Genomic DNA, 225,908 nt, shown 5'->3' with positions numbered 1-225,908 from the left:
CGAACTCCTGCCGTGACCTGGCCGGCGACCGCTTCACCGACCTCCCGCGAACCGGTCGCCGCGGCGGACACGCTCCCCTCAACAGATGACGCCGTGCTTCGGGGGCGCTCTGCCGCACCCACGCTGCACGACGTGGCCCGCGAGGCGGGGGTGTCGATGTCGACGGCATCGCGGGTGCTGAACGGCTCGGCGCGAAAGGTGGCGGGCACATACCGCGAGCGTGTCGAGGAGGCGGCTGCACGGCTGGGGTACACAGCGAATCTGTTGGCCCAGGCGACCGCGCGAGGGAGCTCCGCGATCGTCGCCCTCCTCGTCGCGGACATCGCGGATCCGTACTTCGGACTCATTGCGGCCGGTGTGGCGCGCGGAGCGGACGAAGCGGGATTCGTCGTCACGATTGCGGTCACCGACCGAGACGTCGAGCGGGAAGAGCAACTTGTTCGCGCACTGCGGGGCCAGCGGCCTCGGGCACTGATCTTCGCCGCCTCACGCGCGGTGACGGCAACCCCCCGACCCGCCGTCCAGAACGACCTCGACGTCTTTGCTCAGTCCGGAGGGCGGGTCGTCATACTCGGTCCAAGTGCCGGAGAAGCACGATCGGTCCTCATCGACAATGTCGGCGGCGCCGCAGCGCTCGGATCAGAACTCGCCAGCCGCGGATATCGGCGAGCCATCGTGCTCGCCGCCGAGTCAGGTGTCCTCACGTCCGAGGATCGCGTGGCGGGCTTCCGCGAGGGTTTCGTCGGGGCGGGGGGTCGAATCGAGCGTGTGTACCACGACGGCTTCACAAGGGAGTCTGGTGCTCGCTCGATGACCGAGGCGCTCGGCGACGGAGTAGACCCTGGAACCCTCGTCTTCGCCGTCAGCGATGTTCTCGCCATCGGGGCGATGTCCGCGATTCGCGATGCGGGACGCCACATCGGCGCAGACATTGCCCTGTGCGGATTCGACGACATTCCCGCCGGCATGGACGTCACGCCGCGCCTCACCACGGTGAGCGTTCCGCTCGAGGACGTCGGCTACCTTGCATTGCACGCCGCCGTCGCCGATTCGTGGGATGCGAGCAGCATCGCGCTGGCACTGGAAGTTTTGATTCGGGAGAGCACCCCGCTCGTGGCCTCTACCAACCAAGGAGCACCCACATGAACTATGACGGCACACGCGTTCTCCGGTGCGGAATCATCGGAACGGGGGGTGTGGCGCACCTCCACGCGAAGGCCGTCGCCGCTCACCCTGCCGCAATACTGGTGGGAGTCACCGACCTCAGCAGGGAACGAGCAGAGGAGTTCGCATCGGCGTGGGGTGATCCGCCGGTCTACGACACCATCGATGATCTGCTGGGCGCGGCGAAGCTCGACGTGGTGCTGATCTGCACCCCACCCTCAGCTCACCACGCGCAGACCGTTGCCGCGCTCTCGGCGGGCGTCCACGTCGTTGTCGAAAAGCCGCCGGCATCGTCGCTCGACGAACTCGACGGCATGCTCGCGGCAGCGACCGATGCTGACCGGGCACTCGCTGTAGTGTTCCAACAGCGCACCGGCACGGCAGCCGCCCACCTTCGCGAGCTCCTGCAGTCGGGCGCACTCGGACGCCCTCTCGTCGCCACCTGCCAGACCCTCTGGTATCGGGAACAGGCCTACTTCGACGTGCCATGGCGCGGCCGGTGGGAGACCGAAGGCGGGGGCACAACCCTCGGTCACGGCATCCACCAACTGGACCTTCTCGCCTTCCTTCTCGGCGACTGGACCAGCGTGCAGGGAAGATTGTGGAGGCTCGCGCGGGAGACCGAGACCGAAGATGCGTCGACCGCGACGGTGACATTCGCAAATGGAGCAGTTGCGTCCGTGATCAGCAGCGCTGTCTCTCCGCGGGAGGTCAGTTCCATCCGGATCGACACGGAGAAGGCAACGATTACCGTCGAGCACCTCTCCGGCCACGGTCACGACAACTGGTCGATCACACCCGCGCCCGGCGTCGACGAAGCAGAGGCTGCAAGGTGGGCGTTCCCCGATCACGAGGAGCGGAGCGACCACGCCCCGCTCCTGCGAGATGTCTTCGACGCGCTCCTGGATGACCGCGATCTTCCTCCCACCGCCTCCGATCCGGCGCGTTCCTTCGAGATCGTCGCCGCGATCTATGCGTCCGCTGCCGCAGAAGGTGCGCCCGTGACACCGGCCATGCTGGCCGAGCATCCCACGCACCGGCGCGGGTTCGCCAGCCCCGTCGTCGACATGCGACGGGGCTGACGGACTGCGGGTTCCTCTCAGGGGGTCGTGAACTCGACAAACTCCACGCCCGAGGGGGGGAGCGTGATGGTTGTGCCCAATGCTTCGCCGGACAGCACGCTCGATGCGCCGTCGGTCAGCACGACGACTCGGGGCTCGCGCGCCACATTCACGTAGAGGGCGTGCGTGTCATCCGTCCGTCGGGCGATCACGCCTCGCGGCACGGCGACTGACGGATGGATCCCGAGGCGGTCCAGTTCATCGGCGATCACACGGTCCAGGAGTTCGTCGCGGGCCGGCAGCGCGACGTAGATCGCACGTCCGCCGCCGAATGAGTTCGACGTCACCGCCGGGTAGTCCAGATCGAGACCCGAAACCGTCCCGAGCACGTCTGCGCCCCGCAACTGCACCTCGTCGAAGCGGGGCGCGGAGACCACGATCGTCTGCTCGGGGAACGACACATGAACCTCGTCGCCGGTGCGCGCACCGTCGGTGGCCTCGTTGAGGATCGCGGGCTCTTGGAAGGGGCCGAGCCGAATCCCGAAGACGTCGTCGAGGCGATCAGGACGAGTGGACGCGACGATCTGACCATGCGCGTCGAACCACCCCGAGTACGACGTCATGATGACCGTGCCGCCGTTGGCGACGAAGTCGCGGACACGCTCGGCCGTTGCAGGGTCGATGATCGCGACGCCTGGAAGCACCAGCATCCGGTAGTCCAGCTCGCTCCGTGAAACATCGATGATCCGCACATCGATATTGAGCTCCAGGAGCGTTCTGAAGATGCTGTCCAGCTGCTGGTCGTGAGTTTCGGGGAAGGCCGCGCTGGCGAGGTGGCTGGCGAAAGAGAACCCGATCGCAACCTCGGCTCTGGGGAGATAGGGGAAACCGAACTCCTCGATCTGCTGGAACTCGCGTGCGATCTGCTTGTACTCGTCGTACTTGCGATTGGGCTGACCGTCCCAGTCGATCTGCCCTTGGAGGAACCGCTCCTCCCCGGCGTGGTGCGATTGCCACGTCCAGCCGCACATCATCTGATTCCCGAACAGCAGCGACGCATAGGCGGCCTTGCGGACGGCGCCTGTCACTGCCGTCTCTGTCGTCGTCTCCGTCGCCCAGTAAGGGGTCAGGCTTTCGAACTGGATTCGGGCGATCACGGAGAGCGAGTGATAGAGGGTGGCTTTGTTTCGCTGCGAGTTGTGGGGGTATAGGCCGCCGCCTCCACGAGTGATCCGACCCGGATAGGCGATCTGGGCGTAGTCGAAGTACCGCCCGTCGTCTCCTTCGACGAAGTACCACTGGTTGCCGGTGAGCAGTTTGGTGGGCGCGTTGTGTGCAACCGTGTCGATGATCGCGTTGTGGGTGGCGAGGATCTCGTCGGAGACGAAGGTCCTGAAGTCGATCATCCGTTCGTTCGGTGCCTCGTGAAATCCCGAACGCGGGAGATCGATCTCCTCGAAGTCGCTGATGCGTCGTGACCACCGCTGCCCTGCCCATGCGCGGTTGAGGTCGTCGGTCGTGTTGTACTTCGCCCGCAGCCACAAAACGAATCGATCACGCACGCTGGGAGAGTACGAATAGGGGCCAGACCCGGGCTCATTGTCGATCCCGAAGGCCAGCAGAGCACGGTGATCCGCGTAGCGCGCCGACATCGCACCCGCGAACCGCACCGCGTGCTCGACGAACGCCGGATCGCCGGCGTCCTCGAGGTAGCGGCTATTCGCGTACTCCCGCTTGCCATGGATGTTGACGATGTCGATGCTCGGGTGCTTGCGGTGCAGCCACAGCGGTGCCGGCCGGACGGCGATATCCAGAATCACGCCAATGCCCCTGTCCGCGGCGAGATCCATGAACTCGTCGAACCACTCGAAGTGGAACTCTCCATCGCAGGGCTCGTAGCTGTCCCAGGCGAGATGGCCCCCACGGAGCACCCGGAAACCGGCTGCGGCCATCAGATCGAGATCTCTCACCCACTCGTCGCGTGACGAGTCATGCGGATGGTAGTTGGCGCCGACGTAGAGGCGGCCAGTGAACGGGTCGGTGGAGCTGGGGTGCGTCATTGGCGAAGGGGAGCTCTCGAGATTCATGTAGCAGAAAGTCGCCGGACGGCGCGCTCGCCGACCGCGTCGCGTCGCGTCGGGCCAATCTATCCTAGGTGCAAGCATTGTCCTAACGCGCATTCAACCCACCTAGTCAGCACGTGGTCGACGAGAGCCTCTTGATTTCTTCGCCTCAGAGCGAGCCGGTGTGGATCATTCGAGGGTGTTTGACGGGCGAGCCTGCGAAGCGCCAAGCCATGCGAAGGCAAACGCTCTTGTAGTCGCTGGAAGCGTTATCCCCATCGAGTGGCTCCGTCGCCCGCGCCCGCCATGCTGCAGGAGCCGCAAGCATGATCGAAAGTTGCGGTGCCGTCGATCCCATCGAATCGTCCAGGTTCGGGACCCCAAAATGCATGGCGAATCGCTGCTCTGTGAAGACACGATAGAGCGCGACGCTCGCACGGGCGACTACTGACAAGGCTGGGGCCGCGCTGCGATCGCAAGCAGCAGGCGCTCGGCCGCGAGGAACCAATGCCATACACCGCCGCCGCCGATCGCTACGACTCGATGGCCTATGTGCGCTCCGGGCGAAGCGGACTTCGACTTCCGCGGGTCTCGCTGGGTCTCTGGAACAACTTCGGGACGACGCGAGCGTGGGAGACGCAACGCGCACTTGTCACTCACGCGTTCGATCGTGGCGTCACGCACTTCGATCTCGCGAACAACTACGGGCCGCCGCCGGGCGCAGCGGAGAGCGCGTTCGGTCGGATCGTCGAGAGCGACCTGAAGCCTTATCGAGACGAGATCGTCGTGTCGACGAAGGCCGGCTATCAGATGTGGGAGGGCCCCTACGGCGACTGGGGATCGCGGAAGTCGCTGATCGCTTCGCTCGACCAATCGCTGCGGCGGACGGGGTTGGACTACGTCGACATCTTCTACTCGCATCGACCTGATCCCGAGACGCCCATCGAGGAAACCGTAGGAGCCCTGGCGACCGCGGTGCGACAGGGCAAGGCGTTGTACGTAGGCGTCTCCAACTACCGTCCCGAGCAGACGAGGGCTGCCATCTCTGCGTTAAGTGCCGAGAACATCCCCCTGACCATCCACCAACCGCGATACAACATGTTCGACCGCGCCCCCGAGGATGGACTCTTCGACGAGCTCGCTGAGTCCGGTCTTGGATGCATCGTATTCTCGCCCCTCGCAGGGGGTCTGCTTACTGAGCGCTATCTCGAAGGGGTCCCCGCCGACTCTCGCGCGGCCGAGGGGCGGTGGATGAAATCCTCGGACATCGGGGAGGAGTACCTCGCCACCGCACGGGGCCTCACCGAACTCGCCCACAAGCGCGGTCAGACGCTTTCGCAGCTTGCCCTTACGTGGGTGCTCCGGCGACCCGAGGTAACGAGCGCGCTGATCGGCGCATCCAGCATCGACCAACTCGACCAGAACCTCGCAGTGCTCGAAGCGGCGCACATCACTGCGGACGAACTCGCTGCCATCGATGATTTCGGCCGCAGGGGATGAGTTGGACTCAATGGAGGCCTAAAGGCAACAGCCCAGGAAACCCGGGAGGCAGCCGATCCGCTCCGATCCCCACCGCCTGCTGAAGCGAACAAGTGGTATTGGTGTGAGTCACGAAGACCTCCGTGGAGTGGATGTGAGGGTGCTACCCACATCGTCCCGGAGGTCTTCGCCTACCTCAGCCGTTCACAACGTGTCGGGGAAGTACAGCTGATAGGCCGTGAGCTGTGACTGAGAGGACTCTGGAGGAGTCCGTTCAGAAGGAGGGCAGCTCATGGGCATGTTGGAGGTTGCCCTGGATCCGGCGACGGTGGTCGTGGCCGTGGATCCGGGGAAAGTGATGAACCGTGTGTGGGTCAGCGATGGCTCCGGGCTCTTGGAGCCGCCGGTCTCGTTGCCGGTTGCGCGGTCCGGGATCGCGGCGTTGGAGAAGATGCTTGCGGCGCATGGTGGCGAGCAGGTGATCGCGATCGAGGCGACGGGCAGTCTGCATCGCGCCTGGGTCGCGGAGCTTGAGCGCAGTCATCCCGGCTCGCTGCGCTTGTTCGCGCCGTCAGAGACGAAGGCGGCGCGCACTCAGCTGGGCTCGGGGCGGTTCAAGACTGACGATCGCGACTGCGCGGCGCTCACCTATCTGGCTCGCCAGGGCGCAGGACGGCGCGAGGCCGAGGAAGCAGTTGTCGAGGAACTGCGTGCCGCGGTGCGACATCGCCGAGGGCTTGTAGCCGACCGGAAGAAGGCCCAGCAGCGGCTCCACGACCAGCTCAACGCGCTCTGCCCGGGTCTGTCAGCGCCGGCCGACCACGGCCGGTCGTTGCCTGTCGAGACACCGACCGGTCAAGCGGTGCTGGCCTGCGCGGTCGCTTTCTCCGGACGGGCGCCGTCCGCACGCTCGCTGACCGCCAGATCGCCGGGCCGGTTGACGAAGGCCACCGCGCAGTACTGGGCGGACCGGTGGCGGGACTGCCTCCCTCCACCGCCAGACGCGGCTGCGCGGGCTGAACGGCTGGGACGAGACGTAGACCGCTACCGCCACCTGCTCGTCGACATTGCGGCGGTCGAGGGTGAGATCACCGTCCTGCTGGCTCGCACCGCCGGGCAGATCCTGTGCACTCTGCCCGGCGTTGCCGAGAACAGGGCTGCGGCGTTCGCCGCGCATAGTCTGCCGATCGATCGCTTCCCTGACGCTGAGCACCTCTACTCCGCTACCGGGCTCGCGCCCGCGATGTACGAGTCGGCGACCATCCGGCGCCGCGGCCGGATCTCACGACAGGGCCTCGCCGAACATCGTGACGCGCTGATGGGCATCGCCTGGGGCCTGTCGCAGTCCTCGCCAGCCTTCACCGAGCGGAACGCCGAGCTGCGCGCCCGTGGCATGGCGCCGATCCAGGCCCGCGTCGCCCTCGCACGTAACGCCTGCCGCCTGATCTACCGGATGCTCGTAACCCAGCAACCCTTCGACGAGGAAGCGTATCGTCGGGGAAGGCTCAGTCGCGGACGGTGACGGCCACGGTAGCTATGCCGCTCGACGGCGCAACCTAGCTTGCCGCCCGTCCGCGCTGGGCCGCCTTCAACGGCGCACACGAAAGCCTGCCGACCACGGCGCCTGATCAGCCTGCCGACCATCGGCGGCCCGAGCCGGACCCCTCCGAACCCCACCCGTCGCGAACCTCAGCCGAGGCCAGTCCGCGCGCTCGGCCGATACCGCACGCCCACCGTCACTCTTGACTGCCCGCGCGAAAGCTAGCCGCCGACGAGGCTGATGACCAATCGGACGGAGAGGGCGAGAACCGAGGCCAGCCCGACCAGGCCGAGGACGTTCTGCCACCACTTGTTGCGCAGGGCGCCCATGAGCTTCTTGTTGTTGGCCATGATGATGATCAGCACCGCGAGGATGGGCGCGAACAGCACCGTGAGAGCCTGGGCGATGATGATGAGTTGCACCGGCGATGAGCCGGAGAAGATCATCGTCACGACGATCCCGAAGGCCAGGATGAACGCGCTGCCCAGGCGTGCCGTGATCGTTTCCGCGGTCGCGCCGCGACCCAGCGCGTCGGAGAGCATGGTGCCGCCGGCGATGCAGTTCGGGATCATCGACGAGAACGCGGCGCCGAAGAATCCGAGCGCGAAGATCCATGCGCCGACGGGTCCGGCGACGGGTGCGAAGATCGCTGCGAGTCCGCCGAACGCGCCGGGGGCGTCGGTGCGGGTGGCGTTCAGGACGGCGGCCGCGACGATGATGACGAGCGCGGTCATGATGCCCGGGGCGATGATGCCGGGCACCGTGTCGACGATCGTGATGTCGCGGTACTCGGCCTCGGTGCGCTTGCGGGCTTTGGTGCCGTAGGAGGTGTAGAAGGCGGCGTTGATGGAGAAGTTCGTGCCGACGAGGCCGATGATGAGGAGCCAGGCGCCGTCGGGAACGACCGGGATGAGGCCCGCGCCGGCGGCGGCCCAGTCGGGGTTGGCGGCGAATGCCGAGACGATGAAGCAGAACGCCATGGGGGCGACGATGGCGATGAGGATCTTCTCGACGACGCCGTAGATGCCCTTGAGCAGCAGGATGGCGGCGACGGCGACGGTGCAGATGACGGTCCACATCACCGGGGATGTGCCGGGGATGAGCATGGCGAGGCCCACACCTGAGCCGACGGCGTTGCCGACGGAGAAGCACAGTGTGATCAGGAATACTCCGATGCCCGCGACCACGCCGACCCATCCGCCGAGAGTCTGCTTGATCGATGAGACGAGCGAGACGGGGGTGCGGATGCCGAGCCGCACGCTCATGTCGGTGAGGAAGATCATCAGGATCGTGGAGACGATGATGACCCAGATGAGGGCATAGCCGTAGTTCGCGCCGGCGTTCATCGCCGTGGTGAGGTTGCCGGGGCCGAACTGCCATGCGCCGGCGACGAAGGCCGGCCCGATCAGCGCGAGCCGCCTCCAGAACGTGCGGCGGGGTGTGGACTGGACGATGGTTCTCACTGTCTCGGTAGAGATGCGCCCGTGTCCAGTGCCGGGCGTCGCCGGCGGACGGGTCGTGGGTGTGCGGTTGCTGCTCATGGCTTCTCCCTCGTTGGAGCCGGCGTGGCCGGTGAGTCTTCGTTGACTTCGTGTCCGCCGGCGTGGCCGGCGGTGGGCTTGGGGCGGTGCTTCAGCAGACCGGGCACCGCCCCAAGCGATCGTGTTAGACCGGGACGGCGACGTTGCTGAGCTCGGCCGAGGCGAACGCGGCCGCGATCTCGGCGTCGGCGCCGGCCGGCAGCGGGAGCAGCGGCTCGCGAACGGTGGCGTGCTCGAGGATGCCGCGGTTGACCAGGCCCCACTTGAGCGCGACGGTGCCCTCCATGTGCGAGCCGCGGTGGTACACGGCCTTCGTGACGGGGAGCAGACGCTCGTGGATGGCGTGCGCAGCCTCGTAGTCCTTCGCCTTGCCCGCCGCGATGAGGTCGACCAGCAGCTCCGGGGCGATGTTGCCGTAGCCGACGAGGAGCCCGTCCACGTCGAACATCGTGGGCAGCAGGTACTCGTCGTGGCACGACAAGACCTGCAGGTCCGGGTACGCGGCGCGCAGCGCCGGGATCTCGGTGTACCAGCGGCGCATGTTGCGGACACCGTTCTTGGTGTGGTTGACGCCCTCCTGACCTGCGATCTCGAGCTGGGTGTCGAGGTCGTACGAGGCCTTGGTGTTGTCGGGGTATTGGAAGAGGATCTCTTCGAGCCCCGACTCCTCCCAGATCGCGCGGTAACGGGTCTGCGGCGCACCGGGCTGGAAGCCGAACCGCAGCCACCCGTGGGAAGGGTAGACCAGCGCGCCGTTCGCGCCGGCGTTCGCCGCATCCTTTGCTTCGAGCGCCGCCGTGAGGTTGCCCTCCTTGGTGATGCCCGCGATGATCGGCAGCCGGTCCTCGACGGAGTCGCGGAAGGCGCGGATCACATCGAGCTGCTCCTGCTCGGTGAGGAAGGTGCCTTCGCCGGCGTGGCCGAGAACCACGAGGCTCTTGACGCCCTCGATCGACCCCAGCCACGAGCCGAGCCGCTGGATGGCCGCGTAGTCGACCGCACCGTCTTCGGTGAACGGCGTGACGGGGGCGGGGTTCAGTCCACGAAGATCGAGAACCATTTTTCTCTCCTTTATCTCCTCATTGAGGGTTCCAGTGTCGCGGGATCGTTCCCGGGAACGTTTGCAAGAACGTTTGCAAGTATGCGGATGACGCGAGAGAATGTCAACACCCTGATGAGAGAGGACGCTGCGCTGATGACGACAGACGGACCCGCCGAACGCCGTCCCGCAGTAACGCTTCGCGAAGTGGCCGACGAGGCCGGGGTGAGCATCTCGACCGTGAGCCGCATCCTGGATGAGCGCGCGACGCCCTCTCGATCGGCGACAGCCGAACGGGTGCGGACGGTGGCAGAGCGGCTGGGGTACCGCCGCAACGTCTTCGCCGCCAACCTGAGGCGGGGCGCGACCGCGACCATCGGCGTTCTCGTGCCGCGGTTGACGGACGCGGTCATGGCGCTGATGTTCGAGGCGATCGAGCGCGGCGCGCGCCGGCAGGGATACTTCGCCGTCGTCGCCACCTGCGGCGACGACGCCGATGAAGAGCGTCGAGCGACCGAGACCCTCCTCGATCGCGGCGTCGACGGTCTCGTCCTGGCAACAGCCCGACTCGACGACTCCCTTCCCGCCTCACTGCGCGAACGCGGAGTTCCGCACGTGCTCGTGCTGCGCACCGACGGCGTGAGCCCCTCGTCGCTCGGCGACGACGAGACCGGCGGCTACCTCGCCGTGCGCCACCTCCTCGATCTCGGCCACCGCGACATCGCCGTCGTCACCGGCCCATCATTCACCTCGAGCGGTCAGGACCGCCTGCGCGGCGCCAAGAACGCCCTCACCGAGGCCGGTCTCGAGCTGCCGGACGACCGCGTCGTCATCACCGGCTACGGCATCGATCACGGCAGCCAGGCCGGCTACACCCTGCTCCGTGCCGACACCCGCCCCACAGCCGTGTTCGCTGCGAACGACAATCTCGCCGTCGGCATCATCGGCGCCGCGCTCAACCTCGGGCTCGAACCTGGCATCGACCTGTCGATCGTCGGCTACAACGACATCCCGCTCGCGTCCCGTCTCCCGACTCCCCTCACCTCAGTGGCAACGCCGTTCGATCAGATCGCCACGACCGCCCTGGACCTGCTCTTCGCACAGCAACCGGCCGGCGCCCCGATCCGACGCGCCCTGCCCACGCTGATTCCGCGCGCCTCCACCGGCCGTGCGCAGCGTGCCGTGGCAGCCTCCTGATCCTGAGGGACTGCGCCAGATCACCGATCTGACCGGTGCTCACGCCCAGGAGACAGCCGGTGGCGACGACGGTCCTCGACGCTGCCTCCGCGCGCCGACGCCGCCGAGCAGTCATGAAGTGTCTGAGATGTCCGGATACAGAACTGTCACCGATGTCCTGAGACATCACAGGATGGGTGGGTGGGTGTGCCCACATTTTGCCCACGGTCGATTCAGAACACCACCGGTCGAGTAGGGGCGATGGTGCGACAAATCCGCGGAATCCCGCGGCTGGCGGGCCGAGGTGGATCGACAGTAAACCCCTGGTCAGTCCTCATAATCGTGAGGTCGCGGGTTCAAGCCCCGCTCCTGCTACAGATGAAAACCCCCGGATCGCCGGGGGTTTTGTCATTGGTCGGTGGGTTGCGCGCCGGGGTCGGCATGCGCACATCCTCGAGAACGTCGACGACGGCACCGCGTTCTTCGGTGTGAACCCCGTCGCCCGCGATGCACGTCGACGAACGGTCCTTCCTCAACGGCGGCGAATCGATCGCGTGTGCGCCCGAGATCTCGACGTGCACCCTCCGCGCCGTCATCCTTGTTGCGATGACCGTTTCGAAGGGATGGACCTTCCATGGCGAAGTTGCATGACCCGGACAGTGCTCCAGAGGTGGGCGCCCCTGATTGGATCCAGCACCGCGGGCTGGTGGCCTGGGTGCAGCAAATGGCCGACCTGTGCACGCCGAAGGACATCTACTGGTGCGATGGCTCGGACGCCGAGTATGACGCACTGTGCGGTCAACTGGTGGAGAGCGGCGCCTTCATCCGGCTGAACCCCGAGAAGCGGCCGCGCAGCTTTCTCGCCCGCAGCGATGCGAGCGACGTCGCACGTGTGGAGGAGCGGACCTTCATCTGCGCGCGCAGCGAGGAGGATGCCGGTCCGACGAACAATTGGATGGATCCGCGGGAGATGATGAGGACCCTCCGCGGCCTGTTCGCGGGGTCGATGGCGGGCCGCACGATGTATGTAGTGCCGTTCAGCATGGGGCCTCTGGGCTCGCCGATCGCGCAGCTGGGTGTGCAGATCACGGACTCCCCGTACGCCGTCGTGAGCATGCGGATCATGACGCGCATGGGGCGCGCGGCGGCTGACGTGCTCGGGGCGGATGGGGAGTTCGTTCCGTGCATGCACAGCGTTGGCGCGCCGCTGGCAGACGGTGAGCAGGATGTCGCGTGGCCATGCAATCCGACCGAGAAGTACATCGTGCACTTCACGGAGACCCGGGAGATCTGGTCGTACGGATCCGGGTACGGCGGCAACGCTCTGCTGGGGAAGAAGTGTCTCGCGCTGCGGATCGCGTCGACGGTGGCGCGCGACGACGGGTGGCTCGCCGAGCACATGCTGATCCTCGGTGTCACCGACCCGGAGGGCGAGAAGACGTACGTTGCGGCAGCGTTCCCGAGCGCGTGCGGCAAGACGAACTTCGCGATGCTGGTGCCGCCGTCGGCGTTCGCGGACAAGGGGTGGAAGGTGACGACGGTCGGCGACGACATCGCCTGGATCAAGCCGGGGGAGAATGGCCAGCTGATGGCGATCAACCCCGAGGCGGGATATTTCGGGGTCGCCCCGGGGACGTCGTACGCGACCAACCCGAACGCGATGGAGTCGATCCGTTCGGACACCATCTTCACCAACGTGGCACTGACCGACGACGGCGACGTGTGGTGGGAGGGCATGGACGGGCCCCCGCCTGCGCACGCGATCGACTGGGAGGGGAACGACTGGACGCCCGAGTCGGGGACGAAGGCGGCGCACCCGAACTCCCGGTTCACGTCGCCCGCGACGCTGAATCCGGCGCTGGACGAGTCGTGGGATGACCCTGCCGGGGTGCCGATCCGTGCGTTCGTGTTCGGCGGCCGCCGCGCCGGCACGATCCCGCTGGTGGCGCAGAGCTTCAACTGGGCGTTCGGGGTGTACATGGCCGCGACGATGGGCTCCGAGACCACCGCCGCCGCATTCGGTCAGCAGGGCGTCGTGCGCCGAGACCCCTTCGCGATGCTCCCGTTCGCCGGCTACCACATGGGCGACTACATCAACCATTGGCTGGCGCTGGGGCGCAGCATCCGCAATCCTCCACGCATCTTCCAGGTGAACTGGTTCCGCCGCGGCGAGGACGGGAAGTTCCTCTGGCCGGGCTTCGGCGAGAACATGCGGATCCTGCAGTGGATCGTCGCGCGCTCCCGCGGCCGGGCGCTCGCCATCGAGAGCCCGCTCGGCTGGGTGCCGGGGTACGAGGACCTCACGTGGGACGGCCTGGACTTCTCCGAAGAGCAGTTCTTCGAGTGCATGGCGATCAACCGCCGAGACTGGACGTCCGAGCTGCTCGACCAGGAGGAGCTGTTCATGAAGCTCTACACCCGGCTGCCCAAGGAGATGGAGATGATCCGCTCCCTCACCACCAGCGCCCTGTGGCGCTCGCCGAAGAAGTGGGAGATGAACTCCGACCCCACCTGATCGTATGTGACCGGCGTCCCAGTGTGCTTGCGGATGGCGGCGATCAGGGAATCCGCCTCGCTCGGCTCGCGCACGGGCTGCGCGTGGGCGATGAAGCGCGATTTGCTGATCACAAACTCATGTTCCGCGGGCGCGCCTATCGTCGCGGGGTAACGCGAGGAGGAGGTCATCGCGATCGAGCTTAGGTCTGTCGGACTTCGCGTGAAGCGGATCACGCTATCTGCATGGTGCGCGGGTGAGCGCTTCCGTGTGGACTGGGGAACCAATCTGCAGCTCGTTCGCGAAGGGGAGACCGGCGTTGGATGGACCTGAGCTTCTCCGGCGGTTCTGCATCGGCGACCCCGCCCTTGCCGACGATTCCGGCGAACTGTGGTCGCGATGTCTCGATCACCGCTCTGATCGCGATGTCCGCACCGGATGTGTCGGTGCGGACCGCGGTCGACGATGCGCTCTCCGCGGGGGTTGCGGCCGAGGAGATCATCGCCGTGGTGGATGGGCTGGTCTCCGTCGTCGGCCTGCCGAGGGCGGTGGCTGCGGCCCCGCGCATCGCCTCCGCGCTCGGCTACACCGACGACCTGCAGGACGACCGCTGAGGCGGCGGGCAGCGGTCGGCCGCCTATCCACCGAGGAGCCCGACCGTGACAGCGCGCTCGACCGCGCCGCCTCTCGTCGTCACTCCGAGCTTGCGGTAGATCGAGCTGAGCTGGGAACTCACGGTGTTGCGCGAGACGTAGAGGCGCTGGCCGATCTCGGCGATCGTCAGGTGCGTCTGCAGGTAGGGCAGCAGGCGGAGTTCCGCCGGCGTCAGCGGGATCGTCCCCCGGGTGTCCGGTTCAGCGGACAGCGCCGCCCGGAACTCCTCGATCTGCGTCGAGACGACCCCGACGTTGGGCCTTCGGCGCAGCAGCAGGTCACACTCCGCCAGGAGATGGAACGCCGCCGAGCGGTCGCCGAGCGCGACGTGAGCCTTCGCCAGCTGCAGGCGCACACGCAGCGAGAGGAAGGGGAGCAGATGCGTGCATCCCACTCGCGCCCGCATGGCCCGGGTGAGGAGCCGCTCGCCTCGCTCGCGCTCGCCGCCGTGCACCGCCACCCGAGCGGCGACCGCCAGTGCGAATGCTGTCGTCGGGTATCCCTCCAAGTGGTTCGCATCGATCGCGTCGACACCGCGCTGTGAATGGGCGGCCGCGGTGGCCCAGTGTCCGTTCTCGATCGCGATCAGCGCCAGCTCGGGTTCACTCAGGATCACGGTGTCCGGCGCGGTCACGATCAGCGCCACCTCGATCGCTTCCGCGAACGCATCCGCCGCAGCATCCGAGTCTCCGCGCAGAACCATCGCCGACCCCCAGAGGTGCAGCGCCTGAGCCCGCCACGGGCTCGTCAGGGGCTCGTGCTCGATGGCGTACGCGGCGTCGGTGACGAGCTGCTCATGCCCGTGCCTGCACATCGCCGCGCGCACCATGGACCGCGCCGATTCGAACAGCACCCGATCGTCGTCGGGAAACGGACCCGTGTCGATTCGGTCGAGTTCCGCCGACCACTTCTCGCCCTCCGCCACCTCGCCGAGGAGTACGGCGGCCCACGTCCTGAGGACCACGAGGGTGGGGTTGGCCAGGAGTACGGCGGAACCCAGCTCTTCGAACCAGCGCCGCACCGTCGTGATCTGGCCCTGCTCGTACATCGCGAGTGCGATCTCGGTGACAAGCGCGGCCGCGCGTGCGGATTTCCCGGCCCGGAGCAGGTGTTCGACGGCCGTTGCCGGAGCCCCCTGCTCCTCGTGCCATTGCGCCGCCCGCAGGTGCAGCGCGGAAGCCGCATCGGCGCCTTCGCAGCGCTCGAGCTCCCCGAGGAGGTACTCGCGGAACAGGGCGTGGAACCGGAACCAGCTCCGGGTCCTGTCCATCGGGACGAGGAACAGGTTCGCCGCCTCGAGATCGCCGAGTCGGCGTCGTGCATCCCCGATCTGCAGCACGGCGTTGCACGCTTCCGGTGAGATCTGATCGAGGACGGCACTGCGACGAAGGAAGAGCTGCGTCGCCTCGGGAAGGCGCTCGATGCATTCGCGGTAGAGGTAGTCCGCGACGTACCGTTCATCGCCGGTGATGCTCGTGGCGTCGCCGCCCGTTCGTGCGACGAGCGCGCACAGGTACAGGCCGGTCGGCCAGCCTTCGCACTTCGCGACGATGCCGGCGAGGTCCGTCTCGGCGATGTCGGCGACTCCTGCCGCGTCGAAAACCGTACGGGCGCCGGCGGCGTCCAGGCTCAGATCTTCGGAGGACACCTCCCAGACGACTCCTTGCGCGCGGAGTCGCGCGAGAACGGGCGGCTCCTGGCGGCCCGCGAGGACGACCTGCGAGCCGGCCGGCACCCTCGCGAGGAGGACTTCCAGCGCGTCCTGGCAGGCCGGTGAGCCGATCAGATGCAGGTCGTCGAGGAAGAGGACGAAATCGTTCGGCGCGGAGGCGAGCACCGCGGCGAGGAGGGGCGCCGATCGTCCGAGGGCCCCGGAGCCTACGCCCCGCATCTCATCGACGACGTCCTCGGCGATCGGTGAGAAGCTCGAGCACGCGGATGCGACGACCGGCAGCAGGCTCGCGGGATCGTCGTCGGTGCGCTCCAGCGACACCCAGGCCACCGCGCGGGATTCCGACGCCGCCCACTCCGCGAGCATGGTGGACTTGCCGTATCCGGCAGGAGCGGCGACCGAGACGATACGTGCGTCGCTCGTTCGGGCGCGCTCGATCTGACGACGTCTGCTGACAGCATTGGTCCGCCAGGGTGGAACCTGGGTCTTGCTCTCGAGCAGCACCGCCTGCAGATCGCGTCCCCCCAGGACCGCGTCTCGGAGCGTGTCCGGCACGGTCCGCATCATATTGGGGCGGAGAGCCCATCACAAACGCTCCGTCGCGCGCGGCGCCGGCCTCGATCAGGCCGGAACTCCGCGACGGATCGAGGACGGATGCTGCGCCTATGACTGCGCGCGCGAGCCACCGCGTCGTGCCGCCAGGTACTCGGCGGGCATGCCGGGTCCGATCTTGATCGCGACCTCTTCCGCCGGCACGGCGCCGCAGGCGTCGCAGGTGGCCGTGGAGTGGACGGCGTTGTCGCAGACCGCGTGGCGGTAGAGGATCGGGGGATCGATCGGTGACGCCCACTCGTCGCCCCACTCCGTCAGTGCGATCAGCGAAACAGCCAGCGCCCGGCCCTTCGGCGTGAGAACGTAGTCGGCTGCGGCGTCCCGCTCCATGATGCCGGCCGAGACGAAGGAGTCCAGGCGCGAGGTGAGGACGTTCGTCGCGATGCCGAGGTTGTGCTGGAAGTCGCCGAACCGCGTCACGCGCGCGAACAGGGCGTCGCGGATGATGAGCAGGCTCCAACGCTCCCCGACCATCTCGAGGGAGCGTGCGATCGAGCACACCTGCGTGTCATACGTCTTGCCGAGCATGGGTCGAATCTATCACTTGCGTGATGCAAGTCGTGGAGCTAGGGTCGCTTGCATCACGCAAGTCATCGACCCGAACGGGTCGCGAGCGAAGGAGCAGGAGCATGACCGCGAGCTTCACCACGACGATCGCCGTCGACGCCTCGGCGCAGGACGCATTCGATGCGATCAACGACGTCGCAGGATGGTGGGGACGGACCACCGGTTCGACCACCGAGGTGGGCGGAGAGTTCGTCTACGTCGTCCCGGGCCTGCACTACAGCGGATTCCGTGTCACCGAGTTGGAGCCCGGCCGCCGCGTGACGTGGCTGGTCACCGGCAGTCATCTCGACTTCGTCGACGACAAGCAGGAGTGGAACGGCACGACTGTCCGGTTCGACATCGTCGAGGAAGACGGCCGCACGCGCGTGGTGTTCACGCACGACGGGCTCACTGCCGACGATGACTGCTACGACATCTGCACGAACGCGTGGGGGATGTTCGTGAACGGCAGCCTCAAGGCGCGCATCGAAACGGGCGAGGGTGCGCCATACGTGTTCGGTGGCGATGAGGAACTGACCACCGATGACCACGCGGAGCTGCACAGCCAGGTCGCCGCGGCGGCTGCGGCGCGCGATGGGCGGTAGCCGGACCGGCCATGTCGGCGGTGCCGCCTAGAGTGCGGCCATGCCGGAGCGCGTGGAACTGTGGTGGGCGAGGCGCCAGTTCTCCAAGGGCGTCGACGTGCCCTACCCCGTGGGCACCTACCGGTCGGAGTGGGCGGCGTATCCCGCGCTGATCCGGCAGTACCACCCGGATCTGAACGCGGGCATCACTCTCACCCAGGTTCCGCCCGCGGCTGATGTGCTGCTGCTGTGGCAGTGCGAGGCCGGGCACACGTTCGTCGCCACCCCGTCGGAGCAGCGCGAGCGTCCCGGCCGCGAACGGCGCCGCTCGGCCTGGTGTCCGGAGTGTTCGGCGCTGGCGAACCCGCCGCGCATCTCGACACGGATGCCGGCGGCCGAGCGCGCGCCGCGCCGCAAGCCGCCGCGCACGCTGTGTGCGAAGACCCCGGATCTTGCGGTGGGCGAGCCGTTCGTGAGCGTGTGCGCGCCGAAGCCGGCGTCGGCCGTCGAGGCGCGGATGCGTGCCGATGTCTTCGCGACGCTGGCCGTCACCCCGGGGTTCACCGCGATCCGGACGACGCGGCCCTTCTTCGACCACCTCGAGGTGTGGCCCGACATCCTGCTCCCGGAGCTGCGGATCGCGCTCGAGTACGACACCGTCGGCAGGCACGGGCTGGAGCACGTCGGCAAGCGCGAGGACGCGGACCGGCGCAAGGATCGGGCCGTTCGCGCGGCGGGGTGGGAAGTGGTCCGCGTGCGCACCGGGAAGCTGGAGCCGATCGGTCCGCACGACATCGTGATGTCGGCGTGGACCACGCGCGGGAGCGCGCTGCTCGTCGACACGCTGCGCAGCATCCGTGGGGCGCTCCTCGTGGATGCGTACCTGAGGTGAGTCCGCGCGTGCGGCGAGCGCGTGATGCTCCTATTGGTTGTCAAGCCGTGAGGAGCCATTTGCGGTAGGTGGTGGCGAAGTCGTCGTCGCGTCGTTTTCCGCGTTCGATGGTGGAGATCTTCATGGGCCAGACGCTGAAGTGTTGGGCGGCGGTCTCGAGGCTGATGCCGCGTTGCTGGCGGAGAGGGCGGAGATCGTCGAAGGCTGGGATCTCGACGTCTTGGGTGAGCAGGGTGAAGATCTCCCGAGCGACGGTGCGTTTCAGACAGCGGATGATCTCCCGCGTTGAGCGGCCCTCGGCGCGTTTCTTGGCGACGTAGTCTCGGGTGCGTTGTTCGTAGCTCATCCTGACCAGCACGATCCGGTGCAGGGCAGCATTCGCTTGCCGGTCACCGCCCCGGTTCAGGCGGTGGCGGGTGGTCTTCCCGCTGGACGCGGGGATCGGGCTGACTCCGCAGAGCGCGGCGAACGCGGCTTCCCCGTGGAGCCGTTCCGGGTTGTCTCCGGCCGTCACGAGCAGTTGCGCGGCGGTGACCGGGCCGACGCCCTTCGCGGCAGCGAGGGCCGGGTTCTGCTGCCTGGTGAGGTGTTCGAGGAGGGACTCGAGGTCGGTGATCTCGTCGGTGAGCTGCTGGTGTCTGCGGGCGAGGGACCGGAGCGTGCGGGCGACGATCGTCGTCACATCGACGGCATCGGCCGGGCCGGTGGCGGCGAGGGTGCTGATCAGGGATTTATCGGTCCGGCCCCGATACTTCTGGCGGATCTTCTCGGGAGCGGTCACCAACAGGGTCTTGATCTGCACTTGCGCGGCGGTGCGGGCCTTGACAGCGCTGCGGCGGGCGACCAGGACGTGTCGGATCGCTTCGACCTGACCATCCGCGGTCTTCGGCACGGGCAGATCGGTCTCGGCCAGCGCGGTCGCGGCAGCGGCGTACGCGTCGATCGGGTCGGACTTGCCCCGCATCCGCCGGGTCTGCCGGTTCGGGCGGATCACCTCACTGACCAGGATGCCGTGATCACGCAGAACACGGGCCAGGCCGGCCCCGTACGAACCGGTGCCTTCGACACCAACCCGCAGCAGCACACCGAACGACACGATGAACGCGATCAGCGCGAGATAGCCGGCCTCAGTCGCCGGGAACTGACGATCGCCCAGTCTCCGCCCGGCGCTGTCGACGACGGCGGCATGATGCGTATCGGCGTGCGTGTCGACTCCGGCGATGACTTCCACCGCAGGTGTTGTCATGATGGTTCTGCCCTTCTCTAGTCGGATCGGCAACCGACCGGGCGGGCAGACAGGACGTTGATGGGGGCCTGTTCGCCCAGGCTCCTATGAAGTCATGTCCGCCTGGTCGGCGACCTCAGAAGCCCCGCCCGTGTCGACGGATCACTTTGAAGGCACCAGGGCCAGTCGGAGGCTGAGTCAGACGCTCGGCGGGGCGCTACCAGTCTCAACGTCGGAGGTCGTCGTTACGGTGGTGGGCGGAGGGGACATGAAAACGAAGAGACTCGCCCGCACCGCGTCGCGCCTGCCGCGACGGGGCCACGTTCTGGTGACCGTGTCGGTGGTCGACGAGAACGGATTCACGTCCCAGTACGAGACCGTCGAGGTGCCGGTCGGGGCGCTTCGCGACGGTGTCGCCGCGATCCATCTCGCCGCGGTGGATGCCGGCGCCGACGCCGACAACCGCTCCGCTTAGTCCGAACGCATCCACTGTTGCGCCCGGGCTTTTTGCAGCCTACTATCGAACATAGATTCGATGAAGGAGGACATCATGCGGATGGTGGCACGTGAGGATGTTCAAGTCTGGTGCGAGCAGGGGCGGCCGGTGCGCCTCGTCATCGATCACGAGCGATGGCGCATCATCGACACCCCGACCCGCAGCGACGGCGGCCGGCTGTTCCAGAGCTGGCGGTTCACGGCGCGCAGCGACGTCGACCATCGCACCCGCGTCATGGACGTCGAAGAGGTCGATGGTCATTGGATGCTCGTCGCCGCGTGGGAATGAGAAGAAAGCCGCCCGATGGGCGGCTTTCTGTCGAAAGCGAGAAGATCCGGCGAACTTCACTCGGTGGGCCGGTGTCAACCCCTTGAAACCTGAATCGTGCGTCAGGTAACGTCCCGCAGGGCGGTTCCCCCCGAGCCGCCACCGCGCTCTACAAGGAGGTACCAGCGCATGGCATCACCCCAGACAGCCCCAGCCTCGATGAAGCAGTCGAGCCTGCGGCGCGTCGTCACGGCCTCGATGGCGGGCACCGTCGTCGAGTGGTACGAGTTCTTCCTCTACGCCACAGCTGCGACGCTCGTCTTCAACAAGATCATGTTCCCGCCGTCGGACGACCCGTACGCCCCCATCATCGCGGCGTTCGTCACGTACGCGGTCGGCTTCATCGCCCGGCCGCTCGGCGGCATCGTGTTCGGCCACTTCGGCGACAAGTACGGACGCAAGAAACTGCTGCAGTTCGCGATCATCCTCGTGGGCGTGGCGACGTTCCTGATGGGATGCCTCCCCACCTTCGACATGATCGGCTACTGGGCTCCGGCGCTCCTGGTGGCGCTGCGCTTCGCACAGGGCTTCGCCGTCGGCGGCGAGTGGGGCGGCGCAGTGCTGCTCGTCGCGGAGCACTCGCCGAACAAGACGCGCGGCTTCTGGGCGTCGTGGCCGCAGGCCGCCGTGCCGATCGGCAACCTCGTGGCGACGGTCGTCCTGCTCGTGCTCAGCCGCACGCTCACCGAGGAGCAGTTCCTCGCGTGGGGCTGGCGCATCGGGTTCTGGCTGTCGGTCGTGATCGTCGCGATCGGCTACTACGTCCGCACCCGCGTGACGGACGCCCCGATCTTCCTCGAGGTGCAGAAGGAGGTCGAGCAGTCCAAGGCGCTGCGCTTCGGCGTGCTCGAGGTGCTGAAGCGCTACCCGCGCGGCGTGCTGACGGCGATGGGCCTTCGCTTCGCGGAGAACATCATGTACTACCTCGTCGTGACGTTCTCGATCACGTACCTGGCGGTGGCGCTCGAGGTGGACACGGCCGAGATCCTCGGTCTGCTCGTCATTGCGCACATCGTGCACATGATCGTCATCCCGCTCATCGGCGGGCTGACCGACAGGATCGGGCGCAAGCCGGTGTACCTGATCGGCACGCTCGGCGCGGCGGCGTGGGGCTTCATCGCCTTCCCGATGTTCGATACGCGCAACCCCGTGATCATCGTCGCGGCCATCTGCCTCGGGCTGTTCATCCACGCGTTCATGTACGCGCCGCAGCCGGCGATCATGTCCGAGATGTTCCCCACGCGCATGCGCTACTCGGGCGTCTCGCTGGGCTACCAGGTGACGTCGATCGTCGCCGGCTCGCTCGCGCCGATCATCGCGACCGCGCTTCTGGCCAGCACCGGCTCGTACATCCCGGTCGCGGTCTACCTCGCGATCGCGGCAGCGGTCACGCTCATCGCGGTCATCTCCATGCGCGAGACGAAGGGTTCTTCGCTGCACGAGCTCGACCGCCTCGACGAGGAGAAGCTCGCGGCCGAGAGGGTGCCCGCCGGCGCCTGAGCTTCACCCGGACCGCCTCGCCACCCCACGTGGCGGGGCGGTCCGGCGTTCGCGCGTCCGCGTCGGGCCGTCGCCTAGACGCCGGTGGCGTGCCGGCGCATCCCCGGCACGGGCTGCGGTCGCATCACCATCGCGGTCGTGATCCCGAGGATCACGATGCCGATCGACTCGATGATCACGGTCTGCGGCACGAGCGTGAAGTCCCACGTCTGGTGGATGCCGAACAGCCCCACGGTGAGCGCGAGGACGAGGGCGCCCAGCGTCGCGATGAGGAACAGCAGGCCCAGCACGGTCACGAGCTGCAGGAGGCGACCGCGGAGGAGCAGCATCCCCACCGCCAGGACGAGTCCGGCCACGCCGTTGAGGATGAACATCACCCCCAGGAAGCCGCCGACGCCGTTCAGGGCGAGATAGAAGTGGATGCCGCCCGCGGCGAGGAGGGCGATCGCGCTGAGGATGCGCATGATCCAGAGCGTGCGCACGCTGGATTCGGTCATGGTCCTACCTGCTCTCTTCCGGAGGTGAGATGGTCGACGCCTTCTCGAGGGAAACGAGCGGGGTGCTCGCGAGGTTCACACGCACGAGCCAGATCACGTCGCGTCCGAACGACTCGAGCACCAGCAGAAGCGCCGCCACGACGATGAGCGCGTTCATCGCGGGCGTCAGAAGCTGGGACGCGACGATGGCGAGGGCGACACCGCACGCGGCCGTCACGACCTTGCGCCAGTAGCGCGGCGGCAGCGTCCGCCTCATCCACGGCAGCAGCAAACCCGCGACGACGAACGCGTACCTGAGCAGGCCGATGGTGAGCACCCACCAGCCGACATACCGCGCGTCGTACACGCACAGGACGAGCAGCAGGAACGCGTCGACCTCCATGTCGAAGCGTCCGCCCAGCTCGCTCTCGCTGCGGGTCCGGCGGGCGACGTACCCGTCGACGCCGTCGAGCGCGAGTGCCACAGCCACGATCGCGACAAGGAGCGCGGTCGGCACCTCGTGGGCGAATGAGGTCACCACCAGGGCGGTCACCAGCCCCACGAGCATCGACCGCGTCGCGGTGACCGCGTTCGCCGGTCCGAAGCGTTCGACCAGACCCCGACGGATGCCCCTCACGAGCAGCGCGGTCGACACCGCGAGGTACCCGATGCCCGTCGCCCAGGCCGCAGGGGTCAGCGGCGTCGCCATGCCGATCGCGGCCAGACCGGCGATTCCGGCCGCGACCCACCACCCGGGCACCCACTGAACTTTTCCCATGCGCGCTCCGTGTACTCGTCATGGCGGTCACGGGGAACACGACGCAGGGACCCGCTGAGGTTCACCACGAGATTCCGGATGCTGCGACCGCCTGGTGGTCGGTCGGCCCGGGGCGGGGCGAGTTCCGCCGCGAGCCGGTGCCGGACGTCTCCGACGGTGAGGCGTCGGTGCGCACGCTCTACACGGGGGTCAGCCGCGGCACCGAGTCGCTGGTCGCCCGGGGCGAGGTGCCGACGTCGGAGCGCGAACGCATGCGCGCGCCTTTCCAGGCGGGCGAGTTCCCGTTCCCGGTGAAGTACGGGTATCTCAACGTCGGAACGGTCGAACTCGGACCCGCCGTGCTCCGCGGTCGCACCGTGTTCTCCCTGTTCCCGCACCAGTCGCGCTTCGTCGTGCCCGCGGACGCCCTTCATCCGGTCCCGGACGCCGTCCCGGCGCGCCGGGCGGTGCTCGCCGGGGCGCTCGAGACCGCGGTCAATGTGCTGTGGGATGCCGCCCCGCTCGTGGGTGACCGCGTGGTCGTCGTCGGCGCGGGCATGATCGGGTGCGCGATCGCACGCGTGGCGCGCGGCATCCCGGGTTCCGAGGTCACCCTCATCGACGTCGACCCGGCGCGCGCGGCGACCGCGGAGGCGCTCGGCGTCGGCTTCGCCCTCGCGTCGGAGGACGTGCCGCAGGCCGACGTCGTGATCGAGGCCAGCGGCGCCGGCGCCGGGCTGCAGCTGGCGCTCGGCCTCGCGCCGACCGAGGGCGAGGTGATCGTCGCCAGCTGGTACGGCAGCCGCCCGATCCCGCTCGAGCTCGGCGCGGACTTCCACTCCCGCCGCATCGCGCTCCGGCCGAGTCAGGTCGGCGTGGTCGCCGCACGCCGGAGAGGCTCCCGCACGACGCGCAACCGCCTTGCGCTCGCCCTGCGACTGCTCGAGGATCCCGCATACGACGCGCTGCTCGGCGGCACCTCGTCCTGGCGGCAGTTGCCCGAGGCGACCGCCGCGCTCGCCGACGGCACCGCCGGCGAACTGTGCCTAACGATCGATTGGAGCGCCGAATGAGCTTCAGCGTCACCGTCCGCGACCACCTCATGATCGCCCACAGCCTGCGCGGCGACGTCTTCGGACCCGCGCAGCAGCTGCACGGCGCGACGTTCCTCGTCGACGCGACGTTCCGTGCCGACGACCTCGACGAGCACGGCGTCGTCGTCGACATCGGCCTGGCGGGCGAGGTGCTCCGCGAGATCGTGGGTGCGCTCACCTACCGCAACCTCGACGACGAGCCCGACCTGCAGGGCGTGAACACCACGACCGAGCGGCTGTGTCAGATCATCGGCGACCGCCTCGCCGCGCGCGTGCAGGGCGGCGATGTCGGCGAGGCGCACCTGAGCGGGATCGTCGTGACGTTGCACGAATCGCATGTCGCGTGGGCCTCCTACGAGGTGGCGTTGTGACGGATGCTCCGTCCCTTCGCTTCGTCGTCCCGGCAGGGGTCGACGATCCGCGACGCGTCAGCGGCGGCAACGTCTACGACCGGCACATCCGCGACGGACTCCGCCGCTGCGGCTGGGACGTGGACGTGTGCGAGGCGGCGGACGCGGGGGGCGCAGCATCCGTCCTCCGTGACGCGCCAGATCGATCGCGGGTGCTGGTCGACGGACTCGTGGCGGGGTGGGCGCCGGCCGCGGTGGAGGAGGCGGCGGGGCGGCTGCGCCTCACGGTGCTGGCCCACATGGTGACGGCGGCCTTCCCGGATGCGACGGATGCCGCGATCGACGCCGAGCGCCGTGCCCTCGGGTCGGCGCGCGGCGTGATCGTCACGAGCGCCTGGACGGCCGCCGAGCTCGCCCGGCGGGAGCTCGCGGAACCCGGTCGCACTGTCGTCGCCGTTCCCGGCGCCTTTCCCGCGGAGCCCAGCCCGGAGCCGGCGGACGAAGGGCAACTGCTGTGCATCGGCGTGATCGCGCCGCACAAGGGGCAGGACACGCTTCTCGCCGCGCTGACCCGATTGAGCCCCGAGGACTGGAGCTGCACGATCGTCGGGTCGAGGGACGCGTTCCCGGAGTTCGCCGCGGGGATCGCCCGGCAGGCGGCCGCGCTCGACGGGAGGGTCCGGCTCGTCGGCGTGCTGGACGACCGGGCCGTCGACGACGCCTACCGCCATTGCGCGCTCCTGATCGCGCCGTCCCGTGTCGAGAGTTCGGGGATGGCGATCGCCGATGCGCGGGCGCGGGGGATCCCGGTGCTCGGCGCCGAGACCGGGGGCATCCCCGACGCGCTCGCCGGGGGCGGGGGACTGCTCGTGCGACCCGGCGACCCCGCTGCGCTCGCCGCGGCCCTGGACGCCTGGCTGACCGACCCCGCGCTGCGGGCGCGTCTGCGCCGCGAGGCGCTCGCCGCGCGAGCGACGCTGCCGACGTGGCGCGACACCGTGGCCCGCGTGGCCGACGCCTTGGAGGCGGCATGACCACGATCTCGACAGCGACCGCCGGGTGGCTCGCGCTCCGCGCGCCCGCCGACGACGACGCGCGATCGGCCGACCTCGCCCACGAACTCGCACGCCTGCTCGCTCCCGGCTCGGAGGCGGCGCCCCTCGTGCTGCACGACCTCGGCGCGGGCACCGGCTCGATGACCCGCTGGCTTGCTCCGCGGCTCCCGGGTCCGCAGCGGTGGGTGCTGCGCGACGGCGATGCCGACATCGTCGAGCACCTCGACCTGCAGACGGTGGTCGACGCAGCGGGCCGGGCGATCGAGTCGGACGTCGTCGTGGAGCACCTCGCCTCGTTGCCGCTCGACGCCTTCGCCGGCGCGGCGGCGGTGACGGCATCCGCTCTCCTCGACGTGATCACCGAGGCGGAGGCCGCCCACGTCGTCGCGGCCTGCGTCGCCGCGGGCACGCCGGCGCTGTTCAGCCTCTCGGTCACGGGCTCGGCGCGGGTTCGTCCCGCCGAGCGGCCCGACGATCTCGAGCGCGCCCTCGAGTCCGCCTTCAACGACCATCAGCGCCGCGACGCGTCAGGACGACGGATGCTGGGCCCCGACGCGGTCGCCATGGTCGGGGCGCGCTTCGCCGACGCCGGCTGGAGCGTCCGCACCGCGGCGACCCCGTGGCGGCTCGCGCGCGGCGACAGCGCGCTCGTCGGCGAGTGGCTGGACGGCTGGATCGGCGCTGCGGTGGAGCAGCGCCCCGAACTGGCGCGCGCCGCCGCCGGGTACCGCCGGCGTCGCCTCGTGCAGCTCGCGGCCGGGCGACTGCACGTGACCGTCTCCCACGAGGACCTGCTGGCATGGCCGGGCTGAGCAGGATCCCGCCGCGCCTGCGGTCCGGGCTGCGGATCGCGGCGGGGCTCGCCGTCGTGGCGGGGACTGTCGCCGTCGTGGGCGTCGAGCCGTTCCTGCACGGCCTGGCTACGATCTCACCGGCGACGATCCTCGCCGCCGCGGCGCTCGCCGCGGTCGCCACGGCGGCCGCCGCGTGGCGCTGGCGCATCGTCTCCGCAGGGTTCGGGCTGCCGCTGCCATGGAGCGAGGCGTTCGCCGCGTACTACCGCTCGCAGTTCCTCAACACCGTGCTTCCCGGCGGGGTCGTGGGCGATGTCCATCGTGCGTACGTCCACGGGCAGCATCACGAGCGCATCGATCTCGCCGGTCGGGCGGTCGCGGCGGAGCGCGTCGCCGGGCAACTCGTGCAGGTCGTGCTCACGCTCGCGATCCTGCTCCCGCTGGGGCTGGCGTCGCCGCTCGCGCCGCTGGCCGGGATCAGCGGCGCGATCGCCGCGCTGGCGATCGCTGTCGTCGGCGTCGTCGCCGCCACCCGGCGCGGGCGCGCCGCGCTGCATCGGGAGTATCGGATGCTGCGCCCCGTCCTCGTGCGGCCGGCCGCGCTGTGCGCGATCGTGGCCGCGTCGCTCGTCGTTGTCGCGGCGCACGCCGCCACCTTCGTGGTCGTGGGGCTGGCCGCCGGAGTGCAGGCCGGTGCGGACGAGCTCGCCGTGGTGGCGCTGATCGTGCTCGGCGCGGCCGCCATCCCCGTGAATGTCGGCGGCTGGGGGCCGCGCGAGGCGGTCGCCGCCTCGGCGTTCGCACTCGCGGGGCTCGGTGCGGGCGCGGGCGTCACCGTGTCCACCGCGTTCGGCGTGGTCACCGTGGTCGCCGTCCTCCCCGGCTCCCTCGCACTGCTCGCGGGCCGCTTCCGATCGCTCCCTGCAAGGGGCATCATCGGGAAGAGGAGATCCGCATGAGCGAGCGACCCTATGTCACCCTCAGCTGCGCGATGTCGATCGACGGCTACCTCGACAGCCTCGAGCCCGCCCGGCTCGCGATGTCCAACGCCGCCGACCTCGACCGCGTCGACGACGTGCGCGCGCTGCACGACGCGATCATGGTCGGAGCGTCGACGGTGCGCCGCGACAACCCGCGCCTGCTGGTGCGCGATGGCGCGCGTCGCGCGCGGCGACTGGCCTCGGGGCGCCAGGAATCCCCGGCGAAGGTGACGGTGACCGCGAGCGGAGACCTTTCACCGGATGCCGCGTTCTTCACAACGGGGGAGGGGCCCCGCATCGTCTATTGCCCGCGGGCCCGCGCGGCGGATCTCGGCGCACGGCTGGGCCATCGCGCGGTCGTCGTCGGGATCGGCGACGAGTGCGTCACGATGGACGCCCTCCTCGACGATCTCGGCGCGCACCACGGGGTGCAGAGTCTCATGGTCGAGGGGGGCGGCACGGTGCTGACCCAGTTCCTCGGCGCCGACCTCGTCGACGAGCTCCACCTCGTGGTCGCTCCGTTCTTCGTCGGAGAGACCGGTGCTCCGCGCGTCGTCGGACCGGGTTCCTTCCCGTGGACGGCATCCCGCCGCGCGCACCTCGCCGACACGCGCCAGATCGGCGACGTCGTGCTCCTGCGCTACGCCCTGTCGGACCGCTTCGGCATGCTCGACGCCGAACCGACGGGAGCCGCACGGTCCGCCGCCGAGCGTCTGTGAGCACGATGCCCGGCGTGCGCTTCGTCCCGGTCTGGCGCCGGCGGCTCGCCCTCGGCGGGGCGATCTCCGCCCTCGTCGTGCTGCCGCTCATCCCCGGGGCTCTGGCGTCGGGGTCGATCGCCGATCTCGTCCGCATCCCCGTGGAGTCGATCGTGGCGCTGCTGGTGCTCGCGCTGATCCCGTGGCGGATGCTTCGCAGCGCCGTCGCGACCGCGTTCGGCGTGTTCATCGCCGTCGCCGTGCTCCTCGCGAGCATCGATCTCGGCTATCAGGCGGCGATCGGCATCCATTTCGTACCGCTGGATTGGCTCCAGCTGGGCGACGCGTACGGGGTCGTCGCCTCGGCGATCGGACCGGCGCCGGCCACTGCCTTGTTCGCCGCGGCCGTCGCACTGATCGTCGCCGTCGGCGTCGCGGCCGGGTGGGCCGTGCTGCGGGTCGACACGGCACTCCGCCGCCGGGGCGATCGCGGACGCGCCGCGCTCGCCGCCGTCACCGTGGCGTGGATCGTGATGGCGGCGGTGGCGCCGCCGCTGCGCCTTCCGGATCCGGTCGCGGCCGCAGCATCCACCGGATCCGTCGGCTCGGCGGTGTTGCGCGCGGTCTCGGCGCTCGAGACGCGGGCCCGGGTCGCCCGGGAGGTCGCCGACGACCCGTTCACCGGGGTGCCGGCGGCAGACCTGCTGGCCGCGCTCGAGGGCAAGGACGTGCTGTTCGTGTTCGTCGAGAGCTATGGGCGGGTCGCGCTCGAGGGCGACGGCATCTCGGACGGAGTGAACGACGTGCTGCGCCGTGGCGACGAGATGCTCGAGGCCGACGGCTATACGACGCGGAGCGCATGGCTGACGTCGCCGACGTTCGGCGGGGTGAGCTGGCTCGCGCACGCGACCCTGCAGACCGGCGTGTGGGTCGACTCGCAGGCGGTATACGACCTGGTGGTGCACACGGACCGCCTCACGCTCAGCGCGGCATTCGGCCGCGCCGGCTGGCGCACGGTGAGCGACGTCCCGTCGAACCGGCACCCCTGGGAGGTCGGCTCGACGTTCTACCGCTACGACACCCTCCTCGACGCGACGAACGTCGGTTACCGCGGCCCCTCGTTCGGGTACGCGCGCATTCCGGATCAGTTCACGCTCAAGCACTTCGCCGATCAGGTGCTCGCGGCTTCCGGCCGGCCGGTGATGGCGGAGATCGACCTGGTGTCGTCGCACACGCCGTGGGCGCCTCTTCCCGAGCTGGTGCCGTGGGATGACGTCGGCGACGGCTCGATCTACGACGCGCAGCCGACCCGCGGTCCGCAGGCGAGCGAGGTCTGGAAGGACCCGGAGGCGATCCAGCGTTCGTACGGGAAATCCGTCGAGTACACGCTGGGATCGATGCTGTCTTTCTTCGAGAACGTCGACGATCCGAACCTGGTCGTCGTCCTGCTCGGCGACCACCAGCCGGCGGCGATCGTGAGCGGCGACGACGCCGGCCGCGACGTGCCGATCAGCGTCATCGCAAAGGACCCGGCGGTGTTCGACGCGATCGCCGACTGGAAGTGGACTCCTGGACTGAGCCCGTCGGACACGTCCCCGGTGTGGCGCATGGACGCCTTCCGCGACCGCCTCTTCACGGCATTCGGTTCCGGGCGGTGACGCCGTCCGCGCCGGACGCCGTGATCGTGCACCTGTCGAGCCGCCGCGCCCGCTGGCAGGATGACGGCATGACGTTCACCCTGCGCGTGCCCGAGCCGCGCGACGCGGCCGAGATCGCCGCGCTGCACGTGGCGACGTGGCGGGAGACGTACACCCACCTGCTGCCCGCTGGATTCTTCGACGACGAGTTCGTGCAGGGACGACGGAGCATGTGGACCCGCATCCTGGACAACCCCCGCGACGAGTGGCGCATCTGGATCGCCGAGAGCGAGGGCCGCATCATCGGCTTCGCGACCTCCGGACCGGGCCTCGAGTTCGGCGGGGCGGCGCCGCGCGAGCGCCAGCTCTACATGCTCTACGTCGCCGCCGCCGACCACGGCGGCGGGGCCGGACAGGCGCTCCTCGATGCGGTGCTGGAGGAGGGGCCGGCGGTGCTGTGGGTGGCGAAGGAGAACCCGCGCGCCATCGCCTTCTACCGGCGCAACGGCTTCGAGTTCGACGGCGCCGAGCAGACCGACCCGATGGTGCCGACGATCATCGACGTCCGCATGCTGAGGTGACCGGCCGGTCTCGGGAGGTCTCAGCCGGAGAAGTCCGAGTCATCCGTCCAGGCGGCGATGTCGACCCCGTGGTTGTCGGGCGACGTCAGGGTCCACCACTCGGGCGCGTGGGAGTCGTCGGCCATTCGGCCACCCGCCGCCAGCGCGGCCGCCACCCGAGCGTCGACCTGGTCGCGCGGCACCGAGATGTCGATGTGCGTGCGCCCGCGGCCGGCCTTCGGCGGCGCGAGCGGGTGGAACCACACGTGCGGGTTGCGGCGCAGCGGGTCGATCGCGTCTTCGGCGCCGAGCGGGTCGTAGCCGAGCGCGGCGCTCCAGAACGGCCGCACGTGCGCGTCCGGGCCCTGCGCGACCGCGATGCCGACGACGGTGAGGGCGGACGGGTCGGCCTCGAGGCCGAGTTCGCGGGCGGCGCGTGACACCGATGCCGCGAGCTCGGCATCCGTCCGGCTCAGCGCGCCGTCGCGACGGCTGAAGGTCTTGACGAAGACGCCCTCGGGGCGCAGGTCGATGTCGGGGTAGTGGTCGAGGCCCTCGGCGATCGCGGCGACCTCTGCCACCAGACGCGCGCCGTGGGAGAGCGATTCGGCGCGGAAGAAGGCGTGCGCGCCCCAGTACAGGACCCGCCAGTCCTCCACGCCCTCCGACGCGTGGAAGGCGACCGGGCTGATCGTCTCGACCTCCGGGGCGATCGTGCCGTCGCCCAGTGGCGGCTGCGCGAGGATGAGGCGGGCCAGCTGCTGCGGACGGGTCAGCTGCGGCCAGTGCCCCGTCGGCAGGTCGACGTAGGTCACATCGCGCAGACGCGCGAACTCCTGCACCGGCGGTGCGCCCGCGTCGATCCAGCTCCGCAGGTCGGCGACCGTGTACTCGGTCGCCACGGCGGTGACGGGGATGTCGAGCCGGCGGTCGTCGCCGAGGCGCTGGATGCCGGTGACGACACCGGCGGGAGACGGGATCGCGTACGCGCGGAAGGCCGTCATCCCGCCGTCGCCGAGATCGCGCAGATCAGCCTCTTCGAACTCGCTCCACGGCGGGAGCGGGAGCTCGCCACCCTCCGTCGCGAACCCGTCGAGCAGCGGGTAGCCGTCGGCGGTCGGGAAGCCTCCGATGAGGATCAGCCGCGCGATACGGTGCGGACGCGCGTCGGCCGCCGCGTAGACGATGCCCGCGCCGGCGGAGTGCCCGACCAGCACGACCTGCTCGCCGGGTGCTTCGTCGATCGCGGCGACGACCGCCGCCACGTGGTCGGCCAGGGTGATCGCCGACCGGTCGGCGTCGGCAGACCCCATGCCGGGAAGGGTGAGCGGCACCGGCCGATGCCCTTCCCGTTCGAGCGCCGGTGCCACCTCGTACCACGCCCATCCGCCCATCCACAGGCCGGCGACCAGGATGATGTCCATTCGTGCTCCTCGCGACTCCGGGGTGATGTCAGTGTCGCGCGACCTGCCGACATCCGCCACGTTGCGCGGGGAATCGGGAATACGCCACGCGGAAGGGCGATTGAAGTTGATACCCCTGGGGGGTATAACGGAACCGTACTTGGACGAGGAGGGCATCGTGACCGATCCGCATCGCCACACTGACCACGCGACCCACGACCATGCTGGACATGACCACGCACCGCACCACGCCATGAGTGCCACGGCCACCACGGACGCCGATCACGGCGCCCACGCCGATCACGCCGACCACGGCGCGCACATGAGCCACGCCGGTCACGGCGCGGACCACGTCGCCCGCTTCCGCCGGCTGTTCTGGATCAACCTCGCCCTCGCGGTGCCGGTCGTCGCGTTCTCGGGCATGTTCGCGATGGTGCTCGGCTATACGCTGCCTGACGCGCCGTGGGTCCGCTGGATCTCGCCGCTCGGCGGCACCGTCATGTACTTCTGGGGCGGCTGGCCGTTCCTCTCGGGCGCCGTGTCGGAGCTGCGTGCCCGCAAGCCCGGCATGATGCTGCTCATCGGGCTCGCGATCACGGTCGCCTTCTTCGCGTCGTGGGGAGCGAGCCTCGGACTGCTGCACCACGAGCTCGAATTCTGGTGGGAGCTGGCCCTCCTCATCGTGATCATGCTGCTCGGTCACTGGATCGAGATGCGATCGCTCGCCCAGGCGACGTCTGCGCTCGACTCGCTCGCGGCGCTCCTTCCCGACGAGGCCGAGCGCGTGGAGGGCGACCGCGTCGTGACGGTGGCGCCGTCCGACCTCCGCCTGGGCGATGTCGTCGTGGTGCGTCCCGGCGGCAGCGTTCCCGCCGACGGGCGGATCGTCGACGGCGCCGCCGACATGGACGAGTCGATGGTCACGGGCGAGTCCCGCCCGGTCGCCCGCAGCGTCGGCGACCACGTGACGGCCGGCACCGTCGCCACGGACTCGGGCATTCGGATCGAGGTCACCGCGACCGGCGATGACACCACTCTGGCCGGCATACAGCGGCTGGTCGCCGAGGCGCAGAACTCGACCTCGCGTGCGCAGCGACTGGCCGACCGGGCCGCGGGCTGGCTGTTCTGGTTCGCCCTGGCCGCCGCCGCGCTCACCGCGATCGTGTGGACCGCGTTCGGACGTCCCGACGAGGCGGTCGTGCGCACCATCACCGTGCTCGTGATCGCCTGCCCCCACGCTCTCGGCCTCGCGATCCCCCTCGTCGTGTCGATCGCGACCGAGCGCGCAGCGCGCGGCGGTGTGCTCATCAAGGACCGCCTCGCGCTCGAGAGCATGCGCACGATCGGCGCGGTGCTGTTCGACAAGACGGGCACGCTCACGAAGGGCGAGCCGACCGTGGGCGATATCGCCGCCGTGACCGACCTGGATGCCGACGGCGTGCTGGCGCTCGCCGCGGCCGCCGAGGCCGACAGCGAGCACCCGCTCGCGAAGGCGATCGTGCGCGCCGCCCACGAGCGCGGCCTCGCGCTCGCCCCCGCGTCAGGCTTCCAGTCGTCACCGGCGGTCGGCGTGACCGCGGCCGTCGACGGGCATGTCGTCCGGGTCGGCGGACCGCGTCTGCTCGAGGAGATCGGCGCCGCGGACGTCCCCGCCGCCCGCACCTGGCGCGACCAGGGGTCGATCGTGCTCCACGTCGTGCGTGACGGCGCTGTCGTGGGCGGGATCGCGCTCGCCGACGAGATCCGTCCCGAGTCGCGCGAGGCCGTCGACGCACTGCAGAAGCTGGGCGTCGAGGTGGTCATGATCACGGGCGATGCCGAACCCGTCGCCCGGTCGGTGGCCCAGGCGCTCGGCATCCGTCGCGTCTTCGCCGGCGTCCGTCCCGAAGACAAGGAGCGCAAGGTCGCCGAGCTGCAGGGCGAGGGCCTCAAGGTCGCAATGGTGGGCGACGGCGTCAACGACGCGCCCGCGCTCGCGCGTGCCGATGTCGGCATCGCGATCGGCGCCGGAACCGACGTCGCGATCGGGTCGGCGGGGGTCATCCTCGCGTCGAGCGATCCGCGCTCGGTGCTGTCGGTGATCGAGCTGTCCCGCGCGAGCTACCGCAAGATGACGCAGAACCTGTGGTGGGCGGCGGGTTACAACCTCATCTCGGTGCCGCTCGCGGCCGGAGTCCTCGCCCCGATCGGCTTCGTGCTGCCGATGTCGGTCGGTGCGATCCTGATGTCGCTGTCGACGGTCGTGGTGGCGCTCAACGCGCAACTGCTGCGCCGTCTCGACATCCGTCCCGAGCCGAGCGCCCGAGCCGTCCTCGAGCGCTGATCTGGGACACGGATGCTGCGACCCGCAGCGCCGGGGCGCAGCATCCGCGTCCGTTCCTCCAGAGTCAGCGGAGATAGGGTTTGAGGATGGCGACGACTCCTCCCGGCTGGTACGACGACGGTCACGGCGCAATGCGCTGGTGGGACGGCGCGCAGTGGACGGAACACAGCGCGCAGCCCGATCCCGAGACCTCGCCGGCGCCGACCGAGGCTGAGATCCTGGCCGGCGACCTGGGCTTCGATCAGCCGGGCGCCACCGGCACTCCTGCGGCCGGGGGCGGCTTCGCGGCCGCGACCGAGCCGCGCGCGAAGTCGAAGCTGTGGATCGTGTGGGTGGTGTTGGGTGTCGTACTGCTGGGCATCGTGATCGCCGCTGCCGTCGTGATCCCGCTGCTGCTCATGTCGGCGTCGGCGGTGACCTCCGGCGGTCAGACCGACGACGAGCGCGCCGCGGTCGCAACCGTCGGGCTCTACGACGAGGCCTGGCAGGAGGCCGATTGCGAAAAACTCACCGCCGCGACGACCGAGCAGTTCCGCACGGACTCCGCGCTGAACGATTGCGCTGCGTTCGCTGATCAGGCGGCGGCCTTCAGCACCGGCATCGAGGACTACACGGTGAACGTCACCGACGTGGAGAGCTCCGGCAGCGAGATCATCGTGACGACCAACGAGACCTACACGCAGCTGGTCGACGAGAACGGCGAGCCCACGGACCCGTCCGAGGGTGCTCAGGTCTACGAGTACACCCTGGTCGAGGCCGACGGCGAATGGCTGATCGACTACCTGTACTCCGAATGACCGCGCCCGAGACGGCACGCCCTCCCCGCGACGCACGGTTCGTTCTCACCTGCGTCGGCATCGGTCTGCTCGCCGGATTGCTGTCAGGCCTGTTCGGCGTGGGCGGCGGGACGGTCATCGTGCCCTTCCTCGTGCTGTTCCTCCGCTTCGACCAGCGCCTCGCCGCAGGGACGTCGCTCGCCGCGATCGTGCCGACCGCGACGGTCGGCGTCATCTCGTACGCCGTGCACGGGTCCGTCGCGTGGATCCCCGCGCTGCTGCTCGCCGCCGGTGCGGTGGTCGGTGCCCAGATCGGCACATGGCTGCTGCCGCGGCTCTCCCTGACGGTGCTGAGGTGGGCTTTCGTCGGCTTCCTCGCCGCCGTCATCGTGAGTCTGTTCATCGTCATCCCGTCGCGCGACGCAGAGCTCTCCCTCACGTGGCTGAGCGGCACCCTGCTCGTGGTGCTGGGCGTGATCACCGGCATCCTGTCGGGCCTCATCGGCGTCGGCGGGGGCATCATCGTGGTCCCGGCGCTCATGGTGCTGTTCGGCACGAGCGACCTCGTCGCCAAGGGCACGTCGCTGCTCATGATGATCCCGACGGCGGTCTCGGGCACGATGGGCAACCTCCGCCGCCGCAACGTCGACCTCGTCGCTGCGGCGATCGTCGGCGTCGCGGCGTGCACCACGACCGCGCTCGGCGCATGGGCGGCGACCCTCATCGATCCGTTCGTCGGCAACATGCTCTTCGCGGCGTACCTCGTGATCATCGCGGTGCAGATGGGTCTGCGCGCGTGGCGCGGACGCCCTCGCCCGGCCACCGGCCCGGCCGGGGCGGGGGAGCCCGCTCGGTAGGATGGCCTGGTGCCAGTGAACCCCGAGCTCGTCGGCCGCGACTTCCCGCCGACGACCCCCTACCTCGTGGGTCGCGAGAAGGTGCGCGAGTTCGCGCGCGCCGTCTTCGCCGATGACCCGCAGCACACCGACCCCGCCGCCGCGCAGGCGCTCGGCTATGCCGACGTCGTCGCGCCGCCGACCTTCGCGATCGTCGTGACCGATGCCACGCTCCAGCAGCTGCTCGGCGAGCCCGACTCGGGCATCGTCCTCAAGAACGTGCTGCACGCCGAGCAGAGGTTCCGCTACTCGCGGCCGATCGTGGCGGGAGACGCGCTCACTGCGAAGCTGTCGGTGACGGGCCTGCGGGCCATGGGCGCGGCCGCGATGGTGACGAGCGAGTCCGAGATCACGGATGCTGCGGGTGACCACGTCGTGACCGCGACGTCGGTGCTCCTCGTGGGGGAGGGCGACGAATGAGCGGCGCTTCGACAGGCTCAGCGACCGGGGCGCTCGCCGTCGGCGACATCGTCGCGGAGCGCACCGTGCATCTCACCCGCGACTCCCTCGTGCGCTATGCCGGGGCCTCCGGGGACTTCAACCCGATCCACTACCGCGACGACGTCGCCGCCGCGGTGGGTCTGCCCGGCGTCCTCGCCCACGGCATGCTCACGATGGGCCTGGCCGTCGGAACGATCGAATCGTGGGTCGGAGACACCGGACGCATCCTCGAGTACGGGGTGCGCTTCACCAAGCCCGTCGTGGTCGACCCCGAGACCGGCGCCGACGTGACCGTCGTCGCGAAGGTCGGCGCGGTCGACGACGAGTCGGCGCGCATCGACCTCACCGTGTCGTTCGACGGCAACACGGTGCTCGTCAAGGCGCAGGTGCGCGTCCGGACCGTCTGACGCATGCCCGACGTGACTCCCATCCCACTGTCGCGGCTCACGACGCTGCGCACCGGCGGCACGCCGGAACGCATGATCGATGCCGCCACCACCGGTGAGCTCGTCGACGCCCTGCGCGACGTGTGGGCCTCCGGCGACGAATGGCTCGTGCTCGGCGGCGGATCCAACCTGTTCGTCGGCGACGAGGACTTCGACGGCACCGTGGTGCGCGTGCTCACGAAGGGCGTCGAACGGATGCCGTCGCCCCTGCCCGGACGCGTGCGCCTGAAGGTGCAAGCGGGCCACGACTGGGACGACCTCGTCGCCTTCGCGGTCGCGGAGGGGCTCGGCGGCATCGAGGCGATGTCGGGGATCCCCGGAACCGTCGGCGCCGCGCCGGTGCAGAACATCGGCGCCTACGGCCAGGAGATCGTGCAGACCCTGAGCGAGGTGGAGCTTCTCGACGAGTCCACCGGCGAGGTGTCGACCGTTCCCGCCGCCGAGCTCGGGCTGGGCTTCCGCACGTCGGTGCTCAAGCACCACTACGGCTCGGTGCCCGCGCGGCGCGCGGTGATCCTCTCGGTGACACTGGACCTGCCGGAGATCGGCCAGGGCGCGCGCGCCATCGCCGGCGACCAGCTGCGCACCGCGCTGCGGCTCGGCCCCGACGACGCGGTGACCCTCGCGTGGGTGCGTGACCGCATCCTCGAGACCCGCCGCACCAAGGGCATGGTGCTCGACGCCGACGACCCCGACACGTACAGCGCCGGCTCGTTCTTCCAGAACGCCGTGGTGTCGGCATCCTTCGCCCGCACGCTCCCCGAGGCGTGCCCGCGCTGGCCGGTGCACCCCGACCTCGACCCGGTGCTCGTCATCCCGCTGGCGAACTTCGACGGCTACGTGCCCGCGCCCACCACCGTCGAGTCCGACGTCAAGGTGAGTGCCGGCTGGCTCATCGAGCACGCCGGGGTGCGGAAGGGCTTCAAGCTGCCGCGCTCGCGCGCAGGGCTGTCGACCAAGCACGCCCTCGCGCTCACGAACCGCGGCCACGCGACCGCCGCCGAGCTCGCAGAGCTCGCGCGCTTCATTCAGGGCCGCGTGCAGTCCGAGTTCGGCCTCGTCCTGCAGCCCGAGCCCGTCCTCGTGAACGTCGAGCTCTAGCCCGTCCCACCCCGCTGTATCAGCCGGGCTCGCGGGCCCCTGCCTTTTGGCGAGTCGCCAGCATCCGCGCACAATCGCAATGATTCTTGGCGGATCGCGCTTTGAGCGCCTAGCCCCGATTCTGGCGAGTCGCCAGAATCGGCGGCATTCGCCCAAGCTCTTGGCGAGTCGCCAGAGCAGGGGGGACGACGCGTCGGCCGGTCGCCGGACTCCCGGCCGCGGGGCGCTGCTGCAGATCAGCCCGCGGTCGATGCGGAGAGCAGCCGGCGGATACGGCCCGCGAGGGCGGGCAGGTCGTCGAAGTCGCGCCGGGTGACGACCGTGAATCGGTAGCCGAGAGATTCCAGTTCGGCGCGCCGCATTTCATCCCGACTCCACTGATCCGGGTCGCGATGGTGATCGCCGTAATACTCGATGATCAGTTTCTGCCCGCGGTAGAGCATGTCGACTCGGGCCACGAATCGTGTGCCGTCATAGATCTCGACGTTGCACTCAGGCCTTGGGAGACCGGCCAGTTCGAGGACACAGCGGAGCTCCGACTCACGCGGTGACTCCGAACGCTCCGAACAGAGCTCGAGGGCGCGGCGACGAATTCCAGCACCGGGCGAGTGCGGTGCTCGGGTGTGCTCCGCAGCCAGTTGATCGATCGTGCAACGGCGTCGATTGCGCGCGATGAGGAAGTCCGTCACGGCGACGAACGAAGGAAGGGTGCGTCTCATAGCGTGGTGTCACTTCCCACGGGGTCCTCGTCGTCGTTGACGTAGGAGGGCCATCGTGGGAGACCAGTTGTTTCCGCCAAGAAGCAAAGAAGTGATCCCACGATGACCCAGAACCAGTCTGCCTTGACGACCCTGATTGCCGAAGTCCTCGCCGAGCCGGAGCTCGCTCATTCGGACGTGTTCCGCCGGATGCTGCAGGCCGGCTTGCAGGACCTGATCGACGCGGAAGCGACGGTGAAGATCGGCGCGGCGCCGCACGAACGCACCCCGGAGCGCACCACTCGGCGGAACGGCACCCGCCCCAAGACGCTCGCGACCCCGGCCGGGGAGGTGGACTTGGCGATCCCGAAGCTGCGGGAGGGATCGTTCTTCCCGTCGTTGCTGCACCCGCGCCGCCGGGTCGACAAGGCGCTCTACGCCGTGATCTGCCAGGCCTGGATCGACGGGGTGAGCACTCGCAAGGTCGACCAGCTGATCCGGGCGCTGGGCAACGACACCGGTATCAGCCGGTCGACGGTGTCGCGGATCTGCAGTGAGATCGACGAGGCCGTGCAGGAGTTCCTGCACCGCCGGATCGACCACACGTGGTTCCCCTACCTCTTCCTGGACGCCACCTACCTCGACGTCCGCCACCGCGGCCGGGTCGTCTCCCAAGCCCTCGTCGTCGCCACCGGCGTCAGCGGCGAGGGCCGCCGGGAGATCCTCGGGATGGCGCTGGGAGACGCGGAGACCACCGACTTCTGGACCGAGTTCCTCCGCAGCCTCCGCGACCGGGGACTGAAGGTCGCCACCGACGCCGACCCGCTCGGGGTCGCCCTGGTCACCAGCGACGCGCACGCCGGCCTGAAAGCAGCGGTGAAGGCGATCCTGCCCGGAGCTGGCTGGCAGAGATGCCGAGTCCATTTCGCCCGCAACGTCACCCAGAAGATCGGATCCGCGCGCTCCAAGCCGGTCAACGCGCTGATCACCACGATCTTCGCGCAGACCACGCCGGAGGCCGTGCTCGCCCAGTACCAGGCCGTCACCGACAGCCTCCGCGGGTCGTTCCCCGAGATCGCCGCCATGCTCGAAACCGCCGAGCCAGACCTCACCGGTTTCGCCTCGACCCCTCGAGAGCACTGGCAGAAGGTCTGGTCCAACAATCCGATCGAACGGCTCAACCGCGAGATCAAACGCCGCGCCGACGTCGTCCAGATCTTCCCCGACCGCGACTCCGTGACCCGCCTCATCGGCGCTGTTCTGCAGGAGCAGCACGAGGAGTGGCAATACGGCGAACGCCGCTACTTCTCCGACATCTCAATGCGCAAGCTCATCCACTCCCTGCACGAACACACCGAGCCCGCCCGCACCGAGCTGTACCTCACCGCCTGACCATCACCCACCATCGGCAACAACAGAAGTGACACCACGCCACGGGACTTGACCCGAAGGAAGGTCCAGTTCGGCGGAGAGGTCGCGCCAGGTCCGCGATGGACGAGTCACACGGATGCGACGCCTCGTCATCACCTCATCGTCGGCGATCTGCAGGGATCGTCCGCGGACCCGCCGCCCTCGGATTCTGTTGCTCGGATAGGGCACCCCGATCGTCGGCCGTCCGAACGCGTCGTGCTTCAGCGCGACGGGGAGCGGCACGCCGATCACCGCACCCGCGGTAGGGCCGCAGGCGAAGGCATGTGAGGGCAGCGCGCGCATCAGGAGCTCAAGGCGGGCCATCGGGCTCAGTTCCCTCGTCGTTCGAGCGCCATGGAACGGATGCAGCAGCGTCCTCGCCGAAAGCTGCGAGGGGGCGACTCCTGCTTCGCGGGCCTCGCGCACGGTGAAGCCTGGAAGCAGGTGAGGTGGGAGGTGCCAATCGCGCATCTGTCGATCGTCGTCGCCCGGGATACGGTGCCCGCAACCAACCCAACCGTTCCGAGGAATCTTGCCCAGCCGGGGTCGCTGGGGAGGAACGGGCACGACGTCGGCGAGAACCTCAGTCGATTCGCCTGAAGCACGGCGATTGGGCGGCGGATGCTGGCGAGTCGCCAAAATGCACTGAACGGCAGGTGTGGACACGTCGCTTCGTTTGGCGAGTCGCCAAGATGGAACGGTCCCAGCACCGATTCGTGGCGACTCACCAAGACGGCGCGACGGGTCGCGCGCAGACGGAGGAACGCGGATGCCTCTGGGCCGAGGCATCCGCGTTCCGAAGGGTGATGCGTTACGACGCGAAGAGACGCTGCAGGCGCTGCACACCCTCGAGGAGGGCGTCGTCGCCGAGCGCGTACGACAGGCGCAGGTAGCCGGACGGGCCGAAGGCCTCACCCGGAACGACGGCGACCTCGGCCTTCTCGAGGATGAGGTCGGCGAGTTCGAGCGACGTCGTGGGCGTGACCCCCGCCCACTCGCGGCCGAGGAGGCCGCGTACGTCGGGGTAGGCGTAGAAGGCGCCGAGCGGCGTGGGAACGTCGACGCCGTCGATCTTCGACAGCTCCGCCACGATGAGGCGGCGGCGGCGGTCGAAGGCCTGGCGCATCTGCTCGACCTCGTCCTGCGGACCGCTGAGGGCTGCCAACGCCGCGCGCTGCGCGATGTTGTTCACGTTCGAGCACAGGTGCGACTGCAGGTTGCCGGCGATCTTGATCGCGTCCTTGGGGCCGACCATCCAGCCCAGGCGCCAGCCGGTCATCGCGTAGGTCTTCGCGACGCCGTTGACCAGGATCGTCTGGGCCGCAGCATCCGGAACCGCCTCCACGATCGACACGGCGCGCGTGCCTTCGTAGACGAGGTTCTGGTAGATCTCGTCCGAGATGATCCAGATGCCGTGCTCGACGGCCCAGCGGCCGATGGCCTCGGTCTCTTCGAGGGTGTACACCGAGCCGGTCGGGTTCGAGGGCGACACGAACACGAGGGCCGTCGTCTTGTCGGTGCGGGCGGCCTCGAGCTGCTCGACGGTCACCTTGTAGTCCTGGTCGGCACCGGCGAACACCTCGACGGGGATGCCGTCGGCCAGCGCGATCGCCTCGGGGTACGTCGTCCAGTACGGGGCCGGCAGCAGCACCTCGTCGCCGGGGTTCACGACGGTCTGGAAGGCCTGGTAGACGGCCTGCTTGCCGCCGTTGGTGACGATGATCTGCGACGGGTCGACGTCGAGGCCCGAGTCGCGGAGCGTCTTCGCGGCGATCGCCTCGCGCAGCACCGGAAGGCCGGCGGCGGGCGTGTAGCGGAAGTTCGCGGGGTTGTGCAGCGCCTCGGCGGCGGCATCCACGATGAACTGCGGGGTCGCGAAATCGGGCTCGCCCGCCGCATACGAGATGACGGGCCGGCCGGCGGCCTGAAGCGCCTTCGCCTTGGCATCGACCTTGAGGGTCGCCGACTCGGCGATGGCACTGAGCTTGTTGGAAAGCGTGGGCTTGCGGGAGAGCGGTGCGCGTTCGGTCACGCTTCGAGCGTAGTCGGCGCCTCGCGACGTTACAGCCGCCGGTTGCGCACGCGTGGACCGTGCGCGTGCGCGATCCGGGCGCGACACGACGGAACGTCCGAGGGTAAGCGCTCTTCCGGATCGGCCCGCGGGCGCGGTAGCCTGTGCGTCGTGGACGCCTGGATCTGGGGAGCCGTCGTGCTCGCGATCGTGCTCGTCATCGCCGGTGGGATCGCCTGGTGGCTCGCGCGCGGGTGCGTGCTGACCATCATCGGCGCCACGGGCGCGGTCCTCGGCGGCCTCGTCGCCCTCATCAGCCTCGTGCTGCTGCTCGACCCCGACGTCGGGCTGCGGGTCTCCTTCATCGTCACGGTCGTCTCGGGGGTGTGGCTGCTCGCCTGGGCGCTCGCCGGCGGAGTCCGCGGCCAGCGCCTGCTGCGCGCCGAGGAGGAGGCAGCCGGTGCGGCAGCTCCCGTCCCCGTCCCGGTGACGGCCGCACACGGTCACTGACAGGATCGCCCTCCGGGCCGCGCGCGGAGCGCACGCTGGATGACGGCATCCACCGAATGGGGGATGCCTTCTCCTGCGGATGACGGCTGGGGGCGGCATCCGTCCTCCGCGACGCTGGAAGCATGCAGACACAAGCGGTGCGGGTGCGGAACCTGCGCAAGGCGTACGGCGATCGCACGGTCGTCGACGGGGTGTCGTTCGAGATCGAGCGCGGCGAGACGTTCGCCCTCCTCGGACCGAACGGCGCCGGCAAGTCGACCACCGTCGAGATCCTCGAGGGGTACCGGCGGCGCACAGGCGGCGACGTCGAGGTGCTCGGCGTCGATCCCGCCACGGGCGGCCTCGACCTCAAGGCCCGACTCGGGATCGTGCTCCAGTCGACCGGCCAGTCCGGCCTCGTCACCGTCCGCGAGCAGCTGCGGCAGTTCGCGGGCTTCTACCCGGATCCGCGCGACGTCGACGAGGTGATCGCTGCGGTCGGCCTCGAGGCGCAGGCGAAGACCCGCATCTCGAAGCTCTCCGGCGGCCAGCAGCGCCGCGTCGATGTGGCCCTCGGCATCATCGGGCGCCCCGAGCTGCTGTTCCTCGACGAGCCGACGACGGGCTTCGACCCGCACGCGCGTCGCGAGTTCTGGGAGCTCATCCGGCGCCTCCAGGCCGAGGGCACGACGATCGTGCTGACCACGCACTATCTCGACGAGGCGGCGCAACTCGCCGACCGCGTCGCGGTGATCGCCGCCGGCCGGCTGCAGGCGATCGGCCCCGTCGCGGGGTTCGGCGGCGAGGCGGCACGCGTGCCGATCGTGCGATGGGTGGAGAACGGGATGCTGCGGCAGGAGCGCACCGAGGACCCCTTCGCGTTCGCGACCGCTCTGGCCGCGCGGCTGGGTGAGGCACCTGCCGAGCTCGAGATCGTGCGGCCGAGCCTCGAGGACGTCTACCTCGAGTTGGTCGGCGAGACCACGGCGGAGGCGACTGCGGGTGCGGCCCCCGAGACGAAGGGAGCGGTGCGATGAGCGTCACCGTCGAGAAGTCGCGGAGCGTGAGCATCCGTCCGCGCCGCGCGCGCCGCAACGTCCTCAGCGTGGGCATCTGGCGCACGCGGTTCGAGCTGATGCAGTACTTCCGCTCGGGCGACACGCTGTTCTTCACGTTCCTGTTCCCCGTCTTCATGCTGGGCCTGTTCAGCGTCGCGTTCGGATCGGACGGTGACGTGCAGATCGCGCCCGGCGTGCCGCCGATCTCGATGGCCGAGCTGTACCTGCCCGGCATGATCGCCGCGGGCCTGCTGCTGTCGGGCTTCCAGAACCTCGCGATGGACATCGCGATCGAGCGGTCCGACGGCATGCTCAAGCGACTCGGCGGCACGCCGCTGTCGCCGGTGAGCTACTTCATCGGCAAGATCGGGCAGGTGCTCGTCACCGGGGTGCTGCAGTCCGCGCTGCTGCTGGTGTTCGCGTCCACGGTGCTCGGGGTCGAGCTGCCCACGGAGCCCGAACGCTGGATGACCTTCGCGTGGGTGTTCGTCCTCGGGATCACGACGTCGGCCCTCCTCGGTGTCGCGCTGTCGTCCGTGCCGCGCACCGCGAAGAGCGCGACCGCCGTGGTCGTGCCGATCGCGCTCGCGCTGCAGTTCATCTCCGGCGTCTACCTCACGTTCTCGCAGCTGCCGGAGTGGCTTCAGAACGTCGCAGGACTCTTCCCGCTCAAGTGGATGGCACAGGGCATGCGTGCGGTGTTCCTGCCCGACGCGTATGCCACGCTCGAGCAGAACGGGGAGTGGAACCTCGCGGGCGTCGCGATCGCTCTCGGAATCTGGTTGATCGTGGGTCTGGTGCTGTCGCGCGTCACCTTCCGCTGGATCCGGCGCGACGCATAGCCTGACGGTGCCCGGCGTCCGCGGATCGCGCGGCGCCGGGCACCGATCGACGAACGGACGAGGGAAGATGCTGACGAAGCGGGGGTGGGACGCGATCGTGTCGATCGTGTCGGCCGTCATCGCCATCGCGCTCGTCTTCCTCTTCCCGCCCGCGACCGCCGCCCGCACGGCGATCGCGCTCGCGGCGATCGGCCTCTTCGCGCTGGGCTACGCCCTGATCGGCCGCGACGCGATCGAGCCGCCGCGCGCGGCGTGGCGGTACCCCGCCTTCCTCTCGGTGGCCGCCGTCGCCGCCGGGATCGGCGCGGGCGCGGCTCCCTTCATGGCGATGCTCCAGACGCTGGCCTACCCGCTGGTCTGGGTGATCGGCGACTCGCGCAAGCGCGGGGTCGGTGGCTCGGCGGTGATCGCAGGAAGCGTGTTCGTCGGGGCGAGCTTCGGGTACGGACCGAACGTGGACTCCCTCCTCGCCGGCGCCACGACCGCGGTCTTCTCGCTCTCTTTCGCGATCGCCATCGGCCTCTGGATCGCCCGCATCGCCGAGTACGGCGAGGAGCGCGAGCGACTGCTCGCCGAGCTGACGGCGGCGCAGACCGAGGTCGAGGCGCTCAGTCGCGAGCGCGGTGCGTCGGCGGAGCGCGAGCGCCTGGCCCGCGACATCCACGATACCTTGGCGCAGACGCTCGCAGGCCTGGTGATCTTCGCCGAGCGGGCGGGTCGGCAATCTCGGGAAGGGCAGACGGATGCTGCGGCCACCACGATCGCCACCGTCGAGCAGGTCGCGCGCGACGCGCTCGCCGAGTCCCGCGCGCTCGTGGCCCGCACGGCGGCCGTTCCGCGCGAGCCGGCGTTCGGCGCCGCGGTCGAGCGTCTCATCGAGCGGTTCCGCGAACACGGCACGGCGCGCATCACGCTCGACACCGTCCGCGTGCAGGGCCAGCTCGATCGCGAGGCTCAGGTGGTGCTGCTGCGGTGCCTGCAGGAAGCGCTGTCGAACGTGACGAAGCACGCGGGCGCCGCGGAGGTGGCCGTGCGCGTGGAGGTCGCGGCCGACGGTGCCGCGGTGCTCGAGGTGCGCGACGACGGACGCGGGTTCGAGACGTCGCGGCCGGGGAGCGGATTCGGGCTGGAGGGCATGCGTGAGCGCGTGGCGCTCGCCGGCGGCGCGTTCGGCGTCGCATCGACGCCGGGCGAGGGCACGACGCTGACGGTCAGGCTTCCGGAGGCGTCGCACGACGCGCAGGGCGAGGCGGTCGCCGTGATGCCGACCACGTCGGACGATGTCGCCGCCGACGCGATGCGGGCGAAGGGGGATCGCCCATGATCCGGCTGCTCATCGCCGACGACCATCCCGTGGTGCGGGCCGGGCTCGCCGGGCTGCTCTCGGACGAACCCGGCTTCGAGGTCGTGGCCGAGGCATCCGATGGCGACGAAGCCGTGCGTCTCGCGGCCGCGACGCGTCCGGATGTCGTGCTGATGGACCTGCGTATGCCGCACGTCGACGGTGTCGCGGCCACCGCGCGGATCGCCGGGGGAGAGGCGGGAGACCCGCCGCCGCGCGTGCTGATCCTCACGACGTACGAATCCGACGATCAGATCCTCGCGGCCATCGAGGCCGGTGCGACGGGCTACCTCCTGAAGGCCGCTCCGCAGGCCGAGATCGTCGCCGGCATCCGCTCCGTCGCGGCGGGGCAGTCGGCGCTGTCGCCCCAGGTGGCGGTGCGCCTGGTCGAGCGCATGCGGCGCCCCGAGCCCGAGACCGTGCTGACCGCGCGGGAGCTCGACGTGCTGCGCCTGGTCGCCACCGGGCACAGCAACAAGCAGATCGCGGTCGCCCTCGGCATCGGCGAGTCGACCGTCAAGACGCACCTGCTCAAGGTGTTCGAGAAGCTCGGCGTCGCCGACCGCACCCGAGCTGTGACGCTCGCGATGGAGCGCGGCCTGCTGAGTTGACGATTCGCCGCTGTCGCCGGCGCCTCCTACCCTGGACGCAGCATGGATCTCGAAGAACTCGACCGGCTGTGGGAGCGGCACGCCGCATGGCGTGTTCTGCGCGCCCACAACGCGCCGCTGATCCTGTCGTTCCTCGGCCGTCGTTTCATCGACGAGAACCGCGGGGCGATACCGCTGGGTGATCTCGTCTCGGCGCTCGACGACGAGCTGTTCGCACTCCATCGCGCCACGCCGGAGCGCTATCCGCAGGATGCCGCGGCGTATGTCGACAACTGGTCCGACCCGCAGGCGGGCTTGCTGCGACGCTTCTACCCCGCGGGTTCGGAAGAGGTGCACGTCGAGGCCACGCCGGCGCTGGAGAAGGCCTATCGCTGGGTTGAGGGTCTGCGCGCCCGCCCGTTCGTGGGCACCGAGTCGCGGCTCCAGACGCTCGTCGACCTGCTGCGGCAGATCGTGCACGGTTCGCAGGCGGACCCGGCAGAGCGCATCGCCGAACTCGAACGGCGCCGCGAGGCGATCGACAGAGAACTCGCGGACGCGCGCGATGGCAAGGTCCCCGTGCTCGACGACACCGCGCTGCGCGAGCGGTCCCAGCAGTTCGCCGCGACCGCGCGCGAACTGCTGGGCGACTTCCGCGAGGTCGAGGACAACTTCCGCGCGTTGGATCGATCGGCACGTGAGAAGATCGCGGGCTGGGACGCCGGCAAGGGCGCACTGCTCGAAGAACTCGTGACGAGTCGGACCGACATCGCGTCGTCGGATCAGGGTCGCAGCTTCCAGGCGTTCTACGACTTCCTGCTCTCCGAGGGTCGGCACGACGAGCTGACCGACCTGCTCGACGCGGTGCAGGGGATGCCCCAGCTCACCGCCGACCACAGGGTGCGGCGTGTGCACCACGACTGGGCCGATGCCGCCGAACGCGCGCAGCAGACCGTCCGCGGCCTCTCGGAGCAGCTGCGCCGCTTCCTCGACGACCAGGTGTGGGTCGAGAACCGGCGGGTGCTCGACCTCGTGCGGGCGGTCGAGGCGTCCGCGCTGGCCGTTCGCGACCGTCCGCCTGCCGATGTCGGCGTGCACGTCGACGAGCCGGGCCTGCCGATCGCCCTCGTGTTCGAGAGGCCGCTGTACGACCCGCAGCCCGACGTCGTTGTCGACAGCCTGCCGGCGCCGCAGACCATCGACGAGGTCGAGCTGGACGGGCTGTTCGCGCAGCGCTTCGTCGACACGGCCCGGCTGGTCGGCAACATCCAGGCCGTCGTGCCCCCGAGATCGAGCGTGGCGCTCGACGACATCGTCTCGCTCTATCCGATCCAGGACGGCGCCGCCGAGATTCTCGGCTACCTCGCGCTCGACGACGACGATATGGCCGTGACCGTCGAAGAGTCCGCCGGAGAGATGACCATCGACTACATCGACGCGGTGGGAGCGGCCCGCCGGGTGAGGATGCCGCAGGTGAGGGTGACACGCCGATGAGAAGCACCGACGAGCACGCGGTCGCGACAGCGATCATCTCCCTCATGCGGGAGGTCGTCTACCGCGACCTGCCCGCCCACGAGCCGGTGTGGGAGGCGCTCGCGAAATACCGGGCGGCCGTCGCCGACCATTTCTCCGCGATCGGCGTCGACGTCGTCGTCGACGAAGCCGAGGGGTACGCCTACCTGCGAACCCGCGAACCCGAAGAGGGCGAGGAGGTTCTGCCGCGACTCGTACGCCGCCGGAGCCTCACCTACAACGTCAGCCTGCTGCTCGTGCTGCTGCGCCGCCGCATGGTCGAGTTCGAGGCCTCCGGAGAAGCGGGCAAGCTCGTGCTCACCCGGGACCAGATCGTCGAACTGCTCCGCGTTTTCCAGGCCACGTCCACCAACGAGGCGCGCATCGTCGAGCAGGCCGACCGCACCATCGCCCAGGTCGCCGACCTCGGATTCATCCGCGAACTGCGCGGGCAGCGCGGCGCGTGGGAGGTGCGCCGCATCCTCAAGGCCTACGTCGACGCACAGACTCTCGCCGACTTCTCGGCGCGACTGGCCGCCTATGCGGGCGGTGATGCGACGGAGACGACCGCGGTCGTCGGGGCCGTCTCCGTCGACGAAGCCGACCCCGCGATGTCGGCGGCGGTCTCGGGAGGGGAGGAATGAGCGACGCGCTGTTCTCCGCGTGGGACGTCGACGATCCCGCGAGCGCGGGGGCGGGTTACCGCCTGACCCGCGTCGAGGTCTACAACTGGGGTACGTTCGACCGCAGCGTGTGGTCTCTGCAGCCCGACGGTCAGACGGCCCTCCTCACCGGTGACATCGGAAGCGGCAAGTCGACGCTCGTCGACGCGATCACGACGCTTCTGCTCCCCGCCCACCGCATCGCATACAACAAGGCGGCCGGCGCCGACGCCAAGGAGCGGACGCTCCGCAGCTACGTCGAGGGGCACTACAAGTCCGAACGCAACGAGGCGACCGGAGCCTCGCGCCCCGTCGGCCTTCGCGACCACACCTCGTACTCGGTGATCCTCGGCCGGTTCACCAACGCCGGTTACGGCGAGACAGTGACGATCGCGCAGGTGTTCCACCAGAAGGACCGCACCGGGCAGCCGGAGCGCTTCTTCATCACCGCGGCGGTACCGCTGTCGATAGACCCCGACTTCAGTCGGTTCGGCTCCGATCTCAAAGCGCTGCGCGCGCAACTGCGTGCCAGGGGCGCCGACATCGACAACACCTTCACGGAGTATCACCGGAGGCTGCGACGGCTGCTGGGCATCCCGTCCGAGCAGGCGATGGAGCTGTTCCATCAGACGGTGTCGATGAAGTCGGTCGGGAACCTCAACGACTTCGTGCGCGACCACATGCTCGAACCCGTCGACGCATCAGGGCGGGTGCGGGCGATCGTCGACCACTACGACAACCTCGTCACGGCGCATGAGGCCGTGCGCACCGCGACAGAGCAGCTCGCCACGCTCGGACCACTGGTCGCCGCCGCAGACAAGTACGCGCTCGCCGTGATACGACATGCCGAGCTCACCGATGAGCGTTCCGCGGTCGTGCCTTTCATCGCCGAGCGGGTGAGCGAGCTCGCGGCGGCTGCTGTCGCCGACGCCGAGACCGACCTGGCGTCGGCGGAGAGTCGCAAGGACGAACTGGCGGTCGCTCGGCAGGCGTTGGTTCCCGAGCGTGACCGGCTCGTGCTCGAGCGCGCCGGCGTGGGTGGCGACCGCTTGACCGCGCTCGAACATGAGATCCCGCAGGCTCGGGCGGTGCGCGACGATCGCGTCGAGCGCTTCCGCGCCTACAGTGGGCAACTGGCCGCGCTCGAACTGCCGCCGGTCGAGACCGAGGTCGACTTCCTCGCGCGCGTCGAGGCCGCGGTCACGATGCGAGCGGGGATCGACAGGGAACGTGCCGCGCTGCGTGGCCGGCAGGACCCGCTGTTCGACCGTCGTGCCGAGATTCGCCACGCCCGCCGTGCCGTCGACGTCGAGCTGGAGTCGCTCGCGAACCGCCGCAACAGTCTGCCCGCTGACCTCGACCGGGTGCGGCGCGCACTGTGCGCGGCTCTCGACCTCGACGAGGCCGATCTGCCGTTCGCCGGTGAACTGCTCGACGTCCGCGACCAGTTCGCACCCTGGCGTGGCGCCGCCGAGCGCGTCCTGCGCGGCTTCGCGCTGTCGCTGCTCGTGCCTCAGCAGCAGTACCCGAGGGTGTCGGAGTGGGTCAACGACAACCGGCTGAATGCGCACCTCGTCTATCTGCGTGTTCCCGAACGCCGCGTGCGGACGATTCCCGCCTCCCACCCCGAGACGCGGCTGGTCGATGCTCTCACCGTGGAGCGCGGAGGATTCGAGGAGTTCCTGCGCTCCGAGCTGGAGCGCCGCGCAGACCACGTGCTGGCTGCATCCGTCGCTCAGCTGCAGCAGGAGGAGCGCGCCGTCACGGTGCAGGGCTTGATCCGCGATCGCGACCGGCACGAGAAGGACGACCGCCGCGCCGTCACCGACCCGCGCTCCTGGGTCCTCGGCCGGGGGAGCGTCGACAAGGTGGCGGCGCTGGAGGCGGAGCTGGCCGGTCACGACGAGGCGCTCGCCGACATCGAACGGGCGCTGGAGGCGATCGACGCGGATGCCGCAGCGCTCGCCGTCCGTGGACAGGCGCTCGCCGCGCTCGAGCAGTATCCGAGCTGGCAGACGCTGGACGTCACGGCGGCGGCGGCGCAGCTGGCAGCGCTCGAAGGGGAACGCCACACCCTCGTCGCCGGATCGAGCAGGCTTGCCGCGATCGACGAGCAGCTCGCCGGCCTCGACGCGGAGGACGAGCGGGTGCGCGTCGAATACGAAGATGCGATCGGGCGCATCAGCGCGCTGCGCACCACGCGCGACGCGCTCGATGCGCGCCGGCAGCGCGAGGTTGCGACCCTCGCCACGCTCGACGAGCACATGCTGACCCGCGCCCGCGCGCACTACCCGAGCCTGGCCGAGCGGGCCGGCCGCCGCGACCTGCGCACGATCGACGGCTGCGACCGCCTCGCGCAGACCCTGATCACGGGCCTCTCCAGCGGGATCGACGCGGCGCAGCGCGAGATACTCGGCTACACCACGAGCATCCAGCAGAAGATGGCGGACTTCCTGCGGCAGTGGCCGGCGATGCGGGATGAGATGGACGCCGACGTGCGCGCGATCGGCGACTTCCGTGCGCTGCACGACCGCGTGCAGCGTGACGACCTGCCGCGGTTCGAGAGCGAGTTCCGTCACCAGCTGAACACCAACGCGGTGCGCGAGCTCGTCGGCTTCCACGCGTGGTTGCGCAAGCACGCCGATGAGATCCGCCTTCGCATCGACACGATCAATGAGGCGCTTCGGGCGATCGACTACAACCCCGGGCGCATCATCGTGCTGAACGCCGAGCCCACGGTCAACCAGGAGGTGCGTCAGTTCCGCGCCGACCTCCGCGAGGCGACCACCGACGTGCTGGCGGCCGACGGCGCCGACCCCGAGCAGCAGTTCGAGCGGATCCGCGCGCTCATTGGCCGGTTCAAGGGTCGAGAGGGGCATGCCGACAGCGATCGCGTCTGGACGCGCCGCGTCACCGACGTCCGGACGTGGTTCACCTTCGCGGCGAGCGAGCAGGACCGCGGGAGCGGCGAGGAGTTCGAGCACTACACGGACTCGGACGGAAAGTCCGGCGGACAGAAGGAGAAGCTCGCCTACACGATCCTCGCGGCATCTCTCGCGTACCAGTTCAAACTCCAGTGGGGTGCGGCCTCGTCGCGCGACTTCCGGTTCGTCGTGATCGATGAGGCGTTCGGACGAGGATCGGATGCCTCGACGCGGTACGCGCTGGAGCTCTTCGCGAAGCTCGGCCTCCAGCTTCTCATCGTCACGCCGCTGCAGAAGGTCCACGTCATCGAGCCATACGTGAGCGCGATCGGCTTCGTCGACAATCCGACCGGTGCGGCCTCTCGCGTGCGGACGCTCACGATCGAGGACTTCCGCGCACAGCAGCATGCCGCAGCCATTGAGGCCGCGGCGGCGCGATCGTGACGGATCCGGCCCGCTGGACGCGGGTCGACGGCGTCCGTGACACCGTTCGCCGGCGGTGGGTCGACGGCACCCTGCTGCGGGCGTTCGCCCTCGGCGAGGCCTTCCCGGCCATCGAGGTGACGTTGCGGCATCCATCGTCGACCGATCTCGCCGAGCATTTCGACGAAGCCCGACAGTGGGTGGAAGCCGTCAGCCGAGGCTCGCGCGACGGCCGGGCCTTCTCGGTGCAGCGGGGGAGGATCGGTGGGCGGGTCAGCGGCACCACCGAGGTTCCGGTGCGGGCGATCCTGTCGACCTTCGATCAGGCATGGCAACTGCTCGGCGTGGCGGAGGCGGCGGACGCGTTCCGCCACATGATCGAGGCATCCCGCGACGACGCGGTGCCGCGCGAGTGGGCGCTGGCGCACCCGCACGCGGCGATCGCGCTCGCCGTCGAGTGGACGCCGCTGCGGGCAGCGTATCGGTGGCTGGACACGCATCGCGGCTCCGGCCTCCATGCACGGCAGGTGCATGCCCCGGGCGTCGACACGAAGTTCATCGAGCGCCACCGTGCGGCGCTCGGCCAGATGCTCGGGGTGCCGGCATCCGCTTCCGGTTTCACGCGGGGACTCGGGCTGGCCTCGAGGCCGCAGACGGTGCGCCTGCGGTTCGACCCGGCGGCGATGGCGATGCCCGCGGTCCTGACCGAGGCATCCTTCCGCGTCGAAGAGCTGCGCGAGCTGCGGGCGCGTCCCGACCGTGCGCTGATCGTCGAGAACGAGATCACTTACCTCAGCGTGCCGGTGCCCGAGGGCGGCGTGGTGCTGTGGGGCAAGGGGTACGACGCCGATCAGCCCGCTTCCCTGGCGTGGCTCGCCGACGTGCCGGTGCTGTACTGGGGCGATCTCGACACGCACGGCTTCGGCATCCTCAACAGAGTGCGCGCGTGGTTGCCTCACGCCGAGTCCGTCCTCATGGACCGCGAGACGCTGCTCGCACACCGGGACCGATGGGGGAGCGAGGACGCCCCGACCAACGCCGCCCTGCCGCGACTGCACACCGCCGAGCAGGCGCTGTACGACGACCTGGTGACCGACCGGTTCGGACCCGCCGTGCGCCTGGAGCAGGAGCGCATCGACTGGGACTGGGCTCGCACACGACTGCGCGATCGGTTCGGCTGAGCCGGCCACCCCGGTGAGGGGAGACGACGGATGCTGCAGCCCGGCCGGGCTGCAGCATCCGTCGTCCCTCGAACTCAGCTGAACTGGTTCATCGTGTTGTGCTGGCCGCCTGCCTTGAGGGCGGCGTCGCCGGCGAAGTACTCCTTGTGGTTGTCGCCGATGTCGCTGCCGGCCATGTTCTGGTGCTTGACCGTAGCGATGCCCTCGCGGATCTCGCGGCGCTGCACACCCTTGACGTAGGCGAGCATGCCCTCGTCGCCGAAGTAACCCTTGGCCAGGTTGTCAGTCGACAGTGCGGCCGTGTGGTAGGTCGGGAGCGTGATGAGGTGGTGGAAGATCCCCGCGCGGGCGGACCCGTCGCGCTGGAATGTGCGGATCCTGTCGTCGGCCAGTCGCGCGAGCTCCGTGTTGTCGTACTCGACGCTCATCAGGTCGCCGCGGTCGTACGCCGAGACGTCCTCGCCCCGCTCCGCGAGCAGGTCGTAGGCCTGCTGGCGGAAGCTGAGCGTCCAGTTGAACGACGGGCTGTTGTTGTAGACGAGCTTCGCGTTCGGGATCACCTCGCGGATCGCGTCGACCATGCCGGCGATCTGCTCCACATGGGGCTTCTCGGTCTCGATCCACAGCAGGTCGGCGCCGTTCTGCAGCGACGTGATGCAGTCGAGCACGACGCGCTCCTCGCCGGTCCCCGAGCGGAACTGGTAGAGGTTGCTGGCGAGGCGCTTCGGGCGCAGCAGCGTGCCGTCGCGCTTGATGACGACATCGCCGTTGCCGAGGTCGGCGTCCGAGATCTCCTCGACGTCGAGGAACGAGTTGTACTGGTCGCCGAGATCGCCGGGCTCGTGTGTGACGGCGAGCTTCTGTGTCAGGCCTGCGCCGAGCGAGTCGGTGCGGGCGACGATGATGCCGTTCTCGATCCCGAGCTCGAGGAACGCGTAGCGCACCGCGTTGAGCTTCGCGATGAAGTCCTCGTGCGGAACCGTGACCTTGCCGTCCTGGTGGCCGCACTGCTTCTCGTCCGACACCTGGTTCTCGATCTGGATGGCGCACGCGCCCGCCTCGATCATCTTCTTGGCGAGGAGGTACGTGGCCTCGGGGTTTCCGAAGCCGGCGTCGATGTCCGCGATGATCGGCACCACATGGGTCTCGTAGTTGTCGATCTGCGACTGGATGAACTCGACCGCGGTCTCGTCGCCGGCGGCGCGGGCGTCGTCGAGCTGCGTGAACAGCAGGTCGAGTTCGCGGGCGTCCGCCTGGCGGAGGAACGTGTAGAGCTCCTCGATGAGGGCGGGCACCGCCGTCTTCTCGTGCATCGACTGGTCGGGAAGCGGCCCGAACTCCGAGCGGAGGGCGGCGACCATCCACCCCGAGAGGTAGAGGTAGCGCTTGTTCGTGGACTTCAGGTGCTTCTTGATCGAGATGAGCTTCTGCTGCCCGATGAAGCCGTGCCAGACACCGAGCGACTGGGTGTAGACCGACGAGTCCGCGTCGTATTCGGCCATGTCTCGGCGCATGATGTCGGCGGTGTACTGGGCGATCTCGAGTCCCGTGCGGAACCGGTTCTGCGCCCGCATGCGGGCGGCGGACTCGGGGTCGATGGCATCCCAGCTCGAGCCGTGCTGCTCTTTGAGCGCCCGGATGGCTTCGATGTCGTCCTGGTAAGCAGTCATTTCGTCTTCCTTGTCGTTCGTCTCGGGGGGATCAGTCGGTCTCGACGAGGTACTTCGCGTAGGCGGGCAGCGTCAGGAACGCCGGGAAGTCCTGGCCGAGCGCGACCTCGCGGAAGATGTCCGCGGCGTCGTCGAACCGGTCGCCCTCGCGGCGGTCGGCTTCGCCCAGCACCTGCGTGACGAGTGCCTCGATCGACTCTCGCGTGATCGGCGTGCCGTCCTCGGTGGTGCGGTCCTGGTGGATCCACTGCCACACCTGGCTGCGGCTGATCTCGGCGGTCGCGGCATCCTCCATGAGGTTGTCGATGGCGACGGCGCCGAGGCCCCGCAGCCACGCCTCGATGTAGCGGATCGCGACCGACACGTTGCCGTGCACGCCCGCGGCCGTGATCGGGCGCCCGATGTGGACGTCGATCAGATCGGACGCCGCGACCTCGACCTCGGGCCGCTGGCGGTCGAGCTGGTTCGGGCGGTCGCCCAGCACCGCGTCGAACTCGGCGCGGGCAACCGGGATCAGGTCGGGGTGCGCGACCCACGTGCCGTCGAACCCGTCGCCGGCCTCGCGCTTCTTGTCGGCGGCGACCTTCTCGAATGCGCGCTCGGTCACCTCGGGGTCGCGGCGGTTCGGGATGAAGGCGCTCATGCCGCCGATCGCGAAGGCGCCGCGCTTGTGGCACGTCTTCACGAGCAGCTCGGTGTAGGCCCGCATGAACGGGACGGTCATCGTGACCTCGCTGCGGTCGGGCAGCACGAAGCGGGCGCCGCGGCCGCGGTAGTTCTTGATGATCGAGAAGATGTAGTCCCAGCGACCCGCGTTCAGGCCCGCGATGTGGTCGCGCAGCTCGAACAGGATCTCCTCCATCTCGAACGCGGCCGGCAGCGTCTCGATCAGCACGGTCGCGCGGATGGTGCCGTGCGGGATGCCGACGTACTGCTCGCTGAACGTGAACACGTCGTCCCACAGCTTCGCTTCTTCGCTCGACTCGAGCTTGGCGATGTAGAAGTAGGGGCCGCGGCCGCCTGCGATCAGCTGCTTCGCGTTGTGGAAGAAGTACAGGCCGAAGTCCACGAGCGAGCCCGACGCGGCCATCGTGCGGCCCGTGCGGTCGGTGAAGCGGATGTGCTGCTCGGGCAGGTGCCACCCACGCGGACGCATCACGATCGTGGGCGTCTCGGTCGCCGTGACCTCGTACCGCTTGCCCTCGGGGCTCGTGAACGAGAGCTCGCCGCGGATCGCGTCGCGCAGGCTCAGCTGGCCCTCGACGACGTTCTTCCAGGTCGGGCTGGTGGCGTCCTCCTGGTCGGCGAGCCATACCTTCGCGCCGGAGTTCAGCGCGTTGATCGTCATCTTCGGGTCGGTCGGGCCGGTGATCTCGACCCGGCGGTCCTCGAGGCCGGGACCGGCGCCGGCGACCTTCCACTCCGCGTCCTCGCGGATGTGGCGAGTGTCGTCGCGGAACTGCGGGTCGTGCCCGTTGCCGATCTCGAAGCGGCGGCGCATGCGGTCGGCGAGCCGGTCGTGCCGGCGGGCGCCGAAGCGGTGGTGCAGCTCGGTGAGGAACGCGAGCGCCTCCGGCGTGAGGATCTCGTCGTAACGGGGCGCGAGGCGGCCGGCGATCTCGATCGACGGCTCGTGGGTCTGGGTGGGGATGGGGCCGGTGCGGGTACGCATCGGGGTGGCGGTTGCAGGTGTCATGGTCCTGCCTTCCTGTGAGCGAGTGCGTTGAGTTGTGGGGGAAGGATGCTGCGACCCGGCGTGTGCGCTGGGCCGCGGCATCCGTTGATCCGCGTTCTGAGTGGATCGGCTTAGGTCGTGAGACCACTCTGGGGTGAAGTTCGGGGCTTGACCCGACGAATCCAGGTGTGAAGTTTTCCGGTATTTCTGCTTTCGTGACAGAATCACGGCATGACGACGACGTTGACCTCCGATGTGCGCGGTGAAGTCCCCGACGATGATGAGGTGGATCCCCTCACCATCGGCCGGCGCATCCGGCAGCTGCGCACCGACCGCGGCATGACGCTCGAAGAGCTCGCCGCCGCGGTGGACCGCGCGCCGAGCCAACTGTCGATGATCGAGAACGGCCGCCGCGAGCCGAAGCTCACGCTGCTGCAAGCGATCGCGCGTGCGCTCGGCTCGTCGATCGACGCGATCCTCGAGTCGGAGCCGCTCGACGAGCGCGCGACCCTCGAGATCTCGCTCGAGCGGGCGATGCGCGGTCAGACGTTCCAGGCGCTCGGCATCCCGCCGTTCCGCATCGGCAAGACGGTGCCGACCGAGGCGCTCAAGGCGATGCTGGCGCTGCAGGGCGAGATCGAGCGGCTGCGCGACGAGCGCGCCGCGACGCCAGAGGAGGCCCGCCGCGCGAATGTGGCGCTGCGCAAGCTCATGCGCACGCAGAACAACTACTTCGCCGAGCTCGAGCTCGAGGCGCGGCGGATTCTCGACGCGGTGGATCATCCCGGCGGTCCTCTGACTCAGCGCACGGCGTCCGACATCGCCGCGCACCTCGGCTTCACGCTGCACTACGTGCCCGATCTGCCGCAGACGACCCGGTCGGTCGCCGACATCAAGAACGGCCGGCTGTACCTGTCGAGCCGGCTCACGACGAAGGGCGACCCGCGCACCGCGGTGCTCCAGGCGCTGTCGAGCCGCATCCTCGGGCACCGCGAGCCGACCTCGTACGCGGACTTCCTGCGTCAGCGCGTGGAGACGAACTACCTCACCGGCGCGCTGCTCATCCCCGAGGCGCACGCGGTGCCGTTCCTGCAGGAGGCCAAGGCGGACCGCTCGCTCTCGATCGAGGACCTCCGCGACGCCTATTCGGTGTCATACGAGACTGCCGCGCACCGCTTCACCAACCTCGCGACGGTGCACCTCGGGCTGCCCGTCCACTTCCTCAAGGTGCATGAGTCCGGCGTCATCACGAAGGTCTACGAGAACGACGACGTGAACTTCCCGACCGACCGCCTCGGCGCGATCGAGGGGCAGATGTGCTGCCGCAAGTGGACCTCACGCGTCGTCTTCGACGTCGACGACCACTTCAACCCGTACTACCAGTACACGGACACCGGGAACGGCACCTACTGGTGCACCGCTCGGGTGGAGCTCTCGAGCGAAGGCGCGCACTCGATCAGCGTCGGGGTGCGCTTCGACGACACCCGGTGGTTCCTCGGCCGTGACACCCCGAACCGCGGCGTCTCGAAGCATTCCGTCGAGGTGTGCTGCCGTCGCGCGCCGGCCGAGCTCGAGGCGTCGTGGCGCGAGCAGTCCTGGCCGAACGTGCGCACCCCGCGCACCCTGCTGGCGACCCTGCCGACCGGCTCGTTCCCGGGCGTCGACACCACCGACGTGTACGAGTTCCTCGAGGCCCACGCGCCGCGCTGAGCCCTCGGCACCGCTGCGAAGCGGGGTCAGTGGCGGCCGGCGACGACGTCGGCGACGTGCGCGGGCCACGCGGTGCGGCCGGAGGAACCGGATGCCTCGACCCTGTCCGCCATCCGATACGCGGTGTAGATCGCGTTCACGGCGGTCCACCGCAGCGGCTCGACCTCCCAGCGTCTGGCGCGATGCCCCACCCACGGCAGTCGCGTGCGCTCGGTGTCGCGCTCCAGCACGAGATCGGCGAGCGTGCGGCCGGCGAGGTTGGTCGCGGTGACGCCGGTGCCGACGTAGCCGCCGGCCCAGCCGATCCCCGTCGCCCGGTCATGCACGACGCTCGCCGCCCAGTCGCGTGACACCCCGAGCACGCCGGCCCAGGCGTGTGCGATGGGCACGCCCGCGGCATCCGGGAAGAACTCCCGCAGCAGCCGCGCGAGTGACGCGATCGTGCGTTCCTGCGTCGTGCCGTCGGTGTCGACGCGCGAGCCGTAACGGTACGGCACGCCGCGCCCGCCGAAGGCGATGCGGTCGTCGGCGGTGCGCTGGGCGTACATGTACACGTGGGCGAAGTCGCCGAGCGTCTCGTGCCCGTTCCAGCCGACGGCGTCCCAGAAGGTCACGGGCAGCGGCTCGGTCACGATCATCGACGAGTTCATCGGCAGCCACGTGCGGTGCTCGCCCCGGAGGTCGGCGGTGAAGCCCTCGGTCGCCCGCAGCACGTGCGTCGCGCGCACCGTGCCGCGGTCGGTGTTCGCCCGGCCGGGCGCGATCTCCCGCACGTGGGTCTGCTCGTAGATCGGCACGCCGAGTCGCTCGACCGCCTCGGCGAGGCCCCGCACGAGCTTCACCGGGTGCACCCGCGCGCAGTGCGGATGCCACGCGGCGCCGAGCGTTCCGGCGATGCGGATACGGGATGCTGCGGCCGCGGCATCCATCCATTCGATATCGGTGTGCGGCCAGGCCTGCTCGGCCGCGACCGCCGCGCGCAGGCGTGCGAGCTGCGCAGGCGTGCGAGCGACGCCGTACTCACCGCCCTTGACGATGTCGGCGTCGATGCCCTCGCGCGCAGCGACCGCGATGACCTCGTCGACGGTCTCGTTGAGCGCGCGCTGCTGCGCGATCGCGGCGTCACGGCCGTGCGACTCGACGTAGCGCTCACGACCCCCCGTGACCGTGTTGGTGAGCCACCCGCCGTTGCGGCCCGACGCCCCGAACCCGGCGAAGCGCTGCTCGAGCACGACGACTCGCAGATCGGCCTGAGCGCGCTTCAGGTAGTACGCGGTCCAGAGACCGGTGTAGCCGCCACCCACGATGGCGACGTCCGCGTCGATGTCGCCCGGCAGGGGTGCGCGCGGCGCGGGCGTGCCTCCGAGGCTCCGCCACCACCACGACACCTCGCCGTTGGGCACCGGGGCGTGATCGAGTTGCGAGCGGCCACCGGGTTCCGTCATAGCCCCATCCTTGCCGGTCGCACCGCCGGTGCGCCGAAACGGAATGTTGCGAACGCGGGCGCCCTCGGACCGATCGTGCGCCACATGTCTTTTCGGTCAATGAACTTCCGACTCACACGGGTCACCCGTGTGAGCCGGAAGCTCATCGAGGTTGTGAGAGTGTTCGAGCGCCTGGAAACTGCGTGGACGCCGAGCTCCGACGGGGATCAGACCGACGAGTCGAGGGCGCGCAGCGCCGCCCACAGCTCGGCGCGGGTCGCGAACGACGAGAGGTCGCGGCCGAGCACGCGCTCGATCAGGGCGAGCCGGGTGCGCACGGTGTGGCGATGCACGCCGAGCGCCTGGGCAGAGGCCTCGTGCGAGCAGTCCTCGTCGAGCCACACCTTCAGCGTCTCGACGAGGCGGGTGCCCTGCGCGGCGTCGTGGTCGAACAGTGGGGCGAGTTCGGCCCGAGCGAGCGCGCGGGCCTCGTCGGTGAGCGCCGACAGGACGCCGGCGCGGGCGACCTCGGCGAACTCCGTCACCGGACGGATGCCGCGATCCCGGGCGACGCGCGCCTGCCCGAGCGCGGCCGCGAAGCCGTCGTAGCCGGTCGGGTCGGAAAGTCCGACGCGGACGTCGAACCGCTCCACGAGGTCGGAAACGCTCGAGCGGTCGTCCTGCGGCACGACCAGCACGAGCCCGTCCTCGCCACGGCCGAAGAACAGTGCGCCGCGCCGCTCGTCGGCCCACAGCTCGAGCAGTTCGGCGATGCCGTCGACGCGTGCGGCCGCAGCATCCGTCACCCCCACGACCACCGGGGCGGACGGGAGTGGTCCCCAGAGCTCCCGCGAGGTGCGACGCGCGAGGGTCGGGTCGCCCGTGAGGAGCGACTGCACGAGGCCGGCGCGCAGTGCGTTGCGCGCGCGACCGAGGCCCTGCTGCTGCTCGAGCGCGAGGCCGGCCATCGCGATGACGGCGGTGACGACGACGCGGCCCTCCTGGTCGAGGTCTCCGGCGGCGATCGCGATGACGCCGCGCAGGTGCCCGCCGCGGCCGAGGGTCTGCAGCGAGAACGGCGTCTCGCCGATGTGCAGCGACGAGCCCGCCCGCGCTCCGCGGTGCAGCACGCCCGTCACCTCGCGCTGGAGGGCGGCGGCCGTCTCGGCGTCGAGGCCGCCGACGGGATGCTCGCGCGCGAGCTCGCCCGCCGCGTCGTACATGCCCACCCAGGTGTCGAGCTGCTTCGCGAGCTCGGCGACGGTCGCGCCGAGTCCGTCGGGCCGGAGCGCCGCCAGGGCGATCGCCCGCTGCGCGGCCAGCGCCCAGCTGCGGCGCGCGTACGCCTCGGCGGCGATGGCCTCGGCGTTCGCCCGGGCCACCGCGATGAAGGGGGTGCGGTACGGCACTTCGAACAGCGGCATCCGTTCGTCCCGGCATGCGTCGACGAGGGCGGGAGGGATGCCGGCGCGCACGACCTCGGTGCCGAATCCGAGGCCGACCACGCCCCGGGTCGCCAGGCGATGGACGTAGGAGCGGTAGACCGCCGCCGCGTCGGCGTCGTCGCCCGGCGGGAACTGCGTACCGGTGGTGAGCAGGACGAGCCCCTCGGAGAGGAACGGCGTCGGGTCTGCGAGGTCGGAGCTGTGCACCCAGCGGATGCCGCGGTCCAGAGCCTGCAGATCGAGATCGTCGCCCGCGAGCGAGAGCTTCAGATCCCGCCGGGCGAGGAGGGCGCGAAGAGTGGGAGCGTCGGCGTCCATATGCTCCGAGTGTACGACCCGTACAGCCGGCCGGGCAGAATGTACACCCGGGCGGGTGCGGGGCCCAGTGGCCAGGACATACGCTCCCCAGCATGAGCAGCGCAGCCGACACCCTCACTGAAACGCCCCTCGGCGGTCCGACGCTTCCGCAGGAGCGCCGCCTGGTCACCAGCATCCCCGGTCCCCGCTCGCAGGAGCTCCTCGACCGCAAGGCCGACGCCGTCGCCGCGGGCGTGGGTCACACCGCACCCGTGCAGGCCGTGGCGGCCGGCGGCGGCGTCATCGTCGACGCCGACGGCAACTCGCTCATCGACCTGGGCTCGGGCATCGCGGTCACGACGATCGGCAACGCGCACCCGAAGGTCGTCAAGGCCGTGCAGGAGCAGGTCGCGCAGTTCACCCACACCTGCTTCATGATCGCCCCGTACGACTCGTACGTCTCGGTCGCCGAGGCGCTCAACCGCATCACGCCCGGCGACCACGCCAAGAAGAGCGCCCTGTTCAACTCGGGCGCCGAGGCGGTGGAGAACGCCGTCAAGATCGCCCGCAAGTACACCGGCAAGCAGGCCGTCGTCGCGTTCGACCACGGCTACCACGGCCGCACCAACCTCACGATGGCGCTCACCGCCAAGTCGATGCCCTACAAGAGCGGCTTCGGCCCGTTCGCGTCGGAGATCTACCGCGCCCCGCTGTCGTATCCCTACCGCGACGGTCTCGACGGGGGCCTCGCCGCCAAGAAGGCCATCTCGATGATCGAGAAGCAGGTCGGCGCCGACAACCTCGCCGCGATCATCATCGAGCCCATCCAGGGCGAGGGCGGCTTCATCGTCCCGGCGGACGGCTACCTCCCCGCGCTCGTCGAGTGGTGCCGGGCGAACAACGTCGTCTTCATCGCCGACGAGATCCAGACCGGCTTCGCCCGCACCGGCTGCATGTTCGCCAGCGAGGTCTTCGGCATCGTCCCCGACCTCATCACGACCGCCAAGGGCATCGCGGGGGGCCTTCCCCTGGCGGCCGTGACGGGCCGGGCCGAGATCATGGACGCCTCGCACGCGGGCGGCCTCGGCGGCACCTATGGCGGCAACCCCATCGCGTGCGCCGCCGCGCTCGCCGCGATCGATGTGTTCGAGAACGACGGGATGCTCGAGCGCGCCCGCGAGATCGAGACCGTCCTGAAGGGCCGCCTGCAGCAGCTGCAGGCTTCCGACCCGCGCATCGGCGACGTGCGCGGCCACGGCGCCATGATCGCCGCCGAGTTCGTGGACCCCGCGACGGGAGAGCCGGACGCCGCGCTCACCGCCGCGGTCGCGAAGGCGTCCATCGCACAGGGCGTCATCGTGCTCACCTGCGGCACCTACGGCAACGTGATCCGTTTCCTGCCGCCGCTCTCGATCACCGACGACCTGCTCCACGAGGGCCTGGACGTCGTCGCGGAAGCTCTCGCTGCTTCTTGATCACGGATGCTGCGACCGCCGCACGCACGGCGGTCGCAGCATCCGTCTCCCGCACTTCACAGAAGACCAACGCAACCTCGCCTGACGAAGGAGTCCGAATGACCGAGCTGACCCGTGACGTCGTCATCGTCGGCGCCGGCGCCGCCGGCACGACCGCCGCCAACGAACTGAAGAAGGCAGGCCTCTCGGTCGTCGTGCTCGAGGCGCGCGACCGCGTCGGCGGGCGCCTGTGGACCGACGTCGTCGACGGCGCGATGCTCGAGATCGGCGGCCAGTGGGTGTCGCCCGACCAGGACGCGCTCAAGGAGACCCTCGCCGAGCTGGGGCTCGAGACCTACAGCCGCTACCGCGAGGGCGACTCGGTCTACATCGGCCAGGACGGCGAGCTCACCCGCTTCACGGGCGAGATCTTCCCCGTCGCGCCCGAGACCGAGAAGGAGATCGTCCGCCTCATCGAGGTGCTCGACGAGCTCGTCGCGCAGATCGATCCCGACAAGCCCTGGGAGCACCCCGACGCCGAGGAGCTCGACCGCATCTCGTTCGAGGCGTGGCTCGAGGCAGAGACCTCCGATCAGGAGGCGCGCGACAACATCGCCCTCTTCATCGCCGGCGCCATGCTCACCAAGCCCGCGTACGCGTTCTCGGCGCTCCAGGCACTCCTCATGGCGGCCAGCGCCGGCAGTTTCTCGCACCTCGTCGACGCGGACTTCATCCTCGACGAGCGCGTCGTCGGCGGCCTGCAGCAGGTGCCGCTCCTGCTCGCCGAGCGCCTGGGCGACGACGTCATCCTCGGTCAGCCGGTGACCGAGGTGCACCGGTCGGAGGACGGCGTGCGCGTCGTCACCGACAACGGCCTCGAGGTGCGGGCGCGGTTCGTGATCCTCGCGCACGCGCCGATCCTGTACCCGTGGATCGAGTTCGCGCCGCCGCTGCCGCGCCTCAAGCAGCAGATGCACCAGCACATCTCGATGGGCTTCGTCATCAAGGTGCACGCGGTCTACGACCGCCCGTTCTGGCGCGAGCAGGGCCTGTCGGGCACCGCATTCAGCCCGTACGAGATCTCGCACGAGGCCTACGACAACACCAACCACGGCGACGAGCGCGGCACTCTGGTCGGCTTCGTGTCGGACCGCAACGCCGACGACCTGTTCCGCGTCTCCGCCGAGGAGCGCAAGGAGCGCATCCTCGAGTCGCTGTCGCACTACTACGGCCCCGAGGCCAAGACCCCGCTCGTCTACTTCGAGAGCGACTGGGGCGCCGAGGAGTGGACCCGCGGCGCGTACGCCGCGAGCTTCGACCTCGGCGGCCTCGCCCGCTACGGCGCGGACCTGCGCACCCCCGTCGGCCCGATTCACTTCGCCTGCAGCGACATGGCCGGTGCCGGCTACCAGCACGTCGACGGCGCGATCCGCATGGGTCGCCTCGTCGCGGCGAACATCGTCGAAGCGGCACGGCGGTGAGCGACCGCATCGTCGTCGGGTACACCGCGACGGACGCCGGAGCCGACGCCGTCGCGCTCGGCTCGCGCCTGGCCGCGGCCATGGACGTGCCGCTCGACCTCGTGCTGGTGCTCCCGGCCGAGGACCGCAGCGTCATCACGCCGCCCGATGCCGGCTACGACCGCTACCTCGTGACGCAGGCCGAGGCCTGGCTCGCCGAGGCGGCGGCGTCGATTCCGGATGCTGTGTCCCACGCGTCGCACGTGCGGTTCGGCGACTCCTTCGCCGAGGGCCTGATCGCTGCCGCGCACGAGCTCGCGGCGTCGCACATCGTCGTCGGAGCCGCGAACGGCGGACTTCGCGGACGCCACCGCCTGGGCACCGTCGCGAACGAGCTGCTGCACTCGTCGGACGTGCCGGTCGTGCTGGCCCCGGAGGGGTCGCGGCGCCTCGAGGCGACCACTGTCACCCGCATCACGGCGGCCATCGGCACCCGTCCGGGTGCGAGCGCGCTGCTCGACGAGAGCGTGGCCCTCGCCACCGCGACCGGCGCCGAACTGCGGCTGCTGTCGCTGGTCTCCGTCGACCTTCCTGCCGGGGTCGACACCGGCGTCATCCGCATCGCCGGGGCCGCCCACGCCGACGACGTGCTCGGCAAGGCCCTCGAGGCGCTGCCCGACGGCGTCGAGGCCGACGTCGTCGTCGCGCGCGGCGACAGCATCGAAGACGCCGTCGCCCACCTCGGCTGGGAGCCCGGCGAACTCGCCGTGGTCGGCTCCAGCCGGCTGGCCCGGCGCCGGCGCCTGTTCCTCGGCTCGACGGCGGCGAAGATGCTGCACGAGCTTCCTGTACCCATGGTCGTGGTGCCCCGCACCCGCGGCAAGAAAGGCGCACGATGATGAGCGCTTCCCAGAGCGGCGGCACCCAGCCGCTGGCCCCGACCTCCGGCGCGCACGCCGGCGAGCTGTCGAAGAAGGGCCTGAGCGCGGGAGCGGTCGGCGTCCTCGGCGCCGTCGTCATCGGCGTCTCCACGATCGCCCCGGCCTACACGCTCACCGCATCGCTCGGCCCGACCGTCTCGGTCGTGGGCACACAGGTGCCCGCGATCATCCTGGTCGGCTTCATCCCGATGCTGCTGACCGCGTTCGGCTATCGCGAGCTCAACCGCGCGATGCCCGACTCCGGCACCTCGTTCACGTGGGGCGTGCGGGCTTTCGGCCCGTGGATCGGCTGGATGACCGGCTGGGGCCTCGTGGCCGCCACCGTCATCGTGCTGTCGAACCTCGCGGGCATCGCCGTGGAGTTCCTGTTCTTGCTGATCTCGCAGCTGAGCGGCAACCCCGACATCGCCGAGCTCGCCTTCAACCCCTTCATCAATGTCGTGGTGTGCCTGCTGTTCATGCTGGGCGCGACGCTCATCTCGTACCGCGACATGCAGACCACGCAGAAGTTCCAGTACATCCTGGTGACCTTCCAGGTCGCGGTGCTGCTGCTGTTCGCCGTCGTGGCTATCGTCAAGGCGGTGTCGGGCGACGCCCCCGACCCGACCGCGTTCTCGTGGTCGTGGTTCAATCCGTTCGAGGTGCCGACGTTCAGCGCGTTCGCCGCCGGGCTGTCGCTGTCGATCTTCATCTTCTGGGGCTGGGACGTCGTCCTCACCATGAACGAGGAGACGAAGAACCCCGCGAAGACTCCGGGCCGCGCGGCGATGCTCACGGTGGTGATCGTCGTGACGCTGTACCTCCTTCTCTCGATCGGCCTGATCATGTTCGCGGGCGTCGGCGACGGTCCGCTGGGACTCGCCAACGAGGACATCTCGGCGAACGTCTTCTTCGCGCTGTCCGACCCGATCCTCGGTCCGCTCGCGTTCCTGGTGTCGCTCGCCGTGTTGTCGAGCTCGGCCGCCTCGCTGCAGTCGACGGCCGTCGGCCCGGCGCGGACGCTCCTCGCGATGGGACACTACGGCGCGCTGCCACCGAAGTTCGCCCGTGTGAGCCCGCGCTTCTTCACTCCCGGCTACGCCACCGTGGTGTCGGCGATCGTCGCCTCGGTCTTCTACGCGGTGATGCGCGTGATCAGCGAGAACGTCCTCACCGACACGATCCTGTCGCTCGGCATGATGATCTGCTTCTACTACGGCCTGACCGCGTTCGCGTGCGTCTGGTACTTCCGCAAGCAGTGGTTCGACTCGGTGCGCAGCTTCTTCTTCACGTTCCTGTTCCCGCTCGTCGGCGGCGCGATCCTCGCGGTGCTGTTCGTCACCACGCTCATCGACTCGATGGACCCGGCGTACGGCAGCGGATCGAGCATCGGCGGCCTCGGCCTCGTGTTCGTGCTGGGCGTGGTCGTCATCCTCGCGGGCGTCGTGATCATGATCTGGCAGGCGATCAAGCGTCCGGCGTTCTTCCGCGGTGAGACACTCAGTATCGACGCCCCCGAAAGCCTTCGACGCGCCCGCCGCCAACAGGCAGACTAGCGACCCACTTCCACCCGATCGGAGAGAACGCAATGACCGACTACGCCGTCGTGAACCCGGCCACGGGAGAGACCCTGGCCACGTATCCGACCATCACCGACGAGGCTCTCGAGACCGCGATCGCGGGAGCGGATGCTGCGTACCGCACGTGGCGCGACAAGCCCGTCGCCGAGCGCGCCGCGGGCATCCGCAAGGTCGCAGAGCTGCACCGCGAGCGTCGCGACGACCTCGCCGCGATCATCGTGCGCGAGATGGGCAAGCCGCTCGAGGCCGCGCTGGGCGAGGTCGACTTCGCCGCCGACATCACGGAGTACTACGCCGACCACGCCGAGAAGATCACCGGCGACCAGCCGATCGACATCGACGGCGACGGCACCGCGGTCATCCGCCGCTCGCCGCTCGGCGTGCTGCTGGGCATCATGCCGTGGAACTTCCCGTACTACCAGGTCGCCCGTTTCGCGGCGCCGAACATCGTGGTGGGCAACACCATCCTCCTGAAGCACGCTCCGCAGTGCCCCGAGTCGGCCGCCGCCATCGCGGCGATCTACGCCGACGCCGGGCTCGAGGGCGTCTACACGAACATCTACGCGACGAACGACCAGGCGGCGACCGTCATCGCCGACCGCCGCGTGCAGGGCGTGTCGGTGACGGGTTCCGAGCGCGCGGGCGCAGCCGTCGCGGAGATCGCAGGCCGCAACCTCAAGAAGGTGGCGCTCGAGCTCGGCGGGTCCGACCCGTTCATCCTGCTCTCGACCGACGACCTCGACGGTGCCGTCCAGGCGGCCGTGGACGCGCGTCTCGACAACACCGGGCAGTCGTGCAACGCCGCCAAGCGCTTCATCGTGGTCGACGGCCTGTACGACGCGTTCCTCGAGAAGTTCACGGCCGCGATGTCGGGCGCGAAGGTGGGCGACCCGTTCGCGGACGACACCGTGCTCGGCCCGCTGTCGTCGCTCACGGCGGCCGAGCGTCTGGCCGAGCAGGTCGACAAGGCCGTGGCGCAGGGCGCGACGCTGGTCGCCGGCGGAAAGCGCGACGGCGCCTTCTACCCGGGCACCGTGCTCACCGACGTCACGAGCGACATGGACGCGTACCGCGAGGAGTTCTTCGGCCCTGTGGGCGTCGTGTACAAGGTCGCCGACGAGGACGCCGCGGTCGCCCTCGCCAACGACACCAGCTACGGCCTCGGCTCGTACGTCTTCACGACCGACGAGGAGCAGGCCAAGCGCGTCGCCGACAAGATCGACGCCGGCATGGTCTACGTCAACGTGGTCCTCGCCGACGAGCCCGGCCTCCCCTTCGGTGGTGTGAAGCGCTCCGGCACCTCGCGCGAGATGGGCCTCCTGGCCGCCGACGAGTTCGTCAACAAGAAGCTGATCCGCGTCGGCGCCTGACGCGGAATCGCGAAAGGGTAGGTTTCCGCACGCCGAGGCGGCGGAGGTCTACCCTTTCACGGATCCGGACGCGGCCTCGCGCGCCTCGGCGAGGGCCTCGTCGGCCCACTGGACCTGCTGCGGCGTGCCCCAGCGGGTCGCAGCATCCCGTGCCGCTTCGAACTGCGCGATCGCCTCGTCGACGCGCCCGGCGTCGAGGAGACGCCAGCCGGCGTTGTTGTGCAGCGACACGTTCCAGCGGAGCGTGCGCGGATCCGAGACGCCATCGAGCGCTTCGAGCGCGGCGGACGTCCACTCGTCGGCCTGATCGGGCTCCGCGATCGCGAGCATGTGCAGCGCGTCGATCTGCAGGAACGTCAGTCCGTCGCCGGATGCTGCGTCCGCGGCCGCCAGGAAGTACGGCACCGCCGCCTCGGCGTCGCCTGCCGAATTGCGAACGCGACCGCGCTCCAGGGCCGCGCGCGCGGCGACGGCGGAGTCCTCGATGGAGACCGCGTCGAGGACGGCATCGGCCTCGTCGAACCGCTCCTGCAGGCCCAGGGCCCGCGCGACCTGGGTCTCGAGCTCGGCGCGGGTCGCAGCATCCGTCTCCTCCTCCACCGCCGCGCGCAGCCGCGCCTCGGAGCCGGCCGCGTCGGAGAAGTCCCAGAGGTCATCGAGCCGGGTCTGCGCGAGAGTCATGCCGGAATGGTAATGCCGTCATCGGGGGGTGTCGCCGGCGGGGCGTGAGCGCCAGGATGGAGACATGGCAGACACACCGGACCCCGTCGCCTTCCTCTCCGATGAAGAGTGCTGGGAGCGCCTTCGCACGCAAGAGCTCGGCCGCCTCGTCACGCAGGTCGGCGACGTGCTCGACATCTTCCCCGTGAATTACGTCGTCGACGGCCAGAGCGTGCTCTTCCGCACGGCACAGGGGAGCAAGCTGTTCGAGCTGACGATCAACGACGAGGTGCTCTTCGAGGTCGACGACCACACCGAGACCGACGCGTGGAGCGTCATCGTGCGGGGCCGGGCGCACCCGCTCGAGCGCTCCGCCGACGTCGAGCGGGCCGACGGCCTCGGGCTCAAACCCTGGATCCCGACGCTCAAGTACACGTACGTCCGCGTCGAGGCGACGTCGCTCTCGGGTCGCGCCTTCGAGCGCGCACCCGAGCCCGACCGATACGGCGTTCAGCAATACTGACCCCGTGTCCGGACGCGTGCAGGGCCCCCTCGGTTCGCGGGGTCCCTGGGCATGCCGTACACTGGATCGTGCAGTCGAAATCTGCATTCTTTCGCCGTGCCCGGTGCTCGGGTACGGATCCTCAAGCCGCGGTGAGAGGGGAAGAGTGCGGGCTTCACGAGACCTCCGGGTCTCTAGGGCGGTAGCTCAATTGGCAGAGCAGCGGTCTCCAAAACCGCAGGTTGCAGGTTCGATTCCTGTCCGCCCTGCGCGTCAGCGCAACACCGGTCACATACCGGTGGTTGACAACACAGTGTGCCGACCCGTGTCGGCCCACGGAAGGTAATCAGGTGGCATCGATGGTTCAGGACGAGCCGAAGGGCGAAGTCGTCTCCGCTGAGGGAACGACCGCGCCCCGCGAGAAGAAGCCCAACGTCTTCGCTCGCATCGCCCTGTTCGTGCGCCAGGTCTTCGCCGAGCTCCGCAAGGTCGTCACGCCGACGCGCCAGGAGCTGCTGAAGTACACGGCGGTGGTGCTGGGCTTCGTCGTCGTGATGATGGCGCTCGTCTACGGCCTGGACGTGCTGTTCGTGTGGATCACGTCGTACGTCTTCGGGGTCCCCGGCGCCTGATCCCGAGCGCTCCCGGCTCGCAGCGGGAGCATGACACGGGCGGACCGGAAGGTCCGGCAGCGGACGGAACGGAAGAGAACTCACGTGACTGAAAGATATGTCGACGACGCCGATTGGGCGACGGCCGCCGAGCAGTCGTCGGAGGACGACGAAGCTCAGGAGGGCAACGTCCTCGCGGCGGAGGAGCGGTCGGTCGAGGCCGCCGAGCACGTCGCCATCCACATCGTCGACGACTCCGATGAGGACGACGCCGACCTGGACGACATCGACATCGACGACCCGGAGGCCGACGCCATCGTGAACGACGCTCTCAACCTCGACGAGACGGCCGAGACCGAGGCGGCAGCCGAGGTCATCAACGACTCCATCGCGGAGGAGGTCGCCGAGCGCGAGGCCGAAGCCGCCGACGAGGTGACCCCGTACGACGGTCCCGACGTGAACGGCGACGACGACGAACCCGTGCTCGACGAGGACTTCGTCGCCGACGTGGACGCCGCAGCCGCCGTCATCGACGACGTCGAGGACGAGGACGCGGATGAGGACCCCTACGAGGCCTTCCGCGCAGACCTGCGCACCCTCCCGGGCAAGTGGTACGTCATCCACTCCTACGCCGGCTTCGAGCGCAAGGTGAAGGCCAACATCGAGCAGCGCAAGTCGACGCTCGAGGTCGAGGAGGAGATCTACCAGATCGAGGTCCCGATGGAGGACGTCGTCGAGATCAAGAACGGTCAGCGCAAGATGGTCACGCGCGTCCGGATCCCCGGCTACGTGCTCGTGCGCATGGAACTCAACGAAGACACGTGGTCGGTCGTGCGTCACACGCCCGGCGTGACCGGCTTCGTCGGCAACGCCCACAACCCGACGCCGCTGCGCTTCGAAGAGGCCTTCAACATGCTGAAGAGCCTCGTCGAGGTCAAGGAGGTCGCGGGCGCCAAGGGCGGTGCGGCCAAGAAGGGCGCCGCCGCCGCGGCCCGCGTCGTCCCCGCCGAGGTCGACTTCGAGGTCGGCGAGACCATCACGATCAAGGAGGGCTCGTTCGCGGGCCTGCCCGGCACGATCAGCGAGATCAAGCCCGAGAGCGGCAAGCTCACGGTCCTCGTCTCGCTCTTCGAGCGCGAGACCCCGGTCGAGCTGTCGTTCGACCAGGTCACGAAGCTTTAAGCCTGCTGCTGGTAGACTATGCAGGTTTGCGCGCGCCTTGAGCGCGCGCGTGCGACACCGCGTTCCGGATCCGCCGGATTCGCGGGAGAACCGGGTGAAAGATCCCTTTACCGCTTGTAAAGAGATCTGAATCCGTTCGTTGAAAGGAAGAAGAATGGCACCGAAGAAGAAGGTGACCGGCCTGATCAAGCTTCAGATCAACGCCGGTGCCGCCAACCCGGCGCCGCCGATCGGCCCCGCGCTCGGTCAGCATGGCGTCAACATCATGGAGTTCTGCAAGGCGTACAACGCCGCGACCGAGTCGCAGCGCGGCAACGTCATCCCCGTGGAGATCACCGTCTACGAGGACCGCAGCTTCACGTTCATCCTGAAGACCCCGCCGGCCGCTGAGCTCATCAAGAAGGCTGCCGGTGTGCAGAAGGGCTCGAAGACGCCGCACACGGCCAAGGTGGGCAAGCTCACCAAGGACCAGGTCCGTCAGATCGCCGAGCAGAAGCAGCCCGACCTGAACGCGAACGACATCGAGGCCGCCTCGAAGATCATCGCCGGCACCGCCCGTTCCATGGGCATCACGGTCGAGGACTGAGGGGATAGGAAACATGGCTACCAAGTCCAAGGCCTTCCAGGCCGCTGCCGCCAAGATCGAGGCGGACAAGTTCTACACCCCGTCCGAGGCCGTCGCGCTCGCGAAGCAGACCGGTTCGGCGAAGTTCGACTCGACCGTCGAGGTCGCGCTCAAGCTTTCGGTCGACCCCCGCAAGGCCGACCAGATGGTGCGCGGCACCGTCATCCTCCCGCACGGCACCGGCAAGACCGCCCGCGTCATCGTGTTCGCTACGGGTCCGGCCGCTGAGGCCGCGATCGCCGCGGGTGCGGACGAGGTCGGCGGCGCCGAGCTCATCGAGAAGGTCGCCGGCGGCTGGACCGCGTTCGACGCGGCCGTCTCGACGCCCGAGCTCATGGGCCAGGTCGGCCGTCTCGGCAAGGTGCTCGGCCCCCGCGGCCTCATGCCCAACCCGAAGACCGGCACCGTGACCCCCAACCCGGCCAAGGCCGTCGAGGAGATCAAGGGCGGAAAGATCGAGTTCCGCGTCGACAAGCACGCCAACGTGCACTTCGTCGTCGGCAAGGCGTCGTTCTCGGCCGAGCAGCTGGACGAGAACCTGAAGGCCGCGCTCGAGGAGATCGTGCGCCTGAAGCCGTCGAGCTCGAAGGGCCGCTACATCCAGAAGGGCGCCGTGTCGACCACGTTCGGCCCCGGCATCCCGCTGGACGTCAACGCGATCGTCTGACGCTTCGACAAGCTCAGCGACCTGCGGGTCGCGACGCAAGGGGCTCCACCTTCGGGTGGGGCCCCTTCGTCGTTTCCGGGTGCGGTCGCACGCGCACAGAATCGGAGGATGCGCACGACACGCCGGCAGACGGATGTGGGGTGACCCGGCGTGTCACGCAGAACCTCCGATTCCGTGTACGCGCCATCGCGCCGCTTCCGCGACCGCGGGAGTAGCGTCGGAGACATGTCGAAGACCCTGCAGGACCTGTTCGGAATCGACGCGCCGATCGTGCTCGGCCCCTTCGGCGGACTGTCGTCGATCGAGCTGACGGCCGCGGTGAGCGAGCTCGGCGGGCTCGGCTCGTATGGGCTCTACGGCTACTCGGCCGACCGCATCAGCGACACGATCGCCGCGTTGCACTCTGCGACGCGGCGCCCGTTCGCGGTCAACCTGTGGCTGCCGACGGGCGATGAGGTCACCCCGGGGGAGGTCGACCTGAAGCCGGCGATCGAAGCCGTCGCACCGCTCTACGACGAGCTGGGGCTCGCGCATCCGACGCCTCCGATCGAGTTCCTGCCCGATCTCGACTCGCAGTTGACGGCGGTGATGGATGCTGCGCCCGCGGCGTTGAGCGTGGTCTTCGGCGTGCCGTCGGAGCACGTGGTCGCCGCGGCGCGCAGCCGCGGCATCCGTGTCATCGGCACTGCCACCACCGTCGCGGAGGCCGTCGCCCTCGAGGCGGCCGGGGTGGACGCGGTCGTCGCCACAGGCGCCGAGGCGGGCGGGCATCGGGTGTCGTTCCTGCGACCTGCGGAGCAGTCGCTCGTCGGCACCTTCGCGCTCGTCCCGCAGGTCGTGGACGCCGTGGACGTTCCCGTGATCGCGGCAGGGGGCATCGCCGACCGACGCGGGGTCGCTGCGGCGTTCGCCCTCGGCGCGTCGGGCGTGCAGGTGGGCTCGGCCTTCCTGCGGACGCGCCAGTCGGCCGCCACCGAGGCGCACCGTCACGCGATCGCGGAGGCCGCCGACACCGCGACCGTGCTCACCCGAGCCATGAGCGGGCGCCTGGCACGCGGCATCCCGAATCGCGCCATGCGTGAGATCGAGACGACCGGGATCATCGCGCCGTTCCCCGCGCAGAACTGGCTCACCGGGCAGTTCCGGGCCGAGGCCGGGCGCCGCGGAGACGGCGACCTCGTGTCGCTGTGGGCCGGCCAGGCCGCGGGGCTCGCGCCCAGCGACGACGCGGCCGAGGTGTTCGGAGAGCTCGTCGCGGGGCTGCCCACCTGAAAGGTCCCGGCAACAAAGCGCAACGACGGCCCCCGATCGCCGTGACCGTGTTGTACTGGAAAGTCCGTCGTTCACGGCGGATCGCACACAGCACGCCGCACCACCCGGGAATCCTCACATGTCACGCCGCATCACCGCACTCGTCCTCACCGCCGCCGCAGCCCTCGCCCTCACCGCGTGCAGCAGCGGCTCCGCCGACCCCGCCACCACCGCAGAGGGCGACGACTACGGCCTGGGGACGGCCGGCACACTGACGGTCGCCACGGAGGGCACGTACCGCCCGTTCTCGTTCCACGACGAGTCCGGCGAGCTCGTCGGTTTCGACGTCGAGATCGCGGAGGCGGTCGCCGAGAAGCTCGGCCTCGAGGTCGAGTTCCAGGAGACGCAGTGGGACGCGATCTTCGCCGGCCTCGACGCGGGCCGCTTCGACGTCATCGCCAACCAGGTGTCGATCAACCCGGAGCGCGAGGAGAAGTACCTCTTCAGCGAGCCGTACACCGTCTCGCCGGGTGTGATCGTCGTGCCCGAGGACGACGACTCGATCACGAGCTTCGACGACCTCGCCGGCAAGACCACCGCGCAGTCGCTCACGAGCAACTGGTACGAGCTCGCCCAGGAGAGCGGCGCCACCGTCGAGGCCGTCGAGGGCTGGGCCCAGGCCGTCGCCCTCCTCGAGCAGGGCCGGGTCGATGCCACGATCAACGACAGCCTGACCTACCTCGACTACGAGAAGACCGAGGGCGCCACCGGCCTCAAGATCGCGGCCGAGACCGATGAGCCGAGCCTCAGCGCGTTCACGTTCACGAAGGACAAGGACGCGCTGGCCGAGGCGATCGACGGAGCCCTCGCGGAGCTCCGCGAAGAGGGCGTGCTCGCCGAGATCAGCGAGAAGTACTTCGGCGCCGACGTCACCCAGTAGTAGCCCTCGAGCCGCCGCTCGTCCTACCGTGGGCGGGCGGTGGCGTCGTCTGCCGCAAAGGGAGGACCCGCATGGACGGCACCACCTGGGCGCTGCTGGTGGACTCGTTCTGGCCGCTGCTGCTCGCCGCGATCACCGGAACGATCCCGCTCGCCCTCTCCTCGTTCGCTCTGGGGCTCGTCATCGCGATCGCCGTGGCGCTCCTGCGCCTGTCGGGCAATCCCGTGCTGTCGGGCGTCGCCCGGTTCTACGTCTCGGTGATCCGGGGCACGCCGCTGCTGGTTCAGCTGTTCGTCATCTTCTACGGGCTGCCGTCGGTGGGCATCGTGATCGACCCCTGGCCGGCCGCGATCATCGCGTTCTCGCTCAACGTCGGCGGATACGCCGCCGAGATCGTGCGCGCAGCGATCCTGTCGGTTCCCAAGGGCCAGTGGGAGGCCGCGCACACCGTCGGGTACTCGCAGACGCAGACCCTGGCTCGGATCGTGCTGCCGCAGGCGGCGCGGGTGTCGGTGCCGCCGCTGTCGAACACGTTCATCTCGCTCGTCAAGGACACGTCGCTGGCGTCGACCATCCTCGTGACCGAGATGTTCCGCAAGGCCCAGCAGATCGCCGCGTTCTCGTTCGAAGTCCTTGCGATCTACCTCGAGGCCGCCCTCATCTACTGGCTGATCTGCCTCGTGCTCTCCACCGGGCAGAGCGCGCTCGAGAGGAGGCTCGACCGCTATGTCGCCCATTGATCCGACCGACGACGCGCTCGCCCCGCCGGCTCCCGCCGACGATCGCCCGCTGCTCGAGGTGTCGGGCCTCACCAAGACGTTCGGCGCGAACCGCGTGCTCGACGGCGTCGACTTCGAGGTGCGCCGGGGCGAGGTCGTCGCACTCATCGGCCCGAGCGGCTCGGGCAAGACGACGGTGCTCCGCTCTCTCAACGGGCTCGAGACGCCCGAGGCCGGAACTGTCGCCTTCGCCGACGGGCCCCGGGTCGACTTCGCGGCATCCGTCTCCAAGGCCGACAAGATCGCGCTGCGCGACCGCTCCGCGATGGTGTTCCAGCACCACAACCTCTTCCCGCACCGCACCGTGCTGCAGAACGTCACGGAAGGGCCGATCCACGCGCACCGCGTGCCGAGGGCCGAGGCGATCGCGCGCGCCGAGGCACTCCTCGATCGCGTGGGGCTGAGCGAGAAGCGCGACGCGTACCCGTTCGAACTCTCGGGCGGACAGCAGCAGCGGGTGGGGATCGTGCGCGCGCTCGCCCTGCAGCCGTCGCTGCTGCTCTTCGACGAGCCCACGAGCGCCCTGGACTCCGAGCTCGTCGGCGAGGTGCTGCTCGTGCTCAAGGAGCTCGCCGAGGAGGGGTGGACGATGGTCATCGTCACGCACGAGCTCGCCTTCGCCCGAGAGGTCGCCGACGAGGTGCTGTTCTTCGACAGCGGCTCCGTCCTCGAGCGCGGTGCACCGAAGGAGCTGTTCAGCCGACCTCAGCACGAGCGCACGCGCCGCTTCATCGACAGGATCCTGCGACCGTTCGACGGATGACCCGGCTCAGCCGGTGGGACGCACCTCGAAGCCGCGCTCACCGGTGGTGGCAGCATCCGTCACCGTCGCCTGCTCGACGCGCGAACCGGGTGGGCCTTCGGCCATCCACGCGAGCACCTCGTCGACTTGACCCGGCGTGCCCTCGACCTCGGCCTCGACCGACCCGTCGCGACGGTTGCGCACCCAACCGGCAGCGCCGACCTCGCGCGCGACGATGCGCATCGTGTAGCGGTAGCCGACGCCCTGCACATCGCCGCGGACCGTCACGTGCACGCGTCTCATGCCGCCCATCTTGCCGCCGCACGCGGCTTGCCGCGACCGGGGGCCGTCGGCCAGGATGCCGACATGGCAACCGTCGACGAACTCCTGGCAGGACTCGACGCGGCCGACCGGCCGTCGGTCGAGCGGATCTACGCGCTCGCGCGGGAAGAGGCGCCCGAAGCGGAGCAGGGGCTCGGATACGGGATGCCGGCACTCGTGTACCGCGGCAAGCCGCTGGTGTCGGTCATGCGGGCGAAGAAGCACATCGGCGTGTATCCGTTCAGTCCGGCCGCGGTGTCGGCCGTCGCTGACGCGCTCGCCGGGCACCCCGGCATCGGGTTGGACAAGGGGACGATCCGCTACCAGCCCGAGCATCCGCTGCCGGACGAGGTCGTTCGTGCTCTCGTGCTCGCCCGCAAGGAGCAGATCGACGGCTGACGGCCGCGGCCCGCTCAGTGGGGGAGCACGAGCGAGACGCCGAGGGCGATCATCACGACCGCGATCACCGCGTCGAGGATGCGCCAGGCGCGTGGCGTCGACAGCCAGCGGCCGAGCAGACGCGCGCCGAAGGCGAGGCCGAAGAACCAGATGACGCTCGCGGCCATGGCGCCGGCCGCGAAGAGCCAGCGCTGGTCGCCGTGGGTGTTCGCGACGGTGCCGAGCAGGAAGACGGTGTCGAGGTACACGTGCGGGTTGAGCCACGTGAGGGCGAGGCAGGTCAGCAGCACCGGGATCAGGCGGGCGCGCGCGGCGGGAGCGGGGGCGGTGCGGATGTCGCTGCGTATGGCGGACGCGGAGGCATCGGGTTCGAGCGCGTCGCCGGTGTGCGTGTGCGCGGGCGGTGCGCCCTGGTGCGCCGCGGGGGAGGCGGGGCCCGCGGTGTCACCCACGCCGAGCGCCTGGCCCGACGGGCGCCATGCCCGCCGCGCGGCCAGCACGCCGTAGGTCACCAGGAAGAGTGCACCAGCCCAGCGCACGACATCGACGAGCCACGGCACGGCTTGCAGCACGAACCCGATGCCCGAGATGCCGAGCGCGATGAGGACGGCGTCCGAGATCGCGCAGATCGCCGCGACGGCGAGGACGTGCTCGCGGCGAAGGCCCTGGCGCAGGACGAACAGGTTCTGGGCGCCGATGGCGATGATGAGCGAGAAGCCGAGGCCGAGGCCGGCGAGGACGGGGGAGAGCACGCTTCGACGGTATGAGCGTCAGCATCCGTAGTCCAGCTCATGGATCTTCAGTACCATTAGCAGAACTGAAGATGCGAATTCCGTTCGAGCTGGCAGAGACGTTGGCCGTCGTCGTCGACGAGGGCACGCTCGACGCGGCCGCGCGGCGGCTGCACGTCACGCCGTCAGCGGTCAGCCAGCGCATCAAGGCGCTCGAGGAGCAGCTCGGGCGGTTGGTGCTCGTGCGCTCCAAGCCCGTGCGGCCCACGGAGGCGGGCATGTCGGTGATCCGGCTCGCGCGGCAGACGGCGCTGCTCGAGCACGACGCCCTCGCCGAGCTCGGCGCCGGCGACGACGCGGCGGCACTCACGGTCGTGCCGCTCGCCGTCAACGCCGACTCGCTGGCCACGTGGTTCCTCGAGCCTCTCGCGCGGCTGGCGGAGCAGCATCCCGTCGTCTTCGATCTGCACCGCGACGACCAGGACTTCACCGCGGGGCTGCTCGAATCGGGAACCGTGATGGGCGCGGTCACCTCGCGCGCGGCGCCGGTGGCCGGATGCCGCTCGTCGGCGCTCGGGGCGATGCGCTACGAGGCGGTCGCCACGCCCGCGTACGCGGCGCGGTGGCTCGCCGGCGACCGTGCGGCGGCGCTGGCGAACGCGCCGCTCGTGGACTTCGACCGGCGCGACGACCTGCAGAACGAGTGGCTCGCACAGCAGGGCGTCGACCCCGCAGAGCCGCCGCGGCACTACGTGCCCGCATCGAACGATTTCGCGTCGGCGGTGCGCCTGGGGCTCGGGTGGGCGATGCTGCCGCGTTTCCAGTCGCACGACGCCCTCGAGCGCGGCGACCTCGTGCTGCTCGGCGGTCCGCCCGTCGACGTCGGCCTGCACTGGCAGCAGTGGAATCTGCGCTCGCCGCTGCTGGACGCCATCGCCGACGCGGTCGTCGCCGAGGGGCGCCGCGTGCTCGCCCCCTCGCGGTGACGCGGGGCGGGCGCGGCGAGCCGGAGCGGGAGCGGGTCAGCCGTCGCTGACGCGGAGCACGACCTTGCCGCGCGTGTGGCCTGTCTCGATCGCGTGATGCGCGGCGGACGCCTCGGCGAGGTCGAAGACCTGCTCGATGTAGACCTGCACGGAGCCGGAGTCGAGGAGGCGGCCGATGGTCGCCAGCGCGCCGCCGTCGGGGATCACCTTGTACGAGGTGGCGCGCACGCCCGCCTCGGCCGCCGCCTCGGCGTAGCCGGGCCACGATCCGGTCGGAACGAGCACGTAGAGCCCGCCCGGTCGGAGCACCTCGAGCGAGCGTGTGCCGGTGTCGGCGTAGACGTTGCCGACGAGGTCGATGACGACGTCCACCTCCCCGACGACCTCTTCGAACCGTGTGGTCGTGTAGTCGATCACGACGGCCGCACCGAGTTCACGAAGCCACGACGCATTGCGCCCCGACGCTGTGACCGTGACATGCGCCCCGAAGTACGCGGCGAACTGCACCGCGAAGTGGCCGACTCCGCCGCTTCCGGCGTGAATCAGCACGCGCTGCCCCTCGTGCGCGTGTGCGGTCTCGACGACGAGGCCCCAGGCGGTGAGCGCGGCCAACGGCACGCCGGCCGCCTCCACGTGCGACAGGGCGGCGGGCTTGCGTGCGACCGACTGCGACGGTGCAACGACGTACTCGGCGTACGACCCCCCGGTGCGGGGGAACGACGTCATGCCGAACACCTCGGTACCGGGCGCGAGCGGGTGCGCCTCGTAGGGGCTCTTCACCACGATGCCGCTGAAGTCGTAGCCCAGGGTCGCGGGGTAGGCCGCAATGGCGCCCGAGACGCCCCTGCCGCCTCGGGTCTTGGCGTCGATCGGGTTGACGCCCGCGGCGACGACCCGCACCAGGAGCTCGCTCAGCACGGGCGAGGGGACGGGGACGGATGCTGCGCGCAACGCGTCCGCGTCACCGGGGGCGTCCACGACCATCGCCGTCATGTCGGCGGGCGGCGCCTCGACGGGCGCGAGCGGGGTCTCGGGTGCCGATCGCAGCGGTCGGATCCTCATCGTGCGCTCCTTCCGCGGGGGTGCCGCCTTCGGCACCAGAACTGAACCCCGTGGCTACAGTCAACCCTGCCTTCGTCTCGCCCGTGTTACGCGGGTGCTACCGGTGTCGCATTACGTCGATCTCCGCTGTCACGCGCGCGCGGCGCGGATCTCGACGGCCGCGGGGGAGAGCACCTGCTGGGTGACCATGATCGCCGCCCCCAGCACACCGGCGGTCTCGTCGGCCTGCGACTGCACGATGCCCAGGTGCTGCGTGGCGAGCGGGATCGACCGGCGGTACACGACTTCGCGCACGCCGGCGAGCAGGTGCTCTCCGGCGCGGGCGACACTGCCCCCGATGACGATGACCGACGGGTTCAGCATGTTGACGACGGTCGCGAGCACCTCCCCGACCTCGCGGCCGGCCTGCCGGGTCGCCGTGATCGCGGCCCGATGTCCCGCGCGGACGAGGGTGACGACGTCGGCGCTTCCCGCGGCCTCGATGCCCTGCGCACGCAGGTCGGCGGCGATCGCGGTGCCGCTCGCCACCGCCTCGAGGTCGCGCTGGTCGCCGGGCGGTCGCGGCGAGTCATGGCTGTAGGGCACCTGGACGTGCCCCATGTCGCCCGCCGACCCCTGGGCGCCCCGCTGCAGCGCGCCACCCGAGATGATGCCGGCGCCGATGCCGGTGGACACCTTGACGAAGATGAGGTCGGCGACGCCGGGCCAGCTGAGCGCCTGCTCGCCGAGCGCGAGGATGTTGACGTCGTTGTCGACGAGCACGGGCACGTCGAACGCGCGCTGCACGTAGTGCGGCACGTCGAAGCGGTCCCACCCCGGCATGATGGGCGGGTTCGTCGGACGGCCGGTCGAGTGCTCGACGGGTCCGGGCACGCCGATGCCCACCCCGACGACCTGCGACGCGGCGATGCCCTGCTGATCGAGCAGTGCCGACCCCTCCGAGATCACCGCGTCGAGGACGGCCTCGGGGCCGTCGGCGATGTCGAGCGGGTGCGTGTTCGACGTGAGGATGCTCGCCGCGAGGTCGGCGACGGCAACCGTCGCGTGGGTCGCCCCGAGGTCGACGGCGATCACCACGCCCGCCAGCGGGTTGAACGCCACGCGGGCCGGGGGGCGGCCGCCGGTGGAGGCTGCCTCTCCCGCCGGGCGCAGGAGTCCCGAGGCCAGCAGGGTGTCGACGCGGCTCGAGACCGTCGACCGGGCGAGGCCCGTCAGCATCGCGAGCTCGGCTTTCGTGCGCGCATGGCCGTCGCGGAGGATCTGGAAGATCTCACCCGCGCCGGTGCTTCCTGCGGCTCCGCTGCCGCGCACTGCATCGACCATGGCGACAGTAAAGCACGGGCTTCTGAGCGAAGTCAGCACGACTTGAGATCACAACCCGATCACTTTTGACGAACCACTAGCAAAAGTCCGACGGTGCGTGCCATGATCGCCGCATGACTACGGAAGTCATCGACACTGTCGTCGGAACGGTCCGTACCGGACTCGTCGGCGGCGGGTTCATGGGGCGCGTCCATGCGGCCGCCGCGCGGCGGGCGGGTGCCCGGCTGGCGGCGGTGGCCTCCTCCAGCCGCGGGCGCGCGGAATCGGTGGCCCGCGAGCTCGGGGTCGCACGGGTCGAGGACGACGCAGCCGGTGTGATCGCAGCATCCGATGTCGATGTCGTGCACATCTGCACCCCCAACGCCACCCACGCGGCGCTCGCCGAGGCGGCCCTGGCCGCCGGCAAGCACGTCGTGTGCGAGAAGCCGCTCGCGACGTCTGTCTCGGACGCGAGGGCGCTCGCCCGGCACGCCGCCGCGACGGGCGCCGTCGCCGCAGTGCCTTTCGTGTACCGGTACCACCCGGTGGTCCGCGAGGCCCGGGCGCGCGTCGCCGCCGGCCGGATCGGGACGCTGATCTCGCTCGACGGCTCGTACCTGCAGGACTGGATGCTGCGGCAGAACGACGACGACTGGCGAGCGGATGCTGCGGCCGGTGGCCCGTCGCGCGCGTTCGCCGACATCGGCTCGCACCTGTGCGACCTGGTCGAGTTCGTGACGGGGGAGCGGATCGCTCGCGTGGCCGCCCGCACCCGCCGGGTGTTCGACGAGCGCGCGGGCCGGTCGGTCGCGAACGAGGATGTCGCCGCGCTGCTGGTCGAGACGGAGTCGGGTGCGCTCGGCACGCTGCTCGTGTCGCAGATGGCCCCCGGCCGCAAGAACGCTCTCGTCCTCGAGCTGCACGGCACCCGCCGGAGCCTGCGCTTCGACCAGGAGCGCCCCGAGGAGCTCTGGGTCGGGGCGCGCAAGGGCTCGCGGCTGGTGCTGCGGGACCCCAGCACCGACCACCCCGACTCCGCGCGGCTGCAGACGGTGCCGGCGGGGCATCCGATGGGATATCAGGACGCCTTCGACGGCTTCGTCGCGGACGTGTATGCGGCCATCGGCGGCGATGAGCCGGACGGTCTGCCGACGTTCGCCGACGGCCTGCGCGCCGCCGTCCTCACCGCGGCCGTGCTCGAATCCGCCCAGACCCGAACCTGGATCGAGGTGCCGGCATGACCGACACGATGCTCGCCGACACGCCCGTGCCCCCGGGCGGCTCGGACGTGGTGCTGCGCGCCCGCGGCATCTCGAAGTCGTTCTTCGGGGTGCGCGTCCTGTCGGACATCGACCTCGACGTCCGGCGCGGCGAGGTGCACGGCCTCGTCGGCGAGAACGGCGCGGGCAAGTCCACGCTCATGAAGGTGCTGGCCGGCGTTCATCACGCCGACGCCGGAACTGTCGAGTTCGAGGGGCAGCCGGTCGCGTGGGGTCACCCGCGCCAGGCGATGGACGCGGGCCTCGTCACGGTCTTCCAGGAGTTCAACCTGCTGCCCGAGCGCACCGTCGCGCAGAACGTGTTCCTCGGCCGCGAGCCGCGGCGCGGCGGCTTCATCGACAAGAAGGGCATGCAGCGCCGCACGCGCGAGCTGCTCGACGGCCTCGGCGTCTCGTTCATCGATCCGGGTGCCCGCATCTCGTCGCTGACCGTCGCGGAGCAGCAGATCGTCGAGATCGTCAAGGCGCTCTCGTTCGATGCGCGGGTGATCTCGATGGACGAGCCGACGGCCGCGCTGAGCGACCATGAGGTCGAGCTCCTCTACGCCATCATCCGCCGGCTCACCGCGCGCGGCGTCGCCGTCATCTACGTCTCGCACCGGCTGAAGGAGATCTTCGACCTGTGCGACCGCATCACGATCCTCAAGGACGGAGCCCTGGTGTCGACGGATGCCGCGGCCGACCTCACCGACGCGGAACTCGTCCGTCGCATGGTGGGCCGCCCGCTGCAGTCGTACTTCCCCGGCCCGGTCGACGGCACGGCCCTCGGCGGGCCGCGGCTGGAGCTGACGGACTGCGGCAACGAATACGTGGACGGCGTCTCGCTGACGCTGCGCGCCGGAGAGATCGTGGGGCTCGCCGGGTTGCAGGGGTCGGGACGCACCGAACTCGTCGAAGGGATCTTCGGCGTGCACGGCTTCACCCGCGGCGGCTTGATCCTCGACGGGCGATCAGTGCGGTTCACCAGTCCGCGTGCGGCAGTGCGGGCAGGGCTGGCGCTCGTGACGGAGGACCGCAAGGCCCAGGGGCTGGCGCTCGGCCAATCCGTGCTCGACAACTCCCTGCTCGTGGTGCGCAGCGTCTTCGCCGGGCGCACCGGCGCCGCGCGCAAGCGGGTGCCCGGCATCCTGAGCTCGCTCGAGGTGTCGTCGCGCGGCGTCGACCAGGAGGCGCGGTTCCTCTCCGGCGGGAACCAGCAGAAGGTCGTGCTGGCGAAGTGGCTGGTCACCGACCCGCAGATCGTGCTGTTCGATGAGCCGACGCGCGGCATCGACGTCGGCGCGAAGGTCGCCGTCTACCAGCTGATGCGCCAGCTCGCCGCCGAGGGTAAGGCGGTGCTCATGGTGTCGAGCGAACTGCCCGAGGTCATCGGCATGAGCGACCGCATCCTGGTCATGCGCGACGGCGAGCTCGCCGCCGAGCTGCCGGCAGGATCCGCCGAGCACGAGGTGCTCGCGGCCGCCACCGGCTCCGCGGCCGACGCGGTGCCCGACGATCCTCGCCTCGACGACGAGGGGGGCCGCCCGTGAAGCGCGTGCGTGTCGATTCCACCGTGATCGTGCTCGGCATCCTGATCCTCGTCATCGCGATCGGCGCGATCCTCGTGGCGACGGTCGGTCGCAGCTTCTTCAGCCCCGGCAACATCCGCGACATCCTCACCGGCATGAGCGTGCTGGGTCTCGTCGCGATCGGGCAGACCCTCGTCATCCTCGGTGCGTCCCTCGACCTCTCGGTCACCTACGTCGTCAGCCTCGCGAGCCTCATCGGTGCCACGACGATGAACGGCAACCCGGCGAACATCCCGTGGGCCGTGACGCTGACTCTGCTGGTGTGCGCCGTCATCGGCCTCGCGAACGGCCTGATCGTGACGGTGCTCAAGGTCAACGGGTTCATCGCGACCCTCGGTGTCGGACTGATCCTGCAGGGCGTGCTGAACACGAACTTCCAGGGCAGTGCCGGATCGGTGCCCTGGGCGTTCCAGCTCATCGGCGCCTCGGGCGTCGGGCCGGTGCCGGTCTCGACGATCATCATGATCGCGCTCGCCGCACTGGTCTGGTTCCTGCTCGACCGCACCCGCACCGGCGCCCACCTGTTCGCCGTGGGCGGCGACCCCGAGGTCGCACGCCTGTCAGGCGTGCGGACCCGCCCGCCGCTCATCGCGGCGCACGTACTCTGCTCGGTCTTCGCCGGGCTCGCCGGACTCCTGCTCGCGAGCCGGCTCGGCGTCGGCAGCCCCACCGTGGGGCAGCAAGGCGGGTACGCGCTCCTGTCGATCGCCGCGGTCGTGCTGGGCGGAACGCTGCTCCTCGGCGGCCGGGGCTCGGTCTGGGGCACGATCGGCGGCGTGGCGATCTTCGCGGTCGTCGACAACGTCATGAGCGTCATGCAGGTGAACCCGTTCCTCAAGGACGTCGTGCGCGGTGTCGTCATCGTGGCCGCGGTCGCGGTGTACAGCCGTCGCGCGATCGTCCGCCGCCGCACGCGGTTCGGGCCGGGCGGCACCAGAACCGGGGGCGACGCGGAGGCCGAAGCCGCGGCACCGGCGATGGCCGCAGCATCCCATGCCCTCGAAGCGGAGGCCGAGGCGGCCGAAGGCGGCGGCGCGACCCAGGGAGGTGCGCGATGAGGTTCCTGAAGGCGCTCGTCAGCCCGCGCGGCGCGGTGTTCCTGCTGCTGGTGATCCTGCTGGTCGCCGTGATGGTGCTGAACCCGAACTTCGCCGAGCCCGGTCAGATCATGCGCTACATCCAGCGTGTGGCGCCCGTCGCGATCGTCGCGATCGGCCAGTACTTCGTCATCATCGCCGGGGAGTTCGACCTCTCGCAGGGCTCGCTCATCACCGCGCAGGTGATCATCGCGGGCAATCTCGTCGGCCAGGACGACGCACGCACCGTGCCGGTGCTCGCCCTCATGATCGTGCTCGGCCTGTTCGTGGGGCTCGTGAACGGACTGCTCACGACGCTCCTCAAGGTGCCGTCGTTCATCGTGACGCTCGGCATGATGCTCGCGCTCCTCGGCCTGGTGCTGTGGTGGACAGGCGGAGCGGCGACGGGCAATCCCGCCGACAGCTTCCGCCAGATCGGCCGCGGCGGCATCCGCGATCTTCCGGTGATCGACTTCCTGCCGTGGTCGGTGCTGATCCTCGCGGTGTGGCTGGCCCTCGGCATCTGGATCACCAAGCGCCCGCTGGGCAAGCTCCTGATCGCTATCGGCGACAACGCACGTGCGACGCGCTACTCGGGTGCGCGCGACTGGTGGGTCACGACGCGCGCCTTCATGATCTCGTCGCTGTCGGCGACCGTGTCGGCGGTGCTGCTCGTCGGCTACGCCGGCGTGCACCCGTCGGTCGGACGCGGCTACGAGTTCGTCGCGATCACGGCGGTCGTGCTCGGCGGCGTCGTGCTCGGCGGCGGCCGCGGGTGGATCGTCGCTGCTGTCGCCGGCGCCTTCGTGCTCGAAGCGCTCTTCCTGCTGCTCAACATCGCCGGGGTGCCGTCGTCGCTGCGCGACGCGGTCCAGGGCGTCATCATCATCGCCGCCGTCGCCTACTCGGGGCTGGTGTTCCGGTCCCGACGGCGCAGCGGCCCACAGACCCCTCCCTCACCAGGGAAGGAACCCGACGCGCCCGACGGCGCCGAGGAGTCGTCCGCAACACCGGCCCTCGCAGGCGAGGGCGCAGCACACAACAACAGGAGCTAGCAATGCGACGATCAGTGAAGATCGCCACCACCGCGGTGGCGCTCGTCGGCCTCTTCGCCCTGGCAGGGTGTACGACCGACCCGAACGTGGCCCCACCGGACTCGACCGCGGAGCCGACGGAAGACGGCGCCAACGAGTGGTTCGACCAGGCGCTGTTCGACACCCAGATGGCCCAGCGCGAGGTCGTGCCCGAGGGCCCCGAGGACGAGCCGTACCTGCAGTACATCGACGCGGAGATGGTCGACACCTCCGAGTTCGCGAGCACGGGGCCGAAGAAGGCCTGCTTCGCGAACGCGTCGATCTCTAACCCGTGGCGCCAGACAGGCTGGATCACCATGAACGAGCAGTTGAAGGTGCTGCAGGAGGCGGGTGCCATCAGCGAGATGGAGACGCGCGACGCACAGGACTCCGATGACACGCAGATCGCCGACATCGACTACTTCATCTCCGACGGCAACTGCGACGTCTTCATCATCTCGCCGAACAGCACCGCGGCCATGACCCCGGCGGTCGAGCGCGCGTGCGACACCGGCAAGCCGGTGATCGTGTTCGACCGCGGTGTCGAGACCGACTGCCCGGTCACCTTCATCCACCCCATCGGCGGCTTCGCGTGGGGCATCGACACGGCGCAGTTCCTGATCGACAACCTCGAAGAGGGCGACAAGGTCGTGGGCCTGCGCATCCTCCCGGGCGTCGACGTGCTCGAGCAGCGCTGGGCGGCGGCCGAGAAGATGTTCGCGGATGCCGGCATCGAGGCGGTGGACTACTTCACCGGCGCCGACCCGGCCGAGATCAAGAGCATCATCTCGGACGAACTCGCCAAGGGAGATGTCGCAGGTGTGTGGATGGACGCCGGCGACGGCGCCGTCGCCGCCATCGAGGCCTTCGAGGACGCGGGCGTCGACTACCCCGTCATGACGGGCGAGGACGAGATGAGCTTCCTGCGCAAGTGGAAGGAGACGGAGCTCACCGGTCTCGCCCCCGTCTACTCGAACTTCCAGTGGCGCACTCCGCTGCTGGCGGCGCAGAAGATCTTCGCCGGCGAGGAGGTCCCGAAGGAGTGGGTGCTGCCGCAGGTGCCGATCGAGGCGGGTGAGCTCGACGAGTGGCTCGAAGCCAACGACGGCATGCCCGACGGCCACTACGCGAAGTTCGGCGGCGAGAACCTGCCGGGCTACCCGCAGGTCTGGCAGGAACGCCAGATCCCGTAACGCAACGCGATCCGTCTTCGCTCGCTCAACGGCCGGAAGATCGGTCGTCGAGCGAGCGAAGCGAGTCGAAACGCGCCTGACCGACGACGAAGAGGAGCCCGATGCAGCGCACGATCGGCGTCAACACCTGGGTGTGGACCTCCCCACTGACCGACGAGTCCCTCGCCGACCTCGCGCCGAAGATCGCGCGGATGGGCTTCGGCGCGATCGAGCTGCCGCTCGAGAACGCGGGGGACTGGGATGCCGCCCGCGCGGGTGATCTGCTCGGCTCGCTGGGTCTCGCGCCCGTGGTGATCGGCGCGATGGGGCCCGGCCGTTCGCTGATCGACCGCGCGGGCAACGTTCCCGCCACCCAGGCGTATCTGCGCACGTGCCTGACCGCCGCGCGCGGGGTCGGGGCATCCGTCGTCGCCGGACCCTTCTATGCGCCCACGGGTGTCACCTGGCGCATGACGGCGGGTGAGCGCACCGAGGTGGTGGCGCAGCTCCGCCGCCACCTTCAGCCGCTCGTCGACGAGGCTGCTGCGGACGGCCTCGCGCTCGCCGTCGAGCCGCTGAACCGGTACGAGACGAGCGTCATCAACACGGTCGAGCAGGGCCTCGAGGCGCTGGCGCCGCTGTTCGGCCCGGGGCTCGGCCTCGCGCTCGACACCTACCACCTCAACATCGAGGAGAAGCGACCGGATGCCGCGATCCGCGCCGCCGCAGGGAACATCGCGCACGTCCAGGTCTGCGGCAGCGATCGCGGCGCCGTCGGTGACGACCACACCGACTGGCCCGGCACCTTCGCCGCCCTCGACGACGCCGGGTACGACGGCATCCTGGGACTGGAGAGCTTCACGGGCGAGAACGCCACGATCGCCGTGGCCGCCTCCGTATGGCGGCCGCTGGCGGCGAGTCAGGACGATCTGGCCGAGCGCTCGCTGCGATACCTGACGGCGCTCCAGGCGGAGCGCTGAGCGGGTCGCGTGCGGGCGGAGAGACTGGCCCGCGCGACCCTCGGCCTCCGGCGATGCGGGAGACTCGGAGCATGCCGATTCAGCACACCGTCGTCTTCCGCCTGACCCACCCGGCCGGTTCCCCCGAGGAGGAGGCGTTCCTCGCCGATGCCCGCGTCGCGCTCACGTCGATCCCGGGCGTCGAGGACTTCCGCGTCAATCGGCAGGTGAGCGCGAAGAGCGACCTCGCCCACCAGTTCTCCATGGTGTTCGCGGACGACGCCGCGTACCAGGCCTACAACGAACACCCCGCGCACGTCGGGTTCGTCGCCGACCGCTGGGTTCCCGAGGTGGCGCAGTTCCAGGAGTACGACTTCGTCGAGGCCTGACCCGCGGGGTGGCGGTCAGACTGTCGGGCGCTCGCCGGCCGTCAGCGCGTGGAGCAGACGCGTCAGGTTCGTGATGTCGTCGAGCGGCCACTCCTCGAGGGCGTCGACGAGGCTGTGCTCCTGCGGGGCGCGCGCCACTTCCAGGCGCTCCAGTCCGAACGGGGTGGGGGAGAGCAGGCTCGATCGGCCGTCGTCCGGGTCGGGCGTGCGCTGCACGAGACCCAGCTGCTCCAGCTCCCGCACGGTGCGGCTGATCTGCCCCTTGTCGGCCATCAGCGACTCGGCGAGCCCGGAGAGGGTGATGCCTTCGCGGCGCACGATCGTCGTGAACACCTTGTAGGCACCCGGCAGCATGCCGGGGCTCAGGCGGTTGGCGTTCTCCGTGATGATCCGCCGGAAGCGGTTGATCAGCTCCCCGAACTCCGCCTCGAGGGCGCGCACCGCCTCGGTGCGCGCCGCTCGAGTGTCGCCGGAGGTCATCAGCTTCGACATTAGCGTCGGGTGACGGATGCCTCGTCCGCGGCGTCGGCAGCGGACTCGGCGGTGCCGGCCGCAGCGCCGCGGGCCGCAGCATCCGTGTCCACCGTCGCAGTGGCCGTCAGCGTCTCCATGCCCTCGGCGACCGAGACGGTCGCGAGATCGGCCTCGCTCGCCTGGACGCGCTCGCTCGTGGTCATGCGGGTGAGCGGCTTGTTCGGCAGGAAGATGATCGCGATGAGGCTGATCACGGCCAGGGGCACGGCGATCAGGAACGAGTGGGCGATGGCCTGGGCGTAGATGTCCTCGACGATCACGCGGATCGACTCGGGCAGCGCCGAGACCTGGGGGATCGTGCCCGACGCGAGCTGCTGGCCGATCGCGGCACCCTTCTCGCCGAGCGCCATGAGGGCTGCGCCGATGTCGTCCTTGCGGTCGGCGAACAGGTCCGTCGCCGAGGTTGCGAGGGCCGCACCCATCACAGAGACGCCGATCGTGCCGCCGAGGCTGCGGAAGAACGTGACTCCCGAGCTCGCGACGCCGATCTCGCTCGGGTTCGCCGTGTTCTGGACGATGAGCACGAGGTTCTGCATGGTCATGCCGACGCCCGCGCCGAGCAGGAACATGTAGAGCGAGACGAGCACGAAGTTCGTGTCGTAGTGGATGGTCGACAGCAGGTACGAGCCGGCGATCAGCAGCACGCCGCCCACGATCAGGTAGGGCTTCCAGTGGCCGGTCCGGGTGACGAGGCCGCCGATCACGATCGACGCGAGGAGAAGGCCCGCGATCATCGGAATGGTCATGAGGCCCGCCTCGGTCGGGGTCGCGCCGCGCGCCAGCTGCATGTACTGGCTGAGGAACACCGACGTGCCGAACATCGCGATGCCGATCGAGATCGACGCGATGACCGCGAGGGTGAAGGTGCGGTTGCGGAACATCGTGAGCGGGATCAGCGGCTCCTTCGAGCGCAGCTCGACGATGACGAAGAGCACGGCTGCGAGCAGCGCGCCGCCGACCATGAGGATGGTCTCGGTGCTCCACCAGTCGTAGTCCTTGCCGGCGTTGGTGACCCAGATGAGCAGGAGCGACACGGCGGTCGAGAGCAGCACGATGCCGAAGTAGTCGATGCGCGCCTTGGTCTTGGGGCGCGGCGGCAGGTGGAGCGTGCGCTGCATCATGATGAGCGCGGCCACGGCGAACGGCAGGGCGATGAAGAAGTTCCAGCGCCAGTCGATCGTGTCGGTGATGAAGCCGCCGAGGAGCGGGCCGCCGACGGTCGCGACCGCCATGACGGCGCCGAAGAGACCCATGTACCGGCCGCGCTCGCGCGGGCTGATGATGTCGGCCATGATGACCTGGCTGAGCGCGGCAAGGCCGCCGGCGCCGATGCCCTGCACCGCACGGAACGCGATGAGCGTGCCCGGGTCCTGCGAGAACCCGGCGGCCGCGGTGGCCAGCACGAAGATGACGATCGCGATCTGGATGAGCAGCTTGCGGTTGAAGAGGTCGGCGAGCTTGCCCCAGATGGGGGTCGAGATCGCGGTGGTCAGCAGCGTCGCGGTGACGACCCACGTGAACGCCGCCTGGTTGCCGCCCAGGTCGTGGACGATGACGGGGAGTGAGGTCGAGACGACGGTCGACGCAAGCATCGACACGAACATGCCGAGCAGCAGGCCGGTGAGCGCCTGCAGCACCTGGCTGTGCCGGCGCTTCTCGTCGGTGCTGATTTTGCTGCCAGCGGCCGGGGCGGTTGCGACCGACCCGGTCGCAGAGGTGGACGTGGCCATAGGAGTCCTTAGAAACGAGGAGTGAGGTGGTTCGCGGCGACGTGGGCGCGCAAGAAGGTTGACGCAAGTCAACAGTTGATTTACGTCAACGATACGCCTAATGGTTGACGTGTGTCAACTATCGGCCGGGGTCGGGCGCGAGCGCGGGATGTTCACATCTGGTGCTCTCGCCGAGATCACCCGTTGTGTGCGTTCATAACGCGTGCGCTCGGTGAGAACAGGCGATGTGAACGAGTGATGGGGGACGGATGCTGCGGCCCGCGGCATCCGTTCCTCCACAGGTGGGTGCGGGGACAGGTAGCGCACAGGCTGCGGGATCGGTCGAGAGGCCGGGGGCCGGGGCGGGCAGGGTGGGTCGCGTGCCGCGCCACCTGACTCTCGACGAGGCGATGGCCGCCGTCCGCAGTCGCGAGCAGTTGCGGGCGAGCGGCATGACCGCGCGGGTGATCGGTGACGCGGTGGTGCGCGGGGAGCTGCGGCGGCTGCGGCGCAACCGATATGTAAGGGTGAAGCTCTGGAACGATCTCTGGCCCGAGTCGCGTCACCTCATCGAGGTGTGCGCCGCGGTCGCCGAGATGCGCGACGGCGATGGCGTCGCCTCCCATGAGTCCGCCGGGGTTCTGGCGGAGCTGCCCCTGTATCGGCACACGCCGTCGGCGGTCCACCTCCTCACGCCCGGAGCGCGACGGGGATCCAGCCGCGTCGGACTGCAACACCATGCCGATCTGCTTCCGGCCGGCGACATCACCGCGGTCGACGGCATCCGATGCACGACGCTGGATCGTACGGTCTTCGACCTGGTGCGCACCCTCAGCATGGAGGCTGCCGTCGCCGTGGCGGATGCCGCGTTGCGGCGCGAGGCGATGCGCGGATCCGAGTACGACGAGCGGGCGGCGGAGGTCTGGCGCGAGCGGATGCTGCAGCGATGCGAGGCCGCGCGCGGCGCGCGGGGAGTTCGACAGGCCGAGGCGGTGATCCGCTTCGCCGACGGCCGCTCGGAGTCTCCCGGTGAGGGGGTCAGCCGGCTGCAGCTGAGCCGTCTCGGCTTCCGCGAGCTGCGGCTCCAGGTGCCGGTGCCCGGCCCCGACGGGCGGGCCTATCGCGTCGACATCGGCCTCGAGGAGGTCCGGAGCTTCTACGAGTTCGACGGCATGGGCAAATACGAAGAGCTCGCTGTCGCGTCGGGGAAGACCGTCAAGGAGGTGCTTCTCGAAGAGAAGCGCCGCGAGGACTGGATCCGCGGTACCACCCAGCGTCGGCTTGTCCGCGCCGAGGCTTCGCACATCCTCACGCCCGAAGCGCTCGGTCGCCGCCTCGCCGCCTTCGGGATCACCCCGCCGCGCCGGTGACCCTCATGTTCACATCGGGTGCTCTCGCCGAGATCACCCGTTGTGTGCGCTCATGACGCGTGCGCTCGGTGAGAGCACGTGATGTGAACGAGCGATGGGGGACGGATGCTGCGGCCCGCGGTATCCGTGTCAGGAGGCGCGGGCGGCGTGCTCGGCGGAGCGGATCACCGACTCCACGCCGAGGATGAAGAGTTCGCCGTCCTCGAGGGCGAGCAGCTGTGCGGAGGTCGCGGCGACGTGCGGGTGCTTGATGGGGTCGACGAGAAGGGGGCCCTCGAACCACGGCGTCGACCCCGGGGTGTCGGTGGTCGCGCGCTCCGTCCGCGTGCGAGCCACGCCCGCGGCGGTCGACAGCACGTGGGTCGCCATCAGCGCATAGTGCTGCACGAGGGCGTCGCCGGTCAGGCCGGCGCGTGAGAACGCGTCGAGCATGAGCTCGATCACGTCGAGCTCGCCGGGTCCGCGCGTCGTGAGGACGATTCCCTCCTGGCCGACGGCCGGATACCGCGCGAACTGCGTGAGCGTCGCGTTCGCGAGCTGACGCAGTCGTTCCCGCCAGTTCGCGGGTGGGGCGGTCACCTCGTGGAGGCTGCGCGCGGCGAGTTCGTCGAGCAGTGCCCGCATGAGGTCGTCCTTGCTGCGGAAGTGGCGGTACACCGCGGTCGGGTCGGTGCCGAGCTTCGCGCCGAGGTCGCGGATCGAGAGGGAGGCGGATCCGGTCGTCTCGGCGAGCTCGAGGCCGGCCGCGATGATCGTCGCCCGATCCAGACGCTTCGCGCCCGTTTTCTCGGGCGTCGCTGCCGTGCGTGCCGCCATGATCCCCGCTTTCGCCGTCATCCCGCGCTGCGACATCGTGCCGACGCGGTGATGCGAGTGTACTTCTCAGGTCATCGTATCTGTCAACAGTGTTGACAGGAGCGATGACATCGGCCTATCGTCAAGCGATCCGTTCGACGACGAAGGAGAGGTCCCGTGGCCGCTGCCGCACCTGCAGACGCTGAAACCCCGTTCGCAGACACCGTGTTCATCCGGGGCGCGCTGTTCAGCTCCGACCTCGTCCGCGCGGGAAGCGCCGAAGCCCTGAGCGGCGTCGCCGTCGCCGTGCGCGGCGGGCGCATCGCAGCGGTGTGCGCCGAGGACGAGGCATCCGTGTTCATCGGTCCTGATACGGAGGTCGTCGACCTCGCGGGTGCGCTGCTCGCTCCGGGGTTCCAGGACGCGCACGTGCACCCCATGTCGGGCGGCGTCGAGCTGCTGCAGTGCAACCTCACCGGCTCGGAGGACGCCGCCGACGCGCTGGCGACGATCGCGCGCTACGCCGCCGAGAACCCCGATGTCGAGTGGATCGTCGGCGGCGGCTGGTCGATGGACCACTTCGCGGGCGGCGCTCCGCTGCGCGGCGCCCTCGACGCCATCGTGCCCGACCGGCCGGTGCTGCTCGCGAGCCGCGACCACCACTCCGCGTGGGCGAACACCGCGGCGATGCGCGCTGCCGGTGTGGACGCGACGACTGCCGACCCCGCCGACGGGCGGATCGAGCGCGAAGCCGACGGCTTCCCGGCGGGCACGTTCCACGAGGGCGCGGCCGACCTCTTCGCCGAGGTGCGCCCGACGGTCTCCGAGGACCTCGCCTACGCGGGCCTGCTGCGCGCCCAGGACGACCTGATCGCGCAGGGCATCACGGGCTGGCAGGACGCACTGGTCGGGAACTTCCCCGGGATCCCCGGTGCGCTCGCCTCGTACCGTCGGGCGCTTGCCGAAGGGACGCTCAAGGCCCACGTCGTCGGAGCACAGTGGTGGGAGCGCGGCGAGGGGATCGAGCAGCTCGAGGGCATGATCCGCACGCGCGACGAGGTGGCCGCGCTCGGCCACGAGGACCGCTTCTCACTCGGCTCCATCAAGTTCATGGTCGACGGCGTCGCCGAGAACCACACCGCTGCGATGCTCGAGCCGTACCGCGACGTACACGGCCACTCGACCGACAACCGCGGCCTGTCGTTCATCCCGGCCGAGCGGCTGCGCGAGTACGTGATCGCCGCCGACGCCGCAGGCTTCCAGCTGCACTTCCACGCCCTCGGCGACCGCGCCGTGCGTGAGGCGCTCGACGCGGTCGAGGCGGCGGCCGAGGTCAACGACGCCACCGACGGCCGGCACCACCTCGCCCACATCCAGGTCGTCGACGCGGCCGACGTGCCGCGCTTCGCCGCGACCGGTGCGGTGGCGAACATGCAGCCGCTGTGGGCGTGCCACGAGGACCAGATGGACGAGCTCACGTTGCCGTTCCTCGCCGAGTCCGCGGCATCGCGTCAGTACCCGTTCGGCGATCTGCAGCGGGCGGGAGTGCGCCTCGCCGGCGGCAGCGACTGGCCGGTGTCGAGCGCCGACCCGCTCGCGGGGGTGCACATCGCGGTGAACCGCGTCGCGCCGCTGAGTGACAAAGAGCCGCTCGGCGGCGCTCACCAGCGACTCGACCTCGCCACCGCGCTGGCCGCTTACACATCGGGCACTGCCTACGTGAACCACCGCGACCATGACACCGGCTACGTCCGCGCGGGCTACCTCGCGAACCTCGTGGTCGTCGAGCCGAACCCGTTCACCGTTCCGGTCGAAGACCTCTACCTCTGCCGCGTCGCCTCGACCTGGATCGACGGTGAGCGCGTCTACTCGCGCGCCGACGCCGACGCCGACGCAGACGCCGAGGCCGCAGCATCCGTCCTGTCCTGAGTTCCTTCTCCATCACCCGACACCGCAGTCAGAACCCGAGGAGCACCATGATCCGCACCCGACGCACCGCCCGTCGCCTGCTCGCCCTCGCGGGCGCCGGCGTCGCGGGCGCGCTCGTCCTGTCCGCGTGCAGCGCCGACACGTCGAGCCCCGACGCCACCGCCGCCCCCGAGTGGGAGTACACCGCCCAGACGGCCGCGCCGTCGGGCGATATCGACTCGTTCTCGTGGGTGAGCTACTCCGAGCCTTACTCGCTCGACTACGCGTACGCGTTCGATTACGCCGACAACCAGGTGCTGTCGAACGTGTGCGAGTCGCTGCTGCGCCTGAACCCCGACTACACGCTGACTCCGGGGTTGGCGGAGGCGTTCGAGCACCCGACGCCCGAGACCTGGGTCTACGCGATCCGCGACGGTGTCACGTTCCACGACGGCACCCCGCTCACCGCGGCCGACGTGGTCGCGTCGATGAGCCGACACCTCGATCCCGAGGTCGGGTCGTCGTGGTACTCCGTCTACCAGAACGTCGCCTCGATCGAGCAGACCGGCGACCGTCAGGTCACCGTCACCATGAACCAGGCGGACTCGCAGTTCAACCTCGCGATGGGAGGGTCGGCGGGCGTCGTCGAGTCGGCGGCGACGCTGATCGAGAGGGGAGCCGACTACGGCAACTCGTCCGGTCTCGTGAACTGCACGGGTCCGTTCGAGCTCACCGAGTGGAAGTCAGGCGAGTCCGTGACGCTGACCCGCTACGACGACTACTGGGACACGTCGCTGCGGGCCCAGGCAGGCGAGGTCGACATCCTCTTCATGACCGACCCCAACGCGCGGGTCAATGCGCTGAAGTCGGGCGAGGTCGACGGCGGCTGGATGATCCCGACCGACGCGATCTCCCAGCTGCAGTCGTCGGGCAGAGGCGACGTCTACTTCGGTCTCAACACGTCGGTCAACAGCCTCATCGTGAGCAACCTGGAAGGCCCGCTCGGGGACGAGCGCGTCCGCCAGGCGCTGCTGATGGCGATGGACCGGCAGGGGATCCTGGATGCTGCGGTCCAGGGCTACGGCGAAGTCACCGACGTCCTCACCACCGAATCGGTGTGGGTGGGCGCGAGCGACACGGCGCTGAAAGAGGCGTTCGACGGGCTCGAGGAGTATCCCTACGACCTCGAGGCGGCGAAGAAGCTCATCGACGAGGCGGGCGTGGCCGGCGAGGAGATCGTGATCGCCACGGCGCCGATCACCAACGAGTTCACCGTGACCTCGCAGGCCGCTGCCGCCGCCGCGCAGTCGATCGGGCTCAAGGCGACCATCGAGACGATCAGCCCCAGCGCCTACACCGCTCTGTTCTCCGACCCGAGCGCACGCGAGGGCATCGACCTCTTCTTCACCTCGTGGTACCTGTCCAGCCCCGACCCGCTCGAGATGTACGCGGTGCTGCGCACCGGCGAGTTCAGCAACTACGGGAACTGGAGCGACCCGGACTTCGACGCGCTCGTGAACGAGGCCGTCGCGATCGACGACCCCGCCGCGCGCAGCGACGTCACCGCCCAGGCGCAGCGGATCGCGAACGAGCAGCTGCCGTGGCTGCCGCTGTACGAGGCTCCGATGACGCTGTTCCTCGGCGAGCGGGTGACCGGCGTCGCGCCGTCCGTCGCGTTCCTCTACTACCCGTGGGCGGCGACCATTGGCTCCCGGTGAGCTGAGCGCGGGTCGGGCGGTCGACGCCGGGCCCCGTCTCGGGCCGGGTCGGCCCGGCGCCCTGTCCGCAGCTGAGGCGGTCGCCCGATGATCGCCGTCCGCCGCATCGCCGGCAAGCTCGGCGGGCTGCTGCTCACCCTCTTCCTGGCCTCCGTGCTCGTGTTCTTCTCGCGCTTCCTGGTGCCCGGCGACCCTGTGGCGTTCCTGTTACGTGGCCGCAAGCCCAGCCCCGAAGCGGTGGCGCAGATCACCGCGCAGTACGGCCTCGACCTCCCACCGTGGCAGCAGTACCTCAACTGGGTCTCGGGCATGCTGCACGGCGATCTCGGGCGCTCGCTGCAGTACCGGCAGGACGTCACGGTCGTGCTCGGCGAGCGGCTGCCGGTCACCCTCGGCCTGGTCGTGATGGCGGGCACGATGATCGCGGTCGTCGGCCTCATCGCCGGCGCGATCGCCGCCCTGCACCGCGGCCGCCTCGCGGACCGCTCGATCCTCATCGGGCTCACCGTGCTCGGCGCGATCCCGTCGTTCGTCGGATCGATCGTGCTCATCGCAGTGTTCGCGGTGCAGCTCGGCTGGTTCCCGTCGTTCGGGTCGGGCGAAGGCTTCTGGGACACGGTCTACCACCTGGTGCTGCCGTCTATCGCCCTCGCGATCGTCTTCGTCGTGCTGGTGGCCAAGGTGACGCGGTCGTCGATGATCGACCAGCTCGACCGCGAGCACGTCGAGGTCGCGATCAGCCGCGGCATCACGCGCGGCACGGTGATCCGCCGGCATGTGTTCCGCAACGCCGTCGGGCCGATCCTGACGGTGAGCGGGATGCTGGTGGCCGGGCTCCTCGTCGCGAGCTCCATCGTCGAGGCCGCCTTCGGTCTCGCCGGCATGGGCTCGCTGCTCGTGCAATCGGTCGACCGTCTCGACTTCCCGGTCGTTCAGGCGATCGTCCTCCTCGTCGTGACCGCGTTCGTGCTCGTGAACGCCGTGATCGACGTCCTCGAACCCTGGATCGACCCCCGATCCGCTGCCGGAGCCGGTGCCCGATGACGACCACACCCACCCTCGCCGTCAAGGTGCTGCGCGCACCGCGGCTGCCTCGCACCAGCCTGACGTTCGCGATCGCACTCGGGGTCCTCGCCGCGATGACGCTGGCCGCGATCTTCGCGCCGCTCCTCGCGCCCTACAACCCGGATGCCGTCGACTTCGCCGCGGTGAACGCGCCGCCGAGCGCGGCACACTGGCTGGGCACCGACGGGCTCGGCCGTGACACGCTCAGCCGCCTCATCTACGGCGCGCGCACGGCGTTGCTGGGCCCGCTCCTCGTGGTGATCGCGTCGACAGTGCTCGGCATCCTCCTCGGACTCCTCGCCGGCTGGCGCGGCGGCTGGATCGACTCCGTGCTCGGCCGCGTGTTCGACGTGCTGTTCGCGTTCCCATCGCTGCTCATCGCGATCATGGCGGTCGCGTTGTTCGGCAAGGGGCTGGTCGCTCCCGTCATCGCGATGAGCATCGCGTACGCGCCGTTCGTCGCGCGCCTCACCCGCTCTCTGATCGCGGCCGAGCGCACGAGGCCCTACGTCGCGGCGTATCGCGTGCAGGGCTTCGGCGGCGCGTGGATCGCGCTGCGTCGTGTGCTGCCGAACGTCACGCCCATCGTGGGGGCGCAGTCCACGCTCAACTTCGGGTACGTGCTCGCCGAGCTCGCCGCGCTGTCGTTCCTCGGCCTCGGCGTGCAGCCGCCGACGGCCGACTGGGGCGCGATGATCAACGAGGCGCAGGCCGGGCTCATCGGCGGGCATTTCCTGCCCGCGATCGTGCCGGCGATCGCCGTCGTCGTGGTCGTCGTGGCCGTCAACATCATCGGGGAAGAGCTCTCCGACCGCATCGGTGGGGAGATCCCGGCATGACCGCAACCGAGACCGTCGTGGACCCGGCGGCCGCGCCGGCCGCACCGAACCCGGTCCTGCTCGACATCCGCGATCTGACGCTCGACCTGCCCGACGGCACGCGGCTGCTGCACGGCATCTCGCTGTCGGTCGCCGCGGGCGAGACCGTGGGCCTGGTCGGCGAGTCGGGGTCGGGCAAGTCGCTCACCGCTCGCACGGTGCTGGGTCTCGTCCCGGACCGCGCGGCGACCACCGGCGACGTCGTGCTCGACGGGGCCGGGGTGCTGTCCGCTCCCGCGCCGGAGCTGAGGAAGCTGCGCCGCCGCGGCGCGGCGATGATCTTCCAGGATCCGCGCGCGGGCATCAACCCCATGCGCACGATCGGCGATCACCTCACCGAGGCGCTGCGCCTCGCGGAGGGATGGTCGACGGATGCTGCGCGCGCACGCGCCGTCGAGCTGCTCGAGGCGGTGCGTCTCCCGCGCCCGGAAGATCACCTGCGCCAGTACCCGCACGAGTTCTCGGGCGGGATGCTGCAGCGCGTGATGATCGCCGGAGCCCTGACGACGTCGCCGAAGCTGCTGGTGTGCGACGAGCCCACGACGGCCCTCGACGTGACCACCCAAGCGGAGATCATCGGGGTACTCACCGAGCAGCGCGCGAGCCGCGGCATGGGCATGCTCTTCATCACGCACGACCTCAACCTCGCCGCTTCGCTCTGCGACCGCGTCTACGTCATGAGCGGCGGACAGGTCGTCGAGCAGGGTCGCGCGCGCGATGTCCTGCGCGATCCGCGGGCGGAGTACACGAGGCGACTGGTCGCCGCGACCCCGACGCTCGTCGGCGCCGCCCCCGGCTCGACCCCGGGTCACAGAATCGGAGACTCTGCCGGACACGTCGGGGCGCAGCATCCGTCCGCCGGCGCGTCGTCGACGACCTCCGATTCTGTGCGCGAGGGGCGGAGGACGGATGCTGCCCCCCTGCGCGCACCCGCATCGCCGATGCTCGAGGCGGCCGGGGTGTCGAAGACCTACCTGCGCCGGGGCAAGGAGCCGGTGCGCGCGGTGATCGATGCGTCGGTCGCGGTTCCCCGCGGCGGCGCGCTCGGCGTGGTGGGGGAGTCGGGCTCGGGCAAGTCGACGCTCGCGCGCATGATCGTGGGGCTCGAGGCCGCCGACACCGGCGACATCCGCATCGATGGTCGCGAGCGCACGGCGGTTCCTCGCAACCGGCGCGAGCGGCTCGCCCACGCGCGCAGCGTGCAGATGGTGTTCCAGGACCCCTACCTGTCGCTCGACCCGCGCATCACGGCGGGGCGGGCGATCGAAGACGCCCTGCGCCTGCACACGCGACTGAGCACGGCCGAGGCTCGATCGCGCGTCCTCGACCTGCTCGCCCAGGTGGGGCTGGGGGAGAAGCACGCCGCGGCGCGGCCGCGAACGCTCTCGGGCGGTCAGCGGCAGCGCGTCGCGATCGCCCGCGCCCTCGCCATCGAGCCGGACGTGCTCGTGATGGACGAGGCGACGAGCGCGCTCGACGTCTCGGTGCAGGCGCAGGTGCTCGACCTCGTCGACCGCATCCGGCGCGAGCGCGGGCTCACGGTGCTGTTCATCAGCCACGACCTCGCGGTCGTTCGCCGCGTGTGCGACGAGACCGTCGTGATGCGTCGCGGCGAGATCGTCGAGCGTGGTCGCACGGCGGAACTCCTCGCCTCTCCGCAGCACGAGTACACGCGGCTGCTCATCGACTCGGTGCCGAAGCCCGGGTGGGACGCGGAGGCGGCGGGCGCCGAGGTGGAGGCCGCCGGTGTCGACAGCGATGCGCCGGATGCGCCGGTCGCCGAGCGGGATGCCGAGGGCGCGGCGGTCGAGGCCGCGAAGATCGAGGCAGTGGGACAGGCGCGGTGATCCGCATCCGGCGGCCGGAGCCCGCGCGCGGCAGGATGGAGGCGTGTTCAGCGTCGAACTGATCCCGGACGATGCGCTCGATCGCGCCGTCCGGGAGGACTGGGACCGGCTGCTCGGAGCAGACCTGCCGAGCTCGGGGCGAAATCCCGCGCCCAGCAACCGCCCGCACGTGACGCTCGCGGTGCGCGAGCGGCTCGAGCCGTCCGCGTTCGCCGGCCTCGCCGACCTGCTGCCCGTCCCGCTCGACCTCGGGGGAGTGCTGCTCCTCGGTCACAAGGACCGGTATGTCCTCACGCGCCAGGTCATCGTGAGCTTGGCGCTGCTGGCGGTGCACCGCGCCGTCGCCGAGATCGCCGGCAGGCCTGAGCCGCGCTACTCGAACACGGGCATCGACCACTGGACTCCCCACATCACGCTGGCGCGGGGGCTCACCGCGGTGCGACTGGCGACCGCGATGCGCCTGATCAAGGCACCGCACGTCAGCGGGCAGGCGACGGGTGCGCGGGTGTGGGATGCCGAGGCCCGCCGCGTCACCACCATCCGGTGAGTGCGGGAGCCTGCCGCGGGAGCGGTCAGTCCGCGAGGGCGAGCGCGCGGAACGGCTCACGCGGCGCGGCGGGCGGCTGCGGCATCCGCTGCGGCTGCTGCCTGGCGCGCATCGTACGGAGGTAGAGCTCGTCGATGAGGGCGGTCGCGAGGCGCACGAGCTTCGCGATCTCGGCGTCGTCGCGGTCGACCCATGCGCATCGCGGCTCGTCGCCGACGGGCACGAAGCCGTCGTGCTGCTCCCACGCGACCAGGGTGCGCTCGGCGCCCAGCACGTGCTGCTGCCACCACACCTGGCGGAGGTAGCCCCGCGGGATGCTGCGCCACGCCTTGTTCGTCGTCTTGATCTCGGCGAGGGTGATGCGGCCCGCCGCGTCGACCGCGATGCCGTCGGGGGTCGCGAGGTGCCGCTTCTCTACCACCGCGTGGAAAAGGGCCGAGGAGGGCTGGATCCCGTGGGTCGCGGCGACCCACCCGGCGATCTCGGGCTCGCGTGCGCGACCGTGCGCGGTGTACGCGTTGCCGGAGAAGCCCGAGCCCAGAAGCTTCGCGTCCGCCGCGCGGGCGATCGCCCGGTCGGAGGTGAGGGTGGCGACGTCCGTCGCCGTGATGCCCCTCGATCGAGCGCGCACCCAGGCCACCCGGTCGCGCGAATCCGCGACGATGCGGGCGGCGACCTCCGGTGCCTGCGTCGCGAGCCCGGACGGGCGCGCGACGGAGTGCTCGGGATTCACCCTTCGAGGCTACGCCGCCGACCCGACATCCGCCGCCTGCGACGCACCGCGGTCGTGATCCACGCGTGCCTCCGGTGGGAGAATCGCCCCATGGACCCCGCCGATGCTGCCGGGGCGTCGAAGCCGCGGCGCGCCACCGACCGCCGGTCTCGATCCGCGGCGGCGGCCATCAGGTCGCCGGCAGTGCCGTGTGCGAGGACGGTCTGGTGATCGACCTGTCGCCGATGCGCGCGGTGTCGGTCGACCCGGAGCCACGGCTGGCGCGGGTGCAGGGCGGGGCCCTCTGGAAGGACGTGGATGCCGCCGCCCAGGTGTACGGTCTTGCGACCCCGGGCGGCGAGGTGTCGGAGACGGGCGTCGCGGGGCTCACGCTCGGCGGCGGGCTCGGCCTCATGCAGCGCGCCCACGGTCTCGCGTGCGACAACGTCATGTCGATGCGCGTGGTCACCGCGGACGGGGCGATCCGGACCGCGAGTGCGGCGGAGAACCCCGACTTGTACTGGGCGCTGCGCGGTGCCGGGCGCGGCCTGGGCGTGGTGACCGAGTTCACTTTCGCCCTGCATCCGCTCGGCCCCGAGGTGGCGAGCGCCGGGTTCGCCTTCGAGGTCGCGGACGCAGCATCCGTCTTCGCGAACTGGCGCGAACTGGCGCTCACGGCTCCCGAATCGATCGCGCCCGAGTTCGCCTTGTGGTCGCTGCCGCCGTTCCCCGGCCTGCCGGAGGAGTTCGTCGGGCGGTCGGTGGCCCTCGCGTTCGGAACGTTCATCGGCGATCCCGCTGACGCGTCGCCCGTGCTCGAGCCCTTCTTAGGACTTGGCGACCCCCTGCTCGACCTCAGCGGCACGAGCACATGGGTCGAGACCCAGAGCGAGTACGACCCCACCCTGCCGGAGGGTGACCGCTACTACTGGAAGTCGCATTTCGTCGACGACGTCGACTCAGCGACGATCGCGACGATGATCGAGCATGCGAGCCGTCGTCCCGACCCGAGGTGCGCCGTCATCGTCCGCACGCTCGGCGGAGCGGTCGATCGCATCGGCCCCGACGAGACGGCCTACGCGCACCGGGGTGCCCGCTTCAACGTGAGCATCGACGGCATCTGGACCGATCCCGCCCTGGACGAAGCGTGCATCGGGTGGGTCCGTGGCCTGTGGAGCGCCCTGGAGCCCGTCTCACGCGGTGTCTACATGAACTTCGCCGGCTTCGGCGAGGAGGGCGTACGCGATCGCGCCCTCGGCCGCAACGCCGAGCGCGTCGAGAGGATTCGCCGGGCGTACGACCCCGACGGCCTGTTCGACGAGGCGGCGAGCCGACCCTGACGACGGCCGGATCGTCGTGCGGCGCGGCGCAAGGGGGGTTGCGGCGAGCCGGGAGGGTGGCATCCTCGGGGCATGGACACCATCACTTCCGCCGAATTCCGCGCGTTCCCCGGTGTCGAGGACTGGCATCCGCGGGTGACCGGGGCGTTCGCGCTCTTCCGCGCCGGGACGTTCGCGGCCGGAGCGCAGCTGTTCGCCGCGATCGCCGAGCTGGCCGAGACCGCCGACCATCATCCCGATGTCGACGTGAGGTACACCACCGTGCGCGTGCGGCTGATGACGCACTCGGCCGGCGGGCTGACGGAGAAGGATGCGGCGCTCGCGGCGCAGATCTCACAGGCCGCGCGCGAGCTCGACATCCCGGCGGAAACGGGGCGCATGCTCGACGTGATGCTCGCCGTCGCCACCCCGGACCCCGGAGCGGTCGTGCCGTTCTGGAAGGCGGCGACGGGATTCTCCGAGGTGCGCGACGGCGTCCTCTTCGACAAGGACGGCCGCGGTCCGCTCATCTGGTTCCAGCCGGTCGACAAGCCGCTGCGCGGCCGGTCGCACCTCGACGTCAACGGCCCGCGCGACATCATCGAGAAGCGGCTCGAGGCCGCGCTCGCTGCGGGCGGGGTCATCGTCGACGACTCGCACGCGCCGGAGTGGTGGACGCTGGCGGACGCCGACGGCCACAAGGTCGACCTCTGCCCCTGGCGGTCGTGACGCCCGACAGCCTTCGCCCTCCGCCAGGCGTGTCAGAACGCGGCAGCGCCCGCCTCCGCCACGGTCTGATCCTGCTCGCCGGAGCCGCCGCTGACGCCGACCGCACCGACGACCTTGCCGTCGCGGCTCAGCGGCACGCCGCCGGCGAAGATCGCGACGCCGCGGCCGTGCGCGTTGGTGGTGTGGATGCCGAAGAACTGCTGCGTCGGCTGCGAGTTGTCGCCGAGGTCCTTCGTCGAGATGTCGAACGCCTTCGAGGTCCAGGCTTTGCTGATCGAGATCTCGATGCTGCCGATCCATGCCCCGTCCTGGCGCACGTGCGCCACGAGGTTGCCGCCCGCGTCGACGACGGCGATGTTCATGGGTTGGCCGATCTCGTCGGCGCGCTTCTCAGCGGCCTCGATCACGCGGCGGGCGTCTGCGAGGGTCACGGACATGGGAGTTCCTTCCTTTCGTGATGACGGATGCCGCGGGCCGCGGCATCCGGAATCTCCGCGTTATGCGGTCTGGATGTATCCGTTGGGGTTGAGCACGTACTTCTTCGCGGCACCCTGGTCGAAGTCGGCATAGCCCTGCGGGGCGTCTTCGAGGCCGATCGGGGTCGCACCGACCGCGTCGGCGATGTGCACCTTGTCGTGCAGGATCGCCATCATCAGCTGCCGGTTGTACTTCATCACCGGGCACTGGCCGGTGGTGAACGACAGCGACTTCGCCCAGCCGAGGCCGAGGCGCAGCGAGAGCGAGCCGACCTTCGCGGCCTCATCGATGCCGCCGGGGTCGCCGGTGACGTAGAGGCCGGGGATGCCGAGGGCGCCGCCGGCCGCGGTCAGGTCCATCAGCGAGTTGAGCACTGTCGCGGGCGCCTCGTGCGAGGCATCCGTCCCGTGTCCTCTCGCCTCGAAGCCGACGGCGTCGACGCCGCTGTCGACCTCGGGCACGCCGAGGATCTGCTCGATCTGGTCTTTGGGGTCGCCCTTCGAGACGTCGACGGTCTCGCAGCCGAACGAACGTGCGCGGGCCAAGCGGTCGGCGTTGAGGTCGCCCACGATGACGACGGCCGCTCCGAGCAGCTGCGCGCCGACCGCGGCGGCGAGCCCCACGGGACCGGCGCCGGCGATGTAGACGGTCGAACCCGGCCGGACGCCGGCGGTGTAGGCGCCGTGGAAGCCGGTGGGGAAGATGTCGGAGAGCATCGTGAGGTCGAGGATCTTCTCGAGCGCCTGGTCGCGGTCGGGGAAGACCAGCAGGTTCCAGTCGGCGTAGGGGACGAGGACGTACTCGGCCTGGCCGCCGACCCAGCCGCCCATGTCGACGTAGCCGTAGGCGGATCCTGGCCGGTCGGGGTTGACTTTGAGGCAGATGCCGGTCTTGCCTTCTTTGCAGTTGCGGCAGCGGCCGCAGGCGATGTTGAAGGGGACGGAGACGATGTCGCCGACCTTGACGAACTCGACGTCGGGTCCGACCTCGACCACCTCGCCGGTGATCTCGTGACCGAGCACGAGCCCCGCGGGTGCGGTGGTGCGGCCGCGCACCATGTGCTGATCCGAGCCGCAGATGTTCGTCGACACGGTCTTGAGGATCGCGCCGTGCGGCACCTTCCTGCCGACGTTCGCGGGATTCACTCCCGGCCCGTCTTTCAGCTCGAACTCGGGGTAGTCGGTGTCGATGACCTCGACCTCGCCGGGGCCCTTGTAGGCCACCGCCCTGTTTGCAGACATCGTCGTCCTCTCCGCCCTGCGACAGACGTGGCCGTGCGACTTCGTCGTGCTGGGGCTCGGGTCCGAGCTTCGTCCTCCCGAGGGGTCGGCGCAATGGGGTGCGATGAGCGGGCGCAGAGGAAGGCGGGGGTGCCGACGCCGGCACCCCCGCCTCGCTCAGCTCATCGGCTCAGTCGACGTCGCCGTGCGCGTGGTCGTGGTCGGGGGCGAGGCCGCCGCCACTGGGAAGGTTGACGGTGCCCTGCGGGCCCGCGGGGGCCGGGAACATGAAGTTGCCGGGCACCTTCGCGCCGGGCACGCCGTTCACCGTCTCGGTGGAGTACGCGTAGGTCATCACGGCCGCCGCGATCGCATCGGAGTTGACGTCCAGCGCGTCGAGCGCGAGGTTGTCGATGTCGTCGCACGCGAGGTGGTAGCACGGGTCGTACTGCTGGCCCGCCGTACCGCCCCAGATCTCCGCCTGCTCGGCCGTCTTCACCACTTCGGCGCCGGTGAACAGACCACCCGCCGGGATGCCTTCCTGGATGAAGCCCTGGTAGTCGCTGCGGCCGCTGAACTGCGCGTCGTCGTACGGCACACCCGCCCACGTGTAGTAGCTCTCGAAGAGGTCCTCGATCGCGATGGATCCATCGGGGATCGGCACACCGGCAGGAGCGTCCCAACCCGACTCGTCACCGTCGTACACCATGAAGATGTAGTTCGGTGAGGCCACCATGTCGAAGTTGAGGTAGAGCGCGACCTCGTCGAGGGTGCCCTCCGCCACCTGCTCGTCGACCCACGCGTGCGAGCCGAGCAGTCCGCTCTCCTCGGCACCCCACCATGCGAAACGGACCGTGTTCTGGGGCTTGAGCTTCGAGATCTGCTGGGCGATCTCGAGGAGAGCCGACGATCCGCTGCCGTTGTCGTTGATGCCGGGACCGGCCAGCACCGAGTCGAGGTGCGCACCCGCCATGACGACATTGGAGTCGTTCACGCCGGGCAGCTCCGCGATCACGTTGACCTGCGGACGCGACTCGGGCTGGTCGACCACGATGTGCGCCGTCGAACCCGCCTGGGCGAGCGCGGCGCCGTCAGCGAAGCTCGCACCCACGACGGGGATGTCGAGCGGCGTCTGGTTGATGCCGAACAGCGTGCCGGTGACGAGGCCCGAGCGGAGCTCGGTGTTGCCCTGGTTGAAGATGATCACCGCCTCGGCGCCCGCCGTCTGCGCGTTGATCGCCTTGACGCCGAACTCGCACGTGCCACGCTGGATCAGTGCGATGTCGCTCGGCCCCGAGAAGTCGAGACCGACGAAGTCCGATGCGTCGCAGCCGCTCGTGACCGGGTCCCGGGGCAGGTCGAGGACGATGTCGACCGGGATGACGTTGCCCGTGATCTCGCCGTAGCCCGTTCCGGTGAAGTTGCCCGACGCGTACTCCGCGGCGACCGGGGTCAGCTGCTCGAGCAGGGGCGGCGGAACGAAGGTGAACGGGAACTCGTCGAGCTCGACGTTCCAGCCCGCGGCCTCGAGCGTGTCGACCACGTACTCGACGCTCTCGGTGTAGCCCGCCGTGCCGGCCGCACGCGTGGCGCCGTTGGCATCCGCGATGGCCTGCAGCGCCCTCTCGTGCTCGAGGACCCCGTCGACGGTCACGCACGAGAGGAGTTTCTCGTAGGTGTTGTTCGTGCGCGTCTCGCATGCCTGGGTGGGAGCCGCGGCAGCGCCGCCCGCCGGAACCAGTGCCAGGGCGGCGACCGCCGTCGTCGCGATCACCGCCACCTTGGCGCGCTTGGAAAGTGTTCTAGATGGGTACATCGTCTTCCCCTCCAATGCGGGCATCATCGTCGACACCCGTCGCGAGGGAGCATATGCAAAGGCGTGCGCAGGGCAAAGTGAAGAAAATGTGAGAATTTGAGCTGCGGGTCTGTGCACATCGCCCGCAGGGCCTGTTCCGGTCCCGATTTGGCGGTGGGCGCAGCATCCCTTACCCTTGATGAAGCCGAAGACCGCCGGTCATCGACGTGCGTGTGAACGCATGGAGATCGAAGCTCTGCAACGCAGGGGCCCGCGCAGGTGTCACGAACGATTCTCCTGATTCAGGAATCCCGCTCCGTGCGCTTGCGCCGGAGCTTTTTTGTTGCCGCGACGAGCAGATGAGCGGATGCCTTCGGCCGGCGCCCCGCCACCGCGGAGCGTCTCATTCACACAAGGAGTGGCCATGGCGCAGAAGGAAGCATCGGTCGCCGAGCTCACGAAGCACTTCGAGGACTCGACCGCCGTTCTGCTGACCGAGTACCGCGGTCTGACGGTTGCCCAGCTCAAGGAGCTGCGCAACAGCATCCGTCAGGACGCGGAATACGCCGTGGTGAAGAACACGCTGACCAAGATCGCCGCGAACAACGCGGGGATCACGTCGCTGGACGACGACCTCAAGGGTCCGTCGGCCATCGCATTCGTGCACGGTGACCCCGTCTCCGTCGCGAAGGGTCTCCGTGCCTTCGCCAAGGCACACCCTCTTCTCGTGATCAAGGGTGGTTTCTTCGACGGAAACCCCCTGAGCGCTGACGAGGTCAACAAGCTCGCCGACCTCGAGAGCCGTGAAGTCCTGCTGGCGAAGCTCGCCGGTGCGATGAAGGCCTCGATGACCAAGGCGGCATACGTCTTCAATGCGCTTCCGTCGAAGGCCGTCCGCACGGTCGACGCGCTGCGCGAGAAGCAGGAGTCCGCGGCCTGACATCGGGCCCCGGCGTAGAAACCACAATCAAGGAGAAACATCATGGCAAAGCTCAGCACTGAGGAGCTGCTCGACGCGTTCAAGGAGCTCACGCTCATCGAGCTCAGCGAGTTCGTCAAGGCGTTCGAGGAGACCTTCGACGTCACCGCCGCCGCCCCGGTCGCGGTTGCCGCTGCGGGCGCGCCCGCCGGTGCCGCTCCGGAAGAGGTCGAGGAGAAGGACTCGTTCGACGTCGTCCTCGAGGCCGCCGGCGACAAGAAGATCCAGGTCATCAAGGTCGTCCGCGAGCTCACCTCGCTCGGCCTGGGTGAGGCGAAGGCCGTCGTCGACGGTGCTCCGAAGGCCGTCCTCGAGGGCGCCAACAAGGAGACCGCCGACAAGGCGAAGGCCGCTCTCGAAGAGGCCGGCGCGACGGTTACCCTCAAGTAATCCCGCGCTGCTTCTGCAGCGATCAGGCGAAGGCCCCGGATGCTCGGCATCCGGGGCCTTCGTCGTGCCCGGGAGCTGGTCCTCCAGGCGGAGACTGCGCATTCTCCGAAATCCCTTTCTCGAGTCACGGACGCAGATTCTCGTTGATTTCGCGGAAGCTCTTGCGCTTCAGCATCCACTCTGGCAAGAATGAGAAAGCGCATTCCAGAAAGCGCATTCTCACCCTCGAAGACGAGACCGGAGGATACGGTGACGACGACGCACCGCCCCAGAACGCTGCCCACGGGGCGCGCACGCGGAGGCTCCGCATGAGCGCGATCGGCGAACTCGGCAAGCTCAAATCGGCGAAGAGCGACGGCAAGAAGCAGAACAAGGCGGCGTACCTGTTCCTCGCCCCGTGGTTCGTCGGGCTGATCCTCATCACCATGGGCCCGATGGTCGCCTCGTTCGGCCTGTCGTTCACGCGCTACAACCTGCTCAGCGCGCCGAAGTGGATCGGGTTCCAGAACTACGCCCGCATGTGGGAGGACGAGCGACTCCACTCCGCTCTCCAGGTCACCTTCACGTACGTCTTCGTCTCGCTGCCGCTGCAGCTGGCGGTCGCGCTGTTCCTGGCGATCGTGCTCGACCGGGGCCTGCGCGGACTGGCGTTCTATCGCTCGGCGTTCTACCTGCCGTCGCTCCTGGGAGCGAGCGTCGCGATCGCGATCCTGTGGCGGCAGATCTTCGGCGTCGACGGGCTCGTCAACCAGGTGCTCGCGGTGTTCGGCATCCAGGGCCAGGGCTGGATCTCGAATCCCGACACCGCGCTCGGCACGCTCATGATCCTGAACGTGTGGACGTTCGGCTCGCCGATGGTGATCTTCCTCGCCGGCCTCCGGCAGATTCCGACGATGTACTACGAAGCGGCGGACGTCGACGGCGCGAGCCGGCGGCAGCAGCTGTTCCGCATCACGATCCCGCTGCTCACCCCGATCATCTTCTTCAACGCGGTGCTGCAGCTCATCGGCACGTTCCAGTCGTTCACGCAGGCGTACATCGTCTCGGGCGGGACCGGCGGTCCGGTCGACTCGACGCTCTTCTACACGCTCTACCTGTACCAGCAGGGCTTCACGAACTACAACATGGGCTACGCGTCGGCCATGGCGTGGCTGCTGCTGGTCATCATCGGCATTCTGACCGTCCTGATGTTCTGGACCTCGAGATTCTGGGTTTTCTACGATGACCAAGATTGACGACGCCGCCACTGCGGCACAGCTCCCGACCGAGACGATCGTCACCGGCCGCCCACCGCTCGCCCGCCGGCGAAGCCCCTTCCGCAAGCCCATGGCGAGCATCGTGCGCCACACGCTGCTCATCGCGCTCGCGCTTGCAATGCTCTACCCGGTCATCTGGATGGTCGTCAGTTCGCTGCGGCCGAACGACGAGATCTTCCGCGATCCGAGCATCATTCCCGACAGCTTCGAGGTCTCGAACTACACGGACGGGTGGAACGCACTGGCGTATCCGTTCAACGTGTACATGTGGAACTCGGCGCTGATCGTGATCGGCTGCATCGTCGGCAATCTGGTGTCGTGCTCGATGGCGGCCTACGCGTTCGCGCGTCTGTCGTTCAGCGGGAAGCGCTTCTGGTTCGCGGTGATGCTCCTGAGCATCATGCTCCCCATCCACGTGATCATCGTCCCCCAGTACGTGCTGTTCTCCCAGCTGGGCTGGGTGAACACGTTCCTGCCGCTCATCGTCCCGAAGCTGCTCGCGACCGACGCGTTCTTCATCTTCCTGATGGTGCAGTTCATCCGCGGCATTCCGAAGGAGCTCGATGAGGCGGCGCGGATCGATGGCGCGGGCCACCCGCGGATCTTCCTGCAGATCATCCTGCCGCTCATGCTGCCCGCGCTCGCGACGACCGCGATCTTCACCTTCATCTGGACCTGGAACGACTTCTTCTCTCAGCTGATCTTCCTGACCAAGCCCGAGCTGTACACCGTGCCCCTCGCGCTGCGGTCCTTCGAGGACGCGCAGAGCTCCACCAACTACGCCCAGATGTTCGCGATGAGCGTCGTGTCGCTCATCCCGATCTTCCTGATCTTCCTGTTCGGCCAGAAGTTCCTCATCAAGGGGATCGCGACCACCGGGATCAAGTGACGCACGCGTCACGCACCGCTTCGCGGGCCGCCAGGCCCACCCTCATCACACGCACCAACACCACACACCGACTTCGGTCGAAAGGATGCAAGACATGCGACGCACCACAACCGCACCGCGCTGGTTGCTGCTGACGTCCGTCGGCGCAGCGACGATGCTGGCGCTGACGGCGTGCGGGGGTCAGGCGGAGACCCCTGTCACCGGACCGACCCTGTCCGACGAGCCCGTGACGCTCAGCTTCACCTGGTGGGGCAACGACGTCCGCCACGGGATCACGGAGGAGCTCATCGCGGCCTTCGAGGCCGAGCACGACAACATCACCATCGAGCCGCAGTACACCGACTGGGCGGGCTACTGGGACAAGCTCGCGACCACGGTGGCCGCCGGCGACGCCCCCGACATCATCCAGATGGACGAGAAACAGCTCTCGACGTACGCCGCCAACGGTGTGCTGCTCGACCTGGGAACGCTGGGCGATCAGCTGCCGACGGGCGATTTCCCCGACTCCGTGCTCGGCACCGGAACGCTCGACGGCACCCAGTACGGGGTCCCGGTGGGCATCAACACCTACACCTACATGGCGAACGCGGACGTGCTCGAGAGCCTCGGCATCGAGCTGCCCGACGACGAGACGTGGTCGTGGGACGACCTCAACGAGGTCGCCGAGGAGGTCACGGCCGCCAGCGGCGGCGCCGTCGTCGGCTCGCAGTCGTGGGGCTTCGAGGACGGCGGCCTCAACAACTGGCTGCGGCAGCACGGCGAGTCGCTGTACGCCGAGGACGGCTCGCCCGAGGTGACCGCGAGCGAGAAGACCCTGGCCGCCTGGTGGCAGAACCTGCTCGACGTCACCGAGGCCGGCGGCACACCGGTCCCGTCCGCGACGATCGAGCGCGAGTCGGCCGGTCTCGCCGAGTCGTTCACGGCGACGAACCAGTCCGCGTTCGGCCCGTGGTGGTCGAACCAGCTCGCGGCGCTGCGAGACGCGAGCGGTCAGAACCTCGTGCCGCTCATGGTGCCCACCCCCGACGAGGGCGAAGACGCCGCCGCGTACTACAAGCCGTCGATGTTCTGGTCGGCCGCGGCCAAGACCGAGCACCCGGCCGAGGTCGCGCTGTTCCTCGACTTCCTCGCCAACAGCGAGGAGGCGGCCGACCTGCTGCTCGCCGAGCGCGGCGTGCCGGCCAACGACAAGATCCGGGCCTACATCACTCCCAAGCTCGACGAGGTCAACCAGGAGGTCGTCGACTTCCTCGACAAGATCGCACCGCGCGTCGGCGATGCGCCGCCGGCCACCCCGCCGGGCGGCGGAGCGATCGAGACGATCATCGACCAGCACACGCAGCGCGTGCTGTTCGGCGAGGTGACGCCCGAGGACGCCGCCGCGAGCTTCATCGCGGAGCTCCAGCAGGCGCTCGACGACGCGGCCATCTAGCCGACGAACGGGGTCGCGTCCCAAGGCCGCGACCCCGTCGTCCCCAGGACTGTCCGGGGCCGGACCGAAGTGATGAGGGGTCCGGTCCCGGGCGGGCGCGCCGCGCCGCCCGGAAGTCGTCCGGTCGAATGCGCCCCACCGCGCCCGTCGGCGCCCAAGATTGAGAGAGGAGGGGGATTCCTTGAGCGAGGTCACGTCGCGCCCGATCACGATGGCGCAGGTCGCCCGGTACGCCGGTGTGTCGCAGGCATCCGTGTCGCGCGTCCTCAACGGCGTCGCCACCGTCGACCCCGCCATCGTCGCGAAGGTCAACCGTGCGGTGGCCGCACTGAACTACTCGCCGAGCGAGGCGGCCCGCAGCCTGGTGCGCGGGAGCAGTCACACGATCGCCCTGCTCGTGCCCGACCTCGAGAACCCGATGTTCCAGGGCGTGCTGAAGGGACTCACCGTGGCGGCCGCCCGCGACGGCTACCGGGTCCTGGTCGCCGACAGCGCGGAGGCGGTCGGCGTCGAGGCCGAGATCGCGAGCGAGGCGCGTAGCAAGTGCGATGCCCTGGTGCTGGTGTCACCACGGATGCCGGACGCCGAGCTCCGCGACCTCATCCAGCGCACGACGCCGGTCGTGGTGGTGAACCGCCGCGTCGACGACACCGCCGCGGCCCAGCTGTCCGTCGACTACGCCACGGCCGTCAAGGAGCTGGGGATGCACCTGCGGGGCTTCGGTCATCGCCGCATCGCGTACGTCGCGGGTCCCGCGCTCAGCTACGCGAACGAGCAGCGGGCCCTGGGGCTGGGGGAGCTCGCGCGCGAGCACCCCGACCTCGAGTTCCTCACCATTCCGGCGGGATCGAGCATGGAGGCGGGCTACGACGCCGCCGACGCAGTGCTCGAGACCGGCGCGACCGCTGCCATCGCCTTCAACGACCTCGTCGCGCTCGGGCTCATGTCGCGCCTGCGCGAGGTCGGTGTGGAGGTGCCCGATCAACTCTCCATCGTCGGGATCGACGACATCCCGCAGTCTCGTTTCGCCGCCCCTCCGCTCACGACCATGTCGGTCCCGCGGATCGAGATCGGGCGGCAGGCTTGGAATCGCATGCGTCAAGCGCTGGACGGCGAGAACGCCGACCACCCCCTGTTCTACCGGCCCGTCCTGGTGGCGCGTCGCAGCTCCGGCCCGGCCTCGCACGCCAGCGGCTGGGTGGGCCCCGCCCGCCCCGTCCTGCGTCTCGGGTCGACCGTCGTCGCGCAGTACGAGGAGGGCGTGAACGTCGACTCGGTGCTGTCGCCGCGGCCGTACCTGGACGCCGTGATCTCCCGCACCGGCACGCCGCTCACGGTGACCGAGCCGACCGATCACCCGCATCATCTCGGCGTGAGCCTCGCGATCGCCGACGTCAACGGCACCTCGTACTGGGGCGGGCGCACCTACGTGCGAGGTGAGGGCTCGGTCATGGTGCCCAACCACGGCCGGCAGCGCCGGGACCGCCTGCACATCGAGGGGCACGCGCTCGACGAGCGGCTCAGCTGGGTCGACGAGTACGGGACGACCCAGCTCGTCGAGGTGCGCGAACTGCGCTCGGCGGAGCTTGCGAACGGCTGGGCGCTTCGGTGGCGCAGCCACCTCAAGGCGACGCTCGACGCGATCACGTTCGGTTCGCCGGCGACGAACGGGCGAGACGGCGCCGGGTACGGCGGCATCTTCTGGCGGTTCGCCCCCGAGATCGCCCGGGTCTTCAGCCCCGCCGGCGATACCGAGCGCGACGTGCACGGGGCGGCCACGCCGTGGATCGCCTTCACCTTCCCCGAGCGCGGCACGACCGTCGTGCTGACGCAGGGCGAGGAACGCCTGCCGTGGTTCGTGCGGTTCGCCGAGTACCTCGGCGCGGGTCCCTCGGTGGCGTGGGACGAGCCCCGGACGATCCCCGAGGGGGGCGAGCTCGACCTCGAGCTCACGGCCTACGTGCTCGATGAAGAGCTCCCCGACGCCGCGGCCGTCGAGGCGGCTCTTCCCGCGCTGCGCGCCGAGGCGGGGCTGTGACCGCACACCTCCGGGTGGGCGTGGCGGGCGTCCACGGCCACGGCCGAGGCCACGTCGACGCCGTGCTCGCCGCGCCCGACCTCGAACTCGTCGCCGTCGCCGACCCCCGGGGCGGCGGCGACGTCCCCTCCTCGACGCGGGTGTTCGCCGACGCCGTCGCCATGATCGACGCCGTCGAACTCGACGTGGTCGTGCTCAGCACCCCGATCCCCACCCATGCCGGGCTGGCGCGCCTCGCGCTCGCGCGCGGCGCGCACGTGCTGCTCGAGAAGCCGCCGGTGGCATCGGTCGCCGATCACCACGCCCTCGTCAGTGCGACGGATGCTGCGTCCCGCGCCGTGCAGGTCGGTTTCCAGTCGCTCGGCAGCGCCGGCGTGTCGGCGACCGCCGATGCCGCGGCATCCGGCGTCATCGGCGAGGTGCTGCACTACGGCGCGGTCGGGCTCTGGGCCCGGTCGGAAGAGTATTGGCGACGGGCGCCGTGGGCGGGACACCGCGTCATCGACGGAGGACCCGTCGCCGATGGCGTGGTCACGAACCCGCTGGCGCATGCCCTCGCGACGGCGCTCGCGATCTCCGGCGCTGCGACCCCCGAGGACGTCGTCGAGGTCGATCTGGATCTCCGCCGTGCGAACGACATCGCCACCGACGACACGTCGTCGCTCGTCATCGACCTGCGCGGGGGAGCCCGGGTGGCCGCGGGCCTCGCTGTGACCGCCCCGAAGCGCCACGAGCCGTATGTGCTCGTGCGGGGCTCGCGAGGGTTCCTCGTGTACGTCTACACGCTCGACACCCTGTACATCCATCGCGACGGAGCGGCGCTCCCGCGGACGTACGCCTTCGAGCGCACAGGGCTCCTCGACAATCTCTCCCGGCACATCCGAGACGGGGACGAGCTGCTCGCACCGCTCGCGCGCACCGGCGCCTTCACCCGCGTGCTGGAGGAGATCGTCACCGGTCCGTCGCCCACGCCGATCGCCCCGGAGCTGGTGCGGGTCGCAGCATCCGTCGACGAGACGTTCCGCACGGTGGTCGGCGTGGAGGACGCTGTCGAGCGCGTGGCGTGGGGGGCGCGCACCTTCTGCGACCTCGGCCTGCTCTGACGCACGCGGCGGGGAAGGGTCAGGCGGTGCCGAGCGGGCCGACGCCGATGATCGCGGATGCGTCGTCGTCGACCGGGGCGGTGGAGTTGCGCACGACGAGCGGCGAGGACTCGTACAGGCGGTGGGTGGGGGCGTCGGGGTCGTCGAGCTGCCACATGAGCAGCTGCACCGCGGCGCGTCCCTGCTGGTGCGGTCGCTGCTGCAGGGTCGTGAGCGAGAACATCTCGGCGTAGGCGTGGTCGTCGATGCCCACCACGCTGAGGCGTTCGGGCACGCGGATGCCCAGCCGGCGGGCGGCGATGATCGCGCCGACGGCGACCTCGTCGCACACTCCGACGATCGCCGTCGGTCGGGTGCGGCGATCGCCGAGCAGGTCGACGGCGGCGCCGTAGCCTCCCGGCATCGTCACCTCGGACTGGACATGGCGAGTGGATGCCTCGAGCCCGGCCTCGCGCATCGCCGAGACGTATCCGTCCAGGCGCCGGCCGTCGCCGAAGCTGGTGTGCCGGCCGTCGGGGTCGCCGCCGAGGAAGACGACCTCGCGATGGCCCAGCCCCAGGAGGTGCTCGGTGGCGATACGGGCGGCCGCCGCGTCGTCGATCGAGACCGCGTTCGTGCCGACGTCGTAGCCGCCGACCGCCACCACCGGCTTTCCGAACGCGACGAGGCGCTCGAGCTCCCTCGCGCTGGGCTCGATGCCGACGGCGATCAGCCCGTCGAATCTCTTGCGCGCGAGGAAGTGCTCGAACATCTCACGGCGCGCGGACGACTCGGGCGGCGCCCCGTAGAGGGCGAGATCGTACCGGCGCTCGAGCAGCGCATCCTGGATGCCCTCGAGTACCTGGGCGAAGAACCACCGGTCCAGCGACGGCATGACGACGCCGACGGTCTGCGTGCGTCCGGTCACCAGGCTCACCGCGCTCGTGGTGGCGACGTAGCCCAGGGCGGCCGCCGCATCCCTCACCCGTTGACGGGTGGCGGCGGACACATATCCCGAACCGGTGAGTGCCCGCGAGGCCGTCGACTTCGAGACGCCTGCCGCCCGCGCAACATCGGCGATGCCCGCCATCGGGTCCTCCTCGCGCCCCCGGGGACGCCACCGTCACCCGGATTCTGGAACCGGTTCCAGGGGTCATTGTGCCGCGGTCGTCTGCGTCGCACCACCCTGGCTGTCGGTATTTACCGACTTGTGATGTGTGGTCATTGTGTGCCCTGGCGGCATCCCCTAGTTTGAGCATGGAATCGGTTCCCGATCTCATATGTGCGGAGCCCGAGAGGCGTGGCTTCGCGAACTCGAAGAGGAGGCAGACACATGACTGCACTGCGATCACGTCGTCGACACGGCTACATCGCGCTGGGACTGACGGCCGTCGCGGCACTCACACTCGCCGGTTGCGCCGAGGGCGGCGACGACGGCGGCGACAGCGGCTCGGTCGAAGGAGAGACCGTTCAGATCGCCGGCGGTATCACCGGCTCGGAGGCGGAGAACCTCCAGAAGTCGTTCGACCAGTTCACCGAAGACACCGGCATCATCGTCGAGTACACGGGTGACAAGGGCTTCGAAGGCAACATCGTCACGAAGGTGGCCGGTGGCTCCGCGCCGGACATCGCGATCGTGCCGCAGCCCGGCCTTCTGCGATCGCTCATCGAGACCGGAGAGGTCTTGGAGGGCACCGCTGAGGTGGAGGCCAATGTCGACGAGTATTGGGCCCCGGCCTGGAAGGAGTATGGCTCGCTCGACGGGACCTTCTACGCGGCGCCGATGCTCGCGAACCTGAAGGGCTACGTGTACTACTCGCCCCAGAGCTTCGCGGAATGGGGCGTCGAAGTGCCGACGACCTGGGACGAACTCATCACGCTCACCGACACCATCCGCGAGAAGACCGGGCAGCCCCCGTGGTGCGCAGGGTTCTTCTCCGAGGCGGCATCCGGGTGGCCGGGCACGGACTGGGTGGAAGACCTCGTCCTGCGTCAGTCCGGCCCCGAGGTGTACGACAGCTGGGCGGCCGGCGACACCCCCTTCACGGACCCCGACATCGAGGCGGCGTTCGACTCGGTCGGTGAGATCCTGCTGAACCCCGACTACGTCAACGCCGGGTTCGGCGACGTCAAGAGCATCAACCCGACGGCGTTCGGCGACCCGATCGCCGCAGCGGTGGCCAACGGAACCTGCGCGCTCACCCACCAGGGCTCGTTCCTCACTGCGAACTTCCTCACCACGCAGACCGCGGACGGTCAGACGCCGACGATCGAGCCGGACGGCGACATCTACGCGTTCATCCTCCCCGGACCGGAGGCGGGAGAGCTCGCGGTCGAGGGCGGCGGTGAGTTCGTCACCCCGTTCTCGGACGACGCCGCCACTCAGGCCGTGCTCGAGTACATGTCGACGCCCGAGTTCGCCGACGCGCGCGTGTCGCTCGGCGGTGCCATCTCGGCCAACACCGGCGCCGATCCGACCCTGGCGTCGAGCGCGTTCCTCACCGAGGCGATGGAGATCGTCCAGGACCCGAACACGGTATTCCGCTTCGACGCCTCCGACCTGATGCCGGCGACCGTCGGTTCGGGCTCGTTCTGGCGTGGCATGGTCGACTGGATCGACGGCAAGCCGACGCCGCAGGTCCTGAGCGACATCCAGGCCGGATACCAGGACTGACGCATTCCGAGAGCCGGGTCCGCGCGCGCGGCGCGGACCCGGCACCCCGGTGACTCATCCGTCGACGTCGACGGGGGAAGGCAGATCATGTCTCAGACCACAACATCGGCGGCCGAAGAAGCGCAGGGTTCGCCCCCGGAGCGCGGAGGACGGAAGCCGCCGTCACGGAGGACGACAAGAATCGGTGTCGCGATCGGGCTCATTCTGATCGCAGCGCTGGTGGTCTTCCTCCTGCTCAGCCCTCCCAACCCGGACGCACGACCGGTCTCACTGGGCGTGTCGTACAACTCGTTCTTCCAGTGGCTGGGCAACCTGGGGCCGATCGTCCAGATCCCGATCGTCCTGGTCGTCTTCGCCGTGGTGGTCGGCATCCTCCTCGTCCTCATCGAGTTCGCTCCGCGCGCCGGCAAGGGTTACTTCTGGCTGCGGCTCATTTCGTGTTTCGCCATCCCATTCCTCGCGTTCATGCTGCTGCGGCCCTACCAGGGCGCCGTGATCTACGTCATCGCCATCGCCCTCGTCGCCGGCGGCCTGCTGTTCTGGGCGGACTACCGGGCGAGCCAGGGCGCCGGCTACATGTACCAGCTGACGCTGTTCATGGCGCCGGCTGCGATCGCAATCCTCGTCGGCCTCGTCTATCCGAGCATCGCGACCATCATTCAGTCGTTCTTCGACAAGACCGGTGAGAACTTCGTCGGGCTGGAGAACTACGTGTGGGCCTTCACCAACCCGCAGGGATTCTGGTCGATCATCAACACATTGATCTGGGCGATCTTCGCGCCGGTCTTCGCGACCGTCGTCGGCCTCGCTTACGCGGCCTTCATGGAGCGGGCGCGCGGTGAGCGGCTGCTGAAGCTGCTCGTGTTCATGCCGTTCGCGATCGCGCCGGTGAGCATCAGCCTCATCTGGAAGTTCGTCTACGACTATCGGCAGGGTGAGCAGATCGGCACCCTCAATGCGATCGTCGTGGCTTTCGGTGGTCAGCCTGTGCCTTGGCTCGATATCTGGCCGCTTGTCAACACGTTCTGCCTGCTGTTCGCGTTCGTCTGGGCGCAGACCGGGTTCGCCATGGTCGTGCTCTCGGCCGCGATGAAGGCCGTGCCGGTGGAGCAGCTCGAAGCGGCTCAGCTCGACGGTACCTCGGCCTGGCAGCGATTCATCAATGTGACGGTGCCGGGCATCCGCACGTCGATCATCGTCGTGTTGACGACGGTCACGATCGCCGCCCTGAAGTTGTACGACATCGTGGCCGTGATGACGGGCGGGCGAGCGAACTCGACGGTGCTGGGCTTCGAGATGGTGAACCAGCAGCAGCGGTTCCAGAGTTACGGTCACTCCGCGGCGCTCGCCGTGCTGATCTTCGTGTTCGTGACGCCGCTGATCATCTACAACGTGTTGCAGCTGCGCAAGCAGAGGGAGGTGCGGTGATGACCGCCGTCGACTCCGAGACCACGCCGAAGAACACCAAGGCGGAGGCGCGCAGGGTCGCACGTGAGACGCGTCGCAACGAGGCGCTGGCACACAAGCGGCTGACATCGCCACTTGCCACCATCTTCGCCGTCGCCATCGCGTTCCTGTGGACGATCCCGACGCTCGGCCTGCTCATCACGTCGTTCCGGCCGGGCGCGGACTCGGCGTCGACGGGCTGGTGGACGGTCTTCACCAACCCTGACTTCACGCTCGGCAACTATCAGGCGGCCCTCACATCCGGTGGGACCGCCCTGACGCTGGGCGAATCGTTCCTCAACTCGCTGGCGATCACGATTCCGGTCACAATCTTCGCCCTGGCGGTCGCGTCGCTCGCCGCGTACGCGTTCGCGTGGATGGATTTCAAGGGCCGCGGATTCCTGTTCGTCGCGGTGTTCGCGCTCCAGATCGTCCCGATCCAGATGGCCCTCGTTCCTCTGCTGAGCCTGTTCTCGAGGGGTCTCGAGATCGGCGACGTGCAGATCTTCCCGGGCCTGGAGATGAGAGAAGTCGATCACAGCTTCGCGACGGTGTGGATCGCCCACGTCATCTTCGCGATGCCGCTGGCAATCTTCCTGCTGCACAACTTCATCGCCGAGATCCCCTCCGACGTGATCGAGGCTGCTCGCGTCGACGGCGCCGGGCACGGGCAGATCTTCTTCCGCATCATTCTGCCCCTCGCGACGCCGGCGCTTGCGTCATTCGCCATCCTCGAGTTCATCTGGGTGTGGAACGACCTGCTCGTCGCGACGATCTTCGCCCCGACGACGTCGCTGCCGATGACGCAGACGCTGAACTCGTTGTCCGGCACCTGGGGCAACCAGTGGTTCCTTGTGTCGGCCGGTGCGTTCCTCGTGCTGTTCGTGCCGATCATCGTGTTCCTCGCACTGCAGCGGTTCTTCGTGCGCGGACTCATGGCCGGCGCGACGAAGGGCTGATCGCATTGAGAAACGGATGCCGCGTGCCCCGCGTCTCGTGGTGGCACGCGGCATCCGTTCGTCCGCATCCCGCTCGCTAATCTGATCGCATGGATGCCTCCGCCGACGTCTCCAGCACGGTCGCAGTCGAGCGCGGGCTCGGCGCGGGCGAGGTCGCGGAACGGGTCCGGGCGGGCCGCACCAACGCGTACGTCGCGGACACGAGCCGGAGCGTCTGGACGATCGTCCGCGCCAACGTGTTCACACTCTTCAACGGCATCGTGTTCGCATGCTTCTTCGTGCTCTTCGTGCTCGGGCGGTGGCAGGACGCGCTGTTCGGGCTCGCGGCGTTCGCGAACTCGATCATCGGCTGCGTGCAGGAGTTCCGGGCGAAGGCCGCGCTGGACCGGCTCGCCCTGCTGAACGCGCCGCGCGCACGGGTGCGCCGCGAGGGGGCGGAGTCGGAGATCGCGCCGCCCGACGTCGTGCTCGACGACATCCTCGTGCTTCGCGCCGGTGACCAGGTCGCCGCAGACGCGGTCGTGGTGGAGACCCGCGGGCTGCAGATCGATGAGTCGATGCTCACGGGCGAGTCCGACGCCGTCGACAAGAAGCCGGGCGATGACGTCCTCTCCGGATCGATCGTCGTCTCGGGGGAAGGAGCAGCCCGGGTCGCCCGCGTGGGTGCCGACTCCTACGCGAACCGGTTCGCCGGGGAGGCGAAGCGATTCTCGCTCGTGGCCTCCGAGGTGCGCACCTCGGTGAATCGCGTCCTGAAGTGGATGAGCTGGATCATCGGCCCCGTCGGCCTCCTCGTGCTCAACGCGCAGATGATGGTCGCGGGCGGCTGGGTGCAGGCGTGGGAGAACGGCGGCTGGGTGCAGGCGGTCGTGAACACGATCGCGGCGCTCACGGCGATGATCCCCCTCGGACTGGTGCTCATCACCTCGATCACCTTCGCGGTCGGCGCGGCCAAGCTCGCTTCGCGGCAGGTGCTCGTCAACGAGCTGCCGGCTGTGGAGGGACTGGCGCGCGTCGACATCATCTGCCTCGACAAGACGGGGACGCTGACCGCCGGCGACATCGCCTTCGACGCGATCGACCGCGTGTCGGAGGGCGTTGAAGGCGTCGACGAGGCGCTCGCCTGGTTCGGTGCGGCGCCGGATGCGAACGCCACAGCCCGCTGCCTGCGGGACCCGTTCCCCGCGGACGCCTCGCTGGAGGCGTCGGCGTACATCCCGTTCTCGTCCGCCCGCAAGTGGAGCGCGGTGTCGTTCGCGTCCGGGCCCGACGGCGTGTGGGTCCTCGGCGCCCCAGAGATGGTGTTCGGAGACGCGGCGACGGATGCCGCGACCGACCTGGGGCGGACCGTCACCGCGCTCGCATCGTCGGGGCGCCGTACGCTCGTGCTCGCGCACGCGCCGTCGAGGATCGGCGACGAGGTTGTCGAGGCCGAGCGGCTGCCGGAAGCGCTCACGCCTGCCGCTGTCGTCACCTTCCGGGAGCAGGTTCGCCCGGATGCCGCACAGACGCTGGAGTACTTCGCGCGACAGGGCGTCGGCATCCGCGTCATCTCCGGCGACAACCCGCGCACGGTCGCGGCGATCGCCCGCGAGGTCGGTCTCGACGTCGTCGAAGGCTTCGATGCCCGGGGACTCCCGGAGGATGAGGCGGAGCTGGGCGACGTGCTCGAGCGGACCGTCGTGTTCGGGCGCGTGACCCCCGAACAGAAGAAGCGGATGGTGGTCGCGCTCCAGGCGCGCGGACACACCGTCGCGATGACCGGCGACGGCGTCAACGACGCCCTGGCGATCAAGACCGCCGACCTCGGGATCGCGATGAACTCCGGGGCCGCGGCCACAAAGGCCGTGGCACGGATCGTCCTCCTCGACGGCCGGTTCTCCCACCTGCCGGATGTCGTGGCAGAGGGTCGTCAGGTCATCGCGAACATCGAGCGGGTGTCGATGCTCTTCCTCAACAAGACCGTCTACGCAACGGTGCTCGCGGTGCTGTTCGGCGTGCTCGTCCTCGAGTTCCCCTTCCTGCCGCGGCAGCTGTCGATCACCGACGGTCTCACGATCGGCATCCCGGCGTTCTTCCTCGCGCTGCTGCCCAACACGCAGCGCTACGTGCCGGGGTTCCTGCGACGCTCGCTGGCGTTCGCCATCCCGGCCGGCGCGATCATCGCCGTCGCGCTGACGCTCTACACGCTCGGCGCGATGGAGCTCGGGGTAAGCGAGCCTCAGCTGAGGACGGGGTCGACGATCATCCTCGCGATCGTCGGAATCTGGGTGCTGACGGTGCTCTCGCGCCCGATCACGCGATTCAAGGCGCTCGTGATCGGCGGGATGTTCATCGCCCTCGTCGCGGTGTTCACCGTGCCGTTGCTCAGCGAGTTCTTCCAGCTCGTGGATCCCGGCGAGGACGCGGCGTGGCTCGTGACGGTCGTGACCGTGCTGACGATCGGTGCGATCGAGATCGTGCGGTTCTTCCACCGTCGCTACGTCGCGCGGTCACTGGCCGCCGCCTGATCAGTCGACGACCGCCGCCTCGGTGCGACGGAAGTGGCGCGCGCCCGGGGGAAGCCACAGTGCGAGGACGATCAGCCCTTCGACGGCGAACTGGACCGCTGCGCTCCAGTCCCACCCGTCGGTCGTCGCGATCGTCACGGCGTTCAGGATGATCAGGATCGCGAGGTAGACGGTCGCGAGGCCCCGGGACAGGCGGCTGCCGCGCGCGATCCCGGACGCGACGGCCACCAGCAGGAGCCCGGTGAGGATGATCCCCGCCCCGAGCAGGGAGACGGGGAGGACGTCCGCCCGCGCGACCTCGTAGCGACTGAGGAGCACCAGGATCCCCAGCAGGACGGCGGCGACGGCGCTGACGTAGATCAGGACGACGGAGATCGTCACCACGACAGGGCGGCGTGCCGCCGGTTCGCCGGCGGGCGCGTCGGCGGGTGGCTCGGCGGGCGCGTCAGCGGTCACGCGACCACTGTAACGACTCGGGAGGCTGTCAGCTCGTGCAGCCGAGGCGGGTCTGGATGGACGCCATCGCGTCGATCTCGGCGGTCTGCCCGTTCTTGATCGCCGTCGCAACCTCGAGGGCGCGGGTGTCGGTGCCCAGCTCGAGGAGAGCCTCCGCCATCGGGACGGCGCCCTCATGGTGACGGATCATCAGGGTCAGGAACCGGCAGTCCGCCGCCACGCCCGTCGCCGCCTTCAGCGCGGCGAGCTCGGCGGCGGACGCCATGCCCATCGCCGCGTGAGCCTCTTCGTCGGTCATCGCATCGGCGGACGAGCCGCCATGCGCGTGCTCCGAGTCCGAGTCCGCAGCATCCATCCACTGCATCATCGGGCCGCCGGACTGGGGGAGACCCCACTGCACAAGCCAGTCGTACATCTCGCCCCGTTGGCCGGCCTGACCGGTGGCGATGTCGTACGAGAGCACGCGGAGCTCTTCGTCGTCGGTCTTGCGGTAGATCTCCATCGCCATCTCGATCGCCTGCGCGTGGTGCACCTGCATGTCGCGGGAGAACCCGGCCTCAGGCGAGTTCGTGCCCGGCGCCGACGCGGTGGCCTGCGACCCGAAGGTCGAGAAGCGCCCCACGGCGAACGCGAGGCCCGCGATGAGGATGAGCGCGACGGCGATGACGAACCATCGCCGGGAGCTCCCCGCCGCGGGTTCGTCCGACACGCCGCGGCCTACTTCTTGCCGGGAGCGTCGTACGCGCCGGTGCAGGCGGCGTTCGGCTCAGGTGCGTTGGTGCTCTTCCAGTACGCCTTCACGAACTCCTCGATGCGCTCGTCGTCGGCCGAGTCGACCTTGAGCTGCGCGTTCCACGCGCTGACCGCGATGGGGGTGTCCATGTCGTTGTAGGGCGAGAGCACCGTGTAGGTCGAGGGCAGTTCGTCCTCCAGCTTGGCGATGTCGTCGTCCGAGACCTGCGCGGGGTCGTATGTGATCCAGACCGCGCCGTGCTCGAGCGCGTGCACAGCGTTCTCGTTCGGAACCGGCTCCGTGTAGACGCCGCAGTTGAGCCACATGGCGTTGTGGTCGCCACCGGCCGGGGGAGTCTGCGGATACTCGACCGCGCCCTCGACGTGGTTGGCTGTGTTCGAGAAGGTCTCGACGCCCTCGATGCCGCTGCCGTCGCTGTCGCCGCGCGCGTACGTGGGGGCCGGGGCCGGCGCGAAGACTATCGACGCGACGATCGCGGCAACGACCAGCACCGCGGCGGTCGAGCCGACGATCCACCACACGAGTTTGCTGCGCTTGCGCTTGGCGAGCTGCTTCTGGTACTCGGCGAGCTTGTCCTGGCGCTTCTGCTCGCGCTGCTGCTTGACGGTGAGGTCGATCTTCGCCTGGGTGGCGGGGTTGCCGCTCTTGCGCTGCTGGTCGGGGGTCGGGGTCATGCTCGTGATCTCTGCCAATCGCTGGAACAGGGGTCTGGGCGCCCGGCGCGGACCGCGGGGAAAGCGGGTGGCGGGGTTGCCCTCATCCTATGCGAGCGCATGAGTCCGCCCCCTGGGAAGGAGCCGACAGCGACGCCGTGGGTCCGGGGGCGGCGCCGCCTCCCGGGATACCGCTTGCGGGCAGGGCGGAGGCATCCGTTATCATGGGTACTCGAATCGATTCGACCTCGTGGTCGATCGCGCGGGCCCCGGTGCCGATCGGCAGCGCCGGACGACCCGCGTCACTCGGTCCGTTCCTCTCTGCACGCGCCCAGACCGGCTCTGCCGGTGTCGACGCCGTTCCGCCACGCCCGCCGCCCCGTCGAACCCCGCCACGAAACGAAGTCCACTGTTGCTCGACACCGCCTCCATCCCCACCCAGAAGCCCGACACGCGCGCGCCCGAAGCCCCGGCCGCGCCCAAGCCGCACCCCACGTCGACGGGCGCGATCCGCACGCTCGGCAGCAACCCGGCCACCGCGCCGATCGTGCTCCACCCGGGCGACTCGATCTCGCACCGCCGCCGTGTCCTCTACATCGTGCTGCTCGGCGCGCTCACGGCGCTCGGCCCGTTCACGATCGACCTGTACCTGCCGGCGTTCCCGGTGCTCGAGGCCGACTTCCAGACCACGGCCGCGATGATCCAGCTGACCCTCACGGGTACGATGATCGGCTTCGCGCTGGGGCAGCTCATCGTCGGTCCGCTGAGCGACAAGGTCGGACGCCGCATCCCGCTGCTGTCGGTGACCGCGTTGCATGTCGTGGCGAGCGTCGCCGCGGCTCTCGCCCCCACGCTCGAGCTGTTGTCCGTCGCGCGGGTGCTGCAGGGCGCCGGCGCCGCGGCGGGCGGCGTCGTCGCCGCCGCGATCGTCCGCGACCTGTTCGGCGGGCGCCGCCTCGTGGTCATGCTCTCGCGGCTCGCACTCGTGTCGGGCGTCGCGCCGGTGCTCGCGCCGCTCGTCGGCTCGGCGCTCCTGGCCGTCATGCCGTGGCGCGGGATCTTCGTCGTCCTCGCGGTGTACGGAGCGGTCATGCTCATCGCGTCGATCGTGTTCCTCCCCGAGACGCTGCCCCCGGCGCGTCGCCACGACAAGGGAGCCACCACGGTGTGGCAGCGCTATCGGAGCGTCTTCAGTGACCGCGTCTTCATCGGCGTGCTCATCATCGGCGGCATGACGTTCTCGGGGCTCTTCTCCTACCTCTCGAGCTCGTCGTTCCTGTTCCAGCTCAGCTACGGCCTCACTCCGCAGCAGTACGGCCTGATGTTCGCGGTCAACTCGCTCGGCGTGGTCGTCGGCGTCCAGACCGCCTCGCGTCTCGCCGCCCGGTTCGGCCCGCAGTGGGTCATGGCCTGGTCGACCGCGGTGCTCGTGGTCGCAGCATCCGCCATCATCGTCACCGATCAGCTCGGCCTGGGCCTCTGGGGCACCATCGTGCCGCTGTTCGTCTTCATGACCGCGTGCGGGTTCACGTTCCCGTGCGTGCAGGTGCTCGCACTCGACCGCCACGGCAAGGCCGCGGGCACGGCGCAGTCCATCATCGGCGCGACCAACTTCGGCGTCGCCGGCCTCATCTCGCCGCTGGTGGGATGGATCGCGAAGGACGCCGGCATCACCGCCACGACGATGGCCGCGGTCATGGTCGGGTGCGCCGTCATCGGCGTGCTGGCGCTGTGGTTCATCGTGCGCCCGCGCACGGTGGAGCGCCTCGCGCCCTGACTCTGCGTCAGCCCTGCGGCCGCACCGGCTGCAGCCGGAAGAGCCGCACGGTGCGCCCGGACTCCCGCTCGTAGTTGCGGTAGCCGGGCCACTGGGCCTCGATGCGCGCCCACACCGCGTCGCGCTCGGACGCGGGAACCGGCGTGGCGTGGACGGGCATGCGCCGGCCGCGCACCGTGATCGCGGCGTCCGGGTGGGCGAGCAGGTTCGCCGTCCACGCGGGGTGGCGGGCACCGGCGAAGTTCGTGCCGGCGACGATCGCGCGCCCGTGGCCGTCGGGCGTGTACATGAGGGGCACATCGCGCGGCTCGCCGGACTTCGCACCGATCGTGTGCAGCACGAGCGACGGGACGAGGAGTGCGCTGACCTGCACGCGGCCGTGCGACACCCACGCGACGAACCGTTCGACCGGTGGCAGGAGCGCGGGGCCGATCACGCGCCGGAACACCCTCGTGCGGGTGAGCGGCGCGACGATCCTGCGCACCGCGTCGACGACTCCCGATGCCATCCGGACCTCCTCGCATTCGCGATGAGACCGCACGATAGCACCGGCACCGGCCCGAGTGCGGTGCTGTCATGAAGTCTCGCGGTGAAGTGTCTCCGGCGCGGACGGCATCCGACGCGCCGGACCGCAAGGGGGTGGCGCCGAGGAGGCTGCCGGGCAGAATGGGGCGATGACGACAGTCCAGCGTCGGGTCGCTGTGCCGGTCATCGCTTATCTCGCGGTCGGATCCGGGCTCGTGGTCCTGTCGTGCCTCCTCGGCTGGTGGATCTTCGCGCGCGGCGACGAGCCGTTCGCGATCGACACGGCGTGGAACCTGCTCGTCGCCGAGCTGTGGCACCCCGTGCTCACCGGCTTCTCTCAGTTCATGAACTTCGTGGGCGGCGGGTGGTTCAGTGTGCTCGCGGTGCCGATCGGCGGCGCGATCGCGCTCATCCTGCTGCGGCGGCCGTGGGCGGCCGCGTACTTCCTCGCCGCCGAGGCGGCGTCGGCGGCGGGCGTGCAGGTGCTCAAGCATCTCTTCGGCCGCGTGCGCCCCGAAGACATCATCGTCATCTCGGACTACGGCTCATACCCGTCGGGGCATGTGGCCAACGCGGCCACGATCGCGGTCGCCGCGGTGGTGATCTTCCCGCGGGTGTGGGTGGCGATCGTGGGCGCCGCGTGGGTCCTGCTCATGGCCTTCAGCCGCACGTATCTGCACGCGCACTGGCTGAGCGACACCGTCGGCGGAGCGCTCCTCGGTGCCGGCGCGGCGCTGCTGGTGGCAGCGGCGTTCGCCGTGCCGATGGCGCGGGAGGGAACGGATGCCGCGGCGAAACGCCCGTCGTTAGGCTGAGCGCATGACTGCCTCCGCGCCCGAAGAGTCCGCACAGACCGATCCGGCGGTCGCCGCCGCCGAGGCGGAGCTCGCGCGACTGCGCGCCGAAGCCGAGGCCGCCGAGGCCCAGCTGAAGGCCGCCCAGGCCAAGGCCGCGCTCGCCGCGGCCGAGGCGGCCGCCGCGAAGGCGAAGGCCTCCGGCGCCGCCCCCGGCGCTGCTTCCTCAACTGAGGACCCGAGCCGAGACGCGGGGGCTTCCGGCGATACGGCTCCTCAGCTCGGCGCAGATCCTCAATCGAGGACGACCCCGGCACCGGGCTCGGAGACCTCAGGGCCCGCAGGAGCGCCCACCTCGAGCTCGGCGACGCAGGAACCGAGCCCCCAGCCGACCACCCCCGAGTCGCAGGACGGCCCGCTCACCCCGCAGGAGGTCGTGAAGGTCACGTCAGGCTACTCGTTCGAAGGAGCCACCCTCGATCTCGGCGCCCTCCTCAACGGCGACCCGGTGGCGTCGGCGCAGATCCGCATTCCGCTGCCGATGATGAACCGCCACGGGCTCGTCGCGGGCGCGACCGGCACCGGCAAGACGCGTACCCTGCAGGGCCTCGCCGAGCAGCTGGCCGCGAAGGGCGTGCCCGTGTTCGCCGCCGACATCAAGGGCGACCTGTCGGGCGTCGCGACACCGGGAGAGCCGAGCGACAAGCTGCTCGCGCGCACCCAGGCGATCGGGCAGGACTGGAAGCCCGAGGCATCCGTCACGGAGTATTTCGCGCTCGGCGGCGTCGGCAAGGGCGTGCCGGTGCGCGCGACCGTGTCGGGCTTCGGCCCGCTGCTCCTGAGCAAGGTGCTGGGTCTCAACGACACGCAGGAGTCGAGCCTCGGGCTCGTCTTCCACTACGCCGACGCGAACGGCCTGGCACTCGTCGACCTGTCGGACCTCCGCGCCGTGCTCACCCACCTCACCAGCGATGAGGGCAAGGCCGAGCTCAAGGAGCTCGGCGGGCTGTCGGCGGCGACGGCGGGCGTGATCCTGCGCGAGCTCATCACCTTCGCGGATGCCGGCGCCGACGTGTTCTTCGGCGAGCCCGAGTTCGACGTCGCCGACTTCATCCGCACGTCGCCCGACGGCCGCGGAGTCATCAGCCTGCTCGAAATGCCCGGCGTGATCGACAAGCCGGCGCTGTTCTCGACGTTCCTGATGTACCTGCTGGCCGAGCTGTTCGAGATCCTCCCCGAGGTGGGGGATGCCGACAAGCCGAAGCTCGTCTTCTTCTTCGACGAGGCGCACCTGCTCTTCAAGGACGCGTCGAAGGACTTCCTCGCGGCGATCGTGCAGACGGTGCGCCTCATCCGCTCGAAGGGCGTCGGCGTCTTCTTCGTCACGCAGACCCCCAAGGACGTGCCGTCCGACGTGCTCGCCCAGCTCGGCTCTCGCGTGCAGCACGCGCTGCGTGCTTTCACGCCCGACGACGCCAAGGCGCTGCGGGCGACCGTCGGCACGTACCCGAAGTCGGGCTACGACCTCGAGCGCGTGCTGCAGGAGCTCGGCACCGGCGAGGCGATCGTCACGGTGATGAGCGAGAAGGGCGCGCCGACGCCGGTGGCGTGGACGCGGCTGCGCGCGCCGCAGGGGCTCATGTCGCCGACGCCGGAGCCGGCGATCGTCGCGGCCGTGAACGCATCGCCCCTCCTGGCCAAGTACGGCACCGCGATCGACCGAGAGTCGGCGCGCGAGATCCTCGCGAAGAAGATGCAGGCAGCCGACGACGCGGCCGCGGCGGAGGACGCCGCCCTCGCGAAGGCGAAGGCCGACGCCGAGTACGCGAAGCAGAAGGCCGCGATCGACAAGCAGCAGGCCGCCGCCGACAAGGCCAGTGCGGCCGCCGAGAAGAAGGCGCAGCAGGAGTACGAGCGGCTGCTCAAGAAGACGGCGGGCACGACCCGCACGTCGCGGTCGGCCCAGAAGTCGCCGATCGAGCAGATTCTCAACTCCAAGTCGACTGAGGCGATACTGGGTGGGGTGATCCGCGGGATCTTCGGCACCGGCAAGCGCTGACGCATCCCCACCCCGGCGGATCGCTCCCGATCCGGAAGGTCCCGCGTGCGCCGCAGAGCAGTCGTCGTCGCCCTGCTGACGCTCGCCCTGCTGACGGCCGCGGCGGGCGTGGGGCTCGCGATCGCCGCCACGGCGGGGAACACGGATGCTGCGCCCGCGGCGTCCGCCTCGCCTTCGGCGTCGCCCTCGGCCCCGGTGACGGCCGACGACTACTGCTACGTCGAGGCGATGATCTACTACCGGGTCAAGGAGCAGGAACTCGCGGAGACACTGCTGCGCACGCAGGGGATCGACTCCGGTGCGAGCGGGTTCGCCACGGGTATCGCGGCGCGGAACGAGGACCAACTCGAAGACCTGCGGGCGTGGTACCTCTCTTGGGCCGATGCGCGTCCGGCGGAGCCGCCGACGGACGGCCCGTGCGGCGGGCATGGTTCCGACCACGCCCAGATGCCGGGCATGCCGTCGTGGAGCGCGCTGCAGGGACTCGTGGACGCGCAGCACCCCGACGCGGAGCGCCGTTTCGTCGAGATCCTCCAGGCACAGAATGCGGGGATGATCGCGCTGGTCACTCTCATCCTCGAGGGCGACCCGCATCCGGCGGTCGCGGAATCGGGCGAAGAGGTGCTGAAGCAGGCAGAGGCCGACCAGGAGATGCTCCAGGGCATTTTCGACGCCGTGCCCTGATCGCTCGGACGCGGAGGGATGCCGCGGCCCGCAGCATCCGTGTTCCCCCTCCTTCGACAGGTCAACCGGGCCTCTGCATTGCCGGAGAGCGCGTTCCGGCCCTGTGCAAGCGCGGTTGACCTGTCGAAGGGGTCAGGCAGGGGAGTCACCAGCCGCTGAGCGAGCCGAGCGGAGCGAGGGTGCGCGCCGCATCCCGCAGGGCGCTGACGTGACGCGCCGCGACGGAGAGGCGCGAGATCGAGGTCGACAGGGTCACCGCGCCGACGGGGCGGGACGCGTCGTCGTGGATCGGCACGGCGAGACACCCGCGATCGGAGGTGAGCAGGGCGACCTGCTCGGTGTAGCCGCGGACGGCGTACGCCTCGTGGATCGCACGCACCTCGTCCGCGGGCGGGGCGACGCGCCAGTTCGGTGCCTGCGGCAGCCGCCGGTCCGGGTGCGCGACGAGCCAGAGATGGCCGATCGCCGAGCGTGTGGGGTCGGCGAGGAGGGCGTCGCGGTCCGACAGCGGCTGGGACTCGTCCTCGTCGAGGACCATCAAGCCCGATCGGTGGAAGGCGAACAGGTGCACGGCCTCGCCGGTGTCGTCGCGGAGGCGGTCGACGACCGCTGCGTGCTCGGGCCGGGCGCGTGCGCCCACGATCGCGGCGAGCTCGAGCACACGCGTGCCGAGGAGGAACCCCGAGAAGTCGCCGCGACGCACGAGGTACTCGTCACGCACGAGCGAGTTGACCACGCGGTACACCGTCGCGCGGGGCGCGCCGACGGCCCGGGCGATCTCGGCTGCCGAGGCGCCGCGGTCGTCGCGCGCGACCTGCTCGAGGATCTCGAGAGCCAGCCCCAGACCCTTCTCCGGCAGGCGGGTGTCGCCCGCGAGACGCGCTCCGCTCACGTCCGCGCCGGTCCCTCGATGCAGTCGGCATCGGTCGGCCAGTCGTGCACGCCGACGCGCGCCGCCACCCGCGGATGACGCGCCAGGCGGAGCGAGCCGGCCGCCACGACCGCGGCGAGGACGGCCACGGACCACAGCAGGCCCGTCGGATTGTCGCGCAGCGTCGCGGCGAGGTAGAAGCCCAGCACACACAGCAGCCCGGCGAGCGGGACGACGCTGAGCGCGACCGCTCGCGCGGTGAGCTCGCCGATCCTTGCGAGGAACACCGGAGCCGCCGCGCACACCAGTGCGTACGCGAGCACGAAGCCGAGGATGGAGGCAGGCGACGTGACGATGCGCATGTCCTGACGGCTGCCGCCGAGCGCGAGGATCGCCACCGGCACCAGGGTGACCGCCGCGGCGAGCAGCATGCCGCCGATCGCCGGAACACCTCGACGCGACGCGCGTCCGAACACGGAAGGCATCAGCCCCTCGCGGCTCATCGCGAAGACCAGTCGCGTCGCGGCGTTGGTCATGGCCAGGGCGCACGCCAGGAACGAGATCGCGACGATCACGTCGATGAGCGTCGCGAGACCGGTGACGGAGGCGAGGGATGCCGCACCCGGCCGCTCCGCGACGATCGACAGCTGCGCCGCGGTGCCGACCAGCATCACCAGCCCGGTCGCCCCCACGCTCGCCATGATCGCGCGCGGGACGGCGGCGAACGGGCGACGGGTCTCGGGGCCGAGCGCCGCTCCGCTCTCGAATCCCACGAATCCGATCAGGGCGAAGGCGACACCGGTGATGATCGCCTCGAGCGACACGTCGGCGGCACGGGGGATCAGGAGGCCCACGTCCCACCGGGTGAGGCTCAGCGCGGCGATGGAGAGGCCGAGCACCGTCACGACGGCGATCGATTCGAGCACGAGCAGCACGCGCGTCGACATGCGCAGCCCGCGGGCCACGACGAAGGCGATCACCGCCCCGAAGCCCGCGATGAGGGCGATCACGAGCCACGGGGGAGCCTCGCCGCCGCTCATGATGTTCGCGAGCCGCGTCGATCCCGAGGCGAGCGTGTTCATCGCCACCGCGAGGTAACCGAGGCCGAGTGCCGCGCCGGTGATGAGCCCGACGTGCGAGCCGAGGCCGCGCACCGCGAACGTGTAGAGGGAGCCGGTGCTGGCGATGCGTCGTGCGAACATGCCGATCACGAGACCCACGCCGACGACGAGGGTGATCGTGATCGCGATGTCGAGGAATGCGAAGGAGCCGCTCCGCGCGAAGGCGGCGGCGGGATGGATCAGCAGCACGCCCGCGGGCGCGGTGGCGGCGACGGACTGCGCGACCACGTCGATCGTGTGCGCATGACGACGGCGGAGTCCCGCGAACGGCGAGCTGGCGCCGAGGTCGTTGCGCGGGCGGGCCCGCTCGATCGCGTTCGCGAGTGCACTGCTCACGCGTCCTCCTCGCTCCCGGCGCTCGCGGTCGTGCGGCTGCGCGTGACGCTACCGGGCGCGCGTTGCGGGCAACGACGGGGCGTGTTTCGGGGGCGTGACGTGCCCTGAGAACCGAAGGCCTCGAGCGAGCGCCGTCGTCTCACGAGGTTTTCGAGCGGCGTTCGCTACCCCGAATCATCGGGAAACGGCGGCGTCGAAGAATCGGCCTCGATGCGGGTGCGAGCCGCGTCTTCGCCGTCGAAAGGACTCCTGTGACCGAACAACAGCTCTCCACCGAGGGGGACTCGCCGCCCTCGGACCCGCGGCCCTCGAGGCGGGGCCGCTTCCTCACGCCCCGCACGCTCGGCATCGGCTCGGCGCTCGCCGCGACCGCTGCGGCCGTCGCCCTCGTCTTCGCGACGCAGACCGCCGTGCAGGCGACCTCTTCTCCGGAGTCGCCGGTGTCCACCCCCATCGCCGCCGACAGCACCGACGAAGACGCGCCCGAGAAGGCGACGGAGGTCCCGAAGCCGACCACCGTCGCCGCCGCGTACGACGGACTCACCGGCGCCGAGGTCGAGTACGTGCGCTTCGTCGGCGCCCAGGACCCCGCGTTCGCCGCGGGCAAGGACCTGTTCGGCGAGCCCGGGCTGCAGTTCCTCTCGACCGACGTCGCCGACCCGCAGGCGTACTCGGACGGGCACCGTCGGCTGCTGTCGCTCTACTACGACTACGCCACCAACGAGACGGTCAGCATGATCGTCAACGTCACCAACGGCGCCGTCGAGTCGGTCGACCGTGCGTCGGGGACGCAGCCTGCGCCGACCGACGCGGAGACCTCGTTCGCGTGGGAGCTGCTGCTCGACGACGATGCGGCACAGCCCGTCGTCGACGAGTTCGCCGCCCTCACCGGCGGCTCGGTCCTGACCCCGGCCTCGGCCGAGGTGCTCCTCACCGCCCACTCGTTCGTGACGGATGCCGGATCCTTCGGCGCCGAATCGTGCGGCGTCGATCGCTGCGTGCAGGTGCTCGCCCAAGTCGACGGCGGCGCCTTCCTCACCACCAGCACGTACGTCGTCAACCTGTCGACGCGTGCCGTCCTGACCATCTCATGACCATGGAGACACCCCCGATGGAACGACGCTCCCTCCGCCGGCTGCTCGGCGCGGGCACCGCGATGGCCCTCCTCACGGGCGGCCTCGTGCTGTCGGCGCCGGCCGCAGCATCCGCACAGACCGTGACCGAGGCATCCTGCTCCGGCGACTCCCTTGTCTCGGAGACCCTGGAGTCCGGCTCGAGCTGGCAGATGTGCTGGCGCCTCGACACCTACCGTGGGCTCGTGCTCGACAAGGTCGCGTACCAGCCGCGTGACGACGCCGCGCCGACACTGGTGCTCGACTCGATCGCGCTCGCTCAGCTGAACGTGCCCTACGACACCGGCGCCACCGAGTACAACGACGTCACCACGTACCAGGTCGGCGGCCGCCGCCTGCAGGCTATCGAGGCCGTCGACTGCCCGGTCGGCGAGGTCTTCAACGCCTGGGTCGACGCGACCCGCGGCGCGATCCCCGCGCTCTGCATCGGCGAGGAGGACTCGGGTCTCGCGTACCGCTCGAACATCAACAACGACGCGCTCTACGCGGCCCAAGGCACCGATCTCGTGCTGCACACGGTCTCGCGCATCGGCTGGTACGAGTACCAGACCGAGTACCGCTTCCACGACGACGGCGAGATCTCGGTGCGCCTCGGCGCCACCGGCGACCTGTCGCCCAACGACTACGTGAACGTCGTCAACCAGGGCTGGCCGATCGCGCCGGGCCAGGAGGACTTCGCGGTCAACCACTACCACTCGGCCTTCTGGCGCGTGGACTTCGGCATCGACTCGGGCGCGAACCAGGTCGTCGAGAAGTTCGCCACCACGCCGACGGGCGAGTACGGCACGACCGGCGACACCGGCCACACCGCGATCCTCGAGACTCAGCTCAGCCAGATCACGAACGAGACCAAGACGATGGGCTCGAACCGCGAGGCCTACCGGGTCGTGAACCCCGAGAGCCTCAACGCGGACGGCCACGCCCGCTCGTACGAGATCATCGTGCCGCGCGACCAGGCGTACAACCTCAACCCCGAGACCGACTTCGACATCGCGTTCACGTCGGCCAAGTCCGACGAGGTGCACGCGAGCCACAACCTGATCCCGTCGAAGGCGGGCCAGATGGTCACCGACTACATCGCCGACGGCGAGTCGCTCGAGGACCCGGTGGCGTGGGTGAACGTCGGCTTCCACCACATCAACCGCGACGAGGACCAGAGTCCCATGCCGATCCACTGGCAGGGCTTCACGCTCTACCCGCGCGACTTCGCCGCGCAGAACCCCAACATCCCCGAGGGCCGCAAGTGGGTCAACGGCGACATGCGGGGCGTTCCGAACCCCAACATCACGCCGACGCCGACCGCGTCGCCGACGCCCACTCCGACGACCGAGCCGACGGGTGAGCCCACCCCGACCGCGACGCCGACCACGCCGGGCAACGGCAACGGCAACGGCAACGGGAACGGGAACGGGAACGGGAACGGGAACGGGAACGGCAACGCAGCCACGCCGGCTGCCGCCGCGGTGACGTTCGGGTCGAGCGAAGTCGCCCCGGGAGCTGCGCAGACGGCGACCGCGAGCGGTTTCGCGCCGGGTGAGACGGTGAGCGCCGTCATGCACTCCGACCCCGTCGACGTCGGCACGTTCGTGGCCGACAGCGAGGGCGCCGTGAGCGCGCAGTTCATCGTCCCGTCGGGCACGCCGGCCGGCGAGCACACGCTCGTGCTGACCGGCCAGACCTCGTCGACGGTGGCCGAAGGCACCTTCACGGTGGCGTCCGCGTCGCCCGCGGCGGTGTTCGGGGCACTCGCCACCACCGGCACCGATGCGAACCGCTGGGCGCTGTCGGGACTGGTGCTCCTGGTGGCCGGTGCGGGCCTCGCCGGCACCTCGTGGTATCTGCGGCGTCAGCAGAGCCTCAGGGCTCACGCCTGACCCACTCCCGCGGGGCGGCGCCTGTCGCCGTCCCGCGGGACCCCTTCCTCGGCGCACGCGTCGGGGACGCGGCATCCGACCCGAAAGGACAACCGATGCGCAATCGCATCGCCGCGCTCGGCGTGGTGCTGGCCGTGTCGACCGTGGCCGCCGGCGGCGCCGCGGTCGTTCTCGGGCTGACGGACTCGAAGGACTCGGCTCCGCAGGCGGCAGCGTCAGGAGCGATGACGGATGCTGCCACCGCCGCCTACCCGACACTCGAAGACCACTGCTACATCGAGGGCATGATCCCGCACCACGAGCAGGCGCTCGAGCTGAGCACCCTCGTGCTCGAGGCCGGCGGCGTGCGCGAGCGGACGCGGGCGCTCGCCGAGTTCATCGTCGCCGACCAGAGCGCTGAGATCGACACGATGCGCGCGTGGCAGACCGCGTGGCGCGGCGCGATCCCTGCCGAAGGCGCTGCCGGCGGCCACCAGGGTCACGGTGGCGCCTCGGCTGTCGCCGGTGCGATCCCGACCGGCTGCGGCGAGCACCCGCACACGCAGATGAAGGGCATGGCGACCGCCGAACAGCTCGCCGCGCTGGACGCGGCAGACGGCGCCGCGGCAGACCGGATGTTCCTCGAGCTGATGATCGCGCACCACGACGGTGCGCTCGAGATGGCCGAGAGCGCCGTCCGCGAGGGCTCGAACGCCTTCGTCCGCACCTCAGGCAAGCATGTGCTGGTCGAACAGGCGCGTGAGATCGCCGCGATGACCGGCCTTCTGTCGGAGGTGCCGTGACCCTCGCCGCGGCGACGACCATCCGGCCCTCCGCCGGCCGCCGCAGGCTCGTGTCGGTGGCGGCCGTCCTCGCCCCTGTCGCCGGTGCACTGCTGATCGCTGCGGCGTTCGGCGTCGCGACCGTGCGCAACGACTCGATGAGCCCGACCCTTCACGGCGGCGACACCGTCGTGTTCGACCGCTGGAGCGCGCCGGCTCGCGGCGACGTCGTGCTGCTCGTCGACCGCGAGGGCTGGTCGGGCACGCGCGACGCACTGCTCGTGAAGCGTGTCGTCGGCGTCGCCGGAGACATCGTGGCCTGTTGCGAGGCCGGCACCGGCCGGCTCATCGTGAACGGCGAGCCGCGCGACGAGCCGTACGCCGGCGAGGTGCGCCCGGGCGGCGAGATCCCGTTCCGCATCACCGTTCCCGAGGAGGCGGTGTGGGTGATGGGCGACAACCGCGCCGCGTCCGCCGACTCGCGCCTCTCCGTCTCCGGGCCGGGTCACGGCGCCGTGCCGCTCGACGACCTGCGCGGGACGGCGCGCCTCTGGTGGGGCGGCTGAGCCCTCCCGCCCCTCCGCTCGACAGGATGCTCCTATGGATGCATCCTGTGGAACTCGGGCGGGCCTCGACCCCGCAGCATCCGTCATGCAAAGCCGAACCCCAAGCGGGCCACGTGCGGCCCCCGGCCCCCTGCGAGGCATAGCCTGGAGGCATGGCGACGAAGCCCCCGACAGCCGATATCGACGAGACCCGGGTGCACGCGTCGCGACCCAAGAAGGTCGCGGTGGGCGTGCCCGCGGTGCTGCACGCGCTCGAGATCGCCAACGAGCAGATGGGGGTCGCGCGCTCGGTGCAGACGCTGATGCGCGTCAACCAGAAGGACGGCTTCGACTGCCCCGGCTGTGCATGGCCCGAAGAGGACAAGCGCCACATCGCGGAGTTCTGCGAGAACGGCGCGAAGGCCGTCGCCGAAGAGGCGACGCTGCGCCGTGTCGGTCCGGACTTCTTCGCGGCGCACTCGATCGACGAGCTGCGCGCGCACGACGACTGGTGGTTGGGGCAGCAGGGCCGCCTGACGCATCCGATGGTGCTCGACGAGGGCGCGACGCACTACCTGCCCATCACGTGGGACGACGCACTCGCCCTCGTCGCCGACGAGCTGCGCTCGCTGGATGACCCCGATGAGGCCGTGTTCTACACGTCGGGTCGCACGTCGAACGAGGCGGCGTTCCTGTATCAGCTGCTGGTGCGGGGCATCGGCACGAACAACCTGCCGGACTGCTCGAACATGTGCCACGAGTCGTCGGGGTCGGCGCTCACCGAGACGATCGGGATCGGCAAGGGCACCGTCTCGATCGAGGATGTGCACGAGGCCGACCTGCTCATCGTGGCCGGGCAGAACCCCGGCACCAACCACCCCCGCATGCTGTCGGCGCTCGAGAAGGCCAAGCAGCGCGGCGCGACGATCATCGCGGTGAACCCGCTCCCCGAGGCGGGGCTGATGCGGTTCGAGAATCCGCAGACCGTGCGCGGCGTCGCCTTCGGGGGCACGAAGCTCGCCGACGAGTTCGTGCAGATCCGCCTCGGCGGCGACCAGGCGCTGTTCCAGGCGATCGGCAAGCATCTCCTCGAGATCGAAGCGGCCGAAGGTGGTGTGCTCGACCACGACTTCATCGCGGAGCACACGAGCGGTTTCGACGCCTACCGTCAGGCGAGGACGGATGCTGCGTGGCGCGACCTCGTCTCCGCCACCGGGTTGCCCGAAAAGGCGCTGCGCCGCGTCGGCGAGGCCGTGCGCACGTCGAAGGCCACCATCGTCTGCTGGGCGATGGGGCTGACCCAGCACAAGCACTCCGTGCCCACGCTGCGGGAGGTCGTGAACGTGCTGCTGCTGCAGGGCAACATCGGGCGGGCCGGCGCCGGCGTCTGCCCGGTGCGCGGGCATTCGAACGTGCAGGGCGACCGCACTGTGGGCATCTACGAGAAGCCGTCGACGGCGTTCCTCGACGCGCTCGATGCCGAGTTCTCCTTCGCCGCGCCGCGCGAGCACGGGTATGACACGGTCCAGGCGATCCGCGCGATGCGCGACGGCAAGGTGCGTTTCTTCATGAGCATGGGCGGAAACTTCGTGTCGGCCACCCCCGACACCGCGGTCGTCGAGGCCGGCATGGCGCGGGTGGGGCTCACCGTCCATGTGTCGACCAAGCTCAATCGATCGCACGTCGTGACCGGCCGCCGCGCGCTCATCCTGCCGACGCTCGGCCGCACCGACCGCGACCGCCGCGGCGGCCGCGAGCAGCGCGTCACGGTCGAGGACTCGATGGGCGCCGTCCACTCGTCGCGCGGCCGCCTCGTGCCGCCCTCGGAGGGGCTGCTCAGCGAGGTCGCGATCGTGGCACGGCTGAGCGGCCTGGTCTTCGGGGCCGCGGGTGCCGCGGCAACGCCGTCACGAGCGGAGGAGATGTCGCGAGCGGAGGACGGCTTCGCCGCATCCGCTCCTCCGATCCCCACATCCCCTCCGCTCGTCACCACCGAGCGGGGAAGTGGCGGCCCGCGGTCAGACCACGGCCTCCCCGAGCACGGTGCCGCAGAGCCCGAGCGACCCGATCCGGCGAGGCTGCAGCATCCGTCCAACGTCCCTCAGGCCGACTGGGCGGCGCTCGAGGCCGACTACGCGCTCATCCGCTCGCACATCGAGCGGGTGGTGCCGGGCTTCGACGACTACGAGGAGCGCATCGACAAGGGGCGCACGCTGCACCTGCCGAACGGCCCGCGCGACGCGCGCCGGTTCGCGACCGTCGACGGCAAGGCGCGGTTCACGGTGAACGCGCTCGAGTATCCGGTGATACCGCGGGGTCGGCTGCTGCTGCAGACCCTGCGCTCGCACGACCAGTACAACACCACGATCTACGGCAAGGACGACCGTTACCGGGGCATCCACGGCGGCCGCCGCGTGGTGCTCGTGAACGCGAAGGACATCGTGTCGCTCGGGTTCGCGGAGAACGACATGGTCGACCTCGTGTCGGAGTGGACGCGTCCTGACGGCACGATCGAGGAGCGCCGCGCCGAGGAGTTCCGCATCTTCGCGTACCGCACGCCGCGGGGCAACGCCGCCGCCTACTATCCCGAGACGAATGTGCTCGTGCCGCTCGACTCGGTCGCCGACGTCTCGGGTACGCCGACGTCGAAGTCGGTGATCGTGCGGCTCGAGCGCCGCGCATGAGCGGCGCGTCCGCGCTTAGGCTGGGGGCATGACCCGAGCCGCTGTCGTCACCGTGTCGGACCGGTCGGCCGGAGGCTCCCGGACGGATGAGAGCGGGCCGATCGCGGTCGCGGCGCTCCGCGAGGCCGGCTTCGACTGCGCGGACGCGGTGGTCGTCCCCGACGGTGCCGACAGCGTCGAGCGCGCCCTCACCGCCGAGGTGGTCGCGGGGGTGAAGCTCATCGTCACGACCGGCGGCACGGGCGTCTCGCCGCGCGATCAGACCCCCGAGGGCACCGCACGCGTTGTGACCCGCCAGATCCCGGGCATCTCCGAGGAGCTGCGTCGCCGCGGCGCCGCCGAGAAGCCCGTGGGCATGCTCACGCGCGGCCTGGCGGGCGTCGTCGACCCGCACGGGGTGCTCGTCGTGAACCTTCCGGGATCGCCCGGGGGCGTCGCATCCGGAATGCCGGTGGTGGTGTCGGTCGCCCGCCACGTGCTCGACCAGCTCGGCGGGAGCGACCACTGATGGCCGTCTCGACCGACGCCGTGCGGGTCGCGGCGATCAGCGCCGAGCCGCTGGACCTCGACGCGCACCTGCGTGCCGTCGACGACTCCCACATGGGCGCGGTCACCACGTTCGTGGGGCGCGTGCGCGATCACGATCCGGATGCTGCCACCGCCGTCGTCGCCCTCGAATACTCCGCCCATCCCGACGCCGAGGCGACGCTGTCCCGGCTCGCGGCGGCCGCGATCGGGTCGACCGGGGCGCTCGTCGCGGTGTCGCACCGGGTCGGAACCCTGCACGTGGGCGACGCCGCCGTCGTGATCGCGGTCGCCTCCGCGCATCGGGCGGCGGCCTTCGAGGTCTGCCGCACCCTCATCGAGACGATCAAGACCGATCTGCCGGTGTGGAAGCGCCAGGTCGAATCCGACGGCACCGCCACCTGGCTCGGCCTCGGCGGCTGAGCGCGCACGCCGGCGCCGAGCACAGAATCGCAGGTTCTGCGCGACACGCCGGGTCGCGGCATCCGTCCCCGGCGCGTCGCCTGAGAACTCCGATGCTGTGCTCGGAATCAGCCCCCGGCGAAGGGCGGCAGCACGTCGACGAGTTCGTCGGCCCCGAGAGGGGTGTCGTCGGCGACGCGCGAGCCGCCGACGAGCACGGCACAACGGGGGAGGATGCCGCCGAGGCCCGGGTGGGCCGCAGAGACCGCGTCGCGCAAGGCGCCGAGCGTGGCCTCGGAACGACGCTCGGTGTCGAGGCCGGTGGCCTCCTGCGCGGCGGCGAAGTAGCGGACGACGGCCATCAGACCTCCCACTCGTTCGCCATCGCGGTGATGGCGGCAACGGCGGCGGCGGTGTCTTCCGGCGAACCGCCGGCGCGACCCGCCACGAGGCCGGCGGCGAACGCGCTGAACGGCGCCGCCGGGCGTGCGACACCCAGCGCGACATCGCGAGCGAGGTCGAGGATGAGTGCCACGGGAAGCTCCTCGGGCGCGAGACCGAACCGCTCGCGCAGCGCGTCGGCCCACGCGTCGAGGGCCTCGGGCGGAAGGGTGCGGGACTGCTCGCTCATGACGGCTCCTCCGATGCGTGCTCGGCCCTTCGTCGGGCCTCCTCCAGATCCTCCCACGTGTCGACGTCGCGGGTCAGGTCGTCACCCGCGGCGACGACCGTGACCGCCAGATCGTCGAGCAGAGCGCGAACGGGTGCGTCACGACCGGCATCGGGAAGAACGGATGCTGCGGCCCGCAGCGCGCGCGTGCGATAGACGCCGATCAGCCACTGCGGCCGGCTCGAGGCGTCGGCGAGGCAGACGCCGTCGGTGTCGGAGGGGAGGAGCAGGATGTCGTCGACCAGGCGCCGCACCGCGGCGCCGGCGCCGGGGAGGTCGCATGCGAGCAGGAGCGTCCACATCGGGTCGTCCTCCTCCGCCCAGGAAACCAGTGCCGCGACCACGGCCGCCGCCGGACCCGTGAACGGAGGGTCCTCGCGCACCCACGCGACCGGCAGCGTCTCGTCGAGCACAGGCGCCACCACCGTGATCGGCCGGGCGGCAGCATCCGTCGCCGCCGTCACCGCCGCAGCCAGCAGGGTGTGGCCGCCGACGTCGAAGAGGGGCTTCGCCGCGCCGTCGACGCGGGAGGCGCGGCCGCCGGCCAGCAGGATCGCGCCCAGACCGCCCGGAGGCGGGGGAGGCGTCATGCCTCGCCCGGGCGGTGCCAGTCGCCGCTCTTGCCGCCGGTCTTCGTGACGATGCGCACGCTCTCGATCGAGGTGCCCTTGTCGAGGCCCTTCACCATGTCGACGACCGCGAGGGCGGCGACCGAGACCGCGGTGAGCGCCTCCATCTCGACGCCGGTGCGGTCGGCAGTGCGGACCGTCGCCTCGATGCTCACGCCGTCGTCGACGATCGCGAGGTCGACGGTCGCGCCGTGCACGCCGATGACGTGAGCGAGGGGCAGCAGCTCGGGCGTGCGCTTGGCGGCCTGGATGCCCGAGATGCGGGCGACGGCGAGCACGTCGCCCTTCGGCACCGAGCCGTCGCGGAGCGCGGCGACGACCTCGGCGGCGCAGCGGACGAAGCCGCGCGCGGTGGCCGAGCGCACCGTCGGCTGCTTGAGGGTCACGTCGACCATGCGGGCGTTGCCCGCCGCGTCGAGGTGCGTGAACGTCGGCTGGTCGGTGCTCATGAGATCAGCATGACATCGACGAGATCGCCGGCCGCGACGGCGTCGACCTCCGCCGCGACGACGGCGTACGCTTCGGCGCGACCGAGGCCGCCCGCGAGGTGAGAACCGCCGGACGTCGCGGGGATCACCCGCCACCCCCGCGGGTCTGTGCGATCGATCGTGACGGGGAGGTACTGTCGCCGTCCCGGCGGCGTGCGCCAGCCCGTGGCCGCGGGGAGCGCGAGCACCGGGCGATCCAGCACGCGCCGACCTTGCATGCGCAGCAGCGCGGGGCGTACGAACACCTCGAACGACACCGCGGCGCTGACGGGATTGCCGGGGAGGCCGAACAGCAGCGCGCCCGAGGGCAGGCGACCGAAGCCCTGCGGCTTGCCCGGCTGCATCGCGACCTTCGAGAAGGTCATCGTGCTCGAGAGCGTCGTCTTCACGACCTCGTAGGCGCCCGCGCTCACACCGCCGGAGAAGACCACGACGTCGGCCGGACGTGCCGACCGCGGATCGGTCACCTCGGTGAGCACGGCGTCGAGGTCGCCGGGCTCGTCGGGAACGCTCGTGCGACGCACGATCTCGGCGCCCGCGTCGGCGGCGAGGGCTGCCAGCAGCACGCTGTTCGACTCGGGGATCTGGCCGCGCTGCAGCGTCGCCCCGGGCTCGACAAGTTCGCTCCCGGTCGAGATCACGGCCACGCGCGGTCGCCGCGAGACCACGACGTCCGCGACTCCGGACGCCGCGACCGCCGCGACCTGCAGGGCGCCGAGCACGACGCCGGCGGGCAGCACCTCGGCGCCCGCACGGGCGTCCTCTCCGGCACGGCGGATGTGCGCGCCGAGCGCGCGCGGGGCGCGCAGCACCGAGATGGATCCGAGCGAGTCCGCGAGTCCGCCGGCCGTGTCCTCGAACGGCACGATGGCGTCCGCGTCGGAGGGCACCGGCGAGCCCGTCATGATGCGTGCGGCCTCGCCGGGTGCGAGGTTCGGGTCGGCGGAGGTGCCCGCAGGCAGGTCCGCGACGACCCGGAGGGTCACCGCGGCGTCGGCGGCAGCATCCATCACGTCCGCGAAGCGCACGGCGAAGCCGTCCATCGCGGAGTTGTCGAAGACGGGGATGTCGACCGCCGCCCTCACCGGTTCGCTGAGCGTGCGACCGTGGGCCTCGGCGAGGGGCACCCGCTCGCCGGGAAGCGTGGGGGCCGCGGCCAGCACGCCGGCGAGCTGCTCCTCGACGGCGCGGAGCCCGGTCATGCGTGGACCGCCCTGATGTCGCGGTTCCACGCGTCGATGCCTCCGGCGAGGACGGATGCCTCGACCCCGGCGCCGCGCAGGGCGACCGCCGCGCGCTGCGCGCGCATGCCCACCTGGCAGACCACGATGACGGCAGGGGCCCCCACCCGCGTCGGGTCGGCGAGCACATCGCCGAGGGGAAGCAGCACCGATCCGGGGATGACGCCCCGCTCGGTCTCGAACGGCTCCCGCACGTCGAGCAGCACGATACCGCCGCGCTGGGCGGCCAGCGCCTCGGTGGGGGAGAGCTGCGGGATCGCGGGTGCCTGGGGGCGGGGCGCCGCGGACTGCCGTGCGGGCGCGGGGGGCGCAGCATCCGCCCCATCCGTTGCCGGCCGCAACGGCACCTCGTCGGTGCGTCCGCGGAGCGCGTCGATCACGAGCACCCGCCCGAGCAGAGGCTCGCCCACACCGGTGATGAGCTTCACGGTCTCGGTCGCGAGAAGCGAGCCGACCTGCAGGCACAGCGCGCCGAGCACGCCCACCTGCGAGCACGAGGGAACCTCGCGCCCGGCATCCGGCGGGTACAGGTCCGCGAGCCGCACGGCCGTCACGCCCACCGGCGGCGACGACCAGAAGACGGTCGCCTGCGCATGGAACTCCTGCACGACGCCCCACACCAGCGGCACGCCGAGCTGCTCGCACGCCCCTGCGACGGCCTCGCGAGTCTCGAACGTGTCGGTGCCGTCGACCACGACATGGGCGCCGGCGAGGAGCTGCGCCGCGTTGTCAGGCGTGAGCTGCGCCTGCACCGGCCGCACCACGGTCGTGGGAGAGAGGTCGGCGGCGATGCGCACCGCCGAGTCGACCTTGGCCGCGCCCACATCGCTCACGCGATGCATGACCTGGCGCTGGAGATTGGATGCCTCGACCCGGTCGTCGTCGATCACGGTGATGGTGCCGACGCCCGCGGCCGCGAGGGCCAGCACGACCGGGGAGCCGAGGCCGCCGGCACCGACGACGGCGACGTGCGCGGCGGCGAGCCGGCGCTGGGCGATCTCGCCGAACCCCGCGAGCACCCGGTGGCGGGCGGTGCGGGTGCGTTCGGCGTCGGTCAGCTCGGCGACCGGCTCGACGAGCGGTGGAAAAGCCATGTCTTCAGGCTATCCGCGCACGTCCGCGCGCAGGTCATTCGTGCGGAGATGCCGAAAGGCCTCGCGGTGTCGCGGGATCATGGTTGCCGGCAACCCTCGCGGATGCTGCATCGCCAGGCGGAGGCTCGGTCCATGAGTCATCCAGACGGCATCACGCAGCCCCTGGACCACCTCGCGACGTTGGACGAGCGGGACAAGAGAGCAAGAGCGTCACAGGACGACGCGGGAGGTCGCAGGACGTCACGTCCGGCCCGAGGGATCGGGGTGCGGCCTAGCCTGCGTTCATGGGTGACGTGGCGGGTGTCGTGGCACGGACAGGCGGCGCGTTCACACGGGTCGAGGTGCGAGAACCCCCGGTGCTCGAGCGGGTATGGGCCGAGGCCCTTCCGGAGCTCTCCCGCCCGGTTGCTCCCGTGCGGACTCCCCAGCCGCGGATTCTCGTCCTCAATGACGAGGTCGCCGCCGAGCTCGACCTCGATCCCGACGATCTGCGCTCCTCCGGAGGCGTCCGCTTCCTGACCGGTGAGTCGCTCGGGTCGGGTTCCACTCCCGTGGCCCAGGTGTACGCGGGACATCAGTGGGGCGTCTTCCAACCGATCCTCGGCGACGGTCGCGCGGCTCTCCTCGGTGAGCGACGTGACCGCGCCGGCCGCCTGCGTGATGTGCACGTGAAGGGGATCGGTCCCACATCGATGTCACGGGTCGACGGGTTCGCCGTCGTCGGGCCCATGCTTCGCGAGTTCCTCATGACCGAGGCGATGCACGCGCTGCGCGTTCCCACGACGCGGGCGCTCGCTGTGGTCGCCACCGGTGCTCCGCGCGACCATGACGGTCGCGTGCTGCCCGGCGCCGTGCTCGCGCGCACCGCGGCCAGCCATGTGCGGTTCGGCTCGTTCGAGTACGTGCGCGCCCAGGGCGACGCCGCGCTGATGCGCCGGCTCGCGGATCACGTCATCGTGCGCCACTACCCCGCGGCGGCCGTCGCCGATCATCCCTATCGTGCGCTGCTCGACGCGATCGTAGACGCCGTCGCGGCCCTCACCGCCGACTGGATGCGCATCGGATTCGTGCATGGCGTGGTCAGCACCGACAACGTCCTCGTGTCCGGGGAGACCATCGACTACGGACCCTGCGCCTTCCTCGACGCCTACGAACCCGGTGCGTTCTTCAGCTCCATCGACAAGACCGGACGCTACGCCTACGACAGGCAGCCGTCGATCATGCGATGGAACCTGGAACGCCTCGGCGAGGCACTCGCGCCACTCCTGGGCGAAGATCCCGCTGCCCGCGAGCCCGTCGCCGCGGAGATCGTGGACACGTTCGACGCGCGCTATCGGTCGCACTGGGCAGCTGCGTTCCGGCAGAAGCTCGGTTTCGACGATCGGGTCGACACGCAGCTCGCCGCCGAGCTCGCGCAGACCGCCCTGGATCAGCTCGTCGACCACGAGGTCGACTTCACCGGGTTCTGGCGAGATCTCGCCGCCGCCGCGGAGGGCGATCAGCGGCCGCTGCGCGACCGCTTCCTCGGTCCGGTGCCGGATATCGACGCGTGGCTCGCCCGGTGGTCAGCACTCCGACCGGATGCCGCCCTCATCCGGGCGACCAACCCGCTGTACATCGCCCGTAACCACATCGTCGAGGAGGCGCTGCAGGCTGCGACCGACGGGGACCTCGCGCCGTTCGAGCGGCTGGTCGACCTGCTGCGCGACCCGTACACCGAGCGATCCGGGAGCGAGTACCGCCGCTTCGCCCGGCCGGCGCCCGTCGGCACGCCGCGGCACCGTACCTTCTGCGGCACGTGAGCTGACGGGTGGCTGAACCCACATCTGCGGCAACCCCGCGATCACGAGGCGCGGACCGGCCCTGTGGACTCGCGGACGGTCAGATGCGCGGACAGGTAGTCGACACGGGGCCTGGGCTTCGACGTCAACTGGCTGATGAGAAGCTCGGTCGCCGCGCGGCCCGCGCGCTCGCCCGGTGACGTGATCGTGGTCAGCGGCGGATTGGCGGTGGCGGCGCCGAAGATGTCGTCGCAGCCGATGACACTGATGTCTTCGGGCACCCGCACGCCGCGGTGGCGCAGGCGCGCCATGGCGCCGATCGCGAGGGTGTCGTTGAAGAAGAGCGACGCAGTTGCGCCCGACAGCGCGACCGCGTCGGCCGCCGCGGCGCCCGCCTCGAGGGACGGGTGGAATGCGCCGAGCGGAACCAGCTCGGTGCCGTTGCGCTCAGCGGCGGGCAGGAGCGCTTCGAGGCGCGTGCGGTCGGTCCACGACGTCTCGGGTCCGCGGACGTACGCGATGCGGCGGTGGCCGAGCGAGTGCAGATAGTCGAGCGCGTTGACGGATGCCGCGGGCGTGGCGATCACCACGCTCGAGATGCCTGGCACCTCGCGGTTGATGGCAACGAGCGGCACCGCGTCCGCGATGGCTTTCAGGGTGTCGTCGTCGGCGCGCGGGGATGCGATGACCACGCCGTCCACGGTTCGCGACAGATCGCGCAGCCACTCCTGCTCGACGTGCGCGGACTCCTCGGTGTTGATGATCAGGCTGAGGAAGCCCGCGGCCTGGCACTGCGCCTGGCTTCCGCGGATCAGGTCGAACACGAACGGGTTGCTGATGTTGGGCAGCACGAGGCCGATCGTGCCGCGCGCCCGGGATTGGCCGGCGGAGGGCAGCGTGGCGGAGGCGTAGCCCATCTCGACGGCCTTGCCGCGGATCCGCTCGTACATCTCGGGACTGACGCGATTGGGATTGCTCAGCGCCCGGGAGACGGTGGAGGGGGCGACCCCACAGGCATGGGCGATGTCGGTCAGCGTCACGCGCCGACGGAAGCGGCGGTCGGGAATGGCCATTCGCTCTCCTTATCGCAAGATCGTGGCACAGTTTGTGCCAATGTGCGGGGCTTTGGAACCGAGAATACCGCCTCATACCGCCGTCGTAGCACAGCTTTGTGCACGAGCTTGGCACAAAGCCGCAAAGTTCGCATGGCCATCGGTATCGTATTCCGCGAGCCGAGAGAGATGTCATCCGGAGGTGCTCGTGGGCAATGAAGTCGACCTGGTCGCCGATCTCGGCGAGGGTTTCGGGGACTGGCGGATGGGCGACGACGAGGCGCTCCTCGACGTCCTCACCTCTGCGAACATCGCGTGCGGATTCCACGCGGGCGATCCTCGGATCATGGATGCGACAGTCCGCGCGTGCGTCGAGCGCGGCGTCGGCGTCGGCGCCCACCCGAGCTTTCCCGATCTCGTCGGCTTCGGACGCCGCGAGATGGCGCTGACCGCCCACGAGGTGCGGACCGACGTCGTGTACCAGCTCGGCGCGCTCCAGGCGTTCGCCGCCTACCACGGCACGCGGGTTGCGCACATCGCCCCGCATGGTCGGCTCGGCAATCTCGTCGCGGTCCGGCAGGACTACGCAGATGCGGTGGTGGATGCTGTCACCCACGTCGACCGCGACCTCATCGTCCTCGCGCAGGACGGCTGTCTGGCCCGCGCCGCCCGGGCCGCCGGCATCCGCGTCGGCATCGTGGGAGTCGCGGACCGCGCATATCAGGACGACGGCACGCTGGTTCCGCGCAGCGAGGAGGGTGCGGTGATCCACGATCCCGCCGAGATCCGCGACCGCACGGTGCGCATGGTCACGGAGGGCGTCATCCGCAGCCGCGGTGGGCGCGACATCCCCGTCGACTGTGACACCGTTCTCGTCCACGGTGACACCGCGGGCGCCGTCGCGCTGGCGCGCGAGATCCGTCAGGGGCTCGTCGATGCCGGCGTGACGATCACCGGCCTCGAGAGCGTGCTGGAAGGCAAGCAGAGATGACGACCGAACGGGCGACGATCTCGTCGAGCGGCGACTCCGCGCTGCGGGTGGTCTCGACGCTAGGCGATCGAGAGGCGAACTGGCGGCTCGCGCACCATCTGGCACGCCATCTGGACGCGGGGGAGATCCCGGGCGTGGTCGGCTCCATCCCGACATACGACGCCCTGCTGATCGAGCTCGACCCGGTCGGTGCCGCGCGCGACCGGCTCGTCCCCTTCCTCGAGCACATCATCGATTCGCTCGACGTCGATGCCCCGCTCACCGAGAACCCCCGGCACTTCGTCGTTCCGGTGCTCTACGACCACGAGTTCGCCCCCGACCTCGCCGACGTCGCGGAGGCACAGGGGCTCTCTGTCGAAGAGCTCATCCGCATCCACTCCGAGCCGGAGTACGTCGTGCGCTGCCTCGGATCGCCGGGCGGCTCGCCGATGCTCGACGGCCCCGCCTTCCCGGCGCCGGTCCCGCGGCTGTCGAGCCCGCGCGCGTCCGTCCCGCAGGGCGTCGTCTCGGTCGCCGGTCGGCAGGCCACCATCACGCCGGCCGTCGCTCCCGGTGGCTGGGCGCTGATCGGCCGCACACCGCTCACGGTGCTGGACCTGACGACCGAGCCGTTCGTGCCCTACGCGCCCGGCGACACGATCCGGTTCCGGCCGATCGACCGCGCCGAGTTCGATGCGCGCCTCGGAGAACGGATGGCCGCAGCATGACCGCCGGGCACCTCCTCATCCGTGAGCCGGGCATCTCGGTGCTCACGGACTTGGGCCGCACGTCGGGCCCGCGCTTCGGCGTCCCGGTGAACGGTGCGCTCGACCACTTCTCGGCGCGGGCGGCGAACATCCTGGTCGGCAATGCCGACGGCGCCCCGCTGATCGAGGTCACCGCGATCGACTTCTCGTTCACGGCCGGCGTCGACGTGCTCATCTCCGTCACCGGAGCCCCCGTGGGCGTCGAGATCGACGGCGTGGAGCGGCCGCAGTGGCAGCCGGTCTCGGTCAGTGCCGGTCAGACGGTGTCGCTCCGAGGGATGACCGGCGGCCTGCGCAGCTATGTCGCGGTGCGGGGATCGTTCGAGACGCCGCTGCTCTTGGGCAGCTGCGCCCCTGACACCGTCATCGGCTTCGGCAGCCCTCTCGCCGCCGGCGACGCCGTGGCGGTCTCGCGTGCCACGGCGCCGGTGTCCAATCCTTTCTACGACGCCGCCCTCTACAACCTGGGGCTCACCACGCCGCCGTACCTGCGCGACGTGGCGCGCGTCGACGTCACCGACGGGCCCGACCTCGCCGACTTCGGCACGACGGCCGCCCGGCTGTGGGATCGTCCGTTCACGGTGGGCGCCAAGAGCAACCACATCGGCCTCCGCCTCTCGGGCGCGCTGCCGCAGCGTCAGACCACCGGCGAATTGACCTCGCGAGGGGTCCCGGTCGGCGCGGTGGAGGTCCCTCCCGGCGACGAGCTGCTGATTCTGCACCGCGGACGCGGCGTGACAGCCGGCTACCCGGTGCTCGCGGTCGTCACGGCGACGGGTCTCAACCGGCTCGCACAGGTGCGGCCGGGCGATGCCGTCGCGTTCCGCCACGTCAGCATCGAGCGCGCCGTCGAGACCGCGCGCGCCGAGCACGACCACCTCGCAGACCTCCGCCGGCGCATCACCGCCGTCTTCGAGTCCCTCGGGCTCGACACCGCGGACTTCCATCGAAAAGGAGCAGCATGACATACGCCGACTACAAGACCGCCGTCGTCACCGGCGCGACGAGCGGCATCGGTCGCGGAGCCGTCGATGCCTTCCTCGCGCGCGGGCTCACCGTCCACGCCATCGCCCGCGACGCTGCCCGGCTGGGCGAGCTCGAGAAGCAGGGCGCCATCGTCCACCCCCTGAACCTGCGCGATACCGCCGCCCTCGAAGAGGCGCTCGCCGGCGTCGAGGCCGACATCGTCCTCAACAGCGCCGGCGTGAGCCGGATGGGCAACATCCTCAGCTCGTCCCGCGACGACCTCGACGACCTCGTCGACGTCAACCTCACCGCGGTCCTGCACATCGTGCGGTGCCTGCTGCCAGGAATGGTCGAGCGCGACCGCGGGCACATCCTCAACATCAGCTCGATCGCCGGTCACTACAACTTCTTCGGCCACACCGCGTACCACGCGACCAAGGCGGCCATCCACCAGCTGTCGCGCCAGCTCCGCAACGACACGATGGGCCGTCGCATCCGCGTGACGGAGCTGAGCCCCGGTCGCATCGAGACCGAGATCTTCTCCCGCAACCTCGGCGGCACGCCCGAGTCCGACAAGGCGGCGTGGGCGACCTACTACGAGGGGTACGAGTCGCTGACCGTCGAGGACATCGTGAACGCGATCGACTTCGCCGTCGATGCGCCGCAGCACGTCAACATCGGGCTCGTCGAACTCATGCCCACTTTCCAGGTGCCCGGCGGGCTCACTTTCGACCGCCGCGAAGACAGTTAAGGAACACAAACCCCATGGTGCACGTCACTACTCAGATCCCGCGCGCGACCGACGAGGACATCGCGCGGCTCGGCCAGTTCACCGCCGCGACCATCCACGAGGCGCAGGGCCGCCGCGGTGCGCTCAGCTCCACCATCAAGCCCATCGACCGCAACACATCCTTCGTCGGCTCGGCGTTCACGGTGGTCTGCGCGCCGCGCGACAACCTGATGCTGCAGATCGCCATCCACTTCGCCCAGCCGGGCGACGTCCTCCTCGTGTCGGCGGGCGGCTTCGCCGAGGCGGGTATGTTCGGCGACGTGCTCGGCAACGCCGCGCAGGCGAAGGGGATCGCCGCGGTGGTCACCGACTCCGGCGTCCGCGACACGCAGGAGCTCCGCGAGCTCGGCCTTCCCGTCTTCTCCGGCAGCGTGTCGATCAAGGGCACCGTGAAGGAGACCCTCGGGCACATCAACCAGCCGCTGGTGTTCGGCGACGAGGTGATCTACCCGGGCGACGTCGTCAAGGGTGACGCCGACGGCGTCGTCGTGGTCCGTCGCGAGGAGGTCGCCGAGGTCGCACGCCTGTCGGCCGCGCGCGACGCCAACGAGGCCGACCTGATCCGTCGCTACCGCGCGGGCGGCACGACGCTCGAGCTCTGCAACCTCGAAGAGGTGCTCCGGGTGAAGGGGCTCACCACCGACCTCGATGTGAGCGTGGCATGAGCGTCACCGCGAGCGCGTCGGCGTTCCGCCCCGCAGCCCGGCTGCAGCGGATCAAGCCGTCGCCCAGCACGCTCGCCGCGCAGCGCGTGCGCGAGCTGAAGGCCGCCGGTCGCCGCATCCTCGACCTCACGGTCGGGGAGCCCGATTTCGACACGCCCGAGCACGTCAAGGCGGCCGCGGTGGCCGCCATCGCGGCCGGGGAGACGAAGTACACGCCCGTCAACGGCACCCCTGTCCTGCGACAGGCCATCCGCGAGCATGCGCTGCGGACGCTGGGTGTGGAATACCCGGATGCCGAGATCACGGTCGGCGGCGGTGGCAAGCAGGTCATCTTCCTCGCGCTCATGGCGAGCGTCGACGAGGGCGACGAGGTCATCGTGCCGGCCCCGTACTGGGTGTCGTACCCCGATATGGTGCGCGCCAACGGCGGAGTCCCGGTGATCGTCGAGACCGCAGCCGACGCCGGCTACAAGATCACCCCCGACGCACTGCGCGCGGCCATCACGCCGCGCACCCGCTGGCTCATCCTCAACACGCCGGGCAACCCGACCGGTGTGGTGTACACCGAGGCCGAGCTCGAGGCGCTGGCCGAGGTCGTCGCCGAGAACCCGGGGCTGCTCGTCATGTCGGACGAGATCTACAGCGAGATCTCATACACGTCCGCGCGTGCGGCCAGCCTCGTACAAGTGGCCCCGCAGCTGAAGAACCAGGTGCTCGTGGTCAACGGCGTGTCGAAGTCCTACGCGATGACAGGCTGGCGGCTCGGCTACGCCCTGGGCGATCCGGCGCTCGTGGCAGCCATCAACACCCTGCAGTCGCAGACGTCGTCATGCCCGTCGTCCATCAGCCAGGCCGCCGCGGCGGCGGCGCTGTCAGGCCCGCAGGACTTCGTCGCCGAGACGGTCGCCGAGTATCGGCTTCGGCGTGATGTCGCCGTCGCGCGGCTCGCCGCGATCGACGGCCTCAGCCCTCTCTCGCCGGATGGCGCGTTCTACGTGTACGTGGACTGCAGCGGACTCATCGGCCGCCGCACCGCCGCGGGTACAGTGCTGGCCGACGACCAGGACGTCACCCTCCACCTGTTGGAGGACGCCGGCGTCGCGGTGATCCAGGGCTCGGCCTACGGGCAGTCGCCGTTCTTCCGCATCTCGATCGCCACCGACCTCGGCACGATCGAGGCCGCCGCGGACGCGATCGCCGACGCCGTCGCACGACTGGCCTGAAAGTGAATATGTCCGACCGTCTCCGCGTTGTCGTCGCCGCGCCCTTCGATCCTGCGCTCGCCCCCGTCATCACCGACAACGAGCCGCGCATCGACCTCATCGTCGACCACGACCTCCTTCCGCCGATGCGGCACGCCGCCGACTTCTCCGGCGACCCGTCGTTCCGGCGCACCGCCGAGCAGCAGCGCGAGTTCGATGCGCTCGTGGACTCCGCCGACGTGCTGTACGGCATCCCCGATGTCGATTCCGCAGCGCTCGCGCGCACGGTGCGAGCCAACCCGGGCCTGCGCTGGGTGCAGACCATGGCTGCCGGCGGCGGCGCACAGGTGCGCGCGGCCGAGCTGGAGTCGCGGGAGCTCGAGCGCGTGACCTTCACCACGAGCGCCGGCGTTCACGGGCGACCGCTCGCGGAGTTCGCGGTATTCGGTGTGCTGGCCGGAGCCAAGGACCTTCCCCGGCTCGCTGCGCAGCAGCGCTGGCGCCGGTGGACCGGCCGGTGGGCCATGAAGCAGGTGTCCGACATGACCATCCTCGTGCTGGGCCTCGGCGGCATCGGCCGCGAGACCGCGCGCACCCTGGGCCTCCTCGGCGCGAACGTCGTCGGGTTCAGCCGTTCGGGCGAGGGAGCGCCCGAGGGCACCGTGGGGGAGCGCATCGACCGGCTCGCCGAACACCTGCCGCAGGCCGACGCGATCGTCGTCACGCTGCCTGGCACCGCCGCGACGGAGGGACTGGTCGGCGACGCGGTGTTCGACGCCGTCAAGCCCGGCGTCATCGTGGTGAACGTGGGCCGGGGCACCGTCATCGACGAGGACGCGCTGGTGCGCGCCCTGGCCGACGGCCGCGTGGGCTTCGCCGCGCTCGACGTGTTCGCCGTGGAACCGCTCGCCGGCACCAGCCCGCTGTGGGACCACCCGAACGTGCTCGTGAGCCCGCACACCGCAGCACTCGACCCCCGCGAGGAGCGCCGCATCGCCGAGCTCTTCGCCGACAACGCCACGCGCCTCCTCGATGGCAGGCCGTTGCGCAACGTCGTCGACACCGTCGAGTTCTACTGAAAGGCCGCGCGATGACCACGTCTCTCTTCGACCTGCGGGGAAGAACCGCCCTCATCACCGGCTCCACCCGTGGCATCGGGTCCGCGCTCGCGGACGGCCTCGCCGCGGCCGGCGCCGACATCATCGTCAACGGCACGACCGCCGAGGGCGTCGAGCGCGCCGTCGCGGCGCTCGCCGAACGCCACCCGGAGCGGCGCTTCACAGGCCGGGCTTTCGACATCACCGACGAGGACGCCGTGGAGGAGGCCGTCGCCGGCATCGTGTCCGACACCGGCGACATCGACATCCTCGTGAACAACGCGGCGGTGCAGCACCGCGAGCCCATGACGGAGCTCGCGGCTGCTGACTGGCGACGCGTGATCGAGCTCGATCTGACCGCGCCTTTCCTGGTGGGCCGGACTGTCGCGCGCGGGATGCTGGCACGCGGCGCCGGCAAGATCATCAACATCTGCTCCATCCAGACCGATCTGGCGCGGCCGACGATCGCGCCCTACACCGCCGCGAAGGGCGGCTTGCGAAACCTCACCCGGGCGATGACCGCCGAGTGGGCGAGCGGCGGACTGCAGATCAACGGCATCGCGCCGGGGTACATCCGCACCGAGATGACGCAGGCGCTCATCGACGACACGGCCTTCAACTCATGGGTCGTCGGACGCACCCCGTCGGGCCGCTGGGGCGAGGTCGAGGACCTCGTCGGGCCGGCGGTGTGGCTCGCGTCCGACGCGTCGCGCTATGTCAACGGCCAGGTCATCTTCATCGACGGAGGTATGAGCGTTGTCGTCTGAGCACTCCCACACCGGCGCACCGGCGCACCGCGTTCGCGCGCTCGTCGTGCACGCGGCGAACGATGTCCGCATCGACGAGGTCGCCGCACCCGCCCCCGCGCCCGATGAGGCCGTGCTGCGCATCGCGTACGGCGGCATCTGCGGCTCAGACCTGCACTACTGGAAGCACGGCGCCGCCGGCCAGAGCATCCTGCGCGCGCCGATGGTCCTGGGCCACGAGGTCGTCGGCGTTGTCGAGACCCCCGCCGCCGACGGCACCGGCCCGGCGCGGGGAACCGCGGTGGCCGTGCATCCGGCCACCTACGGCGCGTCCGCGCAGCGCTTCCCCGAGGCTCGACCGAACATCTCGGCCGGCGTCAGCTACCTCGGATCCGCCGCGCGGTTCCCGCACCAGGACGGCGGCTTCGCCGACCGCGTCGCCCTGCCGGTGGCGATGCTGCGTCCGCTGCCCGACTCGCTCCCGCTGCGGACCGCCGCCCTGATCGAGCCGGCGAGCGTCGCCTGGCACGCCGTCCGTCGTGCAGGAGACGTGGCGGGCAAGCGCGTGCTGGTGGTGGGCTCCGGCCCCATCGGGGCGCTGATCGTCGCGGTCGCGGCGGCGCAGGGCGCGTCCGAGATCATCGCGGTGGATGTCCAGCCGTACGCCCTCCAGGTGGCCGAGCGGGTCGGTGCGACACGCACGCTGCTGGCATCCGCAGCGGACGAGATCGCGGCGGCCGACGCCGACGTCGTCTTCGAGTCGTCCGGCAACCCGCGCGGTGTCGCGTCAGCTCTGTCGGCTGCTACTCGCGGCGGCAGAGTGGTTCTGGTCGGCCTGCTGCCGGACGGCGACGTCTCGGTTCCGCTCGCGACCGCCATCACGAGGGAGCTCGACGTCGTCGGTTCGTTCCGGTTCCACGACGAGATCGACAGCGTGATCACGGCCCTGGCCGACGGATCGCTCCAGATCGACGCCGTCGTCTCCCACGAGTACCCGCTCGAGGATGCCCTCGATGCGCTCGCAGTGGCCGCCGACAGCGGCGCGTCCAGCAAGGTGCTCCTGAGGTTCTGACATGGCTCCCTCTTACTGGGTGACCGCACCCCTCATCGTCGTCATGGGCGCCTCGGGGTGCGGCAAGTCCACGATCGGCGAGATGCTCGGTGAACGGCTCGGGGTGCCGTTCGCCGACGCCGACGACCTGCATCCCGCCGAGAACATCGCGAAGATGACAGCGGGCCTACCCCTGTCGGGTGACGACAGGCGCCCGTGGCTGCAGGCAGTCGGGTCGACGCTGCGCCGTCACGAGGCGGGCGGCATGGTGATGGCGTGCTCGGCGCTGCGGGTGGTGTACCGCGACATCATCCGTTCGGTCGCCCCGTCCGCCTTCTTCGTGCATCTGGACGCCCCCGCCGACGTGCTCTCGAAGCGTCTGGTCATGCGCCCCGACCACTTCATGCCGGTCGCGCTCCTCGACGACCAGCTGCGCACGCTGGAGCCGCTGCGCGTGACCGAGAGCGGCGTCACGGTGCGCGCCGATCAGCGCGTGGACCGCATCGTGGCCGCGGCCGCACGGGGGATCAAGGCGCGCAAGGCGTACGCGTGAGCCGGTTGCGCGTGAGCCCGCGCGGCGCGCATGCAGAGCTGCAGCGCCGCGCATCCGTTGCGACTGATCCCGGTGCGGCATCGACTCCACCAGGTGGCAACGGTTTTGGCACAGTCAGGTGCCCGGTTCGGCGATTCTGTGCGCCAAACCACTGAGGTCGTCGGTCTGGATGGCACAGGCTTGGCACAAAGCTTGTCTTCCTGCGCGACGCTTCCATACCCTTCGACGACAAGCAAAACTTGCCCCCACCCCCACCGAATCGCACGCAGCACCCGACCGTGCCCCTGAACCCGCCAACGGAGGCGAGATGACCACCACCACCACGAAACCGAACAAGACTCCCGTCAAGGCGGCGATCGCCTCCTGGGTCGGAACAACGCTCGAGTACTACGACTTCGCCGTCTACGGCACCGCGGCGGCGCTCGTGCTCAACGACCTCTTCTTCCCGCCCGAGCTGCCCGAAGGCGTCCGCGTGCTCCTCAGCATGGCGACGCTCGCAGTCGGATATGTCGTGCGGCCGCTGGGCGCCTTCATCCTCGGCCCGCTCGGCGACCGCTTCGGCCGCAAGTTCGTGATGATGCTGACCCTCTTCGGGATCGGCGTATGCACGTTCATCATCGGCTGCCTGCCGACGTACGAGCAGATCGGCGTCCTGGCACCTGTCCTCCTCGTGCTGATCCGGCTCATCCAGGGCCTGTCGGTGTCGGGCGAGCAGGCGAGCGCGATCTCCATGAGCCTCGAGCACGCTCACGATCACCGCCGGGCGTTCACCGCGAGCTTCGTGACGAGCGGATCCGCCTCGGGCGGACTGCTCGCGACCGCCGTCTTCATCCCGTTCGCGGCGTTGCCGGAGGAAGCCCTCCTGTCCTGGGGATGGCGCGTGCCGTTCTGGCTTTCGGCCGTCGTCGTCGTCGTGGCCTACCTCATCCGCCGGAATCTGGAGGAGCCGCCCGCGTTCCTCGAGGCGCAGGCGCTCAAGGCAGAACTCCCGCCGATGAAGCAGGTTCTGCGCTTCCACTGGCTCACGATCATCCGCGTCGCCGCCTGCGCCATCATTGCGGGCGTCAGCTATCTGTTCGCCACGTTCTCGGTCGCCTTTGCGACGACCGGCTACGGTCTGGACAAGGCCACGATGCTCTGGGTCCCGGTCCTCGCGAGCCTGCTCGCACTGCTGTACACCCCGGCCGCCGGCTACGTCGCCGACATCATCGGACGCAAGACCGTGTTCATCATCGGCGCCGTCGGGGCTGGTGTGACGACCGTGCCGTACCTCTGGGCGATCACACAGGGCAACTGGCCGCTGATCTTCGTGCTCGGCATCCTCTGCAACGGCTTCTTCTACTCGACGGCCAACGCCGCGTGGCCTGCGTTCTTCGCGGAGATGTTCCCGAACCGTGTGCGCGTCTCAGGCCTCGCCGTGGGCACGCAGATCGGCTTCGCGATCGCCGGCGCGATCGGGCCGGTCGCCTCGACCGCGCTGGCGGGCGAGGATCTGCAGAACTGGATCGGTCCTGCATGCCTCGGCCTCGGACTCATGCTCATCGCTGTGATCTCCGCCCTCACCGCGCGCGAGACTCGCCGGTACACGCTCGACCAGGTCGACGAGCTGCAGCAGAGCCAGAACGAGAGGGACGCCGTCACGGCCTCCATCCGTCTGCCCTGACCCCAACGGGTACACCAGCACTGAGCCCGGGATCGCCACATCGGCGTCCCGGGCTCTTCGTGTCGATGTGCCGGAGGGTCATGGAAAGTACCGCACCAGCGGTAACAAACCACGATTCCATCCGCATCTGCGGTGCTAGCGTGAGGGCATGGCCAGCTACAAGATCGCCGAAGCGGCGCGCCTGCTCGGCGTGAGCGACGACACCGTCCGACGGTGGGTCGACGCCGGCACTCTGCCGACGACCGGGGCGTCGCCGATCGAGATCCCCGGCGACGCGCTCGCCGCCCACGCGGTCGAGCTGGCCGCGACGCCCAAGGATCCTGCCGACGTGCTGTCGAGCGCCCGCAACCGATTCGTCGGACTCGTCACCCGCGTGCAGGTCGACGGCATCATGGCGCAGGTCGACATCCAGTCCGGTCCGCATCGCGTGGTCTCGCTCATGTCCTCCGAGGCGGTGCGCGAGCTGGGGCTCGAGGCCGGATCCCTCGCCGTCGCCGTGGTCAAGGCGACGAACGTCATCGTCGAAACCCCGAAAGGCTGACATGCCGCGCTTCGCGCTTCTGCGTACCTCCGTCGTCTTCGCCGCCCTCGCGCTGCTCCTCACCGGCTGCGCGACGGGCGCCGACCAGGATCCGGCCGCGACGTCGGCGCCGACGACGTCGGCCGAGCCCGAGCTCGCCGGTGACCTCACGGTGTACGCGGCGGCGTCGCTGAAGGCGGCGTTCGATGAACTGGCGACGCAGTTCGAGTCGCAGCATCCGTCCGTCGATGTCCAGCCGATCACATACGACGGCTCATCGACGCTCGCGACGCAGATCATCGAGGGCGCGCCAGTCGACGTGTTCGCGTCGGCCGACGAGAAGAACATGCAGAAGGTCGTCGACGAAGGGCTCGCGTCGGACGCGCAGCTGTTCGCCACCAACACGCTCGTGCTGGTCGTGCCCGCGGGCAACCCCGGCGGAGTCGAGAGCCTCGACGATCTCGCGAACGCCGACCTCACGGTCGTGCTCTGCGCCGCCGAAGTGCCGTGCGGCGCGGCGTCGACGACGCTGCTGTCGAACGCGGGCGTCACGCCGAGCGTCGACAGCTACGAGCAGAACGTGACGGCGGTGCTCACGAAGGTCGCCGCCGGCGAGGCGGACGCGGGACTGGTCTACGTGACGGATGCTGCGACCACCGACGACGTCCAGGCGATCGAGGTAGATGGGGCCGAGGATGTCGTCAATCGCTACCCGATCGTTGCGCTGTCGGCCGCCGCGAGTCCTGCGGTCGCCGACGCGTTCGTCGCGTTCGTCGTCGGCGACGAGGGCCAGCAGGTGCTCGCGGCCCTCGGCTTCGGGGCGCCATGATCATCGAGGCGACGCACGCGCCCGTGCGCGAGGAGCGCGCGGGATTCGTGCCGCGTGTGCTCGCCGTGCCGGCGGTGATCGGGCTCGCTCTTCTCGTGCTGCCGCTGGGCGCGCTCGTGCTGCGGGTCGAATGGGCGACGCTGTGGAGCGACGTCACCTCACCCGAGGCGCTGTCCGCCCTGGGGCTCTCGCTCGCGACGGGCGCGGCGGCCACGGCGGTGTGCGTCGTGCTCGGAGTGCCGCTGGCGCTCCTCATCGCCCGCAGCACCGTGCGGAGGGCCGCCGTGCTGCGTGCCCTGGTGACGGTGCCGCTGGTGCTGCCGCCGATGGTCGGCGGCGTCGCCATGCTGTTCCTCTTCGGCCGCACCAGCTGGCTCGGCGGAGTCCTCGCGGAGTGGGGTATCCGCATCCCGTTCACGACCACGGCGGTGGTGATGGCGCAGACTTTCGTCGCGTTGCCGTTCCTCGTGCTCGCCCTCGAGGGAGCGCTGCGGTCGACCGGCGTCGGGTTCGAGCAGGCGGCTGCGGGCCTCGGCGCGGGGCGCTGGACGATCCTCGCCCGCGTGACGCTGCCGCTCGCCGCCCCGGGACTCGTCGCGGGCATCGTGCTGTGCTTCGCGCGCGCGATCGGCGAGTTCGGGGCGACGGCCCTGTTCGCGGGCAACGCGCCGGGCGTGACGCAGACGATGCCGCTCGCGATCTACACGGCGTTCAACGGTGCCGGCGTCTCGCAGGGGACGGCGGTCGCGCTGTCGCTGCTGCTGCTCGTGACCGCCGTCGGGGTGCTGCTGCTCGTGCGCGCGTGGCGGGCGGAGGCTCCGCGATGAGCGCGGTGCTGGCGGAGGGGCAGACGGATGCCGAGCCGGGCGCCGCAGCGGGGCTCGACGCGCGGGTCGTGGTGCGTCGCGGCGGTTTCGCGCTCGACGCCGCGCTGCAGGTGCCGGCGGGAGCCGTCGTCGCCCTCATGGGACCGAGCGGCGCCGGCAAGTCGACGCTGCTCGGGGTGCTCGCGGGGCTGACGGGCTTCGACGAGGGGCACATGCGGTTGAACGGGCGCACGCTGGACGCGTCTCCGGCCCGTCGAACGCCGCCCGCGTCGCGCGGAGTGGTGCTGCTCGGTCAGGATCCGCGCCTGTTCCCGCACCTCAGCGCGCGCGACAACGTCGCGTTCGGACTGCGCGTGCATGGTGCGACCAAAGCCGCCGCCGCAGACGGAGCCGTCGACTGGCTCCGGCGCGTCGGCCTGGAGGGTCTCGGCGGGCGCCGTCCCGCGCAGCTGTCGGGGGGCCAGCAGCAGCGCGTCGCGCTCGCGCGTGCGCTCGCGACGGCGCCCGCGGCCATCCTCCTCGACGAGCCGCTGACGTCGCTCGACACCGAGACCGCCGCCGATGTGCGGGCGCTTCTGCACCAGCAGCTGGCTGCCACCGCCACGACAGCGGTCGTGGCGACCCACGACGCGGTCGACGCGGTGGCGCTGGCGAGCCGTCTCGTGGTGCTCGAAGGAGGCCAGGTCACGCAGTCGGGTCCGGTCCGTGACGTCCTCGCGTCTCCGGCCACTCGGTTCGCCGCGGCGGTCGCGGGTCTCAACCGGGTGGAAGGGAGGACGGATGCCGCCGCCTGGCGTGCCGGGAACCTCGTGCTTCCGGTGCCGGCGGGGGCGCAGCATCCGTCTCTCGCGGCCGTCTTCCGGCCGAGCGATGTCCGGGTCGTCGACGGACCGCCGAGCGGTGCGGGGCAGTGGACCGCGCGAATCGTGCGACTCGAGCAGACGCCCGCGGGTGTGCGGGTGCGCACCGCCCACCCGGACGTCGCCGTGGACGTCGCCGCGGACCGGGCGGCGGGGCTGGCGCCCGGTGATCCGATCACGCTGCGCGTCGACCCGGCCGACGTCCGTTTCGTCGAGACCGGTGGTGGGCGGCCGTAGACTCGGCCGGTGATGCGAATCCGCCCCTTCCGGCCGGGTGACGAGCCCGCCCTCGCCGAGATCTGCCTCAAGACGGCGGATGCCGGCGCCGACGCCACGGGCCTCCTCGACGACGACGATCTCTGGGCCGAGATCTTCGTGCTCCCGTATGCAGCACGTCACCCCGAGTTCGCCTTCGTCGTCGAGACCGACGACGACCGCGTCGTGGGCTACGTCGTCGGCGCGCCGGACTCGGCCGCGTTCGAGGACTGGTTCCATGCCGAGTGGTGGCCGCGGTTCGCCGACCGCTGGCCGAAGCCGCAGGGCGACCCGCTGCCGGTGAGTGTCTCGCGCCAGGACGGCATCGTCCGCTACGCGTATGCGCGACACGGCGGCGCGCAGCCCTTCGGCGATGAGTACCCCGCGCACCTGCACATCGACCTGCTGCCCGAGACCCAGGGACAGGGGCTCGGCCGCCGCCTCATCGAGACGCTCGAGGACGCCCTGCGCGACGCGGGCGTGCCCGGCCTCCACCTCGTCGCGTCATCCGACAACACGGGGGCGATCGCGTTCTACCCGCGCGTCGGGTTCGAGCCGCTGCCGTCGCCGGAGGGGGCACACGTCTTCGCGACGCGCCTCTGACCTACGCCCTCGGGCAGCCGACGTCAAGCCGTTGGGGTCGCGGGAGGGCTCCCGTAGTCTGCGGACGTGGACGACGTCTCGGCGCCGACCGGCCGCGAGCCGGCCCTCACCGCCATCCCGCGTGCGGACGGCTCCGCGCCGCGCGCCCTCGTGCTGGGTGCCACGGGGTACATCGGCGGGCGCCTGGTGCCGCGACTGCTCAACGCCGGGTACGAGGTGCGTGTGCTGGCGCGCGATCCGGCCCGGGCGGCAGCGCTGCCCTGGGGCGACCGTGTCGAGGTCGTCGGCGGAGACGCCACGGACGCAGCATCCGTCAGCCAAGCGGCGCGTGATGTCGACGTGCTCTACTATCTCGTCCACTCGATGTCGGGTGGCGCGAAATTCGCCGACGCGGATCGTCGCGCCGCACAGACGGTGGCGGAGGCGGCGGCGGCCGCATCCGTCGGACGGATCGTGTATCTCGGCGGCCTGCACCCCGACGGGGTGACGCTGTCGCCGCACCTCGAGTCGCGCGTCGAAGTGGGGGAGACCTTGATCGGCAGTGGCGTGCCGACCATCGTGCTGCAGGCGGGCGTCGTGATCGGGTCGGGGTCGGCGTCGTTCGAGATGGTGCGCCACCTCACCGAGGTGCTGCCGTACATGCCGGCGCCGAAATGGGTGCGCAACCGCATCCAGCCGATCGCCGTGCGCGACGTGCTGCACTACCTGCTGGGCGCCGCGCGGCTGCCCACCGACGTGAACCGGGCCGTCGACATCGGCGGGCCCGACGTGCTGCGTTACGGGCAGATGATGAACGGCTACGCGGTCGAGGCGGGCTTGCGCCAGCGACCCATCGCCGCGCTGCCGGTGCTGACGCCGCGGCTCGCCTCGCACTGGGTGAACCTGGTGACGCCGATCCCGCGCTCGATCGCGCGCCCGCTGGTCGAGTCGCTGCAGAACGAGTGCATCGTCAACGACCACGCGGTCGACGACCTGATCCCGCCGCCCGACGGAGGCCTCACGCCCTACCGGACGGCGGTGCGGCTCGCGCTCGGTCGCGTCGAGGCGGACGCGATCGAGACGAGCTGGCAGGATGCCGAGGTGCTGGGCGCACCGAGCGACCCGCTGCCGAACGATCCCGACTGGGCCGGACGGGTGGTGTTCACCGATGTTCGCAGCGCGCACACGCCGGCGTCGCCGACGGCGCTGTGGGGCGTGATCGTGGGGATCGGCGGCGAGAACGGCTGGTACTCGTCGCCCCTGCTGTGGGCCGTGCGCGGGTGGATGGACCGCCTCGTCGGGGGCATCGGGCTGGCCCGCGGTCGACGCAGCCGCGACAGGCTCGCGGTCGGCGACGCGCTCGACTTCTGGCGCGTCGAAGCTCTCGAACCGGGACGGATGCTGCGCCTCCGCGCCGAGATGAAGGTGCCGGGTCTCGCGTGGCTCGAGCTGCAGGCGTCGCCGGACGGCGACCGCGGCGGCTCACGCTACGACCAGCGCGCCGTGTTCTTCCCGCGCGGGCTCGCGGGGCGCCTGTACTGGCTCGCGGTGGTCCCGTTCCACGGGTTCATCTTCGCCGGCATGGCGCGGCGGATCACTGCGACGGCGGAGGCCGTGGTGGAGGATCCGGCGGCGGCGTCCTGACCGAACCCGTGATCAGCCCGCGAGGCGTCCGTCCTCGATGCGCACGACACGGTCGACGAGCCCGTCGGGCACAGCGACATGCGAGATCAGCACCACGGCCTGATCCTCGCGCACGGCGCCGAGAAGATCGGCGAGGAGGCGATCGGAGCCTTCCGGGTCGACGCCCGCGGTCGGCTCGTCGAGCACGAGCACCGGGAAGCCTCGCAGCAGCGCCCGCGCGAGAGCGATGCGCTGCGCCTGCCCGCCCGAGACGAGTGCGCCGCGCTCGCCGACGCGCGCGCCGAGTCCGCCGCGCTCGCGCAGCCAGGGGCCGAGACCGACGCGCTCGAGGGCGGCCTGGAGTTCGGCGTCCGTCGCGGTGTCGCGCGCGAAGAGGAGGTTCTGGCGGATGTCCTCGTCGAAGAGCATCGGATGCTGCTCGCACAGGCCGACCGTCAGCCGGACGTCGTCGGGGGAGAGGTCATGCACCGAGCGGGGTCCGACGTCGTAGCCGCCCTCGGTCTCGAGAAACCGCACCAGGGCGTGCGCGAGGGTGCTCTTGCCCGCGCCGCTCGAGCCCATGACGAGCACGCGCTCGCCCGGACGGATCGCGAGGTCGACGTCATGGAGCGCGGACTCGGCCGCGCCGGGCCACCGCACGCTCGCCGCGTGCAGGCGGATGCCGTCGCCGAGCGCGGGCGCATGGCCGGTGGCCTCGACGGTCTCGGGGGCGAGCTCGGCGGGCGCGGTGGCCGGGAGCGAGTCGGCGATGCGCTCGGCCGACGCCCGTACCTGACGCCACGCCGACGCGGCCATCGGCACGGAAGCGAACACCTCGAACACTGCCATCGGCACGAGCACGGCGACCGCGACGGACGGGCCGGTCAGGGAGCCGGATGCGGCACCGGGCGCCGCGACGAGAATCGCGGCGATCGAGGCGGCGCCGGCGAGGAGCGAGACGAGCGCGGCGGTGCCCGCCTGGGCTCCGGAGCGACGGATGACGGCGCGGCGCAGGTCGGCGTCGGCGCGGGCGATGCGCTCCCGGCTCTGCGCCTCGGCGCCGAACGCCGTGAGCACGTCGAGGCTGCTGATGTGGTCGAGCACCGCGTCGGCGAGGCGGGCGCGCAGCGGCGCGATGGCGCGTTCGGCGCGGGCGCCCGACATCCATCCCCACAGCGTCGCGATCGCGGCGGCGATCACCAGGCATGCGAGCAGAGTCAGGGCGGCGGGCCACCACACGAATGCGACCAGCACGACCGCGCCGAGAGCGACCAGAGCCGACGAGACGAGCGGCTGCACGACCCGCAGCGGGAGGTTCTGCAGCTCGTCGACGTCGTCGACGAGAGCCCCGAGCACCGAGCCTCGGCGCGTTCGCGCAAGCCCGTCCGGAGCCAGCGGAACGAGCCGGCGCACGAGGTCGGCGCGCGTCGAGGCGAGCTGCCGAAGGGCGGCATCGTGGCCGGTGAGGCGTTCGAGGTAGCGGAACGAGGCCCGCGAGATCGCGAAGAACCGCACGCCGACGACCGCGGCCGACAGGTACAGCACGGGCGGCTGCTCGCTCGCGCGCACGATGAGCCACGCGCTGACGGCGAGGAGCGCGACTGCCGAGGCTTCCGACGCGAACCCGGAGGCCAGAGCCCACCAGAACCGCCGGACGGGTGGCATCGCCCCGCGCAGCACCGCCCCTCGAGATGTCGCCGGGGCGGTCATGCGAGCACCTCGCTCGGCTCGAGTCGCACGACGTGGTCGGCGATGGTGCGCGCAGAGGTGCGGTGCGAGATCAGCAGGACCGTGGCGCCCTCGTCGGCGAGGAGACGGATGCCGCGCCACAGCCGGCCTTCCGTCTCGGGGTCGAGTGCCGAGCTGGGTTCGTCGAGCGCGATCACCGGGGCGTTCCCGCGCAGGTGCCGGTAGAACGCGCGGGCGACCGCGACGCGCTGTGCCTGGCCGCCCGAGAGGCCGGCCCCCTGCACGCCGAGCTCCTGCGCCGGATCGAGAGCAGTCGCGCAGGCGAGGTCGAGCGCCCGCCGCACGGTCTCGGGATCGGGTGCCGCATCGCCGAGCGTGACATTGTCGGCGATGCTGCCGGTGAGGAGCCCCGGCCGCTGGCCGGCCCACGCGAGCCACTCCGACGGCGTGAGGGTGCGCAGGTCACTGCCGCCCCACGACGCGTCCCCGTCGAACGCGGCAGCTCCCCGCAGCGCGGCGAAGAGGCTGGACTTGCCGACCCCGCTCGGCCCTTCGATGAGGGTGACGGTGCGCGGTGCGGCCGTCAGGTCGGCGGGCGGCAGCATCCGTTCTCCGCGTTTCACGCGCATGCCGTCGAGCACGAGGTGAGCGCCGCGCTCAGGCGTTTCGACTCTGCGTTTCGACTCGCCAGCTCGCTCAACGACCGGGGGGAGAGATGCCGCTGGAACGGCCCGCGCGGCGTCGAGCACGTCGAAGACGTCGTCGGTCGCCGCGACGCCCTCTGCCGCGGCGTGGAACTGCACGCCGACCTGGCGCAGCGGCAGATACGCCTCGGGCGCGAGCAGCAGCACGAAGAGCCCGACGGCCAACGTCAGCGCACCGTCGATGAGCCGGAACCCGATCGACACCGCGACGATGGCGACGGCGATCGACGCGAGGAACTCGAGCGCGAACCCCGACAGGAACGAGACCCGCAGCACCCGCATCGTCTCGCGGCGGTACTCGGCGGTGACCCGTTCGATGGATGCGGCGGCCCGGTGCTGCCGGCCGAACACCTTGAGCGTCGACAGACCCTGTACGGTGTCGGCGAACCGCGAAGCGAGGCGCTGGAGGGTGCGCCACTGCCGGTGCTGCACCGAGCGCGTGGCCAGGCCGATGAGCACCATGAAGATGGGGATGAGGGGGAGGGCGAGCAGCACAGTCAGCCCGGAGATCCAGTCTTGCCACCACATCACCGCGAGGATCAGCGGCGTCGCGACGACGGTCTGCACGAGCTGCGGCAGGTACCGGCCGAAGTAGGCCTCGAGGGCGTCGAGGCCGCGTCCGGCGGTCACCGCGAGGGCCGCCGAGTTGCGTGCTCCGAGCCACTCCGGCCCGAGCACGCCGATCGCCTCGACGAGTCCCGTACGCAGCTGCCCCTGCACGCGCGCGGCCGCACGAGCGGCGACGGCTTCACGCGCCCAGAGCAGCACGGCGCGGAGAGCGACCACGATCGCGAGGGCGCCGAGAGTCGGCGCGAGGTCGGCCCACGGCATCCCGTCGATCGCTCCGGTGATCGCCCGCGTCAGCAGCCACGCGAACGCGACGATCACCGCGGTCTGCCCCGCCGCGATCGCGGCGATGGCGACGAAGAAACCGCGAGAGGCGCTCGCGTACCTCAGCAGCCGCGGGTCGACGGGCTTGCCGTTCACGCGAGGCGGGGCGTCCGTCTCACTCATTCCACTTCGACCCTACCTATCCCTCGCACTGTCGCAGTCCACGCGTCGACCGCTACTGTGTGTCGCACCGCACCGCGCGAAGGGGGCTGAGGCGCAATGTGGAGCATCCCGATCATCGACGGTCCGGTGCCGTGGATCGTGTACGGCGTCGCCGTCGCGCTCTTCCTGGTGCTGCTCATCCGCCGGCCGACGACACGGTGGGTGCTCACCGCGTCGCTGGCCCTCCTCGCGGGGGCGCTGGTCGGACTGGGCATCGGGCTCCTCATCGACGCGACCGACGCGTTCGGCAGCGACCCACTGCCCACGCCCGTGCTCTGGTGGGCGGCGGGTACGTTCGCCGCGATCGGCGTCGCGGTGGCGAACCTGTGGAGCTCGCCGCTGTGGCGCAAGATCCTCGGCGTCGTCGGCATCGTGGTCTTCGTGATCGCGGGCACGATCGGCATCAACGCCGTCTACGGACTCAACCCGACGCTCGGGAGCCTGTTCGGTGTCGCAGACGACAACCCGATCGTCGTGCCGACCAACACCGCGACCACCGATCCCGACGCGGGTCCGCTGTACGAGACGTTCACGCCGCCCGCCGACATGCCCGCCAAAGGGCAGCAGGGGACCCAGGTGATCCCCGCGACCGCGTCGGGGTTCGATGCCCGGCCCGCCGGGATCTATCTGCCGCCGGCGGCGCTGGTTGCGGACGCACCGGCGCTGCCGCTGGTCATCATGATGATGGGCTTTCCCGGCAACCCCGACCCGAGTTACATCGGCGGGGTGCTCGACGACTTCGCGGCGAAGAACAAGGGGCTCGCGCCGATCGTCATCGTCGCCGACCAGATCGGCCCGAGCGGCAACGACCCCGCCTGCGCCGATTCGCCGGCCTACGGCAACGCCGAGACCTACATCACCAAGGACGTCGTCGCCTGGGCGAAGCAGAACCTCCACATCATCCAGGACCCGAAGTACTGGGTCATCGCCGGCTACTCCAACGGCGGCGGCTGCGCCGTGAAGTACCTCGCGAAGTACCCCGACCAGTGGAAGAACCTCATCGACATCTCGGGGGAGCCCTTCCCCGGTTCGGAGGACCCCGGCAGCGTCACCACGACGATCTACGGCGGCGACAGCGCGGCGTTCGAGGCTGCGAAGCCGATCAACATCATGAAAGCGGCCCCATCCGGGACCTACGACGGCATGACCGCGGTGTTCACCGCGGGCTCGCAGGACCCGACCTACATCCAGGCCGCCAAGGACGTATCGGCCGAGGCGCAGGCCGTGGGCGTGACGATCACGTACTACGAGGTGCCCGGCGCCGGTCATGTCGGCGACGCGCTGACCGGCGGCCTGCAAGAGGGGTTCACAGTGATGTATCCGGTTCTGGGCCTGTCGGCGAAATGACGTCAGGGATGACGGATGCCGCGGCCCGCAGCATCCGTCATCCCTGACACGTCAGTGCGCGGGAGCCGCGGCCGCCTTCTCGATACGGGACCGGGTGACGCGCTTGCGGAAGATCCAATACGTCCAGCCCTGGTAGGCGAGCACCAGCGGCAGGAAGATGAGCGCCGCCCACGACATGATGGTCAGCGTGTAGTCGGTGCTCGACGCGTTCTCGATCGTGAGGCTGTTGGTCGCCATATCGATGGTCGACGGCATCACGTAGGGGAACAGCGCGAACCACACCGCCAGCACGGCCGTGACGATCGTGAAGGCGCCGAAGCCGAAGGCCCAGCCCTCGCGTCCGCGGGCGTTCGAGATCCACGAGGCGATGAGGAGCACCGCCGCGACGGCCGACAGGATCGCCGTGACCATCGCGAAGTCGCGGCCTTCGGAGAACGCCATGACGACGGTCCACGCGAGGAACGCCGCGGCGACCACGATCGTGAGGAGCCCCGCGCGGCCGGCGAGCCGGCGCGCATCCGCCGCGACCTGCCCGTCGGTCTTCAGCGCGACGAAGTACACGCCGTGGGTGAAGAACAGCAGCAGCGTGGTCAGACCGCCCAGGAGCCCGTACGGGTTGAGGAGGGTCAGCAGCGAACCGGTGAACTCGTGGTCGGCGTCGAGCGGCACGCCCTGCACGATGTTGGCGACCGCGACGCCCCACAGGAGGGCCGGGACCGCGGAGCCGACCACGATCATCGTGTCGAAGCCCTTCTTCCAGCGCAGCGAATCGCGCTGGTGGCGGTACTCGAACGAGACGCCGCGGAGAATGAGCGCGAGCAGGATCAGCAGCAGCGCGAGGTAGAAGCCGCTGAAGAGCGTCGCGTACCACTCCGGGAACGCGGCGAACAGGCAGGCGCCCGCGACGATGACCCACGTCTCGTTGAGGTCCCACACGGGGCCGATGGTGTTGATGACCTGGCGGCGGCTGATGTCGTTCTTGCCGAGGAACGGCAGCGACATGCCGACGCCGAAGTCGAACCCGTCGAGCACGAAGTAGCCGACGAAGAGGAAGCCGACGATCCAGAACCAGAGGTAGGCGAGATCCATGATGTGCTCCTGCAGCCCTTAGTAGACCGTCGTCGGGGTGTCTTCGACCGCCTGGGTGCGCGCATCCGGCGTCCCCGGCTCGGGAAGGGGCTCGGGACCCTTCTTGGTGGTCTTCAGGATGAGGCCGAACTCGACCACCGCGAGCGCCGCGTAGATCAGCGTGAACGCGGTGAGCGAGATGAGCACCGTCCACCCCGGCACCGAGGGCGAGACGCCGTCCTCGGTCAGCATGAGGCTGAACACGATCCAGGGCTGGCGGCCCATCTCGGTGAAGACCCAGCCCACGAGGATCGCGAGCAGCGAGGCAGGCCAGGCCCAGATCGCCAGGCGCCACGCCCACGCGGGGACCTCGCGCTTGGCCTTCTTGCGCGTGAGCCAGAGGCCGACGACCCCGACGAGCGCCGCGACGCTGCCCAGGCCGATCATCCAGCGGAACGACCAGTAGGTGACCCACAGGATCGGAGCGAAGTTGCCGTCGACCTGGTCGGCGAACTGCGGGAACAACTCGGTCGTGTAGAGGGTGTTGAGGTCGTTGATGCCCTCGACGCAGCCGTCGAACGAGTGCGTCGACAGCAGCGACAGCAGGTACGGCACGCGAATCGAGAACAGCTCGCTCGTGCCGTCGGGCGTGCCGAGCGTGAAGATCGAGAACGACGCGTCCGCACCGCACACGGTGTCGAACGTCGCCTCGGCGGCCGCCATCTTCATCGGCTGCGTCGCCACCATCACGAGGCTGAGCTGGTCGCCCGAGATCGCGACGCCGGCGAAGGCGGCGATCAGGCCCCACAGGCCGAACTTCAGCGACGAGCGCATCATCTCGACGTTCTGCTTGCGCAGCAGGTGCCAGGCCGAGATCGAGACGATCACGCCGGCCGTCATCATGAACGCCGCGAAGAGCGTGTGGGGCAGTGCCGCCAGCGCCACGGGATTCGTCAGCACCGCGAAGAAGTCGGTCATCTCGGCGCGGGAGCCATCATCTGCCATGGTGAATCCGACCGGGTTCTGCATGAACGCGTTGGCGGCCAGGATGAAGTACGCCGAGAACCATGCGCCGATCGTCGCGATCCAGATGCTCGCGAGGTGCAGCGCCTTCGGCAGCTTGTCCCAGCCGAAGATCCAGAGGCCGATGAACGTCGCCTCGAAGAAGAAGGCCATGAGGCCCTCGAAGGCGAGCGGGGCGCCGAAGACGTCGCCGACGAACCGCGAGTAGGACGACCAGTTCATGCCGAACTGGAACTCCTGCACGATGCCCGTCACCACGCCCATCGCGAAGTTGATCAGGAAGATCTTGCCGAAGAACCTCGTGAGGTGCAGCCACTTCACGTTGCCGGTGCGGAACCAGGCGGTCTGGAAGATCGCCACCGTCAACGCCATGCCGAGCGTGAGGGGGACGAAGAGGAAGTGGTACAGCGTCGTGAGGCCGAACTGCCAGCGCGCCAGCAGCAGAGGGTCCAGCAGATCCACGATGCGATTCTCCGATCGTTCCGGACTGGGTCTGATCACCGTAGCATGTGGTCAGACCACACGGGCGACAAGCCCCAGCGGGCGCCCAGTGGACCCAGATTCCCAGGAATCCGGGGTCGAGGCCAGCCTCCTCGCCGTGAATAATGAGGTTGCAGCGGCGCCCGCCGTCCGCGGCGCGACTACCCTCGGAAACATGGCGAGCCGTGCACAGCGATCGGAGCCGGGCGCGTGAGTGCGATCCCGGTCACGATCGGGCGACGGATGCCTCGTTCCGCGGCATCCGCTGATCACGGCGCGTCCGCGCCCTTCGCTGCGGTCGCGTCGATGGGCGCCCCGTTGGTGGACACGCATGGGCGGGTGCATCGGGATCTGCGGATCTCGTTGACGGACCGGTGTTCGTTGCGGTGCACGTACTGCATGCCCGAGCAGGGCAACGAGTGGCTCGCGAAGACGAGCATCCTGACGCTGGACGAGATCGTCCGCATCGCGCGGGTGGCCGCGGCGGACGGCATCACGACGTTCCGTCTCACCGGCGGGGAGCCGCTGCTGCGCGCCGACATCGTCGAGGTGGTGCGCCGGCTCGCGGCGATCACCGGCCCGGACGGGCGGCCGGTGGAGATCGCGATGACGACGAACGGGATCCGGCTGCCGGAGCTGCTGCCCGGCCTGGTCGAGGCGGGACTGAACCGGCTGAACATCTCGATCGACACGCTGCGGCGTGACCGGTTCCATGCGCTGACCCGCCGGGACCGGCTGGACGATGTGCGGGAGGGGATCGCGGCGGCCGCGGCATCCGGGTTGCGGCCGTTGAAGCTGAATGCGGTGGCGATGCGGGACGTCAACGACGACGAGCTGGTCGACCTGGTGGAGTTCGCGATCGCGCATGACGCGCAGATGCGGTTCATCGAGCAGATGCCGTTGGACGCGGGGCACACCTGGGATCGGTCGCGGATGGTGACGCAGGACGAGATCCTGACCGCGCTCGCGGCGCGGTGGACGCTGACGCCGGTGCCCGGCCGGGGCGGGGCTCCCGCGGCACGGTGGACGCTGGACGGTGGCCCGCATGCGGTGGGGGTGATCGCGTCGGTGACGGCGCCGTTCTGCGGCGACTGCGACCGGTTGCGGCTGACCGCGGACGGGCAGCTGCGCAATTGCCTGTTCTCGACCACCGAGTACGACCTGCTGCCGATCCTCCGCGCCGGCGGTGACGACGGGAAGATCGATGGGATGCTGCGTTCCTGCGTGCACGGCAAGCTGCCGGGGCATGCGATCAACGACCCCGCCTTCCTGCAGCCCGCGCGCGGCATGAACGCGATCGGCGGCTGACATGGGCCGCATCACCACCCGCACCCCCGTCACCCGCATCGCGCTGAACGACGGCGCTGTCGCCGTGCGCCGCCGCGCCGACACGCTCGTCGTCGAGGAGCCGCTCGAGATCCGCATCGCGGGGGAGCCGCTCACCGTCACCATGCGCACCCCCGGGAACGACATCGAGCTCGCGGCCGGATTCCTCGTGTCGGAGGGCGTGATCGCAGCCTCCCGCGACCTCCGCTCCGCGATCCACTGCGGTGGCCCGGGCACGGGCTCGGTCGCGCCGACCCCGCTGCTCACGATCGGCGTCGGCGCCCCGCCGGAGGCGTCGACGGAGAACACCTATAACGTGCTCGACATCGCGCTCGCTCCCGAGCTCGCGCCGCTCGTGACCGACATCGCGCGCAACTTCTACACGACGAGTTCGTGCGGCGTGTGCGGCACCGCGTCGATCGAGGCGATCGAGAAGCAGTCGCGCTACGACGTGGGCGCGGATGCGGTTCCCGTCGACGCGACCCTGCTCACCGGCCTTCCCGACGCACTGCGGGCGGGGCAGACGGTGTTCGACAAGACGGGCGGCCTCCATGCCGCGGCGCTGTTCGACGCCGCGTCGGGGGAGCTTCTCGTGCTGCGCGAAGACGTCGGCCGGCACAACGCGGTCGACAAGGTGATCGGCTGGGCCGTGCTCGAAGACCGGCTGCCGCTCAGCGGAACCGTGCTGCAGGTGTCGGGCCGGGCGAGCTTCGAGCTCGTGCAGAAGGCCGTGATGGCCGGCATTCCCATCCTGTCCGCCGTCTCGGCGCCGTCGTCGCTCGCCGTCGAACTGGCGACGGCCTCCGGACTCACCCTCCTCGGATTCGTACGCGGGTCGTCGATGAACGTCTACTCACGCCCCGAGCGGGTGCGGGTGGCCGCCGCGGTGCGCTGAGCCGACCGGTTTCAGCCGCGTGTGGTCGCGAGCTGCACGACGCAGTGCGTCGGGTCGCACGACGGCGCGATGCCCTCGACGCGCAGCGGGCCGCCGGCCTGGGCGAGCACGCTGTCCATGAGCGCGACGTGCACGCTGCACAGCACGCCGCGGTGCTCGGCGGCGGGCACGTGCGGGCACGGAGTCAGGTCGACCGTGAGGTCGCGTTCGTCGACGAGGGGATCGAACCCGGCGTCGCCCAGGTCCTCGACGAGCGCGTCGAGCTGATGCAGCGCGTCCGCGCCGAGTTCGGCATCCGTGTCGGATCCGTACACGCGACGCAGCAGATCCCCGCGACGGGCTGCCTCCTCCGCCCGCCGGACAGCGACAGGGCTCGAGCCCTCGTCGGAGCCGGTGGCCGCGGAGTAGAGCACGCGCGGGCGGCCGCGTGTGGTGCGACGCTCGGTCTCGGCGATCACGTACCCGGCGTCGATGAGGCGCTGCACGTGCTCGCGCACGGTGTTGGCGTGCAGGCCGGTCGCCTCGACGAGCTCGGCGATCGCCCGCAGCGGGCGCTCCTGCAGGAGGTGCATGATCTCGACGCGGGAATAGCTCGAGATCGCGCTGTACCCGGTCGTCATGGTCCCATTATCGCGGGACGCCACCACGACCGGGTGCGCGCAGGATCAGCCGTGTCGGATCAGAACAGCTGGCCGAAGATGAGGATCGCGATGAAGAAGACCGCGACGATGCCGACGATGATCGCGAGCGTGCGGCCGGACAGCTTCGCGACGCCCCAGCCCACCAGCACGGGGATGGCGAACAGGAACAGCGCCACGATCCACCAGAACGCCGAGTAGGCACCGCTCGTCGCCTCCTCCAGACGCCCGCCGAAGAGCGACTGCGTCGCGGGGTGGGTCGCGAACCGGACGGCGATGGAGATGGGGACCGCCACGAACACGAAGACGATGAGTCCGATGAGCCAGCCCCAGAGGGTGGAGCTTCCGCCGCCCGAGAGGACGCCGCCGTGAAGCTCGGGTTCGGGCTTCTGCTGCTGCTTGCCTGATGCCATGGGCATGACTCTAGTGGCGCCCGGTGGTGCGGCATCGCACGATTCGCACGATTCGTCCCGGACAGGGCGCTGTCCGCCGGCGGGGACGGGCGGACAGCGTCGGGGCGCCAGGGAGAGCCGCCACTGGGGGAGCGGTCTCCGCGCTCACCATCCACGATCGCCGTCCGTCAGGGGGGTGGAGCTTCGGGGCGCGCGGTCGCGGGGTCTGAGATGAAAGGTACGCCCGCCCGCGCTCAGTGCAAGGGGTATTGCCTGTGCGTTCCCTGAGTGCTACGCGGTCGCGCCGATCGCCGAAGTCCGCGGACGCTCGTGGTGGGATGGGACGGACATGAGCCAGCCGCTGCTTCCCCCCGATTCCGCCGTCGAGATCGCCGCTGCCGTACGGGAGGGGCAGGTGAGCGCACACGCGGTGGTCGAGGAGCATCTCGCCCGAATCAGGCGTGTGGATCCCGGTGTCAACGCGCTCACTGTCGTGTTCGCCGACCGTGCACGCACGGCCGCCGCGCAGGTGGATGCCGCGCTTGCCGCCGGCCGCGACCCCGGACCCCTCGCGGGCGTGCCGATCTCGGTGAAGGAGAACATCGACCTCACCTGGTCGGCGACGACGAACGGCTGGCGGGGCCTCGCCGACGCCGTGCCCGTCCGAGACGCCGCGATCGTCCGCCGCCTGCGCGATGCCGGGGCCGTGCCCGTCGCACGCGGCAACATGCCCGACTTCGGCATGCGGTGGGACACCGACAACGACGTGTTCGGCCGCACCCTGAACCCGTGGAACCGCGAGCGCAGCGCCGGCGGATCCAGCGGCGGCGACGCGGTCGCGGTGGCGACCGGGATGAGTGCCATCGGTCTCGGCAACGACTTCGGCGGCTCGCTCCGCGTCCCCGCGTATGCCGCGGGCGTCGTCGGCCTCCGCCCGTCGCTCGGCCGCGTGCCGCGTGCGGCGGTGCAGGGGCAGCCCGTCGCGCTCACGCTGCAGCAGTTCTCGGTGAACGGCCCCATGGCACGACGGGTCGACGATGTCGCGCTCGCCCTCCGGGTGATGCAGGGATGGGATGCTGACGACCCGGTGTCCGTCGCCGCGCCCGGGGCACACCCCGACGAGGTGCCGCGGCGCGTCGGCGTCGTGCGCGACGTTGCGGGCCCGGCGGTGGATGCGGAGGTGGCCCGCGGAATCGACGGGGCCGCGGCATCCCTCATCCGTGCCGGGTGGGAGGTCGTCGACGTCGAAGCTCCGCTGCTCGAGGAAGCCGCAGTGCTGTGGCGGCGGCTGTCGTGCACCGACATGCTCATCTCCCTCGACCCGGCGGCCCTGGGTCAGCCGCTCGGGCGCTCGGCCACGGCGTTCCTGCGCGACAGCACCGCGGCGGCGCGCCCGTACGAGTCGGCGCGCGAATACGCCCAGGCGTGGGCGCGCCGGGCCGCCATCGCGGCGGAGTGGCGGCGGCTGCTGGTGGACGTGCCCGTGATCCTCGGCCCGGTGTCCACCTCGCGCATGCGGGAGGTGGACTACGACCTCGGCGGGCAGGAGGCCGCCGACCGTGCGTGGCGCGACCTGTGGCTGACGGTCGTCGTCAACTTCCTCGGGCTGCCGGCGCTCGCGCTGCCCACCGGTCTCGGCGCCGACGGCATGCCCACCGGCGTCCAGCTCATCGGGCGGGCGTTCGGCGAAGAGGTGCTGTTCGAGGCGGGCCGGATCGTCGAGGCGGGGGTTCCGGCTCTCCCCCCGATTCCGTCGCTCGGTTGAGGAACCCCTGGTGCACGCACGCATCGCTGCGCCAGGCTGAGGCAGGCCGGCGGCGGGCGCGGGCCGGTATCAGCGGCATCCGTTCCTGCTCTTCCGAGACGGAGCCGGATGGAGGACGCCATGTCGCGCAGTCGGACTTCGCAGGTCAGGCTGCCCGATCTTCGGCGCCGCACCGCTCTGATCACGGGCGCGAGCGACGGTGTCGGCGTCGAGATCGCCCGGGGCCTCGCCGATGCGGGTGCCGACCTGGTGCTGCCGGTGCGCAATCGCGCCAAGGGCGCGCGGGCGATCGAGCGCATTCGGGAGACAGTGCCGGACGCCCGCGCCGACCTGGTCGACCTCGACCTCGCACGCCTGGACTCGGTGCAGGCGCTCGCCGCGGCGATCATCGCGGAGCGGACGCCGCTCGACCTCGTCGTGCTGAACGCCGGCATCGTCCTGCTCGGCGACCGCGAGCGGCACGTGAGCGCCGACGGCTTCGAGCTGCATTTCCAGACGAACTTCCTGGGGCACTTCGCGCTCACGACGGCGTTGCTGCCGCTGCTGCGGGAGCGGGGCGCGCGCGTCGTCGTGCAGCTGAGCCTGGCCGCCGGCGTCTCGCGCCTCGCCTGGGACGACCTGCAGAGCGAGCGGCACTACGCGCCGCTGCGTGCGTACGGAGCGTCGAAGGTCGCGCTGGGCCTGTTCGGCTACGAACTCGCGCGGCGATCGGCGGCGGGCGAGTGGGGCGTCACGGTGCACCTCAGCCACCCCGGCGTGGTGCCCGACACCGGGATCGCGCCGGCCATGCGCTCCCGCGATCGCGGCGGTCTCGGGCGCGGGCTCGCCGAACGCCTCGGCAGCACTCCGGCGCAGGCCGCGCAGACGGCACTTCGTGCGGCTGTCACGGATGCTGCGCCCCCGGCCTTCTTCGGCCCCACGGGCGCCTTGCACTTCGGCGGGGCAGCCGGCCCCGTGCGCTCGTACCGGCGGCTCGCCGATCCCGCGGACGGCGCGCGCATGTGGGCCGTGGCCGAACAGCTGCTGCAGGACCGCTCCGACGCCGTGCGCGCCTGACCAGATGCCCCCCGCCTACGGGACCGGGGTCTCCGGCGGCTGTGGGAACGACGGCTCCTCGGGGTGCGGTGCCAGCGGCTCTTCTGGCCACGGCGCGGTCGGCTCGTCCGGCGGCTGCGGGATGCTGGGGCCGGGACCGGGGTCAGGGCTGCCCGGCCGGGGCGAGCCGGGCGGCATCTCACCCGGCGGGGTCTGATCCGGCAGCGGCTCGGGGACGGTGGGGTCGGTCATGACGTCTCCTGCGGAGGTTCGAGGGGTGCGTTGCGCGCCCCTGCACGTGAACCCAGCCTGCGGCAGTACCCGATGACGCGGCGAGACCCTTGACACGGCGGGCGAAGGGACTCAGGCCGGCTCCGTAGGCTGGAGGTGTGGCATCCGTTCTCAACATCTCGGCGTACCTGTTCACGCGCATCGACGACACCGGCGAGCTTCGACCGGTGCTCCGCGAGCGCGCGGTCGCCGCGCGGCTGAAGGGCACGATCCTGCTCGCTGAGGAGGGGATCAACCTCTTCCTCGCAGGCGACGCCGGCGCGGTGCGAGGGTTCGTCGACGAGCTGCGGCGCGATGAGCGCTTCGCCGCGCTGACGACCAAGGAGAGCTGGTCGGCGGGGCAGCCGTTCGGCAAGATGCTCGTCAAGGTGAAGCGCGAGATCATCCGCATGGATCACCCCACAATCCGTCCCGAGGGCAACCGTGCACCCGCGGTCGCGCCCGCGACGCTGCGTCGCTGGCTCGACCGCGGCCACGACGACGACGGACGCGAGGTCGTGCTGCTCGACACCCGCAACGCGTTCGAGGTCGACTATGGCGCGTTCGACGGGGCCCTCGACTGGCGCCTCGACCGATTCACGCAGTTCCCGGATGCTGCGGCCGCCGCAGCGCCCGATCTCGAGGGCAAGACGGTGGTGAGCTATTGCACCGGCGGCATCCGCTGCGAGAAGGCCGCGATCTACCTGCGCGAGGTCGGCGTCGACGCGTACCAGCTGGACGGCGGCATCCTCGGCTACTTCGAGCAGGTCGGCGGCGACCACTGGAAGGGCGACTGCTTCGTGTTCGACGAGCGGGAGGCGCTGACCCCGGGCCTGGCACCGCGCGCGGGAGTGCCTGCGTGAGCATTTCCGGCCCCGCCTTCGCGCCGGACTCCGACGCTCGTACCGCCGGTCGCGCGGCGGTGCTGCTCGCGCTCGCGGCCGATGTCGTGCTGGTGATCGCGTTCGCCGCGATCGGTCGCGCGAGCCACGACTCCGACGTCTGGACCGGCCTGTGGCAGACCGCCTGGCCGTTCCTGGCCGGGCTGGGCATCGGCTGGCTCGTGATGCGAGCGTGGCGCGCGCCTGCGGCACCGGTGCGCACCGGCCTGGGTGTCTGGGCGATCACGGTCGGTGGTGGGATGCTGCTGCGCTGGGCAGCGGGTCAGGGCACCGCGATTGCGTTCATCATCGTCGCGTCGCTGACACTGCTGGTCGCGCTGGTGGGGTGGCGCGTCATCGTCATCGTCGTGCGACGCATGCGGCGGCGCTGAATCGAAAGCGGCGGCGGCCGCAGCATCCATACCGGTGTCAACGGTGCGCGAACGCCTGCAGCGTCGCGTCCGCCGGGAGCGCGCTGAACCACACCTCGAACGGCACGGGCGTGCCGTCGCCGGGAACGCTCTCCACCAAGCTGGTGGCGGCCGCGACGATCGCGCCGTCGGCGGAGCGGGCGAGCGCCGTGATGCTCACATACTGCTGGTCCTCCGCGAACCGGCCGCTCAGCGTCCCCGTCGCCGTCGTCGCACCGCCCGCGCTCGACGATGCGGTGACGCCGTCCACGGTGAACGACCCCGTCTCGTCGGCAGGGGACAGCGTCGCGTCTGTGGCCCGCGGAAGATCGACGTCGATGCTCGTGATCTGGGTATCGCCCACGCCGAAGAAGTAGCCGACGACCGCGGTCTGGCCGGCGAGGAGGGTCGCGAACGCGGTCGACGGGGCTACCGTCGACCCGTCTTCGGTCACGGCGCGAACCTCCATGTAGGCGTCGAAGACGTAGTCCGCATTGGGGTTGTCGACGACCACGACGTACCACCACACGTCGTCGTAATCGTGCCCGAACGCGGTCTCCGTCGTCGTCGGCTGCAACGGCGGAGCGAACTCGACCCCGGGATCGGGCTGCCCGTCCGTTCCCGGGGCAGCGATCCCGGGCACGGAGTAGTCGTCGTAGGAGTAGCCGTCCTGGTCGCCCGGCTCGGCGTCGCCGTCGAACGAGGAGGCGAACGATCCGAAGACCCACGCGATGGTGAGCACGACGGTCAGGATCCCGCCGAGGAGCGACGTGATCAGAGCGCCGACGCCGATGCCCTTCCCGCCCTGGTTGCGGCTGGCCAGCGCCACGATCGAGAGCACGAAGGCCGCGAACAGGAGCAGGAAAGAGAGCCAGCCGGAGCTGAACGAGCCCGCCATGTAGGGGACGAACGCCAGGAGGACGCCGGCGGCTGCGAGGATCAGCGCGATGATGGCGAGCGCCTTGGGTCGCCCGTCGCGTCCACCGGACGGTGGGAAGGAAGCACCGGCCTGATTCGCCGACCAGCCGAATCCGCCGGGGTACCCGGGCGTGCCACCATGGCCTGGCGGGACGGCGGAGCCCGGCGCCGGCGCGGCGGTGGGGCGCGCATACGGCGGGAACGCGGAGCCGGTGTCGCCTGCTCCGGGGTCGCCGCCGGGCAGCGCGTAGCCCTGCGGGGCGGCGTAACGGACGGGGGTGCCCGCCGGGGATGCCGGCTCGCCGGTCTCGGGAGCCGCGTAGGCGGGGACGGCGTACTGCGGTGCGTCGAGATCGGGCGCGCTGTAGCGCCGTGCGGCGGGAGCGTCGTCATGCACCGCCGGATCGGATGCTTCCGTGGCGGCCGGCTCGCTCTGCGCGCCGGGAGTCAGGGGATCGGACATGAGGCTCCTGTTCTCGGTCTCCTCGGTGCCCAACCTAGCGGGCGCGTCAACGTGGCAGCGCCTCCTCCGCCGCCCGAGCGGGTGATGGAGGAGGCGCTGTGAGGCGTGCCGGATGTCGGATCAGCTCAGGTCGTTGGCCGCGAGCCAGTCCTTGGCGATGTCCTCCGACGAGCGCTGGTCCACGGTCGATTCGACGTTCAGCGCGACGAGGCCCTCCGGGGTCAGCGCGGCGCTGACCGCGTTGATCACGTCGGCGATCTCGTCCGCGAGGTCGGCGTTCACGAGGGGGACGACGTTCGACGCCAGGAAGAGGCCCTCGGGGTCTTCGAGCGTCACCAGGTCGTCGGTCTCGATGCGCGGATCGGCGCTGTAGACGTTCGCGACCTGGATGTTGCCGGCCACCAGTTCGTCGACCGTCGTGTCGGCGGTCGGATTGAACGTGACCGATACGCCGTAGACCTCTTCGAGGCCCGTCGGCCCGTAGGGTCGCTCCTCGAGCTCGGGCGGGCCGCCGAGGACGAGGCCGTCGATGCCTGCGAGGTCGGCGATCGAGGTGAGCCCGTTCTCCTCGGCGAAGGTGGCCGTGACGTTGTAGGAGTCCTGATCGGTGGCGGGCGACTGGTCGAGGACCGTCAGCCCGTCGGGCAGGGCGTCCCCGAGGGCCGCATAGACGTCCTCGGGTGTGGTCGCGGTCGTGTCGGGCTCGAAGTACTGCAGCAGGTTGCCGGTGTACTCGGGGAACAGGTCGACCGAGCCGTCCTCGAGTGACGGGATGTACGCGTCGCGTTGTCCGATGTTGAAATTGCGCTCGACGGTGAAGCCGGCGCCCTCGAGCGCCTGCGCGTAGATCTCGGCGATGATCTCGTTCGAGTAGTAGGCCTGCGACCCGATGACGATGGTCGACGAGTCGGCGGTGTCGCCGGTGTCGGTGCTGTCGCCGGTGAGCGGGTCGCTCGAGGCGCAGCCCGCGAGGGCCAGCGCCGCGACGGCGGTGCCGGCGAGGGCTACGGCGAGCCGGGTTCGTGCTGTGGACATTGTCATACCTCCGATGTGGTGGTGGGGATCAGCGGGAGAACTGTGGGGCGCGGACGAGCGCGGGGATGCCGCCACGGGAGCGAGGGCGACGAGCGGCCGTGCGGGGCACGGCGAAGCGGGCGAGCAGGGCGAAGAGTGCGTCGAGCACGAGGGCCAGCGCGACGATGACGATGGAGGCCCCGAGGATCTGGACGAAATCGCGGGTGCCGAGTCCTTGGATGATGTAGAAGCCGAGACCGCCCAGACCGACGTACGCCGCGATGGTCACGGTCGCGACCACCTGCAGCGTGGCGGAGCGGAGTCCGCCGATGAGGAGCGACAGGCCGAGGGGCATCTCGATCCGGAACAGGATCTGCCATTCGGTCATTCCCATCGCACGGCCCGCGTCGATCACGGCCCGGTCGATCGCCTCGACGCCGGCGTACGCGCCGGCCAGGATCGACGGGATGGCGAGGACGACGAAGACCGTCACCGCCGCCTCGGTCTTGAGGTTCACGCCGAAGAGCATGACGAGGAGCACCACGAGGCCGAGAGCGGGCAGCGCGCGCGCCGCGCCCGACAGGAACACCGCGACCTCTCGACCACGCCCGGTGTGGCCGATCAGCCAGCCGATCGGGATCGCGATCACCGCGGCGATCGCCACGGAGCCGAAGGTGAAGGCGAGGTGCTGCGCGATCGCGGTCGGCAGCGGCAGCGTGCCTGTCAGCCGCGCGGGGGAGAAGATCCACGCGAAGGCCTCGGCCAGGAGGTTCATGCCGTCACCGCCCGAAGTCGAGAGGCCCGCGGCGCGCTCACGCGCCGGGTCCACGGCATGAGGGCGCGGCCCGCCAGCGTCAGCAGCGCATCGACGATCACGGCGATGATCACGACGGCGACGACGCCCGCGAGCACTTCCGCGATGATGCGTCGCTGAGAGCCGTTCGTGAAGAGATAGCCGAGGTTCTGCACGCCGATCAGCGTGCCGACCGTGGCGAGCGAGATCGTCGACATCGCGGTCACCCGCAACCCTGCCAGGGTCACCGGTCCAGCGAGCGGGAAGTCCACCGTCCAGAACCGTCGCCAGGTGCCGAAGCCGACCGCGATGGCGGCGGAGCGCGTGACGGGATCGACGGATGCCAGCCCGTCGGTGACGGATCGGGTCATGATCGCGACGGCGTAGATCGTGAGCGCGACGACGAGGTTCAGTTCGGACAGGTAGGGGATGCCGAACAGCGTCGTGAGCACGGCGAAGAGCGCGAACGACGGGATCGTGTACAGCAGCCCGATCACGGTGAGCACGGTGCCGCGCAGCGGGGTGTACCGGAAGGCCAGCCAGCCGAGCGGCACCGACAGCACGAAGCCCGCGACGATCGCGAGGGCGCTCTGGCGCAGATGATCGAGCGTGAGCGCCCAGATGAGGTCGAGGTTGTCGGCGACCCAGTTCACGGCTCGTCCCCTTCCACGAGTACCCCCTGCGTGCGGCCCGCGGCATCGACGAGCACGGTGCCGTGCGCGGTGCGCTTGGCGCGCAGCGCGCGCGAGCCGCGCTCGACCCCGATGAAGTCCGCCACGAAGTCGCTTGCCGGGTTCTCGATGATCTCGCTCGGACTGCCGATCTGCGCGATGCGTGCGCCCTTCTCGAGGATCACCACCTGGTCGCCGAGCAGGAACGCCTCGTCGATGTCGTGCGTGACGAAGACGATCGTCTTGTCGAGCTCTTTCTGCAGCCGCAGCGTCTCGGTCTGCAGTTCGCGGCGCACGATGGGGTCGACCGCGCCGAACGGCTCGTCCATCAGCAGGATGTTGGGGTCGACCGCGAGGGCGCGCGCGACCCCGACACGCTGCTGCTGGCCGCCGGACAGCTGACTCGGGTAGCGCTTGGCGAGTCCGCGTTCGAGGCCCACGACGTCCATGAGTTCGAGCGCCCGCTCCCGCGCCTTCGCCTTCGCGACGCCGTTCAGCACCGGGACCGTGGCGATGTTGTCGACCACGGAGAAGTGGGGGAGCAGGCCGGCGTTCTGCAGCACGTAGCCGATGCCCCGGCGCAGCGTCACAGGGTCGCGTGCCGAGATCGGCTCGTCGTCGATCGTGATGACCCCGCCCGTCGGATCGACCAGCCGGTTGATCATGCGCAGCAGCGTCGTCTTCCCGCTTCCCGACGAGCCGACGAGCACCGTCGTCTTGCGCGCCGGGATGAGCACGTTGAAGTCCTCGACGGCGGCCGTGCCGTCGGGATAACGCTTCGAGACCCCACGGAATTCGATCGCCATACTGCCCTTTCGGCCGGGGCTCTCAGATAACCACAGGCCGCAGACATGGCGGCCGAGGCTGGACAGATGCCGTAACCTGCGCCATCCTTCCGTCTGCGAGCGTCGCGGGCAACCGCTACACCGGTGTCACCGCACGCCGCTACGGTGGGGCGCATGACTGCGCGGGAGTACGACCTCATCGTCATCGGCGGCGGACCTGTCGGCGAGAACGTCGCCGACCGGGCGACCCAGGGCGGCCTGTCGGTCGTCGTGGTCGAGAGCGAGCTCGTCGGGGGCGAGTGCTCGTACTGGGCGTGCATCCCCTCGAAGGCCATGCTGCGCGCGGGCGCCGCAGTGCAGGCCGCGCGCCGCGTGAAGGGAGCGGCCGAGGCGGTGACCGGGACGGTCGACGTGGCCCGAACCCTGGTGCGCCGCGACGAGCTCGTGCACAACTGGGACGACACGTCGCAGGTCGAGTGGCTTCACGGCGCGGGCATCGACCTCGTGCGTGGCCATGGGCGTCTGACCGACGAGCGCGCAGTCACCGTCACCGGTGCCGACGGCAGCAAGACCGATCTCGTCGCCCGCCACGCGGTCGTGGTGTCCACCGGTTCCGCGGCGCTCCTGCCCGACATCCCGGGGCTGCACGAGGTTGAGCCGTGGACGAGCCGCGAGGCGACCGGTGTGCGGGACGTGCCATCGTCGCTGGTGGTGCTCGGCGGCGGCACCGTCGGCACCGAGATGGCGACGCTGTACACGTCGTTCGGTTCCCGCGTCACCCTCGTCGCCCGCTCCGGTCTGCTGCGAGGCGTCGAGGCCTTCGCCGGCGAGGCCGTCGAGAAGGCACTGACCGACGCCGGAGCCACCGTCCGCACCGGCGTCGATGTCGAGCGGGTATCGCGCGACGACGACGGCGAGGTCGTGCTGACGCTGTCGGACGGCTCCGAAGCGCGGGCCGCCGAAGTGCTGGTCGCGACGGGCCGGGTGCCGCGGACCGAGGATCTCGGTCTCGAGGCGATCGGGCTCGAGCCCGGCTCGTGGCTCGACGTCGACGACACGCTCCGCGTTCGCGGTGTGGACTGGCTGTACGCCGTCGGCGACGTGAACCACCGTGCGCTGCTCACCCATCAGGGCAAGTACCAGGGCCGCGCCGCGGGCGACGTCATCGCCGCACGGGCGAAGTCCGCCGAGGTCGACGACGCCCCCTGGGGCAGGCACGTCGCCACGGCGGATCACTCGGCGGTGCCGCAGGTGGTCTTCACCGATCCCGAGGTCGCGGCGGTCGGGCACACCGAGAAGTCGGCCCGCGAGGCGGGCCTCAGCATCCGTGTCATCGATTACGACCTGTACTGGATCGCGGGCGCGAGCGAGGTGGCCGACGACTACCAGGGCCGAGCCCGGGCGATCGTCGACGAGGATCGCCGGGTGCTCGTCGGCGCGACGTTCGTCGGTCAGGACGTGGGCGAGATGCTGCACGCCGCCACGATCGCGATCGTCGGCGAGGTGCCCATCGAGCGTCTGTGGCACGCGGTGCCGTCGTACCCGACGATCAGCGAGGTGTGGCTGCGGTGGCTCGAGGAGTACGGCCGCTGACCGGCGCCGTGAGGAGGACCGCCATGCGACCTGAGCCGATGCCGGTCGGTCCCGGACAGGAGTCGGTGTGGGACTACCCCCGCCCACCACGTCTCGAGCGGGTCGTGCGCAGGGCGCGAATCCGCCTGGGCGGCGAGGTCATCGTCGACACCGATGACGTCGTCCGCGTCCTCGAGACGAGCCATCCGCCGGTCTACTACCTGCCGATCCAGGCATTCGTCGAGGGGACGCTCACACCCGGCGAGGGCTCGACGCACTGCGAGTTCAAGGGCGGTGCCGCCTACTTCGACGTGCGCGGAGGCGGAGAGATGCGTCCGCGCGCGGCGTGGACGTACCCTCATCCGTCCGCGGGCTTCGAGCAGCTCGCGGGGCGGGTCGCGGTGTACGCCCGCGAGATGGACGCGTGCACGCTCGACGGCGTCGAGGTCGTGCCGCAGCCTGGTCGCTTCTACGGCGGGTGGATCACTCCGGATGTCGTCGGTCCGTTCAAGGGAGAGCCCGGTTCGCTCGGGTGGTGAGCGACGGGATGCCGCAGCATCCGTCCTGCGAACCGCACAGCGAAGACCCAGCCCGGCCTCTTGCTCACCGATATATCGGTAAGTATCGTCGGGGTATCGGCACACGCTCGTTCAGGAGGTCGTCATGAGCGGTTCGTTCCAGGGATTCGGTCCGCGTCCAGGAGGGCAGGGCTCGGGGCTTCCGGGCAGCTTCTGGGACGCGATGGACCAGTTGAAAGAGACGTTCGAGAAGAGCTTCTCGCCGCGGGCGACGAAGGGAGACGTGCGCGCAGCGGTGCTGGCGATCCTCGCCGAGAAGCCCATGCACGGCTACCAGATCATCCAGGAGATCGAGGAGCGCAGCGACGGCGCGTGGAAGCCGAGCCCCGGCTCGGTGTACCCGACGCTGCAGATGCTCGCCGACGAGGGCCTCGTCGCCGCCGAGGAGGCGAACGGCAAGAAGACCTACTCGCTCACCGAGGCGGGTCGTGCCGCGGCGGCGGCGGCCGAGGGGCAGTCGGCGCCGTGGGAGTCGGCCGGGTCGCGCGACTCGGGCCGCGCCACAGCGCTTCCGAAGGCCGGCGCGAAGCTCGCGCAGGCGGCCGCGACAGTCGGTCGCAGCGGCACGCCCGAGCAGGTGGCCAAGGCCGTCGAAGTGCTCGACGACGCGCGGCGTAAGCTCTACTCGATCCTGGCTCAGGACTGACGGCCGGCGTGCCGGCACACGGCGTCGGCTCGAGTCCGCGGGTTCGGCGGGGCATCCAATCCCGGGCGACCGGGATCGCAGGCACCCCTAACCGCTGAACAGCACCGTCCGAGGAGCTTCGATGGCCGACGTCGGGAACCCGCGCGCCCGCTACCGCCGGATCCTGCGCTTCGCCGGCCGGTACATCGTGCAGGCGTGGTGGTATGAGCTCGTGCTGCCGCGGTTCGGCTTCGGCGCGCTCGCCGCGCGCGGCCGCACCAAGCGCCTTCAGACGATCGCCCGGCGGTTCCACGTGCTCGCCGTCCAGTACGGCGGGCTCATGATCAAGGTGGGTCAGTTCCTCTCGTCGCGGCTCGACGTGCTGCCGCCCGAGATCACCAAGGAACTGGAGGGCCTCCAGGACGAGGTCCCGCCCGTCGCCTTTCCCGCTATCCGCACGCTCGCCGAGGCCGAGCTCGGCGTCCCCCTCGGCCGCGCGTTCGAATGGGTCGACGAGACACCCGTGGCCGCAGCATCCCTCGGCCAAGCGCATCGCGCGCGACTGACGCCGGCCGACGCCGCTGAGACCGGGTTCGCCGACGTCGTCGTCAAGGTGCAGCGGCCTGGGATCGAGGAGATCGTCGACGTCGACCTGGCGGCGCTGCGCCGCGTGGCCGGCTGGCTCACCCGCGTGCGGATCGTGCGCGATCATGTCGACCTGCCCGCGCTGGTCGAGGAGTTCGCGCACACCAGCCGTCAGGAGATCGACTACCTGCACGAGGCGCAGAACGCGGAGCGCTTCGCGACGGACTTCGCGGGCGACCCGGGCGTGACGGTTCCCGAGATCGCGTGGGAGCGCACGACGCGCAGGGTGCTGACGCTCGCCGACGTCACCGCGATCAAGATCAACGACGTCGACGGGCTGCGAGCGGCGGGGATCGACCCGGCGGAGGTGGCGGTCGAGTTCGCGAACGTGATGTTCGACCAGCTCTTCCTGCGCGGCTTCTTCCACGCCGATCCCCACCCCGGGAACATCTTCGTGACGCCGGTGACGCGGGCTGCCGGCGACACCCGGCACCCGTGGACCCTGACCTTCATCGATTTCGGGATGATGGGTGAGGTCCCCGACAAGCTGCGGCACAATCTGCAGCAGCTCATGATCGCGGTCGCCTCCCGCAACAGCGCGCAGATGATCGACAGCATCCGGGCCGTCGGCGTGCTCCTCCCGTCGGCCGACACGGTCGAGCTCGAGCGCGCCATGACGGCGCTGTTCGCCCGCTTCGGCGGCATGGGGTTCGCGGAGCTTCAGGAGGTCGATCCGCGCGAGTTCCGCCAGTTCGCCAAGGAGTTCGGCGACGTGATGCGGTCGCTGCCGTTCCAGCTGCCCGAGAACTTCCTGCTGATCATCCGCGCGGTCTCGCTCACCAGCGGCATGTGCAGTTCGCTCGACCCCGCGTTCAACGTGTGGGACGCTGTCGAGCCCTACGCCGCCCGCCTGCTGCGCGACGAGCGGGGCAACGCGGCGAAGGCGATCGCGCAGGAGGCGGTGTCCACCGCCGGCGTCATGGCCCGGTTGCCGCGCCGCCTCGACGACATGGTGACGCGCATCGAGGACGGGCGCCTCGTCGCCGATGTGCCGAAGCTCGACCGCTGGCTGCGCCGCCTCGAGCGGCTGATCCGGCGCGTCGTGGCCGCCGTGCTGTTCGCCGGACTCCTCATCAGCGGGGCCGTGCTGCGAGCGGAAGACCTCACGATCGGCACCGCGCTGATGATCGGCTCGCTCGTGCCGCTGCTCTACGCGCTGTTCGCCGGCTTCTCCGGCCGGCGCGGGCCGCACGACTGAGGTCTCGTCCACCCCCGGGAATTCGGGTGACGGATGCTGCGCCCTCGCGTTTCAGGGCAGGTCGAGGTCTGCGATCGCGGCCTCGAGCTGAGTCAGCCGGTCCGCAGGGTCGCCCGTGACCTCGATCATCCGGGCTCGACCGCGCAGGTCGGGATCGTCCGAGAGCTCGAGCAGCGCGTCGTCCATGGCCTCGCGCAGCTCCGGGTCCTCGTCTTCGGGCACACGGATGCCTCGGGTGAGCGGCAGCACCACCAGCAGGTCGACGTGCGACATCGCGGCGATGGTGAGCTCGACGGCACGGGCGCTGCGGCCTCGGGGGCGGGACGGGCGGCCCAGCTCGTCGAGTGCGGAGAGGTACGCGAGGAAGTCGAGGGGACCGCGCTCGGCGATGACTCGCGCGCCGTGCTCGAACTCGAGCAGCCGGCGGCCAGAGATCCCGAGCTGCGCCAGGAAGAGCCCGGAGTCGGGCTCGTCGCCCGCCTCGTCGATGAGCTCATAGGGGTCGCGCAGGACCTCGTACTCGGGGTGCGCCGCCGAGAAGTCGCCGATGAGGGTGCTCTTCCCGCTGGCATGGGTGCCGGAGACCACGATCCGCATGATCGGAGCATAGAGGCGCGCCGTGCATCCGGCTCGACGGGCACCCCAGCCGGTACGGTGGCACGCAGGAACTCGTCCCCGGGGGTGCGTGTGGTCTGGGCGGTGATCGTGCGGGTCGCGGATCTGCTGGTGCAGCTTGCCCTGATCTGGCTCGGCCTCGTCGTCTTCCTGTCCGAGAAGGACGAGGATACTGTCGACGCCCTCGCCGCGTGGTGCGCGCTCGGCGGACTGTACTGGCTCGCGTCGGTGATCGCCGTCGGGGTGAGCGTCCGGCGATCTCGGACCGATGCCCCTCGGTGGATGGGGCGGTTCGACGCCAATCCGCTGGTCGCCGCGATCACCGTGACAGCGACCTTCCTCGCGAGCATCGTCGGGATCGTCGCCGCCACGGAGCTCCTCGTGCTCCGCAACGAACCTGGCTGGCAGGGCTGGGTCGAGCCGATCGGTGTTGTCGCGATGCTTCTGTCGTGGGCGCTCTACCACTGGGGCTTCTCGCGCATCTACGACCGCCGCTATCGGGCCTCGGACGTTCCGCCGCTCAAGTTCCCGGGCACGGAGCACCCGCGACTGGCCGATTTCGTGTACTTCTCGTTCACGAACGCGACCACGTTCTCGGTGTCGGACGTTCAGGTGATGACGACACGGATGCGATGGACCGTTGTCTGGCACACCACGACGAGCTTCTTCCTCAACGCGCTCATCATCGTCCTCGCGTTCAGCACGATCATCAACGCGGATCTGACGGCTCCCTAGACTTTCGACCACGGCGCCGCGCACGGCGCCCTTCGCAGGCGAGCAGAGGAGTGGCGATGCAGCTGGGAATGGTGGGCCTGGGCCGGATGGGCGGCAACATCGTCCGACGCCTCATGCGGGACGGGCACGATTGCGTCGTCTACGACGTCAGCCCCGATGCCGTGTCCACGCTCGCGGGCGAAGGCGCCGTCGGGTCCGGCAGTCTTGCCGACCTCGTATCCCGGCTCGAGGCTCCCCGTGCCGTCTGGCTCATGATCCCCGCGGGGCTCACCGGCAAGGTCGTCGACGAGGTCGCCGCTCTCCTCGAGCCGGGCGACATCATCATCGACGGCGGCAACTCGAATTACCGTGACGATGTGCGGCGCGCGGCAGCGCTGCGAAACGGCGGCATCCACTACGTCGACGTCGGAACGAGCGGCGGCGTGTTCGGCCTCGAGCGGGGATACTGCCTCATGGTCGGCGGCCCCGACGAGGCGTTCGCGAGGCTCGAGCCGATCCTGCGCACGATCGCTCCCGGGAGCGGCGAGGTCGAGCGCACGACGGGCCGCGGCGGGGACTTCGCTCCTGAGGAGCTCGGGTATCTGCACTGCGGGCCGTCCGGTGCCGGCCATTTCGTGAAGATGGTGCACAACGGCATCGAGTACGGCGTGATGGCAGCGCTCGCCGAGGGTCTCAACATCCTCGAGCACGCGGATGCCGGTGTGAAGGCCGCCGAGCACTCAGCAGAGGTCGCGCCGCTCGAGGAGCCCGAGTTCTACCAGTTCACGATCGACACCCCGAAGGTCGCAGAGTTGTGGCGCCGCGGCTCGGTGATCTCGTCGTGGCTGCTCGACCTGACGGCCGCGGCGCTTCAGGGCAACCCGACTCTCGACGGGCTCGCGGGCCGCGTGTCGGATTCGGGTGAAGGACGTTGGACGGTGAAGGCAGCCGTCGACACGGGTGTTCCGGCCCCGGTGCTCGCGGCATCCCTGTTCGAACGGTTCGCCTCGCGCGACGAGGACCACTACGCCAACCAGGTGCTCTCGGCGATGCGGCTGCAGTTCGGCGGTCACCAGGAGCTGCCCGCCGGCGACGTGCTGGAGGCGGGCTCGCGCAAGTCGGAATCGGCGAGCAGCGGCCAGTCGGAGACGGCGGAAGGCGCGTCGTGACCAAGCTCGACCTCAAGAAGTCGATCGCGTCGTACACCGCACCGCGGGGGTCGTTCGAGATCGTCGACGTTCCGCCCTTGCAGTACCTCATGGTCGACGGCCGTGGCGACCCGAACACGGCCGAGGAGTACGGCGACGCGGTGGCGGCGGTGTTCGGCGTCGCTTACAAGCTCAAGTTCCTGAGCAAGGGCGAGCTCGGGCGCGACTACGTCGTGATGCCACTAGAGGGCCTCTGGTGGTCTGACGACATGGCGACCTTCACGACGGAGCGCGACAAGTCGCGGTGGAGCTGGACGATGATGAGTCTCGTCCCCGAATGGCTCGACGGCAGCCACTTCGAGCGCGCGCGGGACGCGGCGGCGGCGAAAGGCGGGTCACCCGCGCTCGACCGGTTGCGCCTGGCCGAGCTTTCGGAGGGACGGTGCGTGCAGACCCTGCACATCGGGTCGTACGACGACGAGGCGCCGGTGCTCGCAGAGATGCACGAGCGCTTCATTCCCGAGGCCGGTCTGCGCATGCGTGGCCGGCACCACGAGATCTACCTCGCCGACCCCCGCCGCACCGCCCCCGACAAGCTCCGCACGGTGCTGCGTCAGCCCGTCGAGACCGCGGCATAGACCTTCACTTCTTGCGTGGCATCGCCGATGCGGCGGCGTAGGGTCCGCCCTCGCCGGCGGCATCGCCGGGGCCGCGGGAGATGAGGCTGGTCGCCCACCGCTCGTTGAAGCCTGCCAGGAATCCGACTGATCCCCAGAAGAACCAGCTCTCGACGTTCTCCGCCGGCACGGTGAACACCGCAGACAGCAGGCCGCTCTTGAGGAAGAAGACGACAGCCGCGGCGAAGAACCAGCCGAGGTAGATGCGGTACTGGGCGGCCCCGCTGTCGGCGACCTCGATCGTGAGCTCGCGCACGCGATGCAGGCGCAGCAGCACGCTCACACAGGCACCGGCGGCACCGGCGCCGACCGCGATGAGCACGTCGCGGAGTGCTTCGCTCTGATCCGCCGGGAGTGGTCCGCCGAACCACAGCCGGACTCCCGCGGTTCCCACGCCGATGCCGATCAGTGCGACGAACGTCATCATGACGCCGCGCAGCAGATCGCGTGCGTACATGCGTCGGGCGATCTCGCCTTCGCGGCGCCGCAGGAAGTCTTCGGCGTAGCGCAGGCGGGCATCGAACGCCGCGATCTCGGCCGATCTGCGCTTCGGGTCTGAGAAGCCGGCGGCAGCGATCCGGACGGCCTCGTAGGCGAGCTCGTCGAGCGTGCCGGCGTCGAGCGGGTGGTCGCGCAGCACGAGGCGGCCGCGCAGGTAGATCTCGTCGAGGCGGCCGAATTGCCGAGGCGCCTCGATCGCGACGGCCTGCGCGGCGGCATGCAGCGCTGCGTCCTCCGTGTGAAGGAGGCCGATCGCGTGCGGGGCGACGGCTTTCTGGTGCGCTCGCCGATGGGCGACCCATGTCGCCGCGGCGAACCTGTCGGTGAAGGCAACCCGTGGGGCGGTTGCCATCGATCCGGTCACGACCGTTCCTCCTGCCCGTCCCGCGTCTGCACTGGGGATGCGTCACGCCGGACATATGCGAAGAGGTGGGGTGCGGTGCTTCTGATACCCCACGCGATAAGGACGACGGATGCCGCGACCCGGCCGGGTCGCGGCATCCGTTCCTCATCTGTTCCTACGCCGTCGCGTCGGCGCGCTTGGGGAGCACCCAGCCGGCCCGCGGGAAGTGGCAGGTGTAGCCGTTGGGGATGCGGATCAGGTAGTCCTGGTGCTCGGGCTCGGCCTCCCAGAACGGGCCCTCGGCCTCGATCGTGGTGACGGCCTTGGCCGGCCAGAGACCCGACGCGTCGACGTCGGCGATCGTGTCGCGGGCGACCTCGGCCTGCTCCGGGGAGAGCGGGAAGATCGCGGAGCGGTAGCTCGACCCGATGTCGTTGCCCTGACGGTTCAGGGTCGACGGGTCGTGGATCTGGAAGAAGAACGCCAGGATGTCGCGGTACGTGGTCTCGGTGGGGTCGAAGACGATCTCCACCGCCTCCGCGTGACCAGGGTGCTTGCGGTACGTCGCGTGCGCGTTCTCGCCGCCGGTGTAGCCGACCCGGGTGTCGAGCACGCCCGGCTGGCGGCGGATCAGGTCCTCCATGCCCCAGAAACAGCCGCCGGCGAGGACCGCCGTCTCGGTGCCGGGGGTGCGGGTGATCTCGCCGGTGTCGAAGGGACCGCTGGTCATGATGCGTGCTCCTGGTTCTCGGTGGTGAAGAGGTGTCGGTAGGCGCCGTAGCCCTCGTCCTCGAGCGACGAGACGGGCACGAAGCGCAGTGCGGCCGAATTCATGCAGTATCTCAGGCCTCCGGCCTGCCGGGGGCCGTCGGGGAAGACGTGACCCAGATGGCTGTCGGCGCCCGACGAGCGCACCTCGGTGCGCGGCAGCAGCAGCTTCCAGTCCTTCTTGGTGGACACGGCGTCGGGTTCGATCGGCTTGGTGAAGCTCGGCCATCCGGTTCCGCTGTCGTATTTGTCGGTCGACGAGAAGAGCGGCTGGCCGGAGACGACGTCGACGTAGATGCCGGGCTCGTGGTTGTTCCAGTACGCGTTGCGGAAGGCGGGCTCCGTGCCCTCCTCCTGCGTGACGCGGTACTGGGTGTCGGTGAGGCGGCTCAGCGCCTCCGGGGTCTTGCGGTACTCGTTGCTCACGATTCCTCCAGTTCGACGCGGCTGGCTGCGGCGTCATAGAGGAAGAACGGATGCGTCGCGGGTTTTGGTCCCGCGAACCTGGGAGCGAGCTTCGAGTTCTTCCGCATGCCGCTGCATGCCGCCGACCGTCGGCGATTTCTGGTGACCGATCAGAACGCGCCCGTGTAGCGCCGCGCGCTCGCCGACTGCAGGGCAGCACGTGCGAACTCCTGCAGCGTCGCGGGCACGACCCATCCAGCGGATCCGCCCTCGAGCCCGAACAAGGACAGGACCTCGATGAGGTCCGCCGCCTCGCGGATGAAGGCGCCCACTTGGTCCGACTCGTGATGGCCCGGCAATATCGGCGAAGCATCCGGCCATGGATCCGGGTAAGGGGCGTCGTAGGTCGTGGCGCGCGAGACCCACTCCGGCCTCACACCCGCATTCGAGAGTTCGTCGATATCCATGGTGGCTGCGACGGCGACGCCGGCGTCACCTCCTGCGTCGGCCGCGGCAGTCCGGATCGCTCTCGCGACGACATCGTGCCAGGTGCGGCCTTCGACCGTCGGGCAGTCGCAGCCCTGCCGGCAGTCCTGATCGGCGTACATGTACGAGCGTCGGTCGACGACGTCGTCGTACCTCCAGTCAGACGGCGATACCCGGCGCCGACGTCCACTCTCGGTGAGAGTGGCAGCCGCTGCGGTCGCCACCCCTCCGTCGTGCGCAAGGCTTCCATCGGCGATCGCCAGCAGGAGCAGGTCGCGGATCACGGACGGCACGACCGGCAGAGCCGCGACGGCTTCCGCGAGCGTCGTCCACAGGGTCGTCGGGGACGCCGCCGCCGCGACGACCGCCTTCTTGGGAACCAGCCGGCCGTTGCGCGAGTAGAGCAAGCGCATGCGGCGGGCGGCCACCACGAGTGCGAGCACGTGCCGCTCGTCGCGATGCAGCGCCTCGCAGGCCCCCGCCACGAAGACGTCATCCACCCTTCCGTCTCGGAGGGGCACGCCTTCGCGAGCCGCGCGGTGGAGGAGCCATCGGAAGTCGTGCGTGACTGCGGCAGCATCATCGGTGGTGACGACAATGGGGAGATCGATCCCTGCCGCGGCGAGATGGCGATGAAGCCCGGGCGCTGCCAGACGAGGAAGCCGATCCACCAGCGACTGCAGGACGCCGGACGCGCGGGACGCGGAATCATCCGGCGAGTCGATACACGTCTGCTGCGCGGTGTCGATGTCGAGTGCCATCGGATCGAAGGACCCCCACGGCCCTAGGGCGGCGTCGACACACGCCCGCAGCAGCTCATGGTCGGGATGGTCGCGATCATCGAGGACGGCGACGAGGACCTCGAACTCGTATGGCCCGCGCGCGCATCCGAACGGAGAGTGACGTTCACCGTTGACGATGCGCGAGCGGGGAACGGAAGCAGGGGCGATGTCATCGACGCCCCGTTCGATCTCGACGAGCCAGTCGGCGTCGCAAGTATGCGTGAAGTAGATCGGCTCGCTTCCCGTCACCGTGCCGACGCGCGCGGTCGTCTCGTCGATGATCGTGGGGTCGCGGAAGTCGATCATCGTCCACCGGTCTCCCCATCGCCGGCGCGTTCTCGACCATCCGGGGCTTTCGAGGGAGTCGGTGAAGATGTGATGCCGGCAGTCGAAGACCGGGAAGACCGACTGCACGATTCGCCTCAGATCATCGAGTGAGAGGTCGTGGTCGACGACGACCTCCCGCCAGATCTCGGGGTGCGTGCCGGCCAGTGTGAGGCGCAGCGGGACGAGGTGGCGCAAGGCGGATGAACGCATAAGCCGAAGCTAGGTCCCGGTCGCGCGCCGTCACCGCCCGCGGCGTTGTTCGGTGGAGACTTCGGCCTTCCACCGCTCCTGGGGAGGAACCGGCGTTACGCGATCGACTGTGCGGCGATGAGATGGGCGCTCACAGATGACAGGCGCATCGCCTCGGCCGGCGTCGCTGGGTGCCCCATCGAGGTCGTCGGCATCTGAACCCGGAACTCAGGCCGAGCCGAGCTCGCCGCTGAGTCGGCCGTGGAAGCGGGCCGCGGCATCCGTCATCCCGTACAGCTCGACCGTCGTGCCGCGCGCCTCGTACTTCGTGACGATCGCATCGAGGGCGGCCACGGTCGAGGCGTCCCACACATGGGTGCGCGAGAGGTCGATGACGACGTGCGGCGGGTCGGCGGCGTACTCGAACTGCGTCGTGAGGTCGTTGCTCGAGGCGAAGAAGAGCTCGCCGTCGACGCGATAGCGGGCGGTGTCGCCGTCGACCTCGCGGGTGACGGTCGTGAAGTGGGCGACGCGGCGTGCGAACAGCACCATCGCGGCGAGCACGCCGAGGATCACTCCGACGGCCAGGTTGTGGGTCCACACGGTCGCCACGACGGTGACGAGCATCACGAGGGTCTCGCTGAGCGGCATGCGCTTCAGGGTCGACGGACGGATGCTGTGCCAGTCGAACGTCATGACAGACACGACGATCATCACGGCGACGAGTGCCGCCATCGGGATGAGCCCGACGATGTCGCCGAGGGCGACCACCAGCACGAGAACCCACACTCCGGCGAGGAACGTCGAGATGCGGGTGCGGCCGCCCGAGGTCTTGACGTTGATCATCGTCTGGCCGATCATCGCGCAGCCGCCGGTGCCGCCGAAGAACGCCGAGGCGACGTTCGCGACGCCGAGGCCCCACGCCTCGCGGGTCTTGCGCGAGCGGGTGTCGGTGATGTCGTCGACGAGCTTCGCGGTCATCAGCGACTCGAGGAGGCCCACGAGCGCGGCGGCGAAGGCGTACGGCGCGACGATCTGGAGCGTCTCCCACGTGAGGGGCACGTTCGGAATGAGGAGCTCGGGGAGGCTCCGGGGCAGCTCGCCCTGGTCGGCGACGTTCGGCACCGCAGAGAGCCCGAACACCACGACGACCACCGTGAGGACCACGATCGCGATCAGCGGCGCAGGGACGGCGCGCGTGATCCGCGGCCAGACGAACAGGATGCCGAGCCCCACCGCCACCAGCACGTACACCGCCCACGGCACGTCGACGAGCTGCGGCATCTGCGACAGGAAGATCAGGATCGCCAGCGCGTTCACGAAGCCGACCATGACGCTGCGCGGGATGAACCTCATGAGCTTCGCCACGCCCAGCACCGCGAAGAGCACCTGGATGACGCCCGCGAGCGCGATCGTGACGATGAGGTAATCCGAGCCGTACTCGCGCGCGACGGGCGCGATGACGAGCGCGACCGCGCCCGCAGCGGCGGTGATCATCGCTGGGCGCCCGCCGGTGAACGCGATGACGACCGCAAGCACGAACGACGAGAACAGCCCGACCCGCGGGTCGACGCCCGCAACGACCGAGAACGCGATCGCCTCGGGAATGAGGGCGAGCGCCGTGACGAGCCCGGCGATGACCTCGCGCGTGAGCAGGCGCGGCCGCCGCAGCGCCTGCAGCACGGTCGGCTCGCCGCGATGGCGATCGGCGGATTCGGCGACGGTGGCCACGGGTTCTCCTCGGGTTTCGCGCGCACCGTTGCGCCCGTCAGGGATGGGAAGGGGTGGATGCTGCGACCCGCGCGGCCCTTCGACTCTAGCCGCGCGTACCCCACGACGAGGCCGATCTCGCGAAGCGCCGGAGTAACGTGGACGCCGATGTCGGGATCGGTGTTCACAGGGCATCTGCCGGGTGATCGGGCGTACCGCCGGCTCATCGCGGGGCTGTTCTTCGCCGGCGTCGCCACGTTCGCGCAGCTGTACTCGCCGCAGGCGGTGCTGCCCCTGATCGCCGCCGAGTTCAGCGTGCCGCCGGCGACCGCCGCACTCACCGTGTCGGTGACGACGCTCGCGCTCGCCGTCACCGTCATCCCGTGGTCGGCCGTCGCCGACCGTGTCGGGAGGATCCCGGCGATGACGGTCGGCATCATCGCCGCCACCGTGTTCGGTCTGCTCGCGCCGTTCAGCCCCGACCTCGGCACGCTGCTCGTGCTGCGGCTGCTCGAAGGCGTGGGTCTCGGCGCGGTTCCGGCGATCGCCCTCGCGTACCTCAGCGAGGAGGTGGATGCCGCGCACACGGCGGCCGCCGCGGGCAGCTACATCGCCGGCACGACGATCGGGGGCCTCGCGGGCCGCATCGTCGCGGGGCCGGTCGGAGACTTCGCCGGGTGGGAGATCGGAGTCCTCGTCGTCGCGGTCGTGTGCGCGATCTCGGCTGTCGCGTTCCTGATGCTGGTGCCGAAGGCCCGCGGGTTCGTGGCGATGCGGCATCGGCCGGAGGCGGGGCCGTCGCTGCTGCACCGGCTCGCCGCGAACCTGCGATCGCGGCGCCAACTCGCTCTCTACGCGCAGGGCTTCCTGCTGATGGGCGGGTTCGTCGCGCTCTACAACTACCTCGGCTTCGCGCTCGCCGAACCGCCGTACTCCCTGCCGCACTGGGCGGTCAGCCTTCTGTTCCTCGCCTACCTCGCCGGCACCGTCGCCTCGCCGGTCGCGGGCACGCTGGCGTCGCGCTTCGGCCGGCTCCCGGTGCTGTTGGTCTCGAGCACCGTGATGGCGGCAGGCGCGGCTCTCACGCTCGTGCCGACGGTGCCCGTGGTCCTTGCGGGCCTCCTCACCTTCACGGCGGGCTTCTTCGCCGCGCACGCGGTCGCATCGGGCTGGGCGCCCGTCGCCAGCACGCCTGATGGGCGGGCGCAGGCCTCGTCGCTGTACTACCTCGGCTACTACGGCGGCTCCAGCCTGTTCGGCTGGGCGCTGGGCCTCGTGTTCGCCTCGGCGGGGTGGGACGGCGTCGCTTTCGCGGTGCTCGCTCTCATCGCGACGGCCGTGCTCCTGGCTGTCGCATGGCTGCGGCCGGCGGCTCGCACCCGTTGACGGACGAGCGGATGCTGCGAGCCGCGGGATCCGCGACCGAATGGTGGAGTGTCCCCGGCGTCGCGTCAAGGGGTGTCGACAGTTCACCCGGCCGTCCTAGAGTCGCTCAGGTGGTGGACCGAGCGAGCGCCCAGCCCGACCACTCGGGTTTTCGTGCCGATATCCAAGGACTGCGTGCGATCGCAGTCGGTGCGGTCCTGCTCTACCACGCCGGCCTTCCGTTCCTGCCGGGCGGCTACGTCGGTGTCGACGTCTTCTTCGTCATCTCGGGCTTCCTCATCACGTCCCACCTGCTGGGGCAGCTCGAGAGGCATGGCCGGCTGAAGTTCGGGGAGTTCTACGCGCGGCGCGCGCGCCGCATCCTGCCGGCGTCATTCGTCGTGCTCGTCCTCTCCGTCGTCGCGGCGCTCATCTGGTATCCACCGCTGCTCATGAAGGACCTCTGGGCGGCGGCCGTCGCCACGGCGCTGTACGTGCCGAACTACTTCTTCGCGTCCGCGAACTCGAACTACCTGGCCGAGTCGTCGAATCCGTCGCTGTTCCAGCATTACTGGTCGCTGGGGGTCGAGGAGCAGTTCTACCTCCTGTGGCCGGCGCTCCTCGCGCTGGTGTGGGTGCTGGTCCGCTCGCGACGGGCGCTGGTCGCCGTGCTCATCGCGGTGGTCGCCGCCTCGTTCGCACTGTGCGTGTGGCTCACGTTCGCCGCGCAGCCGTGGGCGTTCTTCTCGCTGCCGTCGCGCGCATGGGAGCTCGGCGTGGGCGGGCTCGTGGCCGTGCTGCTGCAGCGGAGACCCGCGATCGTGGGGGAGCGATGGGCGGCGCCCCTCGGGTGGGCGGGGATCGCCGCGGTCGCAGCATCCGTCGTCTTCTTCTCGTCCGAGACGCTCTTTCCGGGCGCGGCGGCGGCGGTCCCCGTGCTCGGCACGGCCGCGGTGATCGCGGCGGGCGAAACGCGGCGCGGACCGACACGGATGCTGTCGGCCCGGGGCATGGTGTTCATCGGCACGATCTCGTACTCGCTGTATCTCGTGCACTGGCCGGCGATCGTGCTGCCCGGCACTGCGCTGCCGGGGGAGCTGCCCCTGTGGACGACCCTCGGCATCGCCGTCGCGTGCGTGCCCGTCGCATGGCTGCTGTACCGGTTCGTCGAGGATCCGGTGCGCAAGGCGCCGCTGCTCACGAAGCGGCGCGCGCGCGTCACGCTCACCGGAGCGCTCGCTGGATCGCTCGCGTGCCTCGGACTCGCGAGCGCGGCCTACGCGGTGGTCGACACGCGCTCGCTGCACGCGGAGCGCGCGGCGTCGAGCACCGTGATCGTCGACGCGCCGCGCGGCACCGACTTCGTGCCCGACAACCTGGCGCCCGCGCTGCGCGACGCGCGCGACAGCCTCCCCGAGGTCTACGAGGACGGCTGCATGCGCGGCAGCGCGGCCACCGACGCCGAGGGCTGCGTCTACGGGGATCCCGCGGCCCCTCGCATCGTCCTCCTGGGCGATTCGCACGCGGCGCAGTGGTTCCCTGCGCTCGAGGGCTTCGCCACGTCGGCCGGGTATTCGGTCGAGGTGCACACGAAGAGCTCCTGCCCGGCAGCCGACATCGACGCGCTGCGCCGGGGAGCACCCTTCCAGCAGTGCCCCGAATGGCGCGATGCCGTGATCGACCGCATCAACGACTCGCCGCCCGCCCTGGTGCTCCTGGCGACCTTCACCGACCCGGAGCTCGCCGCGGGCGTCGAGGACGACGAGAAGACGTGGGCGGCGGCGTTCGGCCGGACCCTCGACGCGATCGAGGTGCCCGTCGCGATGATGGCCGACACCCCCGACATGCGGGAGGACCCCGCGCCGTGCCTGTCGGCGCACCTCTCCGACGCCGAGGCGTGTGCTCAGCCCCGAACGGTCGCGCTCGAAGGGCCTGCCCGCGACGCCGAGGCGGCGGCCACAGCCGAGCGCGGCGTCCCGCTCGTCGACCTCAACGAGTACCTCTGCGGCGCCGACACGTGCCCGCCGATCCTCGGCAACACGCTCGTGTACCGCGACTCGCACCACCTCACCGCCGAGATCAGCGCCGACCTGGCCGACGTGCTCGGCCGGGCCCTGCTGCCCCTGCTGCCACCGGCCGCCGGGTGAGCGTGCCGGGAGGTCGTTGCGCGCGACGCCGCGCGCCCGGGACGATGGAGGCATGCGCGCGGTCGTGTACGAGCGGTACGGGTCGCCCGAGCGGCTGGAGATGCGCGACGTCCCGCGGCCCGTGCCCCGCGCCGGCGAGGTGCTCGTCGAGGTCGTCGCGACGTCGGTCAACCTCTCGGACTGGGAGGGGCTGCACGGCAGTCCCGCCTACGCCCGGCTGGGCGGGCTGTTCCGGCCGCGGCGCCGGATCCTCGGCTCCGACATCGCCGGCCGGGTCGCGGCCGTCGGCGAAGGCGTGACGCGGTTCGCGGCCGGCGACGAGGTGTTCGGTGACGTCATGCCCCGCTACGGCGGCTTCGCCGAGTTCGTCGCCGCGCCGGAGTCGGCGCTCGCCCCGAAGCCCGCGCAGCTGTCGTTCGCCGAGGCATCCGCTCTCCCGCAGGCGGCCGCGATCGCGACGCACGCCGTCGCGCTCGCGGACCCGGGAACACGGATGCTGCTCAACGGCGCCGGCGGAGGCTCCGGCAGCCTCACGGTCCAGCTCGCGGCGCAGAAGGGCGTGCACGTGACGGCGGTCGACAACGCCGGCAAGCTCGAATTCCTCCGCGGCCTGGGGGCCGACGACGTCATCGACTACCGGCTCGAGGACTTCACCCGTCGCGGTCCGTACGACCTCATCGTGGATCTGGTCGCCCGCCGTTCGGTGTTCGCCTACGCGCGTGCGCTCGCGAAGGGGGGCCGGTGCGTGATGGTGGGCGGCACAGGACGGGCACTGATACGGATGCTGACCGCCGGCGCACTGCTCGGAGCCCTCACCGGCAAGCGGCTCGGCGTGCTGTTCGTACGGCAGGGCCCCTCGGCGTTCGTGCCGGTCGCGGAGCGCTGCGCGGCAGGGGAGGTGCAGGTGCACATCGACCGTGTGTTCCCGCTCGACCAGGTGCCCGAGGCCCTCGCGTTGCACGGCGAGGGCCGTGCGCTCGGCAAGGTCGTCGTCGCCGTCGGCGCGGAGTGAATGCCGGTACCAGTTCGCCGCGCGACCTGTCAACAGGCAGACGGATCCGGTCGTCCCTGCCTAACCTGGGGGAGCAACATCAGCAGTTCAGCGCGGAGCGGTCGAGCTTCGGCGTTCGGGTCGCCGTACCGTCTCCTGCAACGCGCGATGGTCCCGGTGGGAGGGCAACCCACCGGGACCATCTTCGTCGTGGTGACGACGGATGCCGAGTCCGCAGCATCCGTCCGGTATTAACCTGTCGGCATGCACCGGATCTTTTCGATCAGCTTCGCCTCGGTCTACCCGCTCTACGTGACGAAGGTCGAGAAGAAGGGCCGCACGACCGAGGAGCTCGACGTGGTCATCGAGTGGCTCACGGGATTCGACGACGCCGAGCTGAGGCAGCATCTCGACGAGCACACGACCTTCGAGGACTTCTTCGCAGACGCCGACCTCAACCCGAACGCCTCGCTCATCACCGGCGTCATCTGCGGCATGCGGGTCGAGGAGATCGAGGACCCGCTCATGCAGAAGATCCGGTACCTCGACAAGCTCGTGGACGAGCTCGCCCGCGGCAAGTCGATGGAGAAGATCCTTCGCACCGCGTGAAGTCCGGCTCAGGCGCCGGGGAGTGCGACTGCTACCTTCGGAGCGGGCCTGACGGAGGGGAGCACACGTGGAACGCAGCAGCTGGGTGCTGGTCGACGGCGAGAACATCGACGCGACACTCGGAGGATCGATCCTGGGGCGCCGGCCTCAACCGGAGGAGCGACCGCGGTGGGACCGCCTTCTGGCGTTCGTGTCGGAACGGTGGGGCCGGCCGGCCAAGGGACTCTTCTTCCTCAACGCCAGCGCACACCTGCCCATGCCGTTCGTCCAGGCGCTCCTCGCTCTGGGCTACCAGCCGGTTCCGCTGTCGGGGCCGGCCGACGAGAAGATCGTCGACATCGCGATCCAGCGGACGCTGCGCGCCCTCGCGGATCGAGAAGACGACGTCGCGCTGGTCAGCCACGACCGCGACTTCGCCGGCGATCTCGCCCGGCTCGCCGGGAACGGGCGCAGGGTCGGCGTGGTCGCGTTCCACGAATTCCGCAGCGCCGACTTCTCGGGGATCCCCGGTGTCGAGTTCTTCGACCTCGAATACGACGTCGAGGCCTTCGACGCGCAGCTGCCCCGTGTGCGCGTCATCCCGATCGAGCAGTTCGACCCGGCCGAGTTCCTCCGCTGAAACGGCTCCAGCCGGCCGACCGCACGCGGTCGACCGGCCGGAGCCGATGAAAAGTCTGAGGTGCTCAGTACCAGCCGGTGGACTGCGAGTGGCCCCACGCGCCGCACGGGGTGCCGTAGCGACCCGAGATGTAACCGAGGCCCCAGGCGATCTGCGTCGCGGGGTTGGTCTGCCAGTCGGCGCCGGCGCTGCTCATCTTGCTGCCGGGCAGGGCCTGCGGGATGCCGTAGGCGCCGCTCGAGCGGTTGTAGGCCTGGTAGTTCCAGCCCGACTCCTTGTTCCACAGCGACACCAGGCAGCCGAACTGGTCGTCGCCCCAGCCGTAGCCGCCGATCATCGAGCGGGCGGTCGCCTGCGCATCGGCCGGGCTGGTGCCCCCCACGGCGCCGCCGGTGGCGTACACGGGCGCGCCTCCGCCGGACGAACGCGGCGTCGACGACTTCTTCGCCGCCGCAGCGGCGGCGGCCTCTTCGGCGGCCTTCGCCGCCGCAGCGGCCTCGGCCTCCTTGCGCGCCTTCTCCTCCGCCTCGCGCTGCGCCTTGAGCGCGATCGCGGCGTCGAGCTTGCCGCGCAGGCCCTGCGCCTGCTCGTTGACCGACGCGGTGAGGGTGGTCACGGCATCCGAGAACTCCGTCGTGTACTCCGCCGGGAGCGACTGGGCGCGCTGCAGCTGTGCGACGGCGTCCTCGAGCTCGGTGGTGTCGACGATCGTCTCAGGCGTGCCGACGTCGAGACCAGATGCCGCGATGTCGGACGACACGGTGGTCGCCGCGGTCATCGCGGCGTCCGCGTCGGCCACGGTCTTCGCGAAGGCGCTCGGGGCCGCGGCGGCCTCCGCCGTGGCGGACGCGGTGGAGTACGACGCGAGCGAGAAATTGGTCAGCGAACCGGATGCCTCGGCCTGGGATGCGGGGGTCGCCGTGCTGAACGCGGCGGTGGCCAGCACGCCGACGGCGAGCGTCGCGGCGACCAGCACCGGGCGACGGCGGAGGCGGCGTTCGGCGCGGCGGAGCGTGCGGCGGGCGGGCGAAGTCGACGTGTGGGAGCGCATGTAAGACCGGGTTCCGTATCAGCGAAATGCGCCGTCGGGCGGCGCGTCGTGACCGTTCGGGCGGGCACAAGTCCCCGAGTCTCCCGGTCGTTTCTGGACGGTTCCGGTGCGTTACCTGAACGTTACATGTGAGCGGAAAGCTCGAAAAGGCCAGATCAAGAGCTCGGATCCCACCGCTTGGGGCCTGCTGGGAAGGTCCTCCGAACTACGATCTAACCACCCACCGGCCGTTCTTCAGGAGGCTCACCCGTGCCCTCGCCCATCGCTCCCACCCGCCCCGCAGCCCTCGCTCACGCCGACGATCTCGCCGCGTTCGTGGCGGCGTCGCCGTCGAGCTTCCACGCGGCCGCCGAGGTTGCGAGTCGCCTCGAGAGTGCGGGGTTCGTCCGGCTCGACGAGGCGGCCGGATGGCCGGCCCCGGCCGGCGGGAAGTACGTGGTGGTGCGCGACGGTGCGGCGATCGCGTGGGTCGTGCCGTCGAACGCGACAGCGTCGACGGGCGTGCGCATCTTCGGCGCGCACAGCGACTCGCCGGGGTTCAAGCTCAAGCCGAAGCCGACCACCGGCAAGCTCGGATGGCTGCAGGCTGGGGTCGAGATCTACGGCGGCCCCCTCCTCAACTCGTGGCTCGACCGTGAACTGCGGCTGGCGGGTCGCCTCGTGCTCGATGACGGCACCAGCGTGCTGGCCGCGACCGCCCCGCTGCTGCGGCTGCCGCAGCTCGCGATCCACCTCGACCGCGAGGTCAACGACCACCTCGCCCTCGACAAGCAGTCGCAGACGCAGCCGGTGTGGGGCCTCGGCGAGGCGGAGTCCGCCGACATCCTCGGCGAGCTCGCGCGCGAGGCGGGCGTCGACGCGGCGCACATCCGCGGCTACGACATCATGACCGCCGACGCCGCGCCGGGCACGACTTTCGGGCGCGACGACGTGTTCTTCGCCTCCGGCCGCCTCGACGACCTCGCATCGGTGCACGCGGGCGTGGTCGCACTGGAGCGCGCGGCCGACGGCCACGATGCCGACCACATCGCGATGCTCGCCGTCTTCGACCACGAGGAAGTGGGCTCGGGCACTCGGTCGGGTGCGGCCGGTCCCTTCCTCTCCGACGTGCTCGAGCGGCTGTGGCTGTCGCTCGGCGCCGACCGCGAGCAGCAGCTGCGTGCGCTCGCGGCGTCATGGTGCGTCTCGAGCGACGTGGGCCACTCGGTGCACCCCAACTACGCCGACAAGCACGACCCCGTCGTGCAGCCGGTGCTCGGCTCGGGCCCGATCCTCAAGATCAACGCCAACCAGCGCTACGCCACGGACGCCGCGGGCGCCGCGGCCTGGAACGGCTGGTGCGCCGCGGCCGGCGTCACCAGCCAGGAGTTCGTCTCGAACAACTCCGTGCCGTGCGGCTCGACGATCGGCCCGATCACGGCGACCCGCCTCGGTATCCGCACCGTGGACGTCGGCATCCCGATCCTCTCCATGCACTCCGCGCGCGAGCTCGCCGGCGTGAGCGACCTGTGGGACCTCGCCCGGGTGGCGGAGACGTACTTCCGCGGCTGACGCGGCGCACAGAATCGGAGCCTTCCGCCGACACGCCGGGAACGGATGCTGGGGTGACCCGGCGCGTTGCGCGAGACCTCCGATTCTGTGCGCGAGGTCAGGTGCGCGGTGCGGTCGGCTCGAGTGCCAGGTACTGGTGCGTGAACGCGATGGCCGCGCCGCCCTCGCCGACGCCGGCGACCACGCGCTTCACCGAGCCGGACCGCACATCGCCGATCGCGAAGACACCGTGCACCGTCGTCTCGAGGGCGAACGGGCGCCGTGCCTCCGGCCACGACCCCGACTCCGCGGCATCCGTCCCGGTGAGCACGAACCCCCGCACGTCCCGGGCGATCTCGGATGGCAGCCAGGCGGTCTCGGCGTCGGCCCCGATCATGACGAAGAGCACGTCGGCCTCGCGCGTGCCGACGATCCCCGTGCGCCGATCGACGACGTCGACGGCCTGAAGACTGTCGCCGCCGTGCACGCCGACGACCTCGCTGCGGGTCTCGACGCGGATGGCCGGGATCGCCGCGATCTGATCGATGAGATAGCGCGACATGCTCGCCTCGAGCGATTCACCCCGCACGAGCATCGTGACGGACCGTGCGTGCCGGCTGAAGAACAGCGCCGCCTGCCCGGCCGAGTTCCCGGCGCCGATGATGCAGACGTCCGCACCCTGCGCGACCGCCGAGTCGCTGCGCGCCGCGCCGTAGTAGACGCCGCTGCCACGGAGCCGGTCGACGCCGTCGACGGGGAGCGTGCGCCACACCACCCCGGTGGCGAGGATGACGACCTCGGCGCGCACGATGTCGCCGCCGTCGAGCGTCAGCTCGTGCGTCGCCGGGTCGAACGCCTCGACCGTGCGTGTCACCACGATCTCGGCGCCCAGCCGTTTGGCCTGCGTGAATGCCCGCCGCGCGAGGTCGTCGCCGGAGATGCCGAACGGGAAGCCGGTGTAGTTCTCGATCCGCGTCGAGGTGCCCGCCTGGCCGCCCGGCGCGAAGCTCTCCACGACCAGCGTCCGCAGCCCCTCCGCTGCGGCGTTGACGGCGGCGGTGAGCCCGGCCGGCCCCGCGCCGAGGATCACCACGTCGTAGTGGTCCGCGGCGGGCGTCACCTCGAGCCCGACAGCCTCGGCGATCTGCCGCATCGTCGGGTTCTCGAACCGCGCACCGCCCGCGAGCTCGAGCATCGGATACTGCGCCGCGTCAGCCGGGGCGTCCACGTCCACGCGCTCGAAGTCGACCTGGTTGCGGGTGAGGAACCCGATCACGCGGTGCGCGCGGGCGCTGCGCCGCGGGTGGATGAGGCGCACCTCGTACTCGTGCTGCTCGGCGGCCATGGTCTGCAGGGAGTCCAGGTATCGCCGCGCGAGCCCTGCGACCCGGTCGGGCACCGACGGCGCGGCGGCGGCGAGGGAGTAATAGACGGCGGGCTCGAGCTTGAGCACGCGGGTCGGCTCGCCCGCACGGCCGCTGGCAGGGAACGGCGTGCTGAGCGTCATCGGCACCTCGCCGAAGAACTGGCCGGGGCGGCGCGTGCCGATGACGCGCTCCTCGCCGTTCACGACCTTCGTGATCTCGGCCAGCCCCTCCACGACGACGAACAGCGCCCGATCGTCGCCCTCGTGCGCGAAGTACTCGCCGGTGACCAGGCGGATGTCTTCGACGGCGCCCGCCAGGTACACCAGCGCCTCCTCGGGCACCGCGGCGAAGACGTGCAGGGCGCGAAGGCCATCGACGGTGATCATGCGGCTCCCCAGCAGCGCAGGCACACGGGGCGCGGAACGCCCGGCGGCGCGGTGCGCCACGGGCTGAACGTAGCGGCACGGCCGAGCGGCGGTCAACCGCCGTTCTGCGCCGCCGCGACCGCGTGTCGCCGATGCGGCGTAGCCTGAACGGATGCCGCAGCCCTCGACTCCGCCGACGGGTGAGGCGCGTCGCCGCGAGGCGCTGGGGGCGCGCGCCCAGCTCGCGGCGCTGGCCGACGCCTCCACCGCCGGAACGGGTCCGCTGCTGGATCTGCCGTCTCCGGCAGATCCGCGTCCGGCCGCGGTGCTCATGCTGTTCGGCGTGCTCGACACGCTTCCGGCTGACCACGACGCGCAGGCCCGGGCGGTGTCGCGCGACCTCGACGTGCTGCTCCTCGCCCGCGCCACGACGCTGCGCGCGCATCCGGGCCAGGTGGCGTTCCCGGGCGGCCGGATCGATCCGGGCGACGACGGTCCTGTGGCCGCGGCGCTGCGCGAGGCGCGCGAAGAGACCGGGCTCGATCCTGCCGGGGTCGAGGTGCTGGGTGAGCTCGTGCACATCCCGCTCGCCTTCTCGCAGCACGTGGTGACTCCCGTGCTGGCGTGGTGGCAGCATCCATCTCCCGTCCGCGTGGTCGACGAGGCGGAGTCGGCCGATGTGTTCCGGGCTCCCGTCGCCGACCTGCTGAACCCGGCGAATCGCGGGGTCACGGTGATCCGCCGCGGCGGGCAGGAGTGGCGCGGGCCCGGATTCCTCGTGCGGCATGCGAACGGCGAGCACCTGGTGTGGGGTTTCACCGGCATGGTGCTCGATGCGCTCTTCGACCGGCTGGGCTGGACCGAGCCGTGGGACGAGGAGCATGAGCTCCCGCTCGCGCTGCCCGACTGACGAAGCAGGCGTCAGCGGTAGCGGTAGTGGTCCGCGCTGCTGTTGACCCAAGTGATGAAGCGGTGTGCCTCGGCGTCGCGCGGCGCAGCGAACGGGACGACCCACACCTGCGACCCCGCGATGACGAGGTGGGGTGCGGCGCGGTTGATCGCCCGATTGAGGTTGCGCGGAGTGATGGCGCCGGCCTGCCCGAACATCCGACGCTCGGAAGCCGCTTTCGTGAACTCCGGCCGACGCAGCAGCGCATCGCCCGAGTCCGCGGATGCCGCGACCTCGCTCACCGGCTGGCTCAGGTCGCCGAAGTGGATCCAACGGCCGTCGATCACGACCCCGGCGAAGTCCTGCTCCTGGCCGCTGTATCGCACCTCGCTCGTCCAGCGTCGCCCGTCCCACCAGCGCGTGCGGCCGCGCTGGTCGTCGTACCAGCCGGCCTGTGCCGGACCGGAGGCGGCGGGGCCGGCATCCGTCCGCAGCGCGGTATCGCGCTCGCGCAGGTCGATGTACTGGTCGGTCCAGTGCGTGCCGTCCCACCAGCGCTGTTTGCCGGAGCCGTCGTCGTACCACCCGGGTGCGGGCTGCGTCGCCATGATCCGAGGGTAGTTCGTGACGCAGGTTTCGGGGATCGACCCTCACCCGCCTGCGCCACGGCAGACTGGAGCCATGCCTCACGTCGACGACATCGTCCCCGCTGACCGCCGCCACCTGCTCGATCTCCCGGTGTACGCGCACCTCGGGACCATCCGGCCGAACGACACCGTGCAGGTCAACCCGATGTGGTTCGAGTTCGACGGCGAGCACGTCCGGTTCACCCACACGAACTACCGGCAGAAGTACCGCAACCTGCAGCACAACCCGTCGATGTCGCTGTCGATCCTCGACCCCGATTCGCCGTTCCGCTACCTCGAGGTCGCAGGCAAGCTCGTCGACGTCGTCCCGGATCCCGAGGGTGACTTCTACGTGCAGCTGCAGAACCGCTACGGCAACCCGAGTTCCACGCCGCCGCGCGACAAGGAGGACCGCGTGATCCTCGTCATGTCGATCGACCGCGCGACCCGGCAGTAGGGCTCAGAGGCGAGAGCGGGACGGATGCTGCGGCTCGCAGCATCCGTCCCCATCCGTCGTTCGTGCGGTCAGGCGTTGACGCGTGACGCTTCGACGGCCGCACGCACGCCATCGATGACGGGCGTGGTCGGGCGTCCGAGCAGGCGCGCGAGCGTCGGGTCGGCGTCGGCCAGCACGCCGCGGGCGATGCCTGCCTCCATCTCGGCGACGAAGCCGACGGTGCCGGCGTCGAAACCCGCCCCGGTGAGCGCGCCCTCGAGCTGCTTGCGCGAGACCGGCACGTAGGCGACGTCGCGGCCGAGCACCTCGGCCGCGGCCGCGGCGAGACCGGCGTAGGAGATGGCGGTGTCGCCCGAGAGCTCGTAGGTGCGGCCCAGGTGGCCGTCCTCGGTGAGCACGACGGCCGCGGCCTCGGCGTAGTCGGCGCGGCTCGCGGCGGCGACGGTCGCATCGCCCACGGATGCGGCGATCACGCCGGTCTCAGCGGCACGCAGCACGTCGGGCGTGTAGTTCTCGGTGTACCAGTTGTTGCGCAGCACGACGGCGGGCACGCCGCTCGCCGCGAGGTACTCCTCGGTCGCCTTGTGCTCGGGTGCGAGCACGAAGTCGACGGTGTCGGCGTGCGCGAGGCTCGTGTAGACCACCTTCGCGATACCGGCCGCCTTCGCCGCCTCGATGACGTTCACGTGGCCCTCGTACCGCTTGCCGGGCTCCGAGCCTGAGATGAGCAGCACGGCGTCGACGCCCTCGAGCGCGGCGGCGACGGACGCGGGCGCGTTGTAGTCGAGCGGGACGACGCGGATGCCGCGGTCCGCCAGATCTGCGACCTTCGAGGTCGTGCGCGCACCTGCGACGATGTCGCCCGGTGCGACGCCGCGATCGAGGAGGGCGTCGATGACGAGGTGGCCGAGCTGTCCGCCGGCGGCGGTCACGAGGATGGTCATGTTGGTCCTTTCGGTGGGGACGCGCTCGGGGCGCGCTCACCGGACGCCAACGCGCTCTTCGCGCGGCTACATTCCAACCGGAGGGTACCCACTTTGAGGTAAGGTACCCACATGGTGGTGAGTTTTGCGGAAATCCGGGCAGAGGTTCCCGGCGTCTTCGACGAGGCCTGCCCGACGCGGGTGGTTCTCGACCACGTCATGAGCAAGTGGGGCGTGCTGGTGCTCATCGCGCTCACCGACGGCACGAGCCGGTGGGGCGAACTGCGCCGCACTGTCGAGGGCATCAGCGAGAAGATGCTCGCGTCGACGCTCCGCACCCTCGAGAAGGACGGCTTCGTCGCCCGCACCGCGTACCCCGAGGTGCCCCCGCGGGTCGAGTACTCCCTGACGCCGCTCGGCGACGAGCTGATGGAGCGCATGATGCCGCTGATGGCGTGGATCGGCGTCCACGCGGGCGACATCGTCGAACGCTGAGACGCGGTCGGTGCGACCGCCTGCCAGGATGACGGCATGGCGACCGTGGTCGGACGCCGTTCGGCGGCTGCTGGCGGACGAGGGCATGCGCGCCGCGGCTGAGCGCGTGCGCGTCGCGTACGCGGACGAGGACGGGGCCGCAGCATCCGCCCGCGTCATCGAGGCGAGCATCGCGGCGCGAGGCTGACCGACGCGTCGCGCGGGGAAGGGGGTGTCAGCCGGTCGGCGCCTCGGGCTAGCGTGGGGCGCGACCGCACGTTCCCCGGGAGGTTCGCATGTCCGTCGTCGCCACGATGTCACTCTCGCTCGACGGGATCGGCGCGGGAGTCCACCAGACCGAGGAGCGCCCGTTCGGGGAGGTGCCCGAGAACGCGCTCCACCGCTGGATGTTCGAGGCGCCCGACGACAACCGCGCCGAGATCGACGCGATCGTCGACGCCGGTGCGTTCATCATGGGACGCCACATGTTCGGTCCGGTCCGCGGCGAGTGGGACCGCGACTGGCGCGGGTGGTGGGGGCCGAACCCGCCGTACCACCGCCCGGTGTTCGTGCTGACCCACTACCCGAGGGAGTCGATCGAGATGGAGGGCGGCACGACGTTCCACTTCGTGACCGACGGCATCCACGCGGCCCTGGATCGCGCGCGCGACGCGGCGGGCGACCGCAACGTCCACGTCGCCGGTGGGGTGTCGACCACGAACGCCTATCTCGCCGCCGAGCTCGTCGACGAGCTGATGCTGCAGATCTCGCCCAGCATCGTCGGCACGGGGCTGCGCCTGTTCGACGGGATCGGTCCGGTCCGGCTCGAGCAGATCTCGGGCAGGGCGACGTCGCTCGTCACGCATGTGCGATACCGCGTGCTCCCATCGGAATCCGCCGGGTCCACGGGATCCGCGGACCCGGCGTGACGGCGCATCGGCTCACGCGCGACGAGGCGCGGCGCATCGTGGTGCGCGCGCAACTCCTCGACGCGCAGCGGCCGGGCGACGTCGTCGAGGTCGCCGAGCAGCTCGGCTACATCAAGATCGACCCGACAGCCACGATCGCGCCGTGCGAGCACACCGTGCTGTGGTCGCGGATCGGCTGGTCCTACGAGCCCGGCCAGTTGCGCAAGGTCGTCGAGGACGACCGGCTGCTCTTCGAGTTCGACGGCACGTTCCGGCCGATGAGCCTGCTCCCGTTGATGCTGCCGGCCATGCGGCGGTGGCCGAATCGCGAGAGCACGCGGCAGTGGCTCGAGGCGAATGCCGGCTTCCGCACCGACGTGCTCGCCCGGCTGCGCGCCGAGGGGCCGCTCCTCGCGAGCGACATCCCCGACACGGCGCAGGTGAGCCGCGCCCCCGACGGCTGGTCGGGGTCGAACCAGGTGCCCCACATGCTGGACTTCCTGCTGCGCCAGGGCGAGGTCGCGGTCACCCGCCGCGAGGGCCGGCATCGCGTGTGGGATCTCGCCGAGCGCGTGTACCCACAGGACCTGCCCGAGTACGCGGACGACGAGGCGGCTGCCCTGCTCGCCGCACGTCGGCTGCAATCCGCCGGCATCGTGAAGCCGCACTGGTACTGGAGCGGTGTCGCGAAAGACACCGGCGAAGCCGCGGTCGTCGAGGGGAGCACCACGAAGTACCGCGTCGATCCCGAGGCGCTCGCCGCCCTCGACGAGGAGGACACCGGCGGTCGCGTCGCCTTCCTCAACCCGTACGACAGCCTGCTCTTCGACCGAAAGCGCCTCGAGGAGCTGTTCGAGTTCACCTACGTGCTGGAGCAGTTCAAGCCGAAGGCCCAGCGGCGGTACGGCTTCTTCGCGCACCCGATCCTGATGGGCGACAGTTTTGTCGGGATGCTCGACGCCGAGGTCGACCGCGACCGCGAGGTGCTCAGGGTCAACGCACTGCACGAGTTCCTGCCGTTCGAGCCGGAGGAGTCCGAGATGGTGCGCGCCGAGATCGCCGAACTCGCCGAGTGGCTGGGTGTCTCGGTCACGGGACTGCCCTGAGCGGTCCGGAGCCGCGCAACGTGCGCGATCGCGGCCGGGTCAGGGCACGCGGTTCGAGACCGTCAGCAGCACGACCGAGTCCTCGAGCGCCGCGAGGCTGTGGCGCTGCGGCGGGACCGTGAGGTGATCTCCGGATGCCCCATCCCACGCCTCGTCGCCGGCGATGAGTCGCACGCGCCCACGCAGCACCTGCAGCGTCGCCTCGTGCGGGCTCTCATGTTCGGCGAGCTCGTGCCCGGCGCGCAGCGCGATGACCGTCTCGCGCAGGGCGTGCTCATGCCCGCCGCGGATGGTGCGCGCAGCGCGGCCGCTCGACGCATCACGCGCCTTCGCCGTCAGGTCATCGATCAGGTCGGCCAGATCCGTGCTGTCCATCCGCGTCGCCTCCATCGCCTTGACAGGCCGGAGTCTACCCGCGCAGGTCGACGGGGAGACAGGCCGACCGCAGGGAGAACCACTCGTCGCCGGTCATCCGCCGGGCCTCGTCCTCGGCTTCCGCGCGGTCGAACACGAGGGCGCGCACGTCGGCCTGCTGCTGCCAGCGGGCCGACGTCGGCCCGTCGAGTGCGATCCACGGCAGGCCGGCGTTCAGGTCCGGTCAGGCAGCCGGTTCGCGCAGGCCGGCCGAGATCAGGTCCGCGAGGGCGGGCAGGTCGGCCGGCTCAGCGGCATCCGCCAGCACGTCTTCGGTGCCCGCGGGCGCGGGCTCGTCGCCACCGACGTGGTCGAGGAGCGCCGGCGTGGTGATGATCGCGACCCAGGCCGCGGCCGCGATGCGCACCCGGCGCGCCGCGATCGGGTGGAGGATGCTCGCACCGAGCACGCGTTCGACCGTCGCCTGCAGTTGTGCGCGGTAGTCGTGCAGCTTCTCGCGCACCTCCGGGTGCGTGCGCTGCTCGCGCCACACGATGACACGCCGCACCGCCGACTCCGCCTGCAGCGCCCGCAGCCGGCCGGTCACGTTCAGCAGCGTCTGCGCAGGATCGCCGCGTGCGATCAGCCCGGATGTGTCGATGGGATCGAGGTCCAGGCGCTCACCCACCAGGGCGCGCAGCAGGTCGGTCTTGGTGGGGAAGTAGTAGAAGAGCAGGCCTTTCGGCACCCCGGCGAGGTCGGCGATCGCCATCGTCGGCGTCGCGTCGAAGCCGCGCTCCGCGAAGAGGCGTTCGGCGGCATCGAGGATGAGCGTGCGGCTCTCGCGATTGCGGGTCATGTCGGGTCCTGGAGAAAGCGGCGGGGGCGTCGGTCTGATCCGGCGCCCCCGTCTCGGCTCGCACTTCAGTGCGGGAGGGTCTGATCGTGCATGTGCATGGCAGGTCTCACGGCGAGCGCAGCGACGATCACCGCGACCGCTCCGCCGATCCAGCTGACCCAGGCGGCACCAGACTGCATGTCTGCGTAGCCGCCGAGCCATGGGGCGACGAACAGCAGCGCGCCCAGCGCCAGCTGGACGTACTCCATCGCCACCATCCCCGGCATCGCGAGGTTCGCGACGCCCGCGGCGATCAGCAGGACACCGACGATCACCATCCAGGTCATCGAGGCGCCCATCTGCGGCAAGGCGAACGCGCACACCGCGGCGACGAGGCCGACACCGACAGCGACCCAGTCCTCCCAGCGAGTCCACTTCTTCATTCGGATCTCCTCCTTCCGAGATCTGATGGCTCCCGATCGGGGGTCGATTCGAACGGTACGCCTGACTGACCGACCGGTCAAGAACCTGGTCGCGCGACCGCGGAGGCCCGCCGGCAACCCTCCCGAAGCGAGGGACGAGGCTCAGTCGCGCGTGGACTGCCAGCCGAGCTCCGGCGCGACGTGCTTCGCGAACGACTCGACCACCCGCAGGTTGAACTCGACGCCGAGCTGGCTCGGGATCGTGAGCATCAGCGTGTCGGCCGACGCGATCGCCGCGTCCTCCTTGAGCTGCTCGACGAGTTCGTCGGGCTCCGCCGCGTAGGTCTTCCCGAACGTCGAGCGGATGCCGTCGATCACGCCGATCTGGTCACCGTCCTGGCGTCCGCCGAAGTACATCCGCTCCTCGGCGGTCGTGATCGGGAAGATCGAGCGACTCACCGACACCCGCGGCTCGCCGGGGTGCCCCGCCTCGCGCCACGCGGCACGGAACGCGTCGATCTGCTGAGCCTGCAGCAGATCGAAGGGCGTCCCGTCCGCCTCGGTCAGCAGGGTCGACGACATCAGGTTCACGCCCATGCGTCCTGCCCATTCGGCGGAGTCGCGGTTGCCGGCGCCCCACCACACCCGCGAGCGCAGGCCGGGGGAGTGCGGCTCGATGCGCTGCAGGCCGGTGGCGCCGGTGCCGAACGGGGACGAGGCATCCCGTTCTGCCAGTCCCTCACCGTCGATAGCCCGCAGGAAGAGGTCGAAGTGCTCACGCGCGATGTCGGCGCCGCGAGGGTCATCCGAGCCGGTGTAGCCGAACGCCTCGAAGCCGCGCACGACGGTCTCGGGTGAGCCGCGGCTGACACCGAGCGCAAGCCTGCCGCCCGAGATCAGATCGACGGATGCTGCTTCCTCGGCGAGGTAGAGAGGGTTCTCGTAGCGCATGTCGATGACGCCGGTGCCGACCTCGATGTTCTCGGTGCGCGCGGCGATCGCGGCGAGCAGCGGCATCGGGGAGGACTGCTGGCGCGCGAAGTGGTGTACGCGGAAGTACGCGCCGTTGACGCCGAGTTCGTCCATGCCCTGGGCGAGGTCGATCGCCTGCAGCATCGAGTCGGCCGCGCTGAGCTGCCGCCCGCCGCCGAGCGGTCCGTAGTGTCCGAAAGAGAGGGTGCCGAATCGCTGCATGTCGTCTGCAACCGTACGCGCGCGGCATCCATTCCGGTGAATATACTCGCAGCGGATGTCGATGCCGGCCGGCGTCTGAGCGCACACCTCAGTCGCGCGGCATGGACGCCCCGGCGAGCGCGTCGGCGAGTTCCGCGCGCGAGCCTATGCCGAGCTTCGTGTAGACCTTTCGCAGGTGGTACTCGACGGTCTTCGGGCTGAGGAACAGGGCGGCGGCGGCCTCGCGCGTCGTGCGGCCGTCCGCGAGCAGCACGCTCACCTGCAGCTCCTGCGGGGTCAGGTCGTCGACCGCGCGCCCCGACGGCGCCCGCACGCGCTCCCCGGTTGCCGACAGCTCCGTCGCGGTGTGCTCCTGCCACAGGGATGCGCCGAGTTCGGAGAAGTCGTCGAGCGCCCGGCGAAGCTGCGCGCGCGCGTCGACGCGCCGTCCGGCCCGGCGCAGTCGCTCCCCGTACGCGAGGCGCGTGCGCGCCTGCTCGAAGCGGTCGAGCGTCTGCTCGTGCCAGGTGAGTGCTGAATCGAACCAGCCGTCCCAGTCGTCGCCGGGTGAGGCGATGCCCATGGCGCGATCGCCTCGCGCGAGCGCCCAGGGCTGGCCCTTCGCAGCCGCGCGCGAACGGGAGGAGTTCGCGACCGTGATCGCCTCCTCACGGCGTCCCACGCGGACGAGCGCGTCCGCGTACTCGGGTCCGGGTGAGAGGTCGACGTCGTCGAGGCCGAGTCGCGCCAGCAGCTTCGTGAGGTCCGCGAAGAGCTGTGTGGCGGCGTCGGGGTGCCCGAGCGAGAGTTCGAGATCGCCCAGGGCATGACCCACCCACGCCTCGCCGACGTGGATGTCCCGCGCGGCGCACTGCGAGCGGGCCTCCTCGCCGTGCGCGCGGCACTCGCCCGCTCTGCCGGCCCGCGAATCCAGCCGCGCGAGTCCTGCGAGCGACATCGCCAGCTCCGTCCTCTGCCCGGTATCGGCGGCCAGCCGGATCGCCTCGGCGAAGTTGGCCTCAGCGCGCACCCACGACGCCGTCGTCGTCGCCTGATCGACGGCGACGTGGAAGAGGAGCGCCGGCAGCGCGCCGATCCCCGTCGCCCCCCGAACCTCCTCGACGAGTTCGCGCAGCCGCGCGCCGCTCGTGGCATCCCGCAGGTACAGCGGAGCCAACATCAGCCACGACAGGCGCCGGGGGTCCCGGCTGAGGTCCGGATCCGTCTCGAGGAAGGGGACAGCCGCACGGATCTCCTCGGCGCCGCCGTGCCCGGACAGCGTCCTGGCCATGCCGCAGGCCATCAGCCCGAGGGCGTGCGCGCGCGTCGTCACCACCTCGGGGCGCAGTCCGGTGATCCGGTCCGCGAGGCGCGAGGCGGTGCGGGCATCACCCAGGTAATAGGTCGCATGCACGGCGTCCGCGAGTGCGACGGTCGCGGCATCCGCCGAGGACGCGCGATCCGCGGCGCGCAGGAGAAGCTCCAGAGCCTCGCGCAGCGAGCCGGTGCGAGCAGCGACCGAGGAGCGCAGCTCGATCTCCCTGACGTCGTCGTCTGCCCTCTCTCCGGCGCGGCCTGCCCCCGCCTCCCGTGTGCGCCGGTCGAGCAGCGCGAGCGTGCGCTCGCCGTCGCCCGCCGCCCACGCGGCGTCGGCCGCCTGCAGCAGCCGTGATGCCCGGACGCCCGGGTCGGGGGTCAGGCGTGCGGAGCGCTCGAACGCACCCGAGGCCACCGAGTAGGCGGCACGTGACCCGGCGTGATCGCCCGCTGCGGCGAGAAGTCCGGCGACAGCGGCATCGGGGTGCGAGGTCGCTTCCGCCAGGTGCCATGCCCTGCGGTCGACATCGCCGGGCGACGCCGCGCCGGCTGCGGCGGCGTGAGCCGCACGGCGGGCGGCGGCCGACGCGCCCGAGTACACCGCCGCGCGCAGCAGCGGGTGGCGGAACGCGACATGCCCGTGGCGAACAGTGACCAGCCCCAGATCCTCGGCTTCGTCCAGGCCTGCGACATCGACCCCGTACGCGGCGCAGGCCGCGGTGACGAACCGGAGGTCGGCCCCGCAGACCGCTGCCACGAGCAGGGCGTCGCGGCAGTCGTCATCCAATCCGGAGAGACGCTTTCCGAACGCGTCGATCACGGCACGGGGGACGCGGAGGGGCAGCCCCGTCTCGATGCTCTCGACGACGTCGAGGTCTGCGCCGCGCAACTCGAGCATCGCAAGCGGATTGCCGTCGGTGGCCTGGTGCAGCACCCGCACGCGCTCGTCTGGGATCGGCTCCCCCGACGCGTGACCCAGGATCGTCCGTGCCGCGTCGAGGTCCACGCCGCTGAGCGCGAGCGAGGGCAGAGCCGCCACGAGATCATCGCCGTCCGGGCTGCGGACGCCGAACAGCGCGATCACGGGGTCGGCCGCGAGCCGACGCGCCGCGAAGACGAGCGCCTGCGACGAGGGCGCGTCGACCAGGTGCAGATCGTCCACCACGACGGCGACCGGCTCGTCCTCGGCGAATCGGCAGATGATGCTCAGGACGGCCGCGCCGATGGTGAACCTGTCGCTCCCGACCGCCGGCCGCGAGGCGCCAGGCAACGACAGTGCGGCCGCGATGGCGGCCGCTTGCGCCGGTGGGATGTCCTCGAGCGAACCGAGCGCCGGGCGGACCAGCTGCAGCAAGGCGGCGAACGGGATCTCGCGCTCGGACTCCAGTCCGGTCGCACGCAGCACCCGCATGCCGTCCAGGCGTGCGACCGCGTCGTCCAGGAGAGCGGTCTTGCCGACGCCCGCCTCGCCGCGCACGGCGAGCACGCCGCTCGTCCCCAGACGCGCAGCCGCCCCGAGCCTGTCGATCTCCTGCTGCTCGGCCTGCCGACCTGCCAGCATGGCCCGAGTCTACGACCGGCCCGGAGACTAGGGGGGTCCCCGGATGCGACGCTGACCGGCGCATTCCTAGCGTCGAGTCATCCGCTGTACACAGCGGGTCACCGACGCGAAGGAGCCGCAGATGTCTCTCACCACCGAACCCGCCCGGGCCGCCGAACCTGCCCCCATCGACACCGACAAGCTGATGAGCTTCGTCTTCCGCGCCGTCGACGAAGTCGGCGCGACCCTCAACGCCGCGCTGGTCGTCATGGGCGACAAGCTCGGGTACTACCGCGATCTCGCCGAACACGGACCGAGCACACCGGCGCAGCTGGCCGAGCGCACGCAGACCGCGGAGCCCTACGCCCGGGAGTGGCTCAACGCGCAGGCGGCGGGGGGCTACGTCTCGTACGATCCCGCGACGCGGCGCTACACGCTTCCCGCCGAGCACGCGCTGGCGATGACCGATCCCGAGAGCGCCGCGTTCCTTCCCGGCTTCTTCCAGATCGCGCTCGGGACCGTGCACGACACGCAGCACATCGTGGATGCGGCGCGCAGCGGCGCCGGCTACGGCTGGCACCAGCATGGTGCGGACGTGCACGTCGGCTGCGAGCGGTTCTTCCGCCCGAGCTACCACGCCAACCTCGTCGAGTCGTGGATCCCCGCGCTCGACGGCGTCCGCGAGAAGCTGGAGGGCGGTGCGCTCGTCGCCGACGTCGGATGCGGGCACGGCGCCTCGACGATCCTCCTCGCGCAGGCGTTCCCGAACTCCACGTTCGTGGGCTCGGACTACCACGCCGAGTCGATCGAGACGGCGCGTGCGCGCGCGGCGGAAGCGGGCGCCGAGAACGTGCGCTTCGAGGTGGCTCCCGCACAAGAGTTCGGCGGCCGCGGATACGACCTCGTCGCGATGTTCGACTGCCTCCACGACATGGGCGACCCCGTGGGCGCGGCGCGCCACGTGCGCGAGGCGATCGCCGACGACGGCACGTGGATGATCGTCGAGCCGATGGCCGGCGATCGGGTCGAGGACAACCTCAACCCGGTCGGCCGGGTCTACTACGGCTTCTCGACGCTGCTGTGCACACCGTCGTCGCTCTCACAGGACGTGGGCCTCGCGCTCGGCACGCAAGCCGGGCCGGCACGGATCCGCGACGTCACGGCTGCGGCGGGATTCACACGCTTCCGCAGCGTCGCGGAGACGCCGTTCAACCGCGTCATCGAGGCGAGGCCCTGACGGCGGAGGGGAGCGAGGTGCACACTGTCGGGTGAGACGAGGGAGATGGCCGCGATGGGCAACCGCCACACCTGGGTCCGGGCGCAGCGCCGCCCGCGCAGGGCCCTCTTCCTCTCGTCCCCGATCGGGCTCGGCCATGCGCGGCGCGATGTCGCGATCGCGCAGGAGCTGCGCCGGCTGCACCCCGACCTCGAGATCGACTGGCTGGCGCAGCATCCGGTCACCCGCGTGCTGGCGGATGCCGGCGAAGCTGTGCACCCGGCATCTGCGCTGCTCGCGAACGAGTCCGCGCACATCGAGGACGAGTCGGCCGACCACGATCTGCACGCGTTCCAGGCCATCCGCCGGATGGACGAGATCCTCGTCAGCAACTTCATGGTCTTCAACGACGTCGTCGAGGAGTCCTACTACGACCTCGTGATCGGTGACGAAGCGTGGGACGTGGACTACTTCCTGCACGAGAATCCCGAGCTGAAGCGGTTCGCCTTCGCGTGGCTCACCGACTTCGTGGGCTGGCTTCCGATGCCGAGCGGCGGGGATGCCGAGGCCGCACTCACCGCCGACTACAACGCCGAGATGCTCGAGCAGCGGGCACGCTACCGGCGACTGCGCGACCGCTCGATCTTCGTCGGCAATGCGGACGACATCGTGGACGAGAGCTTCGGGCCGGGTCTTCCAAGCATCCGCGAGTGGACCGAGGAGCATTACGACTTCGCGGGGTACGTCACCGGCTTCGTGCCCCCCGACGACGGGGAGCGCGCGCGAGTGCGAGACCGGCTCGGCTACGGGCCCGACGACGTGCTGTGCCTCGTCACGGTCGGCGGATCCGGCGTGGGGGAGGCGCTGCTGCGGCGGGTGATGGATGCCGTGCCCGTCGCGCGCCGCATGCTCCCGTCGCTGCGGTTCCTCGTGGTCACCGGCCCGCGCATCGACCCGGCGTCGCTTCCGCTGCACGAGGGCGCGGAGGTGCGAGGGTTCGTCCCGGATCTGTACCGCGCCCTGGCCGCGTGCGATGTGGCAGTCGTGCAGGGCGGCCTGACGACGTGCATGGAGCTGACCGCTGCCCGTCGCCCCTTCCTCTACGTCCCCCTCGAGAACCACTTCGAGCAGAACTTCCACGTGCGCCACCGGCTGCAGCGCTACGGTGCCGGCCGGTGCATCCGCTACGCGGCGCTCGCCGACCCCGCGGTGCTGGCCGAGGCGCTGGTGACGGAAGCGTCGAGCAAAGTCGCATATCGTCCCGTCGAGACCGACGGCGCGGCCCGCGCCGCCGCCATGCTCGCGGAGCTGATCTGATGCGCGCGCTCGAGCCGACGACGACGGGCGACCTGGACCGCGATGGCGTCCGCGTGCACTACGAGGTCTATGGCGCCGGCTCGCCGACGGTCTACCTGCTGATGCCCGACGTGATCGTGCACAGTCGCGCATGGAAGGCGCAGATCCCTTTCCTGTCCCGCTTCTTCCGCGTCGTGGTGAGCGACCCGCGTGGCAACGGTCTCAGCGGCCGCCCGCACTCGCCCGAGCAACTCGGTGACCGGCTTCTCCTGGACGATCAGTGGGCGGTGCTGGACGCCGTCGGCGCCGAGCGGGCGGTCCTGGTCGGCGTGTGCACCGGCGCAGGGCACGCGCTCATGATGGCCGCCGAGGCGCCGGAGCGGGTGCTCGGGGTGTGCGCGATCAACCCCGGACTGCTCCTCACCGAGCCGCTTCCCCACCGCATCGCCTTCGACTTCGACACGCCGCGCGAGAGCTACGAGGGCTGGCAGCAGCAGAACCGCCATTTCTGGCGGGAGGACTGGCCCGCCTTCTCGAGGTTCTTCTTCGGCGAGATGTTCCCGGAGCCGCACTCCACCAAGCAGCGCGAAGACTGCGTCGAGTGGTCGCTGGGGGCGGGGCCCGACACGATGCTGCTCGAGTACGACTCGCCGCCGTATCTCGGCAACACCGTCGATACGGCGACGGCCGTGTGCGAGGCGGTGCGCTGCCCTGTGCTCGTCATCACCGGTTCCCTCGACAACTGCCAGAATCCGCTCCGGGGCCCGGTCGTCGCCGACCTCACCGGCGGAGAACTGGTCCTCATCGAGGGGTCAGGGCACCTGCCTCAGGCGCGTGACCCGGTGAAGGTGAACCTCCTCCTGCGGGACTTCATCCGACGCGTGTGAGCGGCCGCGCGCGCACCCCCTGTCCTGGGTGTGCGCGCGGTGCCTACGATGGCCCGAGAGAAGACGGCGCCGACGGATGCCGTGAGTCGAGGGGGTGCGCAGTGGTCCAGGTCCGCGTGGCCGGTGTGGCCCTCGACGCGTCGGGGCAGCACGTGCTGCTGCTGAAGCCCGTCGATCAGATCCCCGGCGACGGGCTCGTGCTCCCGATCTGGATCGGCCAGCTCGAGGCGACGTCGATCCTGGTGGCCGTCGAGAACGCCGAGGTGCCGCGTCCGCTCGCGCACGATCTCATGGGGCTCATCCTGACAGCACTCGACGCGGTGGCGACGAAGGTCGAGGTCACGCGCATCGAGGACGGCACTTTCTACGCCGAGATCACGCTGTCGACCGCGCTCGGCGACCGCGTCGTCGATGCCCGTCCGTCCGATGCCGTCGCGCTCGCGTCGCGCGTCGGCGCGCCGATCTGGGTCGCCGACGCGGTGCTCACCGAAGCGGGCGTTCCCGACGTGCTCACCGAGACGGATGCCGCCGAGCGGCTCGACGAGTTCAAGCGGTTCCTCGACGACGTCGAGCCGGAGGACTTCGAGAGCTGAGCGCGAATTCGCGCCGCCGTGTATCTGGGAGGGCGGAGCCCGCTCGTTCGTGGGGTGGCCGCCGCGTGTGGCGCGGCCGCGCGGACGGAGTCGGTCGCGACGTTCCGTCGCATCCGCTCACCGAAAGGCGCCCCATGTCCCTCAACGACCTTGCCATCGACGTGCCCCACGCCGCCGTGGCCGCCGCTGCGGCAGAACTGCGCGCGGCGCTGGGCGACCGTGCGCTGCTGCGTGGCGACGCGGGGTACGACGACGCCCGGACGCCGTGGAACCTCGCCGTGGCGCAGCATCCATTCGCCGTCGTGATACCGGAGTCGGAGCAGGACGTCGTCGATGTCGTACGCGCCGCCACGCTCTCGGGGCTGCGCATCGCGCCGCAGTCGACCGGTCATGGTGCGGGCGCACTCAGCGACACCGACCTCGCGCACACCGTGCTGGTCTCCTTGCGGACGCTCCGCGGCGTGACCGTCGACCCCGAGGCGCGCACCGCGCGCGTGCTCGGCGGGTCGCTCTGGAACGACGTGCTCGAGGCGGCGGCCCCGCACGGGCTCACCGCTCTCCACGGCAGTGCCGGCGACGTGTCGGTCGTCGGGTATTCGCTCAGCGGCGGGCTGTCGTTCTACGCCCGACGGCATGGTCTCGCCGTCAACGCGGTGCGCGCGGTCGAGGTCGTGACGGCCGACGGCTCGCTCGTGCGCGCGACCGCCGACGAGCACGCCGATCTGTTCTGGGCGCTCCGCGGCGGCTCGGGCTCGTTCGGCGTCGTCGTCGCGATCGAGATCGACCTGCTCCCGTTCGCCGACGTCTTCGCGGGCATGCTGCTGTGGGATGCATCGCGCGCCTCCGAGGTCTCGCACGCGTGGGCGCGATGGACGCGGTCCGCCCCCGAGACCGCCACCACGACGCTGCGCATCCTCCACATCCCGCCGATGCCCGAATTGCCGCCGTTCCTGTCAGGCCGCTCGGTGGTCGTGATCGACGGGGCGATCGAAGACACGGATGCCGCGGCATCCGCCCTGCTCGAACCGCTGCGTGCGCTCGAGCCCGAGGTCGACACGTTCGCCCGGATTCCGGCGCCCGCCCTCGTCGCCGTGCACATGGACCCGCCCGAGCCTTCGCCGTCGGTGACGTGGCACGCGGTGGTGGGGGAGCTCCCGGCGCGGGCGGTCGACGCCTTCGTCGAGGCGGCGCAGACGCCCGGGATCTTCGCGCAGGAGCTTCGTCACCTCGGCGGTGCCGTGAACCGGCGGCCGGAAGGCGCCGGTGCGATCGCGTCGCTGGACGGCGAGTACCTCATGCACTCGATCGCGATGGTGGCGACGCCCGAGGCCGCGCCGGCCGCGACGGCTTCGGTGCGTGCCGGGGTGGCGGCCCTGATGGCGTGGCGCGTCGACGCGCTCGCGCTGACGTTCGTCGACGCGCCCGGTGCCGATCGCTCGGTGGCGTTCGGGTCGGCGTGGGCGCGGCTGCGTCAGCTGAAGCTCGCGTACGACCCGGCCAACCTCTTCGCCGCCGCGCGGCCGGTCTGAGTCCGGGCGTCCCGTCGAAACCGGGGATCTACGCCGAGCCCTGGGGTGACGTCTCCGGTCTCGGCGAAAACACCCGGTCTCGGCGATCGGCCGTGGGTGCCGAGGTGGGTCAGGCCGCTCTCGCCCGGACCGCGGCAGCGACCTCGGCGGGCGACCCCTTCCAGGGCGCGCCGTGACCGGGGAGCACCCACGAGGCCTGCACGGCGGCGAGGCGGTCGAGCGACGCCAGCGCTTCGGCAGGGTCGTCGGTGAAGGGCGCGGGCTGCATGCCCGCACGGCCGGTGAGCACATGGCGCGTCGTGAGGGCGTCGCCCACGAACACGGCGTCGGCGACCGAGATGTGCACCGCGATGCTCCCCGGCGAGTGGCCGGGCATGCCCACGATCACAGGTGAGCCGGGCAGGTCCAGCACGTCGCCGTCGTGCACCTCGACGACCTCCGCCACGTAGGTCGTGGGCATCGCGCGCTTGCGCAGGGCGTACGCGAAGAACCCGAGCGTCGGCCCGAGCTTCATCGGCCCCATGGACGCCTTCGGCTTGTCGCCGGTGCGGGCGCGCTCGGCATCGGCCTCGTGGATGTAGACGGGCACGCCGTGGTCGCGCCGCAGGCGCTCGGCGAAGCCGATGTGGTCGCTGTCGCCGTGCGTGAGCACGACGCCCTTGACATCGGCGGGGGTGAGGCCCAGCGCCTCGAGCTCGCGCACGAGGTCCTTCCAGTGACCGGGGAGCCCCGCGTCGACGACGGTGACGCCGTCGTCCGTGACGACGAGGTAGGCGGCGACGATGTCGTTGCCGATGCGGTACAGGTGCGGTGCGAGCTTCATGGGGGATCCTTCGCAAGAGCCGTCGGTGTCTCCGAACTTGGCATGGCTACGATAAGTAGCTATGATGGCTACTGTCAATAGCCATTGAGGAGCGCCACATGCCGACACCGGAACGCACGTCGTACGCCGAGATCGTCGCCGCCGGGCGCGACATCCTGGAGGCCTCCGGCCCTGCCGGCCTCACGATGCAGAGCGTCGCGCAGCGTGTGGGGGTGCGCGCGCCGTCCCTCTACAAGCGCGTGCGCGACCGCGACGCCCTGATCGAGGCCGTCGCCGCCGCGACCGTGGACGACCTGACCGGCCGGCTCGAGGCATCCGATCGCTCTCTGGAAGGGCTCGCCCGCGCCTACCGGGCGCTCGCGCACGAGCGCCCCGAGGGGTTTCGCCTGATGTTCGCGGCCGCCGCCCCACAGCAGCTGCTCGATCGCGCGGGGATGACCATCGTCGACAGTGCCGCCGCGATCGCCGGCGAGGAGCACGCCCTCGATGCGGCGCGTCTTGTGACGGCGTGGGCGACCGGGTTCATCCACATGGAGCTCGCCGGAGCCTTCCGACTCGGCGGCGACGTCGACGGCGCGTTCGAGTACGGACTGGCGGCGCTGCGCCGGGGACTCGGGGCCTGACCCGATCAGCGGGCGTGGCGGCGATGTGGTGGATGGTGAGTCACGGCCTGGCGGGCCTCGCGGTCACGGCGCTGAGCGTCGTGATCCGGCAGGCGTCGATAGACTTCGGTCTATGAAAGGCGCGGCCCAGCGCGGACTTACAGTTCTCGCCGACCCGACCCGTGCCCGCATCCTTCGCTTGATCCGTGACGCGGACGGCGGGCACGCCCTGGTCGGAAAGCTCGCTGACGCGCTCGATCTCCGGCAGCCCACCGTGAGCCACCATATGAAGGCGCTGCTGTCGGAAGGCGTCGTCGTGCGGGAGCGCGACGGCCGGAGAGTCTGGTATTCGATCGCGCCGGAGCAGGTCGATCGCGTGAACGCCCTCATCGGCGACGCCGGCACCGTGCCGGGAGCGACCGACCTCGAGCGGATCATCGACGATCTCGCGCTGCGATTCCGCGGAACCTTCAGTCCCGAGACCGTGCGGGAGAGCGTCCAGACCAGCTACGACCTGCTCGCGAGCGGGTCGAGTTCGCCGCTCCTCGCATCGCGCACGGCCTCGTTCGCGGCGACCCGGCTGGAAGCGCTCAGCCGAGCGCAAGGCGATCTGCCCGCCCGGCCCGAAGTGCTCTTCGTGTGCGTGCAGAACTCGGGGCGATCGCAGCTGGCCTCGGGGATCCTGCGGCACCTCGCGGGCGACCGGGTCGGGGTGCGCAGTGCGGGCTCGGCGCCGGGGTCGGAGGTGCGGTCGTCGATCGTCCAGGCGCTCGACGAGATCGGCGTGTCGGTCGGCGGGGAGTTCCCGAAGCCACTCACCGATGACGTCGTCCGTGCCGCGGACGTGGTGGTCACGATGGGATGCGGCGACGCCTGCCCCGTCTTCCCCGGCCGGCGGTATGTGGACTGGCCGCTCGAAGACCCCGTCGGCAAGCCGATGGATGCGGTGCGCGGCATCCGTGACGACATCGAAAGTCGTGTGCGGCACCTGCTGGATGAGATCCTCGCGTACTGAACGCTCACTCACGGTCTACTGGTCGTCGGACAGTCGTGACGCCCTGCGGCGTTCGAGCCGCCAGTGGATCTCGTGCGTGTCGGGGTGCCGCCATTCGTGCATCCGGTACTCGAAACCCGGGAGCAGCACGATCGGGATGGGATCGGGGGATGCCGGAGCCACGGCTCCGACCACGATCTTGGCGTCAGCCGGGATGAACGGCGACTGAGCGGGAACGGGAGCGGTGATGATCTCGACGGGATCTCCGTAGGGGCGCGCCATGGGGGCACCTTAGCACGGCCAGGGAAACCCCTGAGAGACGCCTTAAAGAGGCTATACCAAACAGATAAGCACATCATAGAGTCTCCATAGAGGACGAATGCGCTCGTCGTGTCGCGGTTGAACCCGAACGGCCACGTTCCTCGTCAGTGTGTGGGGCTGACGAGCCGGCGGCGCGGCCCGTCGTCCTCGAGCCGGTGCGGGTTGGGGGCGTACTCGTTACGCGGGGGTACCCGGTCCACAGCACTGCGGCGGCTCGCCCCTGGGCGCATCACGTCCAGGGGCG

At 70.3% G+C, this 225,908-nt stretch carries 214 protein-coding genes, 1 tRNA gene and 1 pseudogene (1 of these 216 only partly in view); 144 read left to right on the top strand and 72 right to left on the bottom strand.

The window, feature by feature from the left end; genetic code table 11:
• The 3 genes from ACVN90_RS15535 to ACVN90_RS15525 all read left to right on the top strand — a co-directional run.
• On the top strand, nt 1-16 hold the end of the coding sequence (locus ACVN90_RS15535; RefSeq protein WP_475099112.1) for a family 43 glycosylhydrolase. The gene continues 884 nt to the left of window position 1, outside the view; only the last 16 of its 900 coding nucleotides appear in the window; its start codon lies beyond the left edge, outside the window; the stop codon is at nt 14-16.
• 116 nt (nt 17-132) lie between these two features.
• Nucleotides 133-1,146, top strand: a complete 1,014-nt coding sequence (locus tag ACVN90_RS15530) for a LacI family DNA-binding transcriptional regulator (protein WP_475099111.1) — start codon at nt 133-135, stop codon at nt 1,144-1,146.
• Nucleotides 1,053-2,246, top strand: coding sequence for a Gfo/Idh/MocA family protein (locus ACVN90_RS15525; RefSeq protein ID WP_475099110.1), 1,194 nt, complete (start codon nt 1,053-1,055; stop codon nt 2,244-2,246). Before ACVN90_RS15530 ends, ACVN90_RS15525 begins: the two co-directional genes overlap by 94 nt.
• A gap of 17 nt (nt 2,247-2,263) precedes the next feature.
• On the opposite strand, the gene ACVN90_RS15520 is transcribed toward ACVN90_RS15525, so the two are convergent.
• Nucleotides 2,264-4,285: a beta-galactosidase gene (locus tag ACVN90_RS15520; RefSeq protein ID WP_475099109.1), complete on the bottom strand. Its 2,022-nt coding sequence runs from the start codon at nt 4,283-4,285 to the stop codon at nt 2,264-2,266.
• Between the two features lie 510 nt (nt 4,286-4,795).
• Here ACVN90_RS15520 and ACVN90_RS15515 point away from each other — a divergent pair.
• Both ACVN90_RS15515 and ACVN90_RS15510 read left to right on the top strand, forming a co-directional pair.
• Nucleotides 4,796-5,788, top strand: a complete 993-nt coding sequence (locus ACVN90_RS15515) for an aldo/keto reductase (protein WP_475099108.1) — start codon at nt 4,796-4,798, stop codon at nt 5,786-5,788.
• Between the two features lie 271 nt (nt 5,789-6,059).
• Nucleotides 6,060-7,289 (top strand): IS110 family RNA-guided transposase, encoded by a 1,230-nt coding sequence (locus ACVN90_RS15510; protein ID WP_475099107.1) that lies wholly within the window; start codon nt 6,060-6,062, stop codon nt 7,287-7,289.
• A 239-nt stretch (nt 7,290-7,528) separates the two neighbouring features.
• On the opposite strand, the gene ACVN90_RS15505 is transcribed toward ACVN90_RS15510, so the two are convergent.
• Together ACVN90_RS15505 and ACVN90_RS15500 are read right to left on the bottom strand one after the other, a co-directional pair.
• Nucleotides 7,529-8,848, bottom strand: coding sequence for an Nramp family divalent metal transporter (locus ACVN90_RS15505; RefSeq protein WP_475099106.1), 1,320 nt, complete (start codon nt 8,846-8,848; stop codon nt 7,529-7,531).
• Between the two features lie 124 nt (nt 8,849-8,972).
• Complete coding sequence (locus ACVN90_RS15500) at nt 8,973-9,908, bottom strand: dihydrodipicolinate synthase family protein (RefSeq protein WP_475099105.1); 936 nt, start codon at nt 9,906-9,908, stop codon at nt 8,973-8,975.
• A gap of 135 nt (nt 9,909-10,043) precedes the next feature.
• On the opposite strand from ACVN90_RS15500, the gene ACVN90_RS15495 reads away from it, so the two are divergent.
• The gene (locus ACVN90_RS15495; RefSeq protein ID WP_475099104.1) at nt 10,044-11,084 is read left to right on the top strand and encodes a LacI family DNA-binding transcriptional regulator; all 1,041 of its coding nucleotides are present in this window, start codon (nt 10,044-10,046) and stop codon (nt 11,082-11,084) included.
• Nucleotides 11,085-11,419: 335 nt separating this feature from the next.
• On the opposite strand, the gene ACVN90_RS15490 is transcribed toward ACVN90_RS15495, so the two are convergent.
• Nucleotides 11,420-11,644: a hypothetical protein gene (locus ACVN90_RS15490; RefSeq protein WP_475099103.1), complete on the bottom strand. Its 225-nt coding sequence runs from the start codon at nt 11,642-11,644 to the stop codon at nt 11,420-11,422.
• A 53-nt stretch (nt 11,645-11,697) separates the two neighbouring features.
• Here ACVN90_RS15490 and ACVN90_RS15485 point away from each other — a divergent pair, with 53 nt between their 5' ends.
• Both ACVN90_RS15485 and ACVN90_RS15480 read left to right on the top strand, forming a co-directional pair.
• Nucleotides 11,698-13,578: a phosphoenolpyruvate carboxykinase (GTP) gene (locus ACVN90_RS15485; protein ID WP_475099102.1), complete on the top strand. Its 1,881-nt coding sequence runs from the start codon at nt 11,698-11,700 to the stop codon at nt 13,576-13,578.
• A gap of 302 nt (nt 13,579-13,880) precedes the next feature.
• Complete coding sequence (locus ACVN90_RS15480) at nt 13,881-14,171, top strand: carboxymuconolactone decarboxylase family protein (protein ID WP_475099101.1); 291 nt, start codon at nt 13,881-13,883, stop codon at nt 14,169-14,171.
• Between the two features lie 23 nt (nt 14,172-14,194).
• Here ACVN90_RS15480 and ACVN90_RS15475 read toward each other — a convergent pair whose 3' ends face one another.
• A complete protein-coding gene (locus tag ACVN90_RS15475; RefSeq protein ID WP_475099100.1) occupies nt 14,195-16,438 on the bottom strand; it encodes a winged helix-turn-helix domain-containing protein in 2,244 nt (747 codons plus the stop codon).
• Between the two features lie 108 nt (nt 16,439-16,546).
• Nucleotides 16,547-17,023, bottom strand: a complete 477-nt coding sequence (locus tag ACVN90_RS15470) for a winged helix-turn-helix transcriptional regulator (RefSeq protein WP_475099099.1) — start codon at nt 17,021-17,023, stop codon at nt 16,547-16,549.
• A 101-nt stretch (nt 17,024-17,124) separates the two neighbouring features.
• Between ACVN90_RS15470 and ACVN90_RS15465 the strand changes: the two genes are divergently transcribed.
• Both ACVN90_RS15465 and ACVN90_RS15460 read left to right on the top strand, forming a co-directional pair.
• The gene (locus ACVN90_RS15465) at nt 17,125-17,646 is read left to right on the top strand and encodes an SRPBCC family protein (RefSeq protein WP_475099098.1); all 522 of its coding nucleotides are present in this window, start codon (nt 17,125-17,127) and stop codon (nt 17,644-17,646) included.
• 40 nt (nt 17,647-17,686) lie between these two features.
• Nucleotides 17,687-18,517: a zinc-ribbon domain-containing protein gene (locus tag ACVN90_RS15460; protein ID WP_475099097.1), complete on the top strand. Its 831-nt coding sequence runs from the start codon at nt 17,687-17,689 to the stop codon at nt 18,515-18,517.
• A gap of 220 nt (nt 18,518-18,737) precedes the next feature.
• Here ACVN90_RS15460 and ACVN90_RS15455 read toward each other — a convergent pair.
• A pseudogene (locus tag ACVN90_RS15455) lies at nt 18,738-19,763 on the bottom strand (IS110 family RNA-guided transposase); the annotation flags it as partial.
• A gap of 247 nt (nt 19,764-20,010) precedes the next feature.
• On the opposite strand from ACVN90_RS15455, the gene ACVN90_RS15450 reads away from it, so the two are divergent.
• The 3 genes from ACVN90_RS15450 to ACVN90_RS15440 all read left to right on the top strand — a co-directional run bounded on the left by ACVN90_RS15450 (nt 20,011) and on the right by ACVN90_RS15440 (nt 22,065).
• Entirely contained in the window at nt 20,011-20,217 is a 207-nt protein-coding gene (locus tag ACVN90_RS15450) for a hypothetical protein (RefSeq protein WP_475099096.1), read from the top strand.
• A gap of 60 nt (nt 20,218-20,277) precedes the next feature.
• Nucleotides 20,278-20,526 carry a hypothetical protein gene (locus ACVN90_RS15445; protein WP_475099095.1) on the top strand — a complete coding sequence of 83 codons (249 nt, stop codon included), beginning with the start codon at nt 20,278-20,280 and terminating at the stop codon, nt 20,524-20,526.
• 168 nt (nt 20,527-20,694) lie between these two features.
• A complete protein-coding gene (locus ACVN90_RS15440; protein WP_475099094.1) occupies nt 20,695-22,065 on the top strand; it encodes an MFS transporter in 1,371 nt (456 codons plus the stop codon).
• Between the two features lie 74 nt (nt 22,066-22,139).
• Here ACVN90_RS15440 and ACVN90_RS15435 read toward each other — a convergent pair whose 3' ends face one another.
• Nucleotides 22,140-22,562 carry a hypothetical protein gene (locus tag ACVN90_RS15435; protein WP_475099093.1) on the bottom strand — a complete coding sequence of 141 codons (423 nt, stop codon included), beginning with the start codon at nt 22,560-22,562 and terminating at the stop codon, nt 22,140-22,142.
• A gap of 4 nt (nt 22,563-22,566) precedes the next feature.
• Entirely contained in the window at nt 22,567-23,319 is a 753-nt protein-coding gene (locus tag ACVN90_RS15430) for a CDP-alcohol phosphatidyltransferase family protein (protein ID WP_475099092.1), read from the bottom strand.
• Between the two features lie 20 nt (nt 23,320-23,339).
• Between ACVN90_RS15430 and ACVN90_RS15425 the strand changes: the two genes are divergently transcribed.
• From ACVN90_RS15425 to ACVN90_RS15390, 8 genes are read left to right on the top strand one after another with little or no spacing between them, the layout of a single operon-like run.
• Nucleotides 23,340-24,371, top strand: a complete 1,032-nt coding sequence (locus ACVN90_RS15425) for a zinc-dependent alcohol dehydrogenase (RefSeq protein ID WP_475099091.1) — start codon at nt 23,340-23,342, stop codon at nt 24,369-24,371.
• Complete coding sequence (locus ACVN90_RS15420; RefSeq protein WP_475099090.1) at nt 24,368-24,763, top strand: 6-pyruvoyl trahydropterin synthase family protein; 396 nt, start codon at nt 24,368-24,370, stop codon at nt 24,761-24,763. Before ACVN90_RS15425 ends, ACVN90_RS15420 begins: the two co-directional genes overlap by 4 nt.
• A complete protein-coding gene (locus tag ACVN90_RS15415) occupies nt 24,760-25,776 on the top strand; it encodes a glycosyltransferase family 4 protein (RefSeq protein ID WP_475099089.1) in 1,017 nt (338 codons plus the stop codon). Before ACVN90_RS15420 ends, ACVN90_RS15415 begins: the two co-directional genes overlap by 4 nt.
• Nucleotides 25,773-26,609 (top strand): SAM-dependent methyltransferase, encoded by an 837-nt coding sequence (locus ACVN90_RS15410; RefSeq protein WP_475099088.1) that lies wholly within the window; start codon nt 25,773-25,775, stop codon nt 26,607-26,609. Before ACVN90_RS15415 ends, ACVN90_RS15410 begins: the two co-directional genes overlap by 4 nt.
• Nucleotides 26,597-27,550 (top strand): lysylphosphatidylglycerol synthase domain-containing protein, encoded by a 954-nt coding sequence (locus ACVN90_RS15405; RefSeq protein ID WP_475099087.1) that lies wholly within the window; start codon nt 26,597-26,599, stop codon nt 27,548-27,550. Before ACVN90_RS15410 ends, ACVN90_RS15405 begins: the two co-directional genes overlap by 13 nt.
• Nucleotides 27,547-28,290 (top strand): RibD family protein, encoded by a 744-nt coding sequence (locus ACVN90_RS15400; protein WP_475099086.1) that lies wholly within the window; start codon nt 27,547-27,549, stop codon nt 28,288-28,290. The genes ACVN90_RS15405 and ACVN90_RS15400 overlap by 4 nt, the downstream gene beginning before the upstream one ends.
• Entirely contained in the window at nt 28,287-29,927 is a 1,641-nt protein-coding gene (locus tag ACVN90_RS15395) for an alkaline phosphatase family protein (RefSeq protein WP_475099085.1), read from the top strand. Before ACVN90_RS15400 ends, ACVN90_RS15395 begins: the two co-directional genes overlap by 4 nt.
• On the top strand, nt 29,924-30,487 hold the full coding sequence (locus ACVN90_RS15390) for an N-acetyltransferase family protein (protein ID WP_475099084.1): 564 nt from the start codon (nt 29,924-29,926) through the stop codon (nt 30,485-30,487). The genes ACVN90_RS15395 and ACVN90_RS15390 overlap by 4 nt, the downstream gene beginning before the upstream one ends.
• Before the next feature lie 20 nt (nt 30,488-30,507).
• On the opposite strand, the gene ACVN90_RS15385 is transcribed toward ACVN90_RS15390, so the two are convergent.
• The gene (locus tag ACVN90_RS15385; RefSeq protein ID WP_475099083.1) at nt 30,508-31,890 is read right to left on the bottom strand and encodes an alpha/beta fold hydrolase; all 1,383 of its coding nucleotides are present in this window, start codon (nt 31,888-31,890) and stop codon (nt 30,508-30,510) included.
• 157 nt (nt 31,891-32,047) lie between these two features.
• Between ACVN90_RS15385 and ACVN90_RS15380 the strand changes: the two genes are divergently transcribed.
• The 6 genes from ACVN90_RS15380 to ACVN90_RS15355 all read left to right on the top strand — a co-directional run bounded on the left by ACVN90_RS15380 (nt 32,048) and on the right by ACVN90_RS15355 (nt 37,852).
• On the top strand, nt 32,048-34,192 hold the full coding sequence (locus ACVN90_RS15380) for a heavy metal translocating P-type ATPase (protein ID WP_475099082.1): 2,145 nt from the start codon (nt 32,048-32,050) through the stop codon (nt 34,190-34,192).
• A gap of 86 nt (nt 34,193-34,278) precedes the next feature.
• On the top strand, nt 34,279-34,989 hold the full coding sequence (locus ACVN90_RS15375) for a DUF2510 domain-containing protein (RefSeq protein WP_475099081.1): 711 nt from the start codon (nt 34,279-34,281) through the stop codon (nt 34,987-34,989).
• Nucleotides 34,986-35,825, top strand: coding sequence for a sulfite exporter TauE/SafE family protein (locus ACVN90_RS15370; RefSeq protein ID WP_475099080.1), 840 nt, complete (start codon nt 34,986-34,988; stop codon nt 35,823-35,825). The genes ACVN90_RS15375 and ACVN90_RS15370 overlap by 4 nt, the downstream gene beginning before the upstream one ends.
• A 9-nt stretch (nt 35,826-35,834) precedes the next feature.
• Nucleotides 35,835-36,284 (top strand): FAS1-like dehydratase domain-containing protein, encoded by a 450-nt coding sequence (locus tag ACVN90_RS15365; protein WP_475099079.1) that lies wholly within the window; start codon nt 35,835-35,837, stop codon nt 36,282-36,284.
• Nucleotides 36,281-36,712 carry a MaoC/PaaZ C-terminal domain-containing protein gene (locus ACVN90_RS15360; protein ID WP_475099078.1) on the top strand — a complete coding sequence of 144 codons (432 nt, stop codon included), beginning with the start codon at nt 36,281-36,283 and terminating at the stop codon, nt 36,710-36,712. Before ACVN90_RS15365 ends, ACVN90_RS15360 begins: the two co-directional genes overlap by 4 nt.
• 3 nt (nt 36,713-36,715) lie before the next feature.
• Nucleotides 36,716-37,852 (top strand): UDP-N-acetylmuramate dehydrogenase, encoded by a 1,137-nt coding sequence (locus ACVN90_RS15355; protein ID WP_475099077.1) that lies wholly within the window; start codon nt 36,716-36,718, stop codon nt 37,850-37,852.
• 236 nt (nt 37,853-38,088) lie between these two features.
• Here the strand turns inward: ACVN90_RS15355 and ACVN90_RS15350 are convergent, their stop codons facing one another.
• Nucleotides 38,089-38,541 (bottom strand): endonuclease domain-containing protein, encoded by a 453-nt coding sequence (locus ACVN90_RS15350; protein ID WP_475099076.1) that lies wholly within the window; start codon nt 38,539-38,541, stop codon nt 38,089-38,091.
• Nucleotides 38,542-38,673: 132 nt separating this feature from the next.
• Here ACVN90_RS15350 and ACVN90_RS15345 point away from each other — a divergent pair, with 132 nt between their 5' ends.
• Nucleotides 38,674-39,942: an IS256 family transposase gene (locus ACVN90_RS15345; protein ID WP_475098597.1), complete on the top strand. Its 1,269-nt coding sequence runs from the start codon at nt 38,674-38,676 to the stop codon at nt 39,940-39,942.
• Between the two features lie 3 nt (nt 39,943-39,945).
• Here ACVN90_RS15345 and ACVN90_RS15340 read toward each other — a convergent pair whose 3' ends face one another.
• Together ACVN90_RS15340 and ACVN90_RS15335 are read right to left on the bottom strand one after the other, a co-directional pair.
• Nucleotides 39,946-40,431: a hypothetical protein gene (locus ACVN90_RS15340; RefSeq protein ID WP_475099075.1), complete on the bottom strand. Its 486-nt coding sequence runs from the start codon at nt 40,429-40,431 to the stop codon at nt 39,946-39,948.
• Between the two features lie 340 nt (nt 40,432-40,771).
• Nucleotides 40,772-41,992 (bottom strand): pyridoxal phosphate-dependent aminotransferase, encoded by a 1,221-nt coding sequence (locus ACVN90_RS15335; protein ID WP_475099074.1) that lies wholly within the window; start codon nt 41,990-41,992, stop codon nt 40,772-40,774.
• 150 nt (nt 41,993-42,142) lie between these two features.
• Here ACVN90_RS15335 and ACVN90_RS15330 point away from each other — a divergent pair, with 150 nt between their 5' ends.
• The 9 genes from ACVN90_RS15330 to ACVN90_RS15290 all read left to right on the top strand — a co-directional run bounded on the left by ACVN90_RS15330 (nt 42,143) and on the right by ACVN90_RS15290 (nt 52,994).
• On the top strand, nt 42,143-42,481 hold the full coding sequence (locus ACVN90_RS15330; protein ID WP_475099073.1) for a hypothetical protein: 339 nt from the start codon (nt 42,143-42,145) through the stop codon (nt 42,479-42,481).
• A 122-nt stretch (nt 42,482-42,603) separates the two neighbouring features.
• Nucleotides 42,604-43,497, top strand: coding sequence for an ABC transporter ATP-binding protein (locus tag ACVN90_RS15325; RefSeq protein ID WP_475099072.1), 894 nt, complete (start codon nt 42,604-42,606; stop codon nt 43,495-43,497).
• Nucleotides 43,494-44,360, top strand: coding sequence for an ABC transporter permease (locus tag ACVN90_RS15320; protein ID WP_475099071.1), 867 nt, complete (start codon nt 43,494-43,496; stop codon nt 44,358-44,360). Before ACVN90_RS15325 ends, ACVN90_RS15320 begins: the two co-directional genes overlap by 4 nt.
• A gap of 67 nt (nt 44,361-44,427) precedes the next feature.
• The gene (locus tag ACVN90_RS15315; protein ID WP_475099070.1) at nt 44,428-45,684 is read left to right on the top strand and encodes a sensor histidine kinase; all 1,257 of its coding nucleotides are present in this window, start codon (nt 44,428-44,430) and stop codon (nt 45,682-45,684) included.
• A complete protein-coding gene (locus ACVN90_RS15310; protein ID WP_475099069.1) occupies nt 45,681-46,313 on the top strand; it encodes a response regulator in 633 nt (210 codons plus the stop codon). Before ACVN90_RS15315 ends, ACVN90_RS15310 begins: the two co-directional genes overlap by 4 nt.
• A 42-nt stretch (nt 46,314-46,355) precedes the next feature.
• Complete coding sequence (locus ACVN90_RS15305; protein ID WP_475099068.1) at nt 46,356-47,786, top strand: DUF3375 domain-containing protein; 1,431 nt, start codon at nt 46,356-46,358, stop codon at nt 47,784-47,786.
• Nucleotides 47,783-48,448, top strand: coding sequence for a DUF4194 domain-containing protein (locus tag ACVN90_RS15300; protein ID WP_475099067.1), 666 nt, complete (start codon nt 47,783-47,785; stop codon nt 48,446-48,448). The genes ACVN90_RS15305 and ACVN90_RS15300 overlap by 4 nt, the downstream gene beginning before the upstream one ends.
• Nucleotides 48,445-51,834 (top strand): ATP-binding protein, encoded by a 3,390-nt coding sequence (locus ACVN90_RS15295; protein ID WP_475099066.1) that lies wholly within the window; start codon nt 48,445-48,447, stop codon nt 51,832-51,834. Before ACVN90_RS15300 ends, ACVN90_RS15295 begins: the two co-directional genes overlap by 4 nt.
• Nucleotides 51,831-52,994, top strand: coding sequence for a Wadjet anti-phage system protein JetD domain-containing protein (locus ACVN90_RS15290; RefSeq protein WP_475099065.1), 1,164 nt, complete (start codon nt 51,831-51,833; stop codon nt 52,992-52,994). Before ACVN90_RS15295 ends, ACVN90_RS15290 begins: the two co-directional genes overlap by 4 nt.
• 74 nt (nt 52,995-53,068) lie before the next feature.
• Here the strand turns inward: ACVN90_RS15290 and ACVN90_RS15285 are convergent, their stop codons facing one another.
• Both ACVN90_RS15285 and aceB read right to left on the bottom strand, forming a co-directional pair.
• Entirely contained in the window at nt 53,069-54,664 is a 1,596-nt protein-coding gene (locus ACVN90_RS15285) for an isocitrate lyase (RefSeq protein WP_475099064.1), read from the bottom strand.
• Nucleotides 54,665-54,695: 31 nt separating this feature from the next.
• Complete coding sequence (aceB, locus tag ACVN90_RS15280) at nt 54,696-56,360, bottom strand: malate synthase A (RefSeq protein WP_475099063.1); 1,665 nt, start codon at nt 56,358-56,360, stop codon at nt 54,696-54,698.
• A gap of 210 nt (nt 56,361-56,570) precedes the next feature.
• Between aceB and ACVN90_RS15275 the strand changes: the two genes are divergently transcribed.
• Nucleotides 56,571-58,049 (top strand): helix-turn-helix domain-containing protein, encoded by a 1,479-nt coding sequence (locus tag ACVN90_RS15275; protein ID WP_475099062.1) that lies wholly within the window; start codon nt 56,571-56,573, stop codon nt 58,047-58,049.
• 26 nt (nt 58,050-58,075) lie between these two features.
• Here the strand turns inward: ACVN90_RS15275 and ACVN90_RS15270 are convergent, their stop codons facing one another.
• Together ACVN90_RS15270 and ACVN90_RS15265 are read right to left on the bottom strand one after the other, a co-directional pair.
• Entirely contained in the window at nt 58,076-59,494 is a 1,419-nt protein-coding gene (locus tag ACVN90_RS15270; protein WP_475099061.1) for an NAD(P)/FAD-dependent oxidoreductase, read from the bottom strand.
• Nucleotides 59,495-59,700: 206 nt separating this feature from the next.
• Nucleotides 59,701-61,236 carry a PucR family transcriptional regulator gene (locus tag ACVN90_RS15265; RefSeq protein WP_475099060.1) on the bottom strand — a complete coding sequence of 512 codons (1,536 nt, stop codon included), beginning with the start codon at nt 61,234-61,236 and terminating at the stop codon, nt 59,701-59,703.
• A gap of 92 nt (nt 61,237-61,328) precedes the next feature.
• Here ACVN90_RS15265 and gabT point away from each other — a divergent pair, with 92 nt between their 5' ends.
• From gabT to ACVN90_RS15240, 5 genes are all read left to right on the top strand, one after another.
• Nucleotides 61,329-62,690, top strand: coding sequence for a 4-aminobutyrate--2-oxoglutarate transaminase (gene gabT / locus ACVN90_RS15260; RefSeq protein WP_475099059.1), 1,362 nt, complete (start codon nt 61,329-61,331; stop codon nt 62,688-62,690).
• Between the two features lie 98 nt (nt 62,691-62,788).
• Nucleotides 62,789-64,150 (top strand): flavin monoamine oxidase family protein, encoded by a 1,362-nt coding sequence (locus tag ACVN90_RS15255; RefSeq protein ID WP_475099058.1) that lies wholly within the window; start codon nt 62,789-62,791, stop codon nt 64,148-64,150.
• Nucleotides 64,147-65,028: a universal stress protein gene (locus ACVN90_RS15250; protein ID WP_475099057.1), complete on the top strand. Its 882-nt coding sequence runs from the start codon at nt 64,147-64,149 to the stop codon at nt 65,026-65,028. The genes ACVN90_RS15255 and ACVN90_RS15250 overlap by 4 nt, the downstream gene beginning before the upstream one ends.
• The gene (locus ACVN90_RS15245; protein WP_475099056.1) at nt 65,028-66,605 is read left to right on the top strand and encodes an APC family permease; all 1,578 of its coding nucleotides are present in this window, start codon (nt 65,028-65,030) and stop codon (nt 66,603-66,605) included. Before ACVN90_RS15250 ends, ACVN90_RS15245 begins: the two co-directional genes overlap by 1 nt.
• A gap of 32 nt (nt 66,606-66,637) precedes the next feature.
• Nucleotides 66,638-67,999 (top strand): NAD-dependent succinate-semialdehyde dehydrogenase, encoded by a 1,362-nt coding sequence (locus tag ACVN90_RS15240; RefSeq protein WP_475099055.1) that lies wholly within the window; start codon nt 66,638-66,640, stop codon nt 67,997-67,999.
• A 48-nt stretch (nt 68,000-68,047) separates the two neighbouring features.
• Here the strand turns inward: ACVN90_RS15240 and ACVN90_RS15235 are convergent, their stop codons facing one another.
• Complete coding sequence (locus ACVN90_RS15235) at nt 68,048-68,680, bottom strand: hypothetical protein (protein ID WP_475099054.1); 633 nt, start codon at nt 68,678-68,680, stop codon at nt 68,048-68,050.
• A gap of 64 nt (nt 68,681-68,744) precedes the next feature.
• On the opposite strand from ACVN90_RS15235, the gene ACVN90_RS15230 reads away from it, so the two are divergent.
• The 10 genes from ACVN90_RS15230 (at nt 68,745) to ACVN90_RS15185 (ending at nt 75,979) form a co-directional block, all read left to right on the top strand.
• Nucleotides 68,745-69,182, top strand: coding sequence for a pyridoxamine 5'-phosphate oxidase family protein (locus ACVN90_RS15230; RefSeq protein ID WP_475099053.1), 438 nt, complete (start codon nt 68,745-68,747; stop codon nt 69,180-69,182).
• 175 nt (nt 69,183-69,357) lie between these two features.
• Nucleotides 69,358-69,430 (top strand) — tRNA-Trp (locus ACVN90_RS15225).
• Nucleotides 69,431-69,520: 90 nt separating this feature from the next.
• The gene (gene secE / locus ACVN90_RS15220) at nt 69,521-69,793 is read left to right on the top strand and encodes a preprotein translocase subunit SecE (protein WP_116197035.1); all 273 of its coding nucleotides are present in this window, start codon (nt 69,521-69,523) and stop codon (nt 69,791-69,793) included.
• A gap of 84 nt (nt 69,794-69,877) precedes the next feature.
• Nucleotides 69,878-70,954 (top strand): transcription termination/antitermination protein NusG, encoded by a 1,077-nt coding sequence (gene nusG / locus ACVN90_RS15215; protein ID WP_475099052.1) that lies wholly within the window; start codon nt 69,878-69,880, stop codon nt 70,952-70,954.
• Nucleotides 70,955-71,108: 154 nt separating this feature from the next.
• On the top strand, nt 71,109-71,540 hold the full coding sequence (gene rplK / locus ACVN90_RS15210) for a 50S ribosomal protein L11 (protein ID WP_116195954.1): 432 nt from the start codon (nt 71,109-71,111) through the stop codon (nt 71,538-71,540).
• A 13-nt stretch (nt 71,541-71,553) separates the two neighbouring features.
• A complete protein-coding gene (rplA, locus tag ACVN90_RS15205; protein ID WP_116195955.1) occupies nt 71,554-72,246 on the top strand; it encodes a 50S ribosomal protein L1 in 693 nt (230 codons plus the stop codon).
• A 225-nt stretch (nt 72,247-72,471) separates the two neighbouring features.
• Nucleotides 72,472-73,518 (top strand): NAD(P)H-dependent flavin oxidoreductase, encoded by a 1,047-nt coding sequence (locus tag ACVN90_RS15200; RefSeq protein ID WP_475099051.1) that lies wholly within the window; start codon nt 72,472-72,474, stop codon nt 73,516-73,518.
• Between the two features lie 118 nt (nt 73,519-73,636).
• Complete coding sequence (locus ACVN90_RS15195) at nt 73,637-74,437, top strand: amino acid ABC transporter substrate-binding protein (RefSeq protein ID WP_475099050.1); 801 nt, start codon at nt 73,637-73,639, stop codon at nt 74,435-74,437.
• A gap of 71 nt (nt 74,438-74,508) precedes the next feature.
• Nucleotides 74,509-75,177, top strand: coding sequence for an amino acid ABC transporter permease (locus tag ACVN90_RS15190; protein WP_475099049.1), 669 nt, complete (start codon nt 74,509-74,511; stop codon nt 75,175-75,177).
• Nucleotides 75,164-75,979 carry an amino acid ABC transporter ATP-binding protein gene (locus ACVN90_RS15185; protein WP_475099048.1) on the top strand — a complete coding sequence of 272 codons (816 nt, stop codon included), beginning with the start codon at nt 75,164-75,166 and terminating at the stop codon, nt 75,977-75,979. Before ACVN90_RS15190 ends, ACVN90_RS15185 begins: the two co-directional genes overlap by 14 nt.
• A 6-nt stretch (nt 75,980-75,985) precedes the next feature.
• On the opposite strand, the gene ACVN90_RS15180 is transcribed toward ACVN90_RS15185, so the two are convergent.
• Nucleotides 75,986-76,261, bottom strand: a complete 276-nt coding sequence (locus ACVN90_RS15180) for an acylphosphatase (RefSeq protein ID WP_475099047.1) — start codon at nt 76,259-76,261, stop codon at nt 75,986-75,988.
• 63 nt (nt 76,262-76,324) lie between these two features.
• On the opposite strand from ACVN90_RS15180, the gene ACVN90_RS15175 reads away from it, so the two are divergent.
• Complete coding sequence (locus ACVN90_RS15175) at nt 76,325-76,678, top strand: iron chaperone (RefSeq protein ID WP_475099046.1); 354 nt, start codon at nt 76,325-76,327, stop codon at nt 76,676-76,678.
• A gap of 14 nt (nt 76,679-76,692) precedes the next feature.
• Here the strand turns inward: ACVN90_RS15175 and lysE are convergent, their stop codons facing one another.
• Nucleotides 76,693-77,430 (bottom strand): L-lysine exporter, encoded by a 738-nt coding sequence (lysE, locus tag ACVN90_RS15170; RefSeq protein WP_475099045.1) that lies wholly within the window; start codon nt 77,428-77,430, stop codon nt 76,693-76,695.
• A 71-nt stretch (nt 77,431-77,501) separates the two neighbouring features.
• Between lysE and ACVN90_RS15165 the strand changes: the two genes are divergently transcribed.
• Nucleotides 77,502-78,395 carry a LysR family transcriptional regulator ArgP gene (locus tag ACVN90_RS15165; protein ID WP_475099044.1) on the top strand — a complete coding sequence of 298 codons (894 nt, stop codon included), beginning with the start codon at nt 77,502-77,504 and terminating at the stop codon, nt 78,393-78,395.
• A gap of 36 nt (nt 78,396-78,431) precedes the next feature.
• Here ACVN90_RS15165 and ACVN90_RS15160 read toward each other — a convergent pair whose 3' ends face one another.
• Both ACVN90_RS15160 and ACVN90_RS15155 read right to left on the bottom strand, forming a co-directional pair.
• Nucleotides 78,432-79,457, bottom strand: a complete 1,026-nt coding sequence (locus ACVN90_RS15160; RefSeq protein ID WP_475099043.1) for an NADP-dependent oxidoreductase — start codon at nt 79,455-79,457, stop codon at nt 78,432-78,434.
• A gap of 129 nt (nt 79,458-79,586) precedes the next feature.
• Complete coding sequence (locus ACVN90_RS15155) at nt 79,587-80,780, bottom strand: ROK family transcriptional regulator (RefSeq protein ID WP_475099042.1); 1,194 nt, start codon at nt 80,778-80,780, stop codon at nt 79,587-79,589.
• A gap of 113 nt (nt 80,781-80,893) precedes the next feature.
• Here ACVN90_RS15155 and ACVN90_RS15150 point away from each other — a divergent pair, with 113 nt between their 5' ends.
• The 7 genes from ACVN90_RS15150 to ACVN90_RS15120 all read left to right on the top strand — a co-directional run bounded on the left by ACVN90_RS15150 (nt 80,894) and on the right by ACVN90_RS15120 (nt 88,276).
• Entirely contained in the window at nt 80,894-82,000 is a 1,107-nt protein-coding gene (locus ACVN90_RS15150; protein WP_475099041.1) for a Gfo/Idh/MocA family protein, read from the top strand.
• Nucleotides 81,997-83,568, top strand: a complete 1,572-nt coding sequence (locus ACVN90_RS15145) for a sugar ABC transporter ATP-binding protein (protein WP_475099040.1) — start codon at nt 81,997-81,999, stop codon at nt 83,566-83,568. The genes ACVN90_RS15150 and ACVN90_RS15145 overlap by 4 nt, the downstream gene beginning before the upstream one ends.
• Entirely contained in the window at nt 83,565-84,665 is a 1,101-nt protein-coding gene (locus tag ACVN90_RS15140; protein WP_475099039.1) for an ABC transporter permease, read from the top strand. Before ACVN90_RS15145 ends, ACVN90_RS15140 begins: the two co-directional genes overlap by 4 nt.
• A complete protein-coding gene (locus ACVN90_RS15135) occupies nt 84,662-85,738 on the top strand; it encodes an ABC transporter permease (RefSeq protein WP_475099038.1) in 1,077 nt (358 codons plus the stop codon). Before ACVN90_RS15140 ends, ACVN90_RS15135 begins: the two co-directional genes overlap by 4 nt.
• 2 nt (nt 85,739-85,740) lie before the next feature.
• Nucleotides 85,741-86,949, top strand: a complete 1,209-nt coding sequence (locus ACVN90_RS15130) for a substrate-binding domain-containing protein (protein ID WP_475099037.1) — start codon at nt 85,741-85,743, stop codon at nt 86,947-86,949.
• A gap of 101 nt (nt 86,950-87,050) precedes the next feature.
• A complete protein-coding gene (locus ACVN90_RS15125) occupies nt 87,051-87,908 on the top strand; it encodes a sugar phosphate isomerase/epimerase family protein (protein ID WP_475099036.1) in 858 nt (285 codons plus the stop codon).
• Nucleotides 87,909-87,979: 71 nt separating this feature from the next.
• The gene (locus ACVN90_RS15120; protein ID WP_475099035.1) at nt 87,980-88,276 is read left to right on the top strand and encodes a Dabb family protein; all 297 of its coding nucleotides are present in this window, start codon (nt 87,980-87,982) and stop codon (nt 88,274-88,276) included.
• A 15-nt stretch (nt 88,277-88,291) separates the two neighbouring features.
• Here the strand turns inward: ACVN90_RS15120 and ACVN90_RS15115 are convergent, their stop codons facing one another.
• Together ACVN90_RS15115 and ACVN90_RS15110 are read right to left on the bottom strand one after the other, a co-directional pair.
• On the bottom strand, nt 88,292-88,756 hold the full coding sequence (locus ACVN90_RS15115) for a MarR family winged helix-turn-helix transcriptional regulator (protein ID WP_475099034.1): 465 nt from the start codon (nt 88,754-88,756) through the stop codon (nt 88,292-88,294).
• An 11-nt stretch (nt 88,757-88,767) separates the two neighbouring features.
• A complete protein-coding gene (locus tag ACVN90_RS15110) occupies nt 88,768-90,540 on the bottom strand; it encodes an MDR family MFS transporter (RefSeq protein WP_475099033.1) in 1,773 nt (590 codons plus the stop codon).
• A gap of 359 nt (nt 90,541-90,899) precedes the next feature.
• Here ACVN90_RS15110 and ACVN90_RS15105 point away from each other — a divergent pair, with 359 nt between their 5' ends.
• A complete protein-coding gene (locus tag ACVN90_RS15105; RefSeq protein WP_475099032.1) occupies nt 90,900-91,889 on the top strand; it encodes a hypothetical protein in 990 nt (329 codons plus the stop codon).
• A gap of 129 nt (nt 91,890-92,018) precedes the next feature.
• Here the strand turns inward: ACVN90_RS15105 and ACVN90_RS15100 are convergent, their stop codons facing one another.
• Nucleotides 92,019-92,705, bottom strand: coding sequence for a TetR/AcrR family transcriptional regulator (locus tag ACVN90_RS15100; RefSeq protein ID WP_475099031.1), 687 nt, complete (start codon nt 92,703-92,705; stop codon nt 92,019-92,021).
• Nucleotides 92,706-92,861: 156 nt separating this feature from the next.
• Between ACVN90_RS15100 and ACVN90_RS15095 the strand changes: the two genes are divergently transcribed.
• The 6 genes from ACVN90_RS15095 (at nt 92,862) to ACVN90_RS15070 (ending at nt 100,647) form a co-directional block, all read left to right on the top strand.
• Nucleotides 92,862-94,613: an amidohydrolase gene (locus ACVN90_RS15095; RefSeq protein ID WP_475099030.1), complete on the top strand. Its 1,752-nt coding sequence runs from the start codon at nt 92,862-92,864 to the stop codon at nt 94,611-94,613.
• Between the two features lie 47 nt (nt 94,614-94,660).
• Nucleotides 94,661-96,310: an ABC transporter substrate-binding protein gene (locus tag ACVN90_RS15090; RefSeq protein ID WP_475099029.1), complete on the top strand. Its 1,650-nt coding sequence runs from the start codon at nt 94,661-94,663 to the stop codon at nt 96,308-96,310.
• An 87-nt stretch (nt 96,311-96,397) separates the two neighbouring features.
• Nucleotides 96,398-97,354: an ABC transporter permease gene (locus ACVN90_RS15085; RefSeq protein WP_475099028.1), complete on the top strand. Its 957-nt coding sequence runs from the start codon at nt 96,398-96,400 to the stop codon at nt 97,352-97,354.
• Nucleotides 97,351-98,214, top strand: coding sequence for an ABC transporter permease (locus tag ACVN90_RS15080; RefSeq protein ID WP_475099027.1), 864 nt, complete (start codon nt 97,351-97,353; stop codon nt 98,212-98,214). The genes ACVN90_RS15085 and ACVN90_RS15080 overlap by 4 nt, the downstream gene beginning before the upstream one ends.
• Complete coding sequence (locus ACVN90_RS15075) at nt 98,211-100,100, top strand: dipeptide ABC transporter ATP-binding protein (protein ID WP_475099026.1); 1,890 nt, start codon at nt 98,211-98,213, stop codon at nt 100,098-100,100. The genes ACVN90_RS15080 and ACVN90_RS15075 overlap by 4 nt, the downstream gene beginning before the upstream one ends.
• A gap of 43 nt (nt 100,101-100,143) precedes the next feature.
• Nucleotides 100,144-100,647, top strand: a complete 504-nt coding sequence (locus tag ACVN90_RS15070; RefSeq protein WP_475099025.1) for a 2'-5' RNA ligase family protein — start codon at nt 100,144-100,146, stop codon at nt 100,645-100,647.
• A 25-nt stretch (nt 100,648-100,672) separates the two neighbouring features.
• Here ACVN90_RS15070 and ACVN90_RS15065 read toward each other — a convergent pair whose 3' ends face one another.
• Nucleotides 100,673-101,380, bottom strand: a complete 708-nt coding sequence (locus ACVN90_RS15065; protein ID WP_475099024.1) for a YqaJ viral recombinase family protein — start codon at nt 101,378-101,380, stop codon at nt 100,673-100,675.
• Between ACVN90_RS15065 and ACVN90_RS15060 the strand changes: the two genes are divergently transcribed.
• Together ACVN90_RS15060 and ACVN90_RS15055 are read left to right on the top strand one after the other, a co-directional pair.
• A complete protein-coding gene (locus ACVN90_RS15060; RefSeq protein WP_475099023.1) occupies nt 101,329-102,699 on the top strand; it encodes an FAD-binding oxidoreductase in 1,371 nt (456 codons plus the stop codon). The genes ACVN90_RS15065 and ACVN90_RS15060 overlap by 52 nt on opposite strands.
• Before the next feature lie 72 nt (nt 102,700-102,771).
• Complete coding sequence (locus ACVN90_RS15055; RefSeq protein WP_475099022.1) at nt 102,772-103,407, top strand: 4a-hydroxytetrahydrobiopterin dehydratase; 636 nt, start codon at nt 102,772-102,774, stop codon at nt 103,405-103,407.
• A 32-nt stretch (nt 103,408-103,439) separates the two neighbouring features.
• On the opposite strand, the gene ACVN90_RS15050 is transcribed toward ACVN90_RS15055, so the two are convergent.
• From ACVN90_RS15050 to ACVN90_RS15040, 3 genes are all read right to left on the bottom strand, one after another.
• The gene (locus ACVN90_RS15050) at nt 103,440-103,844 is read right to left on the bottom strand and encodes a GlcG/HbpS family heme-binding protein (protein ID WP_374975342.1); all 405 of its coding nucleotides are present in this window, start codon (nt 103,842-103,844) and stop codon (nt 103,440-103,442) included.
• Between the two features lie 60 nt (nt 103,845-103,904).
• The gene (gene fdhA / locus ACVN90_RS15045; protein WP_475099021.1) at nt 103,905-105,125 is read right to left on the bottom strand and encodes a formaldehyde dehydrogenase, glutathione-independent; all 1,221 of its coding nucleotides are present in this window, start codon (nt 105,123-105,125) and stop codon (nt 103,905-103,907) included.
• A 169-nt stretch (nt 105,126-105,294) separates the two neighbouring features.
• A complete protein-coding gene (locus ACVN90_RS15040) occupies nt 105,295-106,947 on the bottom strand; it encodes a M28 family peptidase (protein ID WP_475099020.1) in 1,653 nt (550 codons plus the stop codon).
• A 376-nt stretch (nt 106,948-107,323) separates the two neighbouring features.
• On the opposite strand from ACVN90_RS15040, the gene rplJ reads away from it, so the two are divergent.
• The 7 genes from rplJ to ACVN90_RS15005 all read left to right on the top strand — a co-directional run bounded on the left by rplJ (nt 107,324) and on the right by ACVN90_RS15005 (nt 114,986).
• The gene (gene rplJ / locus ACVN90_RS15035; RefSeq protein ID WP_045300342.1) at nt 107,324-107,839 is read left to right on the top strand and encodes a 50S ribosomal protein L10; all 516 of its coding nucleotides are present in this window, start codon (nt 107,324-107,326) and stop codon (nt 107,837-107,839) included.
• Nucleotides 107,840-107,881: 42 nt separating this feature from the next.
• A complete protein-coding gene (rplL, locus tag ACVN90_RS15030; RefSeq protein ID WP_045300341.1) occupies nt 107,882-108,268 on the top strand; it encodes a 50S ribosomal protein L7/L12 in 387 nt (128 codons plus the stop codon).
• A 308-nt stretch (nt 108,269-108,576) separates the two neighbouring features.
• Nucleotides 108,577-109,503 carry a carbohydrate ABC transporter permease gene (locus ACVN90_RS15025; protein WP_475099019.1) on the top strand — a complete coding sequence of 309 codons (927 nt, stop codon included), beginning with the start codon at nt 108,577-108,579 and terminating at the stop codon, nt 109,501-109,503.
• A complete protein-coding gene (locus ACVN90_RS15020) occupies nt 109,490-110,413 on the top strand; it encodes a carbohydrate ABC transporter permease (RefSeq protein ID WP_475099018.1) in 924 nt (307 codons plus the stop codon). Before ACVN90_RS15025 ends, ACVN90_RS15020 begins: the two co-directional genes overlap by 14 nt.
• A 94-nt stretch (nt 110,414-110,507) precedes the next feature.
• Nucleotides 110,508-111,845, top strand: a complete 1,338-nt coding sequence (locus tag ACVN90_RS15015; RefSeq protein WP_475099017.1) for an ABC transporter substrate-binding protein — start codon at nt 110,508-110,510, stop codon at nt 111,843-111,845.
• Nucleotides 111,846-112,026: 181 nt separating this feature from the next.
• Complete coding sequence (locus tag ACVN90_RS15010; protein ID WP_475099016.1) at nt 112,027-113,883, top strand: DUF6807 family protein; 1,857 nt, start codon at nt 112,027-112,029, stop codon at nt 113,881-113,883.
• A complete protein-coding gene (locus ACVN90_RS15005; protein WP_475099015.1) occupies nt 113,880-114,986 on the top strand; it encodes a Gfo/Idh/MocA family protein in 1,107 nt (368 codons plus the stop codon). The genes ACVN90_RS15010 and ACVN90_RS15005 overlap by 4 nt, the downstream gene beginning before the upstream one ends.
• A gap of 19 nt (nt 114,987-115,005) precedes the next feature.
• On the opposite strand, the gene ACVN90_RS15000 is transcribed toward ACVN90_RS15005, so the two are convergent.
• Nucleotides 115,006-116,055 (bottom strand): LacI family DNA-binding transcriptional regulator, encoded by a 1,050-nt coding sequence (locus ACVN90_RS15000; protein WP_475099014.1) that lies wholly within the window; start codon nt 116,053-116,055, stop codon nt 115,006-115,008.
• Between the two features lie 243 nt (nt 116,056-116,298).
• Here ACVN90_RS15000 and ACVN90_RS14995 point away from each other — a divergent pair, with 243 nt between their 5' ends.
• The 4 genes from ACVN90_RS14995 (at nt 116,299) to ACVN90_RS14980 (ending at nt 122,554) form a co-directional block, all read left to right on the top strand.
• Nucleotides 116,299-117,639, top strand: coding sequence for an ABC transporter substrate-binding protein (locus tag ACVN90_RS14995; protein ID WP_475099013.1), 1,341 nt, complete (start codon nt 116,299-116,301; stop codon nt 117,637-117,639).
• An 87-nt stretch (nt 117,640-117,726) separates the two neighbouring features.
• Nucleotides 117,727-119,067 carry a carbohydrate ABC transporter permease gene (locus ACVN90_RS14990; RefSeq protein WP_475099012.1) on the top strand — a complete coding sequence of 447 codons (1,341 nt, stop codon included), beginning with the start codon at nt 117,727-117,729 and terminating at the stop codon, nt 119,065-119,067.
• Nucleotides 119,067-120,044, top strand: a complete 978-nt coding sequence (locus tag ACVN90_RS14985; protein ID WP_475099011.1) for a carbohydrate ABC transporter permease — start codon at nt 119,067-119,069, stop codon at nt 120,042-120,044. Before ACVN90_RS14990 ends, ACVN90_RS14985 begins: the two co-directional genes overlap by 1 nt.
• An 89-nt stretch (nt 120,045-120,133) precedes the next feature.
• Nucleotides 120,134-122,554 (top strand): HAD-IC family P-type ATPase, encoded by a 2,421-nt coding sequence (locus ACVN90_RS14980; protein ID WP_475099010.1) that lies wholly within the window; start codon nt 120,134-120,136, stop codon nt 122,552-122,554.
• On the opposite strand, the gene ACVN90_RS14975 is transcribed toward ACVN90_RS14980, so the two are convergent.
• The 3 genes from ACVN90_RS14975 to ACVN90_RS14965 are packed head-to-tail and all read right to left on the bottom strand — an operon-like array spanning nt 122,555 to nt 124,438.
• Complete coding sequence (locus ACVN90_RS14975) at nt 122,555-123,010, bottom strand: hypothetical protein (RefSeq protein ID WP_475099009.1); 456 nt, start codon at nt 123,008-123,010, stop codon at nt 122,555-122,557.
• Nucleotides 123,011-123,038: 28 nt separating this feature from the next.
• Complete coding sequence (locus ACVN90_RS14970; protein WP_475099008.1) at nt 123,039-123,719, bottom strand: DUF305 domain-containing protein; 681 nt, start codon at nt 123,717-123,719, stop codon at nt 123,039-123,041.
• An 8-nt stretch (nt 123,720-123,727) separates the two neighbouring features.
• A complete protein-coding gene (locus tag ACVN90_RS14965; protein WP_475099007.1) occupies nt 123,728-124,438 on the bottom strand; it encodes a DUF3105 domain-containing protein in 711 nt (236 codons plus the stop codon).
• 391 nt (nt 124,439-124,829) lie between these two features.
• Between ACVN90_RS14965 and ACVN90_RS14960 the strand changes: the two genes are divergently transcribed.
• Nucleotides 124,830-126,194, top strand: coding sequence for a multidrug effflux MFS transporter (locus ACVN90_RS14960; RefSeq protein ID WP_475099006.1), 1,365 nt, complete (start codon nt 124,830-124,832; stop codon nt 126,192-126,194).
• Between the two features lie 7 nt (nt 126,195-126,201).
• Here ACVN90_RS14960 and ACVN90_RS14955 read toward each other — a convergent pair whose 3' ends face one another.
• Nucleotides 126,202-126,702 carry a nitroreductase family deazaflavin-dependent oxidoreductase gene (locus ACVN90_RS14955; RefSeq protein ID WP_475099005.1) on the bottom strand — a complete coding sequence of 167 codons (501 nt, stop codon included), beginning with the start codon at nt 126,700-126,702 and terminating at the stop codon, nt 126,202-126,204.
• A gap of 166 nt (nt 126,703-126,868) precedes the next feature.
• On the opposite strand from ACVN90_RS14955, the gene ACVN90_RS14950 reads away from it, so the two are divergent.
• The 3 genes from ACVN90_RS14950 to ACVN90_RS14940 are packed head-to-tail and all read left to right on the top strand — an operon-like array spanning nt 126,869 to nt 130,256.
• On the top strand, nt 126,869-127,534 hold the full coding sequence (locus tag ACVN90_RS14950) for a phosphatase PAP2 family protein (protein ID WP_475099004.1): 666 nt from the start codon (nt 126,869-126,871) through the stop codon (nt 127,532-127,534).
• A gap of 4 nt (nt 127,535-127,538) precedes the next feature.
• Nucleotides 127,539-129,572, top strand: a complete 2,034-nt coding sequence (locus tag ACVN90_RS14945; protein WP_475099003.1) for a helicase HerA-like domain-containing protein — start codon at nt 127,539-127,541, stop codon at nt 129,570-129,572.
• A 45-nt stretch (nt 129,573-129,617) separates the two neighbouring features.
• Complete coding sequence (locus tag ACVN90_RS14940; RefSeq protein WP_475099002.1) at nt 129,618-130,256, top strand: DUF305 domain-containing protein; 639 nt, start codon at nt 129,618-129,620, stop codon at nt 130,254-130,256.
• A 145-nt stretch (nt 130,257-130,401) separates the two neighbouring features.
• Here the strand turns inward: ACVN90_RS14940 and ACVN90_RS14935 are convergent, their stop codons facing one another.
• Together ACVN90_RS14935 and ACVN90_RS14930 are read right to left on the bottom strand one after the other, a co-directional pair.
• Complete coding sequence (locus ACVN90_RS14935) at nt 130,402-131,148, bottom strand: IclR family transcriptional regulator (protein ID WP_475099001.1); 747 nt, start codon at nt 131,146-131,148, stop codon at nt 130,402-130,404.
• A complete protein-coding gene (locus ACVN90_RS14930) occupies nt 131,145-132,584 on the bottom strand; it encodes an APC family permease (RefSeq protein ID WP_475099000.1) in 1,440 nt (479 codons plus the stop codon). The genes ACVN90_RS14935 and ACVN90_RS14930 overlap by 4 nt, the downstream gene beginning before the upstream one ends.
• A 251-nt stretch (nt 132,585-132,835) precedes the next feature.
• On the opposite strand from ACVN90_RS14930, the gene ACVN90_RS14925 reads away from it, so the two are divergent.
• The 7 genes from ACVN90_RS14925 (at nt 132,836) to ACVN90_RS14895 (ending at nt 140,529) form a co-directional block, all read left to right on the top strand.
• Nucleotides 132,836-133,678 carry a hypothetical protein gene (locus ACVN90_RS14925; protein ID WP_475098999.1) on the top strand — a complete coding sequence of 281 codons (843 nt, stop codon included), beginning with the start codon at nt 132,836-132,838 and terminating at the stop codon, nt 133,676-133,678.
• Nucleotides 133,679-133,695: 17 nt separating this feature from the next.
• Nucleotides 133,696-135,591, top strand: a complete 1,896-nt coding sequence (locus ACVN90_RS14920) for a copper amine oxidase (protein ID WP_475098998.1) — start codon at nt 133,696-133,698, stop codon at nt 135,589-135,591.
• A 95-nt stretch (nt 135,592-135,686) separates the two neighbouring features.
• Nucleotides 135,687-136,373: a DUF305 domain-containing protein gene (locus ACVN90_RS14915; protein WP_475098997.1), complete on the top strand. Its 687-nt coding sequence runs from the start codon at nt 135,687-135,689 to the stop codon at nt 136,371-136,373.
• On the top strand, nt 136,370-136,918 hold the full coding sequence (lepB, locus tag ACVN90_RS14910; protein WP_475098996.1) for a signal peptidase I: 549 nt from the start codon (nt 136,370-136,372) through the stop codon (nt 136,916-136,918). Before ACVN90_RS14915 ends, lepB begins: the two co-directional genes overlap by 4 nt.
• Before the next feature lie 152 nt (nt 136,919-137,070).
• On the top strand, nt 137,071-139,581 hold the full coding sequence (locus ACVN90_RS14905; RefSeq protein WP_475098995.1) for an FdhF/YdeP family oxidoreductase: 2,511 nt from the start codon (nt 137,071-137,073) through the stop codon (nt 139,579-139,581).
• A 28-nt stretch (nt 139,582-139,609) separates the two neighbouring features.
• A complete protein-coding gene (locus ACVN90_RS14900; protein WP_475098994.1) occupies nt 139,610-140,089 on the top strand; it encodes a MogA/MoaB family molybdenum cofactor biosynthesis protein in 480 nt (159 codons plus the stop codon).
• Entirely contained in the window at nt 140,089-140,529 is a 441-nt protein-coding gene (locus ACVN90_RS14895; RefSeq protein WP_475098993.1) for a molybdenum cofactor biosynthesis protein MoaE, read from the top strand. Before ACVN90_RS14900 ends, ACVN90_RS14895 begins: the two co-directional genes overlap by 1 nt.
• Nucleotides 140,530-140,636: 107 nt before the next feature.
• Here the strand turns inward: ACVN90_RS14895 and ACVN90_RS14890 are convergent, their stop codons facing one another.
• Genes ACVN90_RS14890 through ACVN90_RS14865 form a run of 6 tightly spaced genes read right to left on the bottom strand, consistent with a single transcriptional unit; the run spans nt 140,637 to nt 144,630 of the window.
• Nucleotides 140,637-140,870: a MoaD/ThiS family protein gene (locus ACVN90_RS14890; RefSeq protein WP_475098992.1), complete on the bottom strand. Its 234-nt coding sequence runs from the start codon at nt 140,868-140,870 to the stop codon at nt 140,637-140,639.
• Nucleotides 140,870-141,139: a DUF6457 domain-containing protein gene (locus ACVN90_RS14885; RefSeq protein WP_475098991.1), complete on the bottom strand. Its 270-nt coding sequence runs from the start codon at nt 141,137-141,139 to the stop codon at nt 140,870-140,872. The genes ACVN90_RS14890 and ACVN90_RS14885 overlap by 1 nt, the downstream gene beginning before the upstream one ends.
• Complete coding sequence (gene mobA / locus ACVN90_RS14880) at nt 141,136-141,768, bottom strand: molybdenum cofactor guanylyltransferase (protein ID WP_475098990.1); 633 nt, start codon at nt 141,766-141,768, stop codon at nt 141,136-141,138. Before mobA ends, ACVN90_RS14885 begins: the two co-directional genes overlap by 4 nt.
• On the bottom strand, nt 141,765-142,256 hold the full coding sequence (gene moaC, locus ACVN90_RS14875; protein ID WP_475098989.1) for a cyclic pyranopterin monophosphate synthase MoaC: 492 nt from the start codon (nt 142,254-142,256) through the stop codon (nt 141,765-141,767). The genes mobA and moaC overlap by 4 nt, the downstream gene beginning before the upstream one ends.
• The gene (locus tag ACVN90_RS14870; protein ID WP_475098988.1) at nt 142,253-143,497 is read right to left on the bottom strand and encodes a molybdopterin molybdotransferase MoeA; all 1,245 of its coding nucleotides are present in this window, start codon (nt 143,495-143,497) and stop codon (nt 142,253-142,255) included. Before ACVN90_RS14870 ends, moaC begins: the two co-directional genes overlap by 4 nt.
• Entirely contained in the window at nt 143,494-144,630 is a 1,137-nt protein-coding gene (locus ACVN90_RS14865; RefSeq protein WP_475098987.1) for a ThiF family adenylyltransferase, read from the bottom strand. The genes ACVN90_RS14870 and ACVN90_RS14865 overlap by 4 nt, the downstream gene beginning before the upstream one ends.
• A 284-nt stretch (nt 144,631-144,914) precedes the next feature.
• Between ACVN90_RS14865 and ACVN90_RS14860 the strand changes: the two genes are divergently transcribed.
• Nucleotides 144,915-146,432: a protein adenylyltransferase SelO gene (locus ACVN90_RS14860; protein WP_475098986.1), complete on the top strand. Its 1,518-nt coding sequence runs from the start codon at nt 144,915-144,917 to the stop codon at nt 146,430-146,432.
• A gap of 41 nt (nt 146,433-146,473) precedes the next feature.
• Here ACVN90_RS14860 and ACVN90_RS14855 read toward each other — a convergent pair whose 3' ends face one another.
• Complete coding sequence (locus ACVN90_RS14855; protein WP_475098985.1) at nt 146,474-147,484, bottom strand: LacI family DNA-binding transcriptional regulator; 1,011 nt, start codon at nt 147,482-147,484, stop codon at nt 146,474-146,476.
• Between the two features lie 187 nt (nt 147,485-147,671).
• On the opposite strand from ACVN90_RS14855, the gene ACVN90_RS14850 reads away from it, so the two are divergent.
• From ACVN90_RS14850 to ACVN90_RS14770, 17 genes are all read left to right on the top strand, one after another.
• Nucleotides 147,672-148,454 carry a LamB/YcsF family protein gene (locus tag ACVN90_RS14850; RefSeq protein ID WP_475098984.1) on the top strand — a complete coding sequence of 261 codons (783 nt, stop codon included), beginning with the start codon at nt 147,672-147,674 and terminating at the stop codon, nt 148,452-148,454.
• Complete coding sequence (locus ACVN90_RS14845; protein WP_475098983.1) at nt 148,451-149,161, top strand: 5-oxoprolinase subunit B family protein; 711 nt, start codon at nt 148,451-148,453, stop codon at nt 149,159-149,161. The genes ACVN90_RS14850 and ACVN90_RS14845 overlap by 4 nt, the downstream gene beginning before the upstream one ends.
• The gene (locus tag ACVN90_RS14840) at nt 149,158-150,165 is read left to right on the top strand and encodes a 5-oxoprolinase subunit C family protein (protein ID WP_475098982.1); all 1,008 of its coding nucleotides are present in this window, start codon (nt 149,158-149,160) and stop codon (nt 150,163-150,165) included. The genes ACVN90_RS14845 and ACVN90_RS14840 overlap by 4 nt, the downstream gene beginning before the upstream one ends.
• Nucleotides 150,162-150,917: an SDR family oxidoreductase gene (locus ACVN90_RS14835; RefSeq protein WP_475098981.1), complete on the top strand. Its 756-nt coding sequence runs from the start codon at nt 150,162-150,164 to the stop codon at nt 150,915-150,917. The genes ACVN90_RS14840 and ACVN90_RS14835 overlap by 4 nt, the downstream gene beginning before the upstream one ends.
• 14 nt (nt 150,918-150,931) lie before the next feature.
• Entirely contained in the window at nt 150,932-151,621 is a 690-nt protein-coding gene (locus ACVN90_RS14830; protein ID WP_475098980.1) for a 4-carboxy-4-hydroxy-2-oxoadipate aldolase/oxaloacetate decarboxylase, read from the top strand.
• Nucleotides 151,618-152,844 (top strand): aspartate transaminase, encoded by a 1,227-nt coding sequence (locus tag ACVN90_RS14825; RefSeq protein WP_475098979.1) that lies wholly within the window; start codon nt 151,618-151,620, stop codon nt 152,842-152,844. The genes ACVN90_RS14830 and ACVN90_RS14825 overlap by 4 nt, the downstream gene beginning before the upstream one ends.
• An 8-nt stretch (nt 152,845-152,852) precedes the next feature.
• Complete coding sequence (locus ACVN90_RS14820; protein WP_475098978.1) at nt 152,853-153,902, top strand: D-2-hydroxyacid dehydrogenase; 1,050 nt, start codon at nt 152,853-152,855, stop codon at nt 153,900-153,902.
• A gap of 11 nt (nt 153,903-153,913) precedes the next feature.
• Nucleotides 153,914-154,687, top strand: coding sequence for an SDR family oxidoreductase (locus ACVN90_RS14815; RefSeq protein ID WP_475098977.1), 774 nt, complete (start codon nt 153,914-153,916; stop codon nt 154,685-154,687).
• Nucleotides 154,677-155,738: a zinc-binding dehydrogenase gene (locus ACVN90_RS14810; protein WP_475098976.1), complete on the top strand. Its 1,062-nt coding sequence runs from the start codon at nt 154,677-154,679 to the stop codon at nt 155,736-155,738. Before ACVN90_RS14815 ends, ACVN90_RS14810 begins: the two co-directional genes overlap by 11 nt.
• A gap of 1 nt (nt 155,739) precedes the next feature.
• Complete coding sequence (locus ACVN90_RS14805) at nt 155,740-156,270, top strand: gluconokinase (protein ID WP_475098975.1); 531 nt, start codon at nt 155,740-155,742, stop codon at nt 156,268-156,270.
• Between the two features lie 307 nt (nt 156,271-156,577).
• Nucleotides 156,578-157,933 (top strand): MFS transporter, encoded by a 1,356-nt coding sequence (locus ACVN90_RS14800; RefSeq protein ID WP_475098974.1) that lies wholly within the window; start codon nt 156,578-156,580, stop codon nt 157,931-157,933.
• A 148-nt stretch (nt 157,934-158,081) separates the two neighbouring features.
• Nucleotides 158,082-158,474: a TOBE domain-containing protein gene (locus tag ACVN90_RS14795; protein WP_475098973.1), complete on the top strand. Its 393-nt coding sequence runs from the start codon at nt 158,082-158,084 to the stop codon at nt 158,472-158,474.
• Between the two features lies 1 nt (nt 158,475).
• Nucleotides 158,476-159,282, top strand: a complete 807-nt coding sequence (modA, locus tag ACVN90_RS14790) for a molybdate ABC transporter substrate-binding protein (protein ID WP_475098972.1) — start codon at nt 158,476-158,478, stop codon at nt 159,280-159,282.
• The gene (locus tag ACVN90_RS14785) at nt 159,279-160,109 is read left to right on the top strand and encodes an ABC transporter permease (protein WP_475098971.1); all 831 of its coding nucleotides are present in this window, start codon (nt 159,279-159,281) and stop codon (nt 160,107-160,109) included. Before modA ends, ACVN90_RS14785 begins: the two co-directional genes overlap by 4 nt.
• Nucleotides 160,106-161,206, top strand: a complete 1,101-nt coding sequence (locus ACVN90_RS14780; protein ID WP_475098970.1) for a sulfate/molybdate ABC transporter ATP-binding protein — start codon at nt 160,106-160,108, stop codon at nt 161,204-161,206. The genes ACVN90_RS14785 and ACVN90_RS14780 overlap by 4 nt, the downstream gene beginning before the upstream one ends.
• A 12-nt stretch (nt 161,207-161,218) precedes the next feature.
• Nucleotides 161,219-161,827, top strand: coding sequence for an N-acetyltransferase family protein (locus ACVN90_RS14775; RefSeq protein ID WP_475098969.1), 609 nt, complete (start codon nt 161,219-161,221; stop codon nt 161,825-161,827).
• A 66-nt stretch (nt 161,828-161,893) separates the two neighbouring features.
• On the top strand, nt 161,894-163,450 hold the full coding sequence (locus ACVN90_RS14770; protein ID WP_475098968.1) for an SDR family oxidoreductase: 1,557 nt from the start codon (nt 161,894-161,896) through the stop codon (nt 163,448-163,450).
• Between the two features lie 12 nt (nt 163,451-163,462).
• Here ACVN90_RS14770 and cydC read toward each other — a convergent pair whose 3' ends face one another.
• Together cydC and cydD are read right to left on the bottom strand one after the other, a co-directional pair.
• A complete protein-coding gene (cydC, locus tag ACVN90_RS14765; protein ID WP_475098967.1) occupies nt 163,463-165,139 on the bottom strand; it encodes a thiol reductant ABC exporter subunit CydC in 1,677 nt (558 codons plus the stop codon).
• Nucleotides 165,136-166,836 (bottom strand): thiol reductant ABC exporter subunit CydD, encoded by a 1,701-nt coding sequence (gene cydD, locus ACVN90_RS14760; protein ID WP_475098966.1) that lies wholly within the window; start codon nt 166,834-166,836, stop codon nt 165,136-165,138. The genes cydC and cydD overlap by 4 nt, the downstream gene beginning before the upstream one ends.
• Before the next feature lie 96 nt (nt 166,837-166,932).
• On the opposite strand from cydD, the gene ACVN90_RS14755 reads away from it, so the two are divergent.
• Nucleotides 166,933-168,222 carry an alpha/beta hydrolase gene (locus ACVN90_RS14755; protein WP_475098965.1) on the top strand — a complete coding sequence of 430 codons (1,290 nt, stop codon included), beginning with the start codon at nt 166,933-166,935 and terminating at the stop codon, nt 168,220-168,222.
• A gap of 51 nt (nt 168,223-168,273) precedes the next feature.
• Here the strand turns inward: ACVN90_RS14755 and cydB are convergent, their stop codons facing one another.
• Nucleotides 168,274-169,311 carry a cytochrome d ubiquinol oxidase subunit II gene (cydB, locus tag ACVN90_RS14750; protein WP_475098964.1) on the bottom strand — a complete coding sequence of 346 codons (1,038 nt, stop codon included), beginning with the start codon at nt 169,309-169,311 and terminating at the stop codon, nt 168,274-168,276.
• 18 nt (nt 169,312-169,329) lie between these two features.
• Entirely contained in the window at nt 169,330-170,775 is a 1,446-nt protein-coding gene (locus ACVN90_RS14745) for a cytochrome ubiquinol oxidase subunit I (RefSeq protein WP_475098963.1), read from the bottom strand.
• Nucleotides 170,776-171,099: 324 nt separating this feature from the next.
• Here ACVN90_RS14745 and moaA point away from each other — a divergent pair, with 324 nt between their 5' ends.
• Entirely contained in the window at nt 171,100-172,101 is a 1,002-nt protein-coding gene (gene moaA / locus ACVN90_RS14740; RefSeq protein ID WP_475102137.1) for a GTP 3',8-cyclase MoaA, read from the top strand.
• A gap of 1 nt (nt 172,102) precedes the next feature.
• The gene (gene fdhD, locus ACVN90_RS14735; RefSeq protein WP_475098962.1) at nt 172,103-173,014 is read left to right on the top strand and encodes a formate dehydrogenase accessory sulfurtransferase FdhD; all 912 of its coding nucleotides are present in this window, start codon (nt 172,103-172,105) and stop codon (nt 173,012-173,014) included.
• Nucleotides 173,015-173,025: 11 nt separating this feature from the next.
• Here the strand turns inward: fdhD and ACVN90_RS14730 are convergent, their stop codons facing one another.
• Both ACVN90_RS14730 and ACVN90_RS14725 read right to left on the bottom strand, forming a co-directional pair.
• Nucleotides 173,026-173,634: an ArsR family transcriptional regulator gene (locus tag ACVN90_RS14730; protein WP_475098961.1), complete on the bottom strand. Its 609-nt coding sequence runs from the start codon at nt 173,632-173,634 to the stop codon at nt 173,026-173,028.
• A 59-nt stretch (nt 173,635-173,693) separates the two neighbouring features.
• Nucleotides 173,694-174,065 (bottom strand): hypothetical protein, encoded by a 372-nt coding sequence (locus ACVN90_RS14725; protein ID WP_475098960.1) that lies wholly within the window; start codon nt 174,063-174,065, stop codon nt 173,694-173,696.
• Nucleotides 174,066-174,393: 328 nt separating this feature from the next.
• Here ACVN90_RS14725 and ACVN90_RS14720 point away from each other — a divergent pair, with 328 nt between their 5' ends.
• Nucleotides 174,394-175,809 (top strand): amidase, encoded by a 1,416-nt coding sequence (locus ACVN90_RS14720; protein WP_475098959.1) that lies wholly within the window; start codon nt 174,394-174,396, stop codon nt 175,807-175,809.
• Nucleotides 175,810-175,929: 120 nt separating this feature from the next.
• Nucleotides 175,930-176,865, top strand: a complete 936-nt coding sequence (locus ACVN90_RS14715) for an SDR family oxidoreductase (protein WP_475098958.1) — start codon at nt 175,930-175,932, stop codon at nt 176,863-176,865.
• 15 nt (nt 176,866-176,880) lie between these two features.
• Here ACVN90_RS14715 and ACVN90_RS14710 read toward each other — a convergent pair whose 3' ends face one another.
• A complete protein-coding gene (locus tag ACVN90_RS14710) occupies nt 176,881-177,096 on the bottom strand; it encodes a hypothetical protein (protein ID WP_475098957.1) in 216 nt (71 codons plus the stop codon).
• Nucleotides 177,097-177,233: 137 nt separating this feature from the next.
• On the opposite strand from ACVN90_RS14710, the gene ACVN90_RS14705 reads away from it, so the two are divergent.
• Both ACVN90_RS14705 and ACVN90_RS14700 read left to right on the top strand, forming a co-directional pair.
• Complete coding sequence (locus ACVN90_RS14705) at nt 177,234-177,977, top strand: sulfurtransferase (RefSeq protein ID WP_475098956.1); 744 nt, start codon at nt 177,234-177,236, stop codon at nt 177,975-177,977.
• Complete coding sequence (locus ACVN90_RS14700) at nt 177,974-178,387, top strand: DUF3054 domain-containing protein (protein WP_475098955.1); 414 nt, start codon at nt 177,974-177,976, stop codon at nt 178,385-178,387. The genes ACVN90_RS14705 and ACVN90_RS14700 overlap by 4 nt, the downstream gene beginning before the upstream one ends.
• A 37-nt stretch (nt 178,388-178,424) precedes the next feature.
• Here ACVN90_RS14700 and ACVN90_RS14695 read toward each other — a convergent pair whose 3' ends face one another.
• From ACVN90_RS14695 to ACVN90_RS14675, 5 genes are all read right to left on the bottom strand, one after another.
• On the bottom strand, nt 178,425-179,786 hold the full coding sequence (locus ACVN90_RS14695; protein ID WP_475098954.1) for a hypothetical protein: 1,362 nt from the start codon (nt 179,784-179,786) through the stop codon (nt 178,425-178,427).
• Nucleotides 179,787-179,906: 120 nt separating this feature from the next.
• Nucleotides 179,907-180,821, bottom strand: a complete 915-nt coding sequence (locus tag ACVN90_RS14690; protein WP_475098953.1) for an ABC transporter substrate-binding protein — start codon at nt 180,819-180,821, stop codon at nt 179,907-179,909.
• A gap of 28 nt (nt 180,822-180,849) precedes the next feature.
• Nucleotides 180,850-181,575, bottom strand: coding sequence for an ABC transporter permease (locus tag ACVN90_RS14685; RefSeq protein ID WP_475098952.1), 726 nt, complete (start codon nt 181,573-181,575; stop codon nt 180,850-180,852).
• Nucleotides 181,572-182,246 (bottom strand): ABC transporter permease, encoded by a 675-nt coding sequence (locus ACVN90_RS14680; RefSeq protein ID WP_475098951.1) that lies wholly within the window; start codon nt 182,244-182,246, stop codon nt 181,572-181,574. The genes ACVN90_RS14685 and ACVN90_RS14680 overlap by 4 nt, the downstream gene beginning before the upstream one ends.
• Entirely contained in the window at nt 182,243-183,070 is an 828-nt protein-coding gene (locus tag ACVN90_RS14675) for an ABC transporter ATP-binding protein (protein WP_475098950.1), read from the bottom strand. The genes ACVN90_RS14680 and ACVN90_RS14675 overlap by 4 nt, the downstream gene beginning before the upstream one ends.
• Nucleotides 183,071-183,223: 153 nt before the next feature.
• Here ACVN90_RS14675 and ACVN90_RS14670 point away from each other — a divergent pair, with 153 nt between their 5' ends.
• The 4 genes from ACVN90_RS14670 (at nt 183,224) to ACVN90_RS14655 (ending at nt 187,667) form a co-directional block, all read left to right on the top strand.
• Nucleotides 183,224-184,642: a dihydrolipoyl dehydrogenase family protein gene (locus ACVN90_RS14670; RefSeq protein ID WP_475098949.1), complete on the top strand. Its 1,419-nt coding sequence runs from the start codon at nt 183,224-183,226 to the stop codon at nt 184,640-184,642.
• 23 nt (nt 184,643-184,665) lie between these two features.
• Nucleotides 184,666-185,160, top strand: coding sequence for a DUF427 domain-containing protein (locus tag ACVN90_RS14665; RefSeq protein ID WP_475098948.1), 495 nt, complete (start codon nt 184,666-184,668; stop codon nt 185,158-185,160).
• A 124-nt stretch (nt 185,161-185,284) separates the two neighbouring features.
• A complete protein-coding gene (locus ACVN90_RS14660) occupies nt 185,285-185,845 on the top strand; it encodes a PadR family transcriptional regulator (RefSeq protein ID WP_475098947.1) in 561 nt (186 codons plus the stop codon).
• Nucleotides 185,846-185,966: 121 nt separating this feature from the next.
• Complete coding sequence (locus ACVN90_RS14655) at nt 185,967-187,667, top strand: ABC1 kinase family protein (protein ID WP_475098946.1); 1,701 nt, start codon at nt 185,967-185,969, stop codon at nt 187,665-187,667.
• A gap of 51 nt (nt 187,668-187,718) precedes the next feature.
• On the opposite strand, the gene ACVN90_RS14650 is transcribed toward ACVN90_RS14655, so the two are convergent.
• The gene (locus ACVN90_RS14650; protein ID WP_475098945.1) at nt 187,719-188,264 is read right to left on the bottom strand and encodes an AAA family ATPase; all 546 of its coding nucleotides are present in this window, start codon (nt 188,262-188,264) and stop codon (nt 187,719-187,721) included.
• A gap of 57 nt (nt 188,265-188,321) precedes the next feature.
• Here ACVN90_RS14650 and ACVN90_RS14645 point away from each other — a divergent pair, with 57 nt between their 5' ends.
• The 3 genes from ACVN90_RS14645 to ACVN90_RS14635 are packed head-to-tail and all read left to right on the top strand — an operon-like array spanning nt 188,322 to nt 190,782.
• Nucleotides 188,322-189,017, top strand: coding sequence for a DUF1345 domain-containing protein (locus ACVN90_RS14645; protein WP_475098944.1), 696 nt, complete (start codon nt 188,322-188,324; stop codon nt 189,015-189,017).
• Nucleotides 189,018-189,073: 56 nt separating this feature from the next.
• On the top strand, nt 189,074-190,165 hold the full coding sequence (gnd, locus tag ACVN90_RS14640) for a phosphogluconate dehydrogenase (NAD(+)-dependent, decarboxylating) (RefSeq protein WP_475098943.1): 1,092 nt from the start codon (nt 189,074-189,076) through the stop codon (nt 190,163-190,165).
• Entirely contained in the window at nt 190,162-190,782 is a 621-nt protein-coding gene (locus ACVN90_RS14635) for a GyrI-like domain-containing protein (protein WP_475098942.1), read from the top strand. The genes gnd and ACVN90_RS14635 overlap by 4 nt, the downstream gene beginning before the upstream one ends.
• Nucleotides 190,783-190,786: 4 nt before the next feature.
• Here the strand turns inward: ACVN90_RS14635 and ACVN90_RS14630 are convergent, their stop codons facing one another.
• From ACVN90_RS14630 to ACVN90_RS14610, 5 genes are all read right to left on the bottom strand, one after another.
• Nucleotides 190,787-191,686, bottom strand: a complete 900-nt coding sequence (locus ACVN90_RS14630; RefSeq protein ID WP_475098941.1) for a hypothetical protein — start codon at nt 191,684-191,686, stop codon at nt 190,787-190,789.
• Nucleotides 191,687-191,840: 154 nt separating this feature from the next.
• Nucleotides 191,841-192,395 carry a peptide-methionine (S)-S-oxide reductase MsrA gene (gene msrA / locus ACVN90_RS14625; RefSeq protein ID WP_475098940.1) on the bottom strand — a complete coding sequence of 185 codons (555 nt, stop codon included), beginning with the start codon at nt 192,393-192,395 and terminating at the stop codon, nt 191,841-191,843.
• Nucleotides 192,392-192,859 carry a peptide-methionine (R)-S-oxide reductase MsrB gene (gene msrB, locus ACVN90_RS14620; RefSeq protein ID WP_475098939.1) on the bottom strand — a complete coding sequence of 156 codons (468 nt, stop codon included), beginning with the start codon at nt 192,857-192,859 and terminating at the stop codon, nt 192,392-192,394. Before msrB ends, msrA begins: the two co-directional genes overlap by 4 nt.
• 149 nt (nt 192,860-193,008) lie before the next feature.
• Nucleotides 193,009-194,643: an IS1096 element passenger TnpR family protein gene (locus tag ACVN90_RS14615; RefSeq protein ID WP_475098938.1), complete on the bottom strand. Its 1,635-nt coding sequence runs from the start codon at nt 194,641-194,643 to the stop codon at nt 193,009-193,011.
• Nucleotides 194,644-194,850: 207 nt separating this feature from the next.
• Nucleotides 194,851-196,353 carry a SulP family inorganic anion transporter gene (locus ACVN90_RS14610; protein ID WP_475098937.1) on the bottom strand — a complete coding sequence of 501 codons (1,503 nt, stop codon included), beginning with the start codon at nt 196,351-196,353 and terminating at the stop codon, nt 194,851-194,853.
• 147 nt (nt 196,354-196,500) lie between these two features.
• Between ACVN90_RS14610 and ACVN90_RS14605 the strand changes: the two genes are divergently transcribed.
• The 5 genes from ACVN90_RS14605 (at nt 196,501) to ACVN90_RS14585 (ending at nt 202,063) form a co-directional block, all read left to right on the top strand.
• Nucleotides 196,501-197,718 carry an MFS transporter gene (locus ACVN90_RS14605; protein ID WP_475098936.1) on the top strand — a complete coding sequence of 406 codons (1,218 nt, stop codon included), beginning with the start codon at nt 196,501-196,503 and terminating at the stop codon, nt 197,716-197,718.
• A 110-nt stretch (nt 197,719-197,828) separates the two neighbouring features.
• Complete coding sequence (locus tag ACVN90_RS14600) at nt 197,829-199,844, top strand: acyltransferase family protein (RefSeq protein WP_475098935.1); 2,016 nt, start codon at nt 197,829-197,831, stop codon at nt 199,842-199,844.
• A gap of 52 nt (nt 199,845-199,896) precedes the next feature.
• Entirely contained in the window at nt 199,897-200,856 is a 960-nt protein-coding gene (locus tag ACVN90_RS14595; RefSeq protein ID WP_475098934.1) for an NAD(P)-dependent alcohol dehydrogenase, read from the top strand.
• A 243-nt stretch (nt 200,857-201,099) separates the two neighbouring features.
• The gene (locus ACVN90_RS14590; RefSeq protein WP_475098933.1) at nt 201,100-201,444 is read left to right on the top strand and encodes a DUF2200 domain-containing protein; all 345 of its coding nucleotides are present in this window, start codon (nt 201,100-201,102) and stop codon (nt 201,442-201,444) included.
• A 67-nt stretch (nt 201,445-201,511) separates the two neighbouring features.
• Complete coding sequence (locus ACVN90_RS14585; protein WP_475098932.1) at nt 201,512-202,063, top strand: NYN domain-containing protein; 552 nt, start codon at nt 201,512-201,514, stop codon at nt 202,061-202,063.
• Between the two features lie 64 nt (nt 202,064-202,127).
• Here ACVN90_RS14585 and ACVN90_RS14580 read toward each other — a convergent pair whose 3' ends face one another.
• On the bottom strand, nt 202,128-203,114 hold the full coding sequence (locus ACVN90_RS14580) for an aggregation-promoting factor C-terminal-like domain-containing protein (RefSeq protein WP_475098931.1): 987 nt from the start codon (nt 203,112-203,114) through the stop codon (nt 202,128-202,130).
• Between the two features lie 249 nt (nt 203,115-203,363).
• On the opposite strand from ACVN90_RS14580, the gene ACVN90_RS14575 reads away from it, so the two are divergent.
• The gene (locus tag ACVN90_RS14575; protein ID WP_475098930.1) at nt 203,364-204,665 is read left to right on the top strand and encodes a M18 family aminopeptidase; all 1,302 of its coding nucleotides are present in this window, start codon (nt 203,364-203,366) and stop codon (nt 204,663-204,665) included.
• Between the two features lie 97 nt (nt 204,666-204,762).
• Here ACVN90_RS14575 and ACVN90_RS14570 read toward each other — a convergent pair whose 3' ends face one another.
• Nucleotides 204,763-206,397 carry an FAD-dependent oxidoreductase gene (locus tag ACVN90_RS14570; protein ID WP_475098929.1) on the bottom strand — a complete coding sequence of 545 codons (1,635 nt, stop codon included), beginning with the start codon at nt 206,395-206,397 and terminating at the stop codon, nt 204,763-204,765.
• Nucleotides 206,398-206,548: 151 nt separating this feature from the next.
• Between ACVN90_RS14570 and ACVN90_RS14565 the strand changes: the two genes are divergently transcribed.
• Complete coding sequence (locus ACVN90_RS14565) at nt 206,549-207,286, top strand: NUDIX hydrolase (RefSeq protein ID WP_475098928.1); 738 nt, start codon at nt 206,549-206,551, stop codon at nt 207,284-207,286.
• An 11-nt stretch (nt 207,287-207,297) separates the two neighbouring features.
• On the opposite strand, the gene ACVN90_RS14560 is transcribed toward ACVN90_RS14565, so the two are convergent.
• Nucleotides 207,298-207,873, bottom strand: a complete 576-nt coding sequence (locus ACVN90_RS14560; protein ID WP_475098927.1) for a DUF2510 domain-containing protein — start codon at nt 207,871-207,873, stop codon at nt 207,298-207,300.
• A gap of 73 nt (nt 207,874-207,946) precedes the next feature.
• On the opposite strand from ACVN90_RS14560, the gene ACVN90_RS14555 reads away from it, so the two are divergent.
• The gene (locus ACVN90_RS14555; RefSeq protein WP_475098926.1) at nt 207,947-208,348 is read left to right on the top strand and encodes a PPOX class F420-dependent oxidoreductase; all 402 of its coding nucleotides are present in this window, start codon (nt 207,947-207,949) and stop codon (nt 208,346-208,348) included.
• Between the two features lie 68 nt (nt 208,349-208,416).
• Here the strand turns inward: ACVN90_RS14555 and ACVN90_RS14550 are convergent, their stop codons facing one another.
• Complete coding sequence (locus ACVN90_RS14550; protein ID WP_475098925.1) at nt 208,417-209,292, bottom strand: SDR family oxidoreductase; 876 nt, start codon at nt 209,290-209,292, stop codon at nt 208,417-208,419.
• A 111-nt stretch (nt 209,293-209,403) separates the two neighbouring features.
• On the opposite strand from ACVN90_RS14550, the gene ACVN90_RS14545 reads away from it, so the two are divergent.
• The 4 genes from ACVN90_RS14545 to ACVN90_RS14530 all read left to right on the top strand — a co-directional run bounded on the left by ACVN90_RS14545 (nt 209,404) and on the right by ACVN90_RS14530 (nt 211,759).
• Nucleotides 209,404-209,766 (top strand): winged helix-turn-helix transcriptional regulator, encoded by a 363-nt coding sequence (locus ACVN90_RS14545; protein ID WP_475098924.1) that lies wholly within the window; start codon nt 209,404-209,406, stop codon nt 209,764-209,766.
• Between the two features lie 28 nt (nt 209,767-209,794).
• Nucleotides 209,795-209,953: a hypothetical protein gene (locus tag ACVN90_RS14540; RefSeq protein WP_475098923.1), complete on the top strand. Its 159-nt coding sequence runs from the start codon at nt 209,795-209,797 to the stop codon at nt 209,951-209,953.
• Nucleotides 209,954-210,041: 88 nt separating this feature from the next.
• A complete protein-coding gene (locus tag ACVN90_RS14535; protein ID WP_475098922.1) occupies nt 210,042-210,674 on the top strand; it encodes a dihydrofolate reductase family protein in 633 nt (210 codons plus the stop codon).
• Nucleotides 210,671-211,759 carry a DNA glycosylase AlkZ-like family protein gene (locus ACVN90_RS14530; RefSeq protein WP_475098921.1) on the top strand — a complete coding sequence of 363 codons (1,089 nt, stop codon included), beginning with the start codon at nt 210,671-210,673 and terminating at the stop codon, nt 211,757-211,759. Before ACVN90_RS14535 ends, ACVN90_RS14530 begins: the two co-directional genes overlap by 4 nt.
• A gap of 39 nt (nt 211,760-211,798) precedes the next feature.
• Here the strand turns inward: ACVN90_RS14530 and ACVN90_RS14525 are convergent, their stop codons facing one another.
• The 5 genes from ACVN90_RS14525 to ACVN90_RS14505 all read right to left on the bottom strand — a co-directional run bounded on the left by ACVN90_RS14525 (nt 211,799) and on the right by ACVN90_RS14505 (nt 217,424).
• A complete protein-coding gene (locus ACVN90_RS14525) occupies nt 211,799-212,134 on the bottom strand; it encodes a cupin domain-containing protein (protein ID WP_475098920.1) in 336 nt (111 codons plus the stop codon).
• Between the two features lie 223 nt (nt 212,135-212,357).
• Entirely contained in the window at nt 212,358-212,972 is a 615-nt protein-coding gene (locus tag ACVN90_RS14520; protein WP_475098919.1) for a TetR/AcrR family transcriptional regulator, read from the bottom strand.
• 65 nt (nt 212,973-213,037) lie between these two features.
• Nucleotides 213,038-213,394, bottom strand: a complete 357-nt coding sequence (locus tag ACVN90_RS14515) for an SPW repeat domain-containing protein (RefSeq protein WP_116196055.1) — start codon at nt 213,392-213,394, stop codon at nt 213,038-213,040.
• A 141-nt stretch (nt 213,395-213,535) separates the two neighbouring features.
• Entirely contained in the window at nt 213,536-214,567 is a 1,032-nt protein-coding gene (locus ACVN90_RS14510) for an LLM class flavin-dependent oxidoreductase (RefSeq protein WP_475098918.1), read from the bottom strand.
• A gap of 88 nt (nt 214,568-214,655) precedes the next feature.
• The gene (locus ACVN90_RS14505; protein WP_475098917.1) at nt 214,656-217,424 is read right to left on the bottom strand and encodes an AAA family ATPase; all 2,769 of its coding nucleotides are present in this window, start codon (nt 217,422-217,424) and stop codon (nt 214,656-214,658) included.
• Between the two features lie 121 nt (nt 217,425-217,545).
• Here ACVN90_RS14505 and ACVN90_RS14500 point away from each other — a divergent pair, with 121 nt between their 5' ends.
• The 5 genes from ACVN90_RS14500 (at nt 217,546) to ACVN90_RS14480 (ending at nt 222,924) form a co-directional block, all read left to right on the top strand.
• Nucleotides 217,546-218,640 carry a class I SAM-dependent methyltransferase gene (locus ACVN90_RS14500; RefSeq protein ID WP_475098916.1) on the top strand — a complete coding sequence of 365 codons (1,095 nt, stop codon included), beginning with the start codon at nt 217,546-217,548 and terminating at the stop codon, nt 218,638-218,640.
• Between the two features lie 45 nt (nt 218,641-218,685).
• Nucleotides 218,686-219,936, top strand: a complete 1,251-nt coding sequence (locus ACVN90_RS14495) for a glycosyltransferase (RefSeq protein WP_475098915.1) — start codon at nt 218,686-218,688, stop codon at nt 219,934-219,936.
• Complete coding sequence (locus ACVN90_RS14490) at nt 219,936-220,802, top strand: alpha/beta fold hydrolase (protein WP_475098914.1); 867 nt, start codon at nt 219,936-219,938, stop codon at nt 220,800-220,802. Before ACVN90_RS14495 ends, ACVN90_RS14490 begins: the two co-directional genes overlap by 1 nt.
• A 101-nt stretch (nt 220,803-220,903) precedes the next feature.
• Nucleotides 220,904-221,395 (top strand): bifunctional nuclease family protein, encoded by a 492-nt coding sequence (locus ACVN90_RS14485; RefSeq protein WP_475098913.1) that lies wholly within the window; start codon nt 220,904-220,906, stop codon nt 221,393-221,395.
• 134 nt (nt 221,396-221,529) lie between these two features.
• On the top strand, nt 221,530-222,924 hold the full coding sequence (locus tag ACVN90_RS14480; protein ID WP_475098911.1) for an FAD-binding oxidoreductase: 1,395 nt from the start codon (nt 221,530-221,532) through the stop codon (nt 222,922-222,924).
• A gap of 109 nt (nt 222,925-223,033) precedes the next feature.
• Here the strand turns inward: ACVN90_RS14480 and ACVN90_RS14475 are convergent, their stop codons facing one another.
• Nucleotides 223,034-223,747, bottom strand: coding sequence for an MBL fold metallo-hydrolase (locus ACVN90_RS14475; protein WP_475098910.1), 714 nt, complete (start codon nt 223,745-223,747; stop codon nt 223,034-223,036).
• Between the two features lie 98 nt (nt 223,748-223,845).
• Between ACVN90_RS14475 and ACVN90_RS14470 the strand changes: the two genes are divergently transcribed.
• Together ACVN90_RS14470 and ACVN90_RS14465 are read left to right on the top strand one after the other, a co-directional pair.
• Nucleotides 223,846-224,370, top strand: coding sequence for a TetR/AcrR family transcriptional regulator (locus tag ACVN90_RS14470; protein WP_475098909.1), 525 nt, complete (start codon nt 223,846-223,848; stop codon nt 224,368-224,370).
• A 112-nt stretch (nt 224,371-224,482) separates the two neighbouring features.
• Nucleotides 224,483-225,364: a metalloregulator ArsR/SmtB family transcription factor gene (locus ACVN90_RS14465; RefSeq protein WP_475098908.1), complete on the top strand. Its 882-nt coding sequence runs from the start codon at nt 224,483-224,485 to the stop codon at nt 225,362-225,364.
• Nucleotides 225,365-225,379: 15 nt separating this feature from the next.
• Here ACVN90_RS14465 and ACVN90_RS14460 read toward each other — a convergent pair whose 3' ends face one another.
• Nucleotides 225,380-225,625, bottom strand: coding sequence for a hypothetical protein (locus ACVN90_RS14460; protein WP_374975252.1), 246 nt, complete (start codon nt 225,623-225,625; stop codon nt 225,380-225,382).
• Between the last annotated feature and the right edge of the window lie 283 nt (nt 225,626-225,908).

The sequence above is a fragment of the Microbacterium sp. F01 genome (genome assembly GCF_056156365.1).
The sequence above is the reverse complement of the archived record's forward strand: the minus strand, read 5'-3'. Positions and strand labels throughout refer to the sequence as shown.

Coding starts and splice junctions, on each gene's coding strand:
- ACVN90_RS14505 (WP_475098917.1), bottom strand. CDS start 217,424: ATGCTGGCAGGTCGGCAGGCCGAGCAGCAGGAGATCGACAGGCTCGGG.
- ACVN90_RS15305 (WP_475099068.1), top strand. CDS start 46,356: ATGGATCTCGAAGAACTCGACCGGCTGTGGGAGCGGCACGCCGCATGG.
- ACVN90_RS14495 (WP_475098915.1), top strand. CDS start 218,686: ATGGCCGCGATGGGCAACCGCCACACCTGGGTCCGGGCGCAGCGCCGC.
- ACVN90_RS15370 (WP_475099080.1), top strand. CDS start 34,986: ATGACCGCGCCCGAGACGGCACGCCCTCCCCGCGACGCACGGTTCGTT.
- ACVN90_RS14460 (WP_374975252.1), bottom strand. CDS start 225,625: ATGGCGCGCCCCTACGGAGATCCCGTCGAGATCATCACCGCTCCCGTT.
- ACVN90_RS15480 (WP_475099101.1), top strand. CDS start 13,881: ATGGACCTGAGCTTCTCCGGCGGTTCTGCATCGGCGACCCCGCCCTTG.
- cydC (WP_475098967.1), bottom strand. CDS start 165,139: ATGACCGCCCCGGCGACATCTCGAGGGGCGGTGCTGCGCGGGGCGATG.
- ACVN90_RS15175 (WP_475099046.1), top strand. CDS start 76,325: ATGGCAACCGTCGACGAACTCCTGGCAGGACTCGACGCGGCCGACCGG.
- aceB (WP_475099063.1), bottom strand. CDS start 56,360: ATGACACCTGCAACCGCCACCCCGATGCGTACCCGCACCGGCCCCATC.
- ACVN90_RS14720 (WP_475098959.1), top strand. CDS start 174,394: ATGAGCCAGCCGCTGCTTCCCCCCGATTCCGCCGTCGAGATCGCCGCT.
- ACVN90_RS15230 (WP_475099053.1), top strand. CDS start 68,745: ATGGCAGACACACCGGACCCCGTCGCCTTCCTCTCCGATGAAGAGTGC.
- ACVN90_RS15340 (WP_475099075.1), bottom strand. CDS start 40,431: ATGCGCGATTGGCACCTCCCACCTCACCTGCTTCCAGGCTTCACCGTG.
- ACVN90_RS15325 (WP_475099072.1), top strand. CDS start 42,604: ATGCAGACACAAGCGGTGCGGGTGCGGAACCTGCGCAAGGCGTACGGC.
- ACVN90_RS15345 (WP_475098597.1), top strand. CDS start 38,674: ATGACCCAGAACCAGTCTGCCTTGACGACCCTGATTGCCGAAGTCCTC.
- ACVN90_RS14815 (WP_475098977.1), top strand. CDS start 153,914: ATGACCACGTCTCTCTTCGACCTGCGGGGAAGAACCGCCCTCATCACC.
- ACVN90_RS15125 (WP_475099036.1), top strand. CDS start 87,051: ATGCAGCGCACGATCGGCGTCAACACCTGGGTGTGGACCTCCCCACTG.
- ACVN90_RS14895 (WP_475098993.1), top strand. CDS start 140,089: ATGGCCGTCTCGACCGACGCCGTGCGGGTCGCGGCGATCAGCGCCGAG.
- ACVN90_RS15310 (WP_475099069.1), top strand. CDS start 45,681: ATGATCCGGCTGCTCATCGCCGACGACCATCCCGTGGTGCGGGCCGGG.
- ACVN90_RS14900 (WP_475098994.1), top strand. CDS start 139,610: ATGACCCGAGCCGCTGTCGTCACCGTGTCGGACCGGTCGGCCGGAGGC.
- ACVN90_RS15420 (WP_475099090.1), top strand. CDS start 24,368: ATGAGCTTCAGCGTCACCGTCCGCGACCACCTCATGATCGCCCACAGC.
- ACVN90_RS14965 (WP_475099007.1), bottom strand. CDS start 124,438: ATGACCCCGACCCCCGACCAGCAGCGCAAGAGCGGCAACCCCGCCACC.
- ACVN90_RS14500 (WP_475098916.1), top strand. CDS start 217,546: ATGTCTCTCACCACCGAACCCGCCCGGGCCGCCGAACCTGCCCCCATC.
- cydD (WP_475098966.1), bottom strand. CDS start 166,836: ATGAGTGAGACGGACGCCCCGCCTCGCGTGAACGGCAAGCCCGTCGAC.
- ACVN90_RS14695 (WP_475098954.1), bottom strand. CDS start 179,786: ATGTCCGATCCCCTGACTCCCGGCGCGCAGAGCGAGCCGGCCGCCACG.
- ACVN90_RS14795 (WP_475098973.1), top strand. CDS start 158,082: ATGGCCAGCTACAAGATCGCCGAAGCGGCGCGCCTGCTCGGCGTGAGC.
- ACVN90_RS15255 (WP_475099058.1), top strand. CDS start 62,789: ATGACCGAGCTGACCCGTGACGTCGTCATCGTCGGCGCCGGCGCCGCC.
- ACVN90_RS14825 (WP_475098979.1), top strand. CDS start 151,618: ATGAGCGTCACCGCGAGCGCGTCGGCGTTCCGCCCCGCAGCCCGGCTG.
- ACVN90_RS14855 (WP_475098985.1), bottom strand. CDS start 147,484: ATGGCCATTCCCGACCGCCGCTTCCGTCGGCGCGTGACGCTGACCGAC.
- ACVN90_RS14820 (WP_475098978.1), top strand. CDS start 152,853: ATGTCCGACCGTCTCCGCGTTGTCGTCGCCGCGCCCTTCGATCCTGCG.
- rplK (WP_116195954.1), top strand. CDS start 71,109: ATGGCACCGAAGAAGAAGGTGACCGGCCTGATCAAGCTTCAGATCAAC.
- ACVN90_RS15020 (WP_475099018.1), top strand. CDS start 109,490: ATGACCAAGATTGACGACGCCGCCACTGCGGCACAGCTCCCGACCGAG.
- ACVN90_RS15315 (WP_475099070.1), top strand. CDS start 44,428: ATGCTGACGAAGCGGGGGTGGGACGCGATCGTGTCGATCGTGTCGGCC.
- ACVN90_RS14800 (WP_475098974.1), top strand. CDS start 156,578: ATGACCACCACCACCACGAAACCGAACAAGACTCCCGTCAAGGCGGCG.
- ACVN90_RS15410 (WP_475099088.1), top strand. CDS start 25,773: ATGACCACGATCTCGACAGCGACCGCCGGGTGGCTCGCGCTCCGCGCG.
- ACVN90_RS14885 (WP_475098991.1), bottom strand. CDS start 141,139: ATGAGCGAGCAGTCCCGCACCCTTCCGCCCGAGGCCCTCGACGCGTGG.
- ACVN90_RS14775 (WP_475098969.1), top strand. CDS start 161,219: ATGCGAATCCGCCCCTTCCGGCCGGGTGACGAGCCCGCCCTCGCCGAG.
- ACVN90_RS14670 (WP_475098949.1), top strand. CDS start 183,224: ATGACTGCGCGGGAGTACGACCTCATCGTCATCGGCGGCGGACCTGTC.
- ACVN90_RS15000 (WP_475099014.1), bottom strand. CDS start 116,055: ATGGCGGGCATCGCCGATGTTGCGCGGGCGGCAGGCGTCTCGAAGTCG.
- ACVN90_RS14550 (WP_475098925.1), bottom strand. CDS start 209,292: ATGACCATCCTCGTGACCGCCGCCGGCGGACAGCTCGGCCACCTCGTC.
- ACVN90_RS15500 (WP_475099105.1), bottom strand. CDS start 9,908: ATGGTTCTCGATCTTCGTGGACTGAACCCCGCCCCCGTCACGCCGTTC.
- secE (WP_116197035.1), top strand. CDS start 69,521: ATGGTTCAGGACGAGCCGAAGGGCGAAGTCGTCTCCGCTGAGGGAACG.
- ACVN90_RS14890 (WP_475098992.1), bottom strand. CDS start 140,870: ATGGCCGTCGTCCGCTACTTCGCCGCCGCGCAGGAGGCCACCGGCCTC.
- ACVN90_RS15265 (WP_475099060.1), bottom strand. CDS start 61,236: ATGGACGCCGACGCTCCCACTCTTCGCGCCCTCCTCGCCCGGCGGGAT.
- ACVN90_RS15435 (WP_475099093.1), bottom strand. CDS start 22,562: ATGACCGAATCCAGCGTGCGCACGCTCTGGATCATGCGCATCCTCAGC.
- ACVN90_RS14615 (WP_475098938.1), bottom strand. CDS start 194,643: ATGCGTTCATCCGCCTTGCGCCACCTCGTCCCGCTGCGCCTCACACTG.
- ACVN90_RS14915 (WP_475098997.1), top strand. CDS start 135,687: ATGCGCAATCGCATCGCCGCGCTCGGCGTGGTGCTGGCCGTGTCGACC.
- ACVN90_RS14955 (WP_475099005.1), bottom strand. CDS start 126,702: ATGGCATCGGGAGTCGTCGACGCGGTGCGCAGGATCGTCGCGCCGCTC.
- gnd (WP_475098943.1), top strand. CDS start 189,074: ATGCAGCTGGGAATGGTGGGCCTGGGCCGGATGGGCGGCAACATCGTC.
- ACVN90_RS14470 (WP_475098909.1), top strand. CDS start 223,846: ATGCCGACACCGGAACGCACGTCGTACGCCGAGATCGTCGCCGCCGGG.
- ACVN90_RS15110 (WP_475099033.1), bottom strand. CDS start 90,540: ATGGCCACGTCCACCTCTGCGACCGGGTCGGTCGCAACCGCCCCGGCC.
- ACVN90_RS14545 (WP_475098924.1), top strand. CDS start 209,404: ATGGTGGTGAGTTTTGCGGAAATCCGGGCAGAGGTTCCCGGCGTCTTC.
- ACVN90_RS15115 (WP_475099034.1), bottom strand. CDS start 88,756: ATGACCTCCGGCGACACTCGAGCGGCGCGCACCGAGGCGGTGCGCGCC.
- ACVN90_RS15120 (WP_475099035.1), top strand. CDS start 87,980: ATGCCGATTCAGCACACCGTCGTCTTCCGCCTGACCCACCCGGCCGGT.
- ACVN90_RS14990 (WP_475099012.1), top strand. CDS start 117,727: ATGTCTCAGACCACAACATCGGCGGCCGAAGAAGCGCAGGGTTCGCCC.
- modA (WP_475098972.1), top strand. CDS start 158,476: ATGCCGCGCTTCGCGCTTCTGCGTACCTCCGTCGTCTTCGCCGCCCTC.
- ACVN90_RS15100 (WP_475099031.1), bottom strand. CDS start 92,705: ATGGCGGCACGCACGGCAGCGACGCCCGAGAAAACGGGCGCGAAGCGT.
- ACVN90_RS14755 (WP_475098965.1), top strand. CDS start 166,933: ATGTGGAGCATCCCGATCATCGACGGTCCGGTGCCGTGGATCGTGTAC.
- ACVN90_RS14920 (WP_475098998.1), top strand. CDS start 133,696: ATGGAACGACGCTCCCTCCGCCGGCTGCTCGGCGCGGGCACCGCGATG.
- ACVN90_RS15360 (WP_475099078.1), top strand. CDS start 36,281: ATGAGCGGCGCTTCGACAGGCTCAGCGACCGGGGCGCTCGCCGTCGGC.
- ACVN90_RS14580 (WP_475098931.1), bottom strand. CDS start 203,114: ATGCGCTCCCACACGTCGACTTCGCCCGCCCGCCGCACGCTCCGCCGC.
- ACVN90_RS14845 (WP_475098983.1), top strand. CDS start 148,451: ATGACGACCGAACGGGCGACGATCTCGTCGAGCGGCGACTCCGCGCTG.
- ACVN90_RS14945 (WP_475099003.1), top strand. CDS start 127,539: ATGACTGCCTCCGCGCCCGAAGAGTCCGCACAGACCGATCCGGCGGTC.
- ACVN90_RS14685 (WP_475098952.1), bottom strand. CDS start 181,575: ATGAACCTCCTGGCCGAGGCCTTCGCGTGGATCTTCTCCCCCGCGCGG.
- ACVN90_RS14650 (WP_475098945.1), bottom strand. CDS start 188,264: ATGCGGATCGTGGTCTCCGGCACCCATGCCAGCGGGAAGAGCACCCTC.
- ACVN90_RS15450 (WP_475099096.1), top strand. CDS start 20,011: ATGAAAACGAAGAGACTCGCCCGCACCGCGTCGCGCCTGCCGCGACGG.
- ACVN90_RS14540 (WP_475098923.1), top strand. CDS start 209,795: ATGACGGCATGGCGACCGTGGTCGGACGCCGTTCGGCGGCTGCTGGCG.
- rplJ (WP_045300342.1), top strand. CDS start 107,324: ATGGCGCAGAAGGAAGCATCGGTCGCCGAGCTCACGAAGCACTTCGAG.
- ACVN90_RS15285 (WP_475099064.1), bottom strand. CDS start 54,664: ATGACTGCTTACCAGGACGACATCGAAGCCATCCGGGCGCTCAAAGAG.
- ACVN90_RS15190 (WP_475099049.1), top strand. CDS start 74,509: ATGGACGGCACCACCTGGGCGCTGCTGGTGGACTCGTTCTGGCCGCTG.
- ACVN90_RS14870 (WP_475098988.1), bottom strand. CDS start 143,497: ATGACCGGGCTCCGCGCCGTCGAGGAGCAGCTCGCCGGCGTGCTGGCC.
- fdhD (WP_475098962.1), top strand. CDS start 172,103: ATGGGCCGCATCACCACCCGCACCCCCGTCACCCGCATCGCGCTGAAC.
- ACVN90_RS15040 (WP_475099020.1), bottom strand. CDS start 106,947: ATGATGCCCGCATTGGAGGGGAAGACGATGTACCCATCTAGAACACTT.
- ACVN90_RS15080 (WP_475099027.1), top strand. CDS start 97,351: ATGACGACCACACCCACCCTCGCCGTCAAGGTGCTGCGCGCACCGCGG.
- ACVN90_RS15015 (WP_475099017.1), top strand. CDS start 110,508: ATGCGACGCACCACAACCGCACCGCGCTGGTTGCTGCTGACGTCCGTC.
- ACVN90_RS15135 (WP_475099038.1), top strand. CDS start 84,662: ATGAGGTTCCTGAAGGCGCTCGTCAGCCCGCGCGGCGCGGTGTTCCTG.
- ACVN90_RS14675 (WP_475098950.1), bottom strand. CDS start 183,070: ATGGCGATCGAATTCCGTGGGGTCTCGAAGCGTTATCCCGACGGCACG.
- ACVN90_RS15495 (WP_475099104.1), top strand. CDS start 10,044: ATGACGACAGACGGACCCGCCGAACGCCGTCCCGCAGTAACGCTTCGC.
- ACVN90_RS14905 (WP_475098995.1), top strand. CDS start 137,071: ATGGCGACGAAGCCCCCGACAGCCGATATCGACGAGACCCGGGTGCAC.
- ACVN90_RS15090 (WP_475099029.1), top strand. CDS start 94,661: ATGATCCGCACCCGACGCACCGCCCGTCGCCTGCTCGCCCTCGCGGGC.
- ACVN90_RS15245 (WP_475099056.1), top strand. CDS start 65,028: ATGAGCGCTTCCCAGAGCGGCGGCACCCAGCCGCTGGCCCCGACCTCC.
- ACVN90_RS15445 (WP_475099095.1), top strand. CDS start 20,278: ATGAAGGAGGACATCATGCGGATGGTGGCACGTGAGGATGTTCAAGTC.
- ACVN90_RS15375 (WP_475099081.1), top strand. CDS start 34,279: ATGGCGACGACTCCTCCCGGCTGGTACGACGACGGTCACGGCGCAATG.
- msrA (WP_475098940.1), bottom strand. CDS start 192,395: ATGACCAGCGGTCCCTTCGACACCGGCGAGATCACCCGCACCCCCGGC.
- fdhA (WP_475099021.1), bottom strand. CDS start 105,125: ATGTCTGCAAACAGGGCGGTGGCCTACAAGGGCCCCGGCGAGGTCGAG.
- ACVN90_RS15145 (WP_475099040.1), top strand. CDS start 81,997: ATGACCGACACGATGCTCGCCGACACGCCCGTGCCCCCGGGCGGCTCG.
- ACVN90_RS14865 (WP_475098987.1), bottom strand. CDS start 144,630: ATGGCTTTTCCACCGCTCGTCGAGCCGGTCGCCGAGCTGACCGACGCC.
- ACVN90_RS15270 (WP_475099061.1), bottom strand. CDS start 59,494: ATGACGGAACCCGGTGGCCGCTCGCAACTCGATCACGCCCCGGTGCCC.
- ACVN90_RS15470 (WP_475099099.1), bottom strand. CDS start 17,023: ATGCTCGGCAAGACGTATGACACGCAGGTGTGCTCGATCGCACGCTCC.
- ACVN90_RS14570 (WP_475098929.1), bottom strand. CDS start 206,397: ATGATCACCGTCGATGGCCTTCGCGCCCTGCACGTCTTCGCCGCGGTG.
- ACVN90_RS15385 (WP_475099083.1), bottom strand. CDS start 31,890: ATGGACATCATCCTGGTCGCCGGCCTGTGGATGGGCGGATGGGCGTGG.
- ACVN90_RS14595 (WP_475098934.1), top strand. CDS start 199,897: ATGCGCGCGGTCGTGTACGAGCGGTACGGGTCGCCCGAGCGGCTGGAG.
- ACVN90_RS15295 (WP_475099066.1), top strand. CDS start 48,445: ATGAGCGACGCGCTGTTCTCCGCGTGGGACGTCGACGATCCCGCGAGC.
- ACVN90_RS15240 (WP_475099055.1), top strand. CDS start 66,638: ATGACCGACTACGCCGTCGTGAACCCGGCCACGGGAGAGACCCTGGCC.
- ACVN90_RS15085 (WP_475099028.1), top strand. CDS start 96,398: ATGATCGCCGTCCGCCGCATCGCCGGCAAGCTCGGCGGGCTGCTGCTC.
- gabT (WP_475099059.1), top strand. CDS start 61,329: ATGAGCAGCGCAGCCGACACCCTCACTGAAACGCCCCTCGGCGGTCCG.
- ACVN90_RS14690 (WP_475098953.1), bottom strand. CDS start 180,821: ATGTCCACAGCACGAACCCGGCTCGCCGTAGCCCTCGCCGGCACCGCC.
- ACVN90_RS15180 (WP_475099047.1), bottom strand. CDS start 76,261: ATGAGACGCGTGCACGTGACGGTCCGCGGCGATGTGCAGGGCGTCGGC.
- ACVN90_RS14805 (WP_475098975.1), top strand. CDS start 155,740: ATGGCTCCCTCTTACTGGGTGACCGCACCCCTCATCGTCGTCATGGGC.
- ACVN90_RS15320 (WP_475099071.1), top strand. CDS start 43,494: ATGAGCGTCACCGTCGAGAAGTCGCGGAGCGTGAGCATCCGTCCGCGC.
- ACVN90_RS14560 (WP_475098927.1), bottom strand. CDS start 207,873: ATGGCGACGCAGCCCGCACCCGGGTGGTACGACGACGGCTCCGGCAAA.
- ACVN90_RS14605 (WP_475098936.1), top strand. CDS start 196,501: ATGTCGGGATCGGTGTTCACAGGGCATCTGCCGGGTGATCGGGCGTAC.
- ACVN90_RS14565 (WP_475098928.1), top strand. CDS start 206,549: ATGCCGCAGCCCTCGACTCCGCCGACGGGTGAGGCGCGTCGCCGCGAG.
- ACVN90_RS14715 (WP_475098958.1), top strand. CDS start 175,930: ATGTCGCGCAGTCGGACTTCGCAGGTCAGGCTGCCCGATCTTCGGCGC.
- ACVN90_RS14555 (WP_475098926.1), top strand. CDS start 207,947: ATGCCTCACGTCGACGACATCGTCCCCGCTGACCGCCGCCACCTGCTC.
- ACVN90_RS14535 (WP_475098922.1), top strand. CDS start 210,042: ATGTCCGTCGTCGCCACGATGTCACTCTCGCTCGACGGGATCGGCGCG.
- ACVN90_RS15150 (WP_475099041.1), top strand. CDS start 80,894: ATGACTACGGAAGTCATCGACACTGTCGTCGGAACGGTCCGTACCGGA.
- ACVN90_RS14590 (WP_475098933.1), top strand. CDS start 201,100: ATGCACCGGATCTTTTCGATCAGCTTCGCCTCGGTCTACCCGCTCTAC.
- ACVN90_RS14995 (WP_475099013.1), top strand. CDS start 116,299: ATGACTGCACTGCGATCACGTCGTCGACACGGCTACATCGCGCTGGGA.
- ACVN90_RS14655 (WP_475098946.1), top strand. CDS start 185,967: ATGGCCGACGTCGGGAACCCGCGCGCCCGCTACCGCCGGATCCTGCGC.
- ACVN90_RS15300 (WP_475099067.1), top strand. CDS start 47,783: ATGAGAAGCACCGACGAGCACGCGGTCGCGACAGCGATCATCTCCCTC.
- cydB (WP_475098964.1), bottom strand. CDS start 169,311: ATGGATCTCGCCTACCTCTGGTTCTGGATCGTCGGCTTCCTCTTCGTC.
- ACVN90_RS14985 (WP_475099011.1), top strand. CDS start 119,067: ATGACCGCCGTCGACTCCGAGACCACGCCGAAGAACACCAAGGCGGAG.
- ACVN90_RS15515 (WP_475099108.1), top strand. CDS start 4,796: ATGCCATACACCGCCGCCGCCGATCGCTACGACTCGATGGCCTATGTG.
- ACVN90_RS15520 (WP_475099109.1), bottom strand. CDS start 4,285: ATGACGCACCCCAGCTCCACCGACCCGTTCACTGGCCGCCTCTACGTC.
- moaC (WP_475098989.1), bottom strand. CDS start 142,256: ATGAGCACCGACCAGCCGACGTTCACGCACCTCGACGCGGCGGGCAAC.
- ACVN90_RS14490 (WP_475098914.1), top strand. CDS start 219,936: ATGCGCGCGCTCGAGCCGACGACGACGGGCGACCTGGACCGCGATGGC.
- ACVN90_RS15165 (WP_475099044.1), top strand. CDS start 77,502: ATGCGAATTCCGTTCGAGCTGGCAGAGACGTTGGCCGTCGTCGTCGAC.
- ACVN90_RS15465 (WP_475099098.1), top strand. CDS start 17,125: ATGACCGCGAGCTTCACCACGACGATCGCCGTCGACGCCTCGGCGCAG.
- mobA (WP_475098990.1), bottom strand. CDS start 141,768: ATGACGCCTCCCCCGCCTCCGGGCGGTCTGGGCGCGATCCTGCTGGCC.
- ACVN90_RS14465 (WP_475098908.1), top strand. CDS start 224,483: ATGAAAGGCGCGGCCCAGCGCGGACTTACAGTTCTCGCCGACCCGACC.
- ACVN90_RS15460 (WP_475099097.1), top strand. CDS start 17,687: ATGCCGGAGCGCGTGGAACTGTGGTGGGCGAGGCGCCAGTTCTCCAAG.
- ACVN90_RS15185 (WP_475099048.1), top strand. CDS start 75,164: ATGTCGCCCATTGATCCGACCGACGACGCGCTCGCCCCGCCGGCTCCC.
- ACVN90_RS14725 (WP_475098960.1), bottom strand. CDS start 174,065: ATGGCATCAGGCAAGCAGCAGCAGAAGCCCGAACCCGAGCTTCACGGC.
- ACVN90_RS14980 (WP_475099010.1), top strand. CDS start 120,134: ATGGATGCCTCCGCCGACGTCTCCAGCACGGTCGCAGTCGAGCGCGGG.
- ACVN90_RS15440 (WP_475099094.1), top strand. CDS start 20,695: ATGGCATCACCCCAGACAGCCCCAGCCTCGATGAAGCAGTCGAGCCTG.
- ACVN90_RS14860 (WP_475098986.1), top strand. CDS start 144,915: ATGGGTGACGTGGCGGGTGTCGTGGCACGGACAGGCGGCGCGTTCACA.
- ACVN90_RS15200 (WP_475099051.1), top strand. CDS start 72,472: ATGTCGAAGACCCTGCAGGACCTGTTCGGAATCGACGCGCCGATCGTG.
- ACVN90_RS15275 (WP_475099062.1), top strand. CDS start 56,571: ATGACGACGACGTTGACCTCCGATGTGCGCGGTGAAGTCCCCGACGAT.
- ACVN90_RS15195 (WP_475099050.1), top strand. CDS start 73,637: ATGTCACGCCGCATCACCGCACTCGTCCTCACCGCCGCCGCAGCCCTC.
- ACVN90_RS14840 (WP_475098982.1), top strand. CDS start 149,158: ATGACCGCCGGGCACCTCCTCATCCGTGAGCCGGGCATCTCGGTGCTC.
- moaA (WP_475102137.1), top strand. CDS start 171,100: ATGGGCGCCCCGTTGGTGGACACGCATGGGCGGGTGCATCGGGATCTG.
- ACVN90_RS15160 (WP_475099043.1), bottom strand. CDS start 79,457: ATGAGGATCCGACCGCTGCGATCGGCACCCGAGACCCCGCTCGCGCCC.
- ACVN90_RS15405 (WP_475099087.1), top strand. CDS start 26,597: ATGGCCGGGCTGAGCAGGATCCCGCCGCGCCTGCGGTCCGGGCTGCGG.
- ACVN90_RS14950 (WP_475099004.1), top strand. CDS start 126,869: ATGACGACAGTCCAGCGTCGGGTCGCTGTGCCGGTCATCGCTTATCTC.
- ACVN90_RS15155 (WP_475099042.1), bottom strand. CDS start 80,780: ATGGTCGATGCAGTGCGCGGCAGCGGAGCCGCAGGAAGCACCGGCGCG.
- ACVN90_RS15400 (WP_475099086.1), top strand. CDS start 27,547: ATGAGCGAGCGACCCTATGTCACCCTCAGCTGCGCGATGTCGATCGAC.
- ACVN90_RS14520 (WP_475098919.1), bottom strand. CDS start 212,972: ATGACCCGCAATCGCGAGAGCCGCACGCTCATCCTCGATGCCGCCGAA.
- ACVN90_RS14475 (WP_475098910.1), bottom strand. CDS start 223,747: ATGAAGCTCGCACCGCACCTGTACCGCATCGGCAACGACATCGTCGCC.
- ACVN90_RS14710 (WP_475098957.1), bottom strand. CDS start 177,096: ATGACCGACCCCACCGTCCCCGAGCCGCTGCCGGATCAGACCCCGCCG.
- ACVN90_RS15055 (WP_475099022.1), top strand. CDS start 102,772: ATGGACACCATCACTTCCGCCGAATTCCGCGCGTTCCCCGGTGTCGAG.
- ACVN90_RS15510 (WP_475099107.1), top strand. CDS start 6,060: ATGGGCATGTTGGAGGTTGCCCTGGATCCGGCGACGGTGGTCGTGGCC.
- ACVN90_RS14785 (WP_475098971.1), top strand. CDS start 159,279: ATGATCATCGAGGCGACGCACGCGCCCGTGCGCGAGGAGCGCGCGGGA.
- ACVN90_RS15485 (WP_475099102.1), top strand. CDS start 11,698: ATGGCGAAGTTGCATGACCCGGACAGTGCTCCAGAGGTGGGCGCCCCT.
- ACVN90_RS15430 (WP_475099092.1), bottom strand. CDS start 23,319: ATGGGAAAAGTTCAGTGGGTGCCCGGGTGGTGGGTCGCGGCCGGAATC.
- ACVN90_RS15075 (WP_475099026.1), top strand. CDS start 98,211: ATGACCGCAACCGAGACCGTCGTGGACCCGGCGGCCGCGCCGGCCGCA.
- ACVN90_RS14510 (WP_475098918.1), bottom strand. CDS start 214,567: ATGCAGCGATTCGGCACCCTCTCTTTCGGACACTACGGACCGCTCGGC.
- ACVN90_RS15355 (WP_475099077.1), top strand. CDS start 36,716: ATGCCCGACGTGACTCCCATCCCACTGTCGCGGCTCACGACGCTGCGC.
- ACVN90_RS15235 (WP_475099054.1), bottom strand. CDS start 68,680: ATGACTCTCGCGCAGACCCGGCTCGATGACCTCTGGGACTTCTCCGAC.
- ACVN90_RS14480 (WP_475098911.1), top strand. CDS start 221,530: ATGTCCCTCAACGACCTTGCCATCGACGTGCCCCACGCCGCCGTGGCC.
- rplL (WP_045300341.1), top strand. CDS start 107,882: ATGGCAAAGCTCAGCACTGAGGAGCTGCTCGACGCGTTCAAGGAGCTC.
- ACVN90_RS14525 (WP_475098920.1), bottom strand. CDS start 212,134: ATGGACAGCACGGATCTGGCCGACCTGATCGATGACCTGACGGCGAAG.
- ACVN90_RS14730 (WP_475098961.1), bottom strand. CDS start 173,634: ATGACGACCGGGTACAGCGCGATCTCGAGCTATTCCCGCGTCGAGATC.
- ACVN90_RS14515 (WP_116196055.1), bottom strand. CDS start 213,394: ATGAAGAAGTGGACTCGCTGGGAGGACTGGGTCGCTGTCGGTGTCGGC.
- ACVN90_RS14660 (WP_475098947.1), top strand. CDS start 185,285: ATGAGCGGTTCGTTCCAGGGATTCGGTCCGCGTCCAGGAGGGCAGGGC.
- ACVN90_RS15505 (WP_475099106.1), bottom strand. CDS start 8,848: ATGAGCAGCAACCGCACACCCACGACCCGTCCGCCGGCGACGCCCGGC.
- ACVN90_RS15425 (WP_475099091.1), top strand. CDS start 23,340: ATGGCGGTCACGGGGAACACGACGCAGGGACCCGCTGAGGTTCACCAC.
- ACVN90_RS15130 (WP_475099037.1), top strand. CDS start 85,741: ATGCGACGATCAGTGAAGATCGCCACCACCGCGGTGGCGCTCGTCGGC.
- ACVN90_RS15050 (WP_374975342.1), bottom strand. CDS start 103,844: ATGTCCGTGACCCTCGCAGACGCCCGCCGCGTGATCGAGGCCGCTGAG.
- ACVN90_RS14780 (WP_475098970.1), top strand. CDS start 160,106: ATGAGCGCGGTGCTGGCGGAGGGGCAGACGGATGCCGAGCCGGGCGCC.
- ACVN90_RS15025 (WP_475099019.1), top strand. CDS start 108,577: ATGAGCGCGATCGGCGAACTCGGCAAGCTCAAATCGGCGAAGAGCGAC.
- ACVN90_RS14835 (WP_475098981.1), top strand. CDS start 150,162: ATGACATACGCCGACTACAAGACCGCCGTCGTCACCGGCGCGACGAGC.
- ACVN90_RS14665 (WP_475098948.1), top strand. CDS start 184,666: ATGCGACCTGAGCCGATGCCGGTCGGTCCCGGACAGGAGTCGGTGTGG.
- ACVN90_RS14830 (WP_475098980.1), top strand. CDS start 150,932: ATGGTGCACGTCACTACTCAGATCCCGCGCGCGACCGACGAGGACATC.
- rplA (WP_116195955.1), top strand. CDS start 71,554: ATGGCTACCAAGTCCAAGGCCTTCCAGGCCGCTGCCGCCAAGATCGAG.